This window comes from Caballeronia sp. GACF4 (assembly GCF_023631025.1).
Lineage (GTDB): Bacteria > Pseudomonadota > Gammaproteobacteria > Burkholderiales > Burkholderiaceae > Caballeronia.
Map to the genome: position 1 here is coordinate 1 of NZ_JALQDW010000026.1, position 230686 is coordinate 230686.

At 62.6% G+C, this 230686-nt stretch carries 208 protein-coding genes, 1 pseudogene and 1 riboswitch (1 of these 210 cut by a window edge); of the genes and pseudogenes, 106 read left to right on the plus strand and 103 right to left on the minus strand.

The annotated features are described in order from the left end of the window. Together NCR40_RS23910 and NCR40_RS23915 are read right to left on the minus strand one after the other, a co-directional pair. Positions 1–2393: pseudogene (locus NCR40_RS23910) on the minus strand (autotransporter adhesin family protein); the annotation flags it as partial. A 273-nt stretch (positions 2394–2666) separates the two neighbouring features. Beyond that, a complete protein-coding gene (locus tag NCR40_RS23915) occupies positions 2667–4010 on the minus strand; it encodes an Nramp family divalent metal transporter (RefSeq protein ID WP_250510863.1) in 1344 nt (447 codons plus the stop codon). Positions 4011–4173: 163 nt separating this feature from the next. Between NCR40_RS23915 and NCR40_RS23920 the strand changes: the two genes are divergently transcribed. The 6 genes from NCR40_RS23920 to NCR40_RS23945 all read left to right on the plus strand — a co-directional run bounded on the left by NCR40_RS23920 (position 4174) and on the right by NCR40_RS23945 (position 12913). Beyond that, the gene (locus NCR40_RS23920) at positions 4174–6198 is read left to right on the plus strand and encodes a site-specific integrase (protein WP_250510864.1); all 2025 of its coding nucleotides are present in this window, start codon (positions 4174–4176) and stop codon (positions 6196–6198) included. Positions 6199–6354: 156 nt separating this feature from the next. Next, positions 6355–7533, plus strand: coding sequence for a ParA family protein (locus NCR40_RS23925; protein ID WP_309848244.1), 1179 nt, complete (start codon positions 6355–6357; stop codon positions 7531–7533). Further along, entirely contained in the window at positions 7534–8505 is a 972-nt protein-coding gene (locus tag NCR40_RS23930; protein WP_250510865.1) for a ParB/RepB/Spo0J family partition protein, read from the plus strand. Positions 8506–8821: 316 nt separating this feature from the next. Next, positions 8822–10168, plus strand: a complete 1347-nt coding sequence (locus tag NCR40_RS23935) for a replication protein O (RefSeq protein WP_250510866.1) — start codon at positions 8822–8824, stop codon at positions 10166–10168. 228 nt (positions 10169–10396) lie between these two features. Next, the gene (rpoD, locus tag NCR40_RS23940; RefSeq protein WP_250510867.1) at positions 10397–12400 is read left to right on the plus strand and encodes an RNA polymerase sigma factor RpoD; all 2004 of its coding nucleotides are present in this window, start codon (positions 10397–10399) and stop codon (positions 12398–12400) included. A 141-nt stretch (positions 12401–12541) separates the two neighbouring features. Beyond that, positions 12542–12913: a hypothetical protein gene (locus tag NCR40_RS23945; protein ID WP_250510868.1), complete on the plus strand. Its 372-nt coding sequence runs from the start codon at positions 12542–12544 to the stop codon at positions 12911–12913. 208 nt (positions 12914–13121) lie between these two features. Here NCR40_RS23945 and NCR40_RS23950 read toward each other — a convergent pair whose 3' ends face one another. Further along, positions 13122–13826 carry a glutathione S-transferase N-terminal domain-containing protein gene (locus NCR40_RS23950; protein WP_250510869.1) on the minus strand — a complete coding sequence of 235 codons (705 nt, stop codon included), beginning with the start codon at positions 13824–13826 and terminating at the stop codon, positions 13122–13124. A gap of 401 nt (positions 13827–14227) precedes the next feature. Here NCR40_RS23950 and NCR40_RS23955 point away from each other — a divergent pair, with 401 nt between their 5' ends. Beyond that, positions 14228–14725: a hypothetical protein gene (locus NCR40_RS23955; protein WP_250510870.1), complete on the plus strand. Its 498-nt coding sequence runs from the start codon at positions 14228–14230 to the stop codon at positions 14723–14725. Between the two features lie 122 nt (positions 14726–14847). After that, entirely contained in the window at positions 14848–15615 is a 768-nt protein-coding gene (locus NCR40_RS23960) for an SDR family oxidoreductase (protein WP_244829871.1), read from the plus strand. An 18-nt stretch (positions 15616–15633) separates the two neighbouring features. On the opposite strand, the gene NCR40_RS23965 is transcribed toward NCR40_RS23960, so the two are convergent. Further along, positions 15634–15864, minus strand: a complete 231-nt coding sequence (locus NCR40_RS23965; RefSeq protein WP_244829870.1) for a hypothetical protein — start codon at positions 15862–15864, stop codon at positions 15634–15636. A gap of 198 nt (positions 15865–16062) precedes the next feature. Here NCR40_RS23965 and NCR40_RS23970 point away from each other — a divergent pair, with 198 nt between their 5' ends. From NCR40_RS23970 to NCR40_RS24000, 7 genes are all read left to right on the plus strand, one after another. Next, positions 16063–18066 carry a sigma-54-dependent Fis family transcriptional regulator gene (locus tag NCR40_RS23970; RefSeq protein ID WP_250510871.1) on the plus strand — a complete coding sequence of 668 codons (2004 nt, stop codon included), beginning with the start codon at positions 16063–16065 and terminating at the stop codon, positions 18064–18066. 226 nt (positions 18067–18292) lie between these two features. Next, positions 18293–19357: an ATP-NAD kinase family protein gene (locus NCR40_RS23975; protein ID WP_250510872.1), complete on the plus strand. Its 1065-nt coding sequence runs from the start codon at positions 18293–18295 to the stop codon at positions 19355–19357. 20 nt (positions 19358–19377) lie between these two features. Next, entirely contained in the window at positions 19378–20382 is a 1005-nt protein-coding gene (locus NCR40_RS23980; RefSeq protein WP_244829867.1) for a thiamine pyrophosphate-dependent dehydrogenase E1 component subunit alpha, read from the plus strand. A 35-nt stretch (positions 20383–20417) separates the two neighbouring features. Beyond that, positions 20418–21434: an alpha-ketoacid dehydrogenase subunit beta gene (locus NCR40_RS23985; RefSeq protein ID WP_244829866.1), complete on the plus strand. Its 1017-nt coding sequence runs from the start codon at positions 20418–20420 to the stop codon at positions 21432–21434. Further along, entirely contained in the window at positions 21434–22561 is a 1128-nt protein-coding gene (locus NCR40_RS23990; RefSeq protein WP_250468959.1) for an acetoin dehydrogenase dihydrolipoyllysine-residue acetyltransferase subunit, read from the plus strand. Before NCR40_RS23985 ends, NCR40_RS23990 begins: the two co-directional genes overlap by 1 nt. Positions 22562–22675: 114 nt before the next feature. Further along, on the plus strand, positions 22676–23425 hold the full coding sequence (locus NCR40_RS23995) for a lipoate--protein ligase family protein (protein ID WP_250510873.1): 750 nt from the start codon (positions 22676–22678) through the stop codon (positions 23423–23425). Between the two features lie 29 nt (positions 23426–23454). Next, positions 23455–24285, plus strand: a complete 831-nt coding sequence (locus NCR40_RS24000) for a hypothetical protein (RefSeq protein WP_244829863.1) — start codon at positions 23455–23457, stop codon at positions 24283–24285. 60 nt (positions 24286–24345) lie between these two features. On the opposite strand, the gene NCR40_RS24005 is transcribed toward NCR40_RS24000, so the two are convergent. The 3 genes from NCR40_RS24005 to NCR40_RS24015 form a co-directional block, all read right to left on the minus strand. Continuing rightward, positions 24346–24870, minus strand: a complete 525-nt coding sequence (locus tag NCR40_RS24005; RefSeq protein WP_244829862.1) for a YMGG-like glycine zipper-containing protein — start codon at positions 24868–24870, stop codon at positions 24346–24348. A gap of 16 nt (positions 24871–24886) precedes the next feature. Beyond that, the gene (locus NCR40_RS24010; protein ID WP_244829861.1) at positions 24887–25237 is read right to left on the minus strand and encodes a hypothetical protein; all 351 of its coding nucleotides are present in this window, start codon (positions 25235–25237) and stop codon (positions 24887–24889) included. A gap of 172 nt (positions 25238–25409) precedes the next feature. Next, positions 25410–26165: a DeoR/GlpR family DNA-binding transcription regulator gene (locus NCR40_RS24015; protein WP_250510874.1), complete on the minus strand. Its 756-nt coding sequence runs from the start codon at positions 26163–26165 to the stop codon at positions 25410–25412. An 80-nt stretch (positions 26166–26245) separates the two neighbouring features. On the opposite strand from NCR40_RS24015, the gene NCR40_RS24020 reads away from it, so the two are divergent. Beyond that, positions 26246–26908, plus strand: coding sequence for an NUDIX domain-containing protein (locus NCR40_RS24020; RefSeq protein ID WP_250510875.1), 663 nt, complete (start codon positions 26246–26248; stop codon positions 26906–26908). Here the strand turns inward: NCR40_RS24020 and modC are convergent. From modC to modA, 3 genes are read right to left on the minus strand one after another with little or no spacing between them, the layout of a single operon-like run. Further along, entirely contained in the window at positions 26830–27942 is a 1113-nt protein-coding gene (gene modC, locus NCR40_RS24025) for a molybdenum ABC transporter ATP-binding protein (protein WP_250510876.1), read from the minus strand. The genes NCR40_RS24020 and modC overlap by 79 nt on opposite strands. Then, entirely contained in the window at positions 27935–28615 is a 681-nt protein-coding gene (gene modB, locus NCR40_RS24030) for a molybdate ABC transporter permease subunit (protein ID WP_250510877.1), read from the minus strand. Before modB ends, modC begins: the two co-directional genes overlap by 8 nt. A gap of 9 nt (positions 28616–28624) precedes the next feature. Further along, positions 28625–29380 carry a molybdate ABC transporter substrate-binding protein gene (gene modA, locus NCR40_RS24035; RefSeq protein WP_250510878.1) on the minus strand — a complete coding sequence of 252 codons (756 nt, stop codon included), beginning with the start codon at positions 29378–29380 and terminating at the stop codon, positions 28625–28627. A gap of 304 nt (positions 29381–29684) precedes the next feature. Here modA and NCR40_RS24040 point away from each other — a divergent pair, with 304 nt between their 5' ends. The 3 genes from NCR40_RS24040 (at position 29685) to NCR40_RS24050 (ending at position 31494) form a co-directional block, all read left to right on the plus strand. Next, the gene (locus NCR40_RS24040; protein ID WP_409015144.1) at positions 29685–30470 is read left to right on the plus strand and encodes an enoyl-CoA hydratase/isomerase family protein; all 786 of its coding nucleotides are present in this window, start codon (positions 29685–29687) and stop codon (positions 30468–30470) included. A 4-nt stretch (positions 30471–30474) separates the two neighbouring features. Beyond that, positions 30475–31155: a glutathione S-transferase family protein gene (locus NCR40_RS24045; RefSeq protein WP_250510880.1), complete on the plus strand. Its 681-nt coding sequence runs from the start codon at positions 30475–30477 to the stop codon at positions 31153–31155. A 153-nt stretch (positions 31156–31308) separates the two neighbouring features. After that, positions 31309–31494 (plus strand): hypothetical protein, encoded by a 186-nt coding sequence (locus NCR40_RS24050; protein WP_250510881.1) that lies wholly within the window; start codon positions 31309–31311, stop codon positions 31492–31494. Between the two features lie 510 nt (positions 31495–32004). Here NCR40_RS24050 and NCR40_RS24055 read toward each other — a convergent pair. The 5 genes from NCR40_RS24055 to NCR40_RS24075 all read right to left on the minus strand — a co-directional run bounded on the left by NCR40_RS24055 (position 32005) and on the right by NCR40_RS24075 (position 36073). Further along, positions 32005–32283 carry a c-type cytochrome gene (locus tag NCR40_RS24055; protein ID WP_350029324.1) on the minus strand — a complete coding sequence of 93 codons (279 nt, stop codon included), beginning with the start codon at positions 32281–32283 and terminating at the stop codon, positions 32005–32007. A 35-nt stretch (positions 32284–32318) separates the two neighbouring features. Next, positions 32319–33584: a PQQ-dependent sugar dehydrogenase gene (locus tag NCR40_RS24060; RefSeq protein ID WP_244829851.1), complete on the minus strand. Its 1266-nt coding sequence runs from the start codon at positions 33582–33584 to the stop codon at positions 32319–32321. A 209-nt stretch (positions 33585–33793) separates the two neighbouring features. Continuing rightward, positions 33794–34552: a hypothetical protein gene (locus NCR40_RS24065; RefSeq protein ID WP_250510883.1), complete on the minus strand. Its 759-nt coding sequence runs from the start codon at positions 34550–34552 to the stop codon at positions 33794–33796. A gap of 257 nt (positions 34553–34809) precedes the next feature. Next, complete coding sequence (locus tag NCR40_RS24070) at positions 34810–34980, minus strand: hypothetical protein (RefSeq protein ID WP_244829849.1); 171 nt, start codon at positions 34978–34980, stop codon at positions 34810–34812. Positions 34981–35200: 220 nt separating this feature from the next. Continuing rightward, positions 35201–36073, minus strand: coding sequence for a LysR substrate-binding domain-containing protein (locus NCR40_RS24075; protein WP_250510884.1), 873 nt, complete (start codon positions 36071–36073; stop codon positions 35201–35203). A gap of 113 nt (positions 36074–36186) precedes the next feature. Between NCR40_RS24075 and NCR40_RS24080 the strand changes: the two genes are divergently transcribed. The 8 genes from NCR40_RS24080 to NCR40_RS24115 all read left to right on the plus strand — a co-directional run bounded on the left by NCR40_RS24080 (position 36187) and on the right by NCR40_RS24115 (position 46321). Beyond that, complete coding sequence (locus NCR40_RS24080) at positions 36187–37731, plus strand: MFS transporter (protein ID WP_250510885.1); 1545 nt, start codon at positions 36187–36189, stop codon at positions 37729–37731. Between the two features lie 138 nt (positions 37732–37869). Continuing rightward, positions 37870–38901, plus strand: coding sequence for a TRAP transporter substrate-binding protein (locus tag NCR40_RS24085; protein WP_250510886.1), 1032 nt, complete (start codon positions 37870–37872; stop codon positions 38899–38901). A 5-nt stretch (positions 38902–38906) separates the two neighbouring features. Then, complete coding sequence (locus tag NCR40_RS24090) at positions 38907–40805, plus strand: TRAP transporter large permease (protein ID WP_250510887.1); 1899 nt, start codon at positions 38907–38909, stop codon at positions 40803–40805. Positions 40806–40837: 32 nt separating this feature from the next. Further along, positions 40838–41890: a LacI family DNA-binding transcriptional regulator gene (locus NCR40_RS24095; RefSeq protein WP_244829842.1), complete on the plus strand. Its 1053-nt coding sequence runs from the start codon at positions 40838–40840 to the stop codon at positions 41888–41890. A 20-nt stretch (positions 41891–41910) separates the two neighbouring features. Then, positions 41911–42936 (plus strand): hydroxyacid dehydrogenase, encoded by a 1026-nt coding sequence (locus tag NCR40_RS24100; RefSeq protein ID WP_250510888.1) that lies wholly within the window; start codon positions 41911–41913, stop codon positions 42934–42936. Further along, complete coding sequence (locus NCR40_RS24105; protein WP_250510889.1) at positions 42933–43727, plus strand: amidohydrolase family protein; 795 nt, start codon at positions 42933–42935, stop codon at positions 43725–43727. The genes NCR40_RS24100 and NCR40_RS24105 overlap by 4 nt, the downstream gene beginning before the upstream one ends. Before the next feature lie 48 nt (positions 43728–43775). Further along, complete coding sequence (locus NCR40_RS24110; RefSeq protein ID WP_250510890.1) at positions 43776–44474, plus strand: SDR family oxidoreductase; 699 nt, start codon at positions 43776–43778, stop codon at positions 44472–44474. A gap of 245 nt (positions 44475–44719) precedes the next feature. Next, positions 44720–46321 (plus strand): tetratricopeptide repeat protein, encoded by a 1602-nt coding sequence (locus tag NCR40_RS24115; protein ID WP_250510891.1) that lies wholly within the window; start codon positions 44720–44722, stop codon positions 46319–46321. Positions 46322–46385: 64 nt separating this feature from the next. Here NCR40_RS24115 and NCR40_RS24120 read toward each other — a convergent pair whose 3' ends face one another. From NCR40_RS24120 to NCR40_RS24165, 10 genes are all read right to left on the minus strand, one after another. Next, positions 46386–47429 (minus strand): sensor domain-containing diguanylate cyclase, encoded by a 1044-nt coding sequence (locus NCR40_RS24120; RefSeq protein ID WP_250510892.1) that lies wholly within the window; start codon positions 47427–47429, stop codon positions 46386–46388. 86 nt (positions 47430–47515) lie between these two features. Next, a complete protein-coding gene (locus NCR40_RS24125) occupies positions 47516–48718 on the minus strand; it encodes an SAM-dependent methyltransferase (protein ID WP_250510893.1) in 1203 nt (400 codons plus the stop codon). Between the two features lie 18 nt (positions 48719–48736). Then, the gene (locus NCR40_RS24130) at positions 48737–49546 is read right to left on the minus strand and encodes a DUF1365 domain-containing protein (RefSeq protein ID WP_250510894.1); all 810 of its coding nucleotides are present in this window, start codon (positions 49544–49546) and stop codon (positions 48737–48739) included. Then, complete coding sequence (locus NCR40_RS24135) at positions 49531–50832, minus strand: NAD(P)/FAD-dependent oxidoreductase (RefSeq protein WP_250510895.1); 1302 nt, start codon at positions 50830–50832, stop codon at positions 49531–49533. The genes NCR40_RS24130 and NCR40_RS24135 overlap by 16 nt, the downstream gene beginning before the upstream one ends. 112 nt (positions 50833–50944) lie before the next feature. Then, entirely contained in the window at positions 50945–51544 is a 600-nt protein-coding gene (locus tag NCR40_RS24140; protein ID WP_250510896.1) for a lipocalin family protein, read from the minus strand. Further along, positions 51541–52683, minus strand: a complete 1143-nt coding sequence (locus tag NCR40_RS24145) for an SAM-dependent methyltransferase (protein WP_250510897.1) — start codon at positions 52681–52683, stop codon at positions 51541–51543. The genes NCR40_RS24140 and NCR40_RS24145 overlap by 4 nt, the downstream gene beginning before the upstream one ends. A 16-nt stretch (positions 52684–52699) precedes the next feature. Next, on the minus strand, positions 52700–53488 hold the full coding sequence (locus NCR40_RS24150) for a DUF1295 domain-containing protein (RefSeq protein WP_250510898.1): 789 nt from the start codon (positions 53486–53488) through the stop codon (positions 52700–52702). A gap of 233 nt (positions 53489–53721) precedes the next feature. Further along, the gene (locus tag NCR40_RS24155; protein ID WP_250510899.1) at positions 53722–54450 is read right to left on the minus strand and encodes an anti-sigma factor; all 729 of its coding nucleotides are present in this window, start codon (positions 54448–54450) and stop codon (positions 53722–53724) included. Further along, on the minus strand, positions 54447–55061 hold the full coding sequence (locus tag NCR40_RS24160) for a sigma-70 family RNA polymerase sigma factor (RefSeq protein WP_250510900.1): 615 nt from the start codon (positions 55059–55061) through the stop codon (positions 54447–54449). The genes NCR40_RS24155 and NCR40_RS24160 overlap by 4 nt, the downstream gene beginning before the upstream one ends. A gap of 188 nt (positions 55062–55249) precedes the next feature. Further along, positions 55250–56158: a LysR family transcriptional regulator gene (locus NCR40_RS24165; protein WP_250510901.1), complete on the minus strand. Its 909-nt coding sequence runs from the start codon at positions 56156–56158 to the stop codon at positions 55250–55252. Between the two features lie 125 nt (positions 56159–56283). On the opposite strand from NCR40_RS24165, the gene NCR40_RS24170 reads away from it, so the two are divergent. Continuing rightward, positions 56284–57045: an SDR family NAD(P)-dependent oxidoreductase gene (locus tag NCR40_RS24170; RefSeq protein WP_244829828.1), complete on the plus strand. Its 762-nt coding sequence runs from the start codon at positions 56284–56286 to the stop codon at positions 57043–57045. A 23-nt stretch (positions 57046–57068) separates the two neighbouring features. Here the strand turns inward: NCR40_RS24170 and NCR40_RS24175 are convergent, their stop codons facing one another. Further along, a complete protein-coding gene (locus NCR40_RS24175; protein ID WP_250469065.1) occupies positions 57069–57512 on the minus strand; it encodes an SET domain-containing protein in 444 nt (147 codons plus the stop codon). 397 nt (positions 57513–57909) lie between these two features. Between NCR40_RS24175 and NCR40_RS24180 the strand changes: the two genes are divergently transcribed. After that, positions 57910–58200 (plus strand): hypothetical protein, encoded by a 291-nt coding sequence (locus NCR40_RS24180; protein WP_250469068.1) that lies wholly within the window; start codon positions 57910–57912, stop codon positions 58198–58200. 12 nt (positions 58201–58212) lie between these two features. Here the strand turns inward: NCR40_RS24180 and NCR40_RS24185 are convergent, their stop codons facing one another. Next, complete coding sequence (locus tag NCR40_RS24185; protein WP_250510902.1) at positions 58213–59229, minus strand: alpha/beta hydrolase; 1017 nt, start codon at positions 59227–59229, stop codon at positions 58213–58215. A 295-nt stretch (positions 59230–59524) separates the two neighbouring features. Between NCR40_RS24185 and NCR40_RS24190 the strand changes: the two genes are divergently transcribed. After that, complete coding sequence (locus tag NCR40_RS24190; RefSeq protein ID WP_250469072.1) at positions 59525–59914, plus strand: hypothetical protein; 390 nt, start codon at positions 59525–59527, stop codon at positions 59912–59914. A gap of 25 nt (positions 59915–59939) precedes the next feature. Here the strand turns inward: NCR40_RS24190 and NCR40_RS24195 are convergent, their stop codons facing one another. After that, entirely contained in the window at positions 59940–60254 is a 315-nt protein-coding gene (locus NCR40_RS24195) for a hypothetical protein (protein ID WP_244829823.1), read from the minus strand. A gap of 349 nt (positions 60255–60603) precedes the next feature. On the opposite strand from NCR40_RS24195, the gene NCR40_RS24200 reads away from it, so the two are divergent. From NCR40_RS24200 to NCR40_RS24210, 3 genes are all read left to right on the plus strand, one after another. Then, positions 60604–60891 carry a hypothetical protein gene (locus NCR40_RS24200; RefSeq protein ID WP_244829822.1) on the plus strand — a complete coding sequence of 96 codons (288 nt, stop codon included), beginning with the start codon at positions 60604–60606 and terminating at the stop codon, positions 60889–60891. Between the two features lie 20 nt (positions 60892–60911). Beyond that, on the plus strand, positions 60912–62708 hold the full coding sequence (locus NCR40_RS24205; protein WP_250510903.1) for a RecQ family ATP-dependent DNA helicase: 1797 nt from the start codon (positions 60912–60914) through the stop codon (positions 62706–62708). A 514-nt stretch (positions 62709–63222) separates the two neighbouring features. Further along, on the plus strand, positions 63223–64377 hold the full coding sequence (locus NCR40_RS24210) for a porin (RefSeq protein ID WP_250510904.1): 1155 nt from the start codon (positions 63223–63225) through the stop codon (positions 64375–64377). A gap of 93 nt (positions 64378–64470) precedes the next feature. Here the strand turns inward: NCR40_RS24210 and NCR40_RS24215 are convergent, their stop codons facing one another. Further along, positions 64471–66861, minus strand: a complete 2391-nt coding sequence (locus NCR40_RS24215) for an ATP-binding protein (protein WP_250510905.1) — start codon at positions 66859–66861, stop codon at positions 64471–64473. A 317-nt stretch (positions 66862–67178) separates the two neighbouring features. Here NCR40_RS24215 and NCR40_RS24220 point away from each other — a divergent pair, with 317 nt between their 5' ends. Next, positions 67179–68006 (plus strand): Lnb N-terminal periplasmic domain-containing protein, encoded by an 828-nt coding sequence (locus NCR40_RS24220; protein WP_250510906.1) that lies wholly within the window; start codon positions 67179–67181, stop codon positions 68004–68006. 9 nt (positions 68007–68015) lie between these two features. On the opposite strand, the gene NCR40_RS24225 is transcribed toward NCR40_RS24220, so the two are convergent. Beyond that, a complete protein-coding gene (locus tag NCR40_RS24225) occupies positions 68016–69374 on the minus strand; it encodes an MFS transporter (protein ID WP_244829817.1) in 1359 nt (452 codons plus the stop codon). 279 nt (positions 69375–69653) lie between these two features. On the opposite strand from NCR40_RS24225, the gene NCR40_RS24230 reads away from it, so the two are divergent. Then, a complete protein-coding gene (locus tag NCR40_RS24230; protein WP_250510907.1) occupies positions 69654–71447 on the plus strand; it encodes a ShlB/FhaC/HecB family hemolysin secretion/activation protein in 1794 nt (597 codons plus the stop codon). Between the two features lie 69 nt (positions 71448–71516). On the opposite strand, the gene NCR40_RS24235 is transcribed toward NCR40_RS24230, so the two are convergent. Both NCR40_RS24235 and NCR40_RS24240 read right to left on the minus strand, forming a co-directional pair. Beyond that, the gene (locus tag NCR40_RS24235; protein ID WP_250510908.1) at positions 71517–72662 is read right to left on the minus strand and encodes a porin; all 1146 of its coding nucleotides are present in this window, start codon (positions 72660–72662) and stop codon (positions 71517–71519) included. 68 nt (positions 72663–72730) lie between these two features. Further along, complete coding sequence (locus NCR40_RS24240; RefSeq protein WP_250510909.1) at positions 72731–72967, minus strand: hypothetical protein; 237 nt, start codon at positions 72965–72967, stop codon at positions 72731–72733. Here NCR40_RS24240 and aldA point away from each other — a divergent pair. The 6 genes from aldA (at position 72966) to NCR40_RS24270 (ending at position 80979) form a co-directional block, all read left to right on the plus strand. Next, positions 72966–74390, plus strand: coding sequence for an aldehyde dehydrogenase (gene aldA, locus NCR40_RS24245; RefSeq protein ID WP_250510910.1), 1425 nt, complete (start codon positions 72966–72968; stop codon positions 74388–74390). The genes NCR40_RS24240 and aldA overlap by 2 nt on opposite strands. Positions 74391–74483: 93 nt before the next feature. Continuing rightward, complete coding sequence (locus NCR40_RS24250) at positions 74484–75809, plus strand: MFS transporter (RefSeq protein ID WP_350029325.1); 1326 nt, start codon at positions 74484–74486, stop codon at positions 75807–75809. Beyond that, positions 75806–77023, plus strand: coding sequence for a mandelate racemase/muconate lactonizing enzyme family protein (locus tag NCR40_RS24255; RefSeq protein ID WP_244829812.1), 1218 nt, complete (start codon positions 75806–75808; stop codon positions 77021–77023). Before NCR40_RS24250 ends, NCR40_RS24255 begins: the two co-directional genes overlap by 4 nt. 21 nt (positions 77024–77044) lie before the next feature. Beyond that, positions 77045–78703 (plus strand): GMC family oxidoreductase, encoded by a 1659-nt coding sequence (locus NCR40_RS24260; RefSeq protein ID WP_250510911.1) that lies wholly within the window; start codon positions 77045–77047, stop codon positions 78701–78703. A 156-nt stretch (positions 78704–78859) separates the two neighbouring features. Continuing rightward, positions 78860–79777: a LysR substrate-binding domain-containing protein gene (locus NCR40_RS24265; protein ID WP_244829810.1), complete on the plus strand. Its 918-nt coding sequence runs from the start codon at positions 78860–78862 to the stop codon at positions 79775–79777. Between the two features lie 311 nt (positions 79778–80088). Further along, positions 80089–80979 (plus strand): LysR substrate-binding domain-containing protein, encoded by an 891-nt coding sequence (locus tag NCR40_RS24270; RefSeq protein WP_250510912.1) that lies wholly within the window; start codon positions 80089–80091, stop codon positions 80977–80979. 6 nt (positions 80980–80985) lie between these two features. Here the strand turns inward: NCR40_RS24270 and NCR40_RS24275 are convergent, their stop codons facing one another. From NCR40_RS24275 to fae (NCR40_RS24290), 4 genes are all read right to left on the minus strand, one after another. Then, on the minus strand, positions 80986–82344 hold the full coding sequence (locus NCR40_RS24275; protein WP_502801028.1) for an MFS transporter: 1359 nt from the start codon (positions 82342–82344) through the stop codon (positions 80986–80988). A gap of 99 nt (positions 82345–82443) precedes the next feature. Then, positions 82444–83883: an NAD-dependent succinate-semialdehyde dehydrogenase gene (locus NCR40_RS24280; protein ID WP_250510913.1), complete on the minus strand. Its 1440-nt coding sequence runs from the start codon at positions 83881–83883 to the stop codon at positions 82444–82446. Then, the gene (locus tag NCR40_RS24285; protein WP_250510914.1) at positions 83880–84917 is read right to left on the minus strand and encodes an aldo/keto reductase; all 1038 of its coding nucleotides are present in this window, start codon (positions 84915–84917) and stop codon (positions 83880–83882) included. The genes NCR40_RS24280 and NCR40_RS24285 overlap by 4 nt, the downstream gene beginning before the upstream one ends. A 10-nt stretch (positions 84918–84927) precedes the next feature. After that, on the minus strand, positions 84928–85440 hold the full coding sequence (gene fae / locus NCR40_RS24290) for a formaldehyde-activating enzyme (RefSeq protein ID WP_244829806.1): 513 nt from the start codon (positions 85438–85440) through the stop codon (positions 84928–84930). Between the two features lie 220 nt (positions 85441–85660). Between fae (NCR40_RS24290) and NCR40_RS24295 the strand changes: the two genes are divergently transcribed. Further along, the gene (locus tag NCR40_RS24295; RefSeq protein ID WP_250510915.1) at positions 85661–86443 is read left to right on the plus strand and encodes a phosphatase PAP2 family protein; all 783 of its coding nucleotides are present in this window, start codon (positions 85661–85663) and stop codon (positions 86441–86443) included. A 27-nt stretch (positions 86444–86470) separates the two neighbouring features. On the opposite strand, the gene NCR40_RS24300 is transcribed toward NCR40_RS24295, so the two are convergent. The 7 genes from NCR40_RS24300 to NCR40_RS24330 all read right to left on the minus strand — a co-directional run bounded on the left by NCR40_RS24300 (position 86471) and on the right by NCR40_RS24330 (position 92189). Further along, a complete protein-coding gene (locus NCR40_RS24300; RefSeq protein ID WP_244829803.1) occupies positions 86471–86812 on the minus strand; it encodes a zinc ribbon domain-containing protein YjdM in 342 nt (113 codons plus the stop codon). 124 nt (positions 86813–86936) lie between these two features. Next, a complete protein-coding gene (locus NCR40_RS24305; protein ID WP_250510916.1) occupies positions 86937–87581 on the minus strand; it encodes an HAD-IB family hydrolase in 645 nt (214 codons plus the stop codon). A gap of 28 nt (positions 87582–87609) precedes the next feature. After that, entirely contained in the window at positions 87610–88479 is an 870-nt protein-coding gene (locus NCR40_RS24310; protein WP_250510917.1) for a hypothetical protein, read from the minus strand. 45 nt (positions 88480–88524) lie between these two features. Then, entirely contained in the window at positions 88525–89190 is a 666-nt protein-coding gene (locus tag NCR40_RS24315; protein ID WP_250511101.1) for a TerD family protein, read from the minus strand. A gap of 68 nt (positions 89191–89258) precedes the next feature. Beyond that, on the minus strand, positions 89259–90284 hold the full coding sequence (locus tag NCR40_RS24320; RefSeq protein ID WP_250510918.1) for a DUF475 domain-containing protein: 1026 nt from the start codon (positions 90282–90284) through the stop codon (positions 89259–89261). Between the two features lie 37 nt (positions 90285–90321). Continuing rightward, positions 90322–91083 carry a VWA domain-containing protein gene (locus tag NCR40_RS24325; RefSeq protein ID WP_250510919.1) on the minus strand — a complete coding sequence of 254 codons (762 nt, stop codon included), beginning with the start codon at positions 91081–91083 and terminating at the stop codon, positions 90322–90324. Positions 91084–91097: 14 nt separating this feature from the next. Further along, positions 91098–92189, minus strand: coding sequence for a toxic anion resistance protein (locus tag NCR40_RS24330; RefSeq protein WP_244829791.1), 1092 nt, complete (start codon positions 92187–92189; stop codon positions 91098–91100). A gap of 277 nt (positions 92190–92466) precedes the next feature. Here NCR40_RS24330 and NCR40_RS24335 point away from each other — a divergent pair, with 277 nt between their 5' ends. The 7 genes from NCR40_RS24335 to NCR40_RS24365 are packed head-to-tail and all read left to right on the plus strand — an operon-like array spanning position 92467 to position 100054. Next, positions 92467–93780 carry an MFS transporter gene (locus NCR40_RS24335; RefSeq protein ID WP_250510920.1) on the plus strand — a complete coding sequence of 438 codons (1314 nt, stop codon included), beginning with the start codon at positions 92467–92469 and terminating at the stop codon, positions 93778–93780. Between the two features lie 10 nt (positions 93781–93790). After that, the gene (locus tag NCR40_RS24340) at positions 93791–94858 is read left to right on the plus strand and encodes a proline racemase family protein (RefSeq protein WP_244829787.1); all 1068 of its coding nucleotides are present in this window, start codon (positions 93791–93793) and stop codon (positions 94856–94858) included. Further along, positions 94855–96108, plus strand: coding sequence for an NAD(P)/FAD-dependent oxidoreductase (locus NCR40_RS24345; protein ID WP_250469107.1), 1254 nt, complete (start codon positions 94855–94857; stop codon positions 96106–96108). Before NCR40_RS24340 ends, NCR40_RS24345 begins: the two co-directional genes overlap by 4 nt. Positions 96109–96129: 21 nt before the next feature. After that, positions 96130–97032 (plus strand): dihydrodipicolinate synthase family protein, encoded by a 903-nt coding sequence (locus NCR40_RS24350; protein WP_250469109.1) that lies wholly within the window; start codon positions 96130–96132, stop codon positions 97030–97032. Between the two features lie 13 nt (positions 97033–97045). After that, complete coding sequence (locus tag NCR40_RS24355; protein WP_250510921.1) at positions 97046–98044, plus strand: 4-hydroxyproline epimerase; 999 nt, start codon at positions 97046–97048, stop codon at positions 98042–98044. 16 nt (positions 98045–98060) lie between these two features. Continuing rightward, positions 98061–99296: a metal-dependent hydrolase family protein gene (locus tag NCR40_RS24360; protein ID WP_250469113.1), complete on the plus strand. Its 1236-nt coding sequence runs from the start codon at positions 98061–98063 to the stop codon at positions 99294–99296. A 59-nt stretch (positions 99297–99355) separates the two neighbouring features. Next, positions 99356–100054, plus strand: coding sequence for a GntR family transcriptional regulator (locus tag NCR40_RS24365; protein ID WP_250511102.1), 699 nt, complete (start codon positions 99356–99358; stop codon positions 100052–100054). Here the strand turns inward: NCR40_RS24365 and NCR40_RS24370 are convergent. Both NCR40_RS24370 and NCR40_RS24375 read right to left on the minus strand, forming a co-directional pair. After that, a complete protein-coding gene (locus NCR40_RS24370; RefSeq protein ID WP_250510922.1) occupies positions 100041–100493 on the minus strand; it encodes an aconitase X swivel domain-containing protein in 453 nt (150 codons plus the stop codon). The two genes, NCR40_RS24365 and NCR40_RS24370, sit on opposite strands and share 14 nt — an antisense overlap. Further along, positions 100480–101733, minus strand: a complete 1254-nt coding sequence (locus NCR40_RS24375; protein ID WP_250510923.1) for an aconitase X — start codon at positions 101731–101733, stop codon at positions 100480–100482. Before NCR40_RS24375 ends, NCR40_RS24370 begins: the two co-directional genes overlap by 14 nt. Before the next feature lie 251 nt (positions 101734–101984). Between NCR40_RS24375 and NCR40_RS24380 the strand changes: the two genes are divergently transcribed. From NCR40_RS24380 to fae (NCR40_RS24390), 3 genes are all read left to right on the plus strand, one after another. Next, the gene (locus NCR40_RS24380) at positions 101985–103100 is read left to right on the plus strand and encodes a porin (protein WP_250510924.1); all 1116 of its coding nucleotides are present in this window, start codon (positions 101985–101987) and stop codon (positions 103098–103100) included. A 31-nt stretch (positions 103101–103131) separates the two neighbouring features. Continuing rightward, on the plus strand, positions 103132–103512 hold the full coding sequence (locus tag NCR40_RS24385; protein ID WP_250469120.1) for a BON domain-containing protein: 381 nt from the start codon (positions 103132–103134) through the stop codon (positions 103510–103512). 174 nt (positions 103513–103686) lie between these two features. Then, positions 103687–104220 carry a formaldehyde-activating enzyme gene (fae, locus tag NCR40_RS24390; RefSeq protein WP_244829773.1) on the plus strand — a complete coding sequence of 178 codons (534 nt, stop codon included), beginning with the start codon at positions 103687–103689 and terminating at the stop codon, positions 104218–104220. Between the two features lie 4 nt (positions 104221–104224). On the opposite strand, the gene NCR40_RS24395 is transcribed toward fae (NCR40_RS24390), so the two are convergent. Then, positions 104225–104734 carry an HVO_A0114 family putative DNA-binding protein gene (locus NCR40_RS24395; RefSeq protein WP_250510925.1) on the minus strand — a complete coding sequence of 170 codons (510 nt, stop codon included), beginning with the start codon at positions 104732–104734 and terminating at the stop codon, positions 104225–104227. Further along, on the minus strand, positions 104731–105033 hold the full coding sequence (locus tag NCR40_RS24400) for a toxin-antitoxin system TumE family protein (RefSeq protein ID WP_250494436.1): 303 nt from the start codon (positions 105031–105033) through the stop codon (positions 104731–104733). Before NCR40_RS24400 ends, NCR40_RS24395 begins: the two co-directional genes overlap by 4 nt. A 414-nt stretch (positions 105034–105447) precedes the next feature. Here NCR40_RS24400 and katG point away from each other — a divergent pair, with 414 nt between their 5' ends. Continuing rightward, positions 105448–107709 carry a catalase/peroxidase HPI gene (katG, locus tag NCR40_RS24405; RefSeq protein ID WP_250510926.1) on the plus strand — a complete coding sequence of 754 codons (2262 nt, stop codon included), beginning with the start codon at positions 105448–105450 and terminating at the stop codon, positions 107707–107709. A gap of 59 nt (positions 107710–107768) precedes the next feature. Here the strand turns inward: katG and NCR40_RS24410 are convergent, their stop codons facing one another. The 3 genes from NCR40_RS24410 to NCR40_RS24420 all read right to left on the minus strand — a co-directional run bounded on the left by NCR40_RS24410 (position 107769) and on the right by NCR40_RS24420 (position 109976). Continuing rightward, positions 107769–108317 (minus strand): DUF4142 domain-containing protein, encoded by a 549-nt coding sequence (locus tag NCR40_RS24410; protein ID WP_250510927.1) that lies wholly within the window; start codon positions 108315–108317, stop codon positions 107769–107771. A gap of 275 nt (positions 108318–108592) precedes the next feature. After that, positions 108593–109426 (minus strand): class I SAM-dependent methyltransferase, encoded by an 834-nt coding sequence (locus tag NCR40_RS24415; RefSeq protein WP_250510928.1) that lies wholly within the window; start codon positions 109424–109426, stop codon positions 108593–108595. Between the two features lie 115 nt (positions 109427–109541). Further along, positions 109542–109976 (minus strand): GFA family protein, encoded by a 435-nt coding sequence (locus tag NCR40_RS24420; protein ID WP_250469130.1) that lies wholly within the window; start codon positions 109974–109976, stop codon positions 109542–109544. 162 nt (positions 109977–110138) lie between these two features. Between NCR40_RS24420 and NCR40_RS24425 the strand changes: the two genes are divergently transcribed. Then, positions 110139–111206: an AraC family transcriptional regulator gene (locus NCR40_RS24425; protein ID WP_250511103.1), complete on the plus strand. Its 1068-nt coding sequence runs from the start codon at positions 110139–110141 to the stop codon at positions 111204–111206. Positions 111207–111302: 96 nt separating this feature from the next. After that, positions 111303–112127 (plus strand): isocitrate lyase/PEP mutase family protein, encoded by an 825-nt coding sequence (locus NCR40_RS24430; RefSeq protein WP_250494438.1) that lies wholly within the window; start codon positions 111303–111305, stop codon positions 112125–112127. 31 nt (positions 112128–112158) lie between these two features. Here NCR40_RS24430 and NCR40_RS24435 read toward each other — a convergent pair whose 3' ends face one another. The 4 genes from NCR40_RS24435 to NCR40_RS24450 form a co-directional block, all read right to left on the minus strand. Further along, a complete protein-coding gene (locus NCR40_RS24435; protein WP_250510929.1) occupies positions 112159–113037 on the minus strand; it encodes an isocitrate lyase/PEP mutase family protein in 879 nt (292 codons plus the stop codon). 34 nt (positions 113038–113071) lie between these two features. Then, the gene (locus NCR40_RS24440; protein ID WP_250494440.1) at positions 113072–114463 is read right to left on the minus strand and encodes an MFS transporter; all 1392 of its coding nucleotides are present in this window, start codon (positions 114461–114463) and stop codon (positions 113072–113074) included. A 63-nt stretch (positions 114464–114526) separates the two neighbouring features. Next, entirely contained in the window at positions 114527–115231 is a 705-nt protein-coding gene (locus NCR40_RS24445; protein ID WP_250469137.1) for a GntR family transcriptional regulator, read from the minus strand. Positions 115232–115334: 103 nt separating this feature from the next. Beyond that, the gene (locus NCR40_RS24450) at positions 115335–116117 is read right to left on the minus strand and encodes an IclR family transcriptional regulator (RefSeq protein ID WP_250510930.1); all 783 of its coding nucleotides are present in this window, start codon (positions 116115–116117) and stop codon (positions 115335–115337) included. 184 nt (positions 116118–116301) lie between these two features. Between NCR40_RS24450 and NCR40_RS24455 the strand changes: the two genes are divergently transcribed. The 3 genes from NCR40_RS24455 (at position 116302) to NCR40_RS24465 (ending at position 119286) form a co-directional block, all read left to right on the plus strand. Next, positions 116302–117669: an MFS transporter gene (locus NCR40_RS24455; RefSeq protein WP_250494443.1), complete on the plus strand. Its 1368-nt coding sequence runs from the start codon at positions 116302–116304 to the stop codon at positions 117667–117669. Between the two features lie 12 nt (positions 117670–117681). Beyond that, positions 117682–118125 (plus strand): type II 3-dehydroquinate dehydratase, encoded by a 444-nt coding sequence (locus NCR40_RS24460; protein WP_244830991.1) that lies wholly within the window; start codon positions 117682–117684, stop codon positions 118123–118125. Positions 118126–118188: 63 nt separating this feature from the next. Beyond that, the gene (locus NCR40_RS24465) at positions 118189–119286 is read left to right on the plus strand and encodes a catalase family protein (RefSeq protein WP_250469143.1); all 1098 of its coding nucleotides are present in this window, start codon (positions 118189–118191) and stop codon (positions 119284–119286) included. 40 nt (positions 119287–119326) lie between these two features. Here NCR40_RS24465 and NCR40_RS24470 read toward each other — a convergent pair whose 3' ends face one another. Together NCR40_RS24470 and NCR40_RS24475 are read right to left on the minus strand one after the other, a co-directional pair. Then, positions 119327–120892: an MFS transporter gene (locus NCR40_RS24470; protein ID WP_502801023.1), complete on the minus strand. Its 1566-nt coding sequence runs from the start codon at positions 120890–120892 to the stop codon at positions 119327–119329. Next, positions 120889–121404, minus strand: coding sequence for a MerR family transcriptional regulator (locus tag NCR40_RS24475; protein WP_250469153.1), 516 nt, complete (start codon positions 121402–121404; stop codon positions 120889–120891). The genes NCR40_RS24470 and NCR40_RS24475 overlap by 4 nt, the downstream gene beginning before the upstream one ends. Before the next feature lie 278 nt (positions 121405–121682). Here NCR40_RS24475 and pssA point away from each other — a divergent pair, with 278 nt between their 5' ends. Continuing rightward, positions 121683–122312 (plus strand): CDP-diacylglycerol--serine O-phosphatidyltransferase, encoded by a 630-nt coding sequence (pssA, locus tag NCR40_RS24480; RefSeq protein ID WP_244830987.1) that lies wholly within the window; start codon positions 121683–121685, stop codon positions 122310–122312. 14 nt (positions 122313–122326) lie between these two features. On the opposite strand, the gene NCR40_RS24485 is transcribed toward pssA, so the two are convergent. Next, positions 122327–123541: an MFS transporter gene (locus NCR40_RS24485; RefSeq protein WP_244830986.1), complete on the minus strand. Its 1215-nt coding sequence runs from the start codon at positions 123539–123541 to the stop codon at positions 122327–122329. Between the two features lie 93 nt (positions 123542–123634). Beyond that, the gene (locus NCR40_RS24490; protein ID WP_244830985.1) at positions 123635–125194 is read right to left on the minus strand and encodes a sensor domain-containing diguanylate cyclase; all 1560 of its coding nucleotides are present in this window, start codon (positions 125192–125194) and stop codon (positions 123635–123637) included. Between the two features lie 216 nt (positions 125195–125410). Between NCR40_RS24490 and aroQ the strand changes: the two genes are divergently transcribed. Continuing rightward, positions 125411–125848 (plus strand): type II 3-dehydroquinate dehydratase, encoded by a 438-nt coding sequence (gene aroQ / locus NCR40_RS24495; RefSeq protein ID WP_244830984.1) that lies wholly within the window; start codon positions 125411–125413, stop codon positions 125846–125848. 75 nt (positions 125849–125923) lie between these two features. Here the strand turns inward: aroQ and NCR40_RS24500 are convergent, their stop codons facing one another. Next, complete coding sequence (locus NCR40_RS24500) at positions 125924–126145, minus strand: hypothetical protein (RefSeq protein WP_250494446.1); 222 nt, start codon at positions 126143–126145, stop codon at positions 125924–125926. A 28-nt stretch (positions 126146–126173) separates the two neighbouring features. After that, the gene (locus NCR40_RS24505; protein WP_250510932.1) at positions 126174–126413 is read right to left on the minus strand and encodes a hypothetical protein; all 240 of its coding nucleotides are present in this window, start codon (positions 126411–126413) and stop codon (positions 126174–126176) included. A 308-nt stretch (positions 126414–126721) separates the two neighbouring features. Here NCR40_RS24505 and NCR40_RS24510 point away from each other — a divergent pair, with 308 nt between their 5' ends. Together NCR40_RS24510 and NCR40_RS24515 are read left to right on the plus strand one after the other, a co-directional pair. Continuing rightward, a complete protein-coding gene (locus tag NCR40_RS24510; protein ID WP_250469169.1) occupies positions 126722–128134 on the plus strand; it encodes an amino acid permease in 1413 nt (470 codons plus the stop codon). Positions 128135–128165: 31 nt separating this feature from the next. Next, on the plus strand, positions 128166–129362 hold the full coding sequence (locus NCR40_RS24515) for an amino acid aminotransferase (protein ID WP_250510933.1): 1197 nt from the start codon (positions 128166–128168) through the stop codon (positions 129360–129362). Here the strand turns inward: NCR40_RS24515 and NCR40_RS24520 are convergent, their stop codons facing one another. Next, positions 129363–129731: a hypothetical protein gene (locus NCR40_RS24520; protein ID WP_502801024.1), complete on the minus strand. Its 369-nt coding sequence runs from the start codon at positions 129729–129731 to the stop codon at positions 129363–129365. 117 nt (positions 129732–129848) lie between these two features. Between NCR40_RS24520 and NCR40_RS24525 the strand changes: the two genes are divergently transcribed. From NCR40_RS24525 to NCR40_RS24535, 3 genes are all read left to right on the plus strand, one after another. After that, positions 129849–130097 carry a hypothetical protein gene (locus NCR40_RS24525; RefSeq protein WP_244830978.1) on the plus strand — a complete coding sequence of 83 codons (249 nt, stop codon included), beginning with the start codon at positions 129849–129851 and terminating at the stop codon, positions 130095–130097. Between the two features lie 50 nt (positions 130098–130147). Next, positions 130148–130474, plus strand: a complete 327-nt coding sequence (locus NCR40_RS24530; protein ID WP_250510934.1) for a hypothetical protein — start codon at positions 130148–130150, stop codon at positions 130472–130474. Between the two features lie 117 nt (positions 130475–130591). Further along, the gene (locus tag NCR40_RS24535) at positions 130592–133174 is read left to right on the plus strand and encodes a glucose/quinate/shikimate family membrane-bound PQQ-dependent dehydrogenase (RefSeq protein ID WP_250510935.1); all 2583 of its coding nucleotides are present in this window, start codon (positions 130592–130594) and stop codon (positions 133172–133174) included. Positions 133175–133271: 97 nt separating this feature from the next. Here the strand turns inward: NCR40_RS24535 and NCR40_RS24540 are convergent, their stop codons facing one another. Then, a complete protein-coding gene (locus NCR40_RS24540) occupies positions 133272–133409 on the minus strand; it encodes a hypothetical protein (RefSeq protein WP_244830975.1) in 138 nt (45 codons plus the stop codon). Between the two features lie 536 nt (positions 133410–133945). Between NCR40_RS24540 and NCR40_RS24545 the strand changes: the two genes are divergently transcribed. Continuing rightward, positions 133946–135448, plus strand: a complete 1503-nt coding sequence (locus NCR40_RS24545; protein ID WP_250510936.1) for a PQQ-binding-like beta-propeller repeat protein — start codon at positions 133946–133948, stop codon at positions 135446–135448. A gap of 6 nt (positions 135449–135454) precedes the next feature. Here the strand turns inward: NCR40_RS24545 and NCR40_RS24550 are convergent, their stop codons facing one another. Next, positions 135455–136663, minus strand: coding sequence for a glycoside hydrolase family protein (locus NCR40_RS24550; protein ID WP_250510937.1), 1209 nt, complete (start codon positions 136661–136663; stop codon positions 135455–135457). Positions 136664–137019: 356 nt separating this feature from the next. Beyond that, positions 137020–137466, minus strand: a complete 447-nt coding sequence (locus tag NCR40_RS24555; protein ID WP_250510938.1) for an ester cyclase — start codon at positions 137464–137466, stop codon at positions 137020–137022. A gap of 85 nt (positions 137467–137551) precedes the next feature. Beyond that, a riboswitch (yybP-ykoY riboswitch) is annotated at positions 137552–137719 on the plus strand. 14 nt (positions 137720–137733) lie between these two features. Between NCR40_RS24555 and mntP the strand changes: the two genes are divergently transcribed. Further along, entirely contained in the window at positions 137734–138303 is a 570-nt protein-coding gene (gene mntP / locus NCR40_RS24560; protein ID WP_250469181.1) for a manganese efflux pump MntP, read from the plus strand. 48 nt (positions 138304–138351) lie between these two features. Here the strand turns inward: mntP and NCR40_RS24565 are convergent, their stop codons facing one another. The 3 genes from NCR40_RS24565 to NCR40_RS24575 all read right to left on the minus strand — a co-directional run bounded on the left by NCR40_RS24565 (position 138352) and on the right by NCR40_RS24575 (position 143997). Then, complete coding sequence (locus NCR40_RS24565; protein WP_250469182.1) at positions 138352–139728, minus strand: CoA transferase; 1377 nt, start codon at positions 139726–139728, stop codon at positions 138352–138354. 197 nt (positions 139729–139925) lie between these two features. Further along, positions 139926–142385: a hybrid sensor histidine kinase/response regulator gene (locus NCR40_RS24570; protein ID WP_250469183.1), complete on the minus strand. Its 2460-nt coding sequence runs from the start codon at positions 142383–142385 to the stop codon at positions 139926–139928. 421 nt (positions 142386–142806) lie between these two features. After that, positions 142807–143997, minus strand: a complete 1191-nt coding sequence (locus NCR40_RS24575; RefSeq protein ID WP_244830968.1) for a GGDEF domain-containing protein — start codon at positions 143995–143997, stop codon at positions 142807–142809. A gap of 263 nt (positions 143998–144260) precedes the next feature. On the opposite strand from NCR40_RS24575, the gene NCR40_RS24580 reads away from it, so the two are divergent. From NCR40_RS24580 to NCR40_RS24605, 6 genes are read left to right on the plus strand one after another with little or no spacing between them, the layout of a single operon-like run. After that, entirely contained in the window at positions 144261–145526 is a 1266-nt protein-coding gene (locus NCR40_RS24580) for an MFS transporter (RefSeq protein ID WP_250510939.1), read from the plus strand. Positions 145527–145538: 12 nt separating this feature from the next. After that, positions 145539–146732, plus strand: a complete 1194-nt coding sequence (locus NCR40_RS24585; RefSeq protein ID WP_250469186.1) for an alpha-hydroxy acid oxidase — start codon at positions 145539–145541, stop codon at positions 146730–146732. A 26-nt stretch (positions 146733–146758) separates the two neighbouring features. Further along, positions 146759–147595: a phytanoyl-CoA dioxygenase family protein gene (locus NCR40_RS24590; protein ID WP_244830965.1), complete on the plus strand. Its 837-nt coding sequence runs from the start codon at positions 146759–146761 to the stop codon at positions 147593–147595. A 4-nt stretch (positions 147596–147599) separates the two neighbouring features. Beyond that, positions 147600–148709, plus strand: coding sequence for a Zn-dependent alcohol dehydrogenase (locus tag NCR40_RS24595; protein WP_250510940.1), 1110 nt, complete (start codon positions 147600–147602; stop codon positions 148707–148709). A 9-nt stretch (positions 148710–148718) separates the two neighbouring features. After that, entirely contained in the window at positions 148719–149714 is a 996-nt protein-coding gene (locus NCR40_RS24600; protein ID WP_250510941.1) for an alpha/beta fold hydrolase, read from the plus strand. Between the two features lie 56 nt (positions 149715–149770). Then, the gene (locus NCR40_RS24605) at positions 149771–150790 is read left to right on the plus strand and encodes a GntR family transcriptional regulator (RefSeq protein WP_244830962.1); all 1020 of its coding nucleotides are present in this window, start codon (positions 149771–149773) and stop codon (positions 150788–150790) included. Between the two features lie 7 nt (positions 150791–150797). Here NCR40_RS24605 and NCR40_RS24610 read toward each other — a convergent pair whose 3' ends face one another. Beyond that, positions 150798–151727 carry a LysR family transcriptional regulator gene (locus NCR40_RS24610; protein ID WP_244830961.1) on the minus strand — a complete coding sequence of 310 codons (930 nt, stop codon included), beginning with the start codon at positions 151725–151727 and terminating at the stop codon, positions 150798–150800. A 126-nt stretch (positions 151728–151853) separates the two neighbouring features. Here NCR40_RS24610 and gbd point away from each other — a divergent pair, with 126 nt between their 5' ends. The 5 genes from gbd to NCR40_RS24635 all read left to right on the plus strand — a co-directional run bounded on the left by gbd (position 151854) and on the right by NCR40_RS24635 (position 155357). Then, positions 151854–152993: a 4-hydroxybutyrate dehydrogenase gene (gene gbd / locus NCR40_RS24615; protein ID WP_250510942.1), complete on the plus strand. Its 1140-nt coding sequence runs from the start codon at positions 151854–151856 to the stop codon at positions 152991–152993. Between the two features lie 115 nt (positions 152994–153108). Beyond that, on the plus strand, positions 153109–153312 hold the full coding sequence (locus NCR40_RS24620) for a hypothetical protein (protein ID WP_244830959.1): 204 nt from the start codon (positions 153109–153111) through the stop codon (positions 153310–153312). A gap of 127 nt (positions 153313–153439) precedes the next feature. Then, positions 153440–154390 carry an urea transporter gene (locus tag NCR40_RS24625; protein ID WP_250510943.1) on the plus strand — a complete coding sequence of 317 codons (951 nt, stop codon included), beginning with the start codon at positions 153440–153442 and terminating at the stop codon, positions 154388–154390. After that, the gene (locus NCR40_RS24630) at positions 154368–155144 is read left to right on the plus strand and encodes a class II aldolase/adducin family protein (protein ID WP_250469192.1); all 777 of its coding nucleotides are present in this window, start codon (positions 154368–154370) and stop codon (positions 155142–155144) included. Before NCR40_RS24625 ends, NCR40_RS24630 begins: the two co-directional genes overlap by 23 nt. A 27-nt stretch (positions 155145–155171) precedes the next feature. Beyond that, a complete protein-coding gene (locus tag NCR40_RS24635; protein WP_016347879.1) occupies positions 155172–155357 on the plus strand; it encodes a 4-oxalocrotonate tautomerase in 186 nt (61 codons plus the stop codon). A 96-nt stretch (positions 155358–155453) separates the two neighbouring features. On the opposite strand, the gene NCR40_RS24640 is transcribed toward NCR40_RS24635, so the two are convergent. The 7 genes from NCR40_RS24640 to NCR40_RS24670 all read right to left on the minus strand — a co-directional run bounded on the left by NCR40_RS24640 (position 155454) and on the right by NCR40_RS24670 (position 165079). Further along, entirely contained in the window at positions 155454–155702 is a 249-nt protein-coding gene (locus NCR40_RS24640; protein ID WP_250510944.1) for a glutathione S-transferase family protein, read from the minus strand. A gap of 184 nt (positions 155703–155886) precedes the next feature. After that, positions 155887–158061: a malate synthase G gene (locus NCR40_RS24645; RefSeq protein ID WP_250510945.1), complete on the minus strand. Its 2175-nt coding sequence runs from the start codon at positions 158059–158061 to the stop codon at positions 155887–155889. A gap of 171 nt (positions 158062–158232) precedes the next feature. Next, positions 158233–158943 (minus strand): UPF0149 family protein, encoded by a 711-nt coding sequence (locus NCR40_RS24650; RefSeq protein WP_250469195.1) that lies wholly within the window; start codon positions 158941–158943, stop codon positions 158233–158235. Positions 158944–159075: 132 nt separating this feature from the next. Then, positions 159076–161310, minus strand: a complete 2235-nt coding sequence (locus NCR40_RS24655; RefSeq protein WP_250510946.1) for a xanthine dehydrogenase family protein molybdopterin-binding subunit — start codon at positions 161308–161310, stop codon at positions 159076–159078. Positions 161311–161331: 21 nt separating this feature from the next. Continuing rightward, a complete protein-coding gene (locus tag NCR40_RS24660) occupies positions 161332–162336 on the minus strand; it encodes an FAD binding domain-containing protein (RefSeq protein WP_284507852.1) in 1005 nt (334 codons plus the stop codon). Between the two features lie 10 nt (positions 162337–162346). Continuing rightward, entirely contained in the window at positions 162347–162976 is a 630-nt protein-coding gene (locus tag NCR40_RS24665; RefSeq protein ID WP_409014814.1) for a (2Fe-2S)-binding protein, read from the minus strand. A gap of 786 nt (positions 162977–163762) precedes the next feature. Further along, positions 163763–165079 carry an MFS transporter gene (locus tag NCR40_RS24670; protein ID WP_250510947.1) on the minus strand — a complete coding sequence of 439 codons (1317 nt, stop codon included), beginning with the start codon at positions 165077–165079 and terminating at the stop codon, positions 163763–163765. Positions 165080–165480: 401 nt separating this feature from the next. Between NCR40_RS24670 and NCR40_RS24675 the strand changes: the two genes are divergently transcribed. Together NCR40_RS24675 and NCR40_RS24680 are read left to right on the plus strand one after the other, a co-directional pair. Continuing rightward, on the plus strand, positions 165481–166104 hold the full coding sequence (locus tag NCR40_RS24675) for a copper-binding protein (RefSeq protein ID WP_250510948.1): 624 nt from the start codon (positions 165481–165483) through the stop codon (positions 166102–166104). A 154-nt stretch (positions 166105–166258) separates the two neighbouring features. Continuing rightward, positions 166259–166759, plus strand: a complete 501-nt coding sequence (locus tag NCR40_RS24680; RefSeq protein ID WP_244830949.1) for a DUF4019 domain-containing protein — start codon at positions 166259–166261, stop codon at positions 166757–166759. 13 nt (positions 166760–166772) lie between these two features. Here the strand turns inward: NCR40_RS24680 and NCR40_RS24685 are convergent, their stop codons facing one another. From NCR40_RS24685 to NCR40_RS24695, 3 genes are all read right to left on the minus strand, one after another. Next, positions 166773–167078, minus strand: a complete 306-nt coding sequence (locus NCR40_RS24685) for a high-potential iron-sulfur protein (protein ID WP_250510949.1) — start codon at positions 167076–167078, stop codon at positions 166773–166775. A gap of 461 nt (positions 167079–167539) precedes the next feature. Further along, positions 167540–167668 (minus strand): MFS transporter small subunit, encoded by a 129-nt coding sequence (locus tag NCR40_RS24690; protein WP_244830947.1) that lies wholly within the window; start codon positions 167666–167668, stop codon positions 167540–167542. Between the two features lie 13 nt (positions 167669–167681). Further along, positions 167682–169070: an L-lactate MFS transporter gene (locus NCR40_RS24695; RefSeq protein ID WP_250510950.1), complete on the minus strand. Its 1389-nt coding sequence runs from the start codon at positions 169068–169070 to the stop codon at positions 167682–167684. Between the two features lie 383 nt (positions 169071–169453). On the opposite strand from NCR40_RS24695, the gene adh reads away from it, so the two are divergent. Further along, positions 169454–170974 (plus strand): aldehyde dehydrogenase, encoded by a 1521-nt coding sequence (gene adh / locus NCR40_RS24700; protein ID WP_244830945.1) that lies wholly within the window; start codon positions 169454–169456, stop codon positions 170972–170974. Between the two features lie 68 nt (positions 170975–171042). Next, positions 171043–171432 (plus strand): DUF779 domain-containing protein, encoded by a 390-nt coding sequence (locus NCR40_RS24705; protein WP_244830944.1) that lies wholly within the window; start codon positions 171043–171045, stop codon positions 171430–171432. A gap of 3 nt (positions 171433–171435) precedes the next feature. Here the strand turns inward: NCR40_RS24705 and NCR40_RS24710 are convergent, their stop codons facing one another. The 4 genes from NCR40_RS24710 to NCR40_RS24725 all read right to left on the minus strand — a co-directional run bounded on the left by NCR40_RS24710 (position 171436) and on the right by NCR40_RS24725 (position 175232). After that, on the minus strand, positions 171436–172224 hold the full coding sequence (locus tag NCR40_RS24710) for an enoyl-CoA hydratase (protein WP_250510951.1): 789 nt from the start codon (positions 172222–172224) through the stop codon (positions 171436–171438). 13 nt (positions 172225–172237) lie between these two features. Continuing rightward, positions 172238–173881, minus strand: a complete 1644-nt coding sequence (locus NCR40_RS24715; RefSeq protein ID WP_250510952.1) for an acyl-CoA synthetase — start codon at positions 173879–173881, stop codon at positions 172238–172240. Positions 173882–173945: 64 nt separating this feature from the next. Then, on the minus strand, positions 173946–174578 hold the full coding sequence (locus tag NCR40_RS24720) for a glutathione S-transferase family protein (RefSeq protein ID WP_250494474.1): 633 nt from the start codon (positions 174576–174578) through the stop codon (positions 173946–173948). A gap of 27 nt (positions 174579–174605) precedes the next feature. After that, positions 174606–175232 carry a glutathione S-transferase family protein gene (locus NCR40_RS24725; RefSeq protein ID WP_250510953.1) on the minus strand — a complete coding sequence of 209 codons (627 nt, stop codon included), beginning with the start codon at positions 175230–175232 and terminating at the stop codon, positions 174606–174608. Between the two features lie 182 nt (positions 175233–175414). On the opposite strand from NCR40_RS24725, the gene recC reads away from it, so the two are divergent. The 3 genes from recC to recD are packed head-to-tail and all read left to right on the plus strand — an operon-like array spanning position 175415 to position 184808. Beyond that, a complete protein-coding gene (gene recC / locus NCR40_RS24730) occupies positions 175415–178975 on the plus strand; it encodes an exodeoxyribonuclease V subunit gamma (protein WP_250510954.1) in 3561 nt (1186 codons plus the stop codon). Continuing rightward, positions 178972–182694, plus strand: a complete 3723-nt coding sequence (gene recB / locus NCR40_RS24735; RefSeq protein ID WP_250510955.1) for an exodeoxyribonuclease V subunit beta — start codon at positions 178972–178974, stop codon at positions 182692–182694. The genes recC and recB overlap by 4 nt, the downstream gene beginning before the upstream one ends. Beyond that, positions 182691–184808 (plus strand): exodeoxyribonuclease V subunit alpha, encoded by a 2118-nt coding sequence (gene recD / locus NCR40_RS24740; RefSeq protein ID WP_250510956.1) that lies wholly within the window; start codon positions 182691–182693, stop codon positions 184806–184808. Before recB ends, recD begins: the two co-directional genes overlap by 4 nt. On the opposite strand, the gene NCR40_RS24745 is transcribed toward recD, so the two are convergent. The 6 genes from NCR40_RS24745 to NCR40_RS24770 form a co-directional block, all read right to left on the minus strand. After that, the gene (locus tag NCR40_RS24745; protein ID WP_250469209.1) at positions 184805–187102 is read right to left on the minus strand and encodes an FdhF/YdeP family oxidoreductase; all 2298 of its coding nucleotides are present in this window, start codon (positions 187100–187102) and stop codon (positions 184805–184807) included. The genes recD and NCR40_RS24745 overlap by 4 nt on opposite strands. A 108-nt stretch (positions 187103–187210) precedes the next feature. After that, positions 187211–188812 (minus strand): histidine kinase famiy protein, encoded by a 1602-nt coding sequence (locus NCR40_RS24750; RefSeq protein WP_250494479.1) that lies wholly within the window; start codon positions 188810–188812, stop codon positions 187211–187213. A gap of 282 nt (positions 188813–189094) precedes the next feature. Beyond that, positions 189095–189286, minus strand: coding sequence for a hypothetical protein (locus NCR40_RS24755; RefSeq protein WP_250510957.1), 192 nt, complete (start codon positions 189284–189286; stop codon positions 189095–189097). Between the two features lie 481 nt (positions 189287–189767). Then, positions 189768–190568, minus strand: coding sequence for a class I SAM-dependent methyltransferase (locus NCR40_RS24760; protein ID WP_250510958.1), 801 nt, complete (start codon positions 190566–190568; stop codon positions 189768–189770). Positions 190569–190645: 77 nt separating this feature from the next. Next, positions 190646–191137: a polyhydroxyalkanoate granule-associated phasin gene (locus NCR40_RS24765; protein ID WP_250469213.1), complete on the minus strand. Its 492-nt coding sequence runs from the start codon at positions 191135–191137 to the stop codon at positions 190646–190648. A 234-nt stretch (positions 191138–191371) separates the two neighbouring features. Then, complete coding sequence (locus NCR40_RS24770) at positions 191372–192319, minus strand: GlxA family transcriptional regulator (protein WP_250510959.1); 948 nt, start codon at positions 192317–192319, stop codon at positions 191372–191374. A 269-nt stretch (positions 192320–192588) separates the two neighbouring features. Between NCR40_RS24770 and NCR40_RS24775 the strand changes: the two genes are divergently transcribed. After that, a complete protein-coding gene (locus tag NCR40_RS24775) occupies positions 192589–193131 on the plus strand; it encodes a carbonic anhydrase (RefSeq protein ID WP_250510960.1) in 543 nt (180 codons plus the stop codon). Between the two features lie 89 nt (positions 193132–193220). On the opposite strand, the gene NCR40_RS24780 is transcribed toward NCR40_RS24775, so the two are convergent. The 6 genes from NCR40_RS24780 to NCR40_RS24800 form a co-directional block, all read right to left on the minus strand. Then, entirely contained in the window at positions 193221–193619 is a 399-nt protein-coding gene (locus NCR40_RS24780; protein WP_250510961.1) for an FKBP-type peptidyl-prolyl cis-trans isomerase, read from the minus strand. Positions 193620–193690: 71 nt separating this feature from the next. Continuing rightward, positions 193691–193996: a DUF4148 domain-containing protein gene (locus NCR40_RS24785; protein ID WP_244830928.1), complete on the minus strand. Its 306-nt coding sequence runs from the start codon at positions 193994–193996 to the stop codon at positions 193691–193693. A 67-nt stretch (positions 193997–194063) separates the two neighbouring features. After that, positions 194064–195599 carry a cryptochrome/photolyase family protein gene (locus NCR40_RS24790; protein WP_250510962.1) on the minus strand — a complete coding sequence of 512 codons (1536 nt, stop codon included), beginning with the start codon at positions 195597–195599 and terminating at the stop codon, positions 194064–194066. A gap of 152 nt (positions 195600–195751) precedes the next feature. Beyond that, positions 195752–195877 (minus strand): hypothetical protein, encoded by a 126-nt coding sequence (locus NCR40_RS31360; protein WP_255784860.1) that lies wholly within the window; start codon positions 195875–195877, stop codon positions 195752–195754. Positions 195878–195899: 22 nt separating this feature from the next. Then, a complete protein-coding gene (gene cydB / locus NCR40_RS24795) occupies positions 195900–196898 on the minus strand; it encodes a cytochrome d ubiquinol oxidase subunit II (RefSeq protein WP_250494486.1) in 999 nt (332 codons plus the stop codon). Between the two features lie 34 nt (positions 196899–196932). Then, positions 196933–198324: a cytochrome ubiquinol oxidase subunit I gene (locus NCR40_RS24800; protein ID WP_250510963.1), complete on the minus strand. Its 1392-nt coding sequence runs from the start codon at positions 198322–198324 to the stop codon at positions 196933–196935. A gap of 429 nt (positions 198325–198753) precedes the next feature. Between NCR40_RS24800 and NCR40_RS24805 the strand changes: the two genes are divergently transcribed. Then, positions 198754–200112: an LLM class flavin-dependent oxidoreductase gene (locus NCR40_RS24805; protein WP_250510964.1), complete on the plus strand. Its 1359-nt coding sequence runs from the start codon at positions 198754–198756 to the stop codon at positions 200110–200112. Positions 200113–200225: 113 nt separating this feature from the next. Continuing rightward, positions 200226–201566 (plus strand): LLM class flavin-dependent oxidoreductase, encoded by a 1341-nt coding sequence (locus NCR40_RS24810; RefSeq protein ID WP_250510965.1) that lies wholly within the window; start codon positions 200226–200228, stop codon positions 201564–201566. 70 nt (positions 201567–201636) lie between these two features. On the opposite strand, the gene NCR40_RS24815 is transcribed toward NCR40_RS24810, so the two are convergent. Further along, positions 201637–202464 carry a MetQ/NlpA family lipoprotein gene (locus NCR40_RS24815; protein WP_250494489.1) on the minus strand — a complete coding sequence of 276 codons (828 nt, stop codon included), beginning with the start codon at positions 202462–202464 and terminating at the stop codon, positions 201637–201639. Positions 202465–202691: 227 nt separating this feature from the next. On the opposite strand from NCR40_RS24815, the gene NCR40_RS24820 reads away from it, so the two are divergent. The 6 genes from NCR40_RS24820 to NCR40_RS24845 all read left to right on the plus strand — a co-directional run bounded on the left by NCR40_RS24820 (position 202692) and on the right by NCR40_RS24845 (position 208497). Next, the gene (locus NCR40_RS24820; protein ID WP_244830921.1) at positions 202692–202952 is read left to right on the plus strand and encodes a hypothetical protein; all 261 of its coding nucleotides are present in this window, start codon (positions 202692–202694) and stop codon (positions 202950–202952) included. Positions 202953–203068: 116 nt separating this feature from the next. Next, the gene (locus NCR40_RS24825) at positions 203069–204406 is read left to right on the plus strand and encodes an LLM class flavin-dependent oxidoreductase (protein ID WP_250510966.1); all 1338 of its coding nucleotides are present in this window, start codon (positions 203069–203071) and stop codon (positions 204404–204406) included. Between the two features lie 206 nt (positions 204407–204612). Beyond that, the gene (locus NCR40_RS24830; protein ID WP_250494491.1) at positions 204613–205581 is read left to right on the plus strand and encodes a sulfonate ABC transporter substrate-binding protein; all 969 of its coding nucleotides are present in this window, start codon (positions 204613–204615) and stop codon (positions 205579–205581) included. Between the two features lie 161 nt (positions 205582–205742). After that, positions 205743–206891: an FMNH2-dependent alkanesulfonate monooxygenase gene (ssuD, locus tag NCR40_RS24835; protein WP_250510967.1), complete on the plus strand. Its 1149-nt coding sequence runs from the start codon at positions 205743–205745 to the stop codon at positions 206889–206891. 8 nt (positions 206892–206899) lie between these two features. Then, positions 206900–207703 carry an aliphatic sulfonate ABC transporter permease SsuC gene (gene ssuC, locus NCR40_RS24840; RefSeq protein WP_250510968.1) on the plus strand — a complete coding sequence of 268 codons (804 nt, stop codon included), beginning with the start codon at positions 206900–206902 and terminating at the stop codon, positions 207701–207703. Then, a complete protein-coding gene (locus tag NCR40_RS24845; protein WP_250510969.1) occupies positions 207700–208497 on the plus strand; it encodes an ATP-binding cassette domain-containing protein in 798 nt (265 codons plus the stop codon). Before ssuC ends, NCR40_RS24845 begins: the two co-directional genes overlap by 4 nt. Before the next feature lie 215 nt (positions 208498–208712). On the opposite strand, the gene NCR40_RS24850 is transcribed toward NCR40_RS24845, so the two are convergent. After that, on the minus strand, positions 208713–210320 hold the full coding sequence (locus NCR40_RS24850) for a rhodanese-like domain-containing protein (protein ID WP_250510970.1): 1608 nt from the start codon (positions 210318–210320) through the stop codon (positions 208713–208715). A gap of 194 nt (positions 210321–210514) precedes the next feature. Between NCR40_RS24850 and NCR40_RS24855 the strand changes: the two genes are divergently transcribed. Then, a complete protein-coding gene (locus NCR40_RS24855; protein WP_250494494.1) occupies positions 210515–211960 on the plus strand; it encodes an NAD(P)-binding domain-containing protein in 1446 nt (481 codons plus the stop codon). A 38-nt stretch (positions 211961–211998) separates the two neighbouring features. On the opposite strand, the gene NCR40_RS24860 is transcribed toward NCR40_RS24855, so the two are convergent. Genes NCR40_RS24860 through NCR40_RS24875 form a run of 4 tightly spaced genes read right to left on the minus strand, consistent with a single transcriptional unit; the run spans position 211999 to position 216277 of the window. Next, the gene (locus tag NCR40_RS24860) at positions 211999–213630 is read right to left on the minus strand and encodes a rhodanese-like domain-containing protein (RefSeq protein WP_250510971.1); all 1632 of its coding nucleotides are present in this window, start codon (positions 213628–213630) and stop codon (positions 211999–212001) included. Positions 213631–213636: 6 nt separating this feature from the next. Next, positions 213637–214827, minus strand: a complete 1191-nt coding sequence (gene metC, locus NCR40_RS24865) for a cystathionine beta-lyase (RefSeq protein WP_250510972.1) — start codon at positions 214825–214827, stop codon at positions 213637–213639. Beyond that, positions 214827–215438, minus strand: a complete 612-nt coding sequence (locus NCR40_RS24870; protein ID WP_404989404.1) for a cysteine dioxygenase family protein — start codon at positions 215436–215438, stop codon at positions 214827–214829. The genes metC and NCR40_RS24870 overlap by 1 nt, the downstream gene beginning before the upstream one ends. Then, entirely contained in the window at positions 215432–216277 is an 846-nt protein-coding gene (locus tag NCR40_RS24875) for an amino acid ABC transporter ATP-binding protein (RefSeq protein WP_284503464.1), read from the minus strand. The genes NCR40_RS24870 and NCR40_RS24875 overlap by 7 nt, the downstream gene beginning before the upstream one ends. A gap of 235 nt (positions 216278–216512) precedes the next feature. Between NCR40_RS24875 and NCR40_RS24880 the strand changes: the two genes are divergently transcribed. The 9 genes from NCR40_RS24880 to NCR40_RS24920 all read left to right on the plus strand — a co-directional run bounded on the left by NCR40_RS24880 (position 216513) and on the right by NCR40_RS24920 (position 225784). Further along, positions 216513–217373, plus strand: coding sequence for a transporter substrate-binding domain-containing protein (locus NCR40_RS24880; protein ID WP_250510973.1), 861 nt, complete (start codon positions 216513–216515; stop codon positions 217371–217373). Then, positions 217343–218116, plus strand: a complete 774-nt coding sequence (locus NCR40_RS24885; RefSeq protein ID WP_404989385.1) for an ABC transporter permease subunit — start codon at positions 217343–217345, stop codon at positions 218114–218116. The genes NCR40_RS24880 and NCR40_RS24885 overlap by 31 nt, the downstream gene beginning before the upstream one ends. Then, a complete protein-coding gene (locus tag NCR40_RS24890; RefSeq protein ID WP_250469230.1) occupies positions 218103–218870 on the plus strand; it encodes an amino acid ABC transporter permease in 768 nt (255 codons plus the stop codon). Before NCR40_RS24885 ends, NCR40_RS24890 begins: the two co-directional genes overlap by 14 nt. Positions 218871–219286: 416 nt before the next feature. Further along, complete coding sequence (locus NCR40_RS24895) at positions 219287–220315, plus strand: ABC transporter substrate-binding protein (RefSeq protein ID WP_250510974.1); 1029 nt, start codon at positions 219287–219289, stop codon at positions 220313–220315. Positions 220316–220376: 61 nt separating this feature from the next. Further along, a complete protein-coding gene (locus NCR40_RS24900; RefSeq protein ID WP_250510975.1) occupies positions 220377–221873 on the plus strand; it encodes a sugar ABC transporter ATP-binding protein in 1497 nt (498 codons plus the stop codon). Then, on the plus strand, positions 221870–222832 hold the full coding sequence (locus NCR40_RS24905; RefSeq protein ID WP_250469233.1) for an ABC transporter permease: 963 nt from the start codon (positions 221870–221872) through the stop codon (positions 222830–222832). The genes NCR40_RS24900 and NCR40_RS24905 overlap by 4 nt, the downstream gene beginning before the upstream one ends. Beyond that, positions 222829–223800, plus strand: coding sequence for an ABC transporter permease (locus NCR40_RS24910; RefSeq protein ID WP_250469234.1), 972 nt, complete (start codon positions 222829–222831; stop codon positions 223798–223800). The genes NCR40_RS24905 and NCR40_RS24910 overlap by 4 nt, the downstream gene beginning before the upstream one ends. A gap of 26 nt (positions 223801–223826) precedes the next feature. Continuing rightward, the gene (locus tag NCR40_RS24915) at positions 223827–224735 is read left to right on the plus strand and encodes an SMP-30/gluconolactonase/LRE family protein (RefSeq protein ID WP_250510976.1); all 909 of its coding nucleotides are present in this window, start codon (positions 223827–223829) and stop codon (positions 224733–224735) included. 26 nt (positions 224736–224761) lie between these two features. Next, on the plus strand, positions 224762–225784 hold the full coding sequence (locus tag NCR40_RS24920; RefSeq protein WP_250469236.1) for an ABC transporter substrate-binding protein: 1023 nt from the start codon (positions 224762–224764) through the stop codon (positions 225782–225784). 70 nt (positions 225785–225854) lie between these two features. Here the strand turns inward: NCR40_RS24920 and NCR40_RS24925 are convergent, their stop codons facing one another. Further along, complete coding sequence (locus NCR40_RS24925; RefSeq protein WP_250469237.1) at positions 225855–226148, minus strand: hypothetical protein; 294 nt, start codon at positions 226146–226148, stop codon at positions 225855–225857. Between the two features lie 109 nt (positions 226149–226257). Here NCR40_RS24925 and NCR40_RS24930 point away from each other — a divergent pair, with 109 nt between their 5' ends. After that, the gene (locus NCR40_RS24930) at positions 226258–227223 is read left to right on the plus strand and encodes a GlxA family transcriptional regulator (protein ID WP_244830902.1); all 966 of its coding nucleotides are present in this window, start codon (positions 226258–226260) and stop codon (positions 227221–227223) included. A 25-nt stretch (positions 227224–227248) separates the two neighbouring features. Here the strand turns inward: NCR40_RS24930 and NCR40_RS24935 are convergent, their stop codons facing one another. Beyond that, the gene (locus NCR40_RS24935) at positions 227249–228205 is read right to left on the minus strand and encodes a quinone oxidoreductase family protein (RefSeq protein WP_250510977.1); all 957 of its coding nucleotides are present in this window, start codon (positions 228203–228205) and stop codon (positions 227249–227251) included. 87 nt (positions 228206–228292) lie between these two features. On the opposite strand from NCR40_RS24935, the gene NCR40_RS24940 reads away from it, so the two are divergent. After that, positions 228293–229075 (plus strand): AraC family transcriptional regulator, encoded by a 783-nt coding sequence (locus NCR40_RS24940; protein ID WP_250510978.1) that lies wholly within the window; start codon positions 228293–228295, stop codon positions 229073–229075. Here NCR40_RS24940 and NCR40_RS24945 read toward each other — a convergent pair. After that, positions 229072–230686, minus strand: partial view of a cobaltochelatase CobT-related protein gene (locus NCR40_RS24945; RefSeq protein ID WP_250510979.1) — the 3' portion only. 59 nt of this gene lie beyond the right edge of the window; 1615 of the gene's 1674 nt are visible here — the last part of the coding sequence; the start codon falls outside the window, past its right edge; it ends in the stop codon at positions 229072–229074. The genes NCR40_RS24940 and NCR40_RS24945 overlap by 4 nt on opposite strands.

The following is a 230686-nucleotide window of genomic DNA, read 5'->3' on the forward strand; positions in this document are numbered from 1 at the left end:
GTTGGCGTTGGCGTTGGCGTTGGCGTTGGCGTTGGCGTTGGCGTTGGCGTTGGCGTTGGCGTTGGCGTTGGCGTTGGTGTCGGTGTCGGTGCCGGTGTCGGTGTCGCGGGCGTAACCGGAGCCGGAGGCACGCTCGACCGCAGATACCAGTTGTCAGCCGTTCCATCACTGACACCGCCCTTGAACAGGTAATACTGGAAAGCGCCCGCCGCTACCGGATGCGCCAGCGTGAACGCGCCCGCCGATGTCGTCGCGCCGTTGGTTGCCTGCACGACCTGGATCCCGTCGTTCGCCGTGAGCCCGCCAGCGCCGCCGACGTTAGTTACGCCAATCGAAGTCGTCCCGGCGCCCACGCCTTGCGCAATCACGATTCTGTCGCTCGGCGCGCCGTCCGCGCCTACGACGCTCTGCACCAGCAGCCGGCCGTTGTTGCCCGTGTAGTTGCCATTCACGACGAACGCATCGCTCGTACTCGCGCCGCCGTTCGTCAGGTCGATCGTTCCCGCGTTGTTCAGCGTAACGAGTTGTCCGACGACGGCTGGCTGGAGCGCCACGCGCCCGATCCCGCCCGCCAAAATCGTGCTCGTCGCATCGAGATCGAGTAATCCGGCGCCGGTCGTGGTATCGCCGAGTGTCAGGCCGTTTGCATCGAACGTGAGTTGCGTTGCATTCGATGCAGTAATCGTCTCCCAACCGACGAAGCGGTTCAGCCCGCTCACTTGCGAATTGTCGAATGTCAAAGCGTCGATGCCCGCGCCGCCGTCGATGCGCGTCGTCGCGGCGAATGTCGCATCGGTCAGATTGCGAATCGTGGCAGTGTCGTTGCCCGCGCCGAGCGACACCGGCCCGCTAATCGCGCCGCCGCTCCAGGCGAGCGTGTCCGCTCCGCTCGTCGTCGTCACGCCCTGACCGATCGTGCCGCCCGTGATGGTCAGCTTGTTCGTGCCGCTGCCGAGATCGACCCGTCCGCCAATCGTCCCGCCCGAAAGCGAGAAAGTGTCGTCGTTCTGGGCGGCGGTGACGTTGCCGTCGATTTGTCCGCCGGACATCGTGAAGACGTTGTTGCCGATGTTCAGGTCCGCTGTGCCGATGCGCCCGCCCGTGATTTGCGCAACATCGCCATTCGCGAACACGCCGACGATGCGTCCTCCGGACATCGTGAGCGTGTCGCGTCCATCGCCTTGATCGAGCGAATCGAGCTGGCCCGCCGTCATCGTGAAGGCGTCGATGCCATCGCCCTGGCGGACCTGTCCCGTGACCGTTCCGCCGTTCATGTTGAACGTGTCGCTTCCGGTATCGGTGCGCACGGCAACGCCCGCGCTTCCGGCAATCACGCCCGTATTGCTGATCGACACGTTGATGCGCCCGTTCGCCACGACGGCCTCACCGGTGTCGCCGCGAATCGTCCCGGAGTTGCTGATCGTTTCGGCTCCGTTGGCAATCGTCACGCCGGTCGCGCCTTGAATCGTGCCGGCGTTGTCGAGCGTGCCGCCGCCGTTCGCTGCGATCCCGCTTGCCTGCTGACTCACGATGCTCGCGCCCGCCGCATTCACGAAGGACACGCGCCCGGTGACGGAGGCGCCCGTTCCGCCAGCGCCGCGCGCGGTGATCGTGCCGGTGTTGGTGATTGCGCCTGGCGAGGCATCGAGCGAAGCGATGCCATGCGCGCCATCGCCCGACACGTCGATCGCGCCATTGTTCGTGATGACGTTGCCGCCCGCACTGGCGTTGACAGAGACGCCGTGCGCCAATGCACCGGTCGTCGTGATCGTGCCGTTGTTCACGAGGGAATCGCCATGCGTCACGGCGGCCATGCCGTACGAGTTCGCGCCGCTCGTCGCGACGCCTCCGTCATTGATAAGCGTGCCGCTGCCCGAACTTTGAGAGTCGATCATCGCTGCGGCGTTCGCACCGTTCGTGCGGATGACGCCCGTCGATTCGTTGTGGATCGTGACCGCGGCAGCGGAGTTGAAGATGCCCGCTGCGCCCGAGCCGGTGGTAAAGACGGCGCCGCCGTTCAGCAGCGTATTTCGTCCGGCGCCAATGCCTTGACTTGTCATGGCATTGGCGCCGCCAGCGTTGATTCGCAGCGTGCCGCTGTTGCTTGCGAGGCTCGTGTCGCGGATGAGAATGCCGTTGTTGCTACCGACATCGAGTTCGGCGCCGGGCAACACTTCGATCGTTACGTTGACGCTGCCTGAAACCGCGATGACCGGCGAGGTCGAGGGATTGGGCACGCGGGTATCGCACGTAGCCGTCTCGCCGGATTGCGGTGCGTTGTTGTCACATGCGCCCAGAGCCGGCAGCGCGCGCGAAAGACAAAAGACACCGAACGCGAGCGATAACCCTCGAACGAGCGGCGTCAGGTGAACAGCGGGCCTCAAGCAGTTCATGTTTTTTCCGACGCCCCGACTGTTTCGTTTTTCCTGGCGCGGATGCGGAGAGTTGCACGCACGCCAACGACCGACTCACCTGCTACCACGGTGCAAAGGTCAGGTTAGTGCACGGGTTTCATTTAAGCAAAGCATGCTGAAGAATCTATCGCGGCGGCGTTTTCAGGGACTTCGTCTTTGATGGATGGTCGTTGAAAGGCTTTGTGCCATCACTCCGTCCTTAAGCCATTTCGACTACTCGGCCGTTCTATCTATATAGAGGACGTGGCGCGTTCAAACGAAAAAGGTATCGACGAGCAGTTTCACGTTGAGCACGACGATCACCGCCGCAACCAGCCACGCCAGCGCGGCGGTCCAGCGCGAAACGACGAAGACACCCAATTTGCGTCGGTCCGAAACGAATCGGACGAGCGGGATGACGGCAAAAGGCAATTGCATCGACAGGATCACCTGACTCAGGACGAGCAGATGCGTCGTGCCCTTCTCTCCATATAGCGCAGTAACGACAACGACCGGCACGATAGCAAGACCTCGCGTGACAAGCCGTCGCGCCCAGTTCGGAATGCGCAGTCGCAGAAAACCTTCCATGACGATTTGGCCGGCGAGCGTCGCGGTGACGGTCGAGTTCAGGCCCGACGCGAGCAGCGCGACCGCGAACAAGGTCGATGCAATGCCGAAACCCAAAAGCGGCGACAAAAGCCGGAACGCTTCCTCGATCTCGACGACTTCGAAATGGCCCTTCGCGTGGAACACGGCGGCGGCCACGATCAGGATCGCCGCGTTGACGAAGAGCGCGAGGGTCAGCGCAATCGTGCTGTCGATGGTCGCGAAACGGATCGCCTTGCGGCGGGCGGGAATCGAATCGCCGAACGCGCGCGTCTGCACCACCGACGAATGCAGATACAGGTTGTGCGGCATGACCGTCGCGCCGAGGATGCCAATGGCCACGTACAGCATTTCGCGATTCGTCACGATTTCCGTCGACGGCACGAAGCCGCGCATGACCTCGCCCCAAGGTGGCGCGGCTGCGGCGATCTGCAAGGCAAAGCAGCCTGCTATCACGACGAGCAACACGATGACGAACGCTTCGAGCAGGCGAAAACCTTTATTGATCAGGAAGAGCAGCAGGAAAGCATCGAGCGCGGTGACGAGCGCGCCGGCGATCAACGGAATACCGAACAGCAACTTTAACGCGATGGCCGTGCCGATGACTTCGGCCAGATCGCACGCGATGATCGCCGCCTCGCAGGCAAGCCAAAGTGCGAGATTCACCGGTTTCGAATAATGATCGCGGCACGCCTGCGCCAGATCGCGGCCGGTCGCGACGCCGAGGCGCACGGCAAGCGATTGCAGAAGAATCGCCATCAGATTGGAGAGAAGGATGACGGCGAGCAGTGTATAGCCGAAGCGCGATCCCCCCGCGATGTCCGTCGCCCAGTTGCCCGGATCCATATAGCCGACCGAGATCATGTAGCCTGGCCCGGCGAAAGCGAGAAAGCGCCTGAACCACCATCCGCCCACCGGCACGCGCACCGACGCGAAGACCTCCGGAAGACTCGGGCGGGGAGCGTCGTCCTCTCCCGATTGCTTCAACTCGGGGCGTCTGGGTCCGCGCATCGGCACGTCTCTCCTGAAAGTCCGCTATGAACGTGCTGGAAATATGCGCCTTGCGAATTGAACATTCAAGCTGACGGTTCGTTCGACATCGGCCTTCGAATCGCACAGTCTGATAAATCCACTTATCAGACTGTGCGATTTTCCTTGTCAAATTCGAAGCTGGTTGATAACCTTCCCGCAAATTGTTGAATACAAAGGGAAATCAAGCAGGATGGCAACAGCTAACCCGGCGAGTATAACCAATCCGGCTGCGGACACGCCCCGCTTTTCGCTCACGCGCCGCCTGACTCGCCAACACTTTGCGCTGTATCGCGGCTATTTAGATGGCGTCTCCGAGGCGAAACTTCACGCGTCTTATGGCGATGCCGGTACGGATGTCCGTACCACACGTCGGCTTATCGTCACGTTGCGCGACACGCTTTCGGTGCTGGCCCGACGCGCGCACGACACCGACGCCGCTTACCTCTTACGGTTGCGGCCGGGCAGTATCCCGCTTTTCGAGCCGCCACAAACGCAGGACACGCCATCGCTCGATGAATACCGCGAGCGGATCGACCCCGACGGCGTCTATAGCGAAGCCGAATTACTAGCGCTCTACGAGGAAGAATATCCGCCCGGAGCCACACCGGCGCTGGATCGGCGGGCTTCCCGCAATCTCCGGCTGCGACGGCGGCAAACCGACGCGCTTTCGCGAATGGAGGCAAGTCTCGCGCAAGAGCCACGGCCGGATCACCCGCTGGACGGCTGGTTCGAACCGGCTGTGACCGCGCGGCTCGCGGCGGCTGGGCTTTCCACCGTCGAGGACGTCGTTTCGCTGATCGATGCCCGGCGCCAGCGCTGGTACACGGTGGTTCCACGACTCGGGCCGAAAGGCGCGCAGCGAATCGTGGACTGGTTGCAGCTTCACGCGCACTCGCTTCGCCATACTTTTTCACCGTTGGCTCTTGTGCCGCGGCGCGATTGGCCGAGTGACGCATCGGCACGAGGTTCGGAATGGACCGGGTCGCGGGACGAGACGCTTCGGATTGCCCCGCTCGAAGCGCTGCGAGTTCCCGCAGCGCTCGATGGATCGAAGGGGACGAATCGGCGGCCGTCAGAATTTGGCACGGATCTGCAGGCAATCCACGCGTGGCTCGCCGCGCGAACGGCCAGCGCGCACACGCAAAGGGCTTATCGCCGGGAAGCAGAACGGTTGCTGCTCTGGGCCTTGGTGGAAAAACACAAGCCGATGTCGTCTTTAGACGAGGCCGACTGCAACGAGTACATCACGGCTTTTTTACCGAATCCGCAGCCTTCCGCGCGCTGGGTGGCAAAAGGTCGCGTCGATCGATGCCTTTCGAGCTGGCGGCCTTTTGCCGGGCCACTTTCCAATAGAAGCCGGGAATCCGCGCGCGCAATTTTAAGCGCGATGGGCGCGTGGCTAGAGGCGCAGGGGTATCTGGCGACAAACCCGTTTATTGGACAGACGCGTGTGGCCGAGCCGTCGGTCTTCGACGCCGTGGACCGCTCACTCGATACGGATCAGTGGCAGATTGTGCTGCAGTCGGTATCGCGCGATGTCTATGGTTTCGCCGAGCATCGTGACCGCTTGGCGCTGCTTTTGGCGTATGCCACCGGCATGCGTCGGGGAGAACTAGCCGCAGCGACCACGGACGCGCTATCGGTCGGACGGCTTTCCGGCGTTGCCGGTCCGATCTGGCGAGTAAGCGTCGCGCGTCAGCGCGGCGAACCAAGAACAATGTTTTTGCCGCCGGCCGTTGCGGAAGCGCTGATCGAAAATCTGGCGCTTCGCGGTTTGTCTGATCCCTTGGCCTGTCCAGAAGGCACGCCGATTCTCGCGCAGACTCGCGGCGGCAACGCCCTTGGGCCGGATGGCATCGGCAAACTGTTCAAGCGGGTGTTCGCAAATGCGGCCGCTCTCGCCGAGGGCTATGTTCCCGGCTCCGGGAAGCGCCTCGCACAGGCCAGCACTCATTGGATTCGACACACGCACTCCGTTCATGCGCTCACGCACGGCGCTACGTTACCGGAGGTCAGCGCTAACTTGGGTCATTCGAAACTTTCGACGACGAAGGTTTACCTGGAAAATCAGGATTCGTCCAAACTACTAGGCGTCGAACGATTGATTCGGAGGGCAACATTCGCCGCTCAAGGGCCCTTGTCGACTGATTCGCTGCCCGTCAAGTAAACGTCGTGTTGTAAAAACGCCCGATTTCGGGATAAAAACAACTTCAGAGTTTACTTGAGGTTTACCGGTTGGCCGTTTATTCTTCAGTTTGCAGCATGTTTTCCACAAACCGAAGAATCTATAGCTTACTCAGGCCCGCCAGTGACCGCAAATTCAATGCTAAGCGCTCGGCTTCCCGAAGTCGATCAATCCGTCTCAATCGAGACGCTCTTGGGAGTGGCCGCCCAAGCCACTGACATTCTTAATCAGATCCGCGACGCAATGCTGGAGCCGTATCCCCGCAAAAGCGCGCCGACTTTCACGAGTGCTCAGGTGGCCTCGCTTTGCGGAGTCGATAAGCAGCGGTTTCAGTACCTCACGACCAAGGGTGAACTTCCCGCTGGAACGTCGAAAGGCGCCGGCCGGAGCAAGGAGTTCACGCTTGAAGAAACGTTGACATGGATTCGGGCGACCAAGGAGCGAGCGCGAAGACCCGAGGGTAAACGCGGACGTATCGTTACTGTCGCGAACTTCAAAGGTGGTGTTGCGAAAACCACCACTGCAGTATCCGCCGCCCAAGCGCTCACTCTGCTCGGCCGGCGCGTGCTGGTAATCGATTGCGACCCGCAAGGCACGACTACGCAGCTTTGCGGCTGGGCACCGGATGCGGAGATCTCCGACGATCAGACGCTCCTTCCACTTATATACGGCGATCAGCAAACGCTGCACTACGCGGTGCAGGAGACCTATTGGCACAACCTGGATCTCGTCCCAGCGTCATCGTCCTTGTTTGACGCCGAGTTCGAGATTCCTGCCAAGGTTCTCAACGACAGCACGTTCGAGTTTTGGGAGATTTTGCGCAAAGGCCTGTTGCCGCTAACGGCGGAGTATGACGCCGTTGTCATCGACACGCCGCCTGCGCTTAGTTACCTCACGATCAACGCCCTGCTCGCTTCCGACGCAATCTTGCTGCCCTGCCCGCCCGAGGCACTCGACTTTGCCAGCTCGACTCAATTCTGGCATCTGTTCGCGGACATCGCGAAGAAGCTGCCCGGCGTGCTCGAACAGAAGCGGTTCGACTTCGTCAATGTGATTCTGACCAAGGCAAAGTCCGACGACGTGTCGCGCGTCGTGCGAGGCTGGCTTCAGAAAGCTTATGGCGATCGCGTCCTTCCGTTTGAGATTCCCGAGTCGACGGTACCGAAGGGCGCTTCTGCTCAGCTGTCCACGGTCTATGACTTGTCGAAGCCCGACGGAAGCACTGCCGCGTACAACCGGTTCAAAGAGCCGCTCGATCGGCTCGCCGAACATCTCGACGCGCAGTTCGTCCGCGCCTGGAATCAATCGGAGGCTTAAATGGGTATCGGCGACAGACTGCTGGCAAAGACCGCAAACATTGGAACCAAGCCGGCCGAGCCAAATCAGCCGCGTGCCACGAGCACGGAGGCGCGGACGTCACCCGGAAGGTTGATGGACGCGCAGCATCGCATCAACACGGCACAGGCGCGCATCAAAGAATTGGAAACGCAACTCGAAGAGCGGGCCGCCTTGGAAGTACCGCTCGACGCGCTGATCGAGGTCAGCGGGCGGCGGCGGAAGCTGACCAGCGAACAGTTCCAGGAACTGAAGAGCAACCTTTCCCAGCACGCTCTTGCGACGCCAATTTTGGTGCGCACGCTTACCGATGGGCGTTATGAAATCGTGGCTGGTCACAACCGTGTGGCCGCATATCGCGAGCTTGGTCGCAACACCATTCGCGCTAACGTGGCGTCGATCGAAGAAGGTGAAATTGAATTTGCGGCGTTCTTCTCGAACCTGCTTTCACCTTCTCTGACCGACTTCGAGAAGTATTGGAATTTCAAACGCCTGCAGGAGCTGAGCGGGCTTTCGCGCACCGAAATTTCGGAGAGCGCGGGACTTAGCAAAAGCCACGTTACCCGCATTTTTTCGTTCGACGCTCTGCCAGAGGCTGCGAAAGCGGCGCTTGCGGAAAAGCCGGAAAGACTCGGCAGCAATGCTGCGCAAAAGCTCGCCGCTTTAACTGAGGCAGGCAAAGCGGAAAAAGTCGTTGAAGCAATTCGCCGATTGATTGATGACGAAAATTTTACGCAAGACAAAGCAGTGGCGCTGGCGGCGGAGAAGCCTAAGGCGATCGCACCTAGTACTACTGTCGTTCGTGCGGGACGGAGAAAGGTCTGCGAGGTCTCAACGAGGAACGGCGTAGTCGGAGTTCGATTCTTCGAGAACGACGCAGGTGACGCCGAGCAATGGGGGCAACGAATTGCAGACTTCATCAACAAGACGTTGACCGAAACCGAAAGAAGCTGAGGCTCTACTAGATTTTATTTTTAAATCAACGAGTTACTTGTAGCTCAGATGGCGCCAACCGATGAGCCTACTAGAAACTCGTTAATAATCAATCACTTGAAAAATATAAACGCGAGGCAACGATGTAAGTAATTTGCGTTAGAAAGACAAAAGCCTTCGGCGCCAACCGAAGGCTTTTGAATTCGGGCTCAACTGCTGCTCGCCCGGTCCGCTTCCCGACGCCAATCGGGTCACGAAGTACACAGATCGAAGTTTAGCGGATCGCGATCGGCAGTCAAGCGTTTGTCCTCCATTTCCAAAAATGGATGTACTTGACATGCATATCGCGCAACTTTCCGTTGCAGGCGAGGACTTTTCTCGCCTCGAAAAACACGAACCATCCGAGAACTTTGCGGACCAACAAGCGCTCGATGATTACGCTTGCGATCGATCCAATCTTCCCTGGGTCATCTTTCGAGCCGCTCACCGAGCGAATCATCTCGCCGCACTGCCTGCCCGCGCTCGTGCCCTACTCGCCGCTCTGGCTCGCACTGTCGACGCACGTCGTCCCTACGCGGCAATCTTCGCTCGCCGTGAATTGCTAACCGGCCGCGCAATGCAGTCCATGCGTACGTTCTATCGAAGCCTTGAGGATTTGGAGAAAGAGGCCTTAATTACACGTCCTCCGCAGACTCGCTACGGCGCCGCTGGGCTGTTCGGACGTGCCTACCTACATCTCACACCAAAGGTCGTTACCCTTCTAGGTCTTGTTGAGTCAGGTAGCGATACGACAACTCAGGCTCAAGATTCAAACGAACCGAAAGCAAACCGCGAGCGATCTCCTTCCTTAATCTCACCGTCTGCCACGGTGGCAGACCGCACTATATATAAGGATCTATACCCTACTAATCAAAAGAGACAACCAGGAAAACTTCCAGCGGACCTCGAACGCCTGCGCGGTCTGGGCTTTCGTCATTTCCTGATCTTCCGGCTCATGCGCGAAGCGTCCGAACACGCCAAGCGTCTGTCCGATGTGGTCGAAGCCTCCTGGAAACACCTCCAACGGGCGAAGCATCCGATCAGCTATCTTCGGGCACTCCTTCGTGCCCCCGTCGACTTTACATACCGCGTGCGGACCATTCACGAAGGAAACGTTGAGAAGAAAACTCGAATAGCTCGCGACATCGAACTGCAAAGAGCCTCTGCCGAACTTGCCGGTCAATCTTTTGTGAGCCATGACGGAGCAAGAACATTCCTCGTTTCTGAGGACGCAAAATCCGTCACGACGCATCATCGCGACGAGCGACACCCCCGCACTAGGGCAGGCGCCTGGGCGACCGACTTCCTCGCGGCCATCAAAGCCGGGAAGATCGTTCCGCACAGATCTGATGCGCCGCCAGCGCAAGGGTCGCGCTCTAAATCTCAAATCGATGACAAGCATGACCTAAAGACGTCGACTTGCTCGCACGCGGCGCAGTCGCGCTTGAAAGCGCTGAAGTTGCTCATACTTGCTAAACAGGCCCGCAGGCCAAATGGACTGCCAAGAGCGTTGAACAGTGCGTCCGTCAGCGAAAAGGCAAGCACCGAACAAGTGCCAGCGCATACGCGAATCTCGAGCCTTGTCGCCGACACTGGCTGTGTTAGAGCCCAAGCTGGCATATTGAAAAAACAGCCCACACCGTAACGAATGCTGATATAGTCTAAGGTTGCGCCCGCTAGGGCGAATGGAAGGTGCAGTACGTCGAACTAGACGGGACTGTGCATTTTGCTCGAAGCGATTTTCAGCCACCGTCCATATAGAGTCAGCAGTTTCGGCAGCGAAAAACGTGCGCCGAATGCTTACCAAAGTCAGCGAGCCTTTTTGCTCGCGCACGGACCTGTCATCGTCGAGCAAACCTGTCGAGGAGAAAGTATGGCAAGTTTTGATCGGGAAGATTCGGAGCTGGATATTGTCGCGCCGGCGCGCAGGTCCGCGGGTCGACGGGCAGGGAAGGGTAAGGGCCAGACCGGCACGATGCAGCCCGATGTCCCCACGACGGCGGAGCAGGAAGAGGAGCGTCAGCGCCAAATGCGCGCGCTCATTCAGTTGGGCAAGGAGCGGGGGTATTTGACCCACGCCGAAATCAATGACCACTTGCCGGACAACTTCGCGCAAACGGCGGCGATGGAAACCATTGTCAGCACGTTCAACGACATGGGCGTCGCAGTGTATGAGCAAGCGCCCGATGCTGAAACGCTGCTCTTGAGCGATAACGCGCCTGCTGTCGTCGCCGATGAACAGTCGGAAGAAGAAGCCGAGAACGCGCTGCAAACCGTCGATTCCGAGTTCGGCCGCACGACGGACCCCGTTCGCATGTATATGCGTGAAATGGGCGCAACCGAACTGTTGACGCGCGCTGGCGAAATCGCCATTGCGAAGCGCATTGAAGATGGCTTGCATGAAATGATTCAGGCCATCGCTGCGTGCCCGTCCACGGTCGCCACCATTCTGGCGGACGCGGCTCAGGTCGAATCGGGCGAGATCAAGATCGACGAACTCGTCGACGGTCTGAAGGAAGACGATACGGTAGAAGAAGATATTTCGGCATCCGATACATCGGACACGTCCGAGATTGATACGGACACCGAAGAATCCGGCGACGATGAAGATTCCGAAGACGACCTCGAAGGCGGCGATTCCGCTGCATCGAATGAAGCGCGTTTGAAGCAACTCAAAGCGGATTGCCTGGAAGTTTTCGCGCGCGTGAGCGACCTTGCCGAGCAAGCAAGCAGTCCGAAGAGTTCAGGCGCCGCGGCTTCGAAGGCCGTCGAACGGGCACGCGCGGAGATTCAACGCGAGCTCGGTTCCATTCGCTTCACGGCGAAGACCATCGACCGTTTGTGCGCGGACGTCCAGCAGCAGGTTGCGCAAGTTCGCGAGATCGAGCGTCGCGTGCTGCAAATCGCGGTAGATCGTTGCGGCATGCCGCGCGACAAGTTCGTCGAATCGTTCCCGGGCAACGAGACCGATCTCGAATGGACGGCGCGCACTGCGGCGGCTTCGCGTCAATACGGCGCGTCGCTCGAGCGCAGTTTGCCGGCCATTCAGGCTGAACAGCAAAAGCTCATCGACATCGAAGCGCGTGTTGCCTTGCCGCTCAAGCAGCTCAAGCAGATCAATCGTCAGATGACGGCTGCCGAGTTGAAAATGCGTCAGGCTAAGCGTGAAATGATCGAGGCAAATCTGCGTCTCGTGATTTCGATTGCGAAGAAGTACGTCAACCGCGGCATGCAGTTTCTCGACTTGATTCAGGAAGGCAATATCGGCTTGATGAAGGCAGTGGACAAGTTCGAATATCGTCGTGGCTGGAAGTTTTCGACGTATGCAACCTGGTGGGTTCGTCAGGCTGTGACGCGTTCGCTTGCCGATCAGGCCCGCACGATTCGCGTGCCGGTTCACATGATCGAAACGATCAACAAGCTGAACCGCATTTCGCGTGAAATCCTGCAGCAGACGGGACAGGAAGCGCATCCGTCGGTGCTCGCGGAACGCATGGAAATGCCGGAAGAGAAGATTCGCGGCATCCTGAAGATTGCGAAGCAACCTGTGTCGCTCGAAACGCCGGTCGGTGAAGATGCCGACGCGACGCTCGGCGACATGATCGAGGACCAAGGCGCGGCATCGCCGGCGGATGCGGCCGTGCACGCGAATATGCGCGCCGCAATCGACGATGCGCTCAATGCGCTTTCGCCGCGCGAAGCGAAAGTTCTGCGCATGCGCTTTGGTATCGATACGGCGTCCGACTACACGCTCGAAGAATTGGGCAAGCAGTTCGATGTAACGCGCGAGCGTATTCGCCAGATTGAAAGCAAGGCAATGCGCAAGCTCATGCATCCGAGCCGCGCGGACAAGCTACGTCCTTTCTTGGATCGCTGATCGTTTCAAGGGCTGTTGAGGCATCGAAACGCGCCGCCAGTTTTGGCGGCGCGTTTTTTTTCGTCCGCGATTTTCTCAACCGTGCGATGTGCCTTTCGGCGCCGACGTCGATGAACACGTCTGCAACGCGTCGATTGCCTTATGCGCAAGGTTGAGCGTTTCCTCACACGCACGAGTGTTGGCGAATATCGAGCAGCCGCCGCCCGCATCGATTTTCGATACCGCTTTGCGCACCCGATCCAGCGCAAGTTGCGGCGACCCGGTGTCCTTAATGATGCCAGCGAGATCGAACGCGCTGCCGGCGCCGGTTTCGACGTAACCCGGACACTGCGTTTCCGCATGAGCGACCACGCAAATCAACGCAAGCACGGCAACGGCGAATCGGCGGCCGGGCCGCGTCGCGGTTTGGGAACAGAAAATAACATTCATGGGTTGCCGGCTCCCGAAACGGTCGCATTGAAAAGGCGCGCTTCGCTTTTTATCCACATCCGCACTGGACAAGCTTGTGGATAACCTGAGCAACGTCGGTGCAAACTGTTGATGCAAAACGCTTTTAACCCGACGTCTGATTTTCGCGCGATGCCCCACATTGTGGACCTGTCCCAGCGAACGCGTCTAACGTGTCAAAAAGCTGCGACTGGCGCGTGCGTTCGCCCTTAACCGTTTCCGCACGATTTCGGCAATATCGTCAGCGACGGTTGATCAAGCAAAAATCCAACGATCACACGCGCTTCGGAATCTCCAGTCCACGTTGAACCGCCGGACGCGCGAGGAACACATCGAGCACGCGCTTTACGTTCGCAAAATCGTCGAAACCGACGAGATCGCGTGCTTCATAAAATCCGACTAGATTGCGAATCCACGGAAACGTCGCGATATCGGCGATGCTGTACTCATTCCCCGAAATCCAGTCGCGGCCGGCGAGGTGTTTGTCGAGGACTGCGAGCAGGCGTTTCGCTTCGGCGACGTACCGATCGCGCGGACGCTTGTCCTCGTAGTCCTTGCCGGCAAATTTATTGAAGAATCCGACCTGACCGAACATCGGGCCGACACCGCCCATCTGGAACATCAGCCATTGAATGGCTTCGTAGCGTCGCGCCGGGTCTGCCGGAACGAATTGGCCGCTTTTATCGGCGAGATAAAGCAGAATCGCCCCGGATTCGAAAAGCGGCAGCGGTTTGCCGTTCGGACCGTTCGGATCGATGATCGCGGGAATCTTATTGTTCGGATTCAACGACAGGAATTCGGGCGACATTTGATCGTTGGTATCGAATCGCACGAGATGCGGCTCGTAAGGCAGCCCTGTCTCTTCCAGCATGATCGACACCTTCACGCCATTGGGCGTCGGTAGCGAGTAAAGCTGAATGCGTTCGGGGTGTTGTGCTGGCCACCTCTGGGTGATCGGAAAATCGACTAAAGAAGTCATGCTGGTTCCAGAAGACAAGAATTGCTCAATATAGCCGATGGTAATCAACGGCTCGCATCATTAGCTGGCCTGGGCGCTTGCAATTACTTCTATCCAAAGGTCCCGTTGTTTCGCCGACGCACACTCGGGCCGACTGTCGTTGCACATGCAACTTTGTCGTCCAAACCCAAACACATCGGGTATCGAAGCAATTCAATCGCGCTTACAAAACCGCACGAATCAACTACACGCGCAATTGTAAAAACCACAGCGAAGACAAGCAGTTAGCGCACACCACCGTCACGACTCACCGCCCAGGCAACCGCAAACAAAGACGAACTAAAAAATTGGCTTGCTTATTGCATTACACAAAACGTAGTCCATGTCGTGTCGATCAACTCAACCGTTGAATTGCTGCTGCCATGAAAACCGTCCCTTTCGCCACGCTTACCGTCCTTGCCGCACTCGCCGGCGCGCTGATACCCGGCGTCTCGACTGCCCTTCCGCTCGAAAGCCAGCTCGACTGCCAATCCAGCGCGCATCGCTTCATCGCGCCACTGCGCGACGACCGCTCGATCGACGCCGCGCCGATGCGCGTCGAAGCCAACTCGGTCAACGCGTTCAAGCCGACTCAAGGCAGCGAACTCACGGCCTACGGGTTTCGCGTATATGCCGTGCTCGGCTACGAACAGGGCGATGCCATGTTCAAGCAGGGCAACGGCCGTCCGATCAACGACTCGGCTTACGGCGTCGTCGTGCTCGGCGCGAAAGATACGGTCGAGGATCGCGTGCGCGAGTCCGGTAGCAACGCAATCGTCCATGAAGTCGTGCCGATGATGATGACCGTCGTCTTCTGCGATGGCAGCAACATGCGCAACACCGCGCGCACGGTGGCGACGGAAGCATCGAGTAATCGTTGAAACGTCTTTGAAAGCGCTCGCTGAAAAGCGCCGCGCTTGTCTCCGCATTCGTCGATAATGTTCTTCCAATCGCGCGACGCACTCACAAGGGTGCGCGCGCACCACAACAGGAGAACGCCGACATGTCCGACGCAGTGAATCAGCAGAAGCGCATTGCCATCGTCACCGGAGCGGGGAGCGGCATCGGCCGTGCGGCGGCGCTTGCTCTACTCGGCGACGGCTGGTCGGTCGTGCTCGCGGGCCGACGCGCGGCGCCGCTCGAAGCGGTCATCGGCGAAGCCGACGCAAGCGAACGCGCGCTTGCCGTTCCGACGGACGTCTCCGATCCGCAATCGGTCGAAAAGCTCTTTGCGGCGGCAGTCGAGCGCTTCGGACGCGTCGATTTGCTGTTCAACAACGCGGGCGTGAGCAATCCGCCGGGACCGTTCGAGGAATGGACGCCCGAGCAATGGCAAGGCGTGGTGAACGTCAATCTGAACGGCATGTTCTATTGCCTGCAACAGGCGTTCCGGACGATGCGCGCGCAAACACCGCGAGGCGGCCGCATCATCAATAACGGTTCCATTTCGGCGAGCGCGCCGCGTCCGAATTCGGCCGCCTACACGGCGACCAAGCACGCGGTCGGTGGACTGACGAAATCCGCATCGCTCGATGGCCGCAAGTACGACATCGCGGTCGGTCAAGTGGATGTCGGCAACGCACTGACGGATCTGTCCGAGCGCATGTCGCGCGGCGTGCCGCAGGCGAACGGCGAGACCGCCATCGAACCGATGATGGACGTGAAGATCGTCGGCCAGTCGGTGCTTTACATGGCGAATCTGCCGCTCGAAGCCAACGTACTGTTCCATACCGTGATGGCGACCAAGATGCCGTTCGTCGGCCGCGGCTGATTCAGTCGAACGCGCCTTTCATGTGGTGCGATACCAGACGCGAATGCCCGAGTACCAATGGCTGACGCTGGTATCGTCGCCCGCGCCGAACGTCGAGAGGCTCTCGACGTTCAGTACATCCACACCGTTTTCCTCGATCCACCGGTTCGCGCGCTCGACCAGCGTCGCGCCGTTCTCATACACGTTGCCTTTGATCAGGTGATGCTGCACGACTTGCCGCTCGAAGTCTTCGTAGGCGATTTTTGCCATCGCTCGTCTCCTGTTTCTCCACGTTGATTGCTGCGGCGCAACCAGTGCGCCGCATGACGCGTCCTGCCGATTCGAGCATCATATGGCCTGAACGACGCCGCGCGCGGAGCGGTTTACCCGCGGTCGCACGACCGTGCGCGAGCGACAAAAGACGCCAGCCAACGAGCGTCCGGGCACGAGACACCCAGGAGAGCACGCATGGACATGCGGCAACGCGAGCACATCGAGGCAGTCGTCGCGGCGACGACGCGCGCGCAGGTTCTGGCGCCTGCGCGCACGCAGGAAAGCATCATTCAGACTTCATGGCGTCGTTGCGTTCATCAATACGGGCTCGATCCGTCGCGCATGCAGGAAGCGCGCATCCTGACGCAGACGCGCTTGCGCGAGCATCAGCAACGGATCGACGATTTCGCACGCATCGCTCGACATGGACTGGAAACACTTTACGAGCAGGTCGCGGGGATGGGTTACGTCGTGCTGCTGACGGACGCGCTCGGCGTGACGGTCGATTACATTGGCGACGCCAACACCGATACGGCCTTGCGTCGTGCCGGGCTCTATCTCGGCGCGGAATGGAGCGAGGACGGCGCGGGCACGTGTGCGGTCGGCACTGCGCTCGCGACGGGGCAGGCGCTGACCGTGCATCAGATCGATCACTTCGACGCCACGCATATTCCGCTGACTTGCACGGCCGCGCCGCTCTTCGATTCGCGCGGCGCGCTCACCGCGATCCTCGACATCTCCGCGCTGACTTCACCGCAAGCGCGCGACAGCCAGAACCTCGCGCTGCAACTCGTGCGAATCTACGTGCGGCATATCGAGAACGCGATTTTTCTGCGCACGCATCGGCAGGACTGGATTCTCAAGCTCAACACATCGCCCGAATTCGTCGATGTCGATCCTGAATATCTGATCGCGCTCGATGAGGGCGGGCGCATCGTCGGACATAACCGGCGCGCGCACGAAATGCTGGCGGCCGAGATCGGGAAGCCTATCGCGCCGGGAGAAACGGCGGCGTCGCTTCTCGGCATGCGTTTCGATGCGCTCTTCGAAGCGCGTCTGGAAGACCTGAGCCGTTTCGTCTATTCGCGGCCGAGCGAACTGCGCGCGCTGCCGCTTGCGCGCAGCGGCGCGCGGCTTTATCTGAGCGTGATGCCGCCCGCGCCATGTTTCGCGCCATCGACGCAAGAAAAATCCGCAGGCACGCCCGGCATTCCCGCGCCGCTGGCCGCCCTCGGCGGCGGCGATTCCGCGCTTGCGCGGCAACTCGAACGCGCCGCCAAACTCGTCGATTCGCCGATCAATCTGCTCGTGAACGGCGAAACCGGCAGCGGCAAGGAATTCTTCGCGAAGGCGCTGCATCGCGCGAGTGCGCGGCGCGCGGGTCCATTCGTCGCGGTGAACTGCGCGGCGATACCGGAGACGCTCATCGAAAGCGAATTGTTCGGGCATCTGCCGAACAGTTTTTCCGGCGCGGGTCCAAAAGCAAAGCGCGGCCTGATTCAGGAAGCCGATGGCGGCACGCTTTTCCTCGATGAAATCGGCGACATGCCGCGCGAGTTGCAATCTCGTCTCTTGCGCGTGCTGGCCGAAGGCGAAGTTCTGGCGATAGGCGCGTCGCGTCCGGTTTCCGTGGATGTGCGCGTGATTTCCGCGACGCATCATTCGCTCGACGCGCTGATGCAGGACGGCCGTTTTCGCGAAGACCTGTACTACCGTCTGAACGGCGCGCGCTTCGCGTTGCCGCCGCTGCGCGAACGATCCGATCTCGACTGGCTGATCCGCAAGTTCCTCGATGCCGATACCGCGCATGGTCCCGTCGCGTTGTCGCCGGCGGCGCGGGTTTGTTTGCATCGGCATGAGTGGCCGGGAAATTTGCGCGAGCTCAACAACGTGCTGCGCTACGCGCGCGCGGTGTGCGCGGATGGCGTGATCGAGGTCGACGATCTTCCGGATGGATTTGTCGAATTGACCGCGCACGACGCCACGCCGCAACCGCCGCATGCACATGTGGCCGACGAAGCGTTCGATACACATCGCCTGCCGCCCGAGGGCATGTTGCTGATGCAGTATCTGCGCGCGGCGAGCTGGAATCTGAGCGCCGTGGCGCGGCAGATCGGCGTGAGCCGCATGACGCTGTATCGGCGCATGGCGCGCTATGGCATTCGTTCGCCGAATCAACGTGACGCGGGCGAACGTTGAGCATCCGCATTTCGCGATACGCCTGTACTCCATGCGACACCTGCCGCTGTGACACCTGTCACGGCGGCACGCGTGCAACGTGCACTACCTCTCGTAAAACACCCGTTATTTCCGGGTAATCCCTCGCTATTCCAATTGGCATAGCGCTTGCCTTTACTCGCCTCACAACCATTGCAACGCCCGACGAAGCGTCTTTCTTTCGGCCAGGGTCAACGGAGACACCAGCATGCGTGACAGCGTCGAGCCGCTCGTCGGCATCATCGCCAATCCGGTTTCGGCGCGCGACATCCGGCGCGTGATCGCCAACGCGAACAGCCTGCAACTCGCGGATCGCGTGAATATCGTGCTGCGGCTCTTGTCGTCGCTTGCGGCGTGCGGCGTCGAGCGCGTCCTGATGATGCCGGATCGCGAAGGGCTCAAGGTCATGCTCGCGCGTCATCTCGCGCGCAAGCACGGGCACGACGCGGATCTCGCGAGCGTCGAATTCCTCGATATGCCCGTGACCGCGCGGGTCGACGACACCTTTCGCGCGGCGCGCTTGATGCAGGACGCGCGCGCGGCGGCGCTCATCGTGCTGGGCGGCGACGGCACGCATCGCGCGGTGGTGCGCGAGTGCGGCGCGGTGCCGCTCGCGGGTTTATCGACGGGCACGAACAACGCCTACCCGGAAATGCGCGAGCCGACCATCTCCGGGCTCGCCACGGGTCTTTATGCCACCGGCCGCATTCCGGCTGCGCAGGCGCTCATGTCGAACAAGCGCCTCGACATCGACATACGCGATCAGAACGGCGCCGTGCGCCATGACATCGCGCTCGTCGATGCCGTCATCTCGCACGAAAAATTCGTCGGCGCACGCGCGCTCTGGAAGATCGACACGCTCGCGGCCGTCTACGTGTCTTATGCCGATCCGCAGGCCATCGGCATGTCGGCCATCGCGGGCTTGCTCGAACCAATCGGCCGTCACGAGCCGGGCGGCCTCGCCGTCGAACTGGCCGCAACGGGCAAGGGCGAATTCGAACTTTGCGCGCCCATTGCGCCGGGCTTGATGGAGCGCGTGCCGATCGCAAGCTGGCAGCGCCTGGCCGATGGCGTGCCGCAACGCGTCAAGCAGCCCGCGGGCATCGTCGCGCTGGACGGCGAGCGCGAGCTTGCTTTCGGCCCCGGCGACGAAGTGACCATCACCTTGCGTGAGAACGCGTTTCGCAGCATCGATGTCGCCGCGTGCATGCGCTATGCCGCGCGCGCCGGACTCATGCGCTTATCCGGCAACACTGCCAGCACCGTCGTTTAACCCGATCGAAGGAGACAGACATGACATCGTCGCAAACCCCGCAGCATGCGGGAGGCTTGCCGTTATCGAAGGAAGAACTGCTGAGTGTCTACCGCAAGATGCGCACGATCCGCGATTTCGAAGAGCGTCTGCACGTCGATTTCGGTCGCGGCGACATCCCCGGTTTCGTCCATCTCTATGCGGGCGAAGAAGCGGCGGGCGTCGGCATCATGCATCACCTGAACGACGGCGACCGCATTGCGAGCACGCATCGCGGACATGGGCACTGCATCGCGAAAGGCGTCGATCCCGTCGCCATGATGAAAGAGATCTACGGCAGAAAGGGCGGCTCGTGCAACGGCAAGGGCGGCTCCATGCATATCGCCGACCTGTCCAAAGGGATGATGGGCGCGAACGGCATTCTCGGTGCGGGCGCGCCGTTGATCTGCGGCGCCGCGCTCGCGGCGAAGTTTCGCGGCAAGGGCGAAGTGGGCATCACCTTCGCGGGCGATGGCGCGTCGAACCAGGGCACCTTTCTCGAAAGCCTGAATCTCGCGGCGGTGTGGAATCTGCCGGTGATCTTCGTGATCGAGAACAACGGCTACGCGGAATCGACCGCGCGCGATTACGGCACGGCGGTGGATAGCTACGTGGATCGCGCGGCGGGCTTCGGCATTCCCGGCGTGACGGTGGATGGCACCGACTTTTTCGCGGTGCACGAAGCAGCGGGCGAAGTGATCCGCCGAGCGCGTGAAGGCGGCGGCCCGGCGCTGCTCGAATGCAAGATGATCCGCTTCTACGGCCACTTCGAAGGCGATGCGCAGACGTACCGCGCGCCCGGCGAACTCGACGATATCCGCTCGAACAAGGATTGCCTGAAGAAGTTCGCGCATGCCGTGACGCAAGCCGACGTGATCTCTCCCGGCGAACTCGATGCCATCGACCGCGAAGTCGCCGCGCTGATCGACCGCGCCGTGCAGGAAGCGAAGGACGCGCCACTGCCGGCCGCGGCCGACCTGCTCACCGACGTGTACGTGAAGTATTGATCGCCCATTTAAAACACTTAGCGAGACAAATCATCATGGCCCGAAAACTGAGCATGAAGATGGCGATCAACGAAGCCATCGACCAGGAAATGACCCGCGATCCGAGCGTGATTCTGCTTGGCGAGGATATCGTCGGCGGCGCGGGCGCGGACGGCGAGAAAGACGCGTGGGGCGGCGTGCTGGGCGTCACGAAAGGACTGTACGCCAAGCACGGCGACCGGCTGCTCGACACGCCGCTCTCCGAATCGGCGTACGTGGGCGCGGCAATCGGCGCGGCGGCGTGCGGCATGCGGCCGATCGCGGAATTGATGTTCATCGACTTCATGGGCGTGTGTTTCGACCAGATCTTCAATCAGGCCGCCAAGTTCCGCTACATGTTCGGCGGCAAGGCCGAAACGCCCGTCGTGATTCGCGCGATGGTCGGCGCGGGCTTTCGCGCGGCCGCGCAGCATAGCCAGATGCTGACGCCGCTTTTCACGCATATTCCCGGTCTCAAGGTCGTCTGTCCGTCCACGCCTTACGACACCAAGGGCCTCTTGATTCAGGCGATTCGCGACAACGACCCGGTCATCTTCTGCGAACACAAGAACCTCTACGGTTTCGAAGGCGAAGTGCCCGAGAACTCGTATGCCATTCCGTTCGGCGAGGCCAACATCGTGCGCGACGGCAAGGACGTGTCCATCGTCACTTACGGGTTGATGGTGCACCGCGCGCTGGAGGCGGCCGCGACGCTCGCGAAGGAAGGCATCGAAGCCGAGATCGTCGATCTGCGCTCGCTGTCGCCGCTCGATATGGACACCGTGCTCGAAACGGTCGAGAACACGGGAAGGCTCGTCGTCGTCGATGAAGCGAGTCCGCGCTGCAACATCGCCACGGATATCTCGGCGCAAGTCGCGCAGCGAGCGTTCGGCGCGCTGAAAGCAGCCATCGAAATGGTCGCGCCGCCGCACACCCCCGTGCCGTTCTCGCCAACGCTCGAAGATCTGTACATTCCGAGCGCTGCACAAATCGCCGACGCCGCGCGTAAAACGATGAAAGGAGGAAAGCACTGATGCCCGCAATCACACCGATCGTCATGCCCAAATGGGGCTTGTCGATGAAAGAAGGCACGGTAAACGAGTGGCTCGTGGAAGAGGGCGCGCAGATCGCCGTCGGCATGCCGATTCTCGATGTCGAAACCGACAAGATCGCCAACGCGGTGGAAGCGCCCGACGCGGGTACCTTGCGCCGCAGGGTTGCGTCGGCGGGCGACACGCTGCCGGTGAAAGCGCTCCTCGGCGTGCTCGCGCCGGCCGAGGTCAGCGACGCCGATATCGACGCCTACGTGTCGTCCTACGAAACGCCGCCGGACGAGGAAGGCGAGGGCGACGAAGCGGCGTCGGCGTATCACTTCGTCGATGTCGACGGCATTCGCGTGCGCTATGCCGCGCGCGGCGGCGACGATGCGGGCAAGTCCGCGGTGCTGTTCATCCACGGCTTCGGCGGCGATCTCGACAACTGGCTCTTCAATCTCGACGCGCTCGCCGAACACAATCGCGTGTTCGCGCTCGATTTGCCGGGCCACGGGCAATCGACGCCCAAGGTGCCGGGCACGACGCTCGCCGATCTCGCGCGCTTCGTCGCGCACTTCATGGACGCGGTGGATATCGAAAAGGCGCATCTCGTCGGGCATTCCATGGGCGGCGGCATCGCCGCGCAACTCGCCGTCGATGCGCCCGCGCGCGTGCAATCGGTCGCGCTCGTGTCGCCCTCCGGTTTCGGCGATGAAGTGAACAACGCGTACACCGAGGGTTTCGTGAGCGCGCAATCGCGTCGCGAGCTGAAGCCAGTGGTCGAGCTGCTGTTCGCCAATCCGGAGCTCGTCAGCCGCCAAATGCTCGACGACTTGCTCAAGTACAAGCGTCTGGATGGCGTGAGCGAAGCACTGACTGCGCTCGGTGGCGCGCTCTTCGGCGGTGGCAGCCAGAGCGGTCAGCCCGGAAGAAAGCTTGCGGAAAGCGGCAAGCCGGTGCTCGTGATCTGGGGCGCGAAAGACCAGATCATCCCGGCGGCGCATGCCGAAAACGCGCCGAAGCATGCGACCGTGCGCGTATTCGACGATGCCGGGCACATGAGCCAGATGGAGAAGGCCAACGAGGTCAACGCGTTGTTGAAGGAGCATGTGGGCAAGGGCGTCTGATCGCGCGCAGGATCGAGGCAACGCGCCGTCGCGGCGGCGCGTTCTCAGCCGCGCGCCCGCTTCTTCGCTACTATGTGCGATGTCGCTGTCACCGCGCGTCCTGACATCCACTCCATGCCCTTCGAATTGCTCGATTTCGAAACGCTGCCCGGCGATCCGCTGCAAGCCGAGGAAGCGCTGCTCGACCGCGCGAAAGCGGGCGATGCGGTGGCGCATCTGTGGGAAGCGCCGCGCTCGCTGATCGTGCCGCGCAGTTATCAGCGTTATGCGCCTTTGGCCGATGCTCGCGATGAATTCGCGCGACGCGGCTGTCCCGTCTGGCTGCGTTTGTCGGGCGGCGGGCTGGTTCCACAAGGTCCCGGCATTCTCAATCTGAGTCTCGCGTATCCCGTGCACGCGCCGATGGGCGCGCTTGCCGAGCCGGTCTATCTGCATCTGTGCGGCATCATCGCGGATGCGCTCAACACCCTCGGCGTGCTCACGCACTGGCAAACGGTCGAAGGCTCGTTCTGCGATGGCCGCTTCAATCTCGCCTGGGGTCCCGGCCACGATGCGCGCAAGATCGCCGGCACGGCGCAATACTGGCGGCGCGTGTCGTCGTCCCTCGACGAGCAACCGCGCCATGCCGTGCTGGCTCACGCCGTTCTGCTCGTCGATGCCGATCCCATCGAGATCAACGAGCGCGCCAATGCGTTCGAGGCGCTCATCGGCAGCGAGCGGCGCTATGAAGAGATGAAGGTGGTGACCGTGGCGCAAGCGCTCGCCTACGAAGGTTTCGGCATGCCGCCCGGGCTGCGCGAGCGCGTGCGAAATGCCATCGCGGCGCGCGTCGTGGCAGCCGATTTGCCGCAAGCTCCTCTCTAACGCAGCGCTCATCGACCATCGAGGTCATCATGCCGTTCAGACTCGCTTCGAACGGTTTCTTTTTTGCGCTGTGGGTGGCGGTGTGCGCCGCCGCGCCCGAGTTTCTCTGGCAAGGGCTGTTCTCGCTCTTCGGACATTTCTCCTTCAGGGATGCCGCCGCCGCGTTGCTCATCGGCGCGATTCTCGCGTTCTTCGTCGAGCCGCTGCTGGAGCGCTTGCGCGGGTTGCAGGGACACGTGCATCGCGCGGAGAAATCGCCCGCCTTCGCCGCGTGCGAGGCGTTGAGCTTCGCGGTCGTCGCGGTGTGCGTGCACGAAGCGATCACCGTGTATGTAGCGGCGAGCCATTCGAACGAACAGGCCAGCGAGAACCTCGCGAAGGCGGTGGGACAGGCGCTGCAATGGGCGGCGATCCCGTTCGTCATCACGATTGCGTGGATGTCGGCGCGCGGGGCAGTCTGGATGATGTGGACCGCAGCCGGGCTCGCCGTGATCTTCAGCTATCTGACCGGCGTGCTCTTCGAATGGCAGACGCACGTGCTGGTCACGAGCGTGATTCCGGCGATTCTCGTGCTGATCTCGGGATGCATCATCGTGCGCGAACAGTGGGATGCGGACACGTTTCGCCGCTGCGCACGGGCACTTGCGGTGATCGCGCTTGCGTGGCTCGTGCTCTCGGGCGCGGTGCAATGCGTGCTATGGCTCGCGCACGTGCAGTCGTTTCGTCTTTACGACACAGCCGAGTTCTTCAGCGATCTGCGGTTTTATATCGGCTGGGTGACCGGACTGCTCGTGGCGCCGGGAATCGTGGCGCCGGCACTGGCGCGCCCCGACGATGATCAATGGAAACCGCGTCTCTGAGCTGCGATGCCTTCGTGAAAAAAGCGCCGCTGAGGAAGGCTCAAGCGGCGCGTGTCGATGTCAGCTCGAAGGCGGAGGAGGCGGTGGCATGCCCGGCGGAGGTGGCGGTGGCGGCGCGTAATACGCCGCGCCGTTCGGTGGCGCCGTGCGCAACGGACCTGCGACCGGAACACGATCGCCCGCTGCGTACATGCACTGCAGATACGCGTAGTCGTAGCGGCGCTGCACGCCGTAGCCCGACGTTTGCGCCGCACCCATGCCGACCGCGCTGCCGGTCAACAATCCCGCGCCTGCGCCGATAGCCGCGCCCGTGCCACCGCCGAACGCCGCGCCCGCTGCCGCGCCGATGGCGGTCCCAACCACGGCGCTCCCCACCGCGCTGTTCGTCGCGGCCTGATCTGCGGTGACGCCGCCCGTTTGCTGAAACGCGAACTGACGGCACGACGCGTCGTCCGCGCGGAACTGGTCGAAGGTCTTGCCGGTGCCGGGCAGCGCCATCACGCTGGGTCCGGTCGGCATGACCGTGCACGCGGACAGACCCAAGCCTGAGAGCGCGAGAAAAATAACGAGCCTGCGAGTATTCATAAAAGCCAGCTTCGATTCAATTCGATGGCGGCGGGGGTTGCGCCGGAACTTCGCGCCATCCACCGGGACACTGCTTGACATACGGGTAGTACGTGCGCGATCCCTCGCAGTAATACCAGGTGCCGCCCGACTGAGCCTGAGCCTGTGATTGGTCGGGCTGGCCTTGCTCGACATAAGTGGTCGGCGCGGCGGGCGCCGGAACGATGACCTGCGGCGGCGCATAGTAGTACGGCACGGGCGCGACCGGATACGGGTAGTACAGCGGTCCGCCGATAAACACGCCGACGTGACCGCCCGCGTGCGCCGTGGCGGCGAAACCCGCCGCGGCAAGCGCCGACAACGCGATGAGAGCCTTCACGCGATTCACGACATTTCTCCAAAAAATTTCGCCTGACCCGTTACCCGTACAGCATGGACAATTCCTGCCCGGACCGCGTTTGGCGTATTTTTCTACGCTATTCCAGTTGCGGAGGAAATTCAATTACGGCTCTCCCGATGAATCTTTCGGCGCGTTACCCCGTAACAAGTTGCGGCATCGATCAGGCGCGAAGGATGGTTACGCCTGCTTGTTCGATGGGATCGGTGAGACGTGCATCCGTCGCACTTTCGACGATGACCGTCTGTGCAAGCTCGATATCGCCGATACGGTATGGCGATGCCGCGTTGAGCTTGGCGGCAGACGCGAGCACGACGGTCTCCGCCGCGCGCGCCGCGAGCGCGCGCTTGATATGCGCTTCCTCGAAATCGCCGGTGGTCAGCCCGGCAGTGGGATGAACGCCCGTGACGCCCATGAAATACAGATCGGCGTGGATATGCGACATCGCTTCGACGGCCGCCGCGCCGACCGTGACGATGGAATGCTTGAAAAGCTTGCCGCCGATCAGCACGACTTCCACCGTCGCGTGTTCGGCGAGCGCGACGGCCACGCTCGGACTATGCGTGACGATCGTAACCGCGAGGCTCGCGGGAAGTTGCTGCACGAGCAAGGCCGAAGTCGTGCCGCCATCGACTATCACGACTTGCCCCGGTTCGATCATCTCAACGGCGCGCCGCGCGATACGGCGCTTCGCCTCCGATTCCATTTCCTGCCGACGCGCAAACGGCGCCACGGCCGAAGAAGCGGGCAGGGCGCCGCCGTGCACGCGTTGCAGCAGACCTTCCGCAGCCAACTCGCGTAGATCGCGGCGCACCGTGTCTTCCGACACGCCGAAGCTCGCGCTCAACTCGCTGGCGAGCACCTGACCGTCGCGCGCGAGGGCGTCGAGGATTGTTTTCTTGCGTTGACTCGTGAGCATGATCGTTGCACGAATTTGCTTGTAATTGCACGAAACTGCACGTTACCATGGAAGCCACCACCACGCCATGGAAGACTGCAATGACTGAGACCAAGGAACGAGTACGCGTGCTCGATACCGCTGTTTTATCCGACGACTGGTACGTGCTGAGAAAGGTGACTTTCGACTTTCTGCGCCGCGACGGCACGTGGCAGCGCCAGAGCCGTGAGACCTACGATCGCGGCAACGGCGCGACCATCTTGCTGCGTAACCGGCATAACGGCCACGTGCTCCTGACGCGCCAATTTCGCATGCCGGCTTTCGTCAACGGCCACGACGGCATGTTGATCGAAGCGCCTGGTGGCCTGCTCGACAACTCGACGCCGGAAGAACGCATCCGCGCCGAAGTCGAGGAGGAAACCGGGTATCGCGTGCAGCACGTCGAAAAGATCTTCGAGGCGTTCATGAGCCCCGGATCGGTGACGGAGAAACTCTACTTTTATCTCGGCGAATACGACGGCTCCATGCGCGTCAGTGACGGCGGCGGCGTGGAGGACGAAGGCGAGGAAATCGAAGTGATCGAGGTGCCGTTGGAGAAAGCGCTGGCCATGATCGACAGCGGAGAAATCGCGGACGGCAAGACCATCATGCTGCTGCTATACGCCGCGCTGAAAGAGCGCCGCGATCAGGCGAGCAGCGAGACGGCCTTTACCTGCGCCCAGACCCGCACGCCCGCGATAATCCCTAGCCGGTCCAGCGAATAACGCGTGATGCGCGCGAGGAGCGGCGAGCCGTCCACGTCGAGGCGCACGACGACTTGCGCGGGGTCCGCATCGTCGGCGATGTCGGACACGACTGCGGGCAGCAGATTGAGAACGCTGCTCGACGTGTGCGGTTCATTGCCGGCGATCAGGCTTACGTCGCGCGCTTTCACGGCGACACGCATCGCGCGGCCTCGTTCGACTGGCGCATGCACGACGGTGAGCGAGGCGCGGCCACCCGGCAGCGCGAGCAACAGCAAACCATAACGCGCATCGTGATCGGCGACGATGCCTTCCAGCACCACCGATGCATCGTCGGCGAGCGCGAGCGGCAGATCGAGCCGCGCGAGCGTATCGGCAATTGCGCCGCTTGCCAGCGCGCGGCCGGCTTCGAGCAGAACGAGGTGATCCGCGAGGCGCGCGACTTCCTCGGGCGCGTGGGTCACGTACAGCACGGGGATATCGAGTTCGTCGTGCAGACGTTCGAGATACGGCAGGATTTCGAGCTTGCGTTTCTGATCGAGCGCGGCGAGCGGTTCGTCGAGAAGCAAGAGACGCGGACTCGTCAACAGCGCCCGCGCAATGCCCACGCGCTGGCGTTCGCCGCCCGACAATCCGCCCGGATCGCGCTCCAGCAGATGCCCGATGCCAAGCAGTTCCGCCGCCTGTTCCAGGTCGACGCGTCGCTCGCTTCCCGCCACGCGATCGAGCCCATAGCGAAGATTCTTGCGCACGCTCAAGTGCGCGAAAAGACTGGCTTCCTGAAAAACGTAGCCGAGCGGACGCTTGTGCGTCGGCAGAAAAACGTTGCGGTCGGTATCGAGCCACACTTCGCCATTGACGACGAGCCTTCCCGCGCGCGGCCGTGCGAGTCCCGCGAGACAGCGCAGCAGCGTGGTCTTGCCGGAACCCGAATGGCCGAAGAGCGCGGTCACGCCGCGTCCCGGCAAGCGCAGATCGACATCGAGCGTGAAGCGGCCTTGTTCGACGAGAAAGCGCGCCTCGATGGCTTGACCGGTCGATGAGATTTCAGGCATGCACCGCCGCCGATCGACGGCTCGAATAGAGCAGCAACAGCACGATGAACGAGAACAGCACCATGCCGCCCGCGAGCCAGTGCGCCTGCGCGTATTCGAGCGCTTCGACGTGATCGAAGATCTGCACGGAGACCACGCGCGTGCGCCCGGGAATATTGCCGCCTATCATCAGCACGACGCCGAATTCGCCGACGGTGTGCGCAAAACCGAGGATCGTCGCGGTGATGATGCCCGGCCGCGCAAGCGGCAACACGACAGTGAAAAACGTGTCCCACGGTCCCGCGCGCAAGGTCGCGGCGGCTTCGAGCGGACGGCTGCCGATGGCTTCGAACGCGTTCTGCAGTGGCTGCACGACGAACGGCATCGAATAGATGACCGAGCCGATTACGAGCCCCGCGAACGTGAAGGGCAAGAGGCCGATGCCCGACGCCTGAGTGAGCTTGCCGACGTAACCGTTCGGCCCCATCAGCACGAGCAGATAAAAGCCGATGACGGTAGGCGGCAGCACGAGCGGCAACGCCACCACCGCGCCGACGACACCCTTTGCTCGCGAGCGCGTGCGCGATAGCCACCACGCGACAGGCGTGCCGATGACGAGCAGAAGCGCCGTCGCCAGCGACGCCAGTTCGAGCGTCAGCGTGATGGCCTGGAGGTCGGCGCTATCGAGCGGCATCGCGAACAATCAGAGCTGATAGCCGAACGAGCGGATCACCTCGGCGGCCTTCGGTCCCTTGAGGTAATCCTCGAACTGCTTCGCGACCGGATTGTCCTTGCCCTTGTTGAGAATGACCGCGTCTTGCTTGATCGGCTCGTGCAGCGATTCCGGCACGATCCACGCCGAACCGCTCGTGATCTTGCCGTTCTTGTAGATCTGCGAGAGTGCGACGAAGCCGAGTTCGGCATTGCCCGTCGCGATGAACTGCTGCGCTTGCGAGATGCTCTGCCCTTCGACGATCTTCGATGCCACCGCCTGCGTGAGCCCGAGCTTGTCGAGCGTCTGCGTGGCGGCAAGTCCGTACGGCGCGGCTTTCGGATTGGCGATCGCCAGATGCGTGAACTGGTTCTTCTTCAGCACTTCGCCTTTGTCGTCGACGTAACCTTCCTTCGCCGACCACAACGCGAGCGCCCCGGTCGCGTAAGTGAAGCGGCTTCCCGGCACCGTCATGCCTTCGCTTTCGAGCTTGGCGGGCGTGGTGTCGTCGGCGGCGAGGAATACTTCGAAGGGCGCGCCGTTCTTGATCTGCGCATAGAACTGACCCGTCGCGCCGAACGAAGCGACGACCTTGTTGCCGGTATCCTTTTCGAAGTCCGCTGCAATGGCCTGCACGGGCGCCGTGAAATTGGCCGCCACGGCAATCTGCACTTCGCCTGCAAACGCCGACGAAGCGGCGAAGCCCACCGCCAACGAAAGCAAAGTGCGCAACAAACGAGTCTTCACGTAAAGCTCCTTGGGTTCTGTTTTATTGGCTGCACCGGATTGCGCGCTGCTGGTCTTGGATCTTCGCGCGGTCATGGAATCCGGCGAGCACCGTAATATATACGACTATATTGCGTTCGGGCATGCTCGCTGCATCACATGACGAGTATGGGTCTCCTCGGATGATTTCGTGTGAGTGAGACTCATGAAAATCGATTGACCGCCGCCGCGATGTTCGCCGAAACTTTGCAAATCATCCGCCTGGAACTGAGCACGGCTCAACTTTCGGTGGCAAGCATAAGGAGACAAGGACATGTCCGACGCCATGAATCTGCAACGCATCAAGCTCTCGGTGACGGGACACGTCGCCCGCGTGACGCTGGATCGCGCCGATGTACGCAACGCCTTCGACGACGCGACCATCGTCGAACTGACTGCCGCCTTTCGCGCGCTCAACGACGACACGAGCGTGCGCGTCATCGTGCTCGCGGCGAACGGCCCGGCCTTTTGCGCGGGCGCCGACCTCAACTATATGAAGCGCATGGCCGGTTATTCGGAGGCGGAAAACCGCGCGGACGCGCTCGGGCTTGCGACCATGCTCAACACCATCTACACGAGCGCGAAGCCGGTGATCGCCAGCGTGCAGGGCGATGCCTACGCGGGCGGCATGGGCCTCGTCGCCGCGTGCGATATCGCGGTGAGCGTGGACAGCGCGAACTTTTGCCTATCGGAGGCGAAGCTCGGGCTCATGCCCGCGACCATCGCGCCTTACGTCATTCGCGCGATGGGCGCGCGCGCCGCGCATCGCTACTTCGTGACGGCCGAGCGTTTCGATGCGACGGAAGCGCTGCGTATCGGCTTCGTGCATCAACTGACGACGAGCGGCGAGCTCGACCGAACCGTCGATGCAATGGCGAACAACATCGCGTCCAACAGCCCGAACGCCGTGGGCGAGTGCAAGCGGCTGGTGTCGGAACTCGCGGGCAAGGTCATCGACGATTCGTTGATCTCCGATACGGCCGAACGCATCGCGCGCATTCGGGCATCGGACGAAGGGCGCGAGGGCGTGCAGAGCTTCCTCGAAAAGCGCAAGCCGTCATGGCTCGGGTGACGCGATGATCACGCTGCATCATTGCGTGAGCGCGCGGTCGTTCCGGCCGCTTTGGGCGCTCGAGGAAATCGGCGTGCCGTACCAACTGAAGATGCTGCCGTTTCCGCCGCGTGTGGTGGCGCGCGAGTTCATGCAAGTGAACCCGCTCGGTACGATTCCGGCCTTCAATGACGACGCGCTTTTCATGACCGAATCGGCTGCGATTTGTCAGTATCTTGCGGCGCGTTATTCGCCCGGCGCGCTGGATGTCGCTTCGCACGAAGCGGACTTCGGCCGCTATCTCAACTTCCTGCACTTCGGCGAGGCGACGCTCACGTTTCCACAGACGCTCGTCTTGCGTTACACGCATCTGGAGCCGCCCGAGCGCCGGCAGCCGCAAGTCGCCGAGGATTACGCGAAGTGGTTTCATGCGCGTCTGCGCACGCTCGTGCCGCTGCTGGAGCGCGAGGCTTTTTTGTGCGCGGGGCGGTTCACGGCCGCGGATATCTCGGTTGGTTATGCGTTGATGCTCGCGGAGCATATCGGTTTGCACGAACGCTTCGCGGAGCCGATCGCCCGCTATTGGTCCCGATTGCGCGAACGCGATGGTTTCCAGCGAGCCATGCGCGCGCAAGGCGACGCGGCTGTCGCGCAGGGCGTGTCGCCCGATCCATCGCCGGATATGCGGCCGTTCGGCTCGCGCTAACAGCCTTCCGGCTCGACGCGTGAAGGCGGGCGCACGTCGTCCCTCCTTCACATCCCCCCATCCGCGGGGCTGTGCAGAACGCCATCGAACCTTAATCTGCTCATCAGGCGCTCACGTTTGCGAGCGCAAATCAGACAGACGAGGTAACTGGCGATGTACGTCTTCTCCTGGCTCTTATCGATGATCGTCGCGCTCGTGGCAACGGGCACGATTGTATTCGCGATGCCGCGCTCGGCCGCCGACGAACTCAGCGTAGCGACCGCGCCGCACACTTTCTTCAGCAGCGAATTGAATCGCATGACGACGATGCTGGCGTCGTGCGTGACAGACGCAGACTGACACTAATCGAGGCGCGCCGCGCGATGCAAAGGCGCTCACGGTTAGCGGTTTGGAATCAACACGTTGCACTGATTTCCATAACGATATCCACAGGCTTGTGCAGAAGATCTGTGGACAACCAGGGCCGGGGGCGCCTGGAAACGAAAACCCCAACCGGCGCACGGGGAGCGCTGGGGAGACCACATACGATGAGACGCGAAGGCGTCCAGGCGAGCGGGGCCAATAGGTTCGATGTACGATACGAACGAAAATTCACCGCGCGGAAAAGCGCAGGGGAGACCAACAGTCAATGCGGGGAACGAGGCGCGCGGGGGTGCGCTTCGGTGGTGAGACGTGCGTAAGCGCCGCAAGCGGGCGAAAAAAAAGCCCGCTGCATTGAGCGGGCTTGAATCCATATCGGTTGAGACATGGAGGAGACAAGGCTTAGTATAAACCCTTACCCATCCAAGTCAAGCGTCAAACCAAAAAATTTGCGCTGGGGAGGGCCATCGTCAAGCAAGTCTGCTTCGGTCATTGCTTGCCGAGACTGTGGTAGTACGCCGCGAGATTGGCGATATCCGCCTCGGACAAGGGTTTCGCGACCATCGACATCATTTCGTTCTGGCGCGCGCCCGTGTGAAAGTCGGTCAGCGCCTTCACGAGATACTCCTCCGTCTGCCCCGCGAGGTTGGGCGCTTCCGGCAGCTTCGACATGCCGTCGAGCCCGTGGCACGCCTGACACTGTGCCGCCTTCGCGCGCCCCGCCTTGATATCGCCCGCTGCGAGCGCGACGCTGGATATCGCCAGCATCAGGCTTGCCACCACGGCTGTCTGCGCCGGCCGCATCACTTCGACCCCGAATACGAAATACGATAGATGGCGCCAGCATAGTCGTCGGATACCAGCAGCGAGCCGTCCTGCAATACCTGGACATCGACCGGGCGTCCCATGTACTCGCCGCTCGAAGTGAGCCAGCCATCCGCGAAGACTTCCGGTTCGCCCGCCGTGCCGTCGTCCTTGACGGGCACGTACATGATGCGTGCGCCGATGGGCTTCGTTCGATTCCACGAACCGTGTTCCGCGACGAAGATGCCGCCCTGGTACTTGTCCGGGAACGTCTTAGCGTTATAGAACGACATGCCGAGGTCGGCCGCGTGCGCCGCGAATTCGACTTGCGGATACACCAGGTTCGCCGGCGGATTCTGATCCTTGTAGTCGACGGTCCGCACCTTGCCGCCGCCGTACCACGGGAAGCCGAAGTTCTCGCCCGCCTTGGTCGCGCGGTTCAGTTCGCCCGGAGGAATGTCGTCGCCCATGCCGTCGACCTGGTTGTCGGTGAACCAGAGCGTCTTGTCCTTCGGATTGAAGTCGAGGCCGACCGAATTACGCACGCCGTGCGCGTAGGTTTCGCGGTTCTTGCCGTCTTGATCCAGACGGATGATGCCCGCGAGCCCGTTCTTGTCGATATCGGCGAGTTTGTCTTTCGGCGGCACGTTCCACGGCTGGCCGAGCGCGATATATAGCTTCTTGTCAGGCCCGATACGGCACGCGCGCGCGCCGTGATTGAAGCTCTCGAACGTCGCCGGGATCAGCTTGCCTTGCGGCACGACGACCGCCGCGGCCACGTCCGGCCCGCCGTCGCCGAAGAACTGTGCCGCCGGGAAACCGAGCACGCGATTCTGCTCGACCACGTAAAGCACGCCATCCGGCGAGAAGCAGACGCCGTTCGGCACCTTGAACGTGACCGACGAGGCGAATTGAACGACGTCATCCGCGACGCGCCTTTTGGTTCGATCCGTCACCTGCCATACGCGATTCTTGCGCGTGCCGACGAACACCACGCCCGTCGAAGGCTCGATAGCCATGTGCCGCGCTTCCGGCACGATTGCATACAGGTCGATCTTGAAGCCTGGCGGCAGTTTGATTTGCTTGAGATTTTCGCGCAGCGCGTCGGCGGTCTGGCCGCCTTGCGGCACCTTTTCGGCCTGACTCGTGCCGGTCTGCTTGAAGTTGGACAGCGAATTGAGATTGTCTTGCGCGGCGTTCGCATACGGCAGGCAGGCGAGCATGGCGCCGACCGCCAACGGCAAAAGCTTGAGCGTTGCGTTCATCTGGTTGTCTCCTTGTTGTTACGGCTTATTGAACCTCACTGAACAACACGACTGATGACTCTCGCCGAAGGAGACGGCGTCACGCGCACCTCGACCAAGCACGCGTATCACGACGCCGCTGCCTACGGTAGCAACAATCTTAGAATACGAATCGCCCGCTGCAAGCAGCGAGCCGGCTTTTTTCACGCGCTGATAAAAAGCGTCGGCAGCTATTTCCTGCCATCGAAGAGAAAGACGTTGGCACGGTCGGGGCTCGGCAGCGCGACCAGCAGGCGCGGGCCGTCGAGCACGGCGGCGCCCTTGACGGTCGCGTCGGGCAGCGGGCAGGGCGCGGGGCCGAACGTCACCGAGACGTCGTAGGCGTTCGCGCCGGCACGCGGCGCCACCGTTCCCTTGAAGATGCAACCGGCGCTCGTCGTGCCGGCGGCGTAGCCATCGGCGGCGACGGTGATGCGCGTGGTCGTCGCGCCTCCGAGCGACATTCCGCGGCCGCTGTAAAGACCGCCCGCGTTGGCGAGGCTCGGTCCGGTGTCGAGCATCGGCGCGGCGTTCACGTTGAAGGAGAGGTTCGCGCCGCCGTTCTTGCTTGCGACCGTGCCGCTTACGGCCGGCGCTTGCGCGAAGTTTGCGCTGAAGTTGGCGGCGGTGGCGGGCGCCCGGCCCACGCGATAGTCGAACGCCGAGGTGCTCGCGAACTTGCCGTCGCTCGTCTGCGTGCCGCCCGTGGCGATGGCGACGCCCGACAGGTTCGTGCCGCGCGTGTCGTTCGGAGTGCCGTAGAAGAGATACGCCGAGCCATCGAAGAGCACGAGCAGCGTGGCATCGGCCTGACCGTTGTCGATTGTCCCTTTGTAGACGCCGCCCGATGGCAGCGTCGTCGTGACGGTGCCGGGCGGCGCGGGAGCAGAAGAGTCGGTTGCGCAGGCCGCGAGCGCGAGACTCAGGGCGAGCGGCAATGTGAAAGTCAACGGGACTGGCGGCTTGAATCTTGTGGTTATCGTCACTCTGGACTCCGGTCTCGATCGAGGCGGCATCGTGCGATGCGCGCGGTGAACGTCCTGTATAGGCGCTGAAAAAGCACAGGTCAAGCGCGATGCACGACCGTGCGGCGCGCCGAGTCTTCCTCGTTCAGCGTCTTTACGACGGCTTCATGGCGATGCGATCGGAATGCAGACGTGGTGAAACTCGTAAGTGACGCCGTCACGTTCGAACATGGCTTGTTCGCTTAGTAAGCGCCTGCGATCGGCAACAGCAGATAGGGCAGCAGCGCTTCGTACGACATGGCCGTCGCTTGCGTGTCGGGCAAGGTGGGCGCGGTATCGATCACGGGTGCGTCGCGCCCGATGTCGATGTCGACGAGCGATGCGCCTGCGATGGGTGTCGGTTCGATCTTCATTTTCCCCTCCTGTCATGCAGCGTGTGAGGGGAAGTCTGGGCGCGAAGAGTTAGGACAGTGTGAGGCCGCAAGGCTCTTGCGTCAGGACGCGCGTCTCAAGCGGGACCGTCGAGCCAGTTTTCGATCTTGACGCCTGATCAGAAAACTACCCCGATCGGCCAATCCCATTGATATGTATCGATCATCCAAGCAAAGCCAACAACGCAACCGGAAATGCGCTTCACGCCTTCGAAGCCATTTCCAAAAACCCCTTCACCGCCGCCCCTTTCTCGAACCTCCGATACACCACCGCGACTTCCGAAGGCACCGGCTTTCCCGCGATCTCGCGATACTCAACGCCCGGCACCGTCACGCATTGCGCGAGCGATCGTGGCACGACCGCCACATCGCCGCCGAGCGACACATGCGCGAGCACATCCGACAGCGTGCCCGCATGTCCGGCGATGTGCGGCTCGAAGCGCCCGCGTCTTCCAACCTCGAGCGTGCCGGACTCCTGCTCCGGCAACACGAACGACTGACCACGCAGTTGCGCGGGCGTGATGGTTTCCGATTGCGTCAGCGGAGAATCGGCCGGTAGCGCGACGATGAACGCATCGCGACGCACCGTGCGCACCTCGACGCCATCCGGATACGGCACGGGCGGCCGCACGTAAGCGATATCGATATGACCGTCGATGAGCAGCGCGCCCGCCTCGCGCATGACGATCTCGCGAATACCGATGGCAACCTGCGGATAGCGCGCACGAAAGCCGCGCACGTGTGTCTGCAGCACGCCCGAATAAACCGCCGAACCGACGTAGCCGATCACGATCCTGCCCAGCTCGCCGCGCTCCGCCAGCGCCGCGCGCTCGGCCCCGCGCGCGAGATGATCGAGCGCGCTCGATGCCTCGACGAGATACGCCTCGCCCGCCGCGGTCAGCGCCACCGAGCGCTTCGTGCGCTGAAAAAGCCGCACGCCAAGGAGCCGCTCCGCTTCCTGAATTTGTCGCGTGAGCGCGGGCGGCGCAATGCCGAGTTCATCGGCGGCACGCGTGAAATGCAGATGCCGCGCGACGCTCAAAAAGCAGCGCACATGGCGCAATTCCACTGGCATGAGAGCCTCGCTTCGTATTGTCGAATGCATCAATTATTTGGAGATTCTATGTCAATGACAGACAAGAGTGATCTCACTAGCATCGATAGTTTCATCGTCAACATTCGCCCGCCATGTCCGACACCGCCGATGTCTCGCCGAACCAGTCCGCCGCGCGCTTCGTGCTTCTCACCGCATCGGCGACTTGCGCGCTGATCACGCTCGATACCAACGTCGTCGCCGTGGCGCTGCCATCCATCGCGCGCGATTTCCACGCCGGTTTCGCCGATGTCGAATGGGTCGTGAGCGCCTACATGGTCGCGTTCGCCGCGTGTCTGCTGCCGGCGGGCGCGCTCGCCGACCGCATCGGCAGAAAAAAGATGCTGATCGCCGGGCTCGCGGCGTTCGCGCTGGCCTCGCTCGGCTGCGGCCTCGCGCCTTCCGCGTTCGCGCTGAATCTGGCGCGCGCGGCGAAGGGCGTCGGCGCGGCAATGCTGCTCACGTCCGCGCTCGCGATCATCGCCAACACCTTCCACGAAGGCGCGGCGCGCGCTCGTGCATGGGCGATCTGGGGCACCTGCATGGGTATTTCGACGACCGTCGCGCCACTCGTCGGCGGCGCGATCACGCAATGGTTCGGCTGGCGTTGGATCTTCCTCATGAACCTGCCGATCTGCGCGCTGCTCGCGTGGTGCGCGTGGCGCGGCATGCGCGAGTCGCGTAATCCGCATGCGGGATCGCTCGACCTGCTCGGCAGCGCGATCTTTGCCGCGTCGCTTTCGCTCGGCATCTGGGCGCTGATCGGCGGTCAGGCCGATGGCTGGACGAGCTGGCGTACCGAAGCGCGCCTTGCCGCGTGCGCGGCGCTCCTGGTCGTGTTCGTGCGCGTGCAACGCTCGCGCGCGCATGCGATGATCGATCTCTCGCTGTTTCGCGAATCGCGTTTCGTCGCCGCCGTGCTCGCCATGTTCGGCTACGCGGCCTGCGCGCAAGTCATGATGACGTTCCTGCCGCTTTATCTGCAAAACGCGTTCGGCTTGACCGCGGTGCGCGCGGGCGTCGGCATGTTGCCGTTCGCGCTCGCGATGATCGCCGGGCCGCATCTCGGCGCGGCGCTCGGCAAGCGCGTGTCTGCAATGGCGCTGCTCACGCTCGGGCTTGCGACCATCGGCGTGGGCAATCTGCTGACGGCGTGGTTCGCGTCGATGTCGTATTACGGGCTCATCGCGGTCTCGATGACCGTCACCGGACTCGGCGCGGGCATCCTCAACGGCGACACGCAGAAGGCGATCATGGCGTGTGTGCCGGCGCATCGCACGGGCATGGCGTCGGGTATCAGCACGACGACGCGCTTTACGGCCATCGTCACGTCGGTGGGCGTGCTCGGCGCGGTGCTCGCGGCGCGCACGAAAAGCGCGCTCGATTTGCATGCGAGCGGTTTCCCTGTTCTCATGCACGCGCTCGATGAAACCTTCCTCTCGCGCGTGCTTGCGGGCGATCTGGCACACGCGGGCGCGGGCGGCAACGCGGCTGTCATCGCGATCGCACGTGCGAGTTTCGCGAGCGGCTTCGCGGCTGCGTTAGGTGTGGCGGGCGTGAGTGCGTTGCTCGTGGCGTCGGCGGTGTGGGTGCTTGCCGGACGCAGCGAGCGGGCTAGCGCTGTGCGAGTCGACGCGTAGAGAACCATCCGGTGCGCGGCAGAATCAGCGGGATAACCCCTATGGGTGAAGATCCGCCCGCCGTTTACTGTATCGATACACTAAATCGATACAGCCGCAACCGGCGCACTGCGATCCGCGGCTCTTAGGAGACAAGACATGCAATCGACATCCCGGCGACGCTTCCTTCAAACCGCCTCGGCGGCCTCGCTCGCGGTGGCGGGCGGTGCGTTGCCGTCGCTCGCACGCGCGCAGGCGCCGGTCGCGCTGCGGCTTTCGTCGTCGATGCCCGCGAATCAAAATGCCGCGCATTACGTCTGGTATCAGTACCTGGCTGAAAACCTGAAGGCGAGCATGGGCGAGCAGATTCGCATCGACTATTTTCCGAACAATCAGCTCGGCAAGGAAAGCGACGTCGTTCAGCAAGTGAAGGTTGGCGCGGTCGACATGATGGTGACGGGCTCGTCCATCTGGGCAACGGTTCTGCCCGAACTCGGCATGCTCGATCTGGGCTATGTCTTCGATAACTTCGATCACGTCGGCCGCGCGATGGACGGCAGCGTCGGGCAGAGCTTCGACAGCCTGCTGCAAAAGCGCGCGGGTTGTTCGGTCATCACGTGGGGCTATTCGTTCGGCGGCCGCAACGTGTTCACGAAGAAGCCCGCGCACTCGCTCGCGGAAATCAAGGGCGTGAAACTGCGCGTGCTGCCCACGCCCGCTTTCATGGACACGTTCAAGCTGATGGGCGCGGTGCCGACGCCCATTCCCATCGGCGAGTTGTACATGGCGGCGCAAACCGGTGTAGTCGACGGCTTCGAGCACGACTGCGCGACCGTGCTCGCGAGCAAATACGACGAAGTGGTGAAGTCGTGCTGGCAGACGCAGCACGTGTTCAGCCCGCTCGTCGTCGTGATGGGCCGCCGCTCGCTCGACAAGATTCCCGCGAATCTTCGGCCGGCCTTCCAGAAGGCCGCGCAGGATGCGACGGCGAAGCAGCGCACGGTAGCCGTGCAGACGGCGGCGCGCGCCGAGCAGGAACTGAAGCAGCGCGGCATGACTTTCTTCCCGATGTCGCCCGCGGACCGCGAGACCGCGCGTCACGAAATGCAGACGCAGTTGTACGCGAATTTCGCGAAACAGTATCCCGCGACCGCGCCGCTTTTTCCGGCCATCGCCGCCGCACGAGGCTGAACGCCATGACCTCTTTCTCCGCGACGCCCGGCCCCGAAGCGCAGCTTGCGGCCGCGCCCGGCTTCGGCCAGAAGACCGCGCTCACGCGCGCGCTCGCCGTCGTCATGCGCTGGATCGAATACATTTGCGCCGCCGTGCTCGCGGCCGATGTGATCGTGGTGTTCGTCTCCGTCATCTATCGCTACTTTCTGCACGATCCAGTCGATTGGGCCGAGGAGATCGCGCGCGCGTTGATGATCGTGCTGGTCTTCTTCGGCGCGGCGACCGTGCTTGCGCGCAGTCAGCATGTCGGCGTCGATCTGTTTCGCGCGGCGCTGCCCGCACGCTGGCAACCGGCGCTGATTCAGGCCGGGCACTGGATCATCGCGGCCGTGGCGGCCAATCTGTGCTTCTCGTCGTGCCTCTTGCTCGTCGATTCCTACGGCCAGATGACGCCAAGCGGCCTGCCCGCGTGGATCAACGTGTATCCGCTCGTCGCGGGCAGTGTGTTCATGGCGGTGTTCGCGCTCGCCAATGCATTGAACGGGCCGCGCAAGACGGTGTTCGGCGCGCTCATCGGTTGCGTCGTGGTCGCGGCGGCGCTGTTCGGCTGGAACGCGCTCATGCCCGATTACGCGATCAAGCCGGGCATTCTGCTCGCGGCCGGTTTCGTCGGCGGACTCGTGCTCGGCGTGCCCATCGGCTTCGTGCTCGCGTTCTCCGCGCTGCTGTATTTTCTCGCCGAGCCGACCCTGCCGATCCTCGTCTACTCGCAACAGGTGATGGCCGGCGCCGACCACTTCGTGCTGCTCGCCATTCCGTTCTTCGTGCTTGCGGGCTTGCTGATGGAAACCAACGGCATGTCGTCGCGGCTGATCGAACTCCTGCTGCGTATTTTCGGTCGCGTGCGCGGCGGGCTCGGTCTCATCACCATCATGGCGACGGCGTTCTTCTCAGGCGTGTCCGGCTCGAAGCTCGCGGATATCGCGGCGGTCGGCGGCGTGGTCATGCCGGCCGTGCGTCAGAGCAAGCAGGACCCGAACGAAGCGGCGGCGCTCCTCGCGTGCAGCGCGGTGATGGCCGAGACCATTCCGCCGTGCGTGAACATGATCATCATGGGCTTCGTCGCGAACATTTCCATCGCGGGGCTGTTTCTCGCGGGCGTGGTCCCGGCGGCGGTGCTGGCGCTCGCGCTTGCCGTTGTCGCGGTGATCTTCGGGCGTCGTATCAACGTGGCCGATGCGCTCAAGAACCCGCGTGCGTTTCTGCCGCTGATTGGCGGCGCGTTCGTCGCGCTCGTGATGATCGCGATGATCGGCAAGGGCGTGACCTCCGGTATCGCGACATCGACGGAAGTGTCGGCGTTCGCCGTGGTCTATGCGCTCGTGGTCGGCTGGCTCGCGTTTCGCGAACTCACGCCGCGCAAGGTGGCGCGCGTGTTCGTGCGTTCGGCGTCGATGGCAAGCAGCATCCTGTTCATCGTGGCGGCGGCGTCGAGCGTGTCGTTCGCGCTCACCATCGAGCAGATTCCCGCGCTCGTCTCCGATGCCATGATCAACTTCGCGCATCAATACGGACCGACGATGTTCCTGTTGCTGTCCGTGCTCATCATGATCGTATTCGGCGCGGTGCTGGAAGGCGCACCCGCGCTTATCATCTTTGGACCGCTTCTCACGCCGATCGCCACGCAGCTCGGCATCAACCCGCTGCACTTCGGCACGGTGATCGTCGTGGCGATGGGGCTCGGTCTGTTCGCGCCGCCCGTCGGCTTGGGGCTTTTCGCGACCTGCGCGATCACCGGCACGGAAATGAAGGCCGTCGCGAAACCGATGGTCAAATATCTGGTGGTGCTGTGCGCCGCGCTCGTGGTACTCATTCTGGTGCCATCGTTTTCTCTGTGGCTGCCGACCCGGCTTGGCCTGTAGCCTGTTGTCCGAAGTCCGAAACAAGAACTTTCATGAGCACCATTCAGGACGTGGCCCGCCACGCTGGTGTATCCGTGAGCACGGTTTCCAACGTGCTCAACGGCCGCACCGACCAGATGCGTCAGGAAACGCTCGCGCGGGTGCAGGCCGCGATGACCGCGCTGCAATACCGTCCGAGCACGCTCGCGCGCCAGCTGAAGACCGGTCAGACGCCGCTCGTCGGCTTGCTCGTGCCGTCCATCGCCAATCCGATGTACGGCTATATCGCTCGCGAGGTCGAGACTTACGCGCAGGAGCGCTACGGTTATCGCGTGCTGATCGGCAATACGTATCGCGACCCGGCGAAGGAAGCGTCGTTCTTCGAAGATTTGCTCTCGCACGGCGTGCGGCGCGTGATCGTGATCTCATCGCTCGCGGATGAGCGCCATCTGGAAACCGCGGCCGAGCGCGGCATGGTCGTCGTGAGCTACGACCGGCGCGCGACCGAAGGCGAGACCACGCGCATCGATCACGTCACGCCGGACAATTTCGAGGCGGCGCGGCTCGCGACGCGGCATCTCATCGCGCATGGTCACACACGGCTCGGTTATGCGACGCTCGCCGGCATGACGCTGAGCCGGCGCGACAAGATTCGCGGCTTTCTCGCCGCCGCCGAGGAAGCGGGCCTCGGCCACGGCGCGCGCGTGCTCGACAGCGGCCCGGTGAACGAATACGGCGACTCGATGATCGCGGAAAACGGTCGCGCGCTCGCACGCCAACTCTCGGAAGACGCCGCGCGGCCGACCGGAATCGTCGCGGTCAACGACCTGATGGCGCTCGGTCTGATGGCGGGTCTGCGCGAATCGGGCTTGCGCGTACCGGACGATATGTCCGTGGTCGGCATGGACGGGCACTTTCTCGCCGCTATCTCGAACCCCGCGCTCACGACCGTGCAACTGCCCGTTCCTGCGATGGCCGCGGCCATGGTCGAGCGCGTGATGCGTCAGCAAGACGACGCTGTAATCGATTCCGCGCAGGCGCTATTCACCGACATCACGCTCGTCGAGCGCGAATCCGTGGCGCCGCCTGCCGCAAAAGCAACGTAGAAGCCCTTCAGGACCGAGACATGAACAAGGTTTTCGTGAGTCATCCCCGGCACATGCTGGAACACTATTTCGGCGCACGCGCGAGCGCGGCGCTCGACGCCATCGCCGATGCGACCTACAACACGGAAGACCGCGAACTCACGACCGCCGAACTCATCGCGGCCGCGCGCGATGCCGACGTGATCATCGGCTACCGGCAAACCCCCGCGCCACGCGAACTGTTCGCAGCCTTGCCGCGGCTTGCCGCGTTCGTGCGCTGCGCGGTGGATATCCGTACCGTCGATGTCGATGCCGCCAGCGATCATGGCGTGCTCGTCACGCAGGCGAGCGCGGGCTTCGTGCCGGCGGTATCGGAATGGGTAATCGGCGCGATGATCGATCTGGGCCGCGCCACCACGGCTTATGCGTCGGCATACCATCGCGGAGAGATGCTGGCGCCGAAGATGGGTCGCGAGTTGCGCGGCAGCACGCTCGGCGTGATTGGCTACGGGCAGATCTCGCGCTATCTGTGCGAGCTTGCGCTGGCGTTCGGCATGCGCGTGGTCGTGTCCGATCCGCACGCGAAGATCGACGATGATCGCCTGAGTCAGAGCGATCTTCCGGCCTTGCTCGCCGCCGCCGACTTCGTGGTGTGCCTCGCGCCCGCGAACGATGCGACGCGCAATCTGATGAACGCGCAAGCCTTCGCGACGATGAAGCCGGACGCGTATTTCATCAATGCGGCGCGCGGCGAACTCGTCGACGACAATGCCTTGCTGGCCGCGCTGCAAAGCGGCCGTCTTGCGGGCGCGGCGCTCGACGTGGGGCGTGCGCCGGACCAGATGCCTTCGCCGGCGCTGTGCGCGCACGAACGTGTCATCGCGACGCCGCATGTCGGCGGCCTCACGCCGGCTGCGATCGAGCATCAGTCGATGGAAACCGTCGCGCAAACCGAAGCGCTGTTTCAAGGGCGCATGCCGATGGGCGCGGTCAATCCACGGCATGCGTCCAGGCTCGCGCAGCGTGAAGCGCCGAAAGGTGACGCCATTTCGAGCGACGCGCGATGAACGCCTGCGATTGCCACCTCCACGTCTACGACGACGCTTACCCGCTTGCACCGAGCGCGACGTTCCGGCCGCCATCGGCGCCTGCATCGGCTTATCGCGAAGTACAGCGCGCGTTGGGCTTGTCGCGTGCGATCGTCGTGCAGCCGACCGGCTACGGCTTCGACAATCGCTGCACGCTCGCGGCCATCGAACAACTGGGCGAGGGCGCACGCGGCATCGCGGTCGTTCCGCCCGACGTCGACGATGCCGAATTGCAACGTCTGCACGAAGCCGGCATACGCGGCGTGCGCTACATGATGTTTCCTGGCGGGCTGCTTGCGTGGGACAGCATCGAGGCGATGTCGGCACGTATCGCGCCGCTTGGCTGGAACATCGATCTTCAGCTCGACGGACACACGCTGCCGCAATTTGAGGCGCTGCTCGCGCGTTTGCCGTCGAAGCTCGTGATCGATCATATCGGCAAGTTTCAGGGGCCGGTCACGCCTGCAAGCGATGGCTTCGCGTCTCTATGCCGCCTGCTCGACGGACCGCGCTGCTGGATCAAGCTCTCGGCGCCTTACGAGAGTTCACGCAGCGGTGCGCCGGAATACGACGACATCGCACCGATCGCGCGCACACTGGCCGCGCGCTATCCGCAGCGCGGCGTGTGGGCGTCGAACTGGCCGCATCCGAACGTGCAGCCGGTTCCGGATAACGCGAGCCTGCTCGACTGGTTTTCTCATTGCATGCCCGATGAAGCCACGCGCGGCAAAATCCTCGTCGATAACCCCGCCGAGCTTTACGAATTCTGAAGCCTGTTCCATCCTATGCTTGAACAGCCACGGCTCAAGGAGCACGCGATGAACACACTCGAAGGAAAGACCGTTGTCATCACTGGCGGCTTCGGCAGTCTGGGGCTTGCGACCGCGCGCGTGCTGGCCGAGCGCGGGGCACGCATCGCGCTCATCGGCAGGGACGCGCGGCACGACCCGTTGCCCGCGCCGCTTGCGGACGCGTTCATCGTCACGGGCGCCGATTTGTCGGATGCAAAAGCCGCGCAAGCCGCGTTCGACGCGATCGCGCAAAAGCTTGGCGGCGTGCAGGCGCTGGTGAACGTGGCGGGCGCGTTTCGCTGGGAAACCATCGCGGATGGCAGCGTGGACACATGGAACCTCATGTTCGATGTGAACGTGAAGACGGCGCTCAACGCATCGAAAGCCGCCCTCGGGCTCATGCGCGAGGGCGGCGGGCGAATCGTCAATGTGGGCGCGCTGGCGGCGTTGAAAGCGGGAGCGGGGATGGGCGCTTATGCGGCTTCGAAGGCGGCGCTTCTGCGTCTGACCGAAGCGCTTGCCGAAGAGCTCAAGGATCGAGCCATTACCGTGAACGCGATCCTGCCTTCGATTATCGATACCGCACAGAATCGCGCCGATATGCCATCGGCGGATTTCTCGCGCTGGGTGCAGCCGGAGGAACTCGGCGCGGTGATCGCGTTTCTCTTGTCGGACGATGCGCGCTCGATCACGGGCGCGGCGATTCCGGTGGCGGGGCGGGTTTGAGCACGCTCAATCGTCCGGCTCTGTACTCTGCAGCCAATGATCTGGCGCATGTGCGCTTCATCCCTCGCCTCCTCTCGACAACCGCTTGAAGAATTTTGTCGCTGCCCTATCCTTTCTGCGTCGAGTGTCCGAAGCTACGCAACCACGGCGAACCAATATTCGCCAAGCCGCCCGTTTTTGAAACCCAAGGGCCGGTGCAGCGACAGTTTTAGCAACTGAACTACCTGAGAACGACGCAACACGCAATGATGGACGATCTTCAAAAGCAAGCAGAACTACTCCGTCAGAAGCTTAACCAATCTCCGAACTCGCCAGCCGCCCATAACAACCTTGCCCTAGTGCTTCGCCGATTGGGCCAAACATCGGAATCCGAAGCGCTGCTTCGAAAAGCTTCAGCCCTGAATCCAAATTCGCCGGATATAGCGTTTAATTTGGGCCTTGTACTACTCGACGAAAAGCGCAACGAAGAAGCAGAGTCGGCATTTCGTCGCGCGCTCGAACTTCGACTGGGCTATGCCGAAGCAAGCCTCGTGTTAGGTGCTTTGACCAAGAGTTCGGGTCGTGTCGTGGAGAGCGAAGCGCTTCTGCGGGTGGCTATCGCAGAGCTTCCTCACTCGGTCGATGCTCACGAGTTGCTTGGAGACGTGCTCCGTTTGTTAGGAAGATGCGATGAAGCCGAGGCCGAACTGCGTCAAGCGTTGTCGTTGAACCCGGCCTCTTTTGAGGCGAACATCTCGCTCGGACTCGTACTGTATGCGCTCAATCGCCTGCCTGAGGCTGAAGCTGCCGCCAGACAGTCGCTCGCGTTGCGCCCGGGCAGCGTGCGTGCCCGCTTGATGCTCGGCCTGACGTTGCTGAAGGACGGAAAATATAAAGACGGACTGATGAATTTCGAGTCTCGTTATGAGGAGTCGCCGGAGTGGGAAGCGGCTGGCGCGGTATCTCCCTACGTACAGGCGTCGAGGATTCCGATTGCGATGTGGCGAGGGGAATCACTTGAGGGCAAGTCGCTCGTCATCGCGCCTGAGCAAGGGTTAGGCGATGCAATCCAGTGCATTCGCTTCGTGCCGTTACTTCGACGGCTTGGAGTCTCCAAACTGACCGTGGTGTGCGACGCCGCGCTCATGCGCCTGTTTTCTCTCGTCGATGGCGTGGATGCCATGAGCGATGTCAGTCATCCGCAAGAACTGTCCGGATGCGATTTCTGGTGCTACATGATGAGTCTGCCTCATAGGCTCGGCATCACACTGGACATGCTGCATTCGAACGGACGCTACATCGACGTCCCTGAAGAGAATGTGCAGTTTTGGAAACAGCGGATCAACGCGTCATTAACGAATGGCAGATACAAGATCGGGCTTGCGTGGAGCGGCTCAAACGATCTTGGCAACCCTTCGTCGGTGCTTCCGCCCGAGTTACGCGACAACATTCGCCGTTCCGTGCGCCTCCAACAACTTCTTCCTCTTCTTCGTATTTCGCAGTGTACGTTTTTCAGTCTCCAGAAAGGCGGAGAAGAAAGACAGCTCGCCGAGATTCCCGAAGCCGTTCGACCTCTCGACCTTATGAGCAATGTTACCGATTTTCTCGACACGGCCGCGATTATCGAGAATCTGGATCTCGTCATCACCGTGGATACCTCGGTTGCGCACTTGGCTGGCGCGCTCGGCAAGCCGGTGTGGATACTGTCGCGATTCGACGGCGACTGGCGCTGGCTACTCGATCGCGAAGACTCGCCGTGGTACGCCTCCGCGCGCGTTTTCACGCAAAAGACACGCGGCGACTGGGATGAGGTGATCGCTGGAGTAAAAGAGCGGCTGACAGCACTTTGCAGTGGCTTGAGCGGGTAAGGCTTTCCAACTCCGCGTCGAGGCGTTCGAAAGCCTTTACTGTGTCGAGAGGCAGTGCTACACCTCACCGCGACTGCAATCTGAACGCCTCACCGCGAATCCCCGCCCGATCCACGGACGCGATGCGATTGCGCCCGTGTTCCTTCGCCTGATAAAGCTGCGCATCGGTCAGATTGATGAACGTCGTCGGATCGATGCCATCGGTCGGCACGACGGTGCCCACGCCGAAACTCGCCGTCACGCGCTGATTGTGCGGCGAGCGCAGATGCGCGATGTCTTCATCCGCGATCAATTCCCGGCAGCGCGCGGCAATACGCATGACCGCTTCGGCGTCGGTATCCGCGAGCACGAGCACGAACTCCTCGCCGCCGAAACGGCCGAGAAAATGCCGTGGCCCGGCCGCCTCGGCGAGCACGCGGGCAACGCGCTTCAGGCATTCGTCGCCTTGCAGATGGCCGTAGTAATCGTTGAAGGACTTGAAGAAGTCGATATCCACCATCACGAGCGACAACGGTTTGCCCGACTCCTTCGCGGCCTGCCATTCGCGCTGCATCACGTTGTCGAACATGCGGCGATTGCCGACGCCCGTGAGGCCGTCGCTCAGCGATAGATGTTCCAGTTCCTTATGCAGGCGCGCGAGTTCTTCCTCGGTGCGCTTGCGTTCGCTGATGTCGAACATGAAGCCGATCAGCGAATCCACGCCGCCTGCGTCGTTGCGCACCACATGCACGACATCGCGCAGCCAGACATAGCCGCCATCCTTGGTCAACGCGCGATAGTCCGCTTCGTGATCCGTGCCCGCCTGCGACTGCGCCACGCAGAAGTTCACGACCGCCTCGCGATCGTCGGGATGCATGCGCGCGGCCCAGTCGTTGACGTCCTTCCACGACGATGGCGCCCAGCCCAGCAACGCCTCGATCTGCGGTCCGATATACGCGAACTGCATGGTGACCCAATCGATCTTCCACGGAATCGCCTTGGTCGATTCGAGCAGCGTTCGATAGACCGCGTGATCGTCTTCGCCGAGCGCGCGTTCGGCTGGCGCGAGCGTGTCTTCGTGGCGCAGGAATTCAGCCTTGAGCGGGCTTTCAAATGGGTCTTGGCTCATCGTGTCGGTCGGAATGGTTCGTTGCGCGTGTTTACGGCCGTTAAGCGCACGGCTTTAACGCATTCGTTCCGCCCTGTCCCGAAGCCTTACCGCACCACCAAATGCATCACATCGATCCGCCCTTCACCAAAGCCCGCCTCGCAAAAAGCCAGATACAGCCGCCACGTGCGAATGAACGCATCGTCGAATCCAAGCGCACGCACTGCGTCGAGCCGCGCTTCGAAAGCGGCGCGCCAGTGATGCAGCGTGCGCGCATAGTCCGCGCCGAACGCAAGCGACGGCGCCGCGCTCATCCCCGCTTTCTGCGCCGCCTGCACGAAGCGCTCGGGACTCGGCAACATGCCGCCAGGGAAAATCTGCTCGCGGATGAAATCGCTCGACGCGCGATACGCCAGAAAACGCGCATCCTCGATCGTGATCGACTGCACCAGCGCCTGCGCGCCCGGCGCGAGACAGCGGCGCAGCGTGCGGAAGTACGTGGGCCAGAAGCGCTCGCCAACCGCCTCGAACATTTCGATCGACACGATGGCGTCGTATTGCTCACGCAGATCGCGATAATCGCGTAGCTCGATATCGACAAGTTCGCTCAAACCCTCGCGTTCCATGCGTTCGCGCGCGAACGCATGCTGCGCCGCCGATATCGTTACGCCATGCACGCGAATGCCCTCGCGCGCCGCATGCCGCGCGAAACCGCCCCAGCCGCAGCCAATCTCGAGCACGCGCATGCCCGCGCGCAAGCCGAGCGTCTCGACGATGCGCCGGTACTTGCGTTCCTGCGCCGCTTCGAGCGAGAGGCTCGCGTCGCCGTCGAACCACGCGCTCGAATAGGTCCACGTGGGGTCGAGCCAGAGCGCGTAAAAGTCGTTGCCGATGTCGTAATGCGCGTGGATATTGCGACGGCTGCCGGCGCGCGTGTTGGGCCGCAGCCGATGCCTGACGTTATGCACGCACTGCGCGATCCAGCCACCGTTCACAGTGCGCTCGACGACCTTCTGATTGCGCATCGCGAGCCGCAATACCGCGGCGGGGTCGGGCGTATCGAGCCAGTGATCGCGATACGCCTGCGCAAAGCCGATATCGCCTGAACGGAGAACGGCCCGGCACGCGCGCCAGTCGTGCAGGTGCAGCGTGGCCGCGGGCTGCTGCAGGGCATCGCCGAACACACAGCGGTCGCCGTCGGGCGTGACGAGCACGAGATGACCCACGCGTATGCGTTTGAGGAGGCCCATGAAAAGCCGCGCCGAAAGCGGCATGCCCGCCTGCGCGGAAATCGTCCGCAAAAGATTCATGTCTAGCCTTGTGTTTTGTTATTCGGTCCGTTCTTTCATCGCGTTCGGGTCCTCGGCCGATGGCGGATGTCTGCCGTGGAACGGCACGCGCTTGATCCAGAGCCGAAGCGCCTGCCAGTAAATGCGCGCGACGACGGCGACAGCCAGCAGCGGCTGGCTCAATAGCGTGCGCAAGGCAAGCGGGCCGGTTAGCGGCCGCGCCTTCAGGCCGATTGCCGTGCGAATCAATAGCCCGTCGCGGTCGCGATAGTCGATCGCGACCGACAGCCGGTCGCCATGCCGCCGCACGCGAAAGGCATAGTCGCCATCGACGTCGCAGAAAGGGGATACGTGCAGCGTCTTGCGGCAGGCGAGCTCGGTGTCATCGACGATAGGCGCGTGGTCGGGCGCACTCAAGAGATAGCCGCGATGCTCGCCGAAGGTGTTGCGCACGTCCGCGTACAGCGCGCGCAAGTTGCCCGCGCGGTCATGGCAGAACCAGAAGCTCACGGGATTGAAAGCATGGCCGAAGACGCGCGGAATGGAGAGCAGCCGGATTTCGCCATCGGCGGGAATCGCGGCATCGGCGAGGCGGGCGCGCATCCACGTTTGCAGATCGCTGCCATCGCGCGGACCGAAGTCGCGCTGAAAAAACGCGAACGGCCGAACCTGGTCGATGCCGAACCACGCACGCTTCACTTCGCCAAGGCGCGCGAGGTCGCAAGAGACATAACAAACCGGATACTCGAAGCGATGACGCACCGGCCGCAGGCGCTCGTGCATCACGCGGCCCGTGAGCAAACGTGCTGCCTCGCCGTGGCCGCGCGCGACCTTCACAAGCGCGCCCATTCCGGTTCCACGCCAAAGTCCCGCGCAATCCTCAACGCCGACTTCAGGCCGTCCTCGTGAAAGCCGTATCCCGTCCACGCGCCCGCGAACCAGGTGTTGTGCACGCCCTGAATCTCGGGCAGGCGCTGCTGTGCATCCACGGCGGCGAGATCGAGCAGCGGATGCTCGTATTCGTAGCGGCCGAGTTCGCTGCCGGGCGCGGGTTCATCGACGGGATTGAGCGTCACGATCACCGGTGTTTCGAACGGCAGCGGCTGAAGCTGATTGAGCAGATAGCTCACGCACACCGGTTCGGCCTCACCGTGGCCCGCCCACGCGCGCGCGCCGAGATAGTTCCACGCCGACCACACGCGGCGGCGGCGCGGCAGCAACGCGCGATCCGTATGCAGCACGGCAAGATTGCGCTGATAGCGCACGGCAGAAAGCAATGTGCGCTCGCTGGCCGAAGCGTCGTAGAGCAGATGCAGGCTCGTTGGCGCGTGGGTGGCGAGGACGAGAGCATCGAAACGTTCGGGTCCGGCGTCATCGGTCATGACGACGACGCCTTCGTCATCGCGACGAATACCGCGCACGGGCGTGCCGATGCGCACATCGTCGAGCGTTGCCGCGATACGCCGCACATACTCGCGTCCGCCGCCCGTCACGGTGCGCCACCGCGGCCGATTGTTGACCTGCAAGAGCGCGTGATTGAGACAGAAGCGCAGAAAGGTCGCGGCGGGAAAACGCAAGATGTCGCTGGCGGCGCTCGACCAGATCGCGGCGGCCATCGGCAAAAGATAGTGACGCTGAAACGGCGCGCCATAACCGCCTTCGAGCAGCAACTCGCCGACCGAACACCGGTTGAGCGTTGCACGCTCCAAATGCTGCTGCGCCGATGCATTGAAGCGCAGAATGTCGCGCAACATGCCGATGAACGCGGGCGAAAACAGATTGCGCCGCTGCGCGAAGACCGTGTTCAGACTCGTGCCGGCCCATTCGAGCCGCCCGCCATCGAGCGACACGGAAAACGACATGTCGCTTTGATGCGTCGCCACGCCGAGTTCTGCGAGCATCGCGATCAGGTTCGGATACGTGCGCTCGTTGAAGACGAGAAAGCCGGTATCCACGGGATGCCGTTTGCCATCCAGTTCCACGTCCACGGTGTTGGTATGGCCGCCGAGATAATCCGCGGATTCGAACAACGTCACGCGATGCTTGCGCACAAGCAGCCACGCGCTCGCCAGTCCGGCGATTCCCGCGCCGACCACGGCGATGCGCTGACCTTGTCCTGGTGCTCTTCGGTTCATGTCGAGAGGTCTCCTCGCGCCGAGTGGGCCATTGCGGGCAGCGGTCAAACGTGTCGTCGCAAATCAATACGATGCGGCGCGCCCGCCGGATGCAAATGGCATGCAAAGGTTTTCAGTCGCCCTGTCCGGGACTCTGAAAGCCTGGCTGTCCGATCTGCTCGGGGCTTTGCGGCACGCGCCGGAACTGCGTCGTGTCGTATCCCATTGCGTCCAGACGCGCGAGGAGCGAGCGATACGTCTCGTCGTTCATGGTCGGCTCGCGCGAGAAGATCCAGCCGAGCTTCTTGTTGGGATAGCCGAGAATGGTGTAGCGATAATCCGGATCGACATAAAGCGTCATCTGCGTCACGTGGATCGGCCAGAAGATGCGTACGCTCCATTCGCCGCCGCCGCTGCCGGGCGTCACCGAATCGAGAAACTGATGATGCGTTTCGGGCGCGTCGAAGCCCTTCTTGCGGCCGAAGAACTCGTCGACGATCTTGCCGTCGTCGCGCAAGGTCCACATGACATGACTCGCGACGAAATCGCGTTCGGCGAAGTAGGGGATATTCGCGATCACGAACCAGCGTCCCATATAGCGCGGCAGATCGACAGGCACGCTTTGCAAAGGCTGTTCGGCGCGCGGGTTCGGATTCGGCGGACCATTCGAGCAGCTTGCAACTAGCAGGATGATGCCCGCGCCAGCGAGCGCGGCAATGAGTGCGCGTTTCATGAGATGACCTTTGACTGAAGAGTGTTCGGCCGAGTGTTCAGCCGCTTCTCGAACAGGTAGTGCGCGACGCCCCACTCACTACCGGACGCATAGCCGAACAGTTCGGACACTGCCATATAAAACATGCGCCAGCGTTGCAGCCAGAGTGCGGCGTCGTCGCCATAAGTGTTCTGAAGCATCGGCATGACGCGAGCGCGCGCCGCGTCGAGCGCGGCGAGCCAGAGATCGGCCGTGCGCGCGTAGTGCGAGCCGTTGACCCACCATTGGCGCGTCACGCGCAAATCGTCCTGGAAGTTGAGCAGCAGCGCGGCGGACGGCATGGTTCCGCCGGTGAAGAAATAGCGCGACATCCAGTCCGAACTGTCGCGCGAGGAGAAGTGATAAGCGAGCGTGCGATGCGCGAAGATATGCACGAAGAGCTTGCCGTCGTCGGCGAGCCAGCGCGCAATCTTTTCGAGCAGCAGGCCGTAATTCTTCATGTGCTCGAACATTTCGACAGACAGAATGCGGTCGAACGCGACGGCGTCGCCATCGGTTTGGAAGTCGAAATCGACGATATTGCCGGTCGTGACCAGCAGGTTCGTGAGACCGCGCTGGGCCGCGCGAGCCTCGATGAACGCGCGCTGTCCATGCGAATTCGACAACGCGACGATGCGCGCATTCGGGTAACGCTCGGCGAGCCACAACGCGAGCGAGCCCCAGCCGCAGCCGAGATCGAGAATGCGCTGGCCATCGGCGAGTTGCGCGCGTTCGGCATAGCTTTCGAGCATCGCGATCTCGCTTTGTGCGAGCGTTTCCTGGCCGCTCGGAAAATAGCCACACGAATATTTGAGGCGCGGCCCGAGATGAGCTTCGAAGAACGCGCCCGGCAACTCGTAATGCTGCGTGTTGGCAGCTTGCGTTTCGATGGCAATGGGGCTCGTGCGCAAATCGGCCAGCAGCGTATCGAGCGCTTGCGTGCGGCGCTCGCCGTCGCCCGCGTGTTCGTCGCGCAGACGCTGGCGGATGAAAGCGCGCATGCCGGCGCGCACCAGCGTGTCGGGAAGCCAGCCGCGTTCGCAGAGGCGAATCATCCAGCTTTCGTCCAACGGGGGATTCGAATTGTCGAGCGGGCTGGCTTGTCGTGTCGATGCGTTCATCGGCAAAATCCTCGGGTTATGAATGCACGGGCGGCTTCGGCGGCCACGGCACCAGCACGCTGGTCGTGCGCATGTAGTCGCGATAACCGTCGCGCGTTTCGGCAAGCCGCGCTTCGAGCAGCGGAATGCCCGACACCTTGATAAGGAGCCACGCCATCAACAGCGGCGGCGCGATGGTGAGCCAGCTCCACGGCAGGCCGATCGACAGCACCGTGTAGGCAACCCAGTGCACGCACTCGAAGAAATAGTTGGGATGACGCGAGTAACGCCAGAGGCCGTCGCGGCACACCTTGCCGTGATGCGATGGGTCGGCGGCAAAGCGCTTCAACTGGCGGTCGGCCAGCGCTTCGCCTGCCACGGCGATGATCCACACCACGACCGCCGCCGCGATAGCCACCGGATGCGCGGGCTCGACCGAATATGCGGGCACGAAGAACGCGAGCGCGAGCAAGATGGAGATGAGCACCTGCAACTGGAAGAACCAGAACATGTTGCGCGCCGCTGCCGCGCCCCAGCGTTCACGAAACGCGTGATAACGCGGGTCTTCGGGTTTGCCGTGATTGCGCCGCCACAGATGCAAGGCAAGGCGCGCGCCCCAGACGCATCCGCCAGCCGCGACGCATAGACGATTGATGGACGCGCCAGTCCCGGCCACCGCGATAAATAGCGCGACGAGTGCGAGCGATGCCGCCCAGATCGGATCGATCATGCCGGCGTTTTTCGAGCGCAATTGCCAGAGCCATACGGCGCTGAAGAGCAGCACGAGGCCGACGAAGGCAATCAGGAAGGAGACGACAACGGGCATGCGAAGCTCCACGAACATGCGTTCGATAGAGCAATACGGATGCCGGTTTGAGATGGATGCAGTTAGAGCGCGTCTTGTCGACGGCGAACGAAAACTCGACGTCGGCGTGGGCGTTGGTTCGTCGGATCATCGATGAAGCAGGCTTGTCAGGCGGCGCGACGACTACTTTCGATCGCGATGCCAAGCGGTGCGCTGCAAAGAATGCACGCGCACCGCCTATATAACGTAGCGCGTTACGTGCCGCGAATCTCGCCCGTGCCGATCACGGGACCCGTCGGCGCACCGGTCGGCGATCCGCCCGGCGGTTCCACCGACACCGCCAGCACCGCCTTGTTGCTCAGCAGCGCCATGATCTCGGGCGGAAGGTTCATGGTCGCAGGCGTGTTCGACGGGAATACGCCTAGCGCGATCGGCTTCGCGTCCGGCGGGATCAGCCAGAGCTCGGTCGCGCGATCCGCCGCGATGACCGATTGCACCGCCGGTACGACCACCATGCGCGAACGCGAGACATCGACGGTTGCGGTCCAGTGCGCGACGCCGTCCTTCTGCGCGATGGTCGCCACCATATATTGCGGCGCCTGAGCGACGGTTGGCTGCTGGGGCGCTTGCGGCGCGCGCGTGAGATTCACCGCGACCAGCACCAGCGCGACGGCGCTCGCGCCGACGGCCAGCCAGCGCCACAGATCGAGGCTGTTCCACCAGCCGCTCTTCTTGGCCACCGAGCCTTCCGGCAGGAAGCCGAGATCGCGCTGGATTCGCGTCCAGATGCGTGCGGGCGGTGTCACCGGCGCGATGTCCTGCGCGAGCGGAGCGAGCCGCTCGTGCCAGTCATCCAGCGTGCGTTGCAGACCGGGATTGCGCGTCACGTCCGTTTCCAGCGCGCGGCGCTCCTGCAGGTCGAGCACGCCGAGCGCGTACTCGGCGCAGCGCAGATCGTCTTCGTTTTGGGCGGGCGTGTTCATTGTTCGAGGCACGTCCTGAGTTGCATGAGGCTTCGGCGAATCCAGCTCTTCATGGTGCCGAGCGGCACTGCCAGACGTTGCGCCAGCTCGTTATACGTCGCGCCCGTGAAAAACGCTTCGCGCACTGCGCGGCCTTGCTGCGGCTCCAGACGGTCGAGACATTGTTCGAGCCGCCGCCGCTCTTCGCTCGATTCGGCCGCGGCGGCGGGCGTCGGGGCATCGTCGGCGATTTCGGGGGTTTCGTCGTCGCCGAGCAATTCCTCGCGGCGCTGACGCATGCGGTCGATGGTGCGATTGCGCCCGAGCGTAATGAGCCAGGTGATGGCGCTGCCGCGTTCGGGATCGAAGGAATCGGCGCGACGCCAGGCGGCGGCGTAGACCTCTTGCAGGATGTCCTCGGCTTCGCCTCGGTCGTGCATCATCCGCAAGATCACGCCGAAGACGCGCGACGAGGTCGCGCGGTACAACTCCGCGAACGCTTTCTGGTCTCCCTTCGCGACGCGCACGAGCATGTCGTTCAGGCGCTCGCGCCGCAACAAGCCGGCGTCGGTGTCGCTGCCGTCGTTTCGGTCGGAGTAATTGCCGGTGCTGCCGGAGGTAGTGTCCGTCATGGGCAGAATGGGTCGAGCCGCGCTCGGGGGTGAGGTCCTGCCGAAATATATCACCGTGCCGGCGCGCTGCAAGCAATCTGTCGCCAGGGCGCTATAAAGAAGCCTCGTCATGTCCGTGTCCTTCCGGCATCCCGTTCGTATTCTCAGGGAAGATACGGATCACAACGCGCACGGGATGCAAGCCGCGGCTATTCGAACGCCTCGGAAAAGCGCGCCATCGCCCAGTCGATAAACACGCGCAACCGCTGGCTCATATGCCGGTCGGGCGGATAGACGAGAAAGAACGGATAAGGCGCCGGCTGCCAGCCTTGCAGCAGCGGCACGAGTTCGCCGCGCGCGATCGCGGCATTGGCCGCATAGGCGAACGTCTGAATGACGCCGAGTCCCGCCAGCCCCGCCGCGAAGTGCGCCGTACTTTCGTTCACGCCCATGTAGGGGTTCTGCGCGCCGTCCACGACGATCTTCGTCGCACCCTTTTCGAAGCGCATGGGCACGACGCGGCCCGATCGTGCCGACATGTAGTTCACCACGCGATGCCCCTTCTCCAGATCGGACGGATGCCGCGGCTTGCCGTATCGTTCGATGTAGCCGGGCGTGGCGCACGTGACGAATCGAGCGCGTCCGAGCGGCCGGGCAACGAGCGATGGTTCGTCTGCCCGGCCGCCGCGAATCACGCAGTCGACGTTGTCGCCGATCAGGTCGACCTGACGGTCGCTCACGCCGAGCCCGATGTTGATCTCCGGATATTGCGCGGTAAATTCGGGCAGCGCCGGAATGAGCACGCAGCTCGCCGTGGACGAACCGATGTCGATCCGCAGCCGTCCGCGTGGCCGCTTCTGCGCGGCGCTGAAGCTCGCGTCGATATCTTCGAGTTCGTGCAGAAGGCGCGTGGTGCGTTCATAGTACGCATTACCTTCCGGCGTAACGGAGACTTGACGCGTCGTACGCTGCAGCAGCTTCATGCCGAGATGCTTTTCGAGCGAACCGACGAGCTTGCTCACGGTTGCAAGCGGCATGTCGAGCGAGCCGGCGGCGCGCGTGAACGATCCGGTTTCGACGACGCGCGCGAACACCCGGATGGCAAGAATCTGGTCCATTGATTATCTACGCAGGTGGATAAAGTAATCGCGTTCGACGACTTTATTCAACAATCCATTGTTTGTACAGTGAGGTTCATGCGCTGGCGACGACGCCGGCTTAACTGATCGAATCGGAGAACATCATGACTCAAGAAACGCAAGGTAAGCTGGCAAACAAGATTGCACTGGTGACGGGCGGATCGAGCGGCATTGGTCTTGCGTCGGCGCAGGAACTGGCGGCGGAAGGTGCGACGGTGTTCATCACAGGCCGTCGTCAGGCGGAACTGGATGCGGCGGTCGCGGCCATCGGCGCGGGCGCGACGGGCATTCGCGCGGATGTATCGAAGCTCGACGATCTCGACCGCGTCTTCAGCGAGATTCGCGAGCGTGCGGGGCGGCTCGATATCGTCGTGGCGAATGCAGGCGGTGGCGACATGGTGCCGCTTTCGCAGATCGACGAGGAGCACTTCGACCGCATTTTCGGAACCAACGTGAAGGGGCTCGTGTTCACGGTGCAGAAGAGCTTGCCCTTGCTCGTGGATGGCGGCTCGGTCGTCCTGATGGCCTCGACCACTGGAATTCAAGGCACGGAAAATTTCAGCGTCTACAGCGCGAGCAAGGCGGCGGTGCGTAACTTCGCGCGCTCATGGATTCTGGATTTGAAGGATCGCGGCATTCGCGTGAACGTGGTGAGCCCGGGCCCGGTGCGCACGCCGGGGCTTGCGGGCATCGTGCCCGAAGGTCAGCAGGAAGGGTTGTATGCGCATCTGGCTTCGTCGGTGCCGCTCGCGCGACTGGGCGAGCCGCGTGAGATCGGACGCGCGGTGGTGTTTCTTGCATCCGCTGACGCAAGCTTCGTGAACGGGGCCGAGTTGTTCGTCGATGGAGGGATGGCGCAAATCTAAGCGTCGACGTTGTCGGCGAGGCACTACCTTCCCGCCGACAACATCGTTCCCCGACAGCCCGATGCCTGACATCGGCATGCATAAAGCCGCTTCATTGCCGCCGTGCGCCGTCCTTCCACCGTCAGGCGGTAATCGATGAAGAGCTCATCGCCCTTTCGAATGGGCTGGATGGCGAAGATGAAGACGCGCTCGCCGTCCTGCTCGGCTTCGCAGTTCGGCGCGCAACTGTGATTGAGCCAGCGTGCGGAGTTGCCGCCGCGTGCGCCGTCGATCACGCTGCCATCGTCGAGACCGAAGAAGAAGGTGTGACCGTCCTCGGCGGTCGAGCGTTCATGGCTGCGTTGCGCCTGCTTCCACGTCAGCCGCTGCCCCTTGTATTCGAGCAGCAGCGCGCCGGTGGGTAGATCGGCGAGGGCGAAAACGCCCCGGCCATGGACGGGAGAAGTTCGTACTGTGATTCGTCGCATGGTGTGGCGGCTCGCTTGGGTTTGCTTGAATTCGCGCGAAGACGGGAGATTTGTTTGAGCCTGTGCGCGGCGATGGTTATGATGATGCCGTCATAAATCGCTGTCACGCCCATGCACGCTGTTTTAACCCGCAGGCGCAAGAGACGCAAGCCACTCAGAGGCACGCTCGCGCGCTATCGTAACCGTATCGTCGAAGTGTTGGGAGAGGCTCGCGGCGAACGCGTCATGATTCGCTCCATTCACGACGATGGCGTCGAGCGGCGCACCGCCGTCAAGTGGATCAACCTGCTGCCGATGGATACCGAACTCTTCTGACTTGCACTACGTCCTCATTCTTCTCTCATTTTCGGCTCGCAGAATGGCTTCATCGACGAACCGGAAACAACAGGAGACGAACATGAAGACGATCAGAAACATCACGCTGGCACTGGCCTTGAGCGCCGCTTGCATGACGGCGGCAGAGGCACATCCGTTCATTGGCGTGGGTATCGTGGGCGGGCCCGTGTTTCCCGTGGCTTCCAATGCGCAGAGCGCGCCGCCGCTGCCGGTCTACCCGCACGCAATGTACTCCGGCCCCGCGCCGCTGCCGCTCGATGCACCGCCGCCCGTTTATGTGCAACCGGCCATCGGCAATATCGCGGCGATCATGGGACATGCGAACCCGGCGAACGGCATAACGGGATCGTAAGGACGCATGTGCTCAGGCCGCGAGGCTGTGCTTGCGCAGCCAATCGAGCACGATCGCAGCGATGGCGTCGCTGTTGTCGTCGGCCATGAGCGCGTGAGAGTTGCCGGTAATGCCGCGCGCGGGCAAATCGATCCATTCGACATCCGTGCCCGCCGCGGCCAGCGCGTCATGCCAGCGCCGGACGTTCGGCACCGAATCGACCCAAAACGAATGCTGATCGAGATAGTCGCCCCAAAGGAAGAGATGCGGCACATCGCGCAGAAGAGCGGCGTCGCGATCGTCAGGGGACGGCGCGCCGGATGGCTCCAGCGAGATCACTGCCTTCACGCGTTCCGGCGCATTGAGCGCGGCCGTCAGCCCGAAGTTGCCGCCCTGACTATGCGTGAGGATGATGCTGGTGTCGAGGCTCGCGATGAGCGCGTCGTAAGCATGTTGCGTGCGGGCATTGTTGGTCGCCCAGCGCGGCACGAACTGATGCATGAAGGTTTCCATCCGCCCGACAGGAAAGCGCACGCCTTCGTGCGAGCGTCTTGCCGCTTCATCCGGATGCCACGAGCCCGCCGGCCCGAAGCGGAAGGTTTCTTCCCACGCCTCGCGCGCCGTGCGAAAGTAGGGCGCTTCGGCATATACCTCGGGATACGGCGCCCACGACGCGCGTCCGCGTTCGACCGCATCGGAGACATACACATCCAGACCCGAGCGCAGGAAGAACATCTGCCAGCCGGGACGGCCGTCGGGCGTGGTCTCCCAGTTGACGCCGCTCATGCCGCCGCCATGCCAGAGCAAGAGCGGCCATCGTCCGGTGGGACGTTCGAGCCTGATGTATTGCACGTACATCTGTCCCGCGATGATCTCGCCATTCTGATCGACAGGATGCACCGCGCCCTGGTTCGTGCTGACGCGGTCGCGATGCGGCATGCCGCTTAGCGTAAGCATCTCGCCGCCGACGAAGAAGCTGCCGATGTCGCGTACCGAGATGCAGGTTTGCAACTGGCGCTGTGTGTCGGCTGCGTGGGGATGATCGGTCATGGATGGCGCCTTTTTCGGTGGGCACGCGGGATGGATCGTTCCTCATTCTAGATGCTTCCACGTCGCGCACCGGCGCAATTACAAACCGCTTCACGCGGTCCCCCGGCGCGTGGTGCACACTACGCGCAGACGAATGGCTTTCACTCGGGAACAACGGCTTATCGTGTGGCTCTAAGGGGTCGACAAACACGCGACAGTGCTTCAGGTGCCGATCGCGTCCACGACACACGCGTGCCTCGCGGCGGCTCTTTCTTCGATTGGAGTAGAGCCAAAGCGGCGCGCCAGCTTGCGGACCATGAATACCCAACTCAGCAACGAATGCAGGACCCGGCTTTTCCGGATCACACTCGAAACGCCCGTGGAAGGCGTGGCCTTCGTCATGGCGGACAGCCGCGAAGCGGCATGGCGAATCGGCAAGACGGTGATGGCGGTCTTGCGCGGCATCGGCATCTACGATGTCGCGCTCAAACACGTTCACTCGTTTGCCGAACTCGTCGCAATGGGCAAAGGCGATGACGAAGACCTGCGAATCTTCGAAGTGGCTTACGACGATGAAAACGGCCCGGTCTGGGCCGGCTCGCCGTACTTCCTGACTAATGATTCATCGCTGCTCGGCAAGTGGGCCGAGCTTTGCGCGGATCTCGCGGCGGATGTGGCGCGTATGGCCATCCGGCGAGCAAAGTAGTCGGTGGGCCTGGAACGGACCAAACTCAGGCGGCTGCGCGCCGGTTCTGAGCGTCCTCATGCGACTCGGGGTACGCGGAGTCGAGCGCGTTATCCAAAAGGGCAAGCTTGCGTTGCAGCGAGGCGACGCGATGGCACTGCGACGGGACGAGATCGTAGTCGGCATCGAGCTGGGCGATGCGTTTGTCCCAATATCCGGTCGGAAAGCGTCCCGGCGCCACGTCGGGCGGCCCGGCATAGCTTGCGAGAATCAATTCCAGATGCCTGAGTTCGCTTTCCGCGAGTTGCGCGGTTCGGCGCTGTCGAAACTCGGGGATGGCGGCATCGATGCCTTTCTTCATAGTCCTTTTCCTGCTCGATTCGTAAAGTAAACATCTGAGCAATTGACGTTCCGATGGTTCGCTTTACCGTCTTCGAAATTGTTTCCAATTGAAAACCAGCTTGCGGTGAGGCTTATCTGGTCTCGTTTCCGCACCTTTTGACATCGAGCGGGTTTTCCCTGATTTTCCTCCGAACGACCGTTCGAGGCATGGAACGCATGCAAAGCACGGAGGAATCGACGGGAGATTTCTTCATTGCCTTGGCGCTTTCTTCAAGCAAGTGGTGCTGGGTCTGCTGATTGCTTTGATGCTGTTCGAAGGCAGCGCGGCAACTCCTGCATAAGCGCTAGCCTCCATCGAGGTATCGACAATGAAAAAGACAGCGTCTTCCATCCTGTGCTGCGCCGTTGCGTTGACCGGACTCATCGGCTCCATCGCGGCGCACGCTGAAGAGAGCACCGTGCCGGGCAACACGCAATCGGGCACTGGCGCATCCGGCAAGTCGGCTGGAACGGCAGGTGGCGCGGGCGCCGCAGGCAAGGCGGGCACCGATCCCACGACGCTCGCGCGTACCGAAGAGGAACGCGTGAAACAGAAGAACGCCAAGAGCAGTGGCTCTGGCAAGGCCGATTCGAAAAGAAAAGACTGGAAAGACTAAGCCCTCGCCATCTCCGACTTATGAACGATAGCCGCACACGCAAGAGCCGTTCGTCGCGACCGCTCGACGCCGAACTGGAAAAGGCACTACTCAAGGTATTCGGATTTCCGCACCTGCGGCCGGGTCAGGAAGAGGTCATTCGAAGCGTGCTCGACGGCGCCGATACGCTTGCCGTCATGCCGACAGGCGCTGGCAAATCGCTTTGCTATCAACTGCCGGCGCTGCAATTCGAAGGCATGACGATCGTCGTATCGCCGCTCATATCGTTGATGCGCGATCAGGCTGCCAAGCTCGCGGAAGCGGGCGTGGCGACGAGGGTTCTGAATAGCACGCTCAAGGCAAGTGAAGCGCGCGAAGCAATGCAGGCTATCGCCGATCATGCGGTTCGCATACTGTTCGTCACGCCCGAGCGTCTCGTCGATGCCGAGTTCAACGCAACACTTCTTGCCGATGGCATGCCCGAAGTTCCGCTCGTGGTGATCGACGAAGCGCATTGCATCTCGCAGTGGGGACACGACTTCCGTCCCGCGTACGTCGAACTCATTCACGCGGTCAAGACGCTGGGCCGACCGCCGGTGCTCGCGCTGACGGCAACCGCGACGCCCGCGGTCGTCACGGACATCGTGCGTGAATTGCAGATGCGCCACGCAAACGTGATCCATACGGGCGTGTATCGCGAGAACCTGCATTTCTCCGTCGAGCAGTTGACGAATCCCGAGGAGAAACGCGCGCGTGCAATCGAACGCGTGAGCGCAATGCAAGGCAGCGGCATTGTGTATTGCTCGACGGTGGCCGAGTGCGAGGCGCTGCATGCCGCGCTCGTCGATGCCGGCGTCGAGGCCGAGCGTTATCACGGCAAGCTTGCGGCGAGTGTACGTTCGGAAGCGCAGGACGCTTTCATGGAAGATCGCGTGCGCGTGATGGTGGCGACCAATGCATTCGGCATGGGGATCGACAAGCCGGACATTCGCTTCGTGCTGCATGCGCAGATGCCCGGCAGCCTCGATGCGTACTATCAGGAAGCAGGCCGCGCGGGCCGTGATGGCGAGCCTGCGGATTGCATTCTGCTCTTCGAGATGAAGGACAAGCAGGTTCAGCAGTTCTTTCTCGGTGGCCGCTATCCGAGTGCGGAGACTATTCGACTCGTGGCCGAAACCGTATGCAAGCTCGCCAAGGAAGACGCTGGCCACACGCTGCAGAAGCCGCTTGAACGCTTGCAGGAAGCGATGCCGAATATCGGTGCGAATAAGTTACGCGTGGCGGCAACATTGTTGAACGAACTCGGCATGACGCGGCGCACGCAGCGCGGCGGCATGAAACTCATCGACGATGGCGCGGCCTTCGCGCATCTCGATCAAGCAGCGGGCGCGTACACCGCGAGAGCGCAGCGTGACCGCGCGGTGCTGGAACGAATGATCACGTACGTGCAGAGCGCGCAATGCCGCTGGCGCATCGTGCTCGACTATTTCGCCGCCGATATCGACGATGCAAAGTCGCATGAGCTTCTGCGTCAGGCGGAGATGAATTATCGATCGCCGGAGGACGAGCTTGGCGGCAAGACATGCGGCGCTTGCGATAATTGCCTACATCCGCCGGAGATCAGCATAAGCGCGCGTGAAGAACGTGAGCATGCACGCGTCGATGAAGCGTCGAAGCCGCTGGGCAAACTAAAGACTTTCGAAGCGGGCGATCGTGTTCGCGTGCGTCGCTATGGCGTGGGCACCGTGGAAATGATGAGCGGTGAAAGCGTTGCCGTCCGCTTCGCCGATGACTCGACGCGCACGTTCGTCGCGCAATTCGTCAAGCGCGCTTCTTAAGTTTTCTTTAGCGTTTTCTTAGCATTTCCCAAGCGCGCGGATTAAGGGCCTTAAGTCATGAAAGCGCGTTAAGCGACGCTTGAAAATCAAGCGCAATCAAAGCGTAAAAGGGCGGCTTCCTCTCGCGAAGCCGCCCCTGTCCCTGGACTGCAATTCGGAGTTCTTCAGGACATGACGAAGCGTAACAACCCGATCGCCAACAACAAACCGCATGTCTCGCAAATGGCTCTTGCGTGGATCGGTGGAATGCCGTCGTTCATGCACAACACGAAACCTCGTCTGTATAACTCGCCAAGAGACCTAAGCGTCTGAGCTTAAAGGGATATGAAGCGTCCGCTTAGCTTAGTGCGGTTTTAGCAAAATATTGTTTCCTGGCGACCGCAGCGGAATAAGCGAAGTGCTCACATATAGTGTCCCTCAAGTTTCTTGAGGAGCGAGCTTCTGCTTGCGCGGTAGCCTGATCTTGAAGAAGCCTGGTCTTGAACATGACACTTAGCAGGGCACTTAGAGAACCATGAAAAAAACTCTTCTCATCGCAGGCGTTCTTGGCACATTCGCCGCCACGGCTCAGGCGCAAAGCAGCGTCACCTTGTACGGCACGCTCGACGCGGGCCTCGTCTACACCAACAACTCCGCGGGACACAGTAACTGGCAGCAAGGCAGTGGTTCGGTATCGGACACGTATTTCGGTTTGCGCGGGTCTGAAGATCTGGGCGGCGGAATGCACGCGCTTTTCAAATTAGAAAGCGGCTTCAACCTCAACAACGGCAGCTATAGCGAAAGCAACTCCATGTTCAGTCGTCAGGCGTATGTCGGCTTGCAACATGACCAGTACGGCACGATCACGCTCGGTCGCCAATACGACTCCATGGTCGACTACCTCGCGCCCTTGTCGGAACCGGGCGGCGGCTATGGCAATAACCTGACGGCGCATCCGTTCGATAACGACAACCTCGACAACTCGTTTTCGATCAAGAATGCAGTGAAGTATCAAAGCGCCAACTATGGCGGCTTCAAGTTCGGCGGCTTGTATGGCTTTAGCAATGACGCCGGCCAGTTCTCGAACAATCGCGCATGGAGTGCGGGTGCTTCGTACAGCACGGGTCCGTTGAACTTTGCGGCGTCTTACCTGCAAATCAATAACTCGCGCACGGGCAATACGGGCGGCGCGGTAGTGGCGGGTCAAGGCAGCAACAACAATCTGACCGCCGATCAGCAACGCACCTTCGGCGCAGGCTTGAATTACGCTTATGGCCCGGCGACCGTCGGCTTCGTGTGGACGAATACGCATTACGACAACCTGATCGCGGCGTCGCAAGGCGGCTCCACGTTCGCGTTGCCGGGCGGCACGAACCTGCATATGAACAACTTCGAACTGAACGGCCGCTATGCGTTGACGCCTGCGCTCGATCTCGACGCGTCCTACGCGTACACCGACGGCAAGATCAACGGCGCAAACGGCTCGGGCGATCCGAAGTGGCATACGGTGTCGCTCAAGGCGGATTACTCGCTCTCGCGTCGCATGGATGTGTACGTCGAAGGCGTGTATCAGCATGCTTCGGGCGAGCTTGGCAATGCAGGCGCCAATGTCGCGATGATCAACACGTTGTCGCCTTCGACGACGCAGAATCAGGTGGCGGCGGCGGTCGGCTTGCGTCACCGCTTCTAAGCGTGCGTGCTTCGTTGTTGCCCTAGCATCACGCGATAAAAAAGGGGCTGCGATCTCATGATTGCAGCCCCTTTTGCTCAAATAACGAAGCGCTTATTTCTTCTCTTCCGAGCGCTTGACGAGTTGTTCGAAATCCTGCGCCGCGCCGCCCGTTCCCGCTGCCAGCCGCGCCAGCGCCGAAGCCGCCGTATCGCGCCGCACGCCGCTTTCCGGTCGATACTGCTTAGGCAACGCAATGAAGAACGTCGCGCCATGATCCGGCTGGCCTTCGCCCCAGACCTTGCCCCCATGACGCTCGATGATCCGCCGCACGTTCGCAAGTCCGATTCCCGTGCCATCGAATTTTTCATCGACGTGCAGCCGCTGGAACACGCCGAAGAGCTTGTCCACGTAGCGCATGTCGAAGCCCACGCCGTTGTCGCGCACGAAGTACACCGTGTAGCCCGCGAGTTCGCCCGTGCCTTCCCGCGAGCCGATTTCGATGACCGGTTGCTCGCGCGCGCCGCTGAACTTGACCGCATTGGCGATGATGTTGTTCAACGCCACATGCAAAAAGACGTGATCCGCTTCGGTGGGCGGCAGCGCATCCACCTTCCAGTGCACACGCGCTGACGTTTCCTCGTCGATGTCGGTCTGGATGACCGTATGCACGAGCGCATGCATATCGACCTTATGCGGCCGCAACGCCGCGCGGCCGAGTTGCGCGAAGGAAAGCAGGTCGTCGACGAGACGCCCGCCGAAGCGCGCCGATGTCACGATACGCTCCAGATAGCCGCGCCCACGCTCCGACAGTTTCTGGCCGTCCATTTGCTTGAGCAGATCCGCAAAGCCCACGATATGCCGCAACGGCGCTCGCAGATCGTGCGACACCGTGTACGAAAAGCCTTCCAGTTCGTGATTTGCGCGGCCGAGTTCGGTCGCCAGTTGCGCGATCTCTTCCGCACGCCGCAGCACGATGCCGAGCACGGCCGCGCGGAACTCCAGCGCAATCTCGCGCTCGGCGGTGCGCCACGGCAAGGAGCGATTGCGCACCTCGTCGGTCCACGTTTCGAAGCTCACGCGCGGCGAGAGCGAAGAAGAAAGCCCCGTTAGCTTCGCGCGCGGATCGCCTGCCCATTCGATGGTCTGCACCACCTCGCGGCGAAACCAGATCACGTAATTGCGATAGATCTTCGAGATCGATACCGCGAGAAAACCCGCGACATTCGGCGAATCTGGCAGCACGGGACAATCCGTCGATGCGCGATCCGACAGCACCACGTCCTCGCTTTGCTGATCGAGCCAGTCGACGAGCGCTGTCACGTCGTGCTCGCTCGGCGTCACGCCGATGAGCGACGTGCGCCCCTCGAAGATCACCGCCGCGCCCGATGCGCGCGTCAAGCCGAGCAGGTCGTTCGAGTCGTTGACCAGGGCTTCGACGAAGCTGTCGGTATTGGCCATCGACGAAAGCAGCTTCGAAAGCATGCGGCGCAGTTCGAGCCGGTAATGCGCTTCGTTTTGTGTTTCACGCGCCTCGATCTGCAGCGAGACGATCTGCGCGACATGCTCGCAAGCCGTGCGTACTTCGAAGGGCGGCAGGCGCGGCGTCGCGTGATGACAGGAGATCAATCCCCAGAGCGTGTCGTCGACGACGATGGACATCGACATCGAGGCAAGCGTGCCCATGTTGCGCATATATTGCAGATGCACGGGCGAAACGCTGCGCAAGGACGCGTAGGTGAGATCGGTCGGCCGGCCAGTCTGCGGATGCAGCGCGGGCACGAGCGGCGCGGCTTCGTAATCGGCGTTCGAAATCAGGCGGATGCGATTGCGCTTGTAGAGCTCGCGCGCCTGGGCGGGAATATCGGACGCGGGGAAATACTGGTTCAGGTATGACTGATAGCCCGGCTCGATGGCTTCGGCGAGCACGTGGCCGTTGCCGGCTTCGTCGAATTGATAGACGAGCGTGCGCCCGAAACCGGTAATGCGCGCAATTTCCGTCGCCGCGAACTGGCAAAGCTGCTCGACCGTGCGCATGGACTGCACTTCGGTGACGAAGGAGCGCACGAGCGGATACATGCTCGAAAACACTTCGGCGGTATGTTGCGCGGGTTCCAGTTCAACGAAAAGCAAGCCTTCATGCCGATGCACGACGAGCGCGAACGGGCCGCTTTGGCTCCAATGATCGATGACGACATTGCCCGTGTGGATCGTCGCGCCATCGCGCGTAAGCCTTCCCAATTCGGCGACGGCGCGGCGGCTGGCTTCATCGCCGATGACGAACGACAGCGGCTCGCCGAGGCAACGCTCGGGCGCGATCGACGTGAGTTGCGCGACATTGCCACTCACTTGCAAGATCGTGCCTTGTGCGTCGATGCTCAAGAGAAGACCGTGCGGCTGGATGCCGCCAGGAACGTGAATGGGCTCGCGCGCGCATTCGGCATACGCCGATGCATCGGGCGCATTGAATTCACTGCTGTGTGCGGTGGAGGAGTTGTCCGTCATTGTCTCGATAAGGCGTTTCGGCGGCGCAAAGGCGCGCCGGTTTGTCCAATGGCCGCAAGCTTTCAGGCAGCAGACGCATTAAGACGACGATCGGGTCGCGGGCTTCGTGCGGCCCTGACACGACGGTCGAAGACGATTTACGGTTCGCACGCCGGTCTTCGAGCCGGATTTTTGTCTGCATGTCGATGCGGCACGGCCGGTCATTTCTACTCCGGGCGGCGCATCCTGGCTGATGAAGCAATTGTAAGCGGGCATCGCAATACTTGTTTTCAGACCGGCGCATTCATGCGGATATTCGGGCATACCGGCGCTTTCGCATGAATCGTTCCGCGCTTCGAGTCGCACGAAGTCTCGCGGTACAGTGGCAGTTGGTCACGAGCCTTTCATGGAGTCCGACCGTGGAATCCGGCACGGAAAAGAGCGCGCCTTGGGTGGAGGAATATGCACGGACCGCGTCCGCCATGTGGTGCGGCGACCAAGTGCGTATTCGCAATGTCCGCAACTTTGTCTACCGAACGCGGGACGAAGCCACGCCCGCCTATTTCGACGCCATCTATGAGATCTCGCGACTACAGACGGTCGATCTCGTGGTGTCGCGCTGGACGCATGAATCCATTGCACATGTGTTCGTAAGCTTCGGTTTCGACGATGGCCGTTATCTATCCATCTCAATCGAAACGCGCCGTCGGCAAGGGCAGCATTATTCGACGTGGCGCGGCTTCTTCAAGCATTACGATCTGATCTATGTCGTGGCCGACGAGCGCGATCTGATCGGCGTGCGTACCGATATACGGCGCGAACGCGTGTCGCTGTATCGCGCGCAGGTCACGGCCGCCACCGTGCGCGCGCTGTTCAAAGACTACATGCGGCGCGTGAACGACCTGAACGAACGCCCCGAGTTCTATCACACGCTCTTCAACAACTGCACGAGCAATATCCTGCATCACGCGCGAACGGTCGCGCCGCATCTTCGTTATAGCTGGAAGGTGCTGCTAAGCGGCCACGCCGACGACTACACCTATCGCATGGGCCTGCTCGACAACACCTCGACGTTCGATGAACTCAAGCGGCGCAGTCTCATCGTGCGGCCGGAAGGCGCGCTGATCGACGAAGACTTTTCGGCGGCGATCCGGCGCGCTCATTGAGTGCTTGGGTCAGCCAGCCGTTCTCGCGGCGACGCTGCCGGAACCGGCATGAAGCGCCCGGCGTGCGCAAAGCGCTAGCAACACGCACGACAGCCCGTTGAAGAGAAAGAGTCCGCGTGGACCGAAGACGGTCATCAATAGCGAAGCCAGCGCCGGACCGGTCATGCCGCCGAGCGAGAACAGCACGAGCAAGGTCGCCGAGATGGCGACGCGCAAATGCGCCTCCGTTCTATCATGCACGTGCGAAACGATGAGCCCGTATTGCGTGAACGTCACCGCGACATACGCCAGCGTGCCGCACCACACCACCGCGCGAAAATCGAAGCACAGCAGCACGAAGCTCAAGGTCGCCGAAATCGATGCCGTGTAAAACACGAGACGCCGTCTGTCCACTTTGTCGGAGAGACGGCCCATCGGCCATTGCGGCAGGAGTGCGCCGATCAGCGCCACGCCCATGAAGGTCGCGAGTTCGCTCGTCGAAAAGCCGGAGCGTTGAAGATAGACCGGCGTCATCGAATAGAACGCGCTGTAGAGAAAGCCCGCGAGAATGCAGCCCGGAACCGCGAGCGGCGTCGCGGCCATCATCTCGCGCAGGCTCTCGCGCCAGGTTCGGGCGGGCACGCGGTCGAGGTTTTCATCGGCGACCTTGACGGGCCAGCCTTCCAGCAAGGTCACGGGCAGCACGGCGGCGGCGAACAGCGCGGCGGCGATGGAGAATTGCTGCGCACCCGTGCCCGCGCCGACATTCAGCAAGAACTGCCCGGTGCCGACCGCGAGATAGTTGATGGCCGCATACGAGCCGAAGACTTGGCCGCGCCGCTCGTTCTCCACCGTGCCGTTGAGCCAGCTCTCGATGGACGTATAAAGCCCCATGAACGCGACGCCCGTGAGAATACGCACGAGCGCGAGGAGCCACGGCGACTCGCTCGCGCCGAACGCCAGCGCGAGAATCGACGCGGCCGCTGAAAAAGCCACGAATGTCCGATGCTGCCCGATCCGGTCGATGAGCCGCCGGTTCACCACCGCGCCGAGAATGAAGCCCAGGTAATAGCACGACTGAATGAGGCCGATCACGAGCGTCGGATAACCCGCCTGCAGGATGCGCAGCGGTATCAGCGTCTGGAAGAGGCCGTTTCCCGCGACGAGCAGCGCATAGCCGCACAACAGGCCCGCGAGCGCGCGATAACTGCTGCCCGCGCCGCCGGGCGGTGGCGGCGGAAGCGGGTCGCCGCCCGAAGGCGGTGTCTGACGGCCGAAGAGCTTGGCTTCGGTGAGCGGTCCGGTCCGTGCGATGGATGAGGACTCCGGCGTTGTCTCGCTCTGTGTCTGATCGGAAAACTGCGGCGTTTCGTCTGCTATTTTTGTCATGACACTCGTTTGCGTTCGGAACGGCCCTTGGTCGAGGCGCGTTCGCACCCGATGCTACCTGAAACCGGAACGGCGCCTGAGCACGTGTGCGACCAATTCGTGATTGACACCGACATCGTGGCGCTTTCGAGCTTCGCCTCGCGCGCTCACGGTCACGCCATTAGCGAGTACGATGTCAGGCCGCCGCGTGACGATGCGGACATTGAGACGAGGAGCGCCTTTGCGACAGACGTTCGATATTCGCCGTGGTTGGCCCGCGCATCGGCGCGCCGGTAGCGCATGACGCGGGCATCGAAGGGGAGCGTGCGGTTCACGCGGCTCGCGTGCTGCATTGCCGCCGCTCATGCCGCTGTTTATGCCGCCGCTTATACCGATGCAGCGCACGCGCAATCATATAAAGACGTCGCGCCGATTGCCCCGCCCGCCGCCGAGCGTCCGCGTGCACCGCAGCCGCCCGCCGAATCCGGCGATGCGTCGCAGGCCGTAGCGATCGCGGATTTACGCGGCATCGCTTTCGTGCGCTCGGACGGCGCGGCCGGTTCCGCCAGCACGCAAGGCACGCAGAGCGCTGCGATCACGGCCAGTGGCGCGCCGCTGCTCGATTCCGCTTTCCTCGATACCTTCGCGGCCGATCTCGCCCATCCGCTCACCTTCGCGCGTCTGGCCGAAATTCGCCGCGCCGTCGTGCAGCGTTATCGCGAGGCGGGCCTGCCGCTCGTCGATGTCTACGTGCCCGAGCAGGACGTGAGCGACGGCGTGGTGCGCATTGCGATTGCCGAGTTTCGCGCGGGGCGCGTGCTCCCTCAAGGCAATCGCTATTTCTCCGATGCGCTCCTCGCCCGCGAGATGCCGCTGCCCGCTGGCGAGCCAATCCGCGAAGCCGATGTCGCCGCGGGCCTCGCGCTCCTGAATTCGAACCCGTATCGCCGTGTCGACGTGATCTATGCGCCGGGCGCCGCCGCGAATACCACCGATGTCGTCCTGCAGACCGAAGACCGGCTGCCGTTGCGCGTCTACGGCGGCTACAACAACGACGGCGTGCCGGACCTGGGCCGCGACCGCCTGCTTGCGGGTTTCGACTATGGCAATCTGTTCGGCACGGATGCGCGCATCGGCTATCAGGCGACGGCGAGCAACGACCTCATTTCGGGTAATCCGGATATCGAAGGGCGGCCCAACCGGGCGCGCTTCGTCGCGCATTCGTTCAACCTGATTGCGCCGCTGCCGTGGCTCGACCGTATCGAACTGTTCGGGGTGTATGCGCAAAGTACGCCACGCTTGCCGGACAGTTACGGACAGACGGGCACGAGCGCGCAGCTCAGTTTTCGCTACGACTGGCGTCTTCCGCCGCTCGACAAGGCGGGTGCGTGGCAGCAGCAACTGCAACTCGGCTACGACTTCAAGCGCTCGAACAACGACCTCGAATTCGGCGGCTTTCAGGTGTTCAATGCCAATACGCACGTCCATCAGTTCGTGCTTGCCTACGATCTGACGAAGAGCGACGCATCCGGCGACACGCATCTGAATGCATCGCTCTACGCGAGCCCCGGCTATCTCGACGGCAGCAACAACAGCGACGCCTTCGATACCGCGCGTCTCGGCGCGAAGCCGCGCTATCAGTATCTGCAACTGTCCGCGCAACGCGATACGCCGCTGGGTGCGACGGGCTTTTCGGTATCCGCGCGCGGGCTCGTGCAGTGGACCAACAACACGCTTTTGCCGAGCGAGGAACTCGGAATTGGCGGCGACTCGACCGTGCGCGGCTACGACCCGTACGCGGCGCAAGGCGATCGCGGCTGGAACGTGCAGACGGAGTTGCGCTCGCCGGCCATCACGTTCGGCTTCGCGGCGATGCAGCCGTTTGTGTTTTTCGATGCAGGGCACGTGTGGAACCGCATCCCCGAAGCGGGCGAGGTCAACAATGCATCGCTTGCGAGCATCGGCGGCGGTGTGCGTTTTCAGATGAGCCGCTTCGTCACGTTCAGGGGAACGCTCGGGTTCCCGCTCAGGGCAGTCGTGCCGAATGCCTCGAAGGCGCCGTTGGGGGAGATTTCGGTGGTGATCGGGAGTTGAGCTTCACGCCCAAGAAAAAGGCCGAACGAGCGTCCGGCCTTCCGCACCACGAACTCAATGTCAGCTAGATCAGAACGCGTGCCGCAAAGCCACTCGCGCGACAAACTGATTCGAATTCGACGACACTTGCTGCGCGCCCGGAATATACGCGTTGTCCAGCACCGAATCCGTCGAAGGCCCGTGGATTTTCTGATATGCGCCTTGCACATAGACGTCCGTGCGCTTGGACAGGAAGTAATCCGCCATCAAGCCGAACGAGTGAATCTTCGGCTTGACCGTGCCTGAAGCCGCGTCGTACGTCTCGATGGAATATACATACTGCGCGCCGATGAAGAACGCCGGCGTGAACTGGTACTTGCCGTTCACTTCGAAGTTCTGATACTTGACGGCGTTGAGCGTGTTGCCTGCTGCCACGAGCGTGCCGCCTATATAGCCATTGGTCGACGGATCGCGATAACTCGAATTCGTATAGGCGAAGCCTGCCGTTGCGGGGCCGAACGAGTAGTTTACGCCCGCGCCGTAGACCTGCATGCGTCTCGCGACGAAGCTCGCATCGTTGGCCGCGATGGCGCCGATGCCACCCGCGCCGACGCCGTCCGCGCGCATATATGCCGCGCCGGCCAGCAAGCCGCCATTCGCATACGAAGCGCCGACGCTATACAAGCGGTTGTCCGCGAAACCCGTGCTGTTGCTGAAGCCATACAAGCCGCCGAACTTGAAGCCGCCGAAAGACGGACTCGCATACTTCACCGCGTTGTTCACGCGAAACGAGTTGTCCGTGTTGTCGTTGTCGAACGGATGCGCGAACAGATAGCCCGCGAAGTTGCCGTTGGCGGTGGTCGGCGCAAGGTAATCGACGACGGAATCGTACTGACGCCCAAGCGTCACCGAACCGAAGCGTTCGTTCTGCACGCCCACGAAAGACTGACGGCCGAACATGCGGCCACCCTGACCCGCCGCGCCGTTGCTCAGGTTCAAACCGCTTTCCAGTTGATACACGGCCTGAGTCGCGCCGCCGAGATCTTCGACCCCGCGCAAGCCCCAGCGGCTGCCCGACGCATAACCGCTCGTCAATTCATAGGCGTGATTTCCGCCGACGTTGCTCGTGTAGTCGAGGCCTTCGTCGAGCACGCCGTATAGCGTGACGCTGCTCGCTGCAAAGACGGAGGAAGACAGGCAGCAGACCGCTGCGAACAGAATGGCTTTAATTCTCATGAAAGTCTCAAGTTTTCTTGTTTTATCCGATGACGTCGGCATCGCTCACGCGAAAACGCCAAGGATGGCTAACGATGAGCGACGGATTGTGCGTGATCGACGCGCGCTTGCAAAGGGATTTCGCCGAACATCGAACGTGAGTTTTTTGAATGTTCTGCCAGCAAATTCTTCGCTTGTCGCTGCAGCGCGAAGCGCGGAAAAATGGGCCGAAAGTCGTAAGAGGCAGCCGCGACATCAGCGGCGCTGGTTTTTTTCCGCTGCGGCCGCCGTCGCCCGTCATCGAACCAGGAATCATCGAGAAACATGAAGTCAGAACGCAATTTCGTGAACGGATGTTTCATCGCGCCCGCAAGCGATCAACGCACCGCCGTCGTCAATCCGGCTACCGAAGAAGTGCTCGGCCACGTGCACAACGCAACGCGCGAAGAGGCGTTGCAAGCCGTTGAATTTGCCGCCACCGCGCAAAAGCGCTGGCGCGTGATGCCCGCCGCCGAGCGCGCGGTGCACATGCAGCGTCTCGCGGACGCCATCGTCGAAGCCTCCGCCGATATCGGCGCGGCGCTCGCCTCCGAGTCGGGCAAGAGCCTGACGGACGCTACCAACGAAGCCATCTACGCCGCGCAGATCACGCGCTATCACAGCGAATGGGCGCGGCGCATCGAAGGCGAAGTCATTCCGAGCGATACGCCCGACGAAAACCTCGTGCTGCATCGCGAGCCGATAGGCGTCGTCGCCTGCCTGATTCCCTTCAATTTCCCCATCTACACGCTGCTGCGCAAGATTGCGCCGGCGTTGATCGCGGGCAATACGGTGGTCGTGCGCCCGAGCAACAACACGCCGCTGTCCGCGTTCGAATTGGCGCGCGCCGTCGAACGCGCTGCATTGCCGCCGGGCGTCGTCAATATCCTGGCGATGGATCACGCCACCGCCGAAGCCGTCTGCACGCATCCGGCCGTCGGCATGATCACGCTGACGGGCAGCGTTTCCGCGGGCCGCAAGGTGCTCGAATACTGCAAGGCGAATATTGCGAAGCCTTCGCTGGAACTGGGCGGCAAGACGCCCGCGATCATCGAGCCGGATGCCGACTTGCAGAAGGCCGCGCGCGAACTCGTCGCCTCGAAGCTCACGCATGGCGGTCAGCTTTGCACGGCCATCGAGCGCGTTTATGCGCACGCGAGCATTCACGATGAATTCGTTCGCCTGCTCAAGGAGCAGATGCTGGCCAAGCGGATCGGCGACCGTTTCGAAGACGCGAGCTTCATGGGGCCGCTCGTCAACGAGGCATCGCGCAAAGGCATTCACGCCATGGTGATGCGCGCGGTCGAGGCAGGCGCTGTGCTCGAAACCGGCGGCGAAGTGCCGAAGCGCAAGGGCTTTTTCTATCCGCCGACGCTCTTGTCCAACTGCCGTCAGGACATGGAGATCGTGCAGGAAGAAACCTTCGGGCCGGTGCTCGCCGTCGTGCGCTACGGCACGCTCGATCAAGCCATCGCGATGGCGAACGATCATCAATTCGGTCTTTCGTCCGTGCTTTACACCGAAAACTATCGCACGGCGATGAAGGTCGCCAACTCCATCGAAGCGGGCGAGCTTTATATCAACCGCACGCCGGCCGATCCGTATCAAGGCTTCCACGCGGGCTGGAAACGCTCCGGCATCGGCGGTGACGACGGCAAGCACGGCATGCTCGAATTCACGCAGACGCGTCTCGTCGTCATGAAGTACTGACCCAGGCCGTGTCTTCTCGCGAGGACGCCGCCGTTTTCCTTTTCCAACTCACACAAAAATATACGAAGGCTGCGGGCTTTGCGCCCGCGGTTCATCGAGGAGCCTCCCGTGTCATCGAATCCCGCTCAAACCAGCCAGGGCGCGGCTGCGCTGCCGCTCAAAAGCGCGCGCGCCGACCGCTATCTGCAACTCGCGCTGCTCGTGGTCGCCGCTGGCGCAATCTATCCGATTCTGTATCTGCGGCAGGTTTATCAGCCGACGATGCTCGAAGTCTTCCGCATCACCGAAGAGCAACTCGGCTATCTCTACTCCGCGCTCGGCACGATCTTCCTGATCTGCTATTTGCCAAGCGGCTGGCTTGCGGACCGCGTCGCGCCGCGCGTGCTCATCTGTTTTTCGCTGATCGCGACCGGCGCGCTCGGGCTGTGGTATTCGACGGCGCCTTCGTTCGCCTCGCTGATCGTGATCTTCGGCTGCTGGGGTTTAACGACCGGCCTCACGTTCTGGGCCGCCATCATCAAGCGCGTGCAGATGATCGCCGCCGCCGACGAGCAAGGCCGCTTCTTCGGCTTTCTCGATGGCGGTCGCGGCTTGATCGAAGCGCTGCTCGCGACCATCGCGATTTCGGTCTTCGCCTATGTGACGCACACGCGCGGCGACTCCACCGCGGCGGGTTTCAAGCTCGTGGTCTATATGTACGCGTTTCTGTGCATCCTGCTTGGCGTGGTGCTCGGGCTGGTTCGCGATCCCGACGCGGGCGCCACCGCCGTGGCGAAGCGCAAGAGCAACGTGCTGCGCGACCTCGCCGTGCTGCTGAAGAATCCGCAGTTGTGGCTGCTCGCGGCCATCGTGTTCTGCGGCTATCAGGTGTTCTGGGCGACGTACAGCTTCTCGGCGTATCTGCATGAGAAGGAGATCGGCCTTTCCGTGGTCGCGGCGGGTTTCATCACCACGCTCAAGCTGTGGATGCGTCCTATCGGCGGCATCGGCGGCGGCTTTCTCGGCGACCGCTTCTCGAAGTCTTCCGTGCTCGTGTTCGCCCTCTTCGCAGCCGCGCTCTCGCTTGTCGTGCTGATCGTCGCGCCGGGCATTTCGAGTCACGTGCTGATCGCCGTGGTCGTGCTGTTCATCGGCGTGATGACCTATGCCATTCGCGGTCTCTACTGGTCCCTGCTCGACGACTGCAAGGTGCCGGCCGAGACGAGCGGCCTCGCTATCGGCCTCATCTCGGTGATTGGCTACTCGCCGGACGCATTCCTGCCGCTCGTCAACGGGCATCTGACGCAGAACTATCCCGGCGTGCTCGGCTATCAAATGTACTTCGGCTATGTCGCCGTGATGGCCGCGCTCGGCGGTGTCGCCGCGCTCGTCTTCAAGCATCGGCTCAAACGCATGGAACGCAAGGAATCGCAGCAATGAAAATCGCCGCACTGGAAACTCATATCGTCGCCGTGCCGCCGCCGCATGTCGGTGGCATGTACTGGATCTTCGTGAAGCTGCGCACGGATTGCGGCATCGAGGGCGTCGGCGAGATTTACTCGGCCACGTTTCATCCGAAGGCGATGACGCCGATCATCGAAGACGTGTTCGAACGCTATCTGCTCGGCCACGATCCGCATCATGTCGAGCGCTTCTATCGCGAAGCCTTTTCGAGCGGCTTTACGCAACGCCCCGACCTCACCATGATGGGCGTCGTAAGCGGCCTCGAAATGGCGTGCTGGGACATCATCGGCAAGGCGGCGGGCAAGCCCGTGTACGAACTGCTCGGCGGCCGCGTGCACGAGCGTCTGCGTTCCTACACGTATCTTTATCCGAAGAACAGTCGTGGCGAATACGACTACGACGACCCGGACCTCGCGGCGGAATGTGCCGCGCACAACGTCGAACTCGGTTTCACGGCGGTGAAGTTCGATCCGGCAGGCCCGTACACGGCGTATTCCGGCCACCAGATTTCGCTCGAAGTCATGGACCGCTGCGAAACCTTCTGCCGCAAGGTGCGTGAAGCGGTTGGCAGCAAGGCCGATCTGCTGTTCGGCACGCACGGCCAGATGGTGCCATCGTCGGCGATCCGCCTCGCGCAACGCCTCGAAAAGTTCGATCCGCTGTGGTTCGAGGAGCCCGTTCCGCCGGGACAGGAAGACGCGATGGCGCAAGTCGCCGCGAAGACGAGCATTCCGATTGCGGCGGGCGAGCGTCTGACCACGAAGTACGAGTTCTTCAAGCTGCTCGAAGCGCGCGCCGCATCGATTCTGCAATTCAACGTCGGACGCGTGGGCGGGCTACTCGAAGCGAAAAAGATCGCGAGTCTCGCCGAAGTGCATTACGCGCAGATCGCGCCGCATCTGTACAACGGGCCTGTCGGCGCGGCGGCCAGCGTGCAGATCGCGGCGTGCTCGCCGAACTTCCTGATTCAGGAAAGCATCGGCACGTGGGACGGTTTTCACGCCGAAGTGCTGAAGACGCCGATTCGCTGGGAAGACGGCTACATCATTCCGTCGAACGAGCCGGGTCTTGGCGTCGAACTGAACATGGACGTGGTGCGCGCGCATACGCCTTATACCGGCGACCGTCTGCATCTGCAGATGACACCCCGGCCTTTCGACGTGAAAGACCTCGCGCCTGCCAAAGGCTGACACTCACCGGAATACTCAAGCATGGAATTCGATTACATCATCGTGGGCGCGGGTTCGGCGGGCTGCATTCTCGCCAACCGTCTGACGGAGTCGGGACAGTATTCGGTCCTGCTGCTCGAAGCGGGCGGCGAGGACGCGTCGTTCTGGTTCAAGGTCCCGGTCGGCTTCACCAAGACCTACTACAACCCCGAATACAACTGGATGTACTACAGCGAGCCGGAAGCGCAGCTGAACGACCGCAAGCTGTATTGCCCGCGCGGCAAGGTGCAGGGCGGCTCCGGCTCCATCAACGCGATGATCTACGTGCGCGGCCAGCCGCACGATTTCGACGACTGGGCGAAAGCGGGCAATCGCGGCTGGAGCTTCAAGGACGTGCTGCCGTATTTCCGTCGCGTGGAATCGCATCCGCTTGGCAACACGGAGTATCACGGCGCGAACGGCAAGATCCGCGTTTCGCCGATGAAGGACGACGCGCATCCGATCTGCCAGGACTTTCTGCAAGCCGCGGAAGAAGCGGGCTTTCCGCGCACCGACGACTTCAACGGCCCGAAGTACGAAGGCGCGGGCATCTACGATGTCAACACGCGCGACGGTCAGCGTTCGTCGAGCAGCTTCGAGTATCTGCATCCGGTGATGGAGCGCGGCAATCTGAAGATCGAGCGCAACGTGACGGTGCGCCGCGTGTTGTTCGACGGCGCGCGCGCCATGGGCGTGCTCGCCTCGCGTAATGGCCAGGACTTGCAGTTCCGGGCGAAGCGCGAAGTGATTCTCTCGGCGGGTGCCGTCGATACGCCGAAGCTCATGCAACTCTCCGGTATCGGCGAAGCGGAATTGCTCGCGAAGCATGGCGTGACGCTCGTGCATGAGCTGCCGGCGGTCGGCAAGAATCTGCAGGACCATCTGTGCGTGAGCTTCTACTATCGCGCGACGGTAAAGACGCTGAACGACCAGTTGGGTTCGCTCATCGGCAAGGCGAAGGTGGCGCTGCAATATCTGATGACGCGCAAGGGACCGCTCGCCATGAGCGTGAACCAGGCGGGCGGCTTCTTCAAGGGCGCCGACGACGAGCTGGAGCCAAACCTGCAGCTCTACTTCAACCCGCTGTCGTACCGCATTCCGAAGAGCAGCAAGGCGCAACTCGAACCGGAACCGTACTCGGGCTTTTTGCTGTGCTTCAATCCGTGTCGCCCGACGAGCCGCGGTTCGGTGGAAATTGCGTCGGCGAAGGTCGAGGATGCGGCGAAGATCCGCATCAACGCGCTGACGACGGCGAAGGATATCCGCGAAGTCATTCAGGGCAGCAAGCTCATTCGCCGCATCATGGGCACGAAGGCGCTGCGCCAGGTCACGGCCGAGGAAATCTCGCCGGGACCGGGCGTGAAGAGCGACGAAGACATGCTCGCGTATTTCCGCGACCAGTCCGGCTCGATCTATCACCTGTGCGGTTCCTGCGCGATGGGTCCGGACGCGCGCACCTCGGTGGTCGACGAGCGTCTGCGCGTGCATGGCATCGATGGTTTGCGCATCGTCGATGCATCGGTGTTCCCGAACATCACCTCCGGCAACCTCAACGCGCCGACGATGATGGTCGCCGAGAAGGGCGCGGACATGATTCTCGAAGATTCGCGTCGTGGGGTGGTCGAGGCGTTGAAGCCGCTCGAACTTCCCGTCGCCGCATGAACGAAGCGGGTCTAGGTTGCGCGCCGCCGCCGGTCGGATAACCGGCATAAATTGACTCGATTCGTAAAATGCTGTCAAAGAGCGGCACGACTGGCGTGAAGCGCGTGTTAAATGCGCGCACGTCAGACGAGACAGGAGACAGTTTTGAAGCGGAAGATGCCCGCCCTGAACGCGCTCAGGGCTTTCGAAGTGGCTGGCCACACCGGCAGTTTCACGCGTGCGGCGGAAGTGCTGCATGTCACGCAAAGCGCGGTGAGCCGTCAGGTCCGCCAACTCGAAACGCAACTCGGCGAAGCCTTGCTGCTGCGCCGTCATCATCATCTGGAGTTGTCGGCCACGGGGCGCCTGCTGCTGCAGGCGCTCAAGATGTCGTTCGATCGCATCGAGCTGACGGTGCGCAGCATTCAGGAGAAGACGCATCTCAAGCGCTTGCGCATCAACGTGCCGCCGACCTTCGCGAGCCGCTGGCTCATGCCGCGCCTGCCATCCCTTCGTGCTGCCGCGCCTGAAGTCGAAGTCACCCTGACCACGCGCCGCACCGACGAGCTCGTCGAATCCGGCGCGCTCGATTGCGCCATTCGCTTCGGCAACGGCGAATGGGCCGGGCTCGACAATCAATTGCTGATGAACGAGCGGCATATTGCCGTGTGCTCGCCCGAATTGCTGGGCGAGCGCGCGACGACCTCGGTGGACCTGAATGCGTTCACCTTGCTGCATGTGCTTGCAAGCAACGATCAGCGCTATCTCACCTGGCAACACTGGCTGAACGCGGCGGGCATCGACGATGTCGATACCCACGACGGCTACGAATTCGACCTGCTCGATCATTCGATCCATGCGGCGGTGGATGGCATTGGCGTCACCATCGCGGATCGTCACATGATCGCGCCGGAGCTTGCGCGCGGCGCGCTCGTGCCGCTATTGGATGTCGAAGTGGACGGGCATCAGTCGTACTGGCTCGTGACGCGCGCTGGACAGGACGATGCTCCGCATGTCGCGATGTTTCGCGAGTGGCTGCGCGGACAGGTCGACGAGCAGCAGCGATGCTTTGCGCGGATGCGGGCGGCAAGATGAGTCACGAGTTGCCGGGCGCCGAGCTCTTGCGTCCGTCCACGGATAACCCCGGCGGGTTGTAAGCCTGCATCGTCAGATGTCGTAGGCGGGCGTGATTGCCGCATCGCCGAGTGTGAACCAGAACAGCGCGATGCCACTTCGAGTGGCGGTCGGCGTTGCGCACGACTCGCGGCCTGAAGGCTACAAAACAGGCTCATGCGGATTTTTGTAGCGCTCAGGCTGCGGCGACCTTGAGGTTTGAGCCGCGAAGGCCGGACGCAACCGCCTGTCGACTCGTTACCATAGGAAAAAAACCAATCTAGCGAGACACCATGCGCCGCCTGCCCTCACTCACCGCGCTACGCTTCTTCGAAGAAAGCGCGCGCCACATGAGCTTCAACAAATCCGCCGCCGCGTTGTGCGTGACGCCAGGCGCGGTCAGCCGCCAGATTCGTCTGCTCGAAGACGCGCTCGGCGCGCGGCTTTTCGACCGCGATCACAAAGGCATACGCCTGACCGCGCAAGGGACGGAGTTGCTCGCGTGCGTCTCCGAGGCGTTCGATTCCATTGAACGCACGACCCGCAAGCTCTCGATTTCTCCGAAGAGCGAACGCAAGCGGCTCACGGTGAGCGCGCCGCCGACGTTCGCATCGCGCTGGCTGTCGCCACGTCTCGGTTCGCTGATGGACGCGGTGCCCGACATCGACCTCTCGGTGCGCACCGACGCCACGGGCGAGTTTCAATGCACGATCCGCTTCGGGCACGAGGCGCGGGCGGATCATCGGTCGGCGTTGCTGTTCATCGAGCGGCATGTGCTCGTCGGCGCGACGAAGTATGCGGGCCAGGACGTCGTGGCGCTGCTGGAACGCCTGCCCGCGCTGCACGTTCTGCACAACGACGCGCGCCTCACGCTTTGGCCGAACTGGCTCGATGCCGCGAGCCTGTCGCGCGGTTTCGCGGAAAACGGCATCGAGTTCTCGACACTCGATCAGGCGATTCGCGCCGCGCTAGCCGGAACCGGCCTCGCGGTGGTGGACCGCAACATGATCGCGGACGAGTTGCACGACGGCACGCTTGCGCAACTGTCGCCGGTGGAATCCACGGGGCCTTATGGATACTGGCTGGACATCGGGCCGTCGGCTGCCGCGCAGGATCATGTGCAGGCGTTCGCGGAGTGGCTGCGTGGCGAAGGGGTGACAAACGCGAACGCAGCGCAGCCTTGAAGCAGTTCAGTTGCCACTCGCCTCGTTCAACGTCAGATGCTTCGTTTCCGGCGCCCATGCAATCGAAACCAGCATCCCGATGAACAGCACCGCGGCGAGCGCGAGCATCGTTACCTTGACGCCGACGCCCGCAATGCCCAGAGGCAACAGAAACGTGCCGATAGCCGAGCCAAGGCGGCTGCATGCAATCGCCAGTCCGACGCCGCACGCGCGCGCCTCGGTCGGAAAGCACTCGGGCGGAAACACGCCGACCAGGTTTGAAAACGCAGACATGGTGAGTGTGAAAAGCGCGAACGCCGCGATCATCCAGAGCGACGCCGACGATGGCAGCACCGCAAGCGCCAGCAGCGACACGCACGTCACCGCGAACGAGCCGATCAGGAACGCGCGCCGCGATAGCTTGATTGTCAGCCAGATGCCGAGCAACGCGCCTATCACGAGCACGCCGTTGAGCAGCAGATCCGCGCCCGAGCCTTCGTTCAGATCGATCGCCTTGAGAATGCTCGGCAGGAACGTGTAGATCGCGAAATACGGGATCACGAGGCACACGAAGAACGCGCAATTGAAGATGGTGCGGCGGATCAAATCCGGCTTGAAGAGCCGCGCGAAGCCGCCGGGCGGAGCGAAGTGTTCGCCGGCGTCGGCGTCGAGCGTTACGTTCGGGCCGAAGTGCTTGCGCACGATACGCCGCGCTTCATCGCCACGACCGCGGCCGAGCAGCCAGCGCGGCGACTCCGGCGTGCCGATACGCAACACGAGTACGAGAAACGCCGGAATGCCGGCCGAGGCGAGCAGCCAGCGCCAGGCGTCCGGCGAGGCATTGGCGTAATGCATGCCGAGCACGTTCGCAATCACGTAGCCGATGGTCCAGATCACGCTGAACGAGCCGAGCAGGGTGCCGCGATGCTTGCGCGGCGAAAACTCCGCGAGAATCGCGTGACCGACCGCGAAGTCGCCGCCCATGCCGAAGCCGATCAACACGCGCAACGCAACGAGCATCGCTGGCGTGGTCGCGTAAAACTGCGCGAACGCCGCCGCCGTGATGATGATGAAACTCAGCAGAAAAATCTTCTGCCGCCCGAGCCGGTCGGACAGCCAGCCGAATACGAGGCTGCCGAAGAAGATGCCGATCAGCGCGGACGAGCCGAGCATGCCCATCCAGAACGCATCGAGCGGAACCTGCCGGTTCATCGACGCCAGCGCGTAACCGATGGTGCCAAGCGCATACCCTTCCGTGAAATGCGCGCCGAACGTCAGCCCCGCGATCTTGATATGAAAGCGGTTGAGCGGAACGTCGTCGAGCGTGACGCGGCCGGCGCCAGGCGACGGGGCGAGATGCGCATCGAGCGCATCGGGAATGACGATTCGAGTATCCAAGGGTGTCTCCTCCACTGCATGAATTGCCGCGCGCGTGCTGGTGCGTGCTTGTGGTTATGGGTGCGCGCGGCGCCGACAGAAGATGATTCAGCGGCCAAGCCCCGCCATCATCATGTATTTGAGTTCGACGTATTCATCGAGCCCGTACTTCGAACCTTCACGGCCGAGCCCCGACTGCTTCACGCCGCCGAACGGCGCGACTTCCGTCGAGATGATTCCCTCGTTGATGCCGACCATGCCGCTTTCCAGCGCCTGAGCGACACGCCACGCGCGGCCCAGATCGCGCGTGTAGAAATAGGCCGACAGGCCGTAGGGCGTGTCGTTCGCAAGCGCGACGACTTCTTCCTCGGTCGCGAAGCGGAAACACGCCGCGACCGGGCCGAAGGTTTCCTCCTCCGCGATCAGCATCGAAGGTATGGCATCGGCGAGCACGGTCGGCTCGTAGAACGTGCGGCCCAATGCATGCGCTTTGCCGCCTGTCAGCACCTTGGCGCCTTTTTGCACGGCATCCGCGACATGGGTCTTCACTTTATCGAGCGCCGCCTCGTTGATGAGCGGACCTTGATCGAACGCGCCTTCGAGACCGTTGCCCGCTCGCAAGGCGTGCACGGCGCGCGTCAGGGCTTGCGTGAAGGCATCGTAGACGCCGTCCTGCACGTAGAAGCGATTCACGCACACGCACGTCTGCCCCGTGTTGCGGAACTTCGATGCCATCGCGCCTTGCACGGCGGCGTCGATATCGGCGTCGTCGAACACGATGAAGGGCGCGTTGCCGCCGAGTTCCAGCGAAAGCTTCTTGAGCGTATCCGCGGATTGCTTCGCGAGCAGTTTGCCGACGCGCGTCGAGCCGGTAAACGAGAGCTTGCGCACGTGCGGCGACGCCGTGAGCGTCTCGCCGATAGCCACCGCATCGCCCGATACGATGTTGAACACGCCGGCCGGAATGCCCGCCTCTTCCGCCAGCACCGCCAGCGCGAAGGCCGATAACGGCGTCTCCTCCGATGGCTTCAGCACCATCGTGCAACCGACCGCAATCGCGGGGCCGGCTTTGCGCGTGATCATCGCGAGCGGGAAGTTCCACGGCGTGATGGCCGCGACCACGCCGACTGGCTCGCGCGTGACGATGATCCGCGAATGCGGCTTCGGGCTCGGGATCACGTCGCCGTAGCTGCGCTTCGCTTCTTCCGCGAACCATTCGAGGAAGCTCGCGGCGTAGGCCACTTCGCCGAGCGCTTCGGCAAGCGGTTTGCCTTGCTCGCGCGTGAGCAGGGCGGCGAGCGCGTCGCGGTTGGCGAGCATGAGTTCGCCCCAACGCTTGACGCGGGCGGCGCGTTCCTTTGCCGTGAGCGCGCGCCACGCGGGCAGCGCGTTGCTCGCGGCATCGATTGCAAGCGATGTCTCCGCGCTGCCGCCGCGCGCCACGTTCGCGATGACTTCGCCCGTCGCTGGGTTGCGCACGGCATACGTGCTTGCGCTTTCTCGCCACGCGCCGTCGATGTAATGGCCGGATCGTAAAAGGTCGCTCATGCCGCGCGCTCCATGAGTTCGTCGAATGCGCCGCGCGCCTCACGCGCTTCGCGGGCGATACGCCGTCCCGCCGTGTAATCGTTGATGAGATCGCACGGTGTGTAGTTGCGGTCGAGTTCGTGCATTTCGTCGGCGCTGAGACGCGTGTCGAGCGCGGCGAGCGCGCTGTCGAACTGCGCGGCTGAATCCGCGCCAACCAGCATGCTCGACACACCCGGACGGTTCAGCACCCATGCCTGCGCAATCTGCGCGGACGTCACGCCGCGTCGCGCCGCCACTCGCGCCACGGATGCCGCGACGCTGCGCGAAGCGGCATCGCCATACATTTGCGCGGTGAAGAAGTCCGTCTGATTGCGATTCGAGCCGGCGTCGTTCGTCAGCAGACCGCGCGCGAGCGGACTGAACACCGACACGCCGACGCCCTGATCGATGCAATACGGAATCATCTCGCGCTCTTCCTCGCGATACGCGGCGTTCAACTGCAATTGCATGTTGATCGGCTTGTGCCAGCCGTGGCGTTCGCACGCCTGCACGATCTTGGCGAACTGCCAGGTGTACATCGTCGAAACGCCGATATAGCGCGCCTTGCCCGCGCGCACGATATCGTCGAGCGCGGCCAGGGTTTCTTCGACGGGCGTGTTCACGTCGAAAAAATGCAGCATGTAAATGTCGACGTAGTCCATGTCGAGACGCTTGAGCGACGCGTCGATGCCGTCCATCACGTGCTTGCGCGAATGGCCGCCCGCGTTCGGCGTGCTCGCCATGTCGTAGCCCACCTTCGTGGTGACGACGATATCCTCGCGCCGCACGAGCCGCTTCAGGATGCGGCCGACCACTTCCTCGCCGACGCCGGTCGAATAAAAATCGGCGAGATCGATGAAGTTCACGCCGGCATCGAGCGCATGGCGCACGATCGGCTCGCTTTGCGCTTCATCGAAAATCCAGGGCTTCCATTGCGGCGTGCCCATGTTCATGGTGCCGAGACACAAGCGCGAAACCTTGAGTCCGGACTGGCCGAGACGTACGTATTCCATGGTCGTCTCCTCAGCGCTTCTTCGGCGTGTAGAACGGATTCGAGACATCGCGCGCCGCCTCGAACACGGCATGTCGATACGGCAAGCCTTCCATGGCCGCGACGATTGCGTTCCTGCACGCGCGATAGTTGTTCTCGAAGACGGCGTCGAGATCGTCGGTCTTGGGATTCACCCAGTTCGCCGATACGACCACCCACTCGTTCTCCGCCTCGGGCGGCAGCGTGCCTTGTTCGAGCGCTTCGGCCACGGCTTTCGCTATGCCGGCCTGCGATGCGCCCCAGGTCGCGTTGCCGTGGAAGTCGCCGTCGATCGGCGCCTTGTTCACGTAGAGCGTGAGCGGCTTGGTCGGCACGCCGGGCCGTGCGATCACGACGAAGGGCGCGTGCCCGGCCGATGGCGTCGCGAGCGCGGTGGCGAAGGCCTGACCGGCGGGACCGTCGCGCGGACCGACCAGCACGTTGATATGGGCGAGATTCACGCCCGGTCCCTCGAAGCCTTCGCCGATATACAGATTCTTTCGCATGGACTCCAATCCTTTGCGTTACGTTGAGGATGAACCGATTTTGCGGCGGGCGTCGCGCGATGAGGAATCGACGATTTGTCAGCGTGGGTGTGAGATTCAATCAACTCCGGGAGTACCCGTAGGGCGAATCCGAAGCTCGACTTAGTCCGTCCTAATTTCCATCGGCGGCGGGCATGGTAGAACGTCTAGCCAAGTCGAATCAAACGGAGGTTGTCGATCGATGGACTATGCAGGCTTTGCAGAAGCTCACGCGTTGTGGGTCATCGCGTTCGTGCTCGTGGCGGCGCCGCTTGGCGCGGCGCTCGCCTGGAGCGCGTTCGTGCGCGTGCTCGACACGCGCGAACCGCCCACGCAGAGGACGCTCGTCGTGTTCGCGGCGCTGGTTCCGCTTGCGTGCGGCGTAATGGTGTTCGCGGCAATCGCCACGCGCGTCGAGCGCGGCGAGGCGTTTTCGAGCGCCGATCAGCTTCTGCTCGATAGCATTCGCAAAGGCGTGCCGCCGCTGGCCGCGCAGAGCTTCGCGCGCTTGACGCATCTTGGCGATCCGCTGTTCCTGGCGTTGTTGTGCGCGCTCGTCTGCGTGGCGCTGGCGTGGAAGCGGCACGTCGGACTGGCGCTCTTTCTGATCGCGACGACGAGCCTGGGCGGTCTGCTCAATCGCGTGCTCAAGCTGTCGATGCATCGCGAGCGGCCCATCGGCGCGCTCGTGCCGTTGCCCGAGAGCTATTCGTTTCCGAGCGGCCATTCGTTCGGATCGATGGTCTGCTACGGCATGTGCGCCTATGTGTTGATGCGCGTCGCCTCGCGCGGCGGCGATGCGCTCATCGTCGCTTCGACCTGTCTTCTAGTGCTGCTGATCGGCACGAGCCGGGTGGTGATCGGCGTGCATTTTCTGACGGATGTCGCGGGCGGATTCGCCTCGGGCGGCGCGTGGCTCGCGTTTTGTATCGGCCTGGCGGAGTTGGCGCGCCGCGTGCCGGCTAGCGGCACGCGGACGAGGTAAGGCGCACCTCGTCCACGACGTGCGCGCTCAGATCTTCTTGACGAATTCGGACTTGAGACTCATGGCGCCGAAGCCGTCGATCTTGCAATCGATATCGTGATCGCTATCGACAAGGCGGATGTTCTTGACCTTCGTACCCATCTTGAGTACGCCGGACGAGCCCTTCAGCTTGAGATCCTTGATGATGGTGACGGTGTCGCCGTCTTGCAGAATGTTGCCCGCCGAATCGCGATAAACCTTCGTTTCGGCTTCGGCGGCGGGAGATTCATCGGCCGACCATTCATGCGCGCATTCGGGGCAAATGAAGAGCTTGCCGTCTTCGTAGGTGAATTCGGAATGGCATTGGGGGCACGGGGGCAGGGCGGTCATGCGGGGTCCTTCGATGCGAACAGGTGGTGCGGAAAGCGGAACGAAAAAGCGGAACGAATAAGCGGAACGAATAAGCGAGACGAAGTATAGCGGTCGAAGATCGCCTGCCGATTCCCGCGCGGTCTTAATAATGAGTATCGCTCAGGGCTGGCAAGGTCGGCAAGGCGCCGCATCCGCGAATCCATGGAACGTCGGCGGCTTCGGCCATCTCCTTGTCGCCCGCGCTGTCGCCATAGGCATACAAGGTCATTGGGCGATATGCGCCCCACCATGCCTTCAGACGCTCGACTTTCTCCGGCCCCCAGCAATTGGCGCCGATGAACCGGCCCGCGTATCCCGATTCCGTCAATTCCAGTTCGGTCGACAGCACCGTGCCGATTCCAATGGTCTGCGCCCAGAGACGAAGATACAGAGAAGGCGACGCGCTCACGATCACCACCTCGTGCCCAAGCGCCTGATGTTGCCGCACGCGTTCGATCATCTCCGGCCGGATCATGGCCGGCAGGCGCGTGGCACAGAAGCTTTGGGCAGCGAGTTGTAGCGCATCGCGCGAAACGTGTTTCAGAGCGTACTTCAAATACTCGGCCTTCGCGGTTCCGCGGTCGCATCGGCCTATTGCCATGCCTGCCAGCGCCGGCGCCGCCCATATGGCCGATGTGGCGAAACGAATCGGCCCGACGGTGTGCAGCACGAAAGCCTTGAGGCTGTCGCCGGTGGTAATGGTGCCGTCGAAATCGAATGCGGCGACGGTGCGGTGGTGCTTGGACATCGAAGGCTCCATGTAAAACGCTCGTTTCTCAGCGCTTGGGCTGCGACCGCGCAGCCAGGGCGGCGGGGAGGGTCACGTTCATCAGTTGATCGGCGCGCGCAAGCAGATCGACAACATCGGTTTCGAACGCATCGACTTGCAGGGACAACAGTTCGAGTTGCTGAAATGCCTGACGCACCATCGCGCGGCGATCGAGCAATGCGCGCGCGGCGCTCGCGGTGTCCCAGCGCTCCGGCAAATCGGCGACGGCGCTCAAGGCGGCAAGACCGATAGCCAGACCGTCGTGCGCTTCCGCGATGTGTTGCCGCGACGACTTAACGCGCGCCGGAAACGAGTGCAACGAAGTCTTGAGCGTGGTCAGGAGGCCGCGAAAATCCAGTTCCGGCGTTTCCGTGCCCAGGTATCGGCCTGTCAGGCGGTCGATCAGACCGGGTTTATGTGCAGCACGCTCGAGCAGGTCGCGCATCAGGCCGGCGCCATCCAGTTCGGCGAAGTCGCGCATCATGCGGGTGAACGTTTCGACAGCCTCGCCGCATGCATGCAACGGCGCTTCGGCCATGACGACGATGTGTTCGAGCCGTGGCGGTACGAGCCGGCGAATCGCGCGTTCGATGCGTGCCTGCTGTCGAGGATACAGGCCGGGAAACTGTTGGCGCGCGCACTCGAAACACTGGTTCAGCAACGGATGGCCAGCGTCCCCGAAGAGCGCCTTTCCCGGCTCGCCCAAGCTTTGCGGTGCGCTCGCGGCGCGCTCCTCGCGCGACACAAAAAGCGGGCGCACGGATGGCTCACGGACGACGTTGCTACGCGCATTGGAACTGCGGTCGGCTCGGGAATCGTTGGCTTGCAACCTGCCCGGTGTGTCCGGGAAGCTCAGCGGTCCGGGTTCACTGGACATTCGCATACTCTTGCCGGTTACGCCACGCCATAACAGATCTCCGTTTCAGGCGCGGTCGACGCGGCCGCCATAAGCGGCGACGAAATCCGCGAGCCCACGGTTGTAGCCCATGCCGACCGCCTTGAACATGAACTGTCCGTCGCGACGATAGAAGCTTCCCACCTGCACGGCGGTTTCCAGCGAGAAATCTTCTTCGAGCGGATAACGGGCGAGCACCTTGCCGGTATCTTCCTCGGAGATTTCGATGTAGCTGTTGCGAACCTGTCCGAAGTTCTGCTTGCGCTCCGCTGCGCGATCGATCGTCACGACGACCGAGATTTCGTCCACCGCAGCCTCGAGTTTCTTGCTGTCGATGAAGATGACTTCGTCGTCGCCACCGCCGCTACCGGTTTGATTGTCGCCACTGTGCACGACGCCGAGACACTCGGACGACGACATGCCCTTTCGTGGCCATTCGTCGCCGGGCTGGAAAAACGTGGTTTCGCGGTCGAGCGTGCGAATTTCCGTGTTGTAGAAGATGAAGTGCTTCTGCGACAAGAGCTTCGGATTGCTCTGTTCGTCGTATTTGCACAGGAAAACGGAGACGTCGAGGTCGAAGTTGTCGCCGGTATCGGTGGCATTGGCGTCCCACCCCAGGCCGATGCGGAACTTGCTTGCGTGCGGCGCTTCTTTCGACAGATTGATCCGGCCGCCTTTGGACAGATTGATCATTGACATGGATTACTTGCTCTCGTTTGAAGGTTTTGGATCGCGCCGCGATTCTGGGCGGCGCGTCTGGATCAGGAAGCAGGGTTGTCGGAAGTCGCGTCGCGCGTGATTTCGCGACGTTGCACGATGATCGAACTGACGACCGCAACGCCGATCGTGCATGCGCCGATTAGCCCCGTGACTACTTCCGGAACGTCGACGTTGACGCACAGCATGATTGCCGCAAGCGCGCCGATCGCCCAGAACGCGCCGTGTTCCAGAAAGCGATATTGCGCAAGCGTTCCTTTCTTGAGCAGGATCAGCGTCATCTGTCGGATATAAGCCGCGCCCACGCCGAGTCCGAGCGCAATCAGGAAGATGTTGTTGGTCAAGGCGAATGCGCCGATCACGCCGTCGAAGCTGAACGACGAATCGAGTACTTCGAGGTACATGAAACCCGCGACGCCTTCGCGCACGATCCGTTCGCCGGTCGCGTCGCCGCCGACCAGATCGCCGACGCCATGCGCGACGATGAAGGCGATGACGCCGCCGCCGCCCGCCAGCAGAAACGATGCGCGCTCGCCGTCCGGCAACTGGGTGGAAACGAGCGCGATGATGCCGAGCGTCAGCGCCACTTCAATCGCAGAGAGGCGGCCCAGTCGCGCGAAGGGCTTCTCGATGACCTCGATCCAATGTTCTTCCTTGTCGGCGTTGAACATGAAGCCGAAGAACACCATCAAGAGAAACGCGCCGCCGAATGCCGAGACTTCGTGATGCGCCGAAGTCAGAATGGCGGCGTACTGATTCGGCGCTTCGAGCGCGAGCCTGGCGGCCTGCCACAAGCCAATGCCGCCCGCCACCGCGACGATCAGCAGCGGAAACAGCAGCCGCATGCCGATCACGGCGACCGGCAGGCCGAACGTCATGAAACGGTCGCGCCACTTGTCCGACCAGTTGCGCAGGACGGCCGCGTTGGCCACGGCGTTATCGAGTGAGAGGGAGACTTCGAGCACGCACAGCACGGCCACGAGGATCATGTCCTTCACGCCGCCGATCAGGAATGCGAGCACGAGCGCGATGAACGTCAACGCGAACGGGATTTTGAATTGCTTGATCATGTATTGCTCAAGAGAAAAAATGGCCGTGATGGATCGCTTACTTGCCGCGCACCCAGTCACAGAATTCCTCGGTAATGAGTTGCTCGTAGATCGCCTGATCGGAGATGTCGAGCGATTCGAGATGCAGGAAGCCTGCATTCGGCAATTGCTCGGCGACTTCTTCGAGGAAGGCGAATTCGTCGGGATTACCCACGCCGATGAGCGACCAGTAGATCGGGAACTTCTGCGTCTCGCGCAGCAGCTTCCAGACGCGCGCGCGGTCGAAAGCAGGATTCTGTCCATCCGTCACGAACAGGACCCACACGGGCATGTTGTTGGCGGGTGCGGCATTGGCGACGGTGACGTCGTTCTGCGGCGCGCCGAATAGCCGGCGGAAAAAGCCAGGCTTGTCGTTCGCATCGGGCGCTGCCGCCGCGAAGAAGAAATTGACGATATCCGTCATCACAGGCGCGTATTCCGTCGCGCCCCACTTGCGCACCGACGCATTCTTCATCACCTCTTCGGTGATATAGGCGCCATAGTTTTCGGGCGTCGCCGTTGGCAGGCGGTCGAAGGTGTCAGTGAAGGTCCAGGTATCGATTTCGCCGTTGTCATCGAACTTCATGGCGATGCCAAGCATGCGGTCATGCGTTTCCTGGATGATCCCGGATTCGTACAGACCCTTCGCTGAACCCGAGATGTCCAGCGCCGCCGCTACTCGCACGACGGGCGGACGCGGCAGGCTACGCTTGCTCAGGATGATCGAAACGCTGTCGGCGCGCGCAGCGAGGGCCGGCTTATTGAGATTGTTGATGGACATGCGAGATTTTTCTTTTAGTGGTTACGGTCGTTGAACCGGGCGATGAGATCCTGCTCGAGCTTGCGCAGCCGCGGTTCGTCGGCTTTGCGTTTGCGTTGGCCTTCGTCGATGATCTTTGCCATTTCATCGAGCGCGGCGAACAACTTCTGTTGCGTGTATTCGAAGGTTTCGGTCGCGATGACGGGACGCTCCGCCAGTCTCGTCACCGCGCCGGCGTTGGCATGCAGTTGGTCGGCCTGCGCGCGTAGCGCCATGTCGGCGGCATCGAACGTGGCGTTCGCGAGGTCGGCCGCCTTCTTCGAACTCAGTTGCTTGATGTAAAGCGAGAACGCGTTGGTCCACGCGGGAATCAACACGGTTTTCGCCGTGCCGAACTTGGAGATGAGCGTTCGCTTGTGATCCTGCTCCATGCGGATCTGCGGCGCGAGTTGTTCGGCCATCAGCATGGCGCGGCTCAAGTCGTCGATTTTTTGCGCCAGTGCGTTTGCGCGGCGACGCGTGTCCATCATGCGTTGCGCGGCGAACGCGTCGCCGGCTTGAGGCTCTTGCGCAAGCGCCACGCGGTACGACTCGAGCGAAGCCTCGCCATGCGCCTTGGCCGCTTCGAACTGGCGGAACGTTTCGTAGTTGTCCGCGTACATCTGATCCAGTTCCGCGATATCTCGGTTCTGCCGGCTCGCCGTGGCCTCCAGTTCGACGACGAGCGTACCGATGCGCTTCTCCACTGAATCGAACTGGGCGAGCAACTGTTCCCGGGTCGATCTGAACATCGACACTAGTTTCCCGGCCAGGCCGCGTTTTTGGATGGAAGCAGGGTCGAGGCCCTTGGCGGTCACGATCAGGTTGTTGAGCAACTCGCCAAAGTGGTCGGCGTCGGAGGCACGCGCCTCGGACAGAAGACGCTGCGAAAGGCTGGCGACGCGCTCGCCGGCCGTGGCGCCAAGCTGGTCGATCTGATCGTCGGTGAGTAGTTCGGCCGAGGCTTCGCGAACCGTTTTGGCCGCGTCACGCAGGACCGGCGCCGACGACGGCGATGCATCGCCGCGCGTGTCGTCTGTCGCGAGGTGAAAAGGCTTCGCGTTGCCATCCCCAAAAATGGGCTTCATTTTTCTCTATCTCGTTATTCTAAGTAATGCCAAGCTATGGTTTGTCGATGAACCCCCCGGCAACCCCGGGCATTGGACGCGCGAAGTAAAGGTTCCGCAAGCCGCAACAACACTTTGAATCAGATATGCCTGTGGAATGGGCGAGCGCGCTGGCGTTAAAGGATCGATCGTTCTTTTATATTGGATCCAAAATCCTTGATTCATAAAACTTTCTGGTTCAGAATGCCCCTCAGCCGCATCCCGTTTCGCCTTCGAACCGACCGCCCCGGGAGCCACCATGACCGACCAAGCGCAGACCGTCGCCGGCGCATACGCCACCAGCGACACCGCCCGAGCACCATCCAGAACGCAAACCAGTCGCGCCGTCACCGCCGCGGTCGTCGGCAACGTGCTCGAATGGTTCGACTTCGGGACATACGCGTTTCTCGCCACCGTCATCGCCAAGGTCATGTTTCCGGCTGGCGACGAGTTCGCCGCCATGCTCGGCACCTTCGGCGCGTTTGGTCTCGGCTTCGCGGCGCGTCCGCTCGGCGCGCTCATCTTCGGATGGCTCGGCGACAAAAAAGGCCGCAAGTGGACGCTCACCTTCGTCATGCCGCTCATGGCCGCCGCCACGCTCTTCATGGCGCTGATCCCTTCGTATGCGTCGATCGGCATCTACGCGCCGATCCTGCTCATCGCCGCGCGCATGCTGCAAGGCCTTTCGGTCGGCGGCGAGCTTGGTAACGCGGTCGCGTTTCTGGTCGAATGGGCGCCGCAAAACCGCCGCGGCTTCTACGGCAGCTTCCAGCAATGCAGCACGCTAGGCGGCACGCTGCTCGGCTCCGGCGCGGCCGCGTTGATGACCTCGACGCTGTCCTCGCAAGCCATGCTCGACTGGGGCTGGCGCGTGCCGTTCATCATCGGCGCGGTGGTGATCGGGCCGATCGGCTGGATCATCCGCAAACGCAGCGAAGAGACGCCCGCTTTCGCGCAGGCAAGCGATGTCGCGCCGCCGCCGCATCGCGCGCCCGCGCTGCTCGGCTTGCAAGCTTGCGGGCTCGTGATCGTTTGGACGGTCTCGCTCTACACGTTGCTCAACTATCTGCCGTCGTTCACGCAGAAGTACGCGGGCATGAGTTCGTCGGCGGCGCTCTGGCTCAATACGGCGGGGCTCTTCGCGATGACGGCATCCATTCTGTTTTGGGGCGCATTGTCGGACCGCGTCGGACGCAAACCGATCTACGCTATCGGCTGCGTCGCGTTCCTGATCCTGCCTTATCCGATTTTTCACTTGATGCTCGAATACAAGTCCGCGCTGGTCGTCGGTCTCGTGCAGGTGCTGGGCGGCGTGTTGATCGGCATCTTCTCGGGCGTCGGCCCCGCCGTGCTCTCCGAACTCTTTCCGACGAAGATCCGCACGACATGGATGTCGATCGGCTACGGCATCGCCAATGCGGTGTTCGGCGGCTTCGCGCCGGTCATTTCGATCTCGCTCATCAAGGCCACCGGTTCGCCCGTCTCGCCTGCGTACTTCGTGATGCTCGCGGCGCTGCTCTCGACGATCACGGTCGCGACGATCCGGGAAACGGCGCATCAACCGTTGCAATGAGGACTTTCGCATGCGCTGGAGCAGAACTCTCACGGTAGTCAATTGCCACGCCGAAGGCGAAGTGGGCAACGTGGTGACGGGCGGCGTCTTCGACGTGCCCGGCGCCACCATGTTCGACAAGATGATGCATCTCGAAGAAGTGCGCGACGACCTGCGCCGCATCTGCATTTTCGAGCCGCGCGGTTCGGCCAACCAGAGCGTGAACTTTCTATTGCCGCCGACCGATCCGCGCGCGCAGATGGGCTACGTGATCGCGGAATCGACCGAATATCCGGCGATGTCCGGTTCCAACACGATCTGCGTGGCCACCGTGCTGCTCGAAACCGGCATCCTGCCGATGACCGAGCCCGTCACCGAACTCGTGCTCGAAGCGCCCGCCGGTCTCATTCACGTGCGCTGCCGCTGCGAAAACGGCAAGGTGACGCAAGTCGAGTTCACCAATCAACCGGCCTTCGCGAACCATCTGGACAAGACGATCGAGGTCGAAGGCGTCGGCACGCTGACAGTCGATGTCGGCTACGGCGGCATGACCTATGTCATCGTCGATGCGCAAAAGCTCGGCTTTGCCATCACGCCCGACGAAGCGCGCCAACTATGCGAGCTCGGGCAAACGATCAAGGCCGCCGCGGCCGAGCAATTGCCGTCGCCGCATCCGCTGAACCCGAACATCAAGGGCATCACGCAGACCGAATTCGTCATGCCCTTGCGGCGCGAAAACGGCGTCCTGACCTCGCGCAATACCGTGATCGTCTCTCCCGGACGCTGCGACCGCTCGCCATGTGGCACCGGCACATCGGCGCGGCTCGCGGTGATGCACGCGAAAGGGCTGATCGAAGCGGGCGAGCGCTTCGTGCATGAATCGATCATCGGCTCGCGCTTCGAAAGCCGTATCGATTCGCTGACGCAACTCGGCGATGTGCCCGCAGTCGTGCCCGTGGTCGCGGGACAGGCGTGGATCAGCGCGATCTCGCAAGTGGGCGTGGATCCGACCGACCGCTATCAGACGGGCTTCACGTTGTCGGACACGTGGCTCGAAGCCGTCGACGACAAGCTCATCAAATCGCGCGCGAAGCCATGAGCCAGCCGCGGCAGGAAATAGCGGATGTGATCGTGGTCGGCGCGGGCGTCGTTGGTTTGTCGTGCGCGTGGGCGCTGCTCTGCGAAGGCGCGAGCGTGACGTTGATCGATCGCGACTTCGAAGGCGACCGCACGTCGCACGGCAACGCGGGCGGTATCGCCGTGTCGGAGAACACGCCGATTGCCGTGCACGGCATGTTCACGCAAGCGGCCAAGTGGCTGATGGACCCGCTCGGGCCCCTCGCGCTCGACTGGAAACACGTGCCAAGCGCGCTGCCGTGGTTCATGGCGTTTCGGCGCGCGGCCGAACCCGCGCGGTTCGACGCCATCTCGCGTGCGCTTTCGCGGCTCAACAATCGCGTATACGAAGACATCTTGCCGATGTTCGACGATATCGGCGCCACCGCGATGCTGTATCGACGCGGCGCGCTTACCGTCTATGAGACCGATGCGGCCTTCGCCGCCGATCAGCCCGAATGGGCGCTCAAGCGCGAACTTGGCGTGCGCTGGCATACGCTGAATCAGGACGAAGTACGCGCCGCCGAGCCAGCGCTTGCGCCGGTGTTCCGGCATGGCGTGTTTCTCGACGACTGGTCGCATATTGGCGATCCGCGCCGGCTCGTGACCTTGCTGCGCGAACGCGTGATGGCGTTGGGGGCGCGCTTCGTGACCGGCGTCGCGCGCGCGCTCGAACCCGCCGACGGCGTTCTGCTCGACGACGGCTCCCGCGTCTTCGGCCGCCGCATCGTCGTGGCGGCGGGCGCGTGGTCGGCGACGCTTGCGAAGTCTGTCGGCGACCGCGTGTTGCTCGACAGCGAACGCGGCTATAACGCGACGCTGCCCAGGCACGGCATTGCGTTGTCGCGCGAAGTGATCTTCGCGGAACGCAAGTTCGTCGCGACGCCGCTGGATATCGGTTTGCGCATCGGCGGGGCGGCGGAATTCGCGGGGCTCGCCGCGCCGCCGAACTATCGGCGCAGCGAGGCGTTGCTTGCGCTCGGCCGGCGCTTTCTGCCCGATATCGACGAAACGGATGCGGTCAACTGGATGGGGCATCGCCCGTCCACGCCGGATTCGCTGCCGGTAATCGGCGTCTCGCCACGCGCGCCATCCGTGGTCTATGCATTCGGACACGGCCATCTCGGTCTGACGCAATCGGCGACCACGGCCGCGCTCGTCGCCGATGTGCTCGGCGAGCGCATGCCGCGCGTGCCCCTCGAACCTTATTCCATCGCACGTTTTCAGCACTGACCAAACGACAGGAGAGAAGAGATGCAAGTCAACTGGCAAGGCGTTTTCCCCGCGGTCACGACCAAACTCACCGCTACCGGCGCGCTCGATCAGGACGCCATCGTGAGCGGGCTGAATCGTCTGCTCGACAACGGCGTAGGCGGCGTCGTGATGATGGGCATGGTCGGCGAGAACGCGCAACTCACGCCCGAGGAAAAGCGCACGGTGCTCAAGCTCGCGGTCGAAACGGTGAACGGCCGCGTGCCCGTGATCTCCGGTCTCGCCGAACTGAACACGGCCAACGCCATGCAGTTCGCAAAGGATGCGGAAGCCATCGGCGTGCAGGGCCTGATGGTGTTTCCGGGCCTCACTTATCGCTCGGACGATAGAGAAACCGTCGAATACTATCGGTCGATTGCGCGCTCGACGAAGCTCGGCCTCATGATCTACAACAATCCGCGCGGTTATGGCGTGGACATGCGGCCCGACTTGCTCGAACAACTGAAGGACGAAGCCAACGTCGTCGCGATCAAGGAAGAAACCTACGATACGACTCGCGTCACCGATCTCTATGCGCGCTTCGGCGACCGCTTCACCGTGTTCTGCGGCGTGGACGATCTCGTGCTGGAATCCGTCGCGCTCGGCGTCAAGGGCTGGGTATCGGGCATGGCCAACGCGGTGCCGCGCGAATCCGTCGAACTGCTCAAGCTCGCCGTGAATGGCGAATACGACAAGGCGCGTGCGCTGTATCGGGCATTGATCGACCTGTTCCATCTGGACACGCACGTGAAGCTCGTGCAATACATCAAGCTCGCCGAAAACATCACGGCGGGTTATCCGGAATACGTGAAGGCGCCGCGTCTCGTGCTCGAAGGCGAGGAGCGGCAGCGCACCATCGCGATCGTCGAGAAGGCGCTCGCCAACGTGCGTGCGCTCGCTCAATGAACGGAGCACTAATGTGAAGTCCACGTTCTTTTGTATCGACGGTCATACGTGCGGCAACCCCGTGCGCGTCGTCGCGGGCGGCGCGCCGCCGCTTGCCGGCGCGAACATGATCGAGCAGCGCGCGCATTTTCTGCGCGAGTTCGACTGGATTCGCACCGCGCTCATGTTCGAGCCGCGCGGCCACGAAGTCATGTCGGGCAGCATTCTCTATCCGCCGACGCGCGACGACTGCGATCTCGCGATTCTCTTCATCGAAGTCAGCGGCTGTCTGCCGATGTGCGGACACGGCACCATCGGCACCGTGACGACGGCGATCGAAAACGGTCTCGTGCGGCCGCGCGAGCCGGGCGTCTTGCGGCTCGATACGCCAGCGGGCGTAGTCATCGCGCGTTATCGCGTCAACGGCGAACACGTGGATTCGGTGCAACTCGTCAACGTGCCTTCGTATCTGCATTCGCAGGACCTCTCCGTCGAAGTGGAAGGCTTAGGCGAGATTCGTTTCGATGTCGCTTATGGCGGCAATTTTTATGCGATCGTCGAGCCGCAGCGCAATTTCGAAGGTCTGCACGCGCTCAAGCCATCGGACATTCAGCGCCTGAGCCCGCTGCTGCGGCAGAAGGCCAACGAGAAGTACAGCTTCGTGCACCCGGAAAGCGAGCAGATTCGCGGCCTCAGCCACGTCATGTGGACCGGTGCGCCGACAGTCGAAGGCGCGAGCGCGCGCAACGCGGTGTTCTATGGCGACAAGGCCATCGACCGTTCGCCGTGCGGCACCGGAACCTCGGCGCGCATGGCGCAACTCGTCGCGAAAGGGCGCTTGAAGATAGGCGAGCGTTTCGTGCATGAAAGCATCATCGGGACGCTGTTCGAAGGCGTGCCGGTATCGGCCGCGCGAGTCGGCGAGTACGACGCGATCGTGCCGACCATCGAAGGCTGGGCGCGCATCACGGGCCACAACACTCTCTTCGTCGATGACCGCGATCCCCTGGCCCACGGATTCCTGCTGAAGTGAAAAGGAGCATAACGTCATGCTGATTCTTAAGAACGCACGCGTGCTGGACGCCGAGCACGAACGCGACGACGGCCGCTATTCCGTCGTGATCGATGGCGACACCATCCGCGAAGTCACGCGCGAGCCGGTAGAGGCGAGCGGCGCGCAAGTGATCGATGTCGGCGGCAAGACGGTGATGCCCGGCCTGATCGATTGCCATGTGCATGTCATTGCATCGGTCGCGCATCTCGGCAACAACAGCCGTTTGCCGAACACGTTCGCCGTGCTGCGCGCCGTGCCCATTCTCGCGGGCATGTTGAATCGCGGCTTCACCTCCGTGCGCGACGCGGGCGGCGCGGATTACGCGTTGTCGCGCGCAATCGAGGAAGACGTGATCGCGGGGCCGCGCTTGTTCGTCGCGGGCAAGGCGCTGTCGCAAACCGGCGGTCATGGAGACTTCCGCGAGCGCTTCGACAACTCCGACCCGGACCCGTGCGGCTGCAGCCGCAACATGGGCGCGATCGGCCGCGTGGTCGATGGCGTCGATGCCATGCGCAAGGCCGTGCGCGAAGAGATGCGCGCCGGGGCGCATCACATCAAGATCATGGCGTCGGGTGGCGTGGCGTCGCCGACGGACCCTATCGGCAATTTGCAATTCTCCGTCGATGAAGTGAAGGCCGCCGTCGAGGAAGCCGCGTCGCATCAGACCTACGTGATGGCGCATGCGTACACGCCGAAAGCCATCGCGCGCGTGGTGAAGCTCGGAGTGCGGACCATCGAGCACGGCAATCTCATCGATGAAGAAGCCGCCGATGTCATGGCCGAACACGGCGCGTTCGCGGTGCCGACGCTCGTCGTCTATGACGCGATGAACCGCGTCGGCGCGCAGATCGGCATTTCGGCCTTGTCGCTCGAAAAGAACGAAGCGGTGCGCGTGCAAGGGTTGAAGGCGCTCGAACTGCTGCACGAGCGCGGCGTGAAAATGGGCCTCGGCACGGATCTGTTGGGCGAGATGCACGAGTATCAGAGCGACGAACTGTCGATACGCGCGGATATCGTCGGCTCGTTCGAAGCCATTCGCCAGGCCACTGCCGTGGGCGCGGACATCCTCAACATGCAGGGCAAGCTCGGCGTGATCGCGGCGGGCGCGTACGCGGACTTGCTCGTCGTCGACGGCGATCCGCTCAAGGACATTCGCGTCTTGACGGGGCAAGGCGAGCGCATCTCCGGCGTGATGAAAAACGGCGCGTGGGTGCGCGAGAAGCTGCTCTAGGCCGCGTGCTACGATTCCCGCGCCGAATGTCCGCAGCAGAAACCAAGAAGACCCACGCCATGCCATTGGCCGCGCCGAAATCAAGACCCGCCGCCGCGAGCGACGCCACCCGCAAGATCGTGCGCACGACCACGGTCGAACTCGTCACGACCGCTATCCGGCAGCGTATTCTGAGCGGCGATCTCGCGCCCGGAGAAGCGCTGCGGCAGGAAGCGCTCGCGGATGAGCTCGGCGTGAGCCGCGTGCCGATTCGTGAAGCGATCACGCGTCTGACGGGTGAGGGCCTTTTGACCAACGTGCCGCACAAAGGCGCGTACGTGGCGGAGTTGTCGATCGAGGAAGTGCAGGAGACGTTCGAGATTCGCTTGCGTCTGGAGCCGTGGCTGTTTTCCCAAGCCATTCCGCATATCACCGAAGGCGAAATTGCCCGGGCCGAAAATCTCGTCACGGAGATGGACGGCGCGGAATCCGGCATTTGGGGGCAACTCAACTGGCGCTTTCACGAAACGCTCTACGTGCCTGCGCACCGCGATATCACGCTGCAGATGTTGCGCGTGCTGCACGACCGCAGCGACCGCTATTTCCGGTTTCAGGTGAAGCAGGTGCCGATCCGTCAGCAGTCGCACGACGAGCACATGGCGATGGTCGCCGCATGCCGCAAGCGCGATGCGAAACTCGGCGCGAAGCTGCTCGAACAGCATGTGAAGATCGCGGCGCAGCAGATTGTCGCGGTGGTCGAGGCGATCATGGCGCGGTGACGCGAATGCATGCCTCGCGCGTTGGGTCTTCGTGATCCGGTGCGTCGATCTCGAGCATGAATTCGCCTTTGCCTAGCGTGGCGAGCGCGGGTTCATCGACCATGACGACGGGCACGTTCAGCCCGTACAGCTCGTTGGCCGTGATCGCGCCAATGGACAGAATCAGATCGCGCTCGCCAAGCACGATGCCGCACGGCCCCATGCCATTGCGCAAGGCCTCGGCAAGCACGCTGCTGCTCGAACTCGACCCGCGCGCACGCGGCATGACCAGCACGCGCGCGGCGAGACTTCGGCCGCAACCCGCATGCGTCTTGTCGACGATGACGCCGCGCTCTGCGTCGTAGCCGCCCCAGAAACTGAGCGGCGCAAGGGCTATGGAAAGGCCACGCGCCCGGCCCGGAACGAGCACGGTGGCGCTCAAGGAATTAGTTGGCTTCATCGATACACACCTTTCCTTCGAACGCCGAGCGTACGCATTCGTTCATGCTGCCAAAGGCCACCGTCACGCCGATATTCGCGGGCGCGTAATGCGCCCACTTGCCCGAATTGGTCATGACGAGACCGGTGATCTGCTTCATTACCGGCGTGATGTACGTGCAGGTGTCCACGACGATCTGCACGCCGCGCGCGGCCAGCCGCTCCGCCGTGCCGTCGTCTTCCAGTTGCCAGAGCACGTAGCGGCTCGTATTCACGTAGAAGTCGCAACGCATGGCACCTTTGTAGCGGTCGAAGAGCGACGAGAGCGCGCGGAATTCATCGACGGAAAAATGCGGCGTGCCGAGGCTCACGGCGGCGAGCGGAGCGCCGGGTCGGGCCTGATTCCAGCGGCGGCGGATGGCGGCGAGATCGGCGGCGCTCACGCGGATGGTCCGTTCGGGCCTGCGGCCTTGCAGCGCGGCATCGAGCGTCGGCGCTTCGGGCGTGATGCCGACCGCATGAAAAAGCGCCACCGAACCGCTCGATGCCGCCGCCGCGCCGAGCGCCTTGAGTTCGTCTTCGCTGGTGTCGCCGGGCAAACCGGTGATGGCCGCGACCGTGGCGCCCGCTTCGCCGCCCAGCAGGAAACCGAGCGTGGCGAAGTCGGCGTCGCGATGTGACGACGCGTTCAAGTCCGGCGCTTCGATCACCACCCGCGCCGCGCGATTCTCTGTGACATGCAAGCCCGCATGCGGCACGCGGCCGGTAATGGCCGCCGCGAGATCCAGAAAGTCGCCGTAACGGCTGGTGCGCGCGCCGAGCACGGAATTGGCGAACACGATGGCATTCGATTCCGCCCACGCGATCTGATCGCCGAGCCGCGGCCGATGCTTCAACTGATACGGCGCGCACGTGAAGCTCGCCTCGCAGCCGAGTTCGAGATGCGCGTTCATCAGGCGCTTCGCCGCGTTGGCCGTTGCCGAATCTCCGCGATACAGCTCCGGGTGAATCAGATCGAGCGAGCCGACATTGAGCGTGGTCGGCACCGCGATTTTCGCGCCGCTCGCGACGAAACGTTCCACGAAGTCGAGACTCGCCGCGCCGTGATACAGACAGCCGTCGATATGCGCGCAGGTGACGTCGATGAGCGCGCTGGCGTCCATGACACGCGCCGTCGCAGCGACGATGCGCATGGCAAGCGCGGGGCCGGCGCCGAAAGCGCCCTGCAGCATGGCGGTGTCGCGGGAGTCGAGGGTGAGCATCGGCGGGGCGTTTTGGTAACGGTTGCAACAGGATAGCGGAATCGCGCGTTGCGCTCAAATCGCGATGCATCTCGATAATAAGACATGCTGAACAATCGGGGTTATCCCATCCCCCACCCTGCAAGGGGGGTCGCCTTGCCGCGCGCTGCTGCAACACTGGCTGCGAAGGGCGATGACGTGGCTGCAATGGCGGTCATCGCCCGATCGCGATGTTTCGCCGCGAATCGGCAGGATATAACCAGGAGACATGCATGCGCTTCAGCAGCAAAGGGCTATGCGCCGCCATACTCGGGCTGACAGCAGGAAGCGCGGCCGCGCAGTCCAGCGTCACGTTGTATGGCGTGGCGGACACGTTTTTCCAGTTTCTCGCCAATGGCGGGCAGCAATCGTGGTCGCTCAGAAGCGGCGGCAATAGCGCCTCGCTGCTCGGCTTCAAAGGCAGCGAAGATCTGGGCGGCGGATTGAAGGCGGTATTCACGCTCGAAGGCGGCTTCAACGTCAACAACGGCACGTCGCAGGTGGACTCGTCCGCCATGTTTTATCGACAGGCCTGGGTTGCCCTGACGCACGAAAAGTACGGTTCGCTGCAAGTCGGGCGTCAGTACCAGCCGACCTTCTGGCTGCTCTATCCGTCGGACCCGTTCCGTGCCAACGAAGCGCTCTCGCCGCTCGCCGCCGCCTCGACGACTGTCGATCGCAATACGCTCGCCACGCAAACGGCTGGCGGGCGTTCGAGCAACGCCATCGTCTACAAGACCCAGAACATGGGAGGTGTCGAGCTGCGGGGCATGTACGCGCTCGCGGCGAGTGTCGCGCAGCCGTACCCGCTGACCACCGGCAACATGCTCGACATCGCCGCGAGTTACACGGGGCACGGCCTCTACGCGGGCGTCGCTTATCAGAATCAGCATCCGGGTTTGAAGACCATGCCGGGCCTGCCCGCCACGCTGCCGACGCTCGGCACGGAGCACTTCACGGGCGCGCTTGCCTATCGCGTCGGGCCGGTGAACTTCCAGTTCAACTACGCCTATCACCGCCCGAAGGATACGCCCGCGGGTTCGCTTGCCGCGCGTCTGAACGCCGGGCATCCGTTCAGCACGATGGAAGCAGGCGCGACGATCCAGGCAACGCCCGCCGACACCATCGAGATCGCGGCCATGCAGCGCGTCGCGCGTGGCGTGCACGACAACGCGTGGCTCGTGCAAGCGGGCTTCGATCACAGCATCTCGAAGCGCACGGCGTTCTACGGGCGCGCGGGCTTTCTCAAGAACAACGGCACGTCGACGGCGGGCTGGCCGGGTATCTCGCCGAACGGGCTCAATGCAACGGAAACGCTGGTCGCGGCGGGCATGACACATCGGTTCTAAGTAAGCGCTGGTTTTCACATGAGAGGTGGTTATGGTTCTGATTCGAATTGGAGTGCGCGCGACGGCAGCGGCGCTTGCATGTGTCGGCATGGCATCGGTGTGTGCGTTCGCGCAGGGCGGCGCCGCGAAATTTGCGTCGCCCGCAAGCGTGACAGTGGCTTCGGCGGTAACGGGCGCGGCGGCGTCATCGTCGAAAGCTGCGGACCGCGCGCTCGTGCGGCGAGTGCTCAATGCGCTCGAGAAAGCGAAAGGCTTGCGCGCGAGCGGCATCACCGTGCGAGCGAATAACGGCGCCGTAGTGCTGGAGGGATGGGTGCCGGAGACGGCGCAGGTCGACCTGGCGACGCATATCGCGGAAGGCGTGCCGGGCGTGAAGTCCGTGCAGAACACGTTGACGTTGTCGACGTTCTGAGCAGGTCGCGCTTGTCGCGAGATGGACAGAGTGTCACGCTGAGCGGTTACTGTTTTGGTACAGCCAGCGCGTGATCGTCGATCGATAAAGCGCCTCGGGCTCCGAACCCATTCTGGCATCGTCCTTGCATTGGCTGTTCTCCTTAGACCACTTCGAGCCCTGCAAGGAGACACCATGAGTCTGGACCTGACGTTTCGCGCCGGCGAGGCCACCGTTTTTGCCGCCCCCGGACAAGCCACCGATGCAATGCCCGAAATCCTGATCGGCCGCGTGGATGGGCCGGTCGGTCACGCCTTCGCCAACATGATGGCGCAGTCGAAAGGGCATACCGCCATGTTCGCCATCCGCGCGTGCAACCAGTTGGTGCGTCCGGCGACGATCATCGTCCCGAAGGTCACGCTCAAGGACATGGCGAATATCGACCTGTTCGGCGGCGTGGTGCAATCCGCGACGGCGGACGCAGTGGTCGATTGCTTGATCGAAGGCATCTTGCCGAAGGATCAGGCCAACGATCTGTGCATCATCAGCCTCGTGTGGATCGACCCGCGCTGCGCCACCGACGCGAACCTCGACAAGAAAGACATGTATCGCACGAACTACGAAGCGACCAAGCTCGCCATTCAGCGTGCGATGAATAACGAGCCCAGCGTTGAGACGCTCATTGCAAATCGGCACAGCATCAAGCACGACATGGACGACTGGAGTTAGGTGGCTAGCGATTACCCGCCGGTCGTGCGCTTGCGGCGCGCTTGCGTGATACGCGTGATGCGGGTGATGTGCGTGGCGTACTCGGCGCACGTTGAGGCAAGGCCGCGCGATCTTCGACAACAGGCGCGGCTGCCGACTCGCGCTCGCTCGCCAACGGCGATAAGTCGGCCGCCTTCAGTTTGAAATTCACGTGCACGGTGTCGTAGGGAAAGACAATCGCGCCGTTCGCATCGTTTTCCATGAGGCCGGCTTGCAAAAGCGCTTGTACATCGCGATGCACGCCCTTCACATCGCGCTCGAGCCGGCGGGCGAGCTCGCGGATGGACATCGGCCCCGCGCCCGTCATCACGCGAATGATGCGCCAGCGCGGCGTGGTGAAGGTGCGAAAGAGGAGCTCGGGCGTGGCGTAGGAGAAGTTGCGGCCGTGGAGCGGTTTGCCGTTTTTCACTGCCGCGAGAATCTGCTCGGTGACTTCATCGAGCGAGGAGATTCCGATCGTCGCAGTTTTCTTCATCTTGACCTCCATCTATTCCATATATTCACATCCGCTTGAAAGTCGGCAAGCAGTCTTTCGATCGTGGAGAACATGTAGGGCGTTTCGTTACCTACGAAATGGCGATGGTCGCCCTTATCTCGCTCGTTGTCGTAACGCAGCACGCACTGGCCGGAAATCACGTAAGCAAGACGATACTTGTAAAGGTGCCGGCATCCCGGTACAGGATGCGGAAGCCGCCAGATGACCGTTTCGGCAAACCCGCTCGCAGTGATGGCGCTACGGCGATCCTCAATCAAAACCGCTTTGGTGTTGGACATTTTGACAACGCCTCAGTGTGTTGTCAAATGGTCCAACATCGCCGACTTGCTGCCTATTTCCCGAATGGACGACTTGACGTAACGCCAGGGCGTCGGACCGTCGCTCACACTCCACCTGCAAATTCTCGCGAGCCTCGCTATTCTTATAGGGGCGTTCTATCGGCGGCATTGCCACAAATGCATTTCATCTGCAGACGGCTCTCACATATATTGTTGGATGCCGCCGGCTGTCATCGACACGATGCTTGTGCGCCGCACCATGTCAGACGCGCGACGCCAACGAATGATCGGCGGCAACCTGAATCCAAGGTCGGACCCATCGACACAGCCGGCGCTTTCTTCGTCCACACGGGACCACGCGTCGGCGCCATGTAAAACAAGCAAGCAGAGGCAAGTCCCCCAAGGAGGTAACGCATGTCAAACGAATCGAAGTGTCCGTTCAATCACACCGCTGGCGGTGGCACGACGAACCGTGACTGGTGGCCAAAACAGTTGCGCGTGGACCTGCTCAGTCAGCATTCGAACAAGTCCAATCCGCTCGACAGCAACTTCAATTACGCGGAAGCTTTCAAGAGTCTCGATCTCGCGGCAGTCAAGCAAGATCTCGCCGCGCTCATGACCGACTCGCAGGAGTGGTGGCCCGCCGACTTCGGCCACTACGGTCCGCTTTTCATCCGCATGGCATGGCATAGCGCGGGCACGTATCGCACCGGCGATGGACGCGGAGGCGGCGGGCGCGGTCAGCAACGTTTCGCGCCGCTCAATAGCTGGCCGGACAATGTCAGTCTCGACAAGGCACGACGCCTTCTTTGGCCGATCAAGCAGAAATACGGTCAGAAAATCTCGTGGGCTGACCTGCTGATTCTCACCGGCAACGTCGCGCTCGAAACCATGGGCTTCAAGACGCTCGGTTTCGCGGGCGGTCGCGAAGATACGTGGGAGCCGGACCAGGACGTCTACTGGGGCAACGAAAAAACCTGGCTCGGCGGCGATGTCCGCTACGGCAAGGGCGCGGCCGGCAAGGACGACGATGAAGGCGTGATCACCGCCGATGCGCAAATGCACGGCATCGAACAAAGCCGCACGGATGGCGGGCGCGACCTGGAAAATCCGCTTGGCGCGGTGCAGATGGGCCTGATCTACGTCAACCCGGAAGGCCCGGATGGCAACCCCGATCCGCTTGCGGCAGCGCACGATATTCGCGATACCTTCGGCCGCATGGCCATGAATGACGAAGAAACCGTCGCGCTGATCGCGGGTGGCCACACCTTCGGAAAGACGCACGGCGCGGGTCCGTCGGATAACGTGGGCGCGGAGCCGGAAGGCGCCGAACTTGAAACCATGGGCCTCGGCTGGAACAGCACGTTCGGCACGGGCCGTGGCGCGGACACCATCACGAGCGGTCTCGAAGTCACCTGGACCTCGACGCCGACGCAATGGGGCAACGGCTTCTTCGAGAACCTTTTCGGCCACGAATGGGAACTCACCAAGAGCCCGGCGGGCGCGAATCAGTGGGTCGCCAAAGATTCGGCGGAGACGATTCCGCACGCGCACGATGCGTCGAAGAAGCTGCGGCCGACCATGCTGACCACGGACTTGTCGCTGCGCTTCGATCCGGCTTACGAGAAGATCTCGCGCCGCTTCAAGGACAACCCGCAAGAGTTCGCCGATGCCTTCGCGCAGGCGTGGTTCAAGCTCACGCACCGCGACATGGGACCGCGTGCGCGCTATCTCGGGCCGGAAGTGCCGCAGGAAGAGTTCGTCTGGCAGGACCCGATTCCCGCGCTCGATCATCCCGTGATCGACGAGCAGGATGTGGCCGCGTTGAAGCAGAAAATCGCGTCGGCAGGGTTATCGGTCGGGGAACTGGTGACGACCGCGTGGGCATCGGCTTCGACGTTCCGTGGCTCGGACAAGCGCGGCGGCGCGAACGGTGCGCGTATTCGTCTCGCGCCGCAAAAAGACTGGGCAGTCAATCAGCCGGCGCAACTGGCGAAGGTGCTGAAGGCGCTCGAAGGCATTCAGGGCGAGTTCAACGGCGCGCAGTCGGGCGGCAAGAAAGTGTCGATTGCCGATCTGATCGTGCTTGCGGGCGGCGTGGGTATCGAGCAGGCCGCGGACAAGGCGGGGCACAAGGTGAGCGTGCCGTTCAAGCCGGGCCGCATGGATGCGTCGCAGGATCAGACGGACCCGGAATCGGTCGGCATGCTCGAACCCGCCGCCGATGGCTTTCGCAACTATCTCAAGCAAAAGTACGGCGTGCCGGCGGAAGCGTTGCTGATCGACAAGGCGCAGTTGCTGAACCTGACCGCGCCTGAAATGACCGCGCTCGTCGGTGGCTTGCGCGTCTTGAACGTGCGCGCCGGGACCGAGACGCACGGCGTGTTCACGGACAAGCCGGAGACGCTGACCAACGACTTCTTCCGCAACTTGCTCGATATGGAAACGGAGTGGACGCCGATCACGGAAGCGCGTGACGCGTTCGAAGGCGCCGATCGCAAGACCGGCGCGGTGAAGTGGACGGGAACGCGCGTCGACCTGATCTTCGGTTCGCATGCGCAACTGCGCGCGCTCGCCGAAGTCTATGCAAGCGAAGACGGCAAGGAGAAGTTCGTGCGCGACTTCGTGGCGGCGTGGACGAAGGTGATGAATGCAGACCGCTTCGACCTGAAGTAATCGCTGCAAAGCGTTGTTCGACAAACGCGGTGGCCTTTCCGGGCCGCCGCGTTTTTTTGTCAATGCGAAAAGCCCGGACGATCGAGCGCCAGTTGCAGCCTGTGCGCCTGATCCAGTTGCAAAATGAAGGACGGACGCGAGCGCACGAGCAACGTCTTGAGATCGGCGCTCGCAGTCGAACGGATGAAGCCATCCACGGACTTCACGAGCTGTTGCAGGAAGAAGACTTCGCGGTTCAGATAAGTAAGGTCGAAATCGCGGGCATCGGCGTTGTCGAGGGTTTGCAGGTCATCGCGCGTTTGTCGTGTCAGGTCGTCGCTTACGCCGCTTGGCTGCGCCTCTGCGCCGAGTCTTTGCAACAGCGCCAAGCCTTCCTGATAGACCTGTCCGTGTTCCGAGACCATCCGGCTCGCGAAGCTCTGCACGCTGCGCGATTGCGTCCGGCGCAACGCAAGCTGACCGGTCGCAATCTCGGCCTGATTCGCAACGAGCAGAATGCCGAGCATCTGCGCATCGGACGGACGCGAGGATTGAGCGAACGCGTGAAGCGAAGCGAGCAGCAGCAAGAGCGCGCTCGCAACGGTTCTGATGGTGATCGCCTGTCTCATGGATATCGGGCCCTTTGCGGCATTCGCGCCTCGCAGGGTAGCACCTGACGGAATAACACACGATGACCGCACCGGTTTCGCCGCGCACGCGAGCGTGGCGAAACCGGCCTAAACACCCAGCCCTAAAGTCGACAACGCGAACCGCCATCCGAAGAAACATACCGACGAGCAGAGCGGCAGCGCCAGAAGCACGGGGCCGTATCGAAGGCCCAAGAGGCAGACGGACGACCACAGGCGCGAGCCGCAGTCGAAAAGCCGGCGGCGTTTCGAGCCTTTCACAGCCGCGTCACCACGACTTCGAGATACTCGCTTGGCAGCACGAGCGTCGCGTCGCCCGAACGATTGCGGCTCTCGATCAGCGCCATCATCTCACCTAGAAACGCCGCCTGACGCTCGCCTTCGAGTGCGCCGATAGCCTTGTTCATCGGCCCGTAATACGTGCGGAACACGTCCATGAAATGCGCGGCCGAGCGATACCGAAACGTGAAATCACGACTCGTCGCGACGATTTCCTGCGCGCTGCCGTCGAACAGCGCGTCGAGCCGCGCCTTCGTGCCCCAGAGTGCAGGCGACATCACGCCGGCTGGCGGCGCAATGTATTTGCCGATCGTCTTGAACACTTGTCCGATGAAACTCTCCGGCGTCCAGTTCGCGAGCCCGATCTTGCCGCCTGGTTTGCACACGCGGGCAAGTTCGCGGGCCGCCTTGGCTTGATCGGGCGTGAACATTACGCCGAACGTGGACATCACGATATCGAACGATGCGTCGGCGTAGGGTAGCGCTTCCGCGTCCGCTTCCTGAAACTGCACGGCGAGCCCTTCAGCCGTGGCGCGGGCGCGGCCTGCATCGAGCAACGCGGCGACGTAATCGGTCGACGTGACATCGCACCAGCGGCGCGCGGCGGCGAGGGTCGCGTTGCCGTTGCCGGCGGCGACGTCGAGCACGCGGCTGCCCGCGCGCAAGTCGAGCGCTTCGCAAAGATTCTCGCCGACGATCTGCAGCGTGGTGCCGACGACGGCGTAGTTGCCCGTCGACCAGGCGGCTTGTTGACGAACCTTGACGGCGGCGAGGTCGGCGGCGGGCGAGAAAGCGGGATCGGCTGCGGTCATGACGAACTCCTGAAAAGGCAAGGGCAGCGATGCGACATGCATGATGTGCTGCTATTCCGATGGCGCCGCGATATCGCAATCGAGACTGCCCGCGCGGCAACGGGCAATCTAGCGATCATTCGGCCACGCTCACGCCCGAGCCGCCCAATTCGGCTGGAAAGTCCTTCAGTTTGGGCAAGCCGTCTTTCATGCGCAACACCGTTTCGGCGTAATTGACGTGCACACCGGCTTCGTAGGGAAAGTCCGTCAGGTTGGCGGCGAAGACATCGACGAGCCCGAGCCCCGGATGTTCCGTGAAGAGATGACCGCCGCAGTTCCTGCACCATTTGCGATAGCTGTTCTCGGTCTTGTTGTAAGTGCCGATATCATCCGCGCCGCGCGTCACTTCCAATGCCTCGGGCTGCCAGAGCGTGAAGGCGTTGAGCGGGCTTGCCGACCAGCTTCGGCACGACGCGCAATGGCAGTAGCCCATGCCTTCTGGTTTTCCATGTACCGTGAATTGCACTGCACCGCAAAAACATTGACCGCGATATTCCTCTGCCTGACTCATGCCGTCCTCCTGATTTCGTGGATGCGCGTCTCGTCCGACGAACCGTTTCGCGTTCGTTGTTGCAAGTTCGCATGAGTGCTAGTATCAGCACGCGAGCCGGCTTATGGAATGACCACGCGTCCAGATATTTTGCGCAGGACGCCGAAACTGATGGGCGCCTACATGGATGCGCTTTCCGACGTGCTTCGCCTCGTGCGTCTCGGCGGGGCGGTTTATCTAAATGGCGAATTCACAGCGCCCTGGTGCGTCTTCGGCCATGCAACGCCCGACTTGTGCGCGACGTTTTTGCCGCGCACCGAGCGCATCGTCTCGTATCACCTCATCACGGAAGGCAGTTGCTGGGCCTCGCTTACAGGCGACCCCGCTTCCGCCATTTACGTGAGCGCGGGTGAATTGCTTGTCGTGCCTCAAGGCGAAGCGCATCTGATGGGCAGTTCGCTCGAACTCACGCCCGCGTCGGCAAGCGCCATGCTTTCGAAGTATCTGGAAACGTCGCCGGGCGAAGTGATGAAGCTGAGTTATGGCGGAGGCGGCGCGCACACGCGCCTCATCTGCGGCTTTCTCGCTTGCGACGATACCCTGACCAATCCCGTGCTCGCGGCACTGCCGCGCTTGTTCAAGGTCGACATGCGCAACGACCCGCAATCGGCGTGGCTCGAAACATCGCTCAAACTCGCGGCTGTCGAGGCCGCCGAATGTCGCGTCGGCAGCGCGATCGTGCTGGCGCGATTGTCGGAATTGCTTTTCGTGGAAGCGGTGCGGCGCTGCATCGACGCATTGCCGGACGATCGCAAAGGCTGGCTCGCGGGCGTGAGCGATCGTTTCGTGGGACGCGCGCTCGCGTTGCTGCACGCGCAGCCGGCACACGGCTGGACCGTCGATGAACTCGCACGCAAGGCAGGCCTCTCGCGTTCCGCGCTGGCGCAGCGCTTCACGCAACTGCTCGGCCAGCCGCCTATGCAATATCTTGCGCGCTGGCGTCTGCAGATTGCCGCGCAGGAATTGCGCAACGGGACCAGCTCGCTTGCGGCCGTCGCCGAGCAAGTGGGTTATGAATCCGAGGCGGCGTTCAATCGCGCGTTCAAGCGCGAGTTCGGCACGCCGCCCGCGAGTTGGCGACGCAATCTCGGCCTGGCGGATGCAAGCGATTCGCTGGCCGATATGGAAGATGTCGGCGACGCGCTCGCCGTCAGAGCCGCGGGCGGTTCGGCCGAAGGCCAGATCGCGTAGCGGTTGCGCATGAAGCGAGCGCATTGCTTGGGCCTTGCCCTTGCGCTTCATCCCCAACCGCAAGATCATGGGCGACCAACCCAGGGAGACACGCTCATGCCTCGCACCGTCGCCGAAAAACGCTCGGCCTTCCGCGCACTTCATGATTCCGGCTGCTTCGTCTTGCCCAATCCATGGGACATCGGCAGCGCGCGATACCTCGAAACACTGGGCTTCAAGGCTATCGCAACGACGAGTTCCGGCTTCGCCTGGTCCAAGGGTCACGCCGACAATACGGTCGAGCGCGACGCCGTTCTCGCGCATCTGAAAGAACTGGTCGATGCCACCGACCTTCCCGTCAACGCGGACTTCGAAAGCGGCTTTGGCAAGACGCCGCAAGAGATTGCAGCGAGCGTGAAGCTGGCGATAGCGACCGGCGTGGCGGGACTATCGATCGAAGATTCCACCGGCGATGAATCCGCGCCTTTGTTCGCCATCGATGTCGCGGTGGAGCGCATGAAGGCCGCACGCCGCGCCATCGACGAGAACGGCGGCGACACGTTGCTGATTGGCCGCGCCGAGAATTTTTTCGCGGGCAAACCGGACCTCGACGATGCCATCGCGCGTCTGAAGGCCTACGCCGAAGCCGGCGCCGATTGCCTTTACGCGCCCGGCATCAAGACGCGCGAGCAGATTGCGGCGGTGGTTGCGGCCGTCGCGCCGAAGCCCGTCAATCTGCTGATTGGCTCGGCATCCGAATTCACGCTCGCCGATGTCGCCGCGCTGGGCGTACGGCGCGTGAGCGTCGGCGGCGCGCTGGCACGCGCGGCCTGGGGCGGCGTCATGCGCGCCGCGGAAGGCCTCGTGGAAGGGCGCTTCGACGGCTTCGCGGATGCCGCGCCCGGCGACAAGCTCAACGGCATCTTCAAGCCGCGCGCATGAGGCGCATGACGCGTTCGAGTGCGCGGACGAATCAATCCGCGTGCTCGCGATCGAACGCCCACACTTGCGCGAAGCCCATCAACTCGCACATGTCCGAGAACGGATACATCGCGTCCTTCGCGGCTTCGGTGCTCTTCTTCGCGAGGATCTGGCCGTACACATCCTTGAGAGCCTTCGCGACCGTAAGGAAGCCGGACGCCGGATAAATCGCCAGCGAGAAGCCGAGCTTCTGCAATTCATCGGGCGCGAGTTGCGGCGTGCGTCCGCCTTCCACTACGTTCACGAGCAAGGGCATATCGAAGGCGCGGCCGATCTTTTCCAGCTCCTCCACGCTTTCCGGCGACTCGATGAACAATACATCGGCGCCTGCCTTCGCATAGGCTTCGCCACGGCGCAACGCTTCGTCGAGTCCGAGCGACGTACGCGCATCTGTGCGCGCGATGATCTGAAACCCGTCATCGGTACGGCTCTCGACGGCCACCTTGATCTTGCGCACCATGTCTTCGAGCGGAATCACGCGGCGTCCCGGCGTATGGCCGCACTTTTTTGGGAATTCCTGATCTTCGAGCTGAATGCCCGCCGCGCCCGCCTGTTCGTAACCGCGCACCGTATGCGCGACGTTCAGCAAGCCGCCGTAGCCGGTGTCGCCATCGCAGATCATCGGCGTGTTCGTGCCGCCGCAAAACGCCGCGACGCGATTCACCATGTCCGTGTAGGTCGCGAGTCCCGCATCGGGCAAACCCAGATAGGACGCGACCGTGCCGAAGCCCGTCATGTAGAGACAATCGAAGCCCATTGAATCGGCCATCTTCGCGGAGATCATGTCGAAGATGCCGGGCGCCGTCACGATTTCCTTCTGCGCGAAACGTGCCTTCAATGCCTGCCGTTTAGCCTGACTGGTGGTGTTCATAGCGTGTCCTTGTGTGAAGTTCGACGTTGCAGAGTCAATGATGCGATTCGCGCGATAACGCCAGCGCGGCGTCGGCGTCCGTATCGAGCGTCGGCGCGATCTCTTCGAGCGAGCGCTTGTTCGTTTCGATGCCGAATACCGCGAGCACGACGGCCATCACCACGCACGCGCCGATGATCATCGACAACACGTCCTTGATGCCGCCCGTCGCGTACATCACGACGACGAGCTGCGGCGCGAAAATGCCGGTGATGCGGCCCGCGCATCCGGCTATGCCATTTGCGCGCATGCGGTTTTCGGTCGCGAAAAGTTCGGGGATATACGTGGCAATGCCGAGCGCGACCATGAGATACGTCAGCGTGAAGAGGATGAAGCCGAGAAGCGTCGCCATCTCGACACTGGTCGAATGGCTGTACAACCAGCCGATGACCGCGGCGAGGGCGGCCACCGCGATCAAACCGTTCTTGCGGCCGATCCTGTCCGCGATCAGCACGCCGACGAGCGCGCCCGCCGGGCCGCCGAGCGACATCAGCGTGGTGTATCCGAGCGACGAAGCCATGCCGATGCCTTGCTTCATCAGGAACGTGGGCACCCACACGATGAAGCCGTAGATCACCATGTTCACCGCGACCTGCACGACGATCGAAACGAACGTGCGGCGAATCAGTGCGCCCGAAAACAGCTCGATGAGCGTGGTTTTCTTGGTGATGGCGCGCGGTAGGTCGGCAATCGGCGGCAAGGGACGCACGCGCGCCGACTCTTCCTCGGCGGCGCGCAGGATCGCTTCGGCTTCGTCGTAACGGCCTTTCGATTCGAGCCAGCGCGGCGACTCGGGCATCTTCTTGCGGATGACCCAGACGATCATCGCGCCCACGCCGACGATAGCGAACATGGCGCGCCAACCGATGGTCGGAATGATCAGATAGCCGAGGAAAGTCGAAAAGAACAGCGCCGAATTGGTGATGAGCGACAGATACGCCGACCATTTGCCGCGCACGGCGGGCGGCATGAATTCGCCGACCGATCCATAACCGACGACGATCTCCGCGCCAAGTCCCAGGCCCATGAAGAACCGGCAGACGATGAGCCAGGTCATGTTCGGGGCAAACGCGCCCGCAATCGACGCGAGCCCGAAGACCGCGAGATTGAACTGATACGTGAACTTGCGGCCCTTGGCGTCGCCGAGCACGCCCGCGGTGAACGCGCCGAGCAACATGCCGATGAACGTCGACGATAAAAACGCCGCGTTCAGATGCATGGACGACCAGCCGGTCTTCGAGAGCGCGCCGAGTACGCCGCCCGCGAGATAGATATCGAAGGAATCGAGGAACATGCCCGCGCCGATCAGCCAGAGCACGCGCTTGTGGAACCCGGAAATGGGCAGGCGGTCCAGACGCGGACCGGCGTTCACCGTACTTGGCTGCATGTCGTGTCTCCGATGTCTTTCGTGTGCGACGGTTTTTTATCGACGGTGCAAGGGGCAACAACGCTACGGACTGAGATGCTCCCGCTCGTGGCGGTCCAGCACGGCCTTTTCGGCGGCCATGATGTGACAGCGCGTGATGGCTTCCGCCCACACCGCATTGCGCTGTTCGAGCGCGAGCACGATCTCGAAGTGCTGACGCGCGCTGCGTTCGCGGTCTTCGTCGCTGTAGGCGTCGAAGGTCCATTTGATGAGCGGCGTTTCCTTCATCGACTTGAGCGACCGGTCGAGCCGCGCGTTGTTCGCGGCGGCGGTGACGATGGCGTGGAATTCGCCGTTCGCGGTGAACCATGCCTCGCACGATTCGGCCGTGGACGGACGATGCGTAATGGCGAGCATGGCGTCCGCCAGCGTGCGAAGGCGCTCGATATCGGCAGGCTCGATCTTGAGTGCGGCGCGCCCCGCGAGATACGGCTCGATCAAGAGACGCGACTCGAAAATTTCGCGCGCGTCCTGCAGGGTCCACGCCTTGACGCGCACACCGTAGTTCGGACGCGTTTCGACCCAGCCTTCGGCGTCGAGTCTTCGCAACGCTTCGCGCACCGGCGTGCGGCTCACGCCCAAACTCTTGGCGAGTTGTTCCTCGCGCAGATACTGGCCCGCGCCGTACTCGTTGCCGGCAAGCGCGCGCTTGATGGCGAGATAGACGTCATCGCCAGGACGAGACGTATCAGGCGTGATTGTATGCAAAGCGGCGCTTATGACAGCCATCGAGGCCCCGTTATGGGAGTGAACGGGATTCATTGTATGCAATGTGCCGCAAATGAAACGTGGGGATTTCCCGCAGCATCACGCGGCCGAACGCGACCGAACGTTATCGAATGCGCCCGAAAAGCGGTGACGCGAGACTCGCAGCCGCCAGTTCGCCGGCGGCAGCAAGCAGCGTCGAGCCAAGCGCGGCCATGCGCTTCTCGGTGAGCCGCACGGCCGGCCCGGCGATGCTGATGACGCCGATTGCCGGATAACCACGCCGCTGCACGGGCGCCGCCATGGCCGTCATGCCGGGCGCGAAGACTTCGTAGATGGTCGCGTAGCCGCGCATGCGGGCGGCGTGCACGAATTCGAGCAAACCCGTCACCGTGGTCGGCGCGCGCGGGCCGTATTGCTTCGGCGCGCCGAAGCCTTGCCGCGTCACGAGTTCGAGCGCGCGTTCGTCGCTCATGGTCATCATCCAGGCGTGGCCGGTGGCGCTGCAAGACAAGACCGTGTCCATGCCCATGTCCGGGTCGTAGCGCAGGCCCTTGAGCGCGCCTTGTGACTTCGCGACCCACGTCAGCCGGTCGCCATCGACGATTGCGAGCCGCACCAGTTCGCCCGAGCTTTCCGCGAGCCGGTCGAGCATGCTCTGCGCGATATCGACGATGCCCGACGTTGCAAGATAGCTGAGGCCGAGCCCGACGAGCTTGGTCGTGAGCACGTAGTCGCCGTGTTCGCGCAATTGCCGCACGTAGCCGCACTGCTTGAGATCGACCAGCAGCCGATGGCACGCGCTACGTGGAATTTCGAGTTGATCGGAAATCATCGCGAGCGGCGTGCCTTCCATTTGCGTCGCGAGGAATTCGAGGACGGCAAGCGTTCGTTCGGTGACGCCGGGCATGGGTTTTACCTATCGTTCGAGTCGATGATTCGCGCATGATTGCATATTGCGGGAAGAGATTCCACGCTGGAACGGTATCCCACCCGGCGCTGTTAATCTGTGCGCCACGTCGTTTTATCGGGATACGACGATTCCCGGGTAAGCGAATGAACGTACACAGAGACACGCCCGAAGAGGAGACAAGATGCAATCGCACTTAGAAGAAACCGCGCACCAGTCGATGCGCACCCGAGCCGTCACCGCCGCCGCCATTGGCACGGCGCTGGAATGGTTCGACTTCACCCTGTATGGCGCGCTTGCCGCGACCGTGCTGCCCAAGCTCTTTTTCCCCGCGATGGATTCGACCTCCGCGCTGCTCGCCTCGCTTGCCACCTTCGGCGTCGGGCTTGCGGCGCGGCCGCTCGGGGCGATCATCTGCGGGCATCTCGGCGACAAGCTCGGCCGGCGCAATCTCATGCTCGGCACCGTCACCGTAATGGGCCTCGCGTCCATGCTGATGGGCTTCTTGCCGACTTACGCGAGCATCGGCGTATGGGCGCCCACGCTGCTCGTGATCCTGCGTATCCTGCAAGGCTTTGCGCTCGGCGGCGAATCGACCGGCGCGCAATTGATGGCGATCGAGCACGCGAGCCCCAGCGCGCGTGGCAAATATTCGGGCCTGCTCGGTCTGTGCTCGCCGCTCTCGCAGATCATGGCGAACGGCGTGCTGCTTACGCTTTCATCGGCCATGTCGGCCGAGTCCTTCGATGCCTACGGCTGGCGCATTCCCTTCATCTTGAGCTTCGTGCTCGTGATGGTCGGTGTGTATATCCGCTTGCGCGTGGCGGAGACGCCCGCGTTCGTCGCCTTGTCGAAAACCGAAGTCGCGGATGTCGGCAGTCCCTTGCGCGACGCCCTGCGTCTTCACTGGCGCACCGTGCTGCGCTGGATGCTCTTCTTCTGCGGACCGGCGGCGATTTTCTATCTGATCGTCGTGTTCTCGCTGAGCTATGTGACGAAGACGCTCGGCGTGCCGAAGCAGACCGGCTTTTTGCTGCTGATGGGCGCGAATGTCTGCGCCATCGTGGGCGCGCTGGCGGGCGGCATGCTGAGTGACCGCATCGGAAGAAGGAAGGCGCTGGCAATCGGTTCGACGGCGACCTTGCTGATGCTTTTCGTCTACTTCCAGATTCTCGACACGAAAAGCTTTCTGCCGATGCTCCTCGCGATGGGCTTCTTCCTCGGCTTCACGCAGTTCCAGAGCGGCATACAACCGGTCGCGTTCGCCGAAGCGTTTCCGACCAACGTGCGCTACTCTGGCTCTGCGCTCGCCTATACCGGCGCGAACCTGATCGCGGGCGGCCCGATGCCGGTCGTCGCGGTCTGGCTCTTCGCGCTGTGCAACGGTTCGCCGTGGGGCGTCGTGGCGGTGTGCGTGATCTTCAACGTCATCTCGCTCGCGATGATCCTCACCGCGCCCGAAACGCTCGGCATCGACCTGAACCGTACCGATTCCACCGCTGAAGTGATCGGCGCGACGACGCAGGCGCCGATGCAATCGAACACTCATTGACTCATCGACAACATGAAACCTCTCGTCTATGTTTTGAACGGCTCCAATCTGAACTTGCTTGGCAAGCGCGAGCCGCATTTGTATGGCACGACGACGCTCGCGCAAGTGCAATCGCGTTGCGAAGCGCTCGCCGACGAACTCGGTCTGCAATGCGATTTTCGTCAGACCAACCATGAAGGCGTGATGGTCGACTGGCTGCAGGAAGCGTTTGAAAAGGACGCATCGGTGGTCATCAACCCGGCCGGATTTTCATTCTCGTCGATACCCGTGCTCGACGCCGTGAAGCTCATTTCGAAGCCGCTCGTCGAGGTTCACGTGACGAATATTCATCGGCGTGACGAGCAGTATCGGCACTCGCTGATCTCGCTTGCGGCGCGTGGCGTGATCTGCGGTCTGGGCGTGCAAGGATACGTGCTGGCGATCCGCGCCGTGGACGAGATGTTGCGCGAGGGGTGAGCTAAAGCGCGTTGGTACGGGCGTTGCTGAATAGCCAAACATACCAACGTCCCCGGAGTTCAAATGGATACGCGCGCCTATCAACCGTTGCCTTTCGATCCCTCGTTCGAACAAATCCCCGACGACGAAGCCGAGACCACGCAGCAACTCGCCGAAGCCATGCGTAGCATCACGGAGAAGACTTACGCCGATAGCGGTCACGCAATTCGCAGCGTGCACGCGAAGAGTCACGGGCTTCTAACCGGAGAGCTGCAAGTGGTCGATGGCTTGGCGCCTGAGCTCGCACAAGGCATCTTCGCGCACGGCGGCACGTATCCGGTGGTGCTGCGTTTATCGACGAATCCCGGCGATATTCTCGATGACAAAGTCTCGACACCGCGCGGCCTCGCGCTGAAGGTGATCGGCGTGGAAGGCGCGCGCTTGCCCGGGAGCGAAGGCGATGTCACGCAAGACTTGGTGATGATCAATGCGCCCGCGTTCACGGCGGCGACGCCTAAAGCCTTCCTCGGTAACCTTAAGTTGCTCGCCAAGACCACCGACAAAATGCCCGGCACGAAGCAGGCGCTTTCGGCTGTGTTGCGCGGCACGGAAGCGGTGATCGAAAAACTCGGCGGCGAGAGCGGCACGATCAAGAGTCTTGGCGGACATCCCGAGACGCATATTCTCGGCGAGACTTTCTATACGGCCGTGCCGCACCTCTATGGTCAGTACTTCGGGAAGATCAGCGTGGCGCCGGTATCGCCGGAACTGACCGCCTTGACGGATGCACCCGTCGATCTCGACGATAAACCCAACGGCCTGCGCGAAGCCGTCAGCGATTTCTTCGCGGCCAATAGCGGCGAATGGGAAGTGCGCGTGCAGCTTGCAACGGATATCGAGAAGATGCCGATCGAAGATGCATCGAAGCGCTGGCCGGAAGATGAAAGTCCATACGTGACTGTGGCGCGGATTCGCGTGGCGCCGCAGACTTCGTGGAGCGATAGTCGCGCGGCCGCTATCGACGATGGCATGGCGTTCAGTCCTTGGCATGGGGTGGAGGCGCATCGACCGTTGGGCGGCGTGATGCGCTCGCGCAAGCCGGCTTACGAGATGTCGTCGCGCTTCCGTGGTGAGCGCAACGGCTGCCCGATGCATGAGCCGAAGGGATCGGTTGAAGCATGAAGGCTGAGATTGACGCGCGCGGCGAGTGTCGCGCGCTTCGTCAATTGATCTGCTTTTGCCAGAACGCCAGCGCGGCGCCGCAAAGCGCCACACCCATCACGAACCAGAAGCCGTCCAGCGAACTCAGAAAGCTCGCTTGCTGCGTCACCGCGCGGCCTATTTCCGCGAGCGCAAGTCCTTTTGCATCGGCGGCGTTTCGTCCCAGGGCCTCGAAGCCGCCTATCAGCCGTGCATACGTCTCCTGAAACACCGGATCGAATGGGTTGACCCGCTCCACGAGCCGCGTCTGATGCACGGCCGCGCGATGCTGTTCGAGAATGATCACCGTCGCCGTGGAGAACGACACCGTCAGTTGCTTGACGATGTTCTTGAAGCGATAACCGTGGTTGAATTCCTCGATCGCGAAGATGCGGAACGTGATATTCGCCACCGGCAGCGCGATGAACAGCAGCACCATGCCGCGCAGCGTGAGCGGCGCGATGAGCCATGGCATGCTGACATCGGGCGGCATGTTCACCATCCACACGCTGACGAACGCGGAGATTAGAAAGCCCGTGCCGATCAGCCACTTCTTGTGCGCGACGCGCGCCGAGTAGCGAAAGTACAAATAAGCCGCGGCAAGCGCGACGAGCGACGTGCAGCCTGTGAGCCTGCCGGAGTTCTCCACCGGATAGTGCAGCCCGCCTTCGAGAAAACGCGAGACGAGAAAACTGAGCGTGGTGTTCACGTAATAGAACGCGATATACAACATGATGCCCACGCGAAACGGCTTCTCGCGCAACGCATGCAAGCGGATGAGCGGCCTCGGATGATGCCACTGATGCCACACGAACCAGCCGAGCGCAAAAAGTCCCGCCGCCGTGAGCATGATGAGCAGCGGCGAGCTGCTGAAGAGTTGAAAGCGCACTTGCTGCATGACGATCTGCAACGCGCCTTGCGCAAACGCGAACATGATGTACGGCCAGAAATGCGCCTCGCCGCGCGCTTCGGGTTGCACGCGTCCGCTCGACGGCACGGCGAGCAGCACGAAGAGGCCGCACGCGGCTCCCGCTATCGCCGTGCTCGTGAATAGCGCACGCCAGCCAAACGACGCGACCAGATATCCGCCGATGAGCGGCGCAAGGGCGCTGCCGAGCAAGATCATGTTGAGAAACGCGCGCGTCGCTCGCGGACGTTGCGGCGGCGTGAAGCGCATCTGAATGAGGATGCGGCACGCGCTCATCATGGGGCCGATGAAGTAGCCTTGAAAGCCGCGCGCGAGCGCCAGTTCGAACGACGATTCGCACAGTGTCGCGGCTATCGCGCCGGCGGCAAACAGAAAGAGACTTCCGCCGACATACCGCCGGTTGCCAAGCCGCTCGATCCACCATTGCTGTTGCAGGATGCCAAGCACGGACGCAACCGCGTAGGCACTCGACGCCCACACGAGTTCGTCGGTCGATGAGTTGATGCCGCCCGCGATATAGCTCGTGAAGAAAGAGAAGATCGAGTTGTCGAAGTAATCGAGTCCGGTGGCAAGCGCGATGGCCCACGGAAACATGACGTCGCGAAGCGTGGCGGCGCCAAGCTTTGGTGCGGGTAAGCGTGGTAAGCGTGCTGCGGTCATTCGCCATCGACCTCTTGACTGCCTGGCTGGTTGCCGCGCTTCGTCTTTTTCTGCGCGGCCATACGCTCCTGAAACAAGTCTTCCTTGCTTTCTCCGGCGATTCTCCGCCGCAAGTAATCAAGGTCCGCGTTGAGCTCGCCGCGCACGGCTTGCGCTTCCTTGAGTTCACGACGCACGCTGGCAATCCGCGCATCGAGCGAATCGATTTGTTGCGACAACGCCTGTTCGATCTCGCGCAGCGAATCCGGCGAAAAACCCGTGCGTCCCGCGCCGAGCGTTTCCAGCGGGCGCTTGAGGATCTCGGTAATGCCTTGCAAGGAAAAGCCAAGCGAACGCAGCCGCAGAACGCGCGCGAACTTCTCCAGATCCTGTTCGCTGTACAGCCGGTAACGTCCCTCGCTGCGGTCCGGCGTGACGAGACCGCGCTCCTCGTAATACTTCAGCGTGCGCGGCGTGACCTGAAGACGCTCGGCGGCGTCGCGAATAGTCAGAAGCGCGGGCTTCGTCGTCATGTGAATGCACTCGCGGATACGTGAACGAGCCGGATTATAAAGCAACGTGTACGTTCACGTTCAGGTTCAAGCGGCCGCGCGTCTTGCTATCGAGCATAGCCAGCCTCGGGCGAAGTTCAATCGTTTCTGTAAAAAATTTCGTGAATCGGCCAAAGTGGAAATAATCGGCGAAGATCTTTCGATTTCCGACGCTTTCTGCGCAAGCCGTGGCCTCTTTGAATGATAGACTTGAGCAGTTTTTAAAACCATCAGGGACGTCGCGCCCTCACGAGTTCGCCATGAATACCAACAACACCGGCAAGAAACGTTTCTCGATGATCCGCGAGTTTCATCTGGCCGACTGGTTCACGCTGGGCAACGCGGTCTGCGGCACGGGCGCGCTGTTCTCGTCAATGTCCTATCTCGACGACAACGACGTCCTCCATATCTATCTTGCGTGCGCGTTGGTGTTCGCCGCGCTCGTCTTCGACGTACTCGATGGCCGTATCGCGCGCTGGCGCCAGAAGGCGTCGCTCTTGGGGAAGGAGCTCGACTCGCTCGCCGATGTGATCTCGTTCGGCGTGGCGCCGGCGGTCATCGGTTATGCGTGCGGCATGCGCGGCCTCTATGACCGCGTGATGCTCGCGTATTTCGTCGCGTGCGGCGTCTCGCGGCTTGCGCGTTATAACGTGACCACCGAGGAAATGTCGGCCGGCAGCGGCAAGGTCACGCACTTCGAAGGCACGCCCATTCCGACGTCGTTTGCCATCGTGTTGATGCTCGGCATCGCGGGCTGGTACAACGCGGTCGGCGCGAATCTCTGGTTCGGCGCGTGGGAATTCGCGGGCTTCACGCTGCATCCCTTGACGCTCGTCTATGCCGTCTCCGGCTCGTTGATGATCAGCCGTATCCGCATTCCGAAGCCCTGAGTGGCGAGCCCAGATCAGTGACCGCGCGCGGCGGTGTGTCGGCCGAGCGCGAGGTAATGCACCAACGCCACGAGCGGGAACGCCGTGGCGACCCATCCCACCAGCGTCCAGCCGCCGTGCTCGTAGAGCGGGCCCGCCAGTGCCGAGCCGCACGCGCCGCCCACGAAGATACTCGTCATATACACGGCATTCAGCCGGTTCCGGCTCGTCGCATGCAGCGCGTAGATTTCGCGCTGGCCGAGCACCATGTTCATTTGCACCGCGAAGTCGAGCACCACGCCCGTGACGACGAGCGCGCCCACGCCCCACGCCGGATGAATCAACGCCGGAAGATACGCGAGCGCCGCAAGCGCCAGCGCGATGAAGGTGGCGCGCACGGTGTGACCGGCATCGGCGAGGCGGCCGGCGATCGGCGCGGAAGTGGCGCCCATCGCGCCGATCAATGCGAACAAGCCTATCTGCGTCTGCGTCAACCCGAAGCCGCGCGTGAGCTCGACGGGTATGGCGGTCCAGAAGAGACTGAACGAAGCGAACATCAGCCCTTGATACAGCGAGCGATGACGCAGCACGGGCATCGTGCGCACGAGATGGCCGAGCGAGGCGATCAGTTCGAAGTAAGTCGCCTGATGGCTCGGCTGACGGCGCGGAATGGTGAAGGCAAGCACGCTGGTCACGATGACCATCAGCACGGCGGCCGCGCCGAACATGGCGCGCCAGCCGAAGTGGCCCGCGACCACACTGGAAATCGGCCGCGAAAGCAGGATGCCGAGCAGCAAGCCGCTCATGATCGTGCCGACGACCTTGCCGCGCGACTCGTCGGGCGCGAGATGCGCGGCAAGCGGAATCAGGATCTGCACGGCGACGGATGAAAACCCCACGAGAAGCGAGATGCAGAGGAACCAGACGGGATCGTGCGAGAACGCGGCGGCCGTCAAGCTTGCGATGGAAACGAGCGCGGTCACGATCATGAGCCTTCGGTTTTCGAGCAGATCGCCGAGCGGCACGATGAAGAAGAGGCCGAGCGCATAGCCTATCTGCGTCAACGAGACGATCAGACTCGCGGTGCCGCCTTTCATGTGCAGATCGGGCGCGATGAGTTCGGTGATCGGCTGCGCGTAATACAGATTCGCGACGATGGCGCCGCAGCAAAACGCAAAAAGCGCGATCAGGCCGCGCGTGAGCTCGATGCGCCGCGCGCCATCGAGCCCGGACGATGCTGGTGTCGACATGGATGATCCCTGTGTGAAGCCGCAAGGATACGTGTTCGCGAAGCGGCTTGCAGGGCGCGGCGTTTTGAAAGGCGCATGCCGATGCGCGTTCGATCAACCTTCGCGATGCGCTTCCGCGTGCGCATCGACCTGAAACAGATCCTCGTCGCCCGCCGCGAACCGGTATGTGCCGCGTTGCTCGCGCTTCGCCTCGTAGAGCGCCGCATCCGCGCGTTTCAGGGCGCTCTCGAACAACTCGCCGCGTCGCGCCAGCGCGATACCGACGCTCACGCCCACGCGCGCAATACCGCCATCGTCGAGTTCGTAAGGCGCCGACAGATCGCCGATGATGCGCCGCGCGAATGCCGCCCCCGACGTTCGCGCAATGTAAGTCGCCACGATGGCGAACTCGTCGCCGCCGAGCCGCGCGACCAGCTCGCCGCGCCGCATCGCGTTACGCAGGCGGTCGGCGGCCTGGGTCAGCAGCTCGTCGCCCGCGTTGTGGCCGTGCGTGTCGTTGACGCGCTTGAAGCCGTCGAGATCGACATACATCACCATGACCTTCTCGCGGCCCGCGCCGTTCGCCATCAGCCGTTCGGCGTGATCGCCGAGATAGCGGCGGTTGGGCAGTCCCGTGAGCGAATCGTGATGCGCCCAGTGCAGAAGCCGCGCTTCCGAGCGGCGCCGCTCCGTCACGTCCTCGATGATGATCACCGCGCTGCCGTCCGGCACCGCGTTACGGCAAAGTTCGAGTTGCCGGCCATCGGCGAGATTCAGTTCGAGCGCGCCTTGCCCGTCTTTCAGCCACAGCGCGCAACGTTCGACCAGTTGCGCACGCAAGGTCTCGCCGAACTTCGCGAGTCCCGCATGGCCGATGAAATCCGGCAACGATATGTTCAGCCGCAACATCTCGACGGTCGAGCCGAACAGTTCCGCCGCCCGTCGATTGGCGATGATCACCTTGCCTTCCGCATCGACGGTGCAAAGGCCGTGCGGCATGTGGGCGAGGGCGGCGTCGAAGCGCGCGGCGAGTTCGGCGTGACGCTGCTCCGCGATCATCAGCGCGACGAGCGTGCGATAGTGGCGGCGCACGACCGAGCCCATCGCGCCGATATACAGGAAAAGCGGCGGCACGAGCATCCAGAAACTTCCGCCCGCGAGCAGCGCGCCAAAACCGATCGGCGCCGCGCCGAGGCAAATCTGCGCGCTGACGAGATACGGCGTGCCCGCATTGCGCGATGCGATGCCGCCGAGCAATCCCGCCGTCACCATGATCGCGAGCGCGGCCAGCACGGTATCGCCGGAGATGACGCAGGCCATCGCGCCGAGTCCCAGCGCGAGACACGCAAGGAGCGCGAAGGGCGCATAGCGCGCGGCCCAGGGCTCGGGATGCGGCGCGTCCGGGCGGCTCAACGCGCGATACCGGCACACGATACCGACGCGCGCCGCGAGCAACAGCACATCGGCGCCGAGCCAGAGCACGGTCCAGAGCGCATGCAGACGCAAGAGCGCGATCGTCGCGACGAAAGCGCTGGAAAGACCGGAGAGCAGAAGCGGCCGAATGTCCTCGACGAGGGTGGATAGCAGCGACGCGCGAATGGCCGCCGTGATCGGTCCGTCCGTGGTCGAAGGCGTGGCCAGAATGGAATCGCGCAAGGACGAAGTGGCTGACATACTGAGACCGGCTAAACGTTGTAGTTGCGCGGGAGAGCGGATGAATCGCCGTTAGCGCCGGTATACGCGTTATCGGCTGCCCGGTAACGAGCTTTAGCGTGCAACGCGCGACGCATGGCTATTGTCAGTGCGCGCCGCGGGTTGCAGAATCTGCGCATCGTCGAAAGCGAGGTTCGAGCTTTCCACGCTTCATTCATCCACCGAAAGGAATTCGTTATGGCAAAGATCCTCACGCTGCATGGCGTCAATCTCAACATGTTCGGCAAGCGCGACCCCAAGCAGTACGGCACGGCCACGCTCGCGCAGATCGACGAACAGTTGCAAGCGCTCGGCAAGGAACTGGGCGTCGAGGTGGAAAGTTACCAGACCAATATCGAAGGGGAGATGTGCGCGCGCATCCACAAGGCGTTCGAAGACAAGGTGGATGCGATCATCATCAACGCGGGCGCGTGGACGCATTACAGCTACGGTATTCGCGATGCACTCGCCATTCTCACCGTGCCTATCGTCGAAGTGCACATGTCGCATGTGCATGCACGCGAGGAGTTCCGTCACAAGTCGGTATTCGCGGAAGTCGCGAAGGGGCAGATTTCCGGCTTCGGCGTGGACAGCTATCTGCTCGGCTTGCGCGCGGCGGTGGCGGCAATCAAATAATTCATCGGCAGCGGCCGTTTGTCGGGCGACAACGGCCTGCCGTTTTCGGACGCGGTACTTCGGGACCGCGCTACTTCAGGCCGTGTGGCTGAAATCCTTGATGCGCTCGGCAAGCGTGCGTTGGTCACGACGCACGCGCGCCGGCTTCATTTGCTGCGCCGCCGAGCCGCGGATGAACAGCACCGCGCAGATCGCGCAAATCGCCCACACAGTTGCGATGATCGTCAGGTAGTTCATGTTCTCTTCCAGATTCTTTGGGCTTGCGCGTCTAATTCCCTGATCGCGGACGGCTTCCACATGGAGCCGCCGCGCTTCTCTTTGGTGCTTAAATTGTCGATGCCGGTAGCGCGAGCAGTCGGCCGATGGTCAGTTGCGCCAGTTCGTTCTGTTCGGTGATGGAGACCGCGTCCTGCGCCGAGGCGTCGCGTCCGGCGAGCAGCTTGCCCGCGAGGCGCATGATGTTTTCCGACGCCGCCTGCAGCGTGCTCAAGAGTTCCGCTTCCGAATCCGCTTTCGAACCGATTACGCGATGCGGTGCCGCGTTGCCTTCCATCGTCTGAAACATGTCGACTTCCCCGTTGAGTGCATGAGATGAATTTTGCGGTCGCGGGTGCCGAATCAATCCTCCGAACAAGCCCTGATTCCGGCCTCAAATCGTTTGCGCGGTAGGCCTAAAGTTGCCGGGAACGGCGAGCAAGGTCCGCCCGATAAGGCTCTGCGGCGGCCAGGCGGTAGAATCGCATTTCGTCCGCTTCGCTGGCCAAAACGATAAAAGCAACGTTTGCGTGTCATTCGGACAAAAAAACAACAGTGGGCCGCTTTGCGGCTCAAAAGAACCCTAGGGGTTTTCGCGCAGTTCAGGCAGGCATCGACATGGCTTCAGGCACTTCACAGACAGAACAGGCAGTACAGGCATCGCAGACGACACTCCGCCGAGGACTCAAGAGCCGGCATATCCAGTTGATCGCGCTTGGCGGCGCAATTGGCACCGGGCTCTTTTTGGGCGTCGCGCAAACCATCCGGCTCGCGGGGCCGTCCGTGCTGCTCGGCTATGCCATCGCCGGGCTGGCGGCGTTTTTCATCATGCGGCAGTTGGGCGAGATGGTCGTCGATGAACCGGTGGCCGGCTCGTTCAGCCATTTCGCTGCACGTTATTGGGGCAACGCGGCGGGCTTCATCTCCGGCTGGAACTATTGGGCGGTCTACATTCTCGTGAGCATGGCGGAGTTGTCGGCCATCGGCATCTACATGCAGTATTGGTGGCCGATGCTGCCCGCGTGGGTGTCGGCGCTCGTGTGCTTCGCGCTCGTCAACGCCATCAATCTGACGAGCGTAAAGTCATACGGCGAGATGGAGTTCTGGTTCGCCATCGTGAAGGTCGCGGCCATCGTCGGCATGATCCTGTTTGGCGCGTATCTGCTGATCTCGGGTCACGCGGGGCCGCAAGCGAGCGTCACCAACCTGTGGAAGCTCGGCGGCTTTTTTCCCTATGGCGTGAGCGGGCTCGTCATGTCCATGGCCGTCATCATGTTTTCGTTCGGCGGGCTCGAACTCGTCGGCATCACGGCAGCGGAAGCGGAAGACCCGTCGCGCAGCATTCCGCGCGCGACCAATCAGGTCATCTATCGCATTCTCATCTTCTATATCGGCGCGCTTGGCGTGCTGCTTTCGCTGTATCCGTGGGACAAGGTCGTGACGGGCGGCAGTCCGTTCGTGTTGATCTTCCGCGAGATGAACAGCGGCCTCGTCGCGAACGTGCTCAATGTGATCGTGCTGACGGCCGCGCTTTCGGTCTATAACAGCGGCGTCTATGCCAACAGCCGCATGCTTTACGGTCTCGCGCAGCAAGGCAATGCGCCGCGCGCCCTGTTGCGGGTGAGCGCGCGCGGCATTCCGCTCGTCGCGCTCGGCGTGTCGGCGCTCGTCACGGCGGCTTGCGTGCTCATCAATTACTTCATTCCGGGACGCGCCTTCGAATTGCTGATGGGTCTCGCGGTATCCGCGCTCGTCATCAACTGGGCGATGATCAGCATCATCCATCTGAAGTTCCGCGCTAGGAAGCGCGCGAGCGGCTCGGTGACGGCGTTCCCGAGCCTCGGCTATCCGCTCACGAACTATCTGTGTCTTGCATTCGTCGCGGGCATAGTCTGGGTGATGTTCGAGACGCCGGGCTTGCGGCTCTCCGTCTGGCTGATCCCGATCTGGCTGGCCGTTCTCGGAATCGGCTACTATCTCGGAAAAAGGAACGGCAGCGCGGGCCAATCACGCCGCGCGCCGACTCGCTGAACTCCCGTCCCGAAGTCCTGAAACCACCACCATGTTCGAACATATCGATGCCTACCCCGGCGACCCGATTCTCACGCTGAACGAAAACTTTCAGAAGGACCCGCGCACCGACAAGGTCAATCTGAGTATCGGCATCTATTTCGACGATGCCGGCCGCCTTCCCGTGATGCAAGCCGTGCGCGAAGCCGAGCTTTCGCTCTTGCAGGAACTCGGCCCGAAGCCGTATCTGCCGATGGCCGGGTTCGCGCATTATCGCGATGCCGTGCAGACGCTCGTTTTTGGCGCCGAGAGCGCACCGCGTGCCGACGGACGCATTGCGAGCGTGCAGACGCTCGGTGGTTCGGGCGCGTTGAAAGTGGGCGCGGATTTCATCCGGCGTTACTTCCCGGACGCGAAGGTGTGGGTAAGCGATCCGACGTGGGAGAACCACCGTTTCATCTTCGAGCGCGCGGGCTTCGAAGTGAACACATATCCCTATTACAACGAAGCAACCGGCGGGCTGTTGTTCGATGCCATGCTGGACGCCATCGACAAGCTGCCTGCAAAGAGCGTCGTGCTGCTGCATGCGTGCTGTCATAACCCGACAGGCGTCGATCTGGACGAAGCGCAGTGGGTGGAGGTCATCGACGTGCTGCAAAAGCGCGACTTGCTGCCCTTCGTCGACATGGCGTATCAAGGCTTCGGCGCAGGGCTCGACGCCGACGCCTTCGCGGTGCGCGAGATTGCGCGGCGCGGCGTGCCGGCGTTCGTCGCCAACTCGTTCTCGAAGAATTTCTCGCTGTACGGCGAGCGCTGTGGCGGCCTGCATGTCGTGTGCGACGATGCCGTCGAAGCCGATCGCGTGCTCGGTCAATTGACGAGCGCGGTGCGCGCGAACTACAGTAATCCGCCGACGCACGGCGCGAAGATCGTGACCAAGGTGCTGAACACGCCGGAACTCGCGCAATCGTGGCGCGAGGAACTGGCGGCGATGTGTCAGCGCATCGCGCGTATGCGGCACGCGATTCACGACGGCCTGCGCGAGCATGTACGCGGCGAGGCGCTTGCGCGTTATATCAAGCAACGCGGCATGTTCACGTACACCGGCTTGCAGGCGGAGCAAGTGGACCGTCTGCGCGAGGAGTTCGGCGTATATATCTTGCGCTCCGGCCGCATGTGCGTCGCGGGCCTGAACGACAGCAACGTGCAGGTGGTGGCGGACTCCATCGGCAAGGTGCTGGCGCGCTAGTCATGAAGCGGGACACGAGAGCACGCTCTGCGAAGGCAGCGTGCCCGGTCCCGCATCCACCTTCGAACCGCGCGGCGGCGTCGCAACGAGCCGCACGCTGTTCTCTCCCGCATTCGCGAGCACGTACTGCTCGGGACTTCCATCGGGCTGCCAGTACACGCGATACACCGCATCGTCTCGATAGACGTGCAGCGCGCCGTGTATCGTCTCGTCGCCGCGTTTCAGATTCACGCTTTCGCCTTCGCGCAGCGCGAATGAGCTGCCCGCCGCGCCTTCGAGTGTGCCGCATGGCGCGGCTTCGGCGCTGCTTGCCGCGACAGCGCGAAACATCAACGCCATCGCGCATAGCGAAATCACACGAATGTTCAAGAGTATCGGCCTCGTTCGATAAAGGGCTGCGCCCCATACTCCGCGCGCGTTTTGCCCGACGTTCCCGCGCGCGTGTGCTACCTTGAATGAAGCAGCGTTCAGTCCCGGAGGGCCGCCATGTCAGTGATCGCACCGGACGAGAAAGCGGAGTTTCTTGCGATTCTCGCGCGCCACCGTTTCACCGAGGGCGATTTCCTCGTGACCGAAGCAGGCGCGTCGGATGTCGTCGACGACGTCTATCCATTGCAGGGCTATGTAACGATCGTGCGGCGATCCACTTCGAAGGAACGCGAATATCGCATCGGGCATGGCTCCCACTGGACCGTTGCCTTCGAGAAGGATCTGAACAAGCGCGTGTTCGGCTGAGGCGGGCACGCGATATCGGGCACGATGACATCCTTGAAGCGGAGCACGCGATGAGACCGACCGATTTTGCCTCGTTCAAAGCGCATGTCGCCATGTTGTTGCGCGACCTGCCGCGCGGCATGACCGCTGATTTCAACGACGTGGCCGTGGCTTACTGGAACGGCAAGGAAGTGATGGGCGCGTACCTGCGCGATAACGGGCGTATCGACGAAGACTTCGATTTCGACGAGAACGCGTGGGGCGTGTGGTGCGACGAGTTCCTCGCGTGGCTCGACGCGCCGCGCTTCTCCGAACGAAGCGATCTGAAAGCTGCATTACTCGCCGATCTCCCCATAGCCGACGTTCGTCTCGGACGCTGGCCGCGCGCTCTGGCTTGAGCCATTGCAACGTGTCGTCACGGCACGCGAATTGCTACCCTCCCCCGGTTCACCATGTCCGAACCACGGCCGCAGGACGGCTGTGTTCCGCCATTCATCATCACGGAGGGTAGCAGTATGGCTGGCACCGGAAGACTTCATCCGCTCACGTTCGTCACGGCCGTCGGGTTCATCATCATCGGCGCGGTGCTTGCGGCCGGTGGTGCTTACCTCGTGACCTTGCAAGGATCGTGGTACTACGTAATCGCGGGCGCGGCCATCGTACTGACCGGCCTTTTGCTGTTGATACGGCGACGCTCCGCGCTCTTGCTGTTTGCAATTTTCCTGTTCGCCTCGACGATCTGGGCCGTCTTCGAAGTCAAGTTCGATTTCTGGCAACTCATGCCACGTCTCTGGATTTGGCTGCTGCTCGCACTGTGGCTGCTGATTCCATTCGTGCATCGCGGCGCGCTGTTCGGGCCGCCTTCGACTGCACGCGCCGCGCGCGTGCCGCTGGCCGCTGCCGTCATCCTCACGCTGTTGCTCGGTGCAGGCACGTACTTTCAGGACTTCCATGACCGTCCGGGACGTATCGATGTCAACGTAGCCGCCGATCCGAATCAGGCCGATCTGAACGCCGGCACTGGACGCGCGGCAAGCGACTGGACCGATTACGGCGGCTCGCCGCTGGCGCAACGGTATGCGCCGATCGCGCAGATCACGCCCGAGAACGCGCATCAGCTGAAAGTGGCGTGGACGTTTCGCACCGGCGACATGCCCGGCCCCGACGATCCCACGGAGACGACGGACGAGAACACGCCGATCAAGGTCGGCAACACCATTTTTCTGTGCACGCCGCATAGCAAGGTGATCGCGCTCGATGCCGCGACGGGTGCGGAACGCTGGCGCTTCGATCCGCAGATTCAAAGTCCCATCGGCTTCAAACACTGGGAGCACATGACTTGCCGGGGCGTCGCTTATTACGATGCGGCAATGCACGTGGGTCCGCCCTCCGCCGCCGATGCGGCTGCTTCCGCTTCCGCTTCCGCGCCAGCGCTCGACGCGAGCGCATCCGCGCCCGCGGCTTCGACGGATACGACGGCTTCCGACGCCACCGCTTCGGCCAGCGCCTCCGCGCCCGCCGAAGCATCCGCGCCCGGCGCACCGGCCGCACCGGCCGCACCCGTAGCCGTTGCTCAAACCGCCGCCACCGGCGAGTGCTCGCGCCGTCTCTTTCTGCCGACCGCCGACGCCCGGCTCTTTGCGCTCGACGCCGATACCGGCAAGCCCTGCACGAACTTCGGCAAGAACGGCGCGATCGATCTGCGTTTGAACATCGGACCGTTCACGCCCGGCGGCTATTACTCCACCTCGCCACCCGCTGTGGTGCGCAATCTGGTAATCGTCGGCGGTCACGTGACGGACAACGAATCGAACAACGAACCTTCTGGCGTGATCCGCGCGTTCGACGTGAACGACGGCCATCTGGTCTGGAACTGGGACTCGGGTAATCCGGACGCCACCGAACCGATCGCGCCGGGCGGCACCTACGTGCGCAACTCGCCCAACATGTGGTCGATGTTCAGCGTCGACGAAAAGCGCGGTCTCATTTATCTGCCAATGGGCAACCAAACGCCCGATCAGTGGGGCGGACAGCGCACGCCGCAAGCCGAGCGCTTCGCGGCAGGCCTGGTCGCGCTGGATGCGTTCACGGGCAAGCTGCGCTGGAACTACCAGTTCACGCACCACGATCTGTGGGACATGGATGTGGGCGGTCAACCGACGCTCGTCGATTTGCAGACGGCGGAGGGCACGCAACCGGCGGTGATTGCATCGACGAAACAGGGCAGCATTTACGTGCTGAACCGCGAAACCGGCAAGCCGATCGTGCCCATTACCGAGACGCCGGTGCCGCAAGGCGCTGCGCGTGGCGACCACACCGCGCCGACGCAGGCGGTTTCCGCGCTCAACTTCAATCCGCCGCGCGTGCGCGAGGCCGACATGTGGGGCACGACGCCGTTCGATCAGCTCTGGTGCCGTATCAAGTTCAAGAGTCTGCGTTACGAAGGCCCGTTCACGCCGCCGTCCGAGCAGGGCACGCTCGTGTTTCCGGGTAACTTCGGCGTGTTCGACTGGGGCGGCGTGTCGGTCGATCCGGTGCGGCAGATCCTCATCGCGAATCCAGACTACATGGCGTTCGTGTCGAAACTGATTCCGCGCGAGAAGCTCGACGCGCAGCAAGGGGAAAAGAAGGGCAGCGAGACGAGCGGTATCAAGCAGGCGCGCGGCACGCCGTTCGCCTATGAAATCAGCGCGTTTCTTTCGCCGCTCGGCATTCCGTGTCAGGCGCCGCCGTGGGGTTACGTGGCGGGCGTGGATCTGCGCACGGGCGGGATTGCGTGGCAGCACAAGAACGGCACGATCCGCGATAGCGCGCCGCTGCCCATTCCGATGCCGCTCGGCGTGCCAAGCCTCGGCGGAACGATGGTCACGGCAGGCGGCGTGGCGTTCCTCACCGGTACGCTCGACCAGTACGTGCGCGCCTACGACGTGCGCGATGGGCACAAACTGTGGGAAGCGCGTCTGCCCGCGGGCGGCCAGGCGACGCCGATGAGTTACGCCGATGCCAGCGGCAAGCAATACGTGCTGGTCACGGCTGGCGGCCACGGTTCTCTCGGCACGAAAGCCGGCGACTACGTGATTGCCTACACGCTGCAGTAACGCAAACGGTAAGCGAAAAAAAGGAACGGCGGGCAATTGCCCGCCGTTCCTTTTTCAACCTGCGCGACAGCATGATCGCCGCCGCGTGTGGAGCGACTCAAGCCGCGCGCCGATAGGCATCGGCCATCAGCTTGCTGACTTTTGCGCGTGTCTTGAGCGCGTCCAGAAAAGCGGCGCGCACGGTCTTGGCAATGGCGAAAACAAACGAACTTGAGGTAACGGCGATGACGGCCATGACTAAACTCCCTTAAAAATGAACGACCTAGGGTAACTAACTAGGTAATAACCCTATATTAGCATGTTGTGACGCAGTGCAACAAGTTGCTTTCAATATTTCCAAAAGTGTGGTTTGCGTGCAAGCTGAAGGGCACAGGCCGTTTGTGATGGAAGTGGAATCCAAATTGCTCCAATGCAGGGCAAAACCGACTGATTACGCCGTTCTTCCAGAAGGGAGGATGTATGAAAGGGGATCGCTCGAGCCGTGCCGGCGCGTTGCCGTGGCTGTGTAGCGCAGTAATCGTGTCGGCCATCATTGGCGGATGCAGCGGGGGAGGCGGTTCCAGTTCGACTCCGGCGGCGGGCAGCAGCGCGCCGGAGTCGAATCCTTCGGCGGCCTCAAGTCCGTCAGCGGCGTCGACTCCGTCAGGCGCGTCGAGTCCCGCGGGTGCTTCGAGCCCTTCAGGCGCATCGGACGCATCCGGCGCTTCGGGGTCTTCGGGGTCTTCGGGCGGAGCGGGCGGGGGCACCGTCGTTGCCCCTGTCGCCCATCCGATGGACGTTGCGACCTATCACAACGACATCGGCCGCACGGGCCAGCAACTCGCGGAAACGAAGCTCACGCCCGCGAACGTCAATTCGACGACCTTCGGCAAGCTCAACGTGCTTGCGGCGGACGGACCCGTGGACGCGGAACCGCTCTTCCTGACGAGCGTGGCAATCGCGGGCGGCACGCACAATGTGCTCTACGTCGCCACCGAAAACGCCAGTGTCTACGCGTTCGACGCCGACACCGGCGCGATCCTGTGGAAATCGTCGACGTTAGGCGCAGGCGAAACACCGAGCGACGACCATGGCTGCGGCCAGATCACGCCGACCATCGGCATTACGGCGACGCCGGTCATCGACCGCACGCGCGGCCCGAATGGCGCGATCTACGTGGTCGGCATGTCGAAAGACACGTCGGGCAAGTATCACCAGCGCATTCATGCGCTCGACATCACGACAGGTGCGGAACTTTTCAACGGTCCGACCGAAATCGCCGCGTCGTATCCCGGCACGGGCGCGGGCAGCGCGAATGGCCGCGTGAGCTTCGATCCCGGCCAGTACGCCGAGCGCGCTTCGCTGTTGCTGCAAAACGGCGTGGTCTATACCGCGTGGACATCGCATTGCGATATCATGCCGTACACCGGTTGGGTGATCGGCTATAACGCCAGCACGCTGCAGCAGGCAAACGTGCTCAATCTCACGCCGAACGGCCAGATGGGCGCGATCTGGATGAGCGGCGCGGGCCTCGCGTCGGACGGCACGTCGATCTATTTCCTCGATGCCAACGGCACTTTCGACGCCACGCTCGACGGCAACGGCATGCCGATTCATGGCAATTTCGGCAACGGCTTTCTGAAACTCGGGACTTCGCCCGCCCTCGCCGTCACTGATTATTTCCAGCCGTCGAACACGGTGAACGAATCGGCGGCCGATGAAGATCTGGGTTCGGGCGGCGCGCTCGTATTGCCCGATCTCGTCGATGCGGGCGGCACGACGCATCATCTCGCGCTCGGCGCGGGCAAGACATCGACGATCTACGTGGTCAACCGCGACGCGATGGGCAAGTTCGATTCGAATGCGGATCACATCTATCAGGAGATCGTCGGGCAGATTCGCGGCCCGATGTTCGCCATGCCCGCGTACTTCAACAACACCGTTTATTTCGGCTCGATTGGCGACAGCATCAAGGCGTTCGGCATCGCGAACGCCGCCTTGTCCACGACGCCGACGAGCCAGACCGCGAACAGTTTCGGCTCGCCGGGCGCCACACCGAGCGTGTCTGCGAACGGCGCGGCGAACGGCATCGTGTGGGCGGTGGAGAATGGCACCATCGCCGTGCTGCACGCCTACGACGCCAGCAATCTCGCGCGCGAGCTTTACAACAGCAATCAGGCGGCGGGCGCGCGCGATCAGTTCGGGCAGGGCAACAAGTTCATTACGCCGATGATCGCGAACGGCAAGGTCTATGTGGGGACGCGCAACGGCGTGGGCGTGTTCGGTCTGCGGTGATGCCTGTCATGGACGCGGATTGGTGGCGATGAATTGCTTCACGGCGGCGTAGGCGGGCTTGGGCGTCTGGCCGTCGTCGAGGATCACGCCGTAAGGTCCTTCGCCGCCAGGCGGATCGTCGTAGAGCTGGTAGATCTGCAAGGATTCGATGTCGTAGCGCACCGCGATCGCTCTCAGGCCGCCGAGCATGTCGTTGGCAAGGAAGGCGGCCGCTTGCTGATCGGTGCCGAAGTCGGGCCGCACGCCCATTTCATTGATCCATACCGGCTTGCCGAACCGGGCAAGCGCGCCGATGACGTTGTAGCAACCCGTGCCGCCGCACGCGTGCTCGATGTTGCCCTGGTCGGAGTACCAGTGCCATGCCGTGATGTCCCACGTCACGATGGGATGCCCGTCCGAACCGTCCGGCTGTGTGCCGTTCGCGAGCATCGTCACGAAGCCGTACTGCATCCACGCATTGCCGCCCATGACGATCTTGCCCGACGGGTCCATCGACTTGATGCCGGCGATCATGCCTCGGATGACGCCACGCGCAATCTGGAACTTTTGGTTGTCGAAGTCCGTGGGCCGCACGCCGTCCACCCATCCGGCGACCGTTGCCGAGCCGAGTTCGTTGGTGACTTCGTAGTAGGCGTAACGCTGCACACTCACGACGTCGCGCGCGAGCGCATAGGCCGATTGGTAGGCGGAGTCTTCATCGGCGAAATCGATGCCCATCAAGATCACCGGGTACACCGTCACCCCACCGGCGGCCAGCGCGTTGGCCACATTGGCGAGACGCATGGCGGTTGATTTGCTATACACCTCGTTGCGATACAGTTTGATGCCGAGATCCTGAAGCTGCGCTAATTGTCTGGCGGCGCCAGCAAGATAATAGACATCGCCGTAACTGTTGTGACCGTTCATTCCGTAGAATAAATCGCTGGCGACAGGATTTATGGCGGTGGACGCGGCGTGATGACGATAGCGTGAATCATCGACGCTCGATGGCACGTTAGCGCTGTCCGAACCACCGCAAGCGGTTAATAACAGACTTGCTGAAAAGATCGCAGGCAAAACAGGTTTTGTGTTTCTGCAAAAACTAATTAAGCGATGAGCGATTTGCATAATCCAAAACAAGCCGATGACGTGTGCTCGCTTATGTCGCGGAAAATTAAATTCATTCGCGAACGCGAAGACAGGTGAATAGCGCGATGCTGATAACGTGAAGCGCAAGCGGGGCCGCGCCTTTTGCCGAAGGGAATGGCGCGGTGCGTCGAGAAATATAGACGGTGACAGACGGGATAATCAAGACTTAATCGCGTCACTTTCACGAGCCGCGCTTATCTTTGCGAGATAATCGAAGAGCGGAGGATGTAATCTTAATGGCGACAGCGATTCAGGCTTCAGAAGCAAGCGCGTTGCGAGATTTATTTGGTCGGAAAAATCAAAGCTGAATAGTCAGCGGGCAATGCGCGGCGCATTTGAAAATAGAAAATTCGCGACGCGCCGCCCACGACGTGTTGGAGAGAATGATAAACGACGTATGCTTCTGACCTTTGTCGTTTCAATCGACTTCGCGCGTTCTCGAATTACGCATCCGATCCAATATCGCGCGGCACTTCGCCAATTTGCCGAAACACGCTCAACCAGTCTTCCAGATGCCACGTCTTCGACACACGGTCATCGCGTATCTCATGGAACGAGTGAATGGCAAATCGAACCGGCTTCGATGTCGCCGCGATGCCCATCAACGGACCGGACTGCGTACCGCTCACTTCCGCGCGCACGCCGACGCGATTGTCCTGCGTGAGCATGTCTAGAATCTCGATGCGCATGTCAGGCAGCGCAGCCGCCATCTCCGCGAAGATCGGGATCATCTGGTCGGGACCGGCCTCGAAGCCGGCCGGCTCAGGCAGATATTCCCAGTCCGACGTCACGGCTTGGCGCAGCAAGTTCACGTCCTTTTGCGCGAAGGCGGCGTAAAGACGCTCGACGGCCGCGCGGGCTTCTGACTGGGTGATGTGTTCTGCCTCCATGGTGCCTCCTGAGCGTTAGGGATGCGGCGTTGCAACCCACTTTAACCCAATGGTCCGGATCGGGTGATCTGTCGTGTTAAGCTCGCATTTCTTCGTTGGGGAGTAGCCGGCTTTCCCGCCCGGGAAAGCGTCCATGTCAACACGCTCGGTCTTTCGACCGTGGCATGGGCAGCCGTCACAGGTTGGCAAGACCATCGACAGAATGCGCTTCCGGTCGGGCGCGCCTTCTGTCCTTGTGCTTGCCCGACCAGACCAGAGCGCTACTCGATGAACCTCGCTTCCACCGTATTCCTTGCTTTCGCCATGTCCACCGACGCCTTCGCCGCCGCCGTGGGCAAAGGCGCGAGCCTGCATAAACCGCGCATCGGCGAGGCGCTCAAGGCGGGAGTCATCTTCGGCGTAATCGAGGCGCTCACACCGCTCGTCGGGTGGGCGCTCGGCCGCGCCGCCGCGCAATACGTCACCGCGTGGGACCACTGGATCGCTTTCGGCCTGCTTTTCGTGCTCGGCGCGCGCATGATCCGCGAAGGCTTAAGCAAATCGGCTCACGAAGAAGAGAAGCCCAATTCACATTCCTTCTGGGTCCTCGCCGTCACGGGCTTTGCCACCAGCATCGACGCGATGGCGGTCGGCGCGGGCCTCGCGTTCATCGATGTCGATATCTTCTCGACCGCCGCGACCATCGGCTTCGCAACCATGCTCATGGTGACCATCGGCGTGATGGTCGGACGGCTGGTCGGCGCGACTATCGGCAAGCGCGCGGAGATCTTGGGCGGGCTGATTCTAATCGGCGTGGGCAGTGTGATCCTTGCGGAGCATCTTGGTTACTTGAGTTGATGCGAAGTTCTGCATGTCGCGTTTGAAATCGCCGCCCATGCCACGAACTCACCACTTCGCCTCATCCGTTCCCGGCGGCACCGATGGCCTCGCGTAACCCGCCGGCGTGCGCTCGAAGCGCGCGCTCGGCGTGACCGCGCGCAGCATGCCGAAACCCGATTTGCTTTCCTCGGTGTATGCGGCGATGTCCGGCCGCGCCGTCTTCAACCCTCCGTCGATACGTCCAAGCCCGCGCAGCCAGTGTCCCGTCTGTGCGAGCGAAACCTCCACGTGCCAGCTACCGCCTTCCGTTTGTTGCTTCCATAGCGCGGCGGCCGCGCCGAACGCCATCAGAAAGCCGCTCGCCATGTCGAGCATCTGCATGGGCAGCGCTCGCGGTTTGCCATCGCCCTGCGCTTCGCCTTCGGCGGCGTTGAAGCCTATCGCGGTCTGCACGAGCGAATCGAAGCCACGCCGATCCGCCCACGGACCTTCCGTGCCATAAGCCGACAAGGACACGTACACGATGCCCGGCCGCCGCGCCACCAGCGCCTCGGGCCCGAAGCCAAGCTCGGCGATCCCGCCCGGCCGATAGCCTTGCGAGAAGACATGCGCGTCATCGATCAGCCGCCACAGCGTCGCGCGACCGTCTTCCGTGCGCAGGTCGAGATGCGCGGAGCGCTTGCCGCGACTCGTCTCGGCGATAGCGGGAATGTTCGGCAGATGCGGCGAATTCACGAGCATCACGTCCGCGCCGAACGAGGCGAGCGCTCGACCGCCCGTGGGACCGGCAAGGATGCGCGTGACGTCCAGCACGCGGATATCGGTCAGCGGGCGCGCGTCATTGTCGAGCGCGGGCAGCGCGAGTGGCGCGGCGTCGCCGATACGCGTGATCTTCAGCAACGGCTGCGCGGCGATGGCTTTGGCTTGCGGCGTCGCATCCCATTCTTCGAAGCTGCGCAGCATCGTCACGACGAGGCCGCGTTCGGCGCACGCGGTTTCGTAATCGTTCGCGCGCCATTCGAGCAGCGCGCGTTCGGCATCGGCGCGCGTGGCGCTGTGCGGGTCGAGACCCAGCACGCGCAACGCGCCATCCTGATGATGCTCGAAGTTTGCGTGTATGCGCACGTAGCCATCGGCCGTGCGGTAGAGGCCCGAGAATTCACCCCAGGTCTCGGGTTCGGCACCATCGACCGTGAACCAGTCGGTGCATTCGACGGCCGCGTGCGTCATGTCGACGCTCACGCGCTGGCGGTCGACGCCGCGCGCATGAGCCAACTCGGAGGCCGCGAGCGCTGCCGCCGCGATGGTCGATTGCGCCGCTTCGCCCACGGCGAAGGATGACGGGAACACCGGGTCGTGTCCGGGTAGATCGACGAGGTGGAGGGCATCGTCGGGGAGGCCGGCGAGTTGCCAGAGATTCGTAAGCGTTGCGAAAGAAGTCATGGCGATGAGTGCGCGCGGGTCAGCGATAACGCATTGTCGCGCCGATTGATTGAGCGCGCACGTTGCGCTTGTCTGCAGCGCGTGGATCAGCGGAAAAAGTGGTCCGCGAGGCGGCGCAGGCGGTCGCGACTTGACGCCGACGGCTCAACGCTTGGCATAGGCCCGCAGGATGCCCACCGCCAACCGCCCGCACACCCTCACTTCCCCGCCATCGCCAACACGCGCTCCAGCTCAGGCAAATCCACCGGCTTGACCAAATGCGCGTCGAACCCGGCCGCCCGCGTGCGCGCCATGTCTTCGTCGGAACCAAGACCCGTCATTGCGGCGACGATCACACGCTTGCCTTCATCGCGCATCTGACGAATGACGTCGAAGCCCGTCATGCCCGGCATCGATAGATCGAGCAGCACGACTTGCGGACGCGTCGTCCCGAACGATGCCAGCGCTTCCGGGCCGTCATACGCCGCGCGCGCCGCGTGACCGAGCATATCGACGAGCAAGGTCATGCTGTCGGCCGAGTCGCGATTGTCGTCGACGACGAGCACGTCGAGCTGACGGCTCGCCACCGCATTCGGCGCGGAAGGCGGCATGATGCCCTGCGTGGGCGGTTGCGCGAGCGGCAGCCACAAGCTGAACGCGCTGCCCTTGCCAGTGCCGCCGCTCTTCGCCTCGACGTGGCCGCCATGCAATTCGGCGATCGCTCGAACCAGCGTGAGGCCGATGCCAAGCCCGCCTTCATCCGGATGCGCGCCCGGCGCATGCTCCTGCACGAAAAGATCGAATACGGAGGCGAGCGCATCGGCGGAAATGCCGCGACCCTGATCCGTCACGCGCAGAAGCGCCGCGCCGCCGCGTGGACCGATTTCCAGCCGGATGGTCGACTCGGGCGGACTGAATTTCGCCGCGTTGTTGAGCAGGTTATTGAGCGCTTGCACGAGCCGCGTCGGGTCGCCATTGACGAAGAGGCGCTGGCCGCTGTCGTCCACGTCGAGCCGCTGCCCGCGCGCCTCGAAAAGCGGTTGACTCGCTTCGACACTCAGGTGCACGACATCGGCGATATCCACGGTCTCGGTCGCGAGCCGGATCTTGCCGGAACTCACGCGGCCCGCTTCGAGCAGATCGTCCACCAGCTTGGTCAGATGCGCGAGCTGCCGGTCGACGATATGGCGGCTGCGAATGACATCGGCATCGTCGGAAGCCTTCAGTTTGAGAATGCTCACCGCGTTGCGGATGGGCGCGAGCGGATTGCGCAGTTCATGGCCGAGCAGCGCGAGAAACTCGTTCATGCGGCGGCTCGACGCCTCGAGTTCTTCCAAACGCCTGCGCGCGGTCATGTCGCGCGTGATCGCGACGAAGCCTTTTTCGCGGCCATCGGCGGCGGGCAGCGCGCTCAGAATGACGTGCGCCCAGAACTCCGAGCCGTCCTTGCGCGTGCGCCAGTCCTCGTGTTCCGTGCGGCCGCGTTCCGCCGCGAGGCGCAAGTCGTCGCCAGGACGGTCGCGGCCCTGTTCGTCCGACAGATAGAAGAGCGCGAAATGCCGGCCGATCGCTTCTTGCGCGGTGAAGCCGTAGAGCGCGCGCGCGCCGTCGTTCCACGAACGGATGATGCCATCGTGGTCGAGCATGCAGATCGCGTAATCGCTCACCGAATGGATGAGGAGCCGCAGGCGTTCGTCCGCTTCCGTCGCGCGGCGGCGATCCGTGATGTCGTGAATGAAGCACGCGAACTGCCGCTGCCCGTCGAACCACACTTCGCTGATGGTCAGCTCGGCGGCGAATTCGCTGCCGTCGCGGCGCAGCGCATGCAGTTCCACGCGCGTATTCATCATGCGCGCCTCGCCGGTGGCGAGATAGCGCGTGAGACCGGCGCGATGCGCATCGCGATAACGCTCCGGCACGATGAGCTGCGCGAGTTCGCGGTCGAGCGCCTCTTGCGCGCGCCAGCCGAAGAGGCTGGTCGCAGCCTCGTTCCAGTCCACGACCATGCCGGCTTCGTCCATGGCGACGAACGCAATATGCGCGTTGTCGAGCACGGTGCGGCGACGACGCATGGCATCGGCAAGCTTTTTTTCGTATTCGATACGTAACGACAATTCGACCGTCAGGTCCGCATTGACGCTTTGATTCTCTTGCAGGAGTTTGCGGTTCTCCTGCGCGATTTCCTCGCGTGCAAAGGTTTCCGCAATGCACGCGCAAAACGCGTTGAGAATGGAGATATCGCTTTGGCTGAAGTAATCGGGTTCGCTTGAAATGAGTTTCAGCACCGCGACCGAACGGCCTTCGTAAATGACCGGCGCGACCACCATGGAGACAGCACCGACGGCTTCGCATGCAGCACGATCCACGCGATGATCATTCGCCGTATTGCGGCTGATGAGCGCTTGTTGCCGCGTGATGCACAAGCCCGAAAGACTGCCCGCGGTGGGCAGACGCGTGCCGACGCTTTTCGCGGCGACTCCGCTCGCCGCGCAATAGACGAGCTGATCGCCTTCGATCCACTCGACAACCGCGGACGCCACGCCGGCAACTTCCCTCAAGGTATCCGTGACTCTTTGCAGATAAGCGGGAAGCGGCAGCCGGGAATGGGCGAGACTTGCAAAAATAGCGAACCAGCGCTGAAAGTGCGCCTGACGGTTATGTTCCGCCTTTGATTTCATGTTCGGAGTCGAAGCCTCGAATTGCGAGTGCATAGCTCTTGTTCCAATCGACGGATCGCGAATTGTAATCGCGGAAATATCGAAAAGCGCAGCCGATATTTTATTTTGGTATTGAAACACAAAATCCTGCGCAAACGTTTGCGAGGAGAGGAAATTTTGACTCCGCTTGTAAGGCGTAGCTGAATCGATTAGGAGTCGATACGGCGAAACCCGCCTTTCGGATGCAAGTCATGCATGCCTTTTAATCGCCGGACCGATTGAAAAACAATATTCTTTATAGCTTCAGCGGTAAAAACAGCGAACTTCGAATACCGATTTACTTGCCTTCGTCAGAAGCCGGTAAATTTTAGCTTCCGGCTTCCGGCTTCCGGCTTCCGGCTTCCGGCTTCCGGCTTCGGGCTTCCGGCTTCGGGCTTCGGGCTCATGCAGTCCGCGCCGCCGGACGAATGCCGGATGGCCGCGCCGCCTTGAACCAGCGTTCTGCCGCCACCCAACGATTCTTGCCCGCGCGCTTGGCTTCGTAGAGCGCGTTGTCGGCGTCGCGCAACACGCCGTCGAGTTCGCGGTCGTCGTCGCTGAACTTCGCAATGCCGATACTCACGCCGATCCCAAGCGCCATCCCGTCGTTCGCCATGAATGGCTTCGACAGTTCGCGCACGAGCGTGTCGGCGAGTGCCGGCGGGTCGGCTTCGGGAGGCGTCACGATCACGAATTCGTCGCCGCCCAGGCGCGCGACCAGCGCGCCTTCGCCCGATACCAGGCGCAAGCGTTTCGCGACGAGCGCGAGGAGCGTGTCGCCGATTTCGTGGCCGTGATCGTCGTTGATCGCCTTGAAGCCGTCGAGATCGAGATAGAGCAGCGCGCTTTCATCGTTCTGATAACGCTTGCCTGGCACGCGCGAGCGCAACGCCCGGAACAGACCGGCGCGATTGAGCAGGCCGGTGAGCTCGTCGTATCGCGCGCGGCGGTCGTTTTCCTGCTCGGCCTTCATCGTCGTGACGAGCATGCCGTTCAGGCGGTACGCGGCGGCGCTCATCGCGAAGAGATAAAACGGAATCTGCAGGCACGTGACCCAGAGCGTCGGCTCGCCCGACAGGAGTGCGCCTACGCAGCACGGCCCGAGCGACAGGAAGATCATCACGGCGACCAGACGCGGCGCGCCGAAGTTGCGAAAACAGATGCCGCCGACCATCGCGGCCGCAGACAAAAACGAGAGCGTGGCCGCGACCCAGTCGCCGGAGAGCACGCTGACAAGGGCGCCGTAGCCGACCGTCGCGCCCCACATGGGCGCGAGCAGCACGTAGAGATCGGTGAACGTGGCGCGCCGTTCGCGCGCGCGGCGGCGCGCAAGGACGAGCACGACGAGCCGTACGAAACACACGGCGATTTCGAGCGCGAGCCACACATGAAACGCGATGGTCGGATGACGGCGCGTGAGCACCCAGGCGACGAGAATCGTGTTGAGCACGCCGCCCGCGAAAATGGGCAGCGTGCCGAACAGACTGCCGACCAGGGCGACGCGAATCGCGCGGGGGATGTCCGGCCCCGCGTGCAGTAACCACTTGGCTGCCCGCAAGCGGGGCAGCGTGTACACCTCAGTCAGTTGGTCCATGTCGGTGCGATGCGCGGATCGGCAAAGGCCGGAGTGGCGAAAAGCCATCCATCACAACGGTTAACGGCGGGGGCGCGGGGAGCTTTAGGGCGCCGATGATGGCCGTTCGACGCGAAGCGTTCCGCCTCCACCGATCGAAGCCGTAAAGGTTTACCCCTGCAACTCCTTCATTGACACGCCCCGCTTGTCTCAACTACGCTGAATGTACATTGGATGCACTGAACGTTTTCAGCGCAAACCGAGGCCCTCACCAGGAGACATCGATGGAGACGCGTGCGCGCTGGACTCTCGTAAGTCTGTTGTTCGTAGGTGGAGCGATCAGTTATCTCGACCGGGCGGCGTTATCGATCACCGCGCCGCTCATTTCCCGCGAGCTCAACCTCGATCCCGCGCAACTCGGCATCGTGTTCTCCAGCTTTTTTGTGGGCTACGCGATCTTCTGTTTCGTCGGCGGCTATTCGGCGGATCGATGGGGACCGAAATCCGTGCTCGCCGTCTCCATGCTCGTCTGGTCGCTCTTTTGCGGATTGACGGCAACGGCGGTCGGCATCGTCAGTCTGTTGCTCGTGCGCATTGTCTTTGGCATGGGTGAAGGGCCGCTCTGCGCCAACATCAACAAGCTCGTGTCGAACTGGTTTCCGCGCAGGCAGCAGGCGAGCATGATCGGTATCGCGAATTCCGGACAGTCGGTCGGCGCGGCGATCGCGGGGCCCGTGGTCGGCTTTCTCGCGCTGGCGACGAGCTGGCGTATGTCGTTCGTGATCATCGGCGCGGTCGGCACGCTCTGGGTGCTCGCGTGGTTGCTGCTGGCGAAGGACAAGCCGTCGACGCCCATCGAGGAATCCGCCGAAGCCCTCGCGCAAGACGACGCGGCCCTCGCCGCCGATGGCTCCCCCGCGCCGTTGTCCACTTACCTGCTGCGCCCAGCGATCCTTTCGACCGCGTTCGCCTTCTTCGGCTACGCCTACATCCTGTACTTCTTCCTGTCGTGGTTCCCGAGCTATCTGACGATGGCGCATCACCTCAGCATTCAGAAGATGGCCGTGGTGAGCGTGATTCCGTGGGCGGTCGGCGCGACGGGCCTCGTGGTCGGCGGCCTGGTCTGCGACTGGATCTACAAGAAGACCGGCCGCGCCATCTTCGCGCGCAAGATCGTGCTGATCACGAGCCTGGGCGCGGGCGCGGTGTGCATCGGCGTGACAGGCACGGTGACGGACCTGACGAGCGCGGTCACGTTGATGGCCATCGCCGTCTTCTTCATGTACGCGTCGTACAACACCTACTTCGCGATCGTGCTCGATACCGTGGAAAAGCGGCGCGTCGGCGCGGTCGGCGGTTTCGTGCACTTCATCGCCAATCTGGCGGGGATCGTCGCGCCGGCCTTGACGGGTTTTCTCGTGCAATGGTCCGGCAACTTCAAGAGCGCGTTCTTGCTGACCGGCGCGATCGCCGCGCTCGGCGCGATCTTCGTCGCGGTGTTCGTAAGACCGCCCAAGCCTCAATTGCAGCTTCAACCCGAACTCGCGTAACGGCGAAAAATCATGCGACATTACGCGACTATCGAGGAACTGCGCATCGCCGCCAGGAAGCGCGTGCCGCGCATGTTCTACGACTATGTCGATGCCGGTTCGTGGACCGAATCGACGTATCGCGCGAACAGTGACGACTTCGCGCAACTGCAGTTCCGGCAGCGTGTCGCCGTGGATTTCAGCGAGCGCAATCTCACGACGACGATGGCTGGTATCCCCGTTTCGATGCCGGTCGCCATTGCACCGACCGGCATCGCCGGCATGCAACGCGCGGATGGCGAGATTCTCGCGGCGCGCGCGGCCGCGCGCTTCGGTGTGCCGTTCACGTTATCGACGGTCAGCATCTGCTCGATCGAGGACGTCGCCGCGCATACGCAGAAGCCTTTTTGGTTTCAGCTCTACATGATGAAGGACCGCGGTTTCATTGCGGACCTGATTTATCGCGCGAAAATTGCCGGGTGTTCCGCGCTCGTCCTCACGCTCGACTTGCAGATTCAAGGCCAGCGCCACAAGGACAAACGGAACGGTCTGTCCGCGCCGCCAAAGCTCACGCTGCGCAACCTCGCGCATCTGTCGCGCTATCCGCGCTGGTGTGCGGGCATGCTGGGCACGCCGCGCCGCACCTTCGGCAATATCGTCGGACATGCGCCGGGCGTGACGGGCATCGCGTCGATGGCCGACTGGGCCGCGCGGCAGTTCGACCCGACGCTCACGTGGCAGGACATCGACTGGGTGCGCAAGCAGTGGGGCGGCAAGATCATCCTGAAGGGCATCCTCGACGAGGAAGACGCGCGCATTGCCCGCGATATCGGCGCGGACGCGCTCATCGTTTCGAATCATGGCGGGCGTCAACTGGACGGCGCGCCTTCGAGCATTTCCATGCTGCCGCGTATCGCAGAAGCCGTGCATGGCGATATCGAACTGCACATGGACGGTGGCATCCGCTCGGGACAAGACGTGTTGAAAGCGCTCGCTTGCGGCGCGCGCGGCGTGTACATAGGCCGCGCATTTCTGTATGGACTCGGCGCGGAAGGTGAAGCGGGCGTGACACGTGCGCTCGAAATCATCCGCGATGAACTCGATATGACGATGGCCCTCGCAGGCGTCACTGATGCACGCGCGATAGACGGCCGCGTATTGCGCTCAGGCGGCTTTACCTCCGGGCGCGGCGCGCTGGAAACACCGGTGCGCATGCAGGTTGCTTGAATCACGGAAAAAAGGAGACTCGCATCATGCTGAAGGCATTGACCCCGCAACAGGTTGAACATTTCCAGCAACACGGCTATGTCGCGCCCATTCGCGTGATGTCCGAAGAGACCGCGCTCGAACTGCGCAAGCGCCTGGAGGACTTCGAGCACGAGAAAAGTTCGTTCGCGAAGAAGGCGCTCAACGTAAAGAGCCATCTGCTGTTTCCGTGGCTCAACGATCTCGTGCGCAACGACAAGGTAGTCGATGCAATCGACGATCTCTACGGCGAGAATCTGCTGGTCTGGGCAAGCAGCTTCTTCATCAAGAACGCGCGCGACCCGGCTTACGTGTCGTGGCATCAGGACTCGACGTATTGGGGGTTGTCCAAGCCCGATGTCGTGACCGCGTGGGTCGCGCTTTCGGAGAGCAACCGTTCGAACGGTGCGATGCAGGTCGTGCCGGGCACGCATCTGCTCGACCAGATGCCGCATCGCGATACCTTCAACGAGCACAATCTGCTCACACGCGGGCAGGAAGTCGCGGTGGAAGTGGATGAAGCGCAGGCGGTATCGATCGAACTCGCGCCGGGCGAGATGTCGCTTCATCATGTGCGAATCGTGCATGGCTCGCCGCCCAACCATTCGGACAAGCGGCGCATCGGCTATGCCATCCGCTATATCCCGACTTACGTGCGCCAGCTCGAAGGCGAGGACAGCGCCACGCTCGTGCGCGGCATCGATACGTACAACACCTTCGAGCACGAGCCGCGTCCGACCGAGGAACTGGACCCGGCGTTCGTCGCGCTGCATCAGCAGATCGGCGAGCGCAACCTGAACATTCTCTACAAGGGCGCGGGACAAACCGCAACCGGACGACGCTAGACGCATGACGAACACGAAATTCGAAGCAGCGGTCTTGGAGCGTAAAGGCGAGCCCTTGCAGATCAGGCGCGTCACGCTCGGCAATCTGGCCGACACGGATGTGATCGTGCGCGTGAAGGCGACGAGCCTGTGCCATACCGATCTCGAAGCGGTGCGCGGCGACTTGCGCACGCCGCTTCCGTTCGTGCCGGGACACGAAGCGGCGGGTATCGTCGAATGGGTGGGCAACGCAGTGCGCGGCGTGAAGGTGGGCGACCATGTCGTCACGTCGTGGAATCCTCATTGCGGCGCGTGCTTTTACTGTGCGCGCAAGCTTTCGATTCTCTGCCAGCCGTATCGCGATCACGCGGCGCAGTCGTTCCATTTCGATGGCGCGCCTCGCCTCTTTCGCGACGATGGCGCGCCCGTGCATCAGTTGATGTATTCGGGCAGCTTCGCGGAGTTGTGCGTGGTGTCGGAAGAGTGTGCGGTGAAGGTGCCCCACGAGATGCCGTTCGACCGCGCGTGTCTCATCGGCTGTGGCGTGATGACGGGCGTGGGCGCGGCGCTGAATGTCGCGAAGGTCGAGCCGGGCAGTACCGTGACGGTAATCGGCTGCGGCGCGGTCGGTTTGTCGGCGGTGCAGGGCGCGCGGCTCGCGGGCGCGGCGCGCATCATCGCGGTGGATCGCGCGTCGGACAAGCTCGATCTTGCGCGCGCGGTCGGCGCCACTCACGCGCTTTCAGCCGACGACAACCTCGCTGCCGCGCATGCCGATCTGACCCAGGGACGCGGCGCGGATTACGTATTCGAGGCTGCGGGCAATCGCGCATCGCTGCGAACAAGCGTGGAGCTTGCAAGGCCCGGCGCGCATGTCGTGTGGCTCGGCAAGCTGCCGGCGGAAGAAGAGGCATCGTTTCGTTGGGCGAGCCTCATGGGCGAGAAACAGATCGTACGTTCGAGCTACGGCGGCGCGAACCCGGCCAGCGACTTTCGGATGCTCGCCAAAGCGTATCTCGACGGCTCGCTGAAACTCGACGAGTACGTGACGTCGCATATCGCGCTTGCCGATATCAACGACGGCTTGCAAAGGCTCGCCACGGGCGCGGAGCTGCGCGCGGTCATCGAATTCTGAGCGAACGTCATGCGTCATCCCGACATGCAACCCGGCTGGATCGACGCGCCGCATCGCAGCGCGACGCTCGGGCGCTTCGCGCTGGAATCGGGCGAACATATAGACGATCTGCTCGTGTCCTACGTCGTGCACGGCGATATCGGCGACCGCGCACGGCCCGTGGTATTGGGCTTGTGCGCGATCGGCAGCACGCATCATCGGCTGGACTTTCTGATCGGCGAGGCGCGTGCCTTCGACCCGCAAAGCGTGAACATCATCGTCGTGGATGCGCTCGGCAATGGCTTGTCGAGTTCGCCTTCCAATGCGTTGAGCCAGGGCGGCGAGCGCTTTCCGCGCTTCACCATCCGCGACCTGGTGAAGAGCCAGAAGGCGCTGCTCGATCATCTCGGCATCGATGAAGTGGCCGCCGTGGTCGGCGCGTCGATGGGCGGCATGCAGGCGTTGCAGTGGGGCGTGACGTTTCCGCGCTTCATGCGCAAGCTCGTCGCGCTAACGCCGATGGCGAAGACCACGCCCTGGTCGCAGGCGATCAATCATGCGGGACGCAGCGCGCTTTCTAAGTCGAACGGAGACTGGAGCGCGTGGCTCGCGGTGATGCAGATCATCGCCATGCGTACGCCCGAACGCTTCGCCGATGACGCCGCGAAAGCGGGCGGCACATACGCCTGGCTCGATGCGCGCGCCGCATGGTGGGCGACGCAGCGCGCCGATCCGCTCGACTGGATTGCGCAGTCGCATGCCTACGATACCCACGATGTCGGCACCACCCCCGGCTTCGATGGCGACACCGCAAAGGCGCTGGCCGCGATTGCGGCACCCACGCTCGTCTGCGTGCCCGCGCTCGATCTCTACAATCCCGTTGAAGCGGGCGTCTGGGCCGCGGAGCACATTCCGCAAGCGACCTTGCTGCGGCTGCCCTGCACGAGCGGGCACATGATGGCCTCGGAAGCGGACCCTCAGGCGGCGGCGCAGCTGAACGACGCCATCGCCGAATTCATGCGGTGACGGCGCATACGTGCTGGGGTATGGTTGAGCATTGATCGAATCTGCACGAAGAACACATGAGCCAGTTGAACACCTACGCGACGAATGCCGCCGATACCCCGCCGCTTGATGCAGGCGGCTCCATCCAGCATCGCACTTACCGGCTGTTGCGCGAGATGATCGAGGACGGACGTATCGCGCCTGGAGAAAAGCTGCTCGAAGCGCAGGTCGCGAAGTCTTTTTGTATCAGCCGCTCGCCTGCGCGTATTGCGCTTGCGGCGTTGTGCGCTGACAAGATCATCGTCGAGAGCGAGGGGCGCGGGTATCGCGTGGCGGGAACGGCATCGGCGGAACGCGCGGGCAAGGCGGCCGTGCTCGACAAGGTCGAACTCACTAACGAGCCGCAATGGCAGCGCATGTATGCCGATCTGGAGCGCGAACTTTGTACGCGCGTGCTGTTCGGCTCGGTGCGTATTACCGAGGAAGCGCTGGCGCAGTACTTCGACGTGAGCCGCACTGTGGCGCGCGGCGTCATGGCGCGCATGCATAGCGTGGGCGCGCTGTCGCAGGACCGCAATGGACACTGGATTGCCGAACAGGTGACCGAGGCGCGTATTGGGCATCTCTTCGAAATGCGCCGTTTGCTCGAACCGACCGCGCTGGTGCATGCCGCGCCGCTTGTTTCGCGCGAATTTCTCGAAGGCGTGCGCGAGCGGCTCATCGGCGCGATCGAGGCCACGCATCGCGGCGGCGCCGAAATGGACATGGCGGAAACAGACCTGCATATCGACCTGCTCGCGCATTGCCCGAACAAGGAGATCGTCTTTGCGCTGCAGCGTACGCATGTGCTGTTCGTGCCGACGCGCTATTTGAGCGACCCGTATCTGCAGATTCCCGATCAGCTCATCAGCGATGCCTTCACGGAGCATCTGCGCATCATCGACGACATTCTCGCCGGCAAGCCCGAACGCGCGGCGCAGACCTTACAGGAGCACATCGGCGAAGCGGATACACGGTGGATGCTGCGCTTCGAGATCATCCGGCGCTTGAGGCAGCCCGATCTTCCGCCGTATCTTTCGTCGCTCGGCAGCGTCTGATTCCTGTTCACGCGCGGCCGGCTTCCTCGATCGCCTGCATCAAAAGACGCACGCCGGGAGACAGAGGCGCGTCGCGCCGCGTGACCAGTTCGTAAGGCTCGCTACGCGACGACAATGCAAGCGGCAAGGTGCAGACGATGCCATGCGCCGTGCAAAAGCGCGCGACATCCACGGACACCAGCGCCACTAGCGACGGGTTTTTCTGTAGCAGAGAAAGCGTCGCGAACGCAGATGTGGTTTCGAGCAGATGCGCGGGAAAACGCAGGCCTGCATCGTGAAACTCGCGTTCGAGCAAGAGGCGCATGGGCATGTTCGCGCGATACACGACCCACCGGTGCTTCGCCAGATCCTTCAAGGCCACGCGCTTTCTCTTCGCCAAGGGATGCTCCGTATTGGCGATGACCGCGAGCGTCTCGTCCTGCACGATCGCGCTGTCGTAGAGATACGGCGTCTGACTCACGCTCGTGCGGCACACGGCGAGATCGAGCCGGCCGGCATCGATCAGACTCAGCAACGTCGCGCTCGTATCTTCCACGATTTCCACCGACATCTCTGGCTGACGCGTGGCGACTTCGGTGATCGCATCGGTCACGAGCGGCACCGCGCCCATGATGACGCCGACCGCCACGCGCCCGCCGTATCCACGCATGATGCCGACGATCTCTTCGCGCAAATGCGCCAGGTCCGTATGAATGAGCCGCGCATAGCGGATCACGCAATGGCCGATCGCGTTGGGTTCGAGCCCGCGATTGGTCCGCACGAATAGCGGCGCGCCGAAGGTGGTTTCGATTTCATGGAGCGCCTTGCTCGCGCCCGGTTGCGTGAGCGCGAGTTGCCTTGCCGCGCCGAGCAGCGAGCCGCGTTCTTCGAGCGCGATGAGAAGCCGCAACTGTTTGACATGCAGGCGGGAGATGATCGAGTCGATGCTGGGCGTCATGGCCGCAAGGGTTGAGTAAAAGTTATAGCGGTATCAATTGTCGTCAGTATCGCCGCGAAGTTCTCCGACGTATACTCGACCACCACCGCGGCGCGCTTCGCTCCATATAACCTTTCCTCAGTCACCATGTCCCTCATCAACTACATCACGCAGATTCAGTTCGACTTCGGCGCGTTGCGCCTGCTTGCGGGAGAGTGCGAACGCTTCGGCATCAAACGCCCGCTGATCGTGTCCGATGCAGGCATTCGCGCAGCCGGTCTGCTCGATAAAGTCGTCGATGCGCTGGGCGCGCAAACGCCCGCGCCGGTATTCGACGCGACGCCGCCGAATCCGAACGAAGCGGCCGTGCGCGCGGCGGTGGCGATGTATCGCGAGAACGATTGCGACGGCGTGATCGCGGCAGGCGGCGGTTCGTCCATCGATCTGGCGAAGGGCGTGGCCGTCTGCGCAACCCACGAAGGTCCGCTGCAAAGTTTCGCGGTGATCGAAGGCGGCCTTGCGCGCATCACGGCGGCGACCGCGCCGGTCATCGCCATTCCGACGACGGCGGGCACCGGCAGCGAAGTGGGTCGCGGCGCGATCCTGATTCTCGACGATGGCCGCAAGGTCGGCGTGATCTCGCCTTATGTCGTGCCAAAAGTCGCCATCTGCGACCCCGAACTCACGCTCGGCCTGCCGCCGCTGATGACCGCCGCCACCGGCATGGACGCCGTGGCGCACTGTCTCGAAACCTTCATGGCGCCGGTGTTCAACGCACCCGCCGACGGCATCGCGCTCGACGGCTTGTGGCGCGCGTGGCGGCATATCGAACGCGCGACGCGCAATCCCGCCGACCGCGTGGCGCGCTGGAACATGATGAGCGCGTCGATGCAGGGCGCGCTTGCTTTCCAGAAGGGTCTCGGCTGTGTGCACAGCTTGTCGCACTCGCTCGGTGGCATCAACCCGAAGCTGCATCACGGCACGCTAAACGCCATTTTCTTGCCGGCGGTCATCGCGTTCAACAGCAGCGCGCCGACCATGCAGGAAGAGGGCAAGCTTTCGCGCATCGCGCAGGCAATGGGCCTCGCATCCGGCGATGAAGTCGGCAAGGCCATCCGCGCGATGACCGCGACGCTCGGACTGCCGCGCGGTTTGTCCGATCTCGGCGTGACGCGCGAATTGTTCCCGCGCATCATCGCTGGCGCGCTGAAGGACCACAGTCATAAGACGAATCCGCGCGAGGCATCGACGGAAGATTACACGGCGATTCTCGAGGCATCCCTGTAATTCGGGCCGGAAGCCAAGACGAGCGACGGCGGCCGATTTGCGGCATTGCAACACGACCCTTACGGGAAAACCCTAGGTTCTGTTACAATGATTGGCAAATTTTGGGGAACTTGCCATGGGCCGCCGCTTCGTTGTCGTAGAAAAGATCGCTTTTACGTTACTCACCATGTCCGCCGTGCTGGACGCGAGCTATATTACTTGGGAAAGCCATCCTAACTTCCGTGAGAACGTCACGGAAATCGTCAAAATGAGTTCAGACCTCTCGTTGGCGAACCCCGGTGGCGACGCCACGCCGCTCGTTCCCATGGCGTTCAATTAAGTTTCACGTCGCCGCGCTCGCCTTCTTCGAGCGCGGCAGTCGCATACCCGCTATACGGCCCGCCGTCGCACGGCGCGCGCACCTTGTCTTATGCTGGCGGCTCCTCAAGCCGTTTCCGCCGCCACGCATGTCCGCCGCCATCCACACCAACGCCAGTTTCGGCGATCAAATCACGAGCTTTGCCCGCAGCATCGGGCAAATCGTCCTGCAGCGTAATGCCGCGACGGGCGTCTGCATCTTCGTCGCGCTGCTGTGCGCGAATCCCCGGCTCGCGTGCGGTCTGCTTATCGGCGCGTTGACGGGCAACGTCATTACCGTCATCACGCAAGACGCGGATTCACCCGCCATGCGCGACGATCTCTACGGTTTCAACGGCGCATTGGCCGCGCTCGCGGCGTTCACGTTTATCGGCGATGCATCGCAGGCGGCGGCTGTGGCCATTGTCGCGGCGATGGCCGCGACGCTCATCGCCCCCACGCTCGCCGGCAGACTCATGCGCTTTGGCTTGCCGATCTTCTCCAGCCCGGCGATCATCGTGACCTGGTGCTGGCTGCCGTTTCTGGCCGGGCGCGGCGATACAGGCGCGATTCCGCCCGTCGCGACGGGCTTCGTTTCCATGCTGCAAGCGGCTTTCGCGGGCCTCGCGCCGATTGTCTTCGCGACCGGCGCGCTGGCCGGTGCGCTCATCGCAATCGGGCTGTTTGCCGCCGGGCCGTCGCGTGCGGCGTGGGCGCTCGCGGGCAGCGGACTCGGCGCGTTTCTGCACGCACTCGGCGGCGCAAGCGATGCCGTCGCGCTCTCTGGTGCATGCGGTTTCAATGCGGCGCTCGCGGCGCTGGCTGCCGCGCCGCTCGGCGGCCGCTATGCGCTGCTGGCGATCGTCGCATCGGTGTTGTTCGAGCGCGTGATCGATTGCCTGGGCGTCGCCGCGTTGACCGCGCCTTTCGTGCTGGCGTCGTGGACGGTGCTTTGCATGGCGCGCCGTCTCGAGGCGCATACGGACAAGTCGCATCGCATGCAGGCAGCGCCCGCTCTCGTCGATAAAGGAGACTCACATGTCGTTCACCCACACGCCTGAGCGCCGCATCGCGGAAAGCGGACCGCGTTCGGCGGCCGAAGCGGCGACGCGCGCCGATCTGGCGGCGGCGTATCGGCTCGTTGCGCTCAACGGCTGGGACGATGTCGTCTATACGCACATCTCGGCAAGCGTTCCCGGCGAGCCCGGCCGCTTTCTGATCAACCCGTTCGGGCTTTCCTTCGACGAAGTCACGGCGTCGAATCTCGTCAAGATCGATATCGATGGCAACGTGATCGGCGCGAGCGCGCATCCCGTGAACGCGACCGGCTTCGCGCTGCATGGCGCGGTGCACGCCGCCCGTGCCGATGCCGTTTGCGTGATGCATCTTCACGTGCGCGAAGCGATCGCCGTGTCCGCGCAACCGCACGGCTTGCTGCCCGGCTCGCAACATGCCATGCGCTTTCACGGGCACCTGGCGTACCACGATTACGAAGGCCTCGCGTTTTCGCCGGCGGAAGGCGAGCGGCTGGTTGCGAGTCTCGGCGCGCATCGCGCTATGCTCTTGCGCAATCACGGGCCGCTTACGCTTGGGCGCACCATCGCCGAGGCTTACGTGCTGATGGATATGCTCGTGAAGGCGTGCGATATTCAGCTGCGCGCGCTGGCGGGCGTGGGCAAGATGATCGTGCCGAATCCGGATGTCGTCGCGCGCACGGCCGCACAATTGCACGATGACGATGCGATCGAAGGCGCACTCGAATGGCCTGCGCTGCTGCGCAAGCTCGAGCGCATCGACCCGTCGTATCGGGAATGAAGGTTCAACTCAAAGGAGATCGACGGCATGCCGACATTCAATATTCAATTGTTCGAAGGCCGCACGGCGGAAGAGAAGCGCAAGTTCGTCGAGGCGATCACGCGTACGACTTGCGAGACGCTCGGCTGCGAGCCGGGCTCCGTGGATATCATTCTGACGGATGTGAAGCGCGAGAATTGGGCGACGGCGGGGAAGCTCTGGTCGGAGCAGTAGTTGTGGGTTCATGTGGCTGACGTTTCGGCTGTCTGCCGCTTTTGGATGGATCGCCGAATCTCAATTTTTCGACCGGATTCGAGCGCGATGCGCGCGTCATACGACGGGCGACGCCCCTTTAGCGGCAAGCGCGGCCTTCACCGCAGGGCGTGCGCCGATCCGGTCCACAAAGCGTGCGAGCGACTTCCAGCGCTCGATGTCTATTGAGAAGTGCGGCAGCCACGACAGTATCGTGTAAAGGTAGGCGTCCGCCACACCGAAGTCGCCGACCTGTGCGGCGGCCTTCGAGACAGATCGCGCATCCGCCACGGCCACCAGCAAACGCCAATGCATCAAGTTCATCATGATCGGATGGGCTCAAGGGGAAATCGCGGGCGAGCGCTTCGGGGCGCCATGCGTCGATAACATCGACCGCTTTTGAACAAGGTCTGACGCCGATGAATGCAACCTAAGTACCTTCAGCCGAACTCTCGTTGCGTAAGTGACTAATCGACGAAGGATCGCCAAGCGGCCCTTCATCCAAAGCAACTCAAGCCGTCTGCTTGGCTGCCAGCCGGAACTTATGCAACAACGGTTCCGTATACCCGCTAGGTTGCGTACGACCCTCGAACACCAGCGCGCACGCCGCCTTGAACGCATACGAACTGTCGAATGCCGGCGCCATCGGACGATAATGCGGGTCTGCTTCGTTCTGCTGGTCCACCACGGCGGCCATGCGTTCCAGCGTTTGTCTCACCTGCTCTTCCGTGACGATGCCATGCCGCAGCCAATTCGCAATGTGCTGGCTCGAAATGCGCAGGGTGGCGCGGTCTTCCATCAGGCCGACATCGTGAATGTCCGGCACCTTCGAACAGCCCACGCCCTGATCGACCCAGCGCACCACATAACCGAGAATGCCCTGTGCGTTGTTCTCGATCTCGCTCTTGATGTCGTCTTCCGACCAGCTCGGCTTGTCGACCACCGGAATGGTCAGCAGGCCATCCAGCAGTTCGTTCTTCACGCCGTCGTAGTCGATGCTCTCCATGTCCTGCTGAACGTGCTGCACATCGACCTGATGGTAATGCAGCGCATGCAGCGTGGCCGCCGTGGGCGAAGGCACCCACGCCGTGTTCGCGCCCGCCTTCGGGTGCGCGATTTTCTGCTGCAGCATGGCGTGCATGAGATCGGGCATCGCCCACATGCCCTTGCCGATCTGCGCGCGGCCGCGCAAGCCGGTGTTCAGCCCGACGAGCACGTTGTTACGCTCGTATGCGCCAATCCAAGCGGACGACTTCATGTCGCCCTTGCGCATCATCGGGCCGGCTTCCATCGACGAATGCATTTCGTCGCCGGTGCGATCCAGAAAGCCCGTGTTGATGAACGCGACGCGCGCGCCCGCCGCCGCGATACATGCCTTGAGGTTCACGCTGGTGCGGCGTTCCTCGTCCATGATCCCCATCTTGATGGTATGACGCGGCAAGCCAAGCAGGTCCTCGACGCGCGTGAAAAGCTCGTCCGAAAACGCCACTTCGGCGGGGCCGTGCATCTTCGGCTTGACGATATAGATGGAGCCCGTGCGCGAGTTGATCTTGTTCTTGAGGTCGTGCAGCGCGCCGAGCGTGGTCATCACCGCGTCGAGAATGCCTTCGGGAATCTCGTTGCCGTCGCGATCGAGCACGGCGGGGTTGGTCATCAGATGCCCGACGTTGCGGATGAAGAGGAGCGAGCGGCCATGCAGCTTGAGCGTCGAGCCGTCGGGCGCGGTGTATTCGCGGTCGGGGTTCAGGCTGCGCGTGAAGCTCTTGCCGTTCTTCGTCACCTGCTCGGCGAGATTGCCCTGCATGAGACCGAGCCAGTTGCGATAGAGCGCGGTCTTGTCGGCGGCATCGACGGCGGCCACCGAATCTTCGCAATCGATGATCGTGCTCACCGCCGCTTCCATCAGCAGGTCCTTGACATGCGCGCCATCCGTCTTGCCGATGGGATGATCGGCGTCGATCTGAATCTCGACATGCAGGTCGTTATGCTTGAGGAGGATGGCGTGGGGCGCGCTGGCATCGCCCTGAAAGCCCGCGAACTGTTCCGGGTTCGCGAGGCGGCTCTTGTCGTCCTTCAGCGTGACGACGAGCTTGCCCTGTTCGATGCTGTACTTCGTGGCGTCGGCATGGGAGCCGTGCGCGAGGGGCGCATTGTCGTCGAGAAAGGCGCGTGCATAGGCGATTACTTTCGCGCCGCGCTTAGGATTGAACTCGGCCGTGCGCTCGGCGCCGTCGCTTTCGTCGATGGCATCGGTGCCATACAGCGCGTCATACAGACTGCCCCAGCGTGCGTTCGCGGCGTTGAGCGCATAGCGCAGATTCGACAGCGGCACGACGAGTTGCGGACCGGCCTGTTCGGCGATTTCGCGATCGACATTGGCGGTCGTTGCGCGCACGCTGGCAGGCGCGGGCACGATATAGCCAATCTCTTCCAGAAACTTGCGATACGCGCGCAGGTCGCGCACCGGGCCAGGATTGCCGCGATGCCAGTTGTCGAGTTCGGTCTGCAGGCGGTCGCGCTCGGCGAGCAACGCGCGGTTCTTCGGTGCGAGATCGTGCACCAGGGCGTCGAAGCCTTTCCAGAAGGAAGCAGTATCGACGTCCGTGCCGGGAATGGCTTCTTCTTCGACGAACTTGGCGAGACTCGTGGCGACCTTGAGGCCGTGTTGTTGGGTCATGTCGGTCATGGGCACTCCGGCTGAACGATGCTTCAGGGGTTTTTGGGCGGGCTGGGCAATATGGTAGCGCGGATTGACGGCGGGTCGCTGTTCGAAACGGCAAGCGTGGGCGCTGCGGGCTTCATACGGAACGCCTTCCGGTGCGTACGCAACGGCGCCGGAAGACGATTGGCCCGCGCATCAATGCAGCGTCGGAAGATTGCCGCCGCAGCACTGCTTGTACTTTCGGCCGCTGCCGCACGGGCACGGGTCGTTGCGTCCGACTTTCGGCTCCAGCCGCTTCAATGGCATGGGAGAGAGACCGGCTGCCCGCGCCTTTCGCTGCGGCTCGAAGAACCGGTAGATCGTGCTCAGGTTCTCGCACATCTGGCCGATCAGTCCATCGCGCGTTTCGTTTTCGATGGAAAGCGACTGCAAGGTGCGGTTGTCGTCGTGTTCGTGATGCAAGGCCAGCACGGGAGCCAGCAAACGCGCGCGCGTGTCGTCCCTGAGCAGGCTGCTCCAGCTTTCGGCACGCATGCCGACGCCACGGATGAAGCCATGCGCCCAGTCGTTCGCGTTCGCCACGCCGCTCTCGTCTTCTTCGAGCACAGGCTCGTAATGATGCGAACTATCGAGCGTGCGCGCCAGTTCGCCCACGACGACATTCCAGTGGCGTATCAGCAATCCGGTGATCTCGGTTGCCTGCCGTTCGCTATCGAACTCGAAATCGGTGTTCCAGATTTCAGGAAACCATTCGCTGGACTTGATGAGGTCCGGGCAACACGCCAGGGCAGCGAAGAAGCCATCGACCATTTCGACGTTCATCGCGTTCGGACCAACGGATGCGAGGAAGTCGTCGAGCTGGTTGAGTTCGTCGTCGGAAAGATTGTCGGGGCGGATCGAGGGCACGTTTGAAGATTGGACGTTTAGAGTTTTCGGACAGGAGTCACTTCATCGATTGTACGGCCTGCTTGTTTTCCTCCGATCGAAGGCCAAGGAAAAGGCCCGGTCTCGAAAGACCGGGCCTCACCGTGCATCGACTCACACAGCCGCTTCCAGCAAGTCCTCGATCATCACCGGCAGCTTTCTCACCCGCACGCCGGTTGCGTGATAGACCGCGCCCGTGATCGCCGCCGCGATCCCGGCAAGCCCGATCTCCGCGATCCCGCGTGCGCCGAGTTCGTTGAAGATGGTGTCCGGATGATCGAGGAAGGTGACGTCGAGCTTCGGCGTATCCGCGTTGGTGGCGACGACGTAATCCGCGAAATTGCTGTTGATCGGCGCGCCGCTGCGCTCGTCGTAGATCGTATGCTCGAAGAGCGCCATGCCGACGCCCATCACCACCGCGCCTTCCACCTGATTGCGTCCCGCGCGCGGATTGAGAATCTTGCCGCCGTCGATCACCGTCACCACGCGGCTCACGCGCAAGCGCGCCGTCGCCGCGTCCCAGGTCACTTCGGCGAAATGCGCGCCGTACGAGTGAATCGACCACTTCTTCTTGAGTGGATCGTCGAAGCCGCCTTTTGCGCTGCCGCTCCCCGATGCCGCATGCATGTTCGACAACTCGAGAATCCGCGTATAAGGCACGCCGCTTTCCGCCGATTCGTTCTTGCGATGCACGCGTGCGCCACTCAACGCGAGATCGTCCGGCTTCGCGCCCGCGAACGGCGATCCTTCCGCCTCCGATGCACGTGTGAGCACGATCTTCACCGCCGCGCGCACGGCATCCGACACCGCCGGAATCACGGATGCCGTCGCCGCCGAGCCGCCGGAAATGGGACCGATGGGCAAGGCCGTATCGCCGAGACCGACTTCGATCTTGCGTAGCGCAATGCCGGTGTGCTCGGCCACCAGCTGCGCGAGGATCGTGTACGTGCCGGTGCCGATATCCTGCGTGCCGCACGCAACCCGCGCCGTGCCGTCCGCGCGCAGATCGACCGCCGCTTCCGCCGAGAAGCGCAAGCCAGGCCAACTGCATGCGCCGACGCCCCAACCGAGCGTCAAGCCATCGCGCTTCATGGACCCGACCTCGGGCGTGCGTTTCGCCCAGCCGAATTTCTCCGCGCCAGTCTTGAGACATTCGACGAGATGCCGCGACGAGAACGGCAAGCCGCTGCTTTCATCGACGGTGGGTTCGTTACGCAGCCGCAATTCCACCGGATCGATCTTCAAGGCGACCGCGAGTTCATCCATCGCCGATTCGAGTGCGTAGAGACCGGGCACCGCGCCTGGACCGCGCATCGACGTGGGCGAACCGACGTTGCGCTTCGCGACGCCACCCGTTACGCGCAGATTGGCCGTGCTGTACATCTGCGGCGTGGGTTCGCCACAGTCTTCGGCGTATTCGTCGGCGAGCGCGGCGTGGTTCAGAAAATCATGCCGCAGCGACACGAGCTTGCCGTCTTGCGTGGCCGCGAGCCGCACGCGCTGTTGCGTCGTCGGCCGATGTCCCACGTTCTGGAACATCATCTTGCGGCTCAGCACGAGCTTGACCGGATGCCCGGTCTGCTTCGTCGCGACCGCCGCGAGCAGGGAATGCGGCCACATCCACAGCTTGCCGCCGAAACCCGAGCCGAGGTAGCGCGAGATCACGCGCACTTTCTCTTTCGGCACGCCGAGCATCTGCACGAGCGTGCCGCGATGGTTCGACACCGCCTGGCTCGTCTCGTAGAACGTGTAGCTGTCGCCGTTCCAGTGCGCGATGGTCGAATGCAGTTCGATCGGATTGTGCGTCTCGACGGGCGTCACGTAGGTCTCGTCGATTTTCACGGGCGCTTCGTCGAAAGCACTCGCGGCATCGCCGCGCTCGCTCGCGACCTTCGGCTCTTCGGCGGCGGTCAGGGCCGAGCTGACGTCGTGCGGCGTGACGTCGTAGCTCACCTTGATCGCGGCCGCCGCCGCGCTCGCTGTTTCGAAGGTTTCGGCAATCACGCACGCGACGTATTGGCCGTAATAGCGGATCACGTCGTCTTCGAAGGGCGGACGTTGTTCATCGGTATAACCGTCTTCGAACGAATTGCCGGGAATGCGATACAACTTGCCGATATTGCCGCGATGCAGAATCAGCTTCACGCCGGGCATGGCCTGCGCGGCCGCGAATTCGAGCGATGTGATCCTGCCGCTCGCGATGGTGCTGCCAACCGGCACGGCAACCAGCATGCCGGGCAGATCGACGTCTGAAGTGTAAGTCGCGCGGCCGCAAACCTTCAGCGGTCCGTCTATACGCGACTGGGGTCGTCCAATGAAGGACGACGTGGTGTCGGGTGCGGTGGACATGGGCGGGTTCCTCGGTCGGTGTCAGGATGCCTGGGTGGCAAGTTTCAACGCCTGCACGATGCAGCGCTTCGCCAGTTCCACCTTGAAGCCGTTTTCGCTTTGCGGTTTCGCATCGGCGAGGGCGGCATCGGCGGCGCGGCGAAAACTCGCTTCGTCGGGCGTGGCGTCTTGCAGAACCTGTTCGGCTTCGCGCGAGCGCCACGGTTTCGTCGCCACGCCGCCGAGTCCCACGCGCACATGCGCGATACGCCCGTCCTTCACACCGACGACAATCGCCGCCGACGCCAGCGCGAATTCATACGACGCCCGGTCGCGCAACTTCAGGTACACCGAACGCGCGCCTGCCACCGGCGCGGGCAGGCTGACATGCGTGACGAGATCGCCGGCTTCGAGTACGTTCTCGCGCTCGGGCGTGTCGCCGGGCAGGACGTAGAACGCGTCGATGGGAATCGCGCGCTGGCCCTTCGCGCCTTCGACGTGGATGGTCGCTTCGAGCGCGGCGAGCGCCACGTTCATGTCCGACGGATTGCTCGCAATGCACGTGTCGCTCGTGCCGAGAATCGCCTGCGTGCGATTGAAGCCATGAATCGCCGAACAGCCGCTGCCAGGCTCGCGCTTGTTGCAGGGCGAAGCCGTATCGCGGAAATAGACACAGCGCGTGCGTTGCAGCAGATTGCCGGCCGTCGTCGCCATGTTGCGCAACTGGACGGACGCGCCCGCGAGCACCGCCTGCGACAACACCGGATAGCGCTCCTTGATGAGCGGATGGTGCGCGAGGTCCGAATTACGCGCGGTCGCGCCGATGCGCATGCCGCCGTCATCGGTGGCATCGATATGATCGAGCGGCAGACGGCTGATATCGATAATCCGCAAGGGCTTTTCGACATTGAGCTTCATCAGGTCGAGCAGCGTCGTGCCGCCCGCGAGAAAGCGCACTTCGGCGCCTTGCTGCGCGGTATGCGCCGACGCGCCCGCCGCAATCGCGTCGCGCAAGTCGCGCGCGCGGGAAAGCGTGAACATTTCCATGGCGCTCTCCTTAAGCCTTGTTGCCGCGCACGGACTGGATCGCCATGACGATGTTCTGATACGCGCCGCAGCGGCACAGGTTGCCGCTCATCGCTTCGCGAACGTCGTCGTCGCTCGTGCCGACGGGTTCGTCGAGCAGCGCCACCGCCGACATGAGTTGACCGGCCGTACAGTAGCCGCACTGATAGCCGTCGCATTCCACGAATGCGGCCTGCAGCGGATGCATGTCCTCGACTTCGCCGATGCCTTCGATGGTCGTCACGGCGTCGCCGTCGTGCGCGGCGGCAAGACACAAGCACGCGTTCACGCGGCGGCCGTTCACATGCACCGTGCATGCGCCGCACTGACCGTGATCGCAGCCCTTCTTCGTGCCGGTGAGATGCAGATGTTCGCGCAACGCATCGAGCAGCGTCGTGCGCGGATCGAGCGAAAGCGCGTGGCTCTGGCCGTTGACGGTGAGATTGAAGCTGACGCTAGCGTCGCCGGTTCTTGCTGGCGGCGGCGCGAGCACGTCGGCGGTGGCTTGCGCGGCCTGCATTTGCATTTGCGGCTGCGAGGCGACGTCGGCGCCAGGGACGCGCGTCGCGGCGCGCTTGGCCCTGTCTCGTTCGTTCGTGGATTGGGGGACTGGATGTTGCATCGAGCGTTCTCCTGGGTATGACAGCAGTGCCTGGAAGTGCAACGGGATGCGGCGAGAGTGTGTCGATGCGCGCTCGTGAAAGCGGCGCAAGATGGCGACGCGGCGAGGGTCTGCGCGATGCGGCAGGACGTTCGAACAGCGCGTACGCGAGCGGCGAAGCAGGAACGATGACGCCAGGACGACACTCAGCCAGTATAGGCAGCGGTCCGGTCATTACAGAAGGAGCACGTGAAGGCCGGCCGCGCTTGAGTTTCGAAAGCGTTGGCCGCACGAAGCGTGCCCGAAGGCACACGCGTGCTATTCGGTTGAACGATTCTGCGAGAGGCCCGGCGCTGGCTGGCGTCGGCGACAGCAAAACGCGGTGAACTGGCTCGAATGGAATTGCCCGATTCGATGCGCGCCAGCCTTCAATGAGGCATGAAGATACGCGCGATCACGGAGAGGCCAAATGCGCCGGCCGTGCAAAACACAACCAGCAGTACGACGATCACGAGCAGGCGCACGATCAATTGCATTGCGTCGGTCCAAAAAAATTGGCCGCTTACGCGGCCAGAAGGAGGGGTGGATCGGTCAGATTAGAGCTTAGGGGCGCATTCTTAAGCCTGACTTAAGCGGCTTTACTGGCCTCGCGCGGCCTTGAGCGGCTTGAGGCGTGCGCCGGTCTGGCTGCGATCCGCATGCGTGGACGTCTCCGGCAAGTGCGTCCGCGTGGCGTGCCATGAAGATACCCGAAATGAGCGGGCGCTGATCGGGTTCGTGGCCGCGCTTGGCACTGAGCACCGGCACTTAGCGCAGCGCGTCGCTGTAGCGGTCGCGCAGCGGCAGGATGGTCGCAAGCGCGACCGCGCTGCCGAACATCACGTAATAGCAGATGGAGAGCGCGTCGCCGGTGGTCATCGTCAGCCATTGCACGATGGTGGGTGCAAAGCCGCCGAAGATCATTACCGCGACGTTGTAGCTCACCGAAATGCCCGTCGAACGCACGCTCGATGGCAGCAACTCCGAGATGAACGCCGGATAGCAGCCCTGGTAGATGCCGAGATACATCATGAGCACCGCCTGGCAGGCGATCAGCATCGGCAGGCTCGGATGCGCGGTCAGCACCGCGAAGATCGGATACGCCGTAATGAGCGACAGCACGAGCGCGCCCGTCATCAGCTTCTTGCGGCCCACGCGGTCGGACAGCTTGCCGGAAATCGGGCAGCAGACGAGATACACCAGCGCGCCGATGCTCGAACTGATGAGACCGTCGGTGAGCGCGAGATGCAGTACGCGCGTTGCATGCGTCGGCAGATACAGCAGAAAGATGTACGTGCCGATGGTGCCGAAAACCGTCAGCCCGAAGCCAGCGAGCACGGGCATCCAGTGCTTGGTGGCGGTATCGCGGATAGGCCGCGCCGAGAGCTCGTTCTTTTGCGCTTTTTCGACGAACACCGGCGATTCATCGAGCTTCGAACGCAAATAGAGCCCCACGGGCACGATCATCAGCCCGAGCACGAACGGCACGCGCCAGCCCCAGCTAGTGAGATGTTCCGGCGAAAGCGTGCGTGTAAGCACCGCGCCGAAGAGCGAGCCGCACAGACTCGCAGCCGCTTGCGCGACCATCTGGAAACTGCCGAAATAACCGCGCCGGTTCGAGGGCGCGTATTCGACGAGAAACGCCGTCGCGCAGCCGACTTCGCCGCCGGCGGAAAAGCCTTGTATCAGGCGGCCGAGCAGCATGAGCAGGGGCGCGGCCACGCCGATTGCCGCATAAGTCGGCGCGAAGGCGATGATCGCGATACCGACCGCCATCAACGAAATGGTCAGCGTGAGCGCGGACTTGCGCCCGACGCGATCGGCAACGGCGCCAAGCACGATGCCGCCGAGCGGCCGCGTAAGAAAACCCACGCCGAACGTCGCCCAAGTGGCAAGCAGCGAGATGGTCGGATTGGTTGCCGGAAAATACAGCTTCGCGATGATAACGGCGAAAAAGCCGTAGACCATGAAGTCGAACCATTCGAGCGCGTTGCCGATGGTCGAGACGACGATGGCGCGCCGGCCGGACATATTCGACGTGGCGCTTTGTTCGGCCGCATGTGAAGCGGGAAAGGCGGTACTCATCGAGTGTGCTCCGATGGTGGGTCTTCGGGTGCGCACGGGAGAACGCCTGCGCGCCTCTGCAACAACAGAACATTACGCCTTGACGGACTAAGAAAATAAATAATTTACGACGGGTTTTCGTAAGCTTTGAGAAAGGAAGGGGGCGCGTCGAATTCTTTTTGCGTGATGTGTTTGCGGTCCGGCAGCCGTCGACGATCTCTTTTCATACGCACTTCTACCAAATGTTTCACACCTGCTTAAAGATGAGGCGTTTCCGGCTTGCTTAGCAACCCTCAGGACTTTAAATTCAAAGCATGCGATTTTGTCGCGCGATCACTTGAACCGCGCGCGCCTTTTTGTCGGAAACGACGATACGGTTTTGTTCGGGTCATGGTGGCCTGGATTTTTGTCTGGAGCAAAGCATGCAACAACGCAGTTCTTGTTTCGTTCGACTCGTTTCCACATCCATCGCGATGAGCGCGCTTCTTCTTGGCGCGCCTTTCGCTCATGCCAACGACAAGGCTCAGTCAGGCGCGGCTGCGGCAGTGAACGCAAGCCCGGCTATTGGCGATGCGGCTGTCGTCGAGGCAACGGCCAAGATCACACATGTTTTCGCCGATACCAACAGCGTGGAGATTCAGGGCGCGCGAGGTGACAAAGAGGTCATCGCTGTCGATCCGTCGATTGCGGATGTGAAGAAGCTGAAAGTGGGCGATGAATTGCACATTCAGTACCGTGGCGCGGTGTTGATGTCCGCGGACAAGGTCGATCCGAAAGGCGTGCGTTCGCGGGTGAGCGCGAGCCAGACATCGCCGGCATCGGAGGGCGTGGTGGTGTCGACGTCGGGCGTGCAGGTGGTGGCCGTGGTGCAGAAGATCGATCCGCAGACGCGTGAAGTCACGCTTGCGGGTCCGAAGCGGGTGGTGACCATGAAGGTATCGCCGGATGTTTCGCTCGACAAGCTCAAGGTTGGCGACAGCGTGCTTGCCACGTACATGGCCGCAACCGCGGTGGACGTGACGCGCAACGGAGAGATTGTGAAGTAACCAGCGTCGTCGCAGATCCAGGGTGACTTGAGTTTCAGTCACCCTCCTTTTGTTTGCGTGCGGGTTTGAAATTTAGAAACTCAGTATCTCTTACTATCGTGACGAAACTGCGCGATACAATCTCTTCCATGAAACACGCACCACGGCCCGCTCGATGAAAGCAAGCTTCAAACTTTTTCTCTTCGTTGTTTCGCTGATATCGTTTGCCGGGGCGTGCCAGGCGCAGCAGGCACAACAAGCACCGCAGACCGCTCAAGCGCCGCACGCGCTTACCCGCGAGCAGCAGGCGCAACTCGACAAGCAAGATCAGGATATCGCGCAAGTGGCGTCGACTATCGTGAAGATGGTCGATGAAAACAAGGCGGGCGATATCTGGGATCTTTCCTCGCCGCTGGCCCGGAAAGTCATTACGCGCGACGACTTCGTGAAGAAGGTTACGAATGATCGCGCCGCGCTCGGTGCGGCCGGCATGCGTATGCCGATGGGTGTCAGGCACCTTCGTTTCGATGGCACGGGCAACATGCCTGCGGGCTCGTACATCACCGTCACGTTCGATACGCAATTCAGTCAGGCGCAGAAGTCGTCACGCGAGATCGTCACTTTCATTCTCGATCCGGACAACAGTTGGCGCTTCGCGGGGTATTCGGTACGTTGACCGGGCGGCTGGCTCACATATTCGTGTAGGAGGCGCACCAGCCTTTGCCTGCCACGAGTTTGTCGCCGAAGAGCGTGCAGCCGCCCCATGCATCGGTGGATTTGCCTTGAAAGAGCGAGCAGTTGCCGCACGACTGCTCGGCTGCGAAGTTGGGGTACTTCGTCCTATCCACTTTCGCGGCGTCTTCCCTGTAGCCGACTGCCGCGGCCGCGGGATCGGTCTCGTTTAGATGCGCGGCTGCGGCATCGGCGCGAATGAGCCAGAGAGAGGCGCTTGCTCCGGCGCTCATCAAGACGAATTTTCGGCGGGTCAGTTTCATTTTGTTTGAGGTGGACGCGGCACACGTAAGAATTTTCAGCACGATACGCCCAATGCGTTGCAGGCAGCTTTCAACGCGACTGCAATTCGAACGACCGGTCGGATCACGGGCTCATTTTCTTTGCATTGTCTCTTAACGCGAGCGCAACGCCAGGTATTTCACTCGACGCTAAACCTTTGCGCGTTCGTGCCGTAAATCAGGCCAGAAGGGTTCGCAAACGTATCAATGCGCGGTTGCAAACGCCGCGATTTTTTGCAAGGAGAACGACTGTGAGTGAAGCTGAATGGATGATGGCCGGTTTTTACGTTGCCGCACTCGTTTGCGGAAGCTTGTTTATGAGCACGCTGGCGCGGCGCGGTTTGAAACGGCTTGAGGCGCGGGGGCATTGAGGGAACGAAGCCACGACGAGAGGCGACGCGCCCGACGTAACCAAGCGTCCGGCGCCGCCTCAATCAATTCAATCAATGAAACAACTTCCCCGCCTGCGTCAACGTGTTCGTCACCCCCCACGCGAGCGGAATCAGCACATACAGCCAGAACACGAGCATCAAGCCTTTGTTCGCGGGCGCACCTGCTTGTCGATCATCCATCGTCTCTCTCCTCTTAGCCAGCAGTTCTCATGTGATGGCTTTCATCCACCCGCTTCACGAGCAGGTTGCAGATAAAGCCGATCACGAGCAGCACTGCCATGATGTGCAGCGTCATCGTGTAGGCATCCGCTTTCGCGACGCCATGCGCCACTTCGTACGCACGGATGTAGTTGACGAGCACCGGTCCCGCGATGCCCGCCGCCGCCCACGCGGTCAAGAGCCGTCCGTGAATGCCGCCGACGAAGGCCGTGCCGAACATGTCCGCGAGATACGCCGGAATGGTCGCGAATCCGCCGCCGTACATCGACAGGATCACGCCGTAAGCCGCGACGAAAAGCGCGATGTTCCCTGACTGCGCGAACTGCGGCACGAGAAAGTACAGCACGGCGCCGAGCGCGAAGAACACGAAGTATGTGTTCTTGCGCCCGAGCCAGTCCGACGCCGACGCCCACACGAAACGCCCGCCCATGTTGAAGAGCGACAGCAAGCCGACGAAGCCCGCCGCAGCGCCCGCCGTGATCGATGTCTTGAAGCTTTCCTGAATCATCACCGAAGCCTGCCCGAGCACGCCGATGCCCGCCGTCACGTTCAGGAACAGCACGAGCCACAGCAGATAAAACTGCGGCGTCTTGAGCGCTTGATCGATATGCACGTGGCTCTTCGTGATCATCTTGTTCGACGTCGCGGGCGGGGTCCAGCCTGCCGGTTTCCAGTCGGCGGGCGGGACGCGAATGGCGAGCGCGCCAATGGTCATCGAGATGAAATACAGCACGCCGAGCACGACGAAGGTCTCGGTCACGCCGACGCTCGTCGCGCTCTTGAAGTGGTTCATCAAGGCGACCGAGCCGGGGGCCGCGATCATCGCGCCGCCGCCGAAGCCCATGATCGCCATGCCCGTTGCCATGCCGCGCCGGTCCGGAAACCAGCGGATCAACGTCGATACCGGCGATACATAACCCAGCCCCAGCCCGATTCCGCCGATCACGCCATAGCCGAGATACAGCAGCCAGATCTGATGCAGCGACACGCCGAGCGCAGACACGAGAAAACCGCCGCCGAAGCAGCAAGCGGCCGTGAACATGGTGCGGCGCGGACCGACCTTTTCGAGCCACTTGCCCGCGAATGCCGCCGACAGTCCCAGGAACACGATGGCCAGTGAAAAGATCCAGCCGAGTGTCGTGAGCGACCAGTCATCGGGCGCGGTCTGCGTAATGCCGATCACACGCGTGAGCGGCGCGTTGAACACCGAGAACGCGTAAGCCTGGCCAATACACAAGTGGACCGCGAGCGCGGCGGGCGGCACCATCCAGCGTGAGAAGCCGGGCCGCGCGATGGTCGCTTCCTTCGAAAAAAAACCATGTGGGCCGTGCGGCGCAGGCCTTGGATTGATCGTACTGTTCATTGTGGTCTCCTTTGCGCGTATCGATAAGCCATGTACGCGCTTCTGCTTTTACTTGAATTCACCCCACGCAAAATGTGCTCCAAGCCTTATGGAAACATTCAGTAAGGATGGACGTGACGTTAGACAAGAGCAATGCGCTTGGCAATATGAATCCCCGTGCCACAAGCGTTTGTCCTGACTCGGGTTGTGCCGCATCGCTACAGGGCACAACAAGTGTTCCGAAAATGGACAACGCGCCTCGCGGTCCGCCACGCGCTTCATCAAGCGCCATAAGCGTAGTTACGCGTATACCCCGAATGGCACGGAACTCGCAGATGTAAGCCGCCGGCGACAGCTATCGACATTGCGTCGGCCAACCATGTCGACATGCGAGGAGCACACAGATGAACCATGCGGAGATGCAGTTCCTGAGTACCGATTACCCGTACAAGAAGCAGTATGGAAACTTCATCGGCGGCAAGTGGACGCCGCCCGCGGGGGGAGAGTATTTCGACAATATTTCGCCGATCACGGGTGAGGCCTTCACCTCGATTCCCCGATCGCGCGAAGCCGATATCGAAGCAGCTCTCGACGCTGCCCATGCCGCCAAGACCGCATGGGGCAAGACTTCGGCGACCGAGCGCGCGAACCTGCTCCTGAAGATCGCGGATCGCATGGAAGCGAATCTGCAGCGTATCGCGGTGGCGGAAAGCATCGATAACGGCAAGCCGTTGCGTGAGACCATGGCGGCCGACATCCCGCTCGCCATCGATCACTTCCGCTATTTCGCGAGCGCCGTGCGCGCGCAGGAAGGCTCGATCTCGCAGATCGACGACGACACAGTCGCCTATCACTTCCACGAGCCGCTAGGCGTGGTCGGGCAGATCATTCCGTGGAACTTCCCCATTCTGATGGCCGTGTGGAAGCTCGCGCCCGCGCTCGCAGCGGGCAATTGCGTCGTGCTCAAGCCCGCCGAGCAGACGCCGGCATCTATCCTCGTTCTGCTCGAACTGATCGAAGACCTGCTGCCGCCGGGCATCGTCAACGTGGTGAACGGCTTCGGGCTGGAAGCGGGCAAGCCGCTCGCATCGAACAAGCGCATCTCGAAGATTGCGTTCACGGGCGAGACGACCACGGGCCGGCTCATCATGCAATACGCGAGTCAGAATCTGATTCCGGTGACGCTGGAACTGGGCGGCAAGAGCCCGAACATTTTCTTCGCCGATGTCCTCAACGCCGACGACAGTTTCTTCGACAAGGCGCTCGAAGGCTTCGCCATGTTCGCGCTGAATCAGGGCGAAGTGTGTACGTGCCCGTCGCGCGTGTTGATCGAGGAATCGATCTACGACCGCTTCATCGAACGTGCCCTCAAGCGCGTGGAAGCGATCACGCAAGGCCATCCGCTCGACAGCAAGACGATGATCGGCGCGCAGGCATCGCAGGAACAGCTCGAAAAGATCCTGTCATATATCGATCTTGGCAAGCAGGAAGGCGCCGAATGCCTGACTGGCGGCGAGCGTAACGCGCTGGGCGGCGAGCTCGAAAAAGGCTACTACATCAAGCCGACCGTGTTCCGTGGTCACAACAAGATGCGCATCTTCCAGGAGGAAATCTTCGGGCCGGTGGTCTCGGTGACGACCTTCAAGAACGAAGAGGAAGCGCTCGAAATCGCCAACGACACGCTGTACGGTCTCGGCGCGGGCGTGTGGACGCGCGATGGCACGCGTGCGTATCGCTTTGGCCGTGGCATTCAGGCGGGACGCGTGTGGACCAACTGCTATCACGCGTATCCGGCGCACGCGGCGTTCGGCGGCTACAAGCAATCGGGTATCGGACGCGAGAATCACAAGATGATGCTCGATCACTATCAGCAGACGAAGAACCTGCTCGTCAGCTATAGCGACAAGCCGCTCGGCTTCTTCTGATCCATCGGCTGTAAAACGGGGCCGCCGCTCACGCGGCGGTTCCGCTTCGAACAAATAACGGGGACATCATGAGCGAACAGGTAATAGAGCGCGTGATCGCGACGCCCGCGGCCATCGAACTGATCGGCAAGCTCAAGGCGGAACACGGCGAGATTCTGTTTCATCAGTCCGGCGGATGCTGCGACGGCAGCGCACCGATGTGCTTTCCCACCAACGAGTTCATGGTCGGCGGCTCGGACGTAAAGCTCGGCGAGATTGGCGGCGTGCCGTTCTACATGAGCGAATCGCAGTTCGAGTACTGGCAGCACACCCAGTTGATCATCGATTGCGTGCCGGGCAACGGCGGCATGTTTTCGCTGGAACGGCCTTCGGGTCTGCGCTTTCTCACGCGCTCCCGGCTTTACGACGATGCGGAAAACGCGTGGCTCGAACAGCATCCCGTGGAGCACGCGGGCTGAGCATTACTCGTTGCTCCAGCGCGCCGGACGTTTTTCGATAAACGCCTGCGTGCCTTCGAGCGCGTCGCCGTCCATCATGTTGCAGGCCATCGTCTCGGATGCAAGCGCGTACGCGTCTTCGATACCCGTCTCGATCTGCCGGTAAAACAGCCGCTTTCCCGCCGCAACCGCCGCGCGTGGCTTCTTCGCGATGCTCTTTGCAAGCGCGCTTACCGCTTCATCGAGCGCATCCGGTGAGGCAACCCGATTCACGAGCCCGCGTTCCAGAGCCGTGTGCGCGTCGATGAAATCGCCCGTCACGAGCATTTCGAACGCTTCCTTGCGCGACACGTTGCGCGACAACGCCACGCTCGGCGTCGCGCAGAATAGCCCCAGATTCACGCCCGATACCGCGAAGCGCGCCTCGCTCGATGCCACCGCGAGATCGCACATTGCAACGAGCTGACAACCCGCCGCCGTTGCAATGCCGTGCACGCGCGCGATTACCGGCTGCGGCATTTGCTGAATGGTCAGCATCATGCGCGAGCAGCGCTCGAAAAGCGCTCGGTAGTAATCGAGCGACGGCGCCGCGCGCATCTCCTTCAAGTCGTGCCCGGCGCAGAACGCACGGCCCGCGCCGCCAAGCACGACCACGCGCGCCTGCGATTGCGCGATGTCCTGCAACTCGCGTTCGAGTGCATCGAGCATGGCTTCGGAAAGCGCGTTGAACGCTTCGGGCCGGTTCAGCGTGAGCCTGACCGCGCCTTCGACGCCGTAGGCATCGGGTTCGGACATCACGAGCGCTTCGTTCATCGCGTTGTCTCCATCAAACGTCGATTGCCGCAACCGAGCCCGCGCGCTTGCGCAACTCGAACTTCTGTATCTTGCCGGTCGATGTCTTCGGCAACTCGCAGAATTCGATGGCGCGCGGCACCTTGAAGCCCGCCAGATGCTTCCTGCAATGCGCGATCAGTTCTTCCGCGCCGACCTCGGCGCCCGCCTTCAATTCGACGAACGCGCAAGGCGTTTCACCCCAGCGCGCATCGGGCTTCGCAACGACGGCGGCCGCCAGCACCGCCGGATGCCGGTACAACACGTCTTCCACTTCGATGCTCGATATGTTCTCGCCGCCCGAGATGATGATGTCCTTGCTGCGGTCCTTGATACGCACGTAGCCATCCGGATAAGCGACCGCTAGATCGCCCGTATGGAACCAGCCGCCGCGAAACGCTTCCTCGGTGGCGGGCACGTTCTTCAGATAACCCTTCATCGCGATGTTGCCGCGAAACATGATCTCGCCGATGGTCTCGCCATCCGCGGGAACGGGCTCCATGGTGACGGAATCGCGCACGCTCACCGCATCCTGCAAGTGGTAGCGCACGCCTTGCCGTGCATTGAGCCGCGCACGCTCGCCGATGTCGAGTTCGCTCCACTCGGCCTGCCGCGCGCAGACGGTCGCGGGACCGTAGACTTCGGTGAGCCCGTAGACATGCGTGAGTTCGAAGCCCAGGCGCTCCATGCCTTCGATCATCGCGGCGGGCGGCGCGGCCCCTGCGACCATGGCGTGGACCCTGTGCGCGATGCCCGTCTTCAGTTCGTCGGGCGCATTCACGAGCAAGTTCTGCACGATCGGCGCGCCGCAATAATGCGTGACGCCTTCGCGGCGAATGAGATCGAACACTGTCTTTGCATCGATACGGCGCAGACACACGTTCACGCCCGCGCGCGCCGCGACCGTCCACGGAAAACACCAGCCGTTGCAATGGAACATGGGCAGCGTCCACAAGTACACCGCGTGCTTCGGCATGTCCCATTCGAGGATATTGCTGAGCGCGTTGGTGTAGGCGCCGCGATGGTGATAGACCACGCCCTTCGGATTGCCCGTCGTGCCCGAGGTGTAATTCAGGCAGATGGCGTTCCATTCGTCCGATGGCGGCGACCATTCGCAGGCGGGGTCGCCGCTTGCCAGCAGGCTTTCGTAATCGATCTCGCCGATGCTTTCTCCCGCGCCGGTGTACTGCGGATCGTTCACGTCGATGACGAGCACGGGTTGCGGCACGCTTTTCAGCGCCTCGCGCATCACGCCGGAAAACTCGCGATCGACGATCACTGCTTTTGCCTCGCCATGCGTGAGCATGAAGGCAAGCGTCGCTGCATCGAGCCGCGTGTTCAGCGTGTTGAGCACGGCGCCCGTCATTGGCACGCCAAAGTGCGCTTCGACCATTTCGGGCGTGTTCGGCAGCATGGCGGCGACCGTATCGCCCAAGCCGATGCCACGCGAACTCAGCGCCGATGCAAGCCGCCGCGTGCGCGCGTAAGTCTCGCTCCAGTTGCGGCGCACGTCGCCATGCACGACGGCCGGCCGCGTCGGATACACCGTAGCGGCGCGCTCGATGAACATCAGCGGCGTGAGCACCGCGTAGTTGGCGGCGGTCTTGGGAAGCCCTTCGTTGTATTGGCCGGCTGTCATGGTCGTCTCCTCCGTGGCGGCGTGCTGTTTTATTCTGCTCGAGGCTCCCAATATTACATGTGCCTTAATTGTCGTCGAGCTTGATCTCGAAGCCGCGCTTCACGCCTTCGCGCGCGAATAGCGTGTCGTACCAGCGCTTGACGTTCGGATAGTCGTCGAGTGAAACCTGATGACGCTCGTGCCGCCACGCCCAGCCAAGAATGGCGAAATCCGCCACCGACAACGCGCCCGCGACGAATTCCACTTGCGCGAGCCGTCTGTCGAGCACGCCGTAGAGCCGGCGCGTTTCGTCCGAATAGCGTTTGAGGCCATAGCGCCGGTCGGCTTCCGCTTCCACGGCGCGAAAATGATGCACTTGTCCCGGCATGGGTCCGAAGCCGCCCATTTGCCACATGAGCCATTCGAGCACCGGTACGCGATCGCGCAGACTCGCGGGCAAGAACCGGCCCGTCTTCTCGCCGAGGTAAAGCAGAATCGCGCCGGATTCGAACACGCTGATCGGCTGTCCGTCCGGGCCGTCGGGATCGATAATCGCCGGAATCCGGTTGTTCGGGCTGATGCGCAAAAAATCCGGCGCGTGTTGCTCGCCCTTCGAGATGTTCACCGTTTTCACGGAGTAGGGCAGTTGCATTTCTTCCAGCGCGACGCTGATCTTGCGTCCGTTGGGCGTATTCCAGGTATGCAGTTCGATAGTCATGTCGATGCTTCAATGCCGGGTGGAAGTTCAGGTCAGCGGCGCCGAGACATGGCGCCGGAAGCCGTCGCGCGAAGCCTGTTGCCCATACCAGCGTTCGAGCTCCGGCAGCGTCGGGCGCGCAAGTTCCGCGATTCCGAACCAGCGCCGCGCATACGCCGCGATGACGATATCCGCGAGTGTGAAGGTACTGCCTTCGAAATACTCGCGCCCTTCGAGATGCGCGTCGACCATGCGCCAGAGTTTCTCGACTTCGCGCGCGGCGCTATCGAGTTGAGCGGGGTCGCGCTCGGCTGCGGGCGTGCGCACGTAGCCCCAGGACACGGGCCGCTCGGCGGGTTGCAGCGTGGAAAGCGCCCAGTCCAGCCAGCGGTCCACGCTCGCTCGCACCTTCGGTTCCGCCGGATAGAGCGCCTGATTCTGCCCGTACTGCATCGCGAGATAGCGAATGATGGAATTCGATTCCCACAACACGAAGTCGTCGTCGACGAGCGTGGGGACGCGGCCGGTCGGATTCATCGCGAGATAGTCGGGTTCGTTGTTGCGCCCGAATTGCAGCCCCGCGTCGATGCGCTCGTAAGCGAGCCCGAGTTCGTCGCAGCACCATAGCACTTTGTGTACGTTGACCGAGTTGGCCCGGCCCCAGATCGTCAGCATGAGATGTCGTCTCCGTTGTCACAGCGTTCTTTTTTGCAAGCATAACGGTTAAGCGACGCGCCCGCGCTGTGCGGGCGCAAGCCGCGTGACGACGGTTTGTAGGTTACCCATGCGCGCGGGCCGCTGGCTGCGTCGCTTAGAATCGATGTCTTGTCGCCGTCGAACTCTTCACGGAGCCTTTTTTGAAGCCGAATTCGCTGTCGCCGGGGCTCATGCTCATCCACGGCAACCGCTCCGAGCGGCTGCGCGATCTGCTCGTCGAGTGGATGAAGCGCTATCCGCTCGCCCCGTTGGAAAACGAGATCATCCTCGTGCAAAGCAACGGTATCGCGCAGTGGCTCAAGCTGGCGCTCGCCGCGCATGTCGATGCCGCGAGCGGCGAGGGCGGTTGCGGTATCGCCGCCGCGCTCGATATCAGCCTGCCTTCGCGCTTCATTTGGCAAGCGTATCGCGCGGTGCTGGGCGCGGACGCGGTCGCGGAAGTCTCGCCGTTCGACAAGGCGCGCGTCGTCTGGCGGCTCATGCGCGTGGTGCCCGCGCTCGTCGGGCGCGAGGAATTCGAACCGCTGCGGCGCTTCATCCGTCATGACGACGATCGCCGCAAGCGCTTTCAACTGGCCGAGCGCATTGCCGATCTGTTCGATCAGTATCAGATGTATCGCGCGGACTGGCTCGCGAAGTGGGCCTCGGGCGAGGATGTCGTGATCGACGCGCGCGGGCAGGCGCATGCGCTACCCGCCGAACAGCGTTGGCAGGCGGCGCTCTGGCGCGCGCTGCTGGCCGATGTCGAACAGAGCCCGCACGACAATCCCAACGAAATCTCGTCGCTCGGCGGCCGCGCGGCGGTCCACGAGGCCTTCATGCAGCGCGCAGCGAGCTGGCCGGAAGGCAAGCGGCCGGCGGGCTTGCCGCGCCGCATCGTGGTGTTCGGCATATCGAGTCTGCCGCGTCAGTCCTTGGAAGCGCTGGCGGCGTTGTCGCGCTGGTCGCAGGTGCTCATGTGCGTGCCGAATCCGTGCGCGCATTACTGGGCCGACATCGTGCCCGACAAGGAGTTGCTGCGCGCCTCGCACGCGCGGCAGACGCGTCGCGAAGGCGCGCCCGCCGAATTGCAGCCGGAACAGTTGCATCTGCATGCGCATCCGCTGCTTGCGTCGTGGGGCAAGCAGGGACGCGACTTCATCGGCTTGCTGGACGAATTCGACAGCGCCGAGGCGCGCGAGAGCTATAGCCCGCAATTCGCGAGTATCGGGCAGCGTATCGATCTCTTCGAAGAGCGCGAAGCCGACACCATGCTGCAGCAGTTGCAGGACGATATCCGCGACCTTCGGCCGGTGCGGGAAAGCCGCGACCACTGGCCCGAAGTAGACCCGGAGTTCGATACGTCGATACGCTTTCATATCGCGCATAGCCCGCAGCGCGAGGTCGAGATCCTGCACGATCAGTTGCTCGCCGCGTTCAATGCGGACCCGCAATTGAGGCCGCGCGACATCATCGTGATGGTGCCGGATATCGAAACCTACGCGCCGCATATTCAGGCGGTGTTCGGTCTCTTCGAGCGCAGCGATCCGCGCTACATTCCATTCAGCGTGGCCGATCGCGGACAGCGCGCCGCCGATCCGCTGCTCGGCGCGCTCGAGGCGTTGCTCGGCCTGCCGCAATCGCGCTTCGCGGTGAGCGATCTGCTCGATCTGCTCGACGTGCCCGCGTTGCGCCGCCGTTTCGGCATGGAGGAAAGCGATTTGCCGCGTCTGCGTTCGTGGATTCGCGGCGCCAACGTGCGCTGGGGTCTGCATGCCGAACAGCGCGCGAGTCTCGGCTTGCCGCGCGATCAGGCAAGCGCCGCGCCGCATACGTGGGCGTTCGGGTTGCGCCGCATGCTGCTCGGCTACGCCGTCGGTAGCGATGCGCAAGCGTGGAACGACATCGAACCGTTCGGCGAAGTCGGCGGCCTTGATGCCGCGTTGCTCGGGCCGCTCGTGCGCCTTCTGGATGCGCTCGATCACACCTGGCGCAGTCTGCGCGAGCCGGCCACCGTGCCTGTCTGGTGCGAACGCCTGCGCGCGCTGCGCGTCGCGTTCTTCGAGAGCGACGACGCCGAAGACGCCTACACGTTCGCGCGTCTCGACAACGTGCTGCAGGACTGGCTCGACACCTGCAACGAAGCGGGCCTCGACGATGAATTGCCGCTTTCCGTCGTCGGCGACTACTGGCTTTCGCAACTCGACCAGGGCGCGCTGTCGCAGCGCTTCTTCGCGGGTGCGGTGACCTTCGCGACCCTCATGCCGATGCGCGCCATTCCGTTCCGTCACGTCTGCCTGCTCGGCATGAACGACGGCGACTATCCGCGCGCGCGCGTGCCGATGGACTTCGACCTGATGCGCGGCTACTACCGGCCGGGCGACCGCTCGCGTCGCGAGGACGACCGTTATCTGCTGCTCGAAGCGGTGTTGTCGGCGCGCGATTATCTGTATGTTTCGTGGGTCGGGCGCAGCATCAACGACAACAGCGAGCGGCCGCCCTCGGTGCTGATCGGGCAACTGCGCGATCATCTGGCGCAAGGCTGGCGTCTCTTCGACGAAGACGCATCGCTCGTGAATGCGCTGACCGTGGAGCATCGCCTGCAACCGTTCAGCGCGGATTACTTCAACGCGGACGACGAGGCATCGCCGCTCTTTACCTATGCGGCCGAATGGCGGGCGTCGGGCCGACCGGGGCACGCCCAATCCGATGACACGCCGCTTGCAACGCTCGCGCCGCTCGTGCGCGAAGAGCCGCTCACGCTGCGCGAACTCGCCGACTTTCTGAAGAATCCGGTGCGCCAGTTCTTCCGGCAACGTCTGCGCGTGTCGTTCGAAGTGGAGCAGATGGCGAGCGAGGACGACGAGCCTTTCGAGCTCGATGCGCTCGCCATCTGGAAGCTTCAGGACGAACTGATCCGCGCGCAGGCATCGATATTGAACGAAATGGGCGCGTTGCAAGAAGGCGCGCTGGAAGAAGCCCGCGAAACCCGCATGGCGATGATCCGCCGCCGTGGCGACCTGGCGACGGGCGGCTTCGGCGACATCGCGAGCGGCAAGCTGCTCGAACCGATGGACAAGCTCTTCGAAGCGTGGCGCAAGGAGGTCGAGCGCTGGCCGGTGGCTATGGAGCGCGATCGCGAAGTGCGCTTCACGACCGAAGGCGCGACGCAGACGCTCGCGCTCGCGGATTGGCTCGGCAACTGGCGCGCCGACGCCGATGGCCGCGAGGCACGCCTCATCATGGAAACGCGCGAACTCGTTTCGGGCAAGGCGTATAGGTATGCAAGGCTCACAAGCGCATGGGTGGAACACCTCGCGGCGAATCTCGCTGGACGCGAGGTAACGACCGTGATCGTCAGCAAGAAGGGTGTCGTCGAGTTCGCGCCGCTCGAGGCGAGCGTGGCGCGGCGACATATGACCACGCTTCTGCAGGTCTGGGAGCGCGGCATGACGCGGCCGCTGCCGTTCGCGCTGGAATCCGCGCTCGAGTGGCTTTTCAAACATCGCAGCGAGGCCGCCGAAGCGCACGGCGCCGCGCGCCGCAAGTACGAAGGCGACGACTACAACAAGGGCGAAGTGCAGAAAAATGCCTCGCTGCTGCGTGCGTATCCCCACTTCGCCGCGCTCGCGGCAAGCGGCGAATTCGCGGAACTGGCGGAGCATCTGCTCGACCCGCTCGTCTCCACCGTGGTCAAGAAAGAGAAGGCTGCCAAGGCATGAACGCATTCGATTCGCAGACCGTCCAGCCGCTCGATCCACTGCGTTTTCCGCTTGCGGGGCGCAGTCTGATCGAGGCGAGCGCGGGCACGGGCAAGACTTTCACCATCGCTATGCTGTATGTGCGGCTCGTGCTCGGCCACGATCCCGGCAACGACGCGGCGCGCCCGCTCACGCCGCCCGAGATCCTCGTCGTCACCTTCACCGATGCCGCGACCAAGGAACTGCGCGGCCGTATCCGCGCGCGTCTGACCGAAGCGGCGCGCTACTTCCAGCAAGACGCAAACGAGATCGAAGCGCTCGACCCTGGCGACGAAGACCTGCTGCACGCATTGCGCGAAGAATACGAGCCCGAAGCGTGGCCTGCCTGCGCGCGCCGGCTCCAACTCGCGGCCGAATGGATGGACGAGGCGGCGGTGTCGACCATTCACGCGTGGTGCAACCGCATGCTGCGCGAGCATGCGTTCGATAGCGACAGCCTCTTCGACCAGACGCTCGAAACCGATCAAAGCGATCTGCTGGCGCAAGTCGTGCGAGATTACTGGCGCACGTTTTTAGCGCCGCTCGACGAACGCCGCGCGGAAACGGTGGCCACGTGGGTATCCGGTCCGCGCGAGTTGCAAAAGACGCTGCGCAATCTCATCGACCTAGCCGAGCGTTTGCCCGATGCGCAAGCTCCCGCCGATGTGCTCGATGCGCGCGCCTTGCGTCTCGCGCAGATCAAGGAGCCGTGGAAGACGTGGCCCGAGATCATGGGCGAGTTGATCGATCAGGCGCGGCTTGCCAAGCGGTTCAAGCCGCGCAGTTACGGCAAAAGCGATTGCGACCGCTGGCTCAGGACGCTCGTCGAATGGGCGCACGACCCGCACGCGCTCATGCCCGATCTGACGAGCACCGCGTGGTCACGGCTGACGCCCACCGCGCTCGCGGAGCATTGCGAAGGCGAGCCGCCGTCGCATGAAGCCTTCGAAGCCATGCTGACCTTGCAGGCCGATCTCATCGCACTCGAAGCGAGCCGCACCGAGATTCTCACGCACGCGGCGCGTTGGGTCGCGGAACGCTTTGCGGGCGAACAGGCACGGCGCGCGCAAATGGGCTTCGACGATCTGCTCGCGCGGCTCGATGCCGCGTTGCATGGCGCGAACGGCGCGCGTCTAGCCGAAGTCATTCGTCATCAGTTTCCGGTCGCGCTGATCGACGAGTTCCAGGATACCGATCCCGTCCAGTACCGTATCTTCGATGCCGTCTATCACGCGCAAGACGCGGGACAGGCGCTCATCATGATCGGCGACCCGAAGCAGGCCATCTACGCTTTCCGCGGCGCGGACATCTACACGTATCTCGCCGCGCGCCGCGCGCCGGGCACGCAACTCTTCACGCTCGCGAAGAACTTCCGCTCGACGGCCGCCATGGTCGATGCCGCCAACCATTGCTTCGACATGGCCGAAGCGCGCGCGGACGGCGAAGGCGCGTTCCTGTTTCGCAGCGGCGACGACAACCCGGTGCCGTTCATCAACGTGAGCGCGCAAGGCCGCGACGATGCGTTCGTCATCGATGGCGAAACGCCACGCGCGCTCACCGTCTGGTGCCTGCCGCCCAGCGACGACGGCAAGCCGACGAGCAAGACCGCCTACATTCAGCGGATGGCGCCGGGCTGCGCAAGCGAAATTGTGCGTTTGCTCAACCTTGGGCAGCGCGGCGAAGCGGGCTTCGAGGGATCGCGTGGCCGCCGTTCGCTCTCTCCCGCCGATCTCGCCGTGCTCGTCAACAACCGCACCGAAGCCGAAGCCATCCGGCGGGAGTTGCGCGCGCGCGGCGTGCGTTCGGTGTATCTGTCAGACAAGGACTCGGTATTCGCGAGTGACCAGGCGGGCGAACTCGTGCATTGGCTTGCCGCCTGCGCCGAACCGGAAGACGGACGCCTCGTGCGCGCCGCGCTTTCCACGCCGACGCTCGGACTCGACTTCGGCGAACTCGACGCGCTCTTCAGCAACGAAACGCAATGGGAAGCGTGCGTGCTGCAATTTCGCGGCTATCGCGAAAGCTGGCGGCGTCAGGGCGTCTTGCCGATGCTGCGGCGCCTTCTCAACGACTTCGACGTGCCCGCGCGTCTTTTCGAACTGCAAGCCGGCAACGGCGAGCGCGTGCTGACCGACCTGCTGCATCTGGCCGAACTGCTGCAACAGGCAAGCGTGCTGATCGAAGGCGAGCACGGGTTGATCCGGCATCTGGTGGAAGAACACGAGGCGGCGCTCGAAGGCAGCGGCGGCGATGCGCGCCAGATGCGTCTGGAAAGCGACGGCGATCTCGTCAAGGTGGTGACCATCCACAAGTCGAAGGGGCTGGAGTATCCGCTCGTGTTTCTGCCTTTTGCGTGCGCGCATCGTGCGGTGACGCCGAAGGATCTGCCCTTGAAATGGCACGATGAAACCGGCGAGCTCAACGTTACGCTCGACGGCGACGAAGACATCCTCGTCAAGGCCGACGACGAACGCCTCGGGGAAGACCTGCGCAAGTTCTACGTGGCGCTGACGCGCGCGCGCTATGCGACGTGGATCGGCATGGCGCCGCTCGAAGCGCTCGAACGCAGCGCCATCGGTTATTTGACGGGCGGGCGGGAGCCTGTCGTCCCGGCCGAATTATTCGACCGGCTGAGCGATGTGTTCGGGGCATCGGCGAATATCGCGGTTTTGCCCGCGCCCGAGGCTCGCGCCGAGCGCCTTGCCGCGCGTGCCGAAACCGCGCTCGCCAGCGACGCCCGCAAGTCGGTGCGCGTGGTGCGCGAAGCCTGGTGGATTGCGAGCTTTTCGAGTCTCAAGACGTCGAGCGGCACGCATGCCGCGCCGGATACGCCGGTCGAAGACGTCTTCATCGAAACGCGCGATGCGCAAAGCGAAGCGTCGCAGGAAGAAGACGCCGATGCACCGCGCGCGGTGTCATCGTCCGGACGCACGCTGCATGACTTTCCGCGTGGCTCGGAGCAAGGCAGCTTCTTGCACGACTTGCTCGAATGGGCCGCGCAACAAGGCTTCCAACACACCGCCGACGACCCCTCCGCGTTACGCGAACTCGTCGCGCGGCGCTGCGCCGTGCGTGGCTGGGAGCGCTGGATCGCGCCGCTCACCGCGTGGATCTTGAAGATCGTATCGACGCGTTTCGTCGTGAAGGCCGCGCACGGCATGCGGGCGACTGCCATTGCGCTGGCGGACCTCGACACGTCGCTCGCCGAAATGGAGTTCTGGTTCGAGGCGCGGCACGTCGACACGACCGCCGTCGACCGGCTCGTGTGCGCGCATACGGCCGGCGGCGCCGCGCGGCCCACGCTCGAACACGCGCAACTCAACGGCATGCTGAAGGGCTTCATGGACCTCGTGTTCGAGCACGAAGGGCGCTATTACGTGGCGGACTATAAGTCGAACTGGCTCGGTCCGGACGATTCGGCCTACACGACCGAGCGCATTCGCGCGCAGATGCTGCGCTCGCGGTACGACCTGCAGTTCGTGCTTTACACGCTTGCGTTGCATCGGCTGCTCAAGGCGCGTCAGCCGGATTACGACTACGACGAGCATATCGGCGGCGCGGTTTATCTCTTCGTGCGCGGCCTCGACGCCCCGACTCAAGGTCTCTACGCCGAACGTCCGCCACGCGCGCTGATCGAGCAACTCGACGCGTTGTTCATGGGCGAGGCCCGCGCTGTCATCGCAGAAACGGAGTGGGAATGAGCCTTTTGCCGTCCGGCACGCAAGCCGAATTTTCCTTCGAAGAGAGCGAACCCACGCAATCCGTCTTCGATACGACCGAAGACACCGCGCATCTGCTCGATGCCTGGGTAAAGCGTGGATGGCTGCGTGAAGTCGATGCCGCATTCGCCCGTTTCCTCGCCCGCGAAGCCGCCGACGCGCACGGTCTGCTGATCCTCGCGGCGGCTTTGGCGAGCCATCAACTCGGACGCGGACACGCCTGCCTCGATCTCGCCGCGACGCTGGCCGATCCCGGCTTCGTGCTCTCGTTGCCGCCCGATGGCCATCTCGACCCGGACGCGAGCGACGACGAGGAAAAAGACCTGCTGCCATCCAAAGTGCTCGAAGGCGTGACACTCGCGTGCTGGCAGGAAGCGCTGGCGCATGCCGCGCTCGTCGGCCATGGCGCGGGTGCGACGCCGCTCGTGTTCACCGGCACGCGGCTTTATCTGCGGCGCTACTGGCGCTACGAACAGGACGTGTGCCGCGCCATTCGCGAACGGCTCGATGCCTCCGCGAACGCGCCCGATGCAGCCGCGTTGCGTGCCGCGCTCGACACGCTGTTTTCCTCCGCATCGGCGGCGACCGACTGGCAGAAGATCGCCTGCGCGCTCGCCGCCAAAAGCGCCTTCAGCATCGTGACGGGCGGGCCGGGCACGGGCAAGACCACGACCGTCGTCAAGCTACTGGCGTTATTGCAGGCACAGGCGCTTGCCACGGGCGGCGACGCGCGCGCGTTGCGCATTCGCCTCGCCGCACCAACGGGGAAGGCCGCCGCGCGTCTGAACGAATCGATCGCGGGCGCGGTCGCGCGACTGCCGCTCGATGCCTTCGCGAACGGCGCCGACATCCGCGCGGCGATCCCCGTCGCCGTGACCACGTTGCATCGCTTGCTCGGAACGGTGCCGGATTCGCGGCGCTTTCGGCATCATGCGGAGAATTTGCTGTCGCTCGATGTCCTCGTGATCGACGAAGCCTCCATGGTCGATCTGGAGATGATGAACGCCGTGCTCGCCGCGCTGCCGCCGGACGCGCGCCTGATCCTGCTCGGCGACAAGGACCAGCTTGCGTCCGTCGAAGCGGGCGCGGTACTCGGCGAATTGTGCAGACGCGCATCCAAGGCGCATTACACGCCCGCAACGCAAGCGTGGATCGAAGCGGCGACGGGCGAGCATATAGACGGCGAATTCATCGATGCGAACGGCAGCGCGCTCGACCAGTCCATCGCGATGCTGCGGGTGAGTCATCGCTTCTCGGCGGCGAGCGGTATCGGGCAACTCGCCGATGCGGTCAACAAGGGCGATGCGCTCGAAGTCCAGAAAGTCTGGTCGCATGGCCACGACGATCTCGCCTTCGTCGAATGTCCGCCGGATAGCGACGCGGTACTGAAGGCGCTCGCCGTGGAAGGCACGGCGGGGCACGCCAGCGAAGTACCGGAGCGCCAGGGTTATCGTCACTATCTGCAAACGATGCGCGAGCGGCAGCCCGCCCACGACGCCGACGCCGCCGCCTTCGACGCATGGGCGCGCGCGGTGCTTCACGCTCACGACGCATTTCAGTTGCTGTGCGCGCTGCGTCGCGGTGCGTGGGGCGTGGAAGGGCTGAACAAGCGCATTGCACGCATGCTGCACGAGGAAGGCTTGATTGCCGCGAACGCGGAGTGGTATCTCGGCCGCCCGGTGCTCGTGACGCGCAACGATTACGAGCTTGGGCTCATGAACGGCGATATCGGCATCACGCTTGCCTTGCCGGTGCACGATGGCACCTGGAGCCTGCGCGTAGCCTTCGCCGCGGGCGATGGCAGCGAACGCATTCGCTGGGTGCTGCCAAGCCGTCTGCAAGCCGTGGAGACCGTCTTCGCGCTCACGGTGCACAAGTCGCAAGGCTCCGAGTTCACGCATGCGGCGCTCGTGCTGCCCGAGCGCTTGAGCCCCGTGCTGACGCGCGAGCTGGTCTATACCGGCATTACTCGGGCGCGGCGTTTTCTCACGATCGCGAGCGCGGGCGGCAAGAGTGTCGTCGAGAGCGCGGTGCAGGCGCGCGTGCTGCGGGCGAGCGGCTTGTCGGCGGGCTTCGGGACGCAGGCATCGGATTAGGCGGCCGCTGCTTTCGCTATGCGCACAGGCACCGACTTGTACGATGGTGTGCCGCTTTCCTTGTCGATGTAGTCGAGCGGCACCAGCACGTTCGCCTCGGGATAATAAGCCCCGATGGAGCCGCGAGCGATCTTGTACGCGATGACCGTGAAGCCCGCGAGCTTCTGCGTGCCATCGTTGGCATGGCCAGGCAGGGCCGTTTCGACATCGACGACATCTCCATGTTCGAGCTGCTGCACGGCCATGTCCGCTTCGTTCATGAAGATCACATCGCGACGGCCGAACACGCCGCGATAGCGGTCGTCGAGTCCGTAGATCGTCGTGTTGTATTGGTCGTGGCTGCGCAAGGTCGTGAGCTTGAGCACGTCGTCGGCTTCGAGCGCGTTCTCTTCGTTCAGTCCGCCAAAGGTGATGAACTCCGCTTTGCCCGATGGCGTCGTCCACACGCGTTCGGTCGGCGGCAAGGGCAGGCGGAAACCGCCCGGTATGCGAATCCGCTCGTTAAAGCGCTCGAAGCCTGAGAATACGGCTTCGATGCCATCGCGGATGCGGTCGTAGTCGGCAATCATGTCGAGCCAGCGCACTTTGCTATGCAAGAGCGTCGCCTGCGCAATGCCCGCGATGATCGCAGGCTCCGAGCGCAACGAAGGCGACGCGGGCGGCAGCTTGCCGCGCGAGGCATGCACCATCGACATCGAATCCTCGACGGTCACGGCTTGCGCGCCGCTCGCCTGCTCGTCCATCTCCGTGCGCCCGAGACAAGGGAAGATGAACGATTCCTTGCCCGTGAGAAGGTGATTGCGATTGAGCTTGGTGTTGATGTGCACGGCAAGATCGAGCTTGCGCATGGCGGCGAAGCATTTGGTCGAGTCGGGCAGGGCGACCGAGAAATTGCCGCCCAGACAAAACAGCGCCTTAGATTTGCCATCGAGAATGGCCTGAATCGCGCGCACGGCGTCGTGCCCATGCGCCTTGGGCGGCACGAAGCCGTAAGTCGCTTCCATGCGCGTGAGCATGTCGGCGGGCGGCTTTTCGGTGATGCCGACCGTGCGATTGCCCTGCACGTTCGAATGTCCGCGCAACGGACAGATGCCCGCGCCCGGCTTGCCGAAGTTGCCGCGCATGAACAGCAGATTGGCGATCTGATGCACGTTGGCCGTGCCCTTGCTGTGCTGCGTAATCCCCATGCCATACGTGACGATGGTCGCGTTCGACTTCACGTAGGCGCGCGCGACGAGTTCGAGTTCGTCGCGCGTGAGGCCGCTGGCTTTCTCGATATCGGCCCATTCGGTGGCGTGCAGATCGGCGACGAAGGCTTCGTAGCCGTTCGTGTGGCCTCGGATGAACTCATGGTCGATGACGGTGCCATCGGCATCGACGGCGTCGTCGAGCGCGATGATTGCCTTCTGAATGCCCTTGAGCGCCGCCGCATCTCCGCCCACTTTCACCTGATAGTACGAAGAGGCGATGTCCGTCGAACGCATGGTGGCCATTTCGACGGCGTCTTGGGGATCGGCGAAACGTTCCAGCGCGCGCTCGCGCAACGGATTGAACACGATGATGGGCACGCCGCGCCGCGCCATTTCCCACAGCGTGCCCATCATGCGAGGATGGTTCGTGCCGGGATTGTGTCCCATCGCGATGAGCAGTTCGCAATGATCGAAGTCTTCGAGCGAGACCGTTCCCTTGCCGATGCCGATCGATTGCGGCAAGCCGACGCTCGTCGCTTCGTGGCACATGTTCGAGCAGTCGGGGAAGTTGTTGCTGCCGTATTCGCGTGCGAAAAGCTGGTACAGGAAGGCTGCTTCGTTCGATGCGCGCCCCGACGTGTAGAACTCGGCTTCATCCGGCGAGGCGAGCGAACGCATGACTTCGCCGATGCGCTTGAACGCGGCGTCCCATTCGATGGCCTCGTATTTGTCCGTGATCTTGTTGTAGGCCATCGGATGCGTCAGGCGGCCTTCGTTTTCGAGGTCGTAGTCGGACCATTCAAGCAAAGACGTGACGGTGTGTCCGGCGAAGAATTCAGGCGGGACGCGCTTCTTGGTGGCTTCCCAAGTCACGGCCTTGGCGCCGTTCTCGCAGAACTGGAATGTCGAGCGATGCTCTTTATCCGGCCACGCGCAGCCGGGGCAGTCGAAGCCGTCGGGCTGATTGGTGCGCAAGAGCGTGAGCGGCGCCTTGAAGGCGTCCATTTGCTGCCGCACGGCGCGCGCGGTGGCGTTGAGCGCGCCCCAGCCGCCTGCCGGGCTGTCGTAGAGCTCGATGCCTTGCACTTTCCGATGATCTGCCATGACGACTCCCGGACGTTGATAGCGTTGCTGCCATGACGTGAGCGTCGCATCTGAAGTGGGAGAGGGTCGTGCAGGATCGAACGGTTTTAGCGGATTGGCACGGCGCCGTTATCGCCAGCGCGGGTCGTCCAGCACCAGGCGTACTTCGCGTGCAAGATCGGCCTGACGATAAGGCTTGTGGATGACCTTGAAGCGCACGCCATTTGCATCGGCGATATCCTCGATGGTTTCGGCGTAGCCCGTCGCCACCAGTACACGCAGTTCGGGCTTCAGACGCTTGGCTTCGCGCGCGAGTCCCGCGCCGGTCAAGGCACCCGGCATCACGAAGTCCGTGAAGAGCAAATCGAATGCTTCGTCGGATGCGAGAATGGCCAGCGCGTCCGCTGCGTTGAGCGCGAGCTTCGTCGAATAGCCCATTTCGTCGAGCATGGCTTGCGCGACTTCGCCCACGTCGCGCCGGTCATCCACGATCAGTACTTTCTCGGTTCCTCTTTGGCTGATCACGTGCGAGGTGTCTTGCGACGCCTCCTCGGCCACATCCACCGAGGGGAAATAGAACGTGAGCGTCGAGCCGACGCCGTAGTCGGACGATATGGTGAGCGCGCCGCCTGTCTGACGCGCGAACGAAGCCACCATGCTCAAGCCAAGCCCCGTGCCCTTGCCACGGCCCTTGGTGGTAAAGAACGGCGTCAGCACCTTGCCGGCGACTTCCGGCGTCATGCCCGTGCCGTTGTCGGTGATGGATAGCGTGACGTAGCGTCCTTCGGGTAGATCGACGAGGCCTGTTGAATTGGCCTTCGTCAGTTCGAAGTTATCCGTGCGCAGGAGCACTTGCGCGTCGGTTTGGCCGCTCAATGCGTCGCGCGCATTCAGGATGATATTGAGCATGGCCATTTCGAGTTGCCCGACGTCCAGTTGGCAATTGCGCAAGTCACTGGCAAATTCCGTGCGGATTGAAATGGTGTCGCCGAGCGTGTGACGCGCGAGTTCCAGCAAGTCGTCGCAGATGCCGTTCAGGTTCACCGTGCGCCCGACCAGCACCTGCTTGCGCGCGAACAACAGCATTTGCTGCGTGAGCGACGACGCCGTTTTGACCGCGCCGCGAATCTTGGCGATGTTCTTCAGGATGGTTTCGTCGCGTGCATCGGTCTTGACGCTGAGGTCGAGCAGATCGACATAACCGACCATGACTTGCAGCAGGTTATTGAAATCGTGCGCCACGCCGCCGGCCAGTTGACCGAGCGCTTCCATTTTCCGCGCCTGATGCAGACCTTCTTCGGCTTCGTGCCTGCGGCTCACATCGACCTGGGATGCGAAGAAGTAAACGAGTTCGTTCTCTTCGGTGAAGATGGGCGCAATGAAAAGCTCGTTCCAGAATGTCGTCTTGTCCTTTCGGTAATTCAGGATTTCGGCGGCAAACTCTCTGCCTTCCTTCAGCGCGACGCGGAGATCGGCAAGCGCCGTCAGGTCGGTGTCCGGACCTTGCAGAAACCTGCAATTGCGGCCGTAGATCTCGGCGTCGGTGTAACCCGTGAGCTTGCGAAAGGCATCGTTGGCAAAAATGATAGGGTAGTCGGGAAGGCGTGCGTCCGCCACCAGCATGGGCGTGCGCGTGGTGGTGGCGGCCGCGAAGAACAGATCGTCCCGGCGCGGGTCGAGTCCCCGGTTTTGTTCGACGAAAGGTCGTGGGCCATGTATGGGTGAGTGCATGATCGCTGCTCGCAGAACGTTTCCGCAGACACGCAGTTTGCGCGCTCTGCGCCGGCTGCGAGGGATTATTTGCACGAGCTGGTTGAGCACCGGGGGCGAATGATGGTTCGATACGCCATCGAAGCCTCACCGCCACGAAGACAAAGCTGCCGCCAAGCGGTTTGCGCTCGATTTTCGGCTTGGTCCGGTGCATTACGCTTGGCAACGCTCAAGGCCGCACAATTCGCGACATCGAGTGCCCGCGTTTCAATGAGCGCCTCTCGTGCTCTACCACGTCGTATTTTAGGTAGCCGGCTTGTCTGCCTGATCCTTGTCCTCCGGGCTGTCCGCGACATCCAGATCGTCGAGCACCGAGTCGATCTTCTCACTGTCGCCGTTATCCAGTTTTTCCTGGACTTCGTCGTCAGTCAGCGAATCGGTTTTATCGGCGGGGTGCTGCTCTGCATTACCCGAAGGCATGGGTTTGTAGTTCATGTCGTCCCTTGATTCCAGTTGAAGGTCTGTTGCAAGCGCAATGGCAAGGCGCCCGAGGTATTCGGCATAAGCCAAAAAGCACCCGCGACGGGCCTGCCACGGGCGGCGCGCAATGGCGGGTCTGTCGACTCTCTGCCCGGCGAAATCACCGCGTCAGGAGACATCCCCTGACCACGACCCTCGGTGATCCTTAACAATCAGCATGAATCGTTCCGAATGTCAAAAAAGGCGGTCTTGATGGGGAACGCGTTGGACTTGCGGTAGGGCTTGCGTGGCTTGCAGGCCAAGCGGTAGACGAGCGAGGGAGGTTCGTTCGATTGCCAGCGCGGACTGCGACAGCACCCGTGGAGACGCGCACAGGAAGTATCGGTAGACGGAGGATGGTTTGCCTGGGAAGGCGTTTGGAACTGGCAAACGACTCAGGTGTCGAGTCATGCGCCCCGCGACTTGCACGCCGAAGCGAAGCGAAAGTGAAATAATCCTACCGACCCAGCGTCACATGCACCAGACACGGCAGATACTTTTCGCTGCCCGGATGCATGCGGATCAAGTTGTCCGCGAGCCTCGGCCAGCCACGCGGCGCGCGGTATTCGAGCAAGCTCACCGATTCGATGCCCGGTGACCACGCGCGCAGACAAGCTTCGATGTCGTTGGTATCGATGCCCCACGGCATTGGCGGTAAGCGATAGTACGGCGTTTTCATCACACCCCACATGGTCAGCGACGAAAACCATTGCGGTATGACATCGAAGATCATCTGGGCTTTGGGAAAGCGCGCGGCGATATCGTTGAACAGGCGCTTCACCGCCGCCGGGTCGAGGTACATCAGCAAGCCTTGAGCGACGACCAGCACATCGCCGTCCGAATCGATCTCTTTTGCCCACAGCGGATCGAGCGCGCTCGCCGCAATGTGACGAAAGCGCTTAGATGGCTGCAAAAAATTCTCTCGAAACGCGATGGCAGCAGGAAGGTCGATGGTGAGCCACTTCATGCGGCCATTATCGACACGGTGTGCCTGAGTTTCAAGGCCTTCGCCCAGCGAAGCGACAACGCCATTCGGATGATCTTCGAGCCAGCGCAAGACCAGATGATCGATTTCGGCGGCGCGTGCCGCGAACGAGCCGTCCGGGACACCGAAGCGTCCCGCGAAGTCGTAATCGATCGCAGCGCAGATTCTGGAACTCTCGGGATCGGACAACACGGGGTTCGGCCGTCTGGCCTCGCACGCGCGGTCATACAGCGTCCACAGCATCGTTTCCGATACGCCCTGAAGGTTCACCACGATATCTGCCTTCGCTTCGCCGCTTTTCGACTGGCGCGCGGCGGCACGTCGGCGCCGTAGCGGGACAGTCGCGGTGCTCACAAGGCACCTAGCCGTTTGGCATTGGCTGTCGCGCGGTCGTGAATGGGAGCAAGCGTTTCCTGGATCACGTGCGTGGCCGAATTGGCCAGACGCAGCGGATTGATCGGCGCATTATTGACGACGCCAAGCAAAACGGCCTGCCGCTCCAGCCATTGTGACGCAGTCTGGCTGGATGCCAGCGCGATAGTCGCGGAAGAGGCTTCCCAGATGAGCCGCGTCGTGTCGGCGGCGAGCGTGATGGCGAGGCTGAGACAGCCGGAGCCGAGCGCTTGCAACGCTTCCGTCGCGGCTTCTTTCTTTTCGGTGCTCATCAGGCTGAATTCGGTTTGATCGCGCTCGCTCGGCAACGGTCCCGCCATTGCCATGCGGACCGTGCGATGTCCCACTACCTGCGAGGTCGCGCGGAACATTTCGCTTGCGTCGGAGAGCGTTTCGAGCCAGCTGGTCGAGAGGTCGCGGAGGGGGGAAGCGGACGTAGATGCGGCCATGTAGGCGCTCCTTTGATAGTGGAAACTAGGCGGATGGCCTACTGACGATTGTCGATTGTCGACTGCAACTTGACGATGCGAGCGCGGCTAGTGGAACCGCGAGCAATGCACAGGCCCATGATAGGCCGATAAATGTTGCGACGCAACATATAAGCACATGTCGCTGCTATTAGTCGAGCAATGCGTTGCCTACATGAAAAGAACGGTCATTCATAAGCGACGATCAGCTAGTTTTCAACGCAGTTCACTGCGTGCGTTCCTGCGCAGCACATCGGCGGGTACGCCAAAGGTCCGCAAGAACGCGCGACGCATGCGTTCGCGGTCGGCGAAGCCGGTTTCATCGGCGACCACGTTGATCGTGTGACGCCCTTGCTCGATCATGAATCTCGCGGCTTCCAGCCGAATCTGTTCAACGGCCTTGGCCGGCGACCGACCCGTTTCGGCCATGAACGCTCGGCTGAATTGCCTCGGGCTAAGGTTCGCCACCGCCGCGAGTTCCTCGACCGTGAGTGGATTGCGCAGATTGCGGCGAATGTGCGCGACGACCAACTCGATACGATCGGACCTAGGCGTCATCTCGAGCAACGCGGAATGCTGCTTCTGCCCGCCGAGCCGACGCTGATGCATTACGAGAAGCCGGGCGACGAGCTTCGCGGCATCCGGGCCGAGGTCATTGTCGATCAGCGCCAGAATGAGATCGATGCCGGCGGTCATGCCGGCCGAGGTCCAGACCGGGCCATCGTTGATGAAGATCCGGTCCTCGTCCGTCGTCACGTCCGGAAAACGCGCCCTGAATTCGGGTGCATGCGCCCAGTGCATGGTCGCGCGCCGTCCGTCCAACAGTCCCGCTTCGGCGAGCACGAAAGCGCCGCTGCAAATGGAAGCAATCCGTCTCGATGCCCTGGCCGCCGCTTGCACGAACGCGATCAGATTCGCATCGAATGAAGGCATTTTGAGTTCGGTGATCGAACCGACGATGACAGTGTCGAAAGCCGGGTCGTCGAAAGCCTCGGTCGAAAGCGTCATGCCTCCCGACGACTCGATCAAGCCACCGTGTTCGGACAACAGACGAATGTCGTAGTACGGGCCGGTCGGCGGAAGGTTCGCCAGTTCGAACGCCGTCAAGGCCGCAAGACTCATCATCTGAAACCTTTGCGGCACGATGAAACCGATCCGATGCATGGTTAGCCCCGCCGTGTGATGTCCTGAATGGTGGCAACTACGACATGGATCGTAACGGCGCGGAACGTTAAGGTACAAGCGATTTCCGCATCCGCTCGCATCGAGTGAGACGACGAACATTGCGTCGCAAATCGCCCGGGCCGCAGCCGAGCAGATAGTGGCGATCCTTTAAAGCCGCGAAGGCATGGTCTAAAAGTATTGTCTCGAGCGGGCGCCGCGCACCGAATACAACCATCGGGCTATTTGCCCTGATCGCCAGGAGAAAGGACATGGACTTCAACCAACTCATCGCGGAACGTAACGCGCACTTCGTTCAAACGCGGTTCGAGCCTCAACTGAAGATGCTGCCGTCGCTGGGGACGATTGTCGTTGGCTGTGTGGATCCGCGTGTCGATCCTGCCGCCGTGCTTGGGCTGGAACAAGGCGAAGCGGCGGTGATTCGCAACGTGGGCGGGCGTCTCAATCGATCATTGCTCGAAACGCTGGCCGTGCTGAGCGTCGTGGCGCGTGCGGCCGGACGCCCGAATGGCGGGCGCAACCTCGTGCTGCTTCAGCATACGGATTGCGGAATCATCGGATGCCATCGGCATGCGCCTGCGCTGCTTGCGCAGTATCTCGACGTCGAGCCTTCCGCGCTCGATGCCCTTGCCATTACCGAGCCCTACCAGGCAGTCGCGCTGGACGTCGCGGCGCTCAAGGCCAATACGACGTTGCCGGATGATCTAGTGGTGTCGGGTTTGGTCTATGACGTAAAGACCGGTCGTGTCGAAACGGTTGTTCCGCCGGCGCCGTTGCGTGAAGCGGCTGCCTGATTGACCGGTGCCGCGAGCGCCCTGGCATGCTGCCTTGCCGGACAACTTCCGGGCAAGGCAGCATGTCTTTAAGCGATTTTGGTAACGGCTTACTTTCCGATTCCAAGCAAATCGATCTCGAACGTGAGATCGCTGTTCGGCGGAATCGAGCCTATACCGCGTTCGCCGTAAGCGGTCGCTGCCGGGCACGTCAGCTTGGCCTTGCCGCCGACTTTCATCTTCTGCACGCCTTGCGTCCAGCAGGGAATCACGCGACCGAGCGGGAAGCTGGCCGGGCCGCCGTGCTTGTCCGACGCGTCGAATTCGGTACCGTTCGCGAGCGTGCCGCGATAGTTCACGCGCACGACGTCGTCGGCGGTAGGTTGCGGTCCCGTTCCTTGCTTGATGTGTTCGACGACGACACCCGACGGCAACTTGTCGACCGGGTTTGCAGCGAATGCAGTCGATGCAAGAGTCGAAGCAGCAAGCAAAGCAATGACGAATTTCATGCGAGATCCTCGTTTGTCAAAACCTGATTATATCGGGCGCGTTCCCTCGTCCCGAGTCGGCACGCGGCGTTTCAGCTTGGCGGCATCGGCTGACATTCCACTTGATACCAACGATCCACCTGACGTTGCGCCGCTTGCAGATCGTCGGGGTAATACGGATCGAAAAACATGGACGGGTGATAGCCCGCCGTTTCCAGCGCCGCCAATTCGCTGCGATTACGCTCGGATGTGATCGGCGCATTGTTCTTGAGCGCGGTCAGATCGCGGCACTGTGCAGGGCTAAGATGCGTCGTGCCGTTCTGCATGCTGGTGGCGCAACCGGTGAGCAGGATGGCCGTCGCGCAAATCAGAGGCCGGAATCTCGGCAAGTGCTTCATGTCATGTCTCCAGTGAAGTCCAGTTCTCAAGCGCTGCGTGCCAGCCAACGTTACACCGTGCGGGCCATCATAGCGAATCCAGATTCGCCTTCAGCGCACGCGCTTTCGTGGCTATGGCCGCGCGTTCTTCATCGGGCATCCGGCTCAACTGCTTATAGATCATCGTAAGCCGATGATTACGCCCGAGCGTCGCCTCGTTGCGCGCGAGAAAGTCCCAGTAGAGCGCGTTGAAGGGACAAGCGTCTTCTCCGTTGCGGCCTTTTCTGTCGTATGCGCAGCCTTTACAGTAGTCGCTCATGCGGTCGATGTACGCGGCGCTCGAAACATAAGGTTTGCTCGCCATCAAGCCGCCGTCGGCAAACTGGCTCATGCCTAGCGTGTTGGGTAACTCGACCCATTCGAAGGCATCGATATAAACGCCGAGATACCACGCACAGACTTCGGGGACGGAGAGACCCGCGAGCAACGCAAAATTGCCGATGATCATCAGCCGTTGAATATGATGCGCGTGCGCCTCTTCGAGCGACTGGCCGACCGCATGCTTCAGGCAACGCATGCGAGTGTCGCCGGACCAGAACCACTGCGGCAGCGCGCGCTTGTGACGGAACACGTTCTTGCTTGCGTAGCGCGGCATCTGCGCCCAGTACACGCCGCGAATGTATTCGCGCCAGCCGATGATCTGCCGAATGAAGCCTTCCACCGAAGGCAATTCGGCACGGTGCGCGCGATACGCCTCTTCAGCCGCTTCGACCACTTCGCGCGGGTTGAGCATCTTCGTGTTGAGCGCGAACGAAAGCTGCGAGTGGAAGAGACGCGGCTCGTGCGTGCTCATTGCGTCCTGCCATGCGCCGAAGTTCGGCAAGGCTTCCTCGATGAAGCGCGCGAGATGCTGGAGCGCTTCTGCACGATCGAGCGGCCAGCGAATACGCGCGGCCTGCGGATTGCCGAAGCTGTTCACGCCTGCGGCGACGATATCGCGCCATAGCTTCGAATGGTCATGTACCGGCCGAGGGTCTTCGGGCGGCGGCGGTTCGCCATGCCATGCGCGGCGATTGTCGTGATCGTAATTCCACTGGCCGCCTGCTGGCCGATGCTCCGTTTCCATCAGCACGCCATGCTGGGTACGCATATGCCGATAGAACCGCTCCATCAGCCATTGTCCCTTGCCGTGGGTGTCGAAGAACTGCTTCGTTTCGTGGCGCCCGGTGAAGAAGTGTTCGCTGTCGACCATTTGCGTGGCGATCGGCAGCGCCTTCGCATACGCGTCGAGCTGATGATCGAGCCGCCATTCGTCGGGTGCCTGATACTCGAAGCGATCGATTGCCTGCGACGCAATCAACGCGTCGAGATTCGCGGGAACGGAGTGCTCGTTGGCCGTATCGTCGATCTTCAGATAGTGAACGCGATGTCCAGCCTCACGCAAACCGTCCGCGAAACGGCGCATCGCCGCGAAGATGGCGATGATCTTTTGCGCGTGATGCAGCACGTAATCCGTCTCCTGACGCACCTCCATCATGACGTAATGCACGGTGGCGTCGGGCTCGACGAACCAGCTATGCGCGGGGTTCAACTGATCGCCGAGAATCAGGCGCAAGGTAGTCATGGCGATGGCGTGGAGATTTTGGCGGCAATCTCCTCATGCCAGCAATCCAGACGCCCGGCGTGCGTCGCAGCCCGGATTGCCGCTTTGGCAACGCGAATACGCCTGCGTGTGGACGTTTTGTCGAGTCTCTTTGCGCGAGAACGTCGCCTCGGTCAATGCCCCATCGCCTTGACGGCCAGATAGTGGAACGGGTAAGTAATGAGCGCGGTACCCGCCACACCCACGCACCAGAGCAGCACGAACCAGAGAAAGCGGCGGAGTGCCGGGCTCGGTTTCATAAGCGTCATCCTCCGCGCGAGATTAGTGATAAGCCGAGCCGGGCTTCACTTTGCCCCGGAACACCCAGTAGCCCACCGTCGTATAAGCCAGAATGATCGGAATGATGATGACCGCACCCACGAGCGTGAACGCCTGACTCGTCTCCGGCGATGCCGCCTCCCATAAGGTCACGCTGCCCGGCAACGCATAAGGCCACACGCTCAAGAGCAGCCCGATATATCCCAGGAACACGAGCAGCAGCGCGATAGCGAGCGGACCGGCCTCTGACTCGCGCTCGATCGCGAAGTACATGGCGACCGCCGTCAGCACCACCGCGACCGGCACCAGATACAGCCAGAGATGAAACGACGAATGAAACCAGCGTTCGGCGATGCGCGCATCGGTGAGCGGCGTCCACACGGATATGACCGCGATGAACGCAAGCAGCACGGCCGTGAGCGGAAGGATGAGCGCGCGCATGCGTCGTTGCAGATCGCCATCCGTCTTGAGGACGAGATAACCCGCGCCCAGCAGCGCATAAGTGCATGTGAGACCAAGCCCTGTGAGAAACGGAAAAGGTGCGATCCAGAAGAACGGGTCGCCCGAGAATGCGTTCTGGCTCACGGGTATGCCGTGCAGATAGGCACCCAATATCACGCCCTGAAAAAAGCTCGCGCCAGCCGAGCCGCAGATGAAGAACAGGTTCCAGATATTTTTCGTGCGCGTTGCCTTGGCGCGCACTTCGAAGCTCACGCCCCGAAAGATCAGACACACCAGCATGAAGATGATCGGCAGGTAAAGCCCCGACAGCGCGATCGAATACGCAAGCGGAAAGGCCGCGAACAACGCGGCGCCGCCGAGCACGAGCCAGGTTTCGTTGCCGTCCCATATCGGCGCGATGCTGTGCATCATCAGGTCGCGTTCGGCATCGTCGGGAAAGAACGGGAAGATCATGCCGACGCCGAGGTCGAAGCCATCGAGCGCCACGTAGATGAAGATGCCTGCGGCGATGATCGCCGCCCAAACGATTGTCAGATCCATGTCGTCACCTCACGTGATTTGGCCTGCCGCACGGTTAGCGCGAGACGGCGGAGAAGGGGCGGCGGCCCGTGGCTTCGGTGGGATCGCGCGTGGCGTCGGCAGGCAGCGGCGGCGTTCCTTGCGGTCCCTGGCCGATCATGCGGAAGATGTAGTAGAGCCCGATGCCGAAGACGAGGCAATACACCAGCACGAACAGCAGCAGGGAAAGCCCGGCGGAAGCCTGGGTGATGGGCGAGACTGCATCGGAGGTACGCAACACGCCATAGACCACCCAGGGCTGGCGGCCCGCTTCCGTCGTGATCCATCCGGCGAGCAGCGAGATGAAACCAGTCGGGCCCATCAGGACGGCGGTCCACTGGAACCAGCGCGCTTCGAATAAGCGTCCGCCGCGTCTGAGCAGATTACCCGTCACGGCGACGAGAATCATCAGCATGCCGAGACCGGCCATCACGCGGAAGGTCCAGAAGATCAGCGACGAATTCGGCCGGTCCGCTTTGGGAAAGTCCTTGAGCCCGCGAATCTCGCCATCCCAGCTATGCGTGAGAATCAAGCTGCAGAGATGCGGGATCTGGATCGCATGACGCGTGACTTCCGCGTTCATATCGGGAAAGCCGATGAGATTGAGCGCCGTGCCGCCTTTCTCGGTTTGCCAAAGGCCTTCTATCGCCGCGATCTTCGCAGGCTGATAGCGCCGCGTGTTGAGACCGTGCTGGTCGCCCACGAGCGCCTGAACCGGCGCGAGCACTAGCAGCAGCCAGAGCGCCATCGACACCATGGTTCGCGTTTCCGCGTCGCGCCTGCCGCGCAGCAGATGCCATGCGCCCGTTGCCAGAACCACGAGCGCGGCGACGATGAACGCCGCAAGCGTCATATGCGCGAGCCGATAGGGAAACGACGGGTTGAACACGATGGCGAACCAGTCGACCGGAACCACGTGTCCGTTCTCGATCCTGAAGCCTTGCGGCGTCTGCATCCAGCTATTGGACGAGAGAATCCAGAACGTGGAGATCAGCGTGCCGATCGCCACCATGATCGTCGCGCCGAAATGCGCTTTCGGGCCGACCTTCTCCCAGCCGAACAGCATGATGCCGAGAAAGCCCGCTTCGAGAAAGAAGGCGGTCATGACTTCATAGGTGAGCAAGGGACCGGTGATGGGTCCGGCAAAGCGTGCGAAGCCCGACCAGTTGGTGCCGAACTCATAGGCCATGACCACGCCCGACACCACGCCCATGCCGAAGCCCACGGCGAAGATGCGCGACCAGTAGAGACAAAGCACCTTGTAATGCGGCTTGCCGGTCTTGAGATAGCAGCCTTCGAGCACGGCGATGAAACTCGCAAGCCCGATGCTCAATGCCGGAAAGATGATGTGAAACGAGACCGTGAAGGCGAACTGAAGGCGCGAAAGGTCGAGAGCGTCGAGATTCATCGGAGCATCCACCAAGGCTGCGCGCTAGCCCGGCGGACCTTGGCGCGGTTCATCGAACCGTGATCCGCGCATGGCGAATCACGGGCCACGTCATCGGGCCGGGGCGTTCGCTTCTTGGAAACGCCTGACGGGCCGGTGTCAATCTGACGACATCATGGCTTCTGCAAACACCTTCGGCATTTATACGTATGTATAGCGAAAGGGCGACATGCCGCTGGCGCGCGGGCGGGAAGACAAATAGCGTGCGAATCTGAAATGCGCGGGTTCGTCGGAGCAAGACGGCGCGCCAGCCTCATGGGTGCCGCTTATAGATGCATCCACGCTTTGCATATTCTTCCGACGGTAATAAGCGCATGACGATACGGCCTTTCTCCAAGCGCGATCAAATGACTAGACTCGAAGGTTTTCACGCGTCCAGCCAAGTCGATTATGCCTCGCCAGATCCGGTTCAATGCCTTCATGATGAGTTGCGTGGGGCATCTCGCGCCCGGTCAGTGGACAGCGCCTGCAGACGATTCAGTCGGCTATCTCGACACCCGCTATTGGGTCGAGCTTGCAAAGGTGCTGGAAGAGGGCTGTTTCGACGGCCTCTTTCTCGGCGATGTCACCGGCATCTACGATGTCTACGGCAACAGTCCCGCCGCCGCGTTGCGCACCGCCGCCCAGGTGCCGATGAACGACCCCGTGCCGCTGATTCCCTTGATGGCGCACGCGACCAAGCACCTGGGCTTCGGCGTGACGGTATCGGTGGCTTATGAAGCGCCGTATCTGCTGGCGCGGCGCTTCACCACGCTCGATCAGTTGAGCCGGGGACGCGTCGCATGGAACGTGGTGACGTCGTATCTGCAAAGCGGCGCGTTGAGTCTCGGGCAGACGGAACTGCGCGCCCATGACGAACGCTACGATCGCGCCGATGAGTTTCTCGAAGTCTGCTACAAACTTTGGGAAGGAAGCTGGCAAGAAGGCGCATTGCTGCGCGATGCCGAACGCGGCATCTACGCCGACCCCGCGCGCGTGCGCAAGATCACACACAAGGGCCGCTACTTCGAAAGCGAGGGTATTTTCCAGTGCGAGCCTTCGCCGCAGCGCACGCCGCTTCTGTTCCAGGCGGGCGGATCGACGCGCGGCACGGCATTCGCGGCCAAGCATGCGGAATGCATCTTTCTCGGCGCGCCCACGCGCAATGGCTTGCGCAAGTCGGCGCAGTCCATCCGCACCGCGCTCACGGAAGCGGGCCGCGCACCGGACAGCGCATTGCTGTTCGCCATGCTGACCGTGATCGTCGATGAAACCGCCGAACGCGCGCAGGCACGCTATGCCGCGTATCAGGCGCGCGCGAGTTACGAAGGTGCGCTGGCGTTGTTATCCGGCTGGACGGGCATCGATCTTTCGCGCTATAAGCCCGACGATACCCTCGCTTACGTCGATACCGATGCCGGCCAGTCCGCACTTGCATCGTTCAGCAAGCTGGACCCGGAACGCGTGTGGACCGTGCGCGATGCGGTGGAGTTCGTGACGATCGGCGGACGCGGCGCGGTCGTGGTCGGCGATGCGGCTCAGGTTGCCGACGAATTGCAGGCGCTCGTGGAAGAAACGGATATCGACGGCTTCAATCTCGCGTGGGTAGAGTCGCCGCGCACGTTCCACGATATCGTCCAATATCTCGTGCCCGAATTGCAAAGGCGCGGTGCGTACAAGACCGAATATGCAGAAGGCACCCTGCGCGAGAAGCTGTTTGGCAACGGCGCCTATCTGCAAGCGCCGCACGTTGGCGCGAGCTATCGATAAATGCCGCTAGTCCCTTAGCGCCCCAGCGAATATGAATCCACGAAATCGTTCGTGGCGCGGCACCTGGTTCGCATCGGACAATCGAAGGTCCGACTTTTCCCGGAGTGTCACCCATGAGCGGCGAAGCCCCGCGCCAGTTGCATCTGAACATCAATGCGCTTCATTCCGGCTTCGTGCCTTCCGCATGGCGTCTGGCCGACGCCGATCCGCGCGCCTTCGTCGATATCGATCATTACGTGCGTCTCGCGCAGATCGCGGAGCGTGGCTGTCTCGACGCGATCTTCCTCGCCGATAGCGCCGCGATCACCGACCAACTCGACATGCGCCCGATCACGGCGCTCGAACCCACGCTGCTGCTCGCGAGCGTCGCGGCCGCGACGAAGCATATCGGGCTGATCGCGACGGCATCCACGAGTTACAACGAGCCGTTCAACCTTGCGCGGCGCTTCGCCACGCTCGATCTGATCAGCGGCGGCCGCGCGGGCTGGAACATGGTAACGACGGCCGATCTGCCTTCGGCACGCAACTTCGGGCTGGAAGCCGTCCCGGATCACGCCGAACGCTATGCGCGTGCGGAAGAGTTCGCCACGCTCGTGAAGACGTTGTGGAATAGCTGGGAGGACGATGCGCTCGTTGCCGACAAAGGGACCGGCCAGTTCGTCGATCTCGGCAAGCTGCATCCCGCCGCGCATCGCGGACGCTTCTTCGCGGTGCAAGGCGCGCTCAATCTGCCGCGCTCGAAGCAAGGGCATCCGGTGCTCGTGCAGGCGGGCGCATCCGGCGACGGGCGCGATCTCGCGGCGCGTCATGCGGAAGCGGTGTTCTCGGCGTCGCAATCATTCGACGAATCGAAGGCGTATCGCGAGGATCTGAACGTGCGTGCGGCGCGCTACGGACGCGGGCCGCATGCGGTGAAAGTGCTCGCGGGTCTCACGACGATCATCGGCGCGACGCAGGCCGAAGCCATCCGCCGTCGCGATGAACTCGTCGATCTCATTCCATGGCGCTACAGCCTGAACCGGATTGCCGGCACGCTCGGCATTCCGGCCGATTCGCTCTCGCTCGACGAGCATCTTCCCGAGAATCTCACGCTGCCCAACAACGGCAACGGTAATCACACGTTCTTCCACGCGACCATCGCGCAGGCGCGCGCGCATGGCTATACGGTGCGCGAACTCATCCGCGCGTTGGCGGGCGGCGGGGGGCATCGCGTGATCGTCGGCACGCCCGAACAGGTTGCCGAGGACATCGCGCACTGGTTCGAAGACGGCGCCGCCGATGGCTTCAACCTCATGCCCGACGCGTTGCCGGGCGGGCTCGAAGCCTTCGTCGATGGCGTCGTGCCCATTCTGCAAAAGCGCGGAATCTTCCGGCGCGCTTACGAAGGGACTACCTTGCGCGGGCATCTCGGGCTCGATGTGCCGGCGGGCTATCGAGTGGAAGAGGCGGTTTAGGCGAGTTAGACAGCGCTCAGACGATCGACGCCCGGTCATGCCGGGCGTCGTCGCTTACATCACACGCGCATTACTTCTGCGGCGCGCCGTCCCATGCCGGCAAGGTCGCACCGTGATACACCTTCAGGATCGTCGCGGCGACGTTGGCCTGCTGATAACTCGTCTGCAGCGTCTTGACCCACGGCGCCTGCGCATCTTTCGCGTTCACCGCCAGAAAGTTGCGATACGGATTGCCCGGCACTTTCTCCTGCGCAATGCGTTCCTGCGGAATCTGGATGCCCGCTTTGATGGCCCAGTCGGTGTTCACCACGGCAGCGTCCACGTCGCCGATCGCGCGGCCGACGATACCCGCATCGAGTTCCTTGATCTGGACATGCTTCGGATTGTCGGCAATGTCACGCGCCGTCGGCAGCAACCCGACGTTGTCGCGCAGCTTGATGACGCCATTCGCCTGCAGCAGCAAGAGCGCACGGCCTTCATTGCTCGGATCATTCGGCACGGCGATGGTTGCGTTCTGCGGCAGCGCGGCGACCGACTTCACCTTGCGCGAATAAAGCCCGATAGGCTGCACGTAAGTGAAGCCGACCGGCACGATGTCGTAATGGCGCGCCTGAATCTGCGCATCGAGATAAGGCTTGTGCTGGAACGAGTTGGCGTCGAGATCGTGTTGCGCGAGCGCTTCGTTCGGCTGGGTGTAATCCGCGAAAGTGGTGACCTTCACCGTCAGGCCCTGTTTGGCTGCGTTGGCCGCCACCGTGCGCCAGACATCCTCGTCCTCGCCCGACATGATGCCCACGCGCACCGTCTGATTTGCCGCGAACGACGGTGCGGCGCTCATCACGCCGCATGCAAGCAGCAGGGAAAACAGCGCGGTTTTTATTGGCGACTTTATTTTCATGGGGCAAAAGCTGATAAGTTGGGAGAGACGTGATGCTAGAGGCGGCAGCGCCTCGCGACAAATAATATCGAGCGCTATCGATATAGCGCCTTTTCGTTTGCCGTGACGGGCGGTTTGAGCGCTATATAAGGCATGCAGGCGGTGTATTGCTTTGCAGAAAACCTTGTTTGTGAAAGCGTTGCGGGCGGCCTAGATTTGATTCATTCACCATCTGAAGGGGATGAGCCATGCCGCAGTTCCTGTCGCACTATCTCCAAGCCATCTACGCGCCCGCCGGACGCATGCGTGAGCGCTGGCAATTGCGGTCGCTGGAACGTGCGCGCGCCGCATGCGGCTGCAATGCCACGAGCGTAATCGAGCTGCCCGACGACGAAAGCACGCGCGCCGACCGGCTCGAACACATCGCGCTCTATGCGCGCGCGGGCTACTTCAACATGGGCTATACGGTCGATCTATTTCAGTCGCCCGCCGATCTTCCGCCGCACTGAATCCGCATCCGCATCGACGCGCCACGATTCCGGCGCGTCGGTTCATCGTCGATCCAAGCAACGTTTGCATGCCTGAAGTAACGTAAGCGCCGACCTGGACTCGAACCGATTTTCACATGACCCTTTCCCGACAACTCCATCTCGGCGCATTCATGCGGCCGGTGAGCCTGCATACCGGCGCGTGGCGTTTTCCCGGCGCGTATGCGGATGCCAACTTCAATTTCCGCCATCTCAAGCAGTTCGTGCAGAAGCTTGAGAGCGCCTGTTTCGACGCATTCTTCATGGCCGACCACCTCGCCGTGCTCAACATGCCCGTGGACGCGCTCAAACGCAGCCACACCGCGACATCCTTCGAGCCGTTCACGCTGCTTTCCGCGCTGGCTTCGGTGACGGAGAAGATCGGGCTGGTCGCGACGGCATCGACGACATTCGACGAGCCGTATCACATCGCGCGGCGCTTTGCCTCGCTCGATCACTTGAGCGACGGACGCGCCGGATGGAACCTCGTGACCACGTCGAACCCGGATGCCGCATTGAACTTCGGCCGCGAGGATCACATGGAGCACGACGAGCGCTATCGCCGCGCGCGCGAGTTCTATGATGTCGTCACGGGCCTGTGGGACAGCTGGGCCGACGACGCGTTCGTGCGCGACACCGAAAGCGGCCTCTTCTTCGATCCCGCCAAACTTCACGTGCTCGGTCACAAGGGCGAATATCTGTCGGTGCGCGGCCCGTTGAATATCGCGCGGCCGGTGCAAGGCTGGCCGATCGTCGTGCAGGCCGGATCATCGGAAGCGGGCAAGCAGCTTGCGGCCGAAACCGCCGACGCGGTCTTCACCTCGCAACCGAATCTGGCCGCGGGCAAGCGCTTTTTTGCGGATGTAAAGAGCCGGCTCGATGCACTCGGCCGCCCGCGCGAGCACCTGAAGATTCTTCCCGGCGCGTTCGTCGTGGTGGGCGACTCGCGCGAGGAAGCACGCGAGAAGCGCGCATTGCTCGATACCTTCGTGCATTACGAAAGCGGTATCGCTTCGCTTTCCATCGCGCTCGGTCACGATGTCTCCTCGTTCGATCCCGATGGTCCCTTGCCCGAGATTCCCGAGACCAATGCGAGCAAGAGCGCGCGCGAACGCGTGGTCGAAATGGCGCGCACGGAAGGGCTGGCCATCCGGCAACTGGCGCAACGCGCGGGCGGCTTTTCGGGCTTGCAGATGATCGGCACGGCAACCGATATCGCCGATGAAATGGAGCAGTGGCTCGCCGAGGAAGGCAGCGACGGCTTCAACGTGATGTTCCCGTATCTGCCCGCGGGTCTCGACGATTTCGTCGACAAGGTGGTGCCGGAATTGCAGCGGCGTGGCATTTTCCGGCGCGCGTATGAAGGCAACACGTTGCGCGAGCACTTCGGTTTGCCAAGACCCGGCAACCGCTTTTTCCCCGCGAATAACGCATAAGCTTATTCGCACACACGCATCCACCGCCTTATATGCGCCGTGCGCCTAGCCGCGTCACGGCGTATTCATTTGCAAATGACATTTGCTTGGTTCCGCTTTTGGCGCGCGTCTCGCATAGTAGGGATTGATGGCTATAGACGTCTTTTCTGAAGACGCTCTGGCGCCTGTCTGCTTCGGCTTTACGACCCTATCCCAAGGAACTCCGCATGTCCGATCGTTCTCTCTCGCTGTCGCGCCGGCGTGCGCTCGCGCAACTGGCCGCCGTCAGCGCAGGCGCCTTCGCGTCGAGCCGCCTCTTTGCCGCCGATGCAGGCAAGACCTTGCGCATCGGCTATCAGAAGTACGGCAACTTCGTGGTGTTGAAGGCACGCGGCACGCTCGACAAGCGGCTTGCGGCGCAAGGCGTCACCGTGCAATGGCTCGAATTTCCCGCTGGTCCGCAATTGCTCGAAGGGCTCAACGCGGGCGCGGTGGATATCGGCACCGTCGGTGAAACGCCGCCGATCTTCGCGCAAGCCGCGGGTGTCGATTTCGTCTATGTCGGCAACGAGCCATCCGCGCCGCGCGCCGAAGCCATCGTCGTGCCGAAGGATTCGCCCATTCGAACGGTGGCCGAGCTGCGCGGCAAGAAAGTCGTGCTGAACAAAGGCTCCAACGTTCACTATCTGCTCGTGGAAGCGCTCAAGAAAGCGGGTTTGGCCTACACGGATATCCAGCCCATCTATCTCGCCCCCGCCGATGCACGCGCCGCCTTCGTGCAAGGCAGCGTCGATGCATGGGCGATCTGGGACCCGTATCTCGCCGCCGCCGAGAAGCAGGCGAACGCACGTCAAATCACCGATGGCACGAACCTCGTGCGCAACATCCAGTACTACCTCGCCACGCGCAAGTTCGCGACCGCGCAACCGCAACTCGTGCGCGCCGTGCTCGAAGAACTGGATCTGGTCGATCGCTGGGCGCGCGACAACATCCCTGCCGTCGCCACGCAACTCGCGCCCCTCGTCGGTCTCGATGCGGGCATTCTCGAAGTCGCGCTGAAACGGACGGCTTACGGCGTGCAGAGCGTCGCGCCTGCAACGCTCGAATATCAGCAGCAGATCGCCGACGTATTCAGCAACCTCAAGCTCATTCCGAAGAAGCTCGACGTCACCGAAGCGCGCTGGAACGTCGCGTAATTCTCAGTAGATTCGGGTTAGCAGTTTCGCGCACATTCTTAGCGTGAATCGATGGTTGGGCAAGCGTTGCCGCGTCGCTAGACTGACCCGAGCGCCGGGCTGTTTCTCGTAGCCGCATGCCCGTCTTCACGACACAACGAATTCGAAAGGCAGACCTCCCGATGAATGTTTTCTGGTTCATTCCAACTCATGGCGACAGTCGTTATCTCGGCACGTCGCAAGGCGCGCGTGCCGCTAATTACGACTACTTCCGCCAGATCGCGGTCGCCGCCGACACGCTCGGCTACGAAGGCGTGCTCTTGCCGACGGGCCGTTCTTGCGAGGACGCCTGGGTCGTGGCTTCAAGCCTGATTCCCGCCACCAAGCGCCTCAAGTTTCTCGTCGCGATCCGGCCGGGCTTGAGTACGCCGGGGCTCTCGGCGCGCATGGCATCGACGTTCGACCGGCTTTCCAACGGGCGCTTGCTTATCAACGTGGTGACGGGCGGCGACCCGACCGAACTCGCGGGCGATGGCGTCTTCGAAAGCCACGACACGCGCTATGAAATCACCGACGAGTTCCTGAGCATCTGGCGCGGTCTGCTCGAAAAGTCTCACGACAGCGGCAGTATCGATTTCGACGGCAAGCATCTGCGTTCGCAAGGCGGCAAGGTGCTGTATCCGCCGGTGCAGAAGGCGCATCCGCCGCTATGGTTCGGTGGGTCGTCGCCGGCTGCGCACGAGATTGCGGCCAAGCATATCGACACTTATCTCACGTGGGGCGAGCCGCCCGCCGAAGTCGAGAAGAAGCTTGCGGACATCCGCAAGCGCGCTGCCGCCGAAGGCCGCAGCATCAAGTTCGGCATTCGCCTTCATGTGATCGTGCGTGAAACCGAAAAGGAAGCCTGGGCCGACGCGGACCGCCTCATCAGCAAGCTCGACGATGAAACCATTCAGCGCGCGCAAGCGTCGTTCGCGAAAATGGATTCGGAAGGACAGCGCCGCATGGCCGCGTTGCATGGCGGTAGTCGCGATAAGCTCGAGGTGTATCCGCATTTGTGGGCGGGCGTCGGCCTCGTGCGCGGCGGCGCGGGCACGGCGCTCGTCGGCAATCCGGAACAGGTCGCCGGTCTCATGAAGCAGTACGCGGAACTCGGTATCGATACCTTCATTCTTTCGGGCTATCCGCATCTGGAAGAGTCGTATCGGTTCGCCGAACTCGTGTTCCCGCTCTTGCCGCGCCAGCAAAAAGAAGCGGTGAACGGGCCGCTCTCGGGGCCGTTCGGCGAAGTGATCGGCACGTCCGAACTGCCGAAGGTCGCGCAAAGCTGAGTATCGTCATGGCAAATCAATCTGCTCGATCGGCTTTGGGCGGCATCGGTGCAAAGGCGCTGCCCTGGATCGTGCCGCTGCTGATTCTCGTTGCATGGGAAGCGGCGGCGCGCACGGGCGGTCTCTCTTCGCGCGTGCTGCCCGAACCGCTCGCCGTGGTGAAGGCGGCGTGGGCGCTCATCTTGTCCGGCGACATGTGGGCCAACGTGAAGGTCAGTGCGTGGCGTGCACTGGCGGGCTTTGCGATGGGCGGCGCCACCGGCTTCGTGCTCGGCCTGGCCACGGGGCTTTTCAAGCCTGCGGAAGTCGCGCTCGATTCGACTGTGCAGATGATCCGCAACATCCCTGCACTCGCGATGATTCCGTTGCTGATCCTGTGGTTCGGCATTGGCGAGGAAGCGAAACTCGTGCTGGTTGCGCTCGGCGTGTTCTTTCCCATCTACGTGAACACGTATCACGGCATTCGTTCGGTGGATCGCGATCTCATTGAGATGGCGCGCAGCTACGGGCTGTCGGGCATGGCGTTGTATCGGCATGTGATCTTGCCGGGCGCGTTGCCTTCCATACTCGTCGGCGTGCGCTTCGCATTCGGGCTGATGTGGGTAATGCTGATCGTCGCCGAGACCATTTCGGCGCAATCGGGCATTGGCTATATGACGATGAACGCCCGCGAATTTTTGCAGACCGATGTGGTGCTCGTCGGCATTCTGCTCTACGCGCTGCTCGGCAAGCTCGCCGACATGGCGGCAAGGGCCATCGAGCGCGTCACGCTACGCTGGCATCCGGCTTATCAGACCAAGGCGCGCACATGAGCACGGTGAATCCCACTCTCGAACGTGGCGTTATCGCGCGTCATGCTCCTCGTCCAGGCTCGGTCGTGCGTGCGACGGAGGGCGATCTCGCGGTATCGCTGCAAGGCGTGGAGAAGCGTTTCGACGAGCGCACGGTGTTGTCGAAGCTCGATTTTTCGATCGAGCGCGGCAGTTTCGTGTCGATCGTCGGACGCAGCGGCTGCGGCAAGTCCACGCTGCTGCGGCTGATCGCCGGCCTCGAAGCGACCACGGCTGGCGTGCTGCAACGCCGGGCCGCTACGCCGGATGCCGAGTTGCAGGTTCGCATCATGTTTCAGGACGCGCGTCTTTTGCCGTGGAAGAGCGTGCTCGACAACGTGATGCTCGGTCTGCCGCGTTCGGCGCGTGACGAAGCCCGCGCGACGCTTGCCGAAGTGGGCCTTTCCGAGCGCGAACGCGACTGGCCTTCGCAGTTGTCGGGCGGTCAGCGGCAACGCGTGGCGCTGGCGCGGGCGCTGGTGCATCGGCCGGATTTGCTGCTGCTCGATGAACCGCTCGGTGCGCTCGATGCGTTGACGCGCATCGAAATGCACGGGTTGATCGAACGGCTGTGGCGGGAGCATCGATTCACCGCACTGCTTGTCACGCACGACGTGCAGGAAGCGGTGTCGCTTGGCGACCGCGTGGTGCTGATCGAGGAAGGGCGTATCACGCTGGATACGAAAGTGGCGCTGCCGCGTCCGCGCTCGCGTGCGGCGGAAGGGTTTGCGGAGTTGGAGGAGGAGGTTTTGTCGCGGGTTCTGCGGCGGTCGTGAGGGCTGGGGTTGTACGCTGTTCGGTACTCACGCATGAAAACGTACGAGACGATGTCATGCCAACCTCGGCTCGGGTTCATCGAGCGAACACGAACATGCCCCGCGATCCAAAACCAACGCAGCTTGGAACCCCAACATTGATATAGAACACCGTTCGCGGCCATTGCGCAAAGGCGCGTCGTCATGAGAACCGACCACGCGCCTTTCTCCAGGCATCACACCACGAAGAACCCATGCGTGCCATCGCGCTCCAGTTGCGCGACGAGGCCGTATTCCCAGTCGAGATAAGCCTGCATGGCTTCGCGCGCATTGCCCACGCCTTCATACGGACGGCGATACCGGTCGATGCGTGGCGACGCAAGCCGTGCTTCCCCGCCTTCGGTCTGCAAACCGGCGCGCACCCACGCGGCGTTGCCGCCTTCGAGCACATGCACGGGTTTGTTCGTGAGCGCCGCGATTTCAGCTGCGGCGTAGGGCGCAAGCGCGCTCGTGCCGCATGTGACGACGTAGCGCTTCGCATCGGGAAGGTCGCGCAGATCGTCGTGAGCGGGCGTGATGCGCGAACGCAGAATCCAGTGCGCGCCGACGATATGCGCCTTCACGTAGTTTGCGCTCGGTGCAACGTCGAGCAACACGACGCCGCTCGCGGGATCGTCGAGTAAAGCCGACAATTCCTTCGGCGCGATGGTCGGCACGGGAGCGGGCGCGGGCCGTTCGGGACGCCACGGGCCGCTCTCGGTCAACGCATCGGGGCCGGCTTCATCGACGACATACGCTTCGACGTTCATCTGCGCGAGCCATGAGGCGGTCATGTTGGCGCGCACGCCGTCATCGTCGAAGAGCACGACGCGCGCGCCGCGCACCGGCGCGAACATCTCCGTTTCCTGCACGAGCTGACCGCCCGGCGCGCTCTGAAAACCGGGCGCGTGCGCGGCTTCGTATTCGGTTGGCGTGCGTACATCGAAACGATACGTGGTGCGCGACGTATCGCGCGCCCAGCGCGCGGCTTCATCGAGCGAGGAACGTCGAACGCCTGCACGTTGCGCAAGGGCAAACGCGGCCTGCCGTGACGCTTGCAGATCGCGAGGCGCGCGTCCCCTGTCATCCTCGAAACGGCGCTTGCTGCCGTGTTCCAGCGTCTGCCCCGCGAGCGTCCAGCCGATGGTCCCATTGCGCAGCGCCGCCACCTTGTTCGGCAGCCCTGCATTCACGAGCGATTGCGCGCCTATGATGCTGCGCGTGCGCCCCGCGCAATTCACGACGATACGCGTAGCCGGATCGGGCGCGAGCGCGCGTGCGCGCAGCACGAGTTCCGCGCCGGGCACGCTCACGCTGCCCGGAATGTTCATGGTCTGATATTCGTCGAAGCGGCGTGCGTCGAGCACGACGAGATCGTCGCCGTTCTTTTGCAGCGCGTCGAGCGTTTCAGCGGAAAGCGAAGGCGTGTGACGCTTCGCTTCGACGAACTCGCCGAAGGCCTTGCTCGGCACGTTGACATCGCGAAAGACTTCGCCGCCCGCGCGAATCCAGCCATCGAGACCACCTGCGAGCAGCGCGATGTTCGTGTAGCCGAGCGCGTCGAGCTTGTCGGCGGCGCGCACGGCGAGACCTTCGCCGGCATCGAAGAGAACGATTGGCACATCGCGGCGCGGCAAACGCGCATGCACGTCGAGTTCGAGACCCGTCAACGAAAAATTGGCTGCGAAAAGCGGATGGCTCTGCGCATGCGGATCTTCTTCACGCACGTCGAGCAGCGCGATCTCCTGGCGGGCAAGCAAGCGCTCGCGCACGTCCTCGAAGGTGCGAACGGGATAGGTCTTCATGTCGTGCGGTCTTCCTTCGGTTTTCCAGGCGTTCGAGGCTATCACCGCGCGGGGCGCAAGCGAAATAGCGGATTGGCATAAGGTTATGGGCGCGGTTCGCGGCGTGCTCATTAGAAAAGCACGATTCCTTCGTTTGCACCGCCAATCCGAGGCTCGATACTCGGTATCCCGACAATTCCAGGACGCCCCGCTCCATGACCCAAGCCTTCGATCAGCAAGCACGCGAAACGCTGCGCCTCATCGGTCCCGATCCGGACGACTGGGTCGCGAGCCGCGAGGGCATCGACCATAACGTCGTGATCGTCGGCGGCGGCCAGACGGGCGCGGCATTCGCGTTCGGGCTGCGGCGCGCGGGCATCGGGCGGGTGAGCGTGATCGATGCCGCGCCTGACGATACGCGCGCGGGCGTCTGGCAAACCTATGCGCGGATGAATCGCCTGCGCACGCCGAAAAATCTCGCCGGACCCGAGGCCGGTTTGCCGGGTTTGAGCTTTCAGGCGTGGCACGAGGCGCGGCATGGCGAAGCGTCGTATGCGGATATCGAGCGCATCGGACGCGAGCAATGGGCCGAATACCTCGCGTGGTACCGGCACTTTCTCGCCATTCCCATTCGATACGGCACGACCCTGACGCTGATCGAACCGTTGAGCACGCATTTCCGGCTGCATCTTTCAGTGCGGACCGACGAAGGCACTCAGACGCGCGTAGAAACCGCGCGCAAGGTAATTTTAGGCAATGGCGTCGCGGGCAACGGCCGGCCGAATATCGTGCCGCCGCTCGCCGGTCTGCCCGCCACGCACGTCGCTCACACCACCGACGCGATCGATTTCAACGCGTTGCGCGGCAAGTCGGTGGCGGTGATCGGCTCGGCGGCTTCGGCCTTCGATGCCGCCGCGACCGCGCTCGAATCGGGCGCGGCCACCGTGCATCTGTTCGTGCGGCGTGCGTCGCTGCCTTCGGTGCCCGTGAGCCGCGCGAAGGCATATCCCGGCGCCTACGACAACTTCCCCGCTCTGCCCGATGCCACGCGCTGGAAGCTCGCCCTGCGCTTCAGACGCGCCGGTTCGACCGCGCCCGCCGATGCGATCGATCGCGTCGCGCGCTTCGACAATTTTCATTTGCATCTCGGCGCGCCCTGGCAGCATGCCGAAGCCGCGGGCAAGCAAGTGAAGGCGCAAGTCGGCGACGAAACGTTCTCGTTCGATTTCGTCATCGCCGGCACGGGTTACGCGGTGGACCTGCATGCACGGCCCGAGCTTGCGCGGATAGCCGATCACGTTCTGCTCTGGCGCGATCGATACGACGCTGCCGCCGACGAACGCGACGACGCCCTCGGCGCGCATCCGTATCTTGGAGATGCACTGGAATATCTCGAGAAAACGCCGGGCAGCGCGCCGTTTCTGAAGAACATTCATGTGTTCAATCCGGCGGCATTCGTGAGCCGTGGCGTGCCCGTCGGCGACGTGCCGAGCATGAAGCGCGACATACCGGCCGTGATCCGGCGCATCAGCGAAGATCTGTTTCTCGAAGACCTCGATGTGCACGAAGCGCGCATGCATGGCGACGTGCCCGCCGATTTCGACGCCTCGCGCTACGCGCATCGGCTCCATGAGAAAACGGATGCACAGCCGGCTAGCTGAAGCGCGCGACCCGCTTCGTCATGTAAGGAGAAGCGGCGTCAGACGAGTTCCGCCGCCCGACCGACCTTGAACGCGGCGAGCTCGTCCGGCTCGCATTGCGCAATCAGCCCCGTCTCCCATGCGAGATACGCGCGCGCGGAATCGAGGTTGCCATCATGACGGTCATGCACGAAGAAGAGATAGTCGATGCGCGTCTCTTGCGGCAACTTCACGGCATCGCGATCCACGGGCAAGCCACGTTGCTCCCACGCATCGAGCCCAAACGCGGCGAGTTCGATATTGGCGAAACCTGCTTCGCGCAGATCGGCTGCGACGAGACGCGCCGATGCTTCCGACGCTGCATCGGCAAACAAAACCAGCGGCGTGTCGAGACGCGCATGCAAGGCGGTCAACGTATCGAAGACGCGCGGGCGAACGGTCCAGCGCGCGCCAACCGGCCGGCCGTTCTCATGCGCCGCGCTCGACCGCAGGTCGAGCACGATTGCGTTCGCGGATGGCGCTTCTTCGAGGAGATCGGTTCGATCCAGCGCAGCGGCAGCGGGCGCATGCGTATTCCACTTCGACACGATGGCCACGTCGACGGTCGCCGCTTCGTAGCCCAATTGCACGAGCCAGTGAGCGATGACCGGCGCGCGGATGCCGTCGTAGTCGATCAACAAGAGACGCGCATGACGCACCGCCACGCTCTGATCCGTCGCCTGCACGAGCTGACCGCCCGGCGCATGGGCGGCGAAGGGCAGACCATCGCGCGCGTATTCCTCCGGCGTGCGGACATCGAGCAGATAGGTCGTGCGTGCGGTATCGCGACGCCACTGGTTCGCGTTCGCCTCATCGAGCGCAATCACGCCGAAGCGTCGCGCAAGCGCTTGCGCACGCTCGCGTGCCTTGGCCTCGTCGTGCGCGCTTGCCGCGCTCGGGATGATGTCCGCGTAACTGCGCGTGCTGCCGTGTTCCAGCTCAAGACCGGCGAGCGCCCATCCTTGCGTACCGTTTTCCAGCGCGAAGACATCGCGACGGATGCCGAGATTGCGCAAGGTCTGCGCGCCGATGATGCTGCGCGTGCGCCCCGCGCAATGCACGACGATGGTCGTATCGGGCGAGCCCGCGAAGGCGTCGATATGCGCCGCCAGTTCGCCGTTCGGCACGCACACCGCGCCCGGAATCGCCATCTTGCGATGTTCGTCGCGCGTGCGTGAGTCGATGAGCGAGATCGGACAGCCGCCGCGTTCGGCGCGCCAGCGTTGCAGTTGCGCGGCGCCGACATGCGGCGTGCCGTATTTGTGTTCGACAAGTTCGCCGAAGGTCTTCGACGGCACGTTCACGCCGCGAAAGAGCGTATAGCCCGCTTGCCGCCATGCGGCCGTGCCGCCTTGCAGGATCGCGATATCGCCGTAGCCGAGCCCTTGCAGACGGGCTGCCGCGCGACGCGCCACGGCGTCTTCGTTGGCGCCATCGTCGCATAGCGCGATGCGCACATCGGCGCGCGGCAGGAGGCGCGGCGCATCGAGTTCGAGCCGGCTGAAGGGAAACGGTACGGCGAAAAATGGATGGCCTTCGCCGAACTGACCCGCTTCGCGCACATCGAGCAGCGCGAGTTCGCGGCCGTCGTTGAGCCACTGGCGTAGCGTTTCGGCGTCGATGAAGCGCACGGCGTCAAATGATGAAGGCATGGGAGGTCAGGTACAGGTGAGCCGGAAGGCACGGCGAAGATCGTCGATCAGATCGGCGGGGTCTTCGAGACCCGCGTGCAGCCGCACGACCGGTGCATCTTCAGTGAAATAGCCATGCACGCGAAGCCGCGATGCAGGGGCGATGAGCGCAAGGCTTTCGAAGCCGCCCCACGACGCGCCTTGAGAAAAGAGACGCAGGGCATCGACGAAGGCGCGGGTTGCATCGGGCGTCTTGCCGCGTGCGAATGCGAACGACACGAGACCGTTCGCGCCTTGAAAATCACGACGCCAGAGCGCGTGTGACGGATCGTCCGGCAACGCGGGATGATAGACACGCGCGACCGCGCTCTCCGTCTGCAAATATTCGGCGAGGGCCAGCGCATGCCGCGCATGTTGCGCGAGCCGCACGCCGAGCGTGCGCGCGCCACGCAGCGCCAGATAGGCATCGTCCGCGCCGACAGCCAGGCCGAGAGCATCGTGGGTATCGCGCAGACGCAGTGCAAGCGCGCGGTCGTTCGTTGCAACCGCACCCTGCATGATGTCCGAGTGTCCGCCTATGTACTTCGTCGTCGCCTGAATGGAGATATGCGCGCCGTGTTCGAGCGGTCGATGCAGAACGCCGGCGCTATACGTGTTGTCCGCGGCGAGCAAGAGGCCGTGCTCGCGGGCGAACGCACCGAACGCGGGAAGATCGACGACCTCATACAGAAACGAACTCGGCGACTCGACATAGACGAGCCGCGTCGTCGCGCGCAACGCATGGCGCGGCGGCCCGTCTTGCGCGGCAAAGTAAGTGGCTGCGATGCCGAACCGCGCAAGCAGAGGCTCGATGCGCTCGCGCACCGGGCCATACACACTGTCCTGAATCAAGACGTGATCGCCCGGCGACAACAACGCCAGGAACACCAGCGTAATCGCGGATGCACCCGATGGCGCGAGCAACGCGTGCGCCGCGCCTTCGAGTTCGCCGATCACCGCTTCGAGCGCTCGATGCGTCGCCGTGCCATGACGGCCGTAAGTCGCGACATCCTCGCCATCGTAGCGTTGTTTGTGCAACCGCTCGTAGTCGGCGCTGCTGGCAAAGCGCACGGTGCTCGTGCGTACCACAGGCATGTTCACCGGCGCCGTGCCATTCTCGAAGCCAGCGAGACCTGCGTGCATGAGCCGCGTGGCGAGCGCGGTACGCTCGTCCGTCATCAGCCGACCGCCTGGGTCTGATGGTGCAGATGCGTCTGGTTGTATCGAACGATCTTGCCGTTTTCGAAACCGAGACGTCCCGTGAGCGTTTCGAGCGGCCTGCCGTAGAGATGGAAGTGCAGCGTCGGCTGCTCGCCGGTCACGTGGATGCTGTGGATATCGTCGGGCAGGAAAGCGATGGGCGTGCCCGGTTCGACCAGCACTTCGCGGTCCACCTCGACGCTCGCGCGGTCCTCGTCGTTGCGGTCGTCCGTGCGGCGATACACGCGGTTCAACTCGCTGCCTTCCACCGCGACGATCACGGCCCACGTGTCGTGGTTATGCGGGATCGTCGCCTTGCCGGGCAACAGCGAGTTCAAATAGAGCGCGATGCCATCGCTGCCCGGATTGAGACGGTAGCGCGTCGACGTGTCGCCACTGGCCGGATCGGGCGGAGGAAAGGCTTCGCGGGTGAAAAGCTCGGGCTGGTCTGCAAGTGTCTGCAATGCGGCCGCGATGTTGGCGAGCGCGTTACGCGTGAGCCCATCGCGTTCGAGAATGGCATGCGTTTGAGCGACGAGCGTATCGACGCGCTGCGTGATGTGAGGGGCGATGGAGGGTGTCGTCACGATTGATTCGATGCAAGCGTCAGGGATGAGCGCGAACGCGTGCGCCGCACGCGTGTGCCCGCGCTGTCGAGAAAGCGCTGCGTGCGTTCGTCGCGCGGCGCATGAAAAAGTTGTGCGGGTGTGCCTTCCTCGACGATCACGCCGCCTTCGGTGAAGACCACGCGGTCGCTGATGTCCTCGGCAAAGCGCATCTCGTGCGTGACGAGCACACACGTAAGGCCTTCGTCCACGAGTTCGCCGATTACGTTCAGCACTTCGCCGACCGTTTGCGGATCGAGCGCGGAGGTCACTTCGTCGAAGAGAATGAGTTCGGGCTGCATGGCAAGCGCGCGTGCAATGGCCACGCGTTGCTGCTGTCCGCCCGAGAGTTCGCCGGGATATGCGTGGGCTTTATCGGCGAGACGCACCTTGGCAAGCAATGCGCGCGCCGTGTGTTCGGCTTCGGCGCGGCTCGTGCCGAGTACTCGGACGGGCGCGATGGTGAGGTTCTCGAGCGCGGTGAGATGCGGAAAGAGGTTGTATTGCTGAAACACGAAGCCAATGCGCTTGCGCAATTCGATCTTCTGCTCGTCGCGCGTCAAGGCCGCGACATCCACACCGTTTACGCGCACTTCGCCACGCTCGGGCGTGATGAGGCCGTTGATGCAACGCAGTATCGTCGACTTGCCCGAGCCCGAAGGCCCGATGATCGATACGGCCTGATTGCGCTTCACGCTCAGATCGATACCGCGCAGCACGGGCGTGGTCCCATACGACAGATGGACGTCGCGCATTGTGACGAGGCCCGCTGGCGGTTCCATATCGAGTCTGGCGACGGCGCGCCCGTAGACGAGAGACATCATGCGTGGCTAGAAAGTGGAATCATTCGGGCGCTTCGGCGCTACCTCTTGGGTGAGAGGCCCATTGTAGGAATGGCGCGATGCTTTCCGAACGAAGCAATCTTCACAACCTTATATGCGGCGTGACGGCGCTTTTCTCGGCGCGTGCTTTCCTTAGCAGATCAGATTCGTTTGCAGCGCGCGGCGCTGTGCCTACGCTAGCGTGTCCCGCAATTCGAACATGCAAGCCGAGGCTTCGATGTCATATGCCGTATCGCTTCAATCTTCTCTTCTTTTCACGCTCAAGCGCGCGACGCTCGCCGCGCTGACTCTCGCAAGCATTAGCGCAGGAACGGCGCACGCGGATGCCACGCTCGATCGCATCGACTCGCGTCATGAGATCGTCGTGGGCGTGATGATCACAGGCGGTCCATTCGGTTCCATCGATCCAGCCACGCAAAAGCTGCGCGGCTTCAATGTCGATCTGGCGCAGGACATCGCGAAGCGTCTGAACGTGAACGCGCAACTCGTCTCAGTGCAGCCTTCCACGCGCGTGCAGTTCTTGCAGCAGGGCAAGGTGGACATACTCGTCGCCAACATGGAATTCACCGAGCAGCGCGGCGAGATTCTCGATCATGTCGCGACGCCTTACTATCAAGTGGGCGGCACGGCGATCACGGCGAATACGAGCGGCATCACGCGCTGGGAAGATCTGCGCGGCAAACCGGTTTGCATCTCGCAGGGCAGCAGCTACATTAAACCCGTGGTCGAAAAGTATGGCGCGATTCCGCGCGCGTTTCCCGGCGCGGCCGAGTCCTTGCTCGCGCTGAAGGGCGGCAACTGCGTGGCTGCGGTTCACGATGCCGCGCCGCTGCTCTATCCGCTGCAACAGCGCGATCCCGAGTGGCGCGCGTATCGAACCTTGCAGCCCGAACTCGCGCCCGCGCCTTCGGTGATCTGGGTGCGGCAGGGCGAAAAGGACACGGCCGCACGTATCGATAGCTTCGTGCGCGACTGGCATCGCACAGGCTGGCTGATCGATGTCGAAGCGAAGAACGGTCTCACACCGCCATCGCCCGCGCTCGCGCAATGGCACACGACGCAGGTGTCGTCGAAATGACATCGTTCGCGCACGAGTTGATTGCACGCGCGCAGCACGCGGGACTCGACTACCGCTTTCTGCTCGATAGCTACGATCGCGCGTCGTTCGTGAGCGGCATCGGCTTATCGATCGGCATCGTTGCGGCGACGCTGCTCGGCAGCGCAATCGTCGGCGTGGTCTTGCTCGTGGCGTTGCGTTCGAGCAGCGCGTTGCTCGAAGGCATTGCGCGCGGTGTGATCGAACTCACGCGCAATACGCCGACCATCGTGCAACTGTACTGCGCGTTTCTCGTGCTCAATACGCTCATCACGCAGCATCTGCAGGCGCATGGCGCGGACAATCCGCTCAAACCATTTCTGTGGGTCGTGATCGTGCTTTCGATCAACAAGGGCGCGTTTCATGCCGAAGCGCTGCGCGCCGGTTTCGATGCCTTGCCGCGCGAAACGCTCGAAGGCGCGGACTCGCTCGGCTTCTCGCGCAAGACGCGCTTCTTGCGCGTGGAGTTGCCGCTGGCGTTACGCGCGGCGCTGCCCGCGCTCGTCAACAATGCGGTGGAACTGGTCAAGGCATCGGCGATTGCATCGGCTATCGCGGTCGGAGACATCACGTATCAATCGATCATGATCTGGACGCAGCGCGACAACGTACTCGCGTTGATGCTGCTGATACTCGCGTTCTTCTACGCGCTCACGGCGCTCGTCAACGTGTCGGGCCGCTGGATAGAGCGGCGGCTTGCGGTGCCCGGTTATGGTCAGCGATAGACCCGGCGCCTATGCGGGCGCGACTATCGCCGTGGCCGCGCTCGTGCTATGGCTCATGGCGCCGCGCGATATTCCCGGCGCGCAACTGCTTGCCGATTTCGTTCGATGGCTCCCCGCGTTGCTGCACGGCTTCGCAATCAATGTCGCGGTGAGCATCGGCGCGTTGACATTCGGCACGGTGCTGGGTGTGTTCGTCGGTTCGCTCTCGCTGGCTCGCGGTATCGTCGGCCGGGCGGCGCGGCTTTGGGTGCAGGCGTTTCGCAATGCGCCGTGGCTCGTGCTGATTTTTTTCACGACCTATGTGTTTCCGTTCGAGTTCGATCTCGGCGGACATATCGTGCCGTTTCCCGACTGGCTCAAGGTGGTTGCGGCGCTCGCGCTGCCGGCGAGCGCGAATATTGCCGAGGTATTTCGCGGCGCGGTGCAGTCCATTCCCTCCACGCAATGGGATGCCGCCGGTTCGCTCGCCATGTCGCGCCGGCAGATTCTCTTGCTGATCGTGCTGCCGCAATGCATGCGCCGCATGCTGCCGCCGTGGATGAACGTCTACGCGATCATCACGATGGGCACGGCGCTGTCATCGCTCGTCGGCATTCACGACGTGCTCGATACCGCGCAGATCGCCAGCACGACGGTCGCGCATTCGAGCTTCACCGTGCTCATGTACATGAGCGCGCTCGCGTTGTTCTTCGTTTATTGCTATCCGGTGACGCTTGCGACCCGCGCGGTCGAGCGGCGCTTGCGTTCGCGCTAGGCTTATCTTCGTCAGGCGCGGCGTTGCCCGCGCTCCGCGCTCGCGGAGACATCTCCTTACCCGTTCCGTTAATCGAATTGCGCGAGCCAAAGGCAGTCGTTATACTGCCTCGGCGGTATAGTGGCCTGACCACTGCAATTGGCCTGACCGCGACAGACAAAGGTAATGGCAACTCCTGGCAAGCATCGCACCGGCATTCGCGCCCGTGCGCTTACGAAAGGCGTGTGATCATGATGTCGTTTCAAACCCTCGGCCTCGCCCCGCGCAACGCCCGCAATGTTCTCGAACAGTCGTGCCATTCTTTATCCCTCGACACAGAGGGAGGGCCGAACGCGCCCTGATCGTCCATACGCATTCGGCCTGACAAAACGCTAATTCAATCAACGATAGCAGGCGACATGAAAGGAGACACAAGGATGTTCCGCAATGGAAAGACGGCCGCGCTCGCGCTGGCCTCATGCCTCATCGCAACCGGTGCGCACGCGCAAGTCGCAACCGGCGATACCTCGCAGAAGAAGATCGCGTTGTCCAACAGCTTCGGCGGCAACGCCTGGCGGCAGTCGATGCTGAAGAGCTGGAACGCCGTGTCGGAGCAGGCGGTCAAGGACAAGAAGGTCGCCGCCGCGCCCGCGTTCACCACGGCGGAGAATCAGGTCACGGAGCAGGCGCAACAGGTGCAGAACCTCATCCTGCAAGGCTATAACGCCATCGTGATCGATGCCGTCTCGCCCACCGCGCTCAACGGCACCATCAAGAAGGCATGCGCGGCCGGCGTGGTCGTGGTGTCGTTCGACGGCATCGTCGATGAACCCTGCGCGTATCGCGTCAACTTCGACTTCAAGGGCTGGGCGGAACAGGGCGTCGATTTTCTGGCGCAGCGTCTCAACGGCAAGGGCAATATCCTCGAAGTGCGTGGCGTGGCCGGCATCTCGGTCGACAACCTCATGCATGAAGGCGTGCTCGAAGGCATGAAGAAGCATCCGGGCATGAAGCTCGTCGGCTCCGTGTATGGCGACTGGACGCAATCGGTCGCGCAAAAGGCCGTGGCGGGTATCTTGCCGACGCTGCCGCAAGTGGATGGCGTCGCGACCGAAGGCGAAATGTCCTTCGGTATCGCGCAGGCGTTCAAGGCAGCCAATCGCCCGACGCCGCCGATGATTATCGGCAGCACGTATCCCGAACTCAACTGGTGGAATGAGCAGACGAAAGCCGGCTATCAGTCGCGTTCGCTGTCGAATCCGCCGGGCGCGGTGAGCTTTGCTTTCTGGGTCGCGCAGCAAGTGCTGGCAGGCAAGAAGATCCCGAAGGAAGTGACCATCAACGTGCCGCTGCTTGAAATCTCGCAACAGGAATTGCCCGCGAAGCTCGCGGCGACGCCACCGGGCGGCATCAGCGATGTCACCTACACGTTGCCGCAAACCGTCGCGCTGCTCGACAAGAAGTGATCTCCATGGCGGCGCATGCCTGCAAGGGCCGCGCCGCTTTCTCCACACATGGAGCACGTGAATGAGTGCAACTTTTGATACCGGTAACAGCGGCGGCACCGGTCATGCCGGTAAGCGCGCCGCGCTGATTCGCTTCGAAGGCATCGGCAAGACGTTCGGCCGCGTGCGCGCGCTGGCCGATGTCGATTTCACCTTCCTGCAAGGCGAGTGCGTGGGTATCGCCGGGCATAACGGCGCAGGCAAGTCCACACTGATGGCCGTGCTCGCGGGCGTGTACGAACCGACGCAGGGCACCATCGAAGTGGACGGCAAGCATGCCGAAGGCTACGACGCCAACTCCGCACGCGATGCAGGCGTGCGCTGCGTGTTCCAGGAACTGTCGCTATGCGCGAACCTGACCGTCGCCGAGAACATGTGCGTCGTGCACCCGCAATTGCATGGACGCGGCTGGCGGCGTCGCGCCACGGCGTTGATGCGCGAGAAGCTCGAAGAGATTTTTCCCGGCAATGGATTGAAGGGCAATGAGCTCGTTTCCGATCTCACCCTCACGCAGCAACAGATGGTGGAAATCGCGCGCGGCTTCACGGTGACGGATGCGCCCGTGCGTCTCGTGATTCTCGACGAACCGACGTCTTCGCTCGATGCTCACACCGCCGACCAGTTGCTTGCGTTCGTGCGCAAGGCGGCGCAAAGCGGCATTACGTGTCTGCTCATTACGCATATGTTGGGCGAAATAGAGCGCGTGGCGGACCGCGTGATGGTCATGCGCGATGGCGGTATCGTCAGCGTGCTGGGCCGTGACGATGCGAAGCGCGAATCGATCATCCAGGCGATGGGGCAGCATCTCGAAGCCGACAAGACGCCGGGCACGGTGCGCGAACAGAACGCGCGCAATGACGAGCGGCATTTTCGCTGGACGCTGGGTGCCAAACGCGAGACATCCGTCGATGCCGCGCGTGGCGAAGTCGTCGGCTTTGCGGGACTTGCGGGACAAGGGCAGACCGAAGCGTTGCTCGCCATCTACGAAGCCGCGACGAATAATGCGAAAGTCGCTTTCGTGGCGGGCGATCGCGCTCGCGACGGCGTTTTCCCGGTGTGGTCGATTGCGCAGAATCTGGACTTGCGCTGGCTTGCGGGCGGCATGAAACGCGCGCGCGGTCTGGTCGATCTCGCGGCGGCCCGTGAAGTGGTCGAAGCATGGCGCGCGAAGATCGGCATACGCGGTGCGTCGATGAACGCGGGCATTCTGTCGCTCTCGGGCGGCAATCAGCAGAAGGTGCTGTTTGCCCGCGCGCTTGCATCGAATGCAGAACTCATCCTGATGGACGATCCCACACGCGGCGTCGATGTCGGCACGAAACGCGACATCTATCAGCTCGTGCATGCGGAAGCCGCGAAAGGCCGCACGTTCATCTGGTACACGACCGAAAACGAGGAACTGTCGCACTGCGACCGCACTTACGTGTTCCGTTCGAGTCACGTCACGCGTGTGCTGCATGCGGACGAATGCACGGAAGAAGCGCTGCTCGCGGCGAGTTTCGAGGAGCAAGCAGCATGACGCCCGCCAGTAGTAACACCCGCGCCAACGCATCGAATACGCAAGCACGTTTGCGCGCCTTGCTTCCCGCCATCTCGCTCGTCGCCGTGTTGGTGCCGATTCTCGTCATGCAGCCCACGGTGATGAGTTACTTCGGTTCCAGCCTGCTGCTGAATCTCGCCGTGCCGATCGTGCTCGCCACGCTTGCGCAGCTTGCGATCATCACCGTGAACGACCTCGACCTTTCCATCGGGCCATTCGTGAGTCTCGTCGCGTGCATCGGCGCGACGCTGCTCGTAAAGACGCCGTGGCTCGGCGCGTTGACGCTCGTCGGTTGCGTGCTCGCATATGCGGCTGTCGGCGCGCTCATCGAGTTGCGCCAGATACCGTCTATCGTCGTCACGCTCGGGCTTTCGTTCGTGTGGAGCGGCCTTGCAATCGTGCTCTTGCCGTCGCCTGGCGGCACGAGTCCCACGTGGCTCGGCAACGCAATGAATTATCAGACGCCCTTCATCGCCGCGCCTATCGTGTGGTCGGTGCTGATCGCGATCATCGGTCACTTGCTGCTCATGCGCTCGTCGGCGGGCGTGCGCATTCGCGGTGCGGGCGGCAACCCGCGCGCAATGCGCCGCTTCGGCTGGTCGCTCGTGCGCAGCAAGGCGACACTGTATGGCATAGCGGGCGTGTTCGGGGTGCTGTCGGGTCTGTCGCTGCTCGGTCTCACCACTTCCGCCGATGCCAACCTTGCACTGCGTTACACGCTGCTTTCCATCGCGGCCGTGATCCTCGGCGGCGGCGAATTCGTCGGTGGACGCGTGTCGGTGATCGGCGCGGTGCTGGGTGCGATCACGCTGACGCTCGCGGCATCGTTCCTCGCGTTCCTCAACATTTCGTCGGACTGGCAGGTCGGCATGCAAGGCGCGATTCTCATCGTCGTGCTTTCGTTGCGCGTGCTGCTGCAACGTGGAGAGCGCCGATGAACACACTCGCGGACAAGAATGGAAGCACCTGGACGCGCCTCAAGAGCATTCAGGCGCCCTGGGCCTGGTCATTCGTCGGCGCGGTGCTGGTGTGGTTCGCCATCGTCGTGATCTTCGGCTTCGGCATTGCGAGCAATGTCGCGCAGACCGCGCTCACTTACGGCGTCTTCATGGTGCTCGTCGGGCTCGGGCAGATGCTCGTCATCACGTCGGGCGTGGGCAATATCGACTTGTCGGTGCCATCGACGATAGCGCTTGCGGGCGTCGTCGGCATGCACGTGATGGGCGGCACGAACGGCGGCATTGCACTCGGCATTGCGGCGGTGCTGGGCGTGGGGATCGTGATCGGCCTCGTGAATTACGCATTGATTCGCTTGCTGCGCATTCCGCCGATCATCGCCACGCTGTCGTCGAGCTTCATCATTCAGTCGGTCGCCATCACGCAAGGACGGCAACTGCCGCCGCCGCCTCCCGCGCTCGGAGCCTTTGCGACGGGACGCTTCCTCAACGTGCCGTATATCGCGCTCGTGGCGCTGGTTCTATCCCTCGTGCTGGGCGTGCTCTTGCATCGCGCGGTGTATGGGCGCCAGCTTTCCGCTATCGGTCAGAACTCGCGCGCGGCATGGCTTGCGGGCGTGAACGTGCATCGCACGCGCTGCATCGCGTACGTGCTTTCTTCGATGATCGCCGCGCTCACGGCCTTGCTGCTCGCTTCGGTATCGGGCGGCGCATCGCTCGACATGGGCGTGGAGTACATGCTCATATCGATTGCGGTGGTCGTGATCGGCGGCACGCTCGTGACAGGGGGCAAGCCGACCATCACGGGCGTGTGGGGCGCATCCATGTTCCTCTTTCTCACGAATGCCGTGCTCAACGCGGTAGGTGCGGATGCGGGCGTGCGCTCCATCGTGTATGGCGTGCTCATCATCGCGGTGACGGTGGCCGCGGGCGGCAAGGTGGTGCGCTGAAACGGATTCAAAAAAGGAGGAGACACATGAAGTCAGGAGAGTTCGAGATGCACGACGCGCGTTTCAAGTGGCTGATGCAGGGCAATGCGCCACTGCAGAAGATCACGGGCGATTGTCTGTGGGCCGAGGGTCCGGTGTATTTTCCGGCGGCGGACATGCTCATTTGGAGCGACATTCCCAACAACCGCATGTTGCGCTGGGCGCCGGGCATGGGCGTGGGCGTGTATCGCGCGCCGTCGAATTACAGCAACGGCAATACGCGCGACCGCGAAGGGCGGCTCGTGAGTTGCGAGCATGGCGCGCGCCGCGTGACGCGCACGGAGCACGATGGCAGCATCGTCGTGATTGCATCGGAATACGAAGGCAAGCGGCTCAATTCACCGAACGACGTCGTGGTCGATTCACACGGCGCGATCTGGTTCACGGACCCCGATTACGGGATCATGAGCGATTACGAAGGGCATCGTGCGCCAAGCGAGATCGGCCGATGCAACGTATATTGCGTCTCCCCCGACGACACGCACGTGCGCCTGGTTTGCGATGACTTCGTCAAGCCGAACGGTCTTGCGTTCTCGCCGGACGAGTCATTGCTGTACATCGCCGATTCGGCGGCATCGCACGACGACACCGCGCCGCGTCATATCCGCGTGTTCGATGTCGCGAAGGACGGCGCGCTGCGCAATAGCCGCGTGTTCGTGGACATGCCAAGCGGCGTGCCGGATGGCTTGCGTCTGGACGAACATGGCAATGTCTGGACGAGCGCGGAAGACGGCGTGCACTGTTATGCGCCGGACGGCACGTTGCTCGGCAAGATATTCATTCCCGAAGTGGTGGCGAACCTGACCTTCGGCGGGTTGAATCGCGATCGCTTGTTCATCGCGGCGACTTCTTCACTCTATTCCGTGGCCGTGAGCGTGCGCGGCGTCGGACGATAAAGACACGTCTACAAGGAGACAGCAACGTGAAAACAGTATTGTCGTTTCTTGCCGGCGCCTGCTTCGTGGCGTTGTCGGCAAGCGCATCGGCGCAAGTCGCGACGGGCGATACTTCGTCGCTCAAGATCGCGCTTTCGAACAACTACGCGGGCAATAGCTGGCGTCAGCAGATGTTGAAGAGCTGGTCGAACGTGGCGGACCCGGCTGTAAAGCAAAAGGTCGTCGCGGCCGCACCCACCTTTACGACCGCCGAGAGTCAGGCGACCGAACAGGTCCAGCAGATTCAGAATCTCATATTGCAGGGCTTCAAGGCCATTGCCGTCGATGCCGTCTCGCCCTCCGCGCTCAATGGCGTCATCAAGCAGGCGTGCGGCGCGGGCGTGACGGTCGTGTCGTTCGACGGCATCGCGACCGAACCGTGCGCGTATCGCATCGCCGTGGATTTTCAGGGCATGGGGCGCATGCAGGTGGATTATCTGGCGAAGCGTCTGAACGGCAAGGGCAACTTGCTGGAAATTCGCGGGCTCGCGGGCGTTTCCGTGGATGACGAGATTCATCAGGGTATCGTCGATCAGCTCAAGAAGTATCCGGGCCTGAAGATCGTCGGTTCGGTGCATGGCGACTGGACGCAAACCGTGGCGCAGAAGCAGGTTGCGGGTATCTTGCCGACCCTGCCGCAGATCGATGGCGTGGTCACGCAAGGCGGCGATGGCTTCGGTACGGCGCAGGCCATCAAGGCGGCGGGCCGGCCGACGCCTATCATCATCCTCGGCAACCGGCAGGAAGAACTGGCGTGGTGGGCGGAGCAGAAGAAGACCGGCTACGAGACCATGTCGGTGACCATTCCGCCGGGGGCTTCGTCGTTTGCGTTCTGGGTCACGCAGCAGGTGCTGGCCGGGAAGAAGATTCCGCACGATATCCGCATGCCGGTGCTCGAAGTGAAGCCTGAAGAACTGGACGCGGTGTTGGCCAAGACGCCAACGGGCGCACTGGCTAACAAGGAATACACGCGGGATGAGGTCGTCGCGGTGATCGACGGAAAGAAGTAGACGTTTGCGAAGTAGCGTGTCGAAGGGCGGCCGATGAATGGCCGCCCTTCGACTTTCATGACGCGCCTGATCAGCCCTTCTGAATCAACCGCCCAAGCGGCGCGAGCGGACCCACGGGAATCAGGTCGAAAGTCATGAAACCGCCTTCGGTCAGCGGCAGCGCGCCGACTTCCGCTCGGGCCGCGTCGACCGATTCGACGTCCATCAGAAACATCACGCCCGGACGGTCCTGACGGAACCAGAATTGCTCGATCTTGCCATCGAGATAAAGTTGCAGCGTATGCGGAACCTCCTTCGGCATGATCCGTTGCTGCTGCTCCGGTGTGGGCGGATTGGTGATGGATCCAACTGCGAATACCTTCATGGGTGAACTCCTTCCTTGACTGCGTTGCGATGTACAACGGAGCTCACTGTAGTCTTAGGGCGCAAAAACCGGTATCGTCGCAAATGCCAACTTTGAGGGCGTTTACGCCATGCGAATTTCAATCGTCGCTTTGGAAGGCCTGTTCGATACCGGGCTCACGGTCCTGCTCGATGCGTTCACGCTCGCCAACAAGTTCTCCGCTCAGGCCACGGGCGGTGCGCCTCGGTTTGATGTTTCGCTGGTCGGCGTGCGCAAGAAGGTCCGCTCGGCGCAGGGATTCGGCATTCCGGTTCGGCCGGTTGCAGCCGACCTGAAGCCCGACTGGGTGATCGTGCCGGCATTGAGCACCGGCACGCCCGAGTTGCTCGTTCCCGCGCTCGAACGTCCGGATGTGAGAAAGGCCAGAGCGCAACTGCTGCAATGGCACGACGAGGGCGCGCTTATCGCAGCCTCGTGCATCGGCACGTTTCTGCTGGCGGAAACCGGGCTGCTCGATCATCGCGAAGCGACGACGACCTGGTGGCTCGGTCCGTTTTTCCGGCAGCGCTATCCGCATGTGCTGCTCGACGAATCGCGCATGCTCGTGCCGACCGATGTGGGCGTGACAGCCGGCGCGGCACTGGGACATCTCGATCTGGCGTTGTGGCTGATCCGCAAGGCAAGCCCGGAACTCTCGAATCTGGTGTCGCGTTATCTGCTTGCGGACCTTCGCTCCTCCCAAGCGCCCTACATGATCCCCAATCATCTGGCGCAAGCCGATCCGCTCATTCTGCGTTTCGAGCGATGGTCGCGAGAGCACCTCAAGTCAGGCTTCTCGCTTCAGGAGGCCGCCAGCGCGCTCGCGACGAGCACGCGTTCGCTGCAACGCCGGTGTCAGGACGTGCTCGGCAAGTCTCCGCTCGCGTACTTTCAGGATCTGCGGGTGGAACGCGCGCAGGCGCTTTTGCATGGCAGCGGTCTCGACCTCGAAGCTATCGCGGCCGAAGTCGGTTATGTCGATGGCGCAACCCTGCGCACGCTCTTGCGTCAACGCCTGGGACGCGGTGTGCGAGACCTTCGCGCGGACTTGCGCTGAGAGCGGTGCGCCGGGACTTTAAACTTCAACGCATGGCGAACACCGTGCGCTGTTTGTTGTCATTGCCGTCCCAGTGCTCGCTCAACTGCGAGAGCGGCACCGCTTTTGCATCGACACGTAATGCTCCCGATGCAGCCGCGTTCAGTACCGCCTTCACGCATTCGAGCAAGCGCGGCAGTGCAACGCTGCCGATCCCGCTGCCCATCAACGTGATTGCAGTGGAACGCAGCACGGCGCCCGGCAAGCCGATCTCGGCGCCGCCAATCGAGCCGATCTGTACGAAGCGCAAGACACGGCCATCGTCCAATGCTTTCGCGGCGGCGATCAACAAGGCACGCGCACCAGGACCCCAGAGATAGTCGAGCACGATATCGACGCCTTCCGCGAACTGCGCTTCGAAAGCACGCGACATCGCATCCTCGTTTTCATCAAGGGCGATCGTGACATCGGCGCCGGCTTCGCGCAGCGTGTCGAGCACCGCCGCGTTGCGCCCTGTCGCGATGATCTTGCCCGCACCGAGATGCTTCGCTATCTGCACCGCGAGTTGTCCGGACGTGCCCGTCGCACCGTTGATCCACACGGTTTCGCCCGCGACGAAGCGTGCACGCTCGGTAAGCGCGGCCCACGACGACATGCCGGGAATGGCGATGGCAGCGGCGGTCACATCGTCGATTGCATCGGGCAGCGGCGCGCTACGTAATTGCGGCACGAGCGTGCGTTCCGCCATCGCGCCGAAGGGCGCAGACGGATTGAAAAAGTAGACGCGCGTGCAGTCATCCAGACGCCCGACGCCGTCCACGCCCGCGACGAACGGAAACACCTTGCCCGACGAGTAATGCTGTCCCAACGCCTTGGCGCGGGCGAGCTGACTGAGCGCCGCGGCACTGACCTGAACGATGTGGTGTTCCGGCGTTGCGACGGGTTCGGCGAAGTCGCCGTAGAACGGTTGTTGTCCTGCTGCGTTGACAATTGCGGCTTTCATAGTGCCTCCATGACGAATGCATCCAGTCTAGCCATGCGAGCGCGGCCAATCTCCGGTATAAAAGCCAATCGATACGGCAAACCGGCCATGACTACACCGCTCATTCGCCCCGACCTCGTCACTTCGCCAGACGGGCCTTTTCTCGCTGCCGCCGAACTCACGCAAGCCGCGCCGCGCGAAATGTCCCTGCACAGTCACGCGCGCGGACAGTTGATGGGCGCGTTGAGCGGCCTGATGTCGATAGGTCTCGAATCTCACCGCTGGGTCGTGCCCGCCATTCATGCGATCTGGATTCCGCCGCATCGCGCGCATTCGGTGCGCTCTTTCGGGCCGTTCGCGGGATGGAGCGTGTTCATTGCCGAAGCGCGCTGCGAGGCCTTGCCGAAGGAACCGCGAGCCATCCGCGCAAGCGCGCTCATGCGCGAGGCCGTGCATCGCGCGGCGACATGGCCGGGCGAACCGCTCGATGCATCGCAGGCGCGTATCGCGGATGTCATCATCGACGAACTCGCGGCTGCGCACGAAGAGCCGCTTCATCTGCCGCGTCCCGCCGATGCCGCGCTCGTCAAGATAACGGATGCGCTCGGCCGCGATCTCGCGGACAATCGCCGTCTGGAAGAATGGGCCGCGTGGGCAGGCGTGTCGGCTCGGACGTTGAGCCGTCGCTTCATCGCGGATACGGGGTTGACCTTCGCGCAGTGGCGTCAGCAAGCACGCATGTTGCGTTCGCTGGAACGCGTGGCGGATGGCGCGCCGGTGACGACCATCGCGCTGGAACTCGGCTATGAAAACATCAGCGCATTCATCGATGTGTTTCGCCGCACCTTCGGCACGACGCCCGGCCGCTATATGGCGAGGAAGCGCGTTTAGATGTGTTCCAGCATCCATTCCCGATGCCCGAGCAGTGTCTGCCCCAGCACTTCGAACGCCGCCGCGGGCAACTGCTGAAGCTCTTCCACGACGCTGCATACGGGATAGAACTCTTCGACCGCGTCATCGAGTATGCCGATACCGATGAGTTCCACCTTACGCGCGAGCACGTCGCGCACACGCTCGCGCAGATCGCTACGCAAAAGCGCGGGGTGACCTTCTCCCGTCGCCGGATAACCGTCCGACAAAACCATGAGTATGCGACGGCGCGCACGTCTCGCGAGCAATCTTTCGGCGGCCCAGGTCAGCGCTTCGCCATCGGGATTTTCGTGGCCGCATGCTATGCGCGCAAGCCCGCTGAGATTGGCCGAATCGAAGCGCTTAAAGACTTGCAAATCGAGTCTTTCGACAAAGCGATTGAAGCCTTCGGGCGGCGTGTGTCCACTAGAGAGCCAGCGCTCGTAATAAGCGCGCATGTCCGCGTCTTCTATCGAGCTATAGCCCAGCACTTCGCATGCGAAGCCGAGTTGTTCGAGCGCGTCGCACAGCGCGGTCGCGCATAGCCGTGCAAGTTCGATCTTGCGTCCAGCCATGGAGCCGCTTCGATCGATCAGCAGCGTGACGGCGGCATCGCGGCCGGGACGCGCGCGTGCCGCACGAAACGGCGTGCGATAGCCAGGCGATGTTGCAAGACGCACGAGCGACGGCCGGTCGAGTTCGCCGCGTTCCTGTTCGCGCTGCCAGTGCGTTTGTTCGTCGGCCTTCAATGCGCGTTCAAGACGTGCCTTCAACGGCCCTGTTTGTGCGCGCGCCAGCGTGCGCAGCTTGCGCCATGCGGTGGGGTCGCCCATGCCGGTGAGATCGGTCACGCGATCGAATTCCGTGGTGAGGGGAACGGAGCGTGTCGGTCGTTCGATCGGCGATGCATTGCGTTCGGGCGCGATGGCATCGCCTTGAGAATCGGGCGAGGAATCGTCGAGTGGCGCCGCGCTGGAATGCGCGGGCGTCGACTCTTCGCTGCTTGCGTCGTATTCGGGCTCGGATGCCGACTCGTGGTCCACGATGAACATCATGTTGTTGATGTCGCCCGCCGATAGCGCTGCAATGCGTTCGAGCGTGCGCATTGCAAGACGCACGCTTTGTTCCGTCGATACGCTCGCACGCCCTTCGCGCAGGATATCTTCCATCACATGAAGCGCCGTGCCCAACGATGGCGTGTCCTCCACGGCCGTCGCTTGCTCGTTCCAGAGCGCGCGTTCGACGCGCCAAGCAAATTGCTCGCGCCAACTGAGCTTCTGCCAGCCGCCAAGCACGAGTTCCTGCCGATGCTCGCGGTACGAACGCAATAACGCTTCGGCACCGGGGTAAGCATCGAGCAGAAGGGCGCACGCGCGTCTGTCGTCGAGTGCGCGAGCGATACCGCGTGCACCTGCTGCCGTCTTGTCGAGTGCGTCTGAATCGCAATGACAATGCCGCGCGACGAGCAAGTCGAGATAGCCCTTAACCGTGTCGTTTTGCGTCGTCGGGTCGAGCGTATCCGGCAGCAAAAGCAGCTTGCCGCGCACGACAGGCCCGTCCGGTGAGAAGCCGATTTCCAGATCGTCACGACGA

Bases quoted from the DNA above. Each gene is read 5' to 3' on its own strand.
- NCR40_RS23915 (WP_250510863.1), bottom strand. From the start codon at position 4,010: ATGCGCGGACCCAGACGCCCCGAGTTGAAGCAATCGGGAGAGGACGAC.
- NCR40_RS23925 (WP_309848244.1), top strand. From the start codon at position 6,355: ATGCTAAGCGCTCGGCTTCCCGAAGTCGATCAATCCGTCTCAATCGAG.
- NCR40_RS23930 (WP_250510865.1), top strand. From the start codon at position 7,534: ATGGGTATCGGCGACAGACTGCTGGCAAAGACCGCAAACATTGGAACC.
- NCR40_RS23935 (WP_250510866.1), top strand. From the start codon at position 8,822: ATGCATATCGCGCAACTTTCCGTTGCAGGCGAGGACTTTTCTCGCCTC.
- rpoD (WP_250510867.1), top strand. From the start codon at position 10,397: ATGGCAAGTTTTGATCGGGAAGATTCGGAGCTGGATATTGTCGCGCCG.
- NCR40_RS23945 (WP_250510868.1), top strand. From the start codon at position 12,542: ATGCGCAAGGTTGAGCGTTTCCTCACACGCACGAGTGTTGGCGAATAT.
- NCR40_RS23950 (WP_250510869.1), bottom strand. From the start codon at position 13,826: ATGACTTCTTTAGTCGATTTTCCGATCACCCAGAGGTGGCCAGCACAA.
- NCR40_RS23955 (WP_250510870.1), top strand. From the start codon at position 14,228: ATGAAAACCGTCCCTTTCGCCACGCTTACCGTCCTTGCCGCACTCGCC.
- NCR40_RS23960 (WP_244829871.1), top strand. From the start codon at position 14,848: ATGTCCGACGCAGTGAATCAGCAGAAGCGCATTGCCATCGTCACCGGA.
- NCR40_RS23965 (WP_244829870.1), bottom strand. From the start codon at position 15,864: ATGGCAAAAATCGCCTACGAAGACTTCGAGCGGCAAGTCGTGCAGCAT.
- NCR40_RS23970 (WP_250510871.1), top strand. From the start codon at position 16,063: ATGGACATGCGGCAACGCGAGCACATCGAGGCAGTCGTCGCGGCGACG.
- NCR40_RS23975 (WP_250510872.1), top strand. From the start codon at position 18,293: ATGCGTGACAGCGTCGAGCCGCTCGTCGGCATCATCGCCAATCCGGTT.
- NCR40_RS23980 (WP_244829867.1), top strand. From the start codon at position 19,378: ATGACATCGTCGCAAACCCCGCAGCATGCGGGAGGCTTGCCGTTATCG.
- NCR40_RS23985 (WP_244829866.1), top strand. From the start codon at position 20,418: ATGGCCCGAAAACTGAGCATGAAGATGGCGATCAACGAAGCCATCGAC.
- NCR40_RS23990 (WP_250468959.1), top strand. From the start codon at position 21,434: ATGCCCGCAATCACACCGATCGTCATGCCCAAATGGGGCTTGTCGATG.
- NCR40_RS23995 (WP_250510873.1), top strand. From the start codon at position 22,676: ATGCCCTTCGAATTGCTCGATTTCGAAACGCTGCCCGGCGATCCGCTG.
- NCR40_RS24000 (WP_244829863.1), top strand. From the start codon at position 23,455: ATGCCGTTCAGACTCGCTTCGAACGGTTTCTTTTTTGCGCTGTGGGTG.
- NCR40_RS24005 (WP_244829862.1), bottom strand. From the start codon at position 24,870: ATGAATACTCGCAGGCTCGTTATTTTTCTCGCGCTCTCAGGCTTGGGT.
- NCR40_RS24015 (WP_250510874.1), bottom strand. From the start codon at position 26,165: ATGCTCACGAGTCAACGCAAGAAAACAATCCTCGACGCCCTCGCGCGC.
- NCR40_RS24020 (WP_250510875.1), top strand. From the start codon at position 26,246: ATGACTGAGACCAAGGAACGAGTACGCGTGCTCGATACCGCTGTTTTA.
- modC (WP_250510876.1), bottom strand. From the start codon at position 27,942: ATGCCTGAAATCTCATCGACCGGTCAAGCCATCGAGGCGCGCTTTCTC.
- modB (WP_250510877.1), bottom strand. From the start codon at position 28,615: ATGCCGCTCGATAGCGCCGACCTCCAGGCCATCACGCTGACGCTCGAA.
- NCR40_RS24040 (WP_409015144.1), top strand. From the start codon at position 29,685: ATGAATCTGCAACGCATCAAGCTCTCGGTGACGGGACACGTCGCCCGC.
- NCR40_RS24045 (WP_250510880.1), top strand. From the start codon at position 30,475: ATGATCACGCTGCATCATTGCGTGAGCGCGCGGTCGTTCCGGCCGCTT.
- NCR40_RS24050 (WP_250510881.1), top strand. From the start codon at position 31,309: ATGTACGTCTTCTCCTGGCTCTTATCGATGATCGTCGCGCTCGTGGCA.
- NCR40_RS24055 (WP_350029324.1), bottom strand. From the start codon at position 32,283: ATGCTGGCGATATCCAGCGTCGCGCTCGCAGCGGGCGATATCAAGGCG.
- NCR40_RS24060 (WP_244829851.1), bottom strand. From the start codon at position 33,584: ATGAACGCAACGCTCAAGCTTTTGCCGTTGGCGGTCGGCGCCATGCTC.
- NCR40_RS24070 (WP_244829849.1), bottom strand. From the start codon at position 34,980: ATGAAGATCGAACCGACACCCATCGCAGGCGCATCGCTCGTCGACATC.
- NCR40_RS24075 (WP_250510884.1), bottom strand. From the start codon at position 36,073: ATGCCAGTGGAATTGCGCCATGTGCGCTGCTTTTTGAGCGTCGCGCGG.
- NCR40_RS24080 (WP_250510885.1), top strand. From the start codon at position 36,187: ATGTCCGACACCGCCGATGTCTCGCCGAACCAGTCCGCCGCGCGCTTC.
- NCR40_RS24085 (WP_250510886.1), top strand. From the start codon at position 37,870: ATGCAATCGACATCCCGGCGACGCTTCCTTCAAACCGCCTCGGCGGCC.
- NCR40_RS24090 (WP_250510887.1), top strand. From the start codon at position 38,907: ATGACCTCTTTCTCCGCGACGCCCGGCCCCGAAGCGCAGCTTGCGGCC.
- NCR40_RS24095 (WP_244829842.1), top strand. From the start codon at position 40,838: ATGAGCACCATTCAGGACGTGGCCCGCCACGCTGGTGTATCCGTGAGC.
- NCR40_RS24100 (WP_250510888.1), top strand. From the start codon at position 41,911: ATGAACAAGGTTTTCGTGAGTCATCCCCGGCACATGCTGGAACACTAT.
- NCR40_RS24105 (WP_250510889.1), top strand. From the start codon at position 42,933: ATGAACGCCTGCGATTGCCACCTCCACGTCTACGACGACGCTTACCCG.
- NCR40_RS24110 (WP_250510890.1), top strand. From the start codon at position 43,776: ATGAACACACTCGAAGGAAAGACCGTTGTCATCACTGGCGGCTTCGGC.
- NCR40_RS24115 (WP_250510891.1), top strand. From the start codon at position 44,720: ATGATGGACGATCTTCAAAAGCAAGCAGAACTACTCCGTCAGAAGCTT.
- NCR40_RS24120 (WP_250510892.1), bottom strand. From the start codon at position 47,429: ATGAGCCAAGACCCATTTGAAAGCCCGCTCAAGGCTGAATTCCTGCGC.
- NCR40_RS24125 (WP_250510893.1), bottom strand. From the start codon at position 48,718: ATGAATCTTTTGCGGACGATTTCCGCGCAGGCGGGCATGCCGCTTTCG.
- NCR40_RS24130 (WP_250510894.1), bottom strand. From the start codon at position 49,546: ATGGGCGCGCTTGTGAAGGTCGCGCGCGGCCACGGCGAGGCAGCACGT.
- NCR40_RS24135 (WP_250510895.1), bottom strand. From the start codon at position 50,832: ATGAACCGAAGAGCACCAGGACAAGGTCAGCGCATCGCCGTGGTCGGC.
- NCR40_RS24140 (WP_250510896.1), bottom strand. From the start codon at position 51,544: ATGAAACGCGCACTCATTGCCGCGCTCGCTGGCGCGGGCATCATCCTG.
- NCR40_RS24145 (WP_250510897.1), bottom strand. From the start codon at position 52,683: ATGAACGCATCGACACGACAAGCCAGCCCGCTCGACAATTCGAATCCC.
- NCR40_RS24150 (WP_250510898.1), bottom strand. From the start codon at position 53,488: ATGCCCGTTGTCGTCTCCTTCCTGATTGCCTTCGTCGGCCTCGTGCTG.
- NCR40_RS24155 (WP_250510899.1), bottom strand. From the start codon at position 54,450: ATGAACACGCCCGCCCAAAACGAAGACGATCTGCGCTGCGCCGAGTAC.
- NCR40_RS24160 (WP_250510900.1), bottom strand. From the start codon at position 55,061: ATGACGGACACTACCTCCGGCAGCACCGGCAATTACTCCGACCGAAAC.
- NCR40_RS24165 (WP_250510901.1), bottom strand. From the start codon at position 56,158: ATGGACCAGATTCTTGCCATCCGGGTGTTCGCGCGCGTCGTCGAAACC.
- NCR40_RS24170 (WP_244829828.1), top strand. From the start codon at position 56,284: ATGACTCAAGAAACGCAAGGTAAGCTGGCAAACAAGATTGCACTGGTG.
- NCR40_RS24175 (WP_250469065.1), bottom strand. From the start codon at position 57,512: ATGCGACGAATCACAGTACGAACTTCTCCCGTCCATGGCCGGGGCGTT.
- NCR40_RS24180 (WP_250469068.1), top strand. From the start codon at position 57,910: ATGAAGACGATCAGAAACATCACGCTGGCACTGGCCTTGAGCGCCGCT.
- NCR40_RS24185 (WP_250510902.1), bottom strand. From the start codon at position 59,229: ATGACCGATCATCCCCACGCAGCCGACACACAGCGCCAGTTGCAAACC.
- NCR40_RS24190 (WP_250469072.1), top strand. From the start codon at position 59,525: ATGAATACCCAACTCAGCAACGAATGCAGGACCCGGCTTTTCCGGATC.
- NCR40_RS24195 (WP_244829823.1), bottom strand. From the start codon at position 60,254: ATGAAGAAAGGCATCGATGCCGCCATCCCCGAGTTTCGACAGCGCCGA.
- NCR40_RS24200 (WP_244829822.1), top strand. From the start codon at position 60,604: ATGAAAAAGACAGCGTCTTCCATCCTGTGCTGCGCCGTTGCGTTGACC.
- NCR40_RS24205 (WP_250510903.1), top strand. From the start codon at position 60,912: ATGAACGATAGCCGCACACGCAAGAGCCGTTCGTCGCGACCGCTCGAC.
- NCR40_RS24210 (WP_250510904.1), top strand. From the start codon at position 63,223: ATGAAAAAAACTCTTCTCATCGCAGGCGTTCTTGGCACATTCGCCGCC.
- NCR40_RS24215 (WP_250510905.1), bottom strand. From the start codon at position 66,861: ATGACGGACAACTCCTCCACCGCACACAGCAGTGAATTCAATGCGCCC.
- NCR40_RS24220 (WP_250510906.1), top strand. From the start codon at position 67,179: ATGAATCGTTCCGCGCTTCGAGTCGCACGAAGTCTCGCGGTACAGTGG.
- NCR40_RS24225 (WP_244829817.1), bottom strand. From the start codon at position 69,374: ATGACAAAAATAGCAGACGAAACGCCGCAGTTTTCCGATCAGACACAG.
- NCR40_RS24230 (WP_250510907.1), top strand. From the start codon at position 69,654: ATGACGCGGGCATCGAAGGGGAGCGTGCGGTTCACGCGGCTCGCGTGC.
- NCR40_RS24235 (WP_250510908.1), bottom strand. From the start codon at position 72,662: ATGAGAATTAAAGCCATTCTGTTCGCAGCGGTCTGCTGCCTGTCTTCC.
- aldA (WP_250510910.1), top strand. From the start codon at position 72,966: ATGAAGTCAGAACGCAATTTCGTGAACGGATGTTTCATCGCGCCCGCA.
- NCR40_RS24240 (WP_250510909.1), bottom strand. From the start codon at position 72,967: ATGTTTCTCGATGATTCCTGGTTCGATGACGGGCGACGGCGGCCGCAG.
- NCR40_RS24255 (WP_244829812.1), top strand. From the start codon at position 75,806: ATGAAAATCGCCGCACTGGAAACTCATATCGTCGCCGTGCCGCCGCCG.
- NCR40_RS24260 (WP_250510911.1), top strand. From the start codon at position 77,045: ATGGAATTCGATTACATCATCGTGGGCGCGGGTTCGGCGGGCTGCATT.
- NCR40_RS24265 (WP_244829810.1), top strand. From the start codon at position 78,860: ATGCCCGCCCTGAACGCGCTCAGGGCTTTCGAAGTGGCTGGCCACACC.
- NCR40_RS24270 (WP_250510912.1), top strand. From the start codon at position 80,089: ATGCGCCGCCTGCCCTCACTCACCGCGCTACGCTTCTTCGAAGAAAGC.
- NCR40_RS24280 (WP_250510913.1), bottom strand. From the start codon at position 83,883: ATGAGCGACCTTTTACGATCCGGCCATTACATCGACGGCGCGTGGCGA.
- NCR40_RS24285 (WP_250510914.1), bottom strand. From the start codon at position 84,917: ATGGAATACGTACGTCTCGGCCAGTCCGGACTCAAGGTTTCGCGCTTG.
- fae (WP_244829806.1), bottom strand. From the start codon at position 85,440: ATGCGAAAGAATCTGTATATCGGCGAAGGCTTCGAGGGACCGGGCGTG.
- NCR40_RS24295 (WP_250510915.1), top strand. From the start codon at position 85,661: ATGGACTATGCAGGCTTTGCAGAAGCTCACGCGTTGTGGGTCATCGCG.
- NCR40_RS24300 (WP_244829803.1), bottom strand. From the start codon at position 86,812: ATGACCGCCCTGCCCCCGTGCCCCCAATGCCATTCCGAATTCACCTAC.
- NCR40_RS24305 (WP_250510916.1), bottom strand. From the start codon at position 87,581: ATGTCCAAGCACCACCGCACCGTCGCCGCATTCGATTTCGACGGCACC.
- NCR40_RS24310 (WP_250510917.1), bottom strand. From the start codon at position 88,479: ATGTCCAGTGAACCCGGACCGCTGAGCTTCCCGGACACACCGGGCAGG.
- NCR40_RS24315 (WP_250511101.1), bottom strand. From the start codon at position 89,190: ATGATCAATCTGTCCAAAGGCGGCCGGATCAATCTGTCGAAAGAAGCG.
- NCR40_RS24320 (WP_250510918.1), bottom strand. From the start codon at position 90,284: ATGATCAAGCAATTCAAAATCCCGTTCGCGTTGACGTTCATCGCGCTC.
- NCR40_RS24325 (WP_250510919.1), bottom strand. From the start codon at position 91,083: ATGTCCATCAACAATCTCAATAAGCCGGCCCTCGCTGCGCGCGCCGAC.
- NCR40_RS24330 (WP_244829791.1), bottom strand. From the start codon at position 92,189: ATGAAGCCCATTTTTGGGGATGGCAACGCGAAGCCTTTTCACCTCGCG.
- NCR40_RS24335 (WP_250510920.1), top strand. From the start codon at position 92,467: ATGACCGACCAAGCGCAGACCGTCGCCGGCGCATACGCCACCAGCGAC.
- NCR40_RS24340 (WP_244829787.1), top strand. From the start codon at position 93,791: ATGCGCTGGAGCAGAACTCTCACGGTAGTCAATTGCCACGCCGAAGGC.
- NCR40_RS24345 (WP_250469107.1), top strand. From the start codon at position 94,855: ATGAGCCAGCCGCGGCAGGAAATAGCGGATGTGATCGTGGTCGGCGCG.
- NCR40_RS24350 (WP_250469109.1), top strand. From the start codon at position 96,130: ATGCAAGTCAACTGGCAAGGCGTTTTCCCCGCGGTCACGACCAAACTC.
- NCR40_RS24360 (WP_250469113.1), top strand. From the start codon at position 98,061: ATGCTGATTCTTAAGAACGCACGCGTGCTGGACGCCGAGCACGAACGC.
- NCR40_RS24365 (WP_250511102.1), top strand. From the start codon at position 99,356: ATGCCATTGGCCGCGCCGAAATCAAGACCCGCCGCCGCGAGCGACGCC.
- NCR40_RS24370 (WP_250510922.1), bottom strand. From the start codon at position 100,493: ATGAAGCCAACTAATTCCTTGAGCGCCACCGTGCTCGTTCCGGGCCGG.
- NCR40_RS24375 (WP_250510923.1), bottom strand. From the start codon at position 101,733: ATGCTCACCCTCGACTCCCGCGACACCGCCATGCTGCAGGGCGCTTTC.
- NCR40_RS24380 (WP_250510924.1), top strand. From the start codon at position 101,985: ATGCGCTTCAGCAGCAAAGGGCTATGCGCCGCCATACTCGGGCTGACA.
- NCR40_RS24385 (WP_250469120.1), top strand. From the start codon at position 103,132: ATGGTTCTGATTCGAATTGGAGTGCGCGCGACGGCAGCGGCGCTTGCA.
- fae (WP_244829773.1), top strand. From the start codon at position 103,687: ATGAGTCTGGACCTGACGTTTCGCGCCGGCGAGGCCACCGTTTTTGCC.
- NCR40_RS24395 (WP_250510925.1), bottom strand. From the start codon at position 104,734: ATGAAGAAAACTGCGACGATCGGAATCTCCTCGCTCGATGAAGTCACC.
- NCR40_RS24400 (WP_250494436.1), bottom strand. From the start codon at position 105,033: ATGTCCAACACCAAAGCGGTTTTGATTGAGGATCGCCGTAGCGCCATC.
- katG (WP_250510926.1), top strand. From the start codon at position 105,448: ATGTCAAACGAATCGAAGTGTCCGTTCAATCACACCGCTGGCGGTGGC.
- NCR40_RS24410 (WP_250510927.1), bottom strand. From the start codon at position 108,317: ATGAGACAGGCGATCACCATCAGAACCGTTGCGAGCGCGCTCTTGCTG.
- NCR40_RS24415 (WP_250510928.1), bottom strand. From the start codon at position 109,426: ATGACCGCAGCCGATCCCGCTTTCTCGCCCGCCGCCGACCTCGCCGCC.
- NCR40_RS24420 (WP_250469130.1), bottom strand. From the start codon at position 109,976: ATGAGTCAGGCAGAGGAATATCGCGGTCAATGTTTTTGCGGTGCAGTG.
- NCR40_RS24425 (WP_250511103.1), top strand. From the start codon at position 110,139: ATGGATGCGCTTTCCGACGTGCTTCGCCTCGTGCGTCTCGGCGGGGCG.
- NCR40_RS24430 (WP_250494438.1), top strand. From the start codon at position 111,303: ATGCCTCGCACCGTCGCCGAAAAACGCTCGGCCTTCCGCGCACTTCAT.
- NCR40_RS24435 (WP_250510929.1), bottom strand. From the start codon at position 113,037: ATGAACACCACCAGTCAGGCTAAACGGCAGGCATTGAAGGCACGTTTC.
- NCR40_RS24440 (WP_250494440.1), bottom strand. From the start codon at position 114,463: ATGCAGCCAAGTACGGTGAACGCCGGTCCGCGTCTGGACCGCCTGCCC.
- NCR40_RS24445 (WP_250469137.1), bottom strand. From the start codon at position 115,231: ATGGCTGTCATAAGCGCCGCTTTGCATACAATCACGCCTGATACGTCT.
- NCR40_RS24450 (WP_250510930.1), bottom strand. From the start codon at position 116,117: ATGCCCGGCGTCACCGAACGAACGCTTGCCGTCCTCGAATTCCTCGCG.
- NCR40_RS24455 (WP_250494443.1), top strand. From the start codon at position 116,302: ATGCAATCGCACTTAGAAGAAACCGCGCACCAGTCGATGCGCACCCGA.
- NCR40_RS24460 (WP_244830991.1), top strand. From the start codon at position 117,682: ATGAAACCTCTCGTCTATGTTTTGAACGGCTCCAATCTGAACTTGCTT.
- NCR40_RS24465 (WP_250469143.1), top strand. From the start codon at position 118,189: ATGGATACGCGCGCCTATCAACCGTTGCCTTTCGATCCCTCGTTCGAA.
- NCR40_RS24470 (WP_502801023.1), bottom strand. From the start codon at position 120,892: ATGACCGCAGCACGCTTACCACGCTTACCCGCACCAAAGCTTGGCGCC.
- NCR40_RS24475 (WP_250469153.1), bottom strand. From the start codon at position 121,404: ATGACGACGAAGCCCGCGCTTCTGACTATTCGCGACGCCGCCGAGCGT.
- pssA (WP_244830987.1), top strand. From the start codon at position 121,683: ATGAATACCAACAACACCGGCAAGAAACGTTTCTCGATGATCCGCGAG.
- NCR40_RS24485 (WP_244830986.1), bottom strand. From the start codon at position 123,541: ATGTCGACACCAGCATCGTCCGGGCTCGATGGCGCGCGGCGCATCGAG.
- NCR40_RS24490 (WP_244830985.1), bottom strand. From the start codon at position 125,194: ATGTCAGCCACTTCGTCCTTGCGCGATTCCATTCTGGCCACGCCTTCG.
- aroQ (WP_244830984.1), top strand. From the start codon at position 125,411: ATGGCAAAGATCCTCACGCTGCATGGCGTCAATCTCAACATGTTCGGC.
- NCR40_RS24505 (WP_250510932.1), bottom strand. From the start codon at position 126,413: ATGTTTCAGACGATGGAAGGCAACGCGGCACCGCATCGCGTAATCGGT.
- NCR40_RS24510 (WP_250469169.1), top strand. From the start codon at position 126,722: ATGGCTTCAGGCACTTCACAGACAGAACAGGCAGTACAGGCATCGCAG.
- NCR40_RS24515 (WP_250510933.1), top strand. From the start codon at position 128,166: ATGTTCGAACATATCGATGCCTACCCCGGCGACCCGATTCTCACGCTG.
- NCR40_RS24525 (WP_244830978.1), top strand. From the start codon at position 129,849: ATGTCAGTGATCGCACCGGACGAGAAAGCGGAGTTTCTTGCGATTCTC.
- NCR40_RS24530 (WP_250510934.1), top strand. From the start codon at position 130,148: ATGAGACCGACCGATTTTGCCTCGTTCAAAGCGCATGTCGCCATGTTG.
- NCR40_RS24535 (WP_250510935.1), top strand. From the start codon at position 130,592: ATGGCTGGCACCGGAAGACTTCATCCGCTCACGTTCGTCACGGCCGTC.
- NCR40_RS24540 (WP_244830975.1), bottom strand. From the start codon at position 133,409: ATGGCCGTCATCGCCGTTACCTCAAGTTCGTTTGTTTTCGCCATTGCC.
- NCR40_RS24545 (WP_250510936.1), top strand. From the start codon at position 133,946: ATGGACGTTGCGACCTATCACAACGACATCGGCCGCACGGGCCAGCAA.
- NCR40_RS24555 (WP_250510938.1), bottom strand. From the start codon at position 137,466: ATGGAGGCAGAACACATCACCCAGTCAGAAGCCCGCGCGGCCGTCGAG.
- mntP (WP_250469181.1), top strand. From the start codon at position 137,734: ATGAACCTCGCTTCCACCGTATTCCTTGCTTTCGCCATGTCCACCGAC.
- NCR40_RS24565 (WP_250469182.1), bottom strand. From the start codon at position 139,728: ATGACTTCTTTCGCAACGCTTACGAATCTCTGGCAACTCGCCGGCCTC.
- NCR40_RS24570 (WP_250469183.1), bottom strand. From the start codon at position 142,385: ATGAAATCAAAGGCGGAACATAACCGTCAGGCGCACTTTCAGCGCTGG.
- NCR40_RS24575 (WP_244830968.1), bottom strand. From the start codon at position 143,997: ATGGACCAACTGACTGAGGTGTACACGCTGCCCCGCTTGCGGGCAGCC.
- NCR40_RS24580 (WP_250510939.1), top strand. From the start codon at position 144,261: ATGGAGACGCGTGCGCGCTGGACTCTCGTAAGTCTGTTGTTCGTAGGT.
- NCR40_RS24585 (WP_250469186.1), top strand. From the start codon at position 145,539: ATGCGACATTACGCGACTATCGAGGAACTGCGCATCGCCGCCAGGAAG.
- NCR40_RS24590 (WP_244830965.1), top strand. From the start codon at position 146,759: ATGCTGAAGGCATTGACCCCGCAACAGGTTGAACATTTCCAGCAACAC.
- NCR40_RS24595 (WP_250510940.1), top strand. From the start codon at position 147,600: ATGACGAACACGAAATTCGAAGCAGCGGTCTTGGAGCGTAAAGGCGAG.
- NCR40_RS24600 (WP_250510941.1), top strand. From the start codon at position 148,719: ATGCGTCATCCCGACATGCAACCCGGCTGGATCGACGCGCCGCATCGC.
- NCR40_RS24605 (WP_244830962.1), top strand. From the start codon at position 149,771: ATGAGCCAGTTGAACACCTACGCGACGAATGCCGCCGATACCCCGCCG.
- NCR40_RS24610 (WP_244830961.1), bottom strand. From the start codon at position 151,727: ATGACGCCCAGCATCGACTCGATCATCTCCCGCCTGCATGTCAAACAG.
- gbd (WP_250510942.1), top strand. From the start codon at position 151,854: ATGTCCCTCATCAACTACATCACGCAGATTCAGTTCGACTTCGGCGCG.
- NCR40_RS24620 (WP_244830959.1), top strand. From the start codon at position 153,109: ATGGGCCGCCGCTTCGTTGTCGTAGAAAAGATCGCTTTTACGTTACTC.
- NCR40_RS24625 (WP_250510943.1), top strand. From the start codon at position 153,440: ATGTCCGCCGCCATCCACACCAACGCCAGTTTCGGCGATCAAATCACG.
- NCR40_RS24630 (WP_250469192.1), top strand. From the start codon at position 154,368: ATGTCGTTCACCCACACGCCTGAGCGCCGCATCGCGGAAAGCGGACCG.
- NCR40_RS24635 (WP_016347879.1), top strand. From the start codon at position 155,172: ATGCCGACATTCAATATTCAATTGTTCGAAGGCCGCACGGCGGAAGAG.
- NCR40_RS24640 (WP_250510944.1), bottom strand. From the start codon at position 155,702: ATGATGAACTTGATGCATTGGCGTTTGCTGGTGGCCGTGGCGGATGCG.
- NCR40_RS24645 (WP_250510945.1), bottom strand. From the start codon at position 158,061: ATGACCGACATGACCCAACAACACGGCCTCAAGGTCGCCACGAGTCTC.
- NCR40_RS24655 (WP_250510946.1), bottom strand. From the start codon at position 161,310: ATGTCCACCGCACCCGACACCACGTCGTCCTTCATTGGACGACCCCAG.
- NCR40_RS24660 (WP_284507852.1), bottom strand. From the start codon at position 162,336: ATGGAAATGTTCACGCTTTCCCGCGCGCGCGACTTGCGCGACGCGATT.
- NCR40_RS24665 (WP_409014814.1), bottom strand. From the start codon at position 162,976: ATGCAACATCCAGTCCCCCAATCCACGAACGAACGAGACAGGGCCAAG.
- NCR40_RS24670 (WP_250510947.1), bottom strand. From the start codon at position 165,079: ATGAGTACCGCCTTTCCCGCTTCACATGCGGCCGAACAAAGCGCCACG.
- NCR40_RS24675 (WP_250510948.1), top strand. From the start codon at position 165,481: ATGCAACAACGCAGTTCTTGTTTCGTTCGACTCGTTTCCACATCCATC.
- NCR40_RS24680 (WP_244830949.1), top strand. From the start codon at position 166,259: ATGAAAGCAAGCTTCAAACTTTTTCTCTTCGTTGTTTCGCTGATATCG.
- NCR40_RS24685 (WP_250510949.1), bottom strand. From the start codon at position 167,078: ATGAAACTGACCCGCCGAAAATTCGTCTTGATGAGCGCCGGAGCAAGC.
- NCR40_RS24690 (WP_244830947.1), bottom strand. From the start codon at position 167,668: ATGGATGATCGACAAGCAGGTGCGCCCGCGAACAAAGGCTTGATGCTC.
- NCR40_RS24695 (WP_250510950.1), bottom strand. From the start codon at position 169,070: ATGAACAGTACGATCAATCCAAGGCCTGCGCCGCACGGCCCACATGGT.
- adh (WP_244830945.1), top strand. From the start codon at position 169,454: ATGAACCATGCGGAGATGCAGTTCCTGAGTACCGATTACCCGTACAAG.
- NCR40_RS24705 (WP_244830944.1), top strand. From the start codon at position 171,043: ATGAGCGAACAGGTAATAGAGCGCGTGATCGCGACGCCCGCGGCCATC.
- NCR40_RS24710 (WP_250510951.1), bottom strand. From the start codon at position 172,224: ATGAACGAAGCGCTCGTGATGTCCGAACCCGATGCCTACGGCGTCGAA.
- NCR40_RS24715 (WP_250510952.1), bottom strand. From the start codon at position 173,881: ATGACAGCCGGCCAATACAACGAAGGGCTTCCCAAGACCGCCGCCAAC.
- NCR40_RS24720 (WP_250494474.1), bottom strand. From the start codon at position 174,578: ATGACTATCGAACTGCATACCTGGAATACGCCCAACGGACGCAAGATC.
- NCR40_RS24725 (WP_250510953.1), bottom strand. From the start codon at position 175,232: ATGCTGACGATCTGGGGCCGGGCCAACTCGGTCAACGTACACAAAGTG.
- recB (WP_250510955.1), top strand. From the start codon at position 178,972: ATGAACGCATTCGATTCGCAGACCGTCCAGCCGCTCGATCCACTGCGT.
- recD (WP_250510956.1), top strand. From the start codon at position 182,691: ATGAGCCTTTTGCCGTCCGGCACGCAAGCCGAATTTTCCTTCGAAGAG.
- NCR40_RS24745 (WP_250469209.1), bottom strand. From the start codon at position 187,102: ATGGCAGATCATCGGAAAGTGCAAGGCATCGAGCTCTACGACAGCCCG.
- NCR40_RS24750 (WP_250494479.1), bottom strand. From the start codon at position 188,812: ATGCACTCACCCATACATGGCCCACGACCTTTCGTCGAACAAAACCGG.
- NCR40_RS24755 (WP_250510957.1), bottom strand. From the start codon at position 189,286: ATGAACTACAAACCCATGCCTTCGGGTAATGCAGAGCAGCACCCCGCC.
- NCR40_RS24765 (WP_250469213.1), bottom strand. From the start codon at position 191,137: ATGGCCGCATCTACGTCCGCTTCCCCCCTCCGCGACCTCTCGACCAGC.
- NCR40_RS24770 (WP_250510959.1), bottom strand. From the start codon at position 192,319: ATGCATCGGATCGGTTTCATCGTGCCGCAAAGGTTTCAGATGATGAGT.
- NCR40_RS24775 (WP_250510960.1), top strand. From the start codon at position 192,589: ATGGACTTCAACCAACTCATCGCGGAACGTAACGCGCACTTCGTTCAA.
- NCR40_RS24780 (WP_250510961.1), bottom strand. From the start codon at position 193,619: ATGAAATTCGTCATTGCTTTGCTTGCTGCTTCGACTCTTGCATCGACT.
- NCR40_RS24785 (WP_244830928.1), bottom strand. From the start codon at position 193,996: ATGAAGCACTTGCCGAGATTCCGGCCTCTGATTTGCGCGACGGCCATC.
- NCR40_RS24790 (WP_250510962.1), bottom strand. From the start codon at position 195,599: ATGACTACCTTGCGCCTGATTCTCGGCGATCAGTTGAACCCCGCGCAT.
- NCR40_RS31360 (WP_255784860.1), bottom strand. From the start codon at position 195,877: ATGAAACCGAGCCCGGCACTCCGCCGCTTTCTCTGGTTCGTGCTGCTC.
- cydB (WP_250494486.1), bottom strand. From the start codon at position 196,898: ATGGATCTGACAATCGTTTGGGCGGCGATCATCGCCGCAGGCATCTTC.
- NCR40_RS24800 (WP_250510963.1), bottom strand. From the start codon at position 198,324: ATGAATCTCGACGCTCTCGACCTTTCGCGCCTTCAGTTCGCCTTCACG.
- NCR40_RS24805 (WP_250510964.1), top strand. From the start codon at position 198,754: ATGCCTCGCCAGATCCGGTTCAATGCCTTCATGATGAGTTGCGTGGGG.
- NCR40_RS24810 (WP_250510965.1), top strand. From the start codon at position 200,226: ATGAGCGGCGAAGCCCCGCGCCAGTTGCATCTGAACATCAATGCGCTT.
- NCR40_RS24815 (WP_250494489.1), bottom strand. From the start codon at position 202,464: ATGAAAATAAAGTCGCCAATAAAAACCGCGCTGTTTTCCCTGCTGCTT.
- NCR40_RS24820 (WP_244830921.1), top strand. From the start codon at position 202,692: ATGCCGCAGTTCCTGTCGCACTATCTCCAAGCCATCTACGCGCCCGCC.
- NCR40_RS24825 (WP_250510966.1), top strand. From the start codon at position 203,069: ATGACCCTTTCCCGACAACTCCATCTCGGCGCATTCATGCGGCCGGTG.
- NCR40_RS24830 (WP_250494491.1), top strand. From the start codon at position 204,613: ATGTCCGATCGTTCTCTCTCGCTGTCGCGCCGGCGTGCGCTCGCGCAA.
- ssuD (WP_250510967.1), top strand. From the start codon at position 205,743: ATGAATGTTTTCTGGTTCATTCCAACTCATGGCGACAGTCGTTATCTC.
- ssuC (WP_250510968.1), top strand. From the start codon at position 206,900: ATGGCAAATCAATCTGCTCGATCGGCTTTGGGCGGCATCGGTGCAAAG.
- NCR40_RS24845 (WP_250510969.1), top strand. From the start codon at position 207,700: ATGAGCACGGTGAATCCCACTCTCGAACGTGGCGTTATCGCGCGTCAT.
- NCR40_RS24850 (WP_250510970.1), bottom strand. From the start codon at position 210,320: ATGAAGACCTATCCCGTTCGCACCTTCGAGGACGTGCGCGAGCGCTTG.
- NCR40_RS24855 (WP_250494494.1), top strand. From the start codon at position 210,515: ATGACCCAAGCCTTCGATCAGCAAGCACGCGAAACGCTGCGCCTCATC.
- NCR40_RS24860 (WP_250510971.1), bottom strand. From the start codon at position 213,630: ATGCCTTCATCATTTGACGCCGTGCGCTTCATCGACGCCGAAACGCTA.
- metC (WP_250510972.1), bottom strand. From the start codon at position 214,827: ATGACGGACGAGCGTACCGCGCTCGCCACGCGGCTCATGCACGCAGGT.
- NCR40_RS24875 (WP_284503464.1), bottom strand. From the start codon at position 216,277: ATGATGTCTCTCGTCTACGGGCGCGCCGTCGCCAGACTCGATATGGAA.
- NCR40_RS24880 (WP_250510973.1), top strand. From the start codon at position 216,513: ATGTCATATGCCGTATCGCTTCAATCTTCTCTTCTTTTCACGCTCAAG.
- NCR40_RS24885 (WP_404989385.1), top strand. From the start codon at position 217,343: ATGGCACACGACGCAGGTGTCGTCGAAATGACATCGTTCGCGCACGAG.
- NCR40_RS24890 (WP_250469230.1), top strand. From the start codon at position 218,103: ATGGTCAGCGATAGACCCGGCGCCTATGCGGGCGCGACTATCGCCGTG.
- NCR40_RS24895 (WP_250510974.1), top strand. From the start codon at position 219,287: ATGTTCCGCAATGGAAAGACGGCCGCGCTCGCGCTGGCCTCATGCCTC.
- NCR40_RS24900 (WP_250510975.1), top strand. From the start codon at position 220,377: ATGAGTGCAACTTTTGATACCGGTAACAGCGGCGGCACCGGTCATGCC.
- NCR40_RS24905 (WP_250469233.1), top strand. From the start codon at position 221,870: ATGACGCCCGCCAGTAGTAACACCCGCGCCAACGCATCGAATACGCAA.
- NCR40_RS24910 (WP_250469234.1), top strand. From the start codon at position 222,829: ATGAACACACTCGCGGACAAGAATGGAAGCACCTGGACGCGCCTCAAG.
- NCR40_RS24915 (WP_250510976.1), top strand. From the start codon at position 223,827: ATGAAGTCAGGAGAGTTCGAGATGCACGACGCGCGTTTCAAGTGGCTG.
- NCR40_RS24925 (WP_250469237.1), bottom strand. From the start codon at position 226,148: ATGAAGGTATTCGCAGTTGGATCCATCACCAATCCGCCCACACCGGAG.
- NCR40_RS24930 (WP_244830902.1), top strand. From the start codon at position 226,258: ATGCGAATTTCAATCGTCGCTTTGGAAGGCCTGTTCGATACCGGGCTC.
- NCR40_RS24935 (WP_250510977.1), bottom strand. From the start codon at position 228,205: ATGAAAGCCGCAATTGTCAACGCAGCAGGACAACAACCGTTCTACGGC.
- NCR40_RS24940 (WP_250510978.1), top strand. From the start codon at position 228,293: ATGACTACACCGCTCATTCGCCCCGACCTCGTCACTTCGCCAGACGGG.